This is a genomic window from Pseudoduganella sp. LjRoot289, from assembly GCF_964252925.1.
Classification (GTDB): Bacteria; Pseudomonadota; Gammaproteobacteria; order Burkholderiales; family Burkholderiaceae_D; genus Rugamonas.
Map to the genome: position 1 here is coordinate 5,790,585 of NZ_CAXUPN020000001.1, position 224,608 is coordinate 6,015,192.

198 protein-coding genes and 2 tRNA genes (2 of these 200 only partly in view) are annotated in these 224,608 nt (G+C 65.5%); 105 read left to right on the forward strand and 95 right to left on the reverse strand.

Annotated features, from left to right (window positions below; translation table 11 throughout):
• A protein-coding gene (locus tag ACSQ8Y_RS24865; RefSeq protein ID WP_436269078.1) for a pyrimidine 5'-nucleotidase crosses the window boundary here: on the reverse strand, positions 1-295 show its 5' portion. The gene continues 437 nt to the left of window position 1, outside the view; 295 of the gene's 732 nt are visible here — the first part of the coding sequence; the start codon lies at positions 293-295; its stop codon lies off the left edge, out of view.
• Between the two features lie 54 nt (positions 296-349).
• Between ACSQ8Y_RS24865 and ACSQ8Y_RS24870 the strand changes: the two genes are divergently transcribed.
• On the forward strand, positions 350-1,231 hold the full coding sequence (locus ACSQ8Y_RS24870) for a TraB/GumN family protein (RefSeq protein ID WP_436269079.1): 882 nt from the start codon (positions 350-352) through the stop codon (positions 1,229-1,231).
• A 27-nt stretch (positions 1,232-1,258) separates the two neighbouring features.
• Here ACSQ8Y_RS24870 and ACSQ8Y_RS24875 read toward each other — a convergent pair.
• Both ACSQ8Y_RS24875 and argB read right to left on the reverse strand, forming a co-directional pair.
• Positions 1,259-1,333, reverse strand: a tRNA-Thr gene (locus ACSQ8Y_RS24875).
• Between the two features lie 40 nt (positions 1,334-1,373).
• A complete protein-coding gene (gene argB, locus ACSQ8Y_RS24880) occupies positions 1,374-2,300 on the reverse strand; it encodes an acetylglutamate kinase (protein ID WP_436269080.1) in 927 nt (308 codons plus the stop codon).
• 112 nt (positions 2,301-2,412) lie between these two features.
• Between argB and ACSQ8Y_RS24885 the strand changes: the two genes are divergently transcribed.
• The 5 genes from ACSQ8Y_RS24885 to ACSQ8Y_RS24905 are packed head-to-tail and all read left to right on the forward strand — an operon-like array spanning position 2,413 to position 7,685.
• Positions 2,413-2,982 (forward strand): sigma-70 family RNA polymerase sigma factor, encoded by a 570-nt coding sequence (locus tag ACSQ8Y_RS24885; protein WP_436269081.1) that lies wholly within the window; start codon positions 2,413-2,415, stop codon positions 2,980-2,982.
• A gap of 12 nt (positions 2,983-2,994) precedes the next feature.
• Positions 2,995-3,204, forward strand: coding sequence for a zf-HC2 domain-containing protein (locus tag ACSQ8Y_RS24890; RefSeq protein ID WP_436269082.1), 210 nt, complete (start codon positions 2,995-2,997; stop codon positions 3,202-3,204).
• Positions 3,201-3,413 carry a cysteine-rich CWC family protein gene (locus ACSQ8Y_RS24895; RefSeq protein WP_436269083.1) on the forward strand — a complete coding sequence of 71 codons (213 nt, stop codon included), beginning with the start codon at positions 3,201-3,203 and terminating at the stop codon, positions 3,411-3,413. Before ACSQ8Y_RS24890 ends, ACSQ8Y_RS24895 begins: the two co-directional genes overlap by 4 nt.
• A 2-nt stretch (positions 3,414-3,415) precedes the next feature.
• Positions 3,416-6,520, forward strand: coding sequence for a response regulator (locus ACSQ8Y_RS24900; protein ID WP_436269084.1), 3,105 nt, complete (start codon positions 3,416-3,418; stop codon positions 6,518-6,520).
• Between the two features lie 13 nt (positions 6,521-6,533).
• Entirely contained in the window at positions 6,534-7,685 is a 1,152-nt protein-coding gene (locus tag ACSQ8Y_RS24905) for a response regulator (protein WP_436269085.1), read from the forward strand.
• Positions 7,686-7,707: 22 nt separating this feature from the next.
• On the opposite strand, the gene ACSQ8Y_RS24910 is transcribed toward ACSQ8Y_RS24905, so the two are convergent.
• Positions 7,708-9,099: an extracellular catalytic domain type 1 short-chain-length polyhydroxyalkanoate depolymerase gene (locus tag ACSQ8Y_RS24910; protein ID WP_436269086.1), complete on the reverse strand. Its 1,392-nt coding sequence runs from the start codon at positions 9,097-9,099 to the stop codon at positions 7,708-7,710.
• Between the two features lie 34 nt (positions 9,100-9,133).
• Positions 9,134-9,547 carry a CopG family transcriptional regulator gene (locus ACSQ8Y_RS24915; RefSeq protein WP_436269087.1) on the reverse strand — a complete coding sequence of 138 codons (414 nt, stop codon included), beginning with the start codon at positions 9,545-9,547 and terminating at the stop codon, positions 9,134-9,136.
• Between the two features lie 264 nt (positions 9,548-9,811).
• Between ACSQ8Y_RS24915 and ACSQ8Y_RS24920 the strand changes: the two genes are divergently transcribed.
• The 3 genes from ACSQ8Y_RS24920 (at position 9,812) to ACSQ8Y_RS24930 (ending at position 11,978) form a co-directional block, all read left to right on the forward strand.
• Complete coding sequence (locus ACSQ8Y_RS24920) at positions 9,812-10,027, forward strand: DUF1289 domain-containing protein (protein ID WP_436269088.1); 216 nt, start codon at positions 9,812-9,814, stop codon at positions 10,025-10,027.
• Positions 10,028-10,034: 7 nt separating this feature from the next.
• Positions 10,035-10,946 carry an MBL fold metallo-hydrolase gene (locus ACSQ8Y_RS24925; RefSeq protein ID WP_436269089.1) on the forward strand — a complete coding sequence of 304 codons (912 nt, stop codon included), beginning with the start codon at positions 10,035-10,037 and terminating at the stop codon, positions 10,944-10,946.
• A gap of 78 nt (positions 10,947-11,024) precedes the next feature.
• Entirely contained in the window at positions 11,025-11,978 is a 954-nt protein-coding gene (locus ACSQ8Y_RS24930; protein ID WP_436269090.1) for an NAD(P)H-dependent flavin oxidoreductase, read from the forward strand.
• A gap of 96 nt (positions 11,979-12,074) precedes the next feature.
• On the opposite strand, the gene ACSQ8Y_RS24935 is transcribed toward ACSQ8Y_RS24930, so the two are convergent.
• The 10 genes from ACSQ8Y_RS24935 to ACSQ8Y_RS24980 form a co-directional block, all read right to left on the reverse strand.
• Positions 12,075-12,677, reverse strand: a complete 603-nt coding sequence (locus tag ACSQ8Y_RS24935) for a transcriptional regulator (protein ID WP_436269091.1) — start codon at positions 12,675-12,677, stop codon at positions 12,075-12,077.
• 42 nt (positions 12,678-12,719) lie between these two features.
• On the reverse strand, positions 12,720-13,301 hold the full coding sequence (locus tag ACSQ8Y_RS24940) for a hypoxanthine-guanine phosphoribosyltransferase (RefSeq protein ID WP_436269092.1): 582 nt from the start codon (positions 13,299-13,301) through the stop codon (positions 12,720-12,722).
• A 91-nt stretch (positions 13,302-13,392) separates the two neighbouring features.
• The gene (locus ACSQ8Y_RS24945; RefSeq protein WP_436269093.1) at positions 13,393-14,646 is read right to left on the reverse strand and encodes a phenylacetate--CoA ligase family protein; all 1,254 of its coding nucleotides are present in this window, start codon (positions 14,644-14,646) and stop codon (positions 13,393-13,395) included.
• Positions 14,643-14,999: an MmcQ/YjbR family DNA-binding protein gene (locus tag ACSQ8Y_RS24950; protein WP_436269094.1), complete on the reverse strand. Its 357-nt coding sequence runs from the start codon at positions 14,997-14,999 to the stop codon at positions 14,643-14,645. The genes ACSQ8Y_RS24945 and ACSQ8Y_RS24950 overlap by 4 nt, the downstream gene beginning before the upstream one ends.
• Positions 15,000-15,021: 22 nt before the next feature.
• The gene (locus tag ACSQ8Y_RS24955) at positions 15,022-15,849 is read right to left on the reverse strand and encodes an ABC transporter ATP-binding protein (protein WP_436269095.1); all 828 of its coding nucleotides are present in this window, start codon (positions 15,847-15,849) and stop codon (positions 15,022-15,024) included.
• 119 nt (positions 15,850-15,968) lie between these two features.
• Positions 15,969-17,273, reverse strand: a complete 1,305-nt coding sequence (locus ACSQ8Y_RS24960) for an ABC transporter substrate-binding protein (protein WP_436269096.1) — start codon at positions 17,271-17,273, stop codon at positions 15,969-15,971.
• 34 nt (positions 17,274-17,307) lie between these two features.
• Entirely contained in the window at positions 17,308-18,366 is a 1,059-nt protein-coding gene (locus ACSQ8Y_RS24965) for a branched-chain amino acid ABC transporter permease (protein WP_436269097.1), read from the reverse strand.
• Positions 18,367-18,376: 10 nt separating this feature from the next.
• Positions 18,377-19,273: a branched-chain amino acid ABC transporter permease gene (locus tag ACSQ8Y_RS24970; protein ID WP_436269907.1), complete on the reverse strand. Its 897-nt coding sequence runs from the start codon at positions 19,271-19,273 to the stop codon at positions 18,377-18,379.
• A gap of 100 nt (positions 19,274-19,373) precedes the next feature.
• On the reverse strand, positions 19,374-20,186 hold the full coding sequence (locus ACSQ8Y_RS24975; protein WP_436269098.1) for an ABC transporter ATP-binding protein: 813 nt from the start codon (positions 20,184-20,186) through the stop codon (positions 19,374-19,376).
• A gap of 20 nt (positions 20,187-20,206) precedes the next feature.
• A complete protein-coding gene (locus ACSQ8Y_RS24980) occupies positions 20,207-22,153 on the reverse strand; it encodes an AMP-binding protein (protein WP_436269099.1) in 1,947 nt (648 codons plus the stop codon).
• A gap of 146 nt (positions 22,154-22,299) precedes the next feature.
• Between ACSQ8Y_RS24980 and ACSQ8Y_RS24985 the strand changes: the two genes are divergently transcribed.
• From ACSQ8Y_RS24985 to ACSQ8Y_RS25020, 8 genes are all read left to right on the forward strand, one after another.
• Positions 22,300-22,986 (forward strand): Crp/Fnr family transcriptional regulator, encoded by a 687-nt coding sequence (locus tag ACSQ8Y_RS24985; protein WP_436269100.1) that lies wholly within the window; start codon positions 22,300-22,302, stop codon positions 22,984-22,986.
• Positions 22,987-23,145: 159 nt separating this feature from the next.
• Entirely contained in the window at positions 23,146-23,424 is a 279-nt protein-coding gene (locus tag ACSQ8Y_RS24990; RefSeq protein ID WP_436269101.1) for a hypothetical protein, read from the forward strand.
• Between the two features lie 61 nt (positions 23,425-23,485).
• Positions 23,486-25,309, forward strand: coding sequence for an aminopeptidase P family protein (locus ACSQ8Y_RS24995; protein ID WP_436269102.1), 1,824 nt, complete (start codon positions 23,486-23,488; stop codon positions 25,307-25,309).
• Positions 25,306-25,572 (forward strand): hypothetical protein, encoded by a 267-nt coding sequence (locus ACSQ8Y_RS25000; RefSeq protein ID WP_436269103.1) that lies wholly within the window; start codon positions 25,306-25,308, stop codon positions 25,570-25,572. The genes ACSQ8Y_RS24995 and ACSQ8Y_RS25000 overlap by 4 nt, the downstream gene beginning before the upstream one ends.
• A gap of 12 nt (positions 25,573-25,584) precedes the next feature.
• Positions 25,585-26,337 (forward strand): MgtC/SapB family protein, encoded by a 753-nt coding sequence (locus ACSQ8Y_RS25005; protein ID WP_436269104.1) that lies wholly within the window; start codon positions 25,585-25,587, stop codon positions 26,335-26,337.
• A 10-nt stretch (positions 26,338-26,347) separates the two neighbouring features.
• On the forward strand, positions 26,348-26,935 hold the full coding sequence (locus ACSQ8Y_RS25010; RefSeq protein WP_436269105.1) for a DUF924 family protein: 588 nt from the start codon (positions 26,348-26,350) through the stop codon (positions 26,933-26,935).
• Positions 26,935-27,831, forward strand: a complete 897-nt coding sequence (locus tag ACSQ8Y_RS25015) for a Rossmann-like and DUF2520 domain-containing protein (RefSeq protein ID WP_436269106.1) — start codon at positions 26,935-26,937, stop codon at positions 27,829-27,831. The genes ACSQ8Y_RS25010 and ACSQ8Y_RS25015 overlap by 1 nt, the downstream gene beginning before the upstream one ends.
• 142 nt (positions 27,832-27,973) lie before the next feature.
• Positions 27,974-28,336 carry a hypothetical protein gene (locus tag ACSQ8Y_RS25020; protein WP_436269107.1) on the forward strand — a complete coding sequence of 121 codons (363 nt, stop codon included), beginning with the start codon at positions 27,974-27,976 and terminating at the stop codon, positions 28,334-28,336.
• Between the two features lie 8 nt (positions 28,337-28,344).
• On the opposite strand, the gene ACSQ8Y_RS25025 is transcribed toward ACSQ8Y_RS25020, so the two are convergent.
• The gene (locus ACSQ8Y_RS25025; RefSeq protein WP_436269108.1) at positions 28,345-28,950 is read right to left on the reverse strand and encodes a molybdopterin-dependent oxidoreductase; all 606 of its coding nucleotides are present in this window, start codon (positions 28,948-28,950) and stop codon (positions 28,345-28,347) included.
• Positions 28,951-28,968: 18 nt separating this feature from the next.
• Here ACSQ8Y_RS25025 and ACSQ8Y_RS25030 point away from each other — a divergent pair, with 18 nt between their 5' ends.
• Both ACSQ8Y_RS25030 and ACSQ8Y_RS25035 read left to right on the forward strand, forming a co-directional pair.
• Positions 28,969-29,574, forward strand: a complete 606-nt coding sequence (locus ACSQ8Y_RS25030; RefSeq protein ID WP_436269109.1) for an alpha-ketoglutarate-dependent dioxygenase AlkB family protein — start codon at positions 28,969-28,971, stop codon at positions 29,572-29,574.
• 190 nt (positions 29,575-29,764) lie between these two features.
• Positions 29,765-30,355, forward strand: a complete 591-nt coding sequence (locus ACSQ8Y_RS25035; RefSeq protein WP_436269110.1) for an outer membrane beta-barrel protein — start codon at positions 29,765-29,767, stop codon at positions 30,353-30,355.
• A 122-nt stretch (positions 30,356-30,477) separates the two neighbouring features.
• On the opposite strand, the gene ACSQ8Y_RS25040 is transcribed toward ACSQ8Y_RS25035, so the two are convergent.
• The 4 genes from ACSQ8Y_RS25040 to rarD all read right to left on the reverse strand — a co-directional run bounded on the left by ACSQ8Y_RS25040 (position 30,478) and on the right by rarD (position 34,058).
• Entirely contained in the window at positions 30,478-30,954 is a 477-nt protein-coding gene (locus ACSQ8Y_RS25040; RefSeq protein ID WP_436269111.1) for a DUF6265 family protein, read from the reverse strand.
• 75 nt (positions 30,955-31,029) lie between these two features.
• A complete protein-coding gene (gene ettA, locus ACSQ8Y_RS25045) occupies positions 31,030-32,697 on the reverse strand; it encodes an energy-dependent translational throttle protein EttA (RefSeq protein WP_436269112.1) in 1,668 nt (555 codons plus the stop codon).
• Positions 32,698-32,798: 101 nt separating this feature from the next.
• The gene (locus ACSQ8Y_RS25050; RefSeq protein ID WP_436269113.1) at positions 32,799-33,128 is read right to left on the reverse strand and encodes a DUF5710 domain-containing protein; all 330 of its coding nucleotides are present in this window, start codon (positions 33,126-33,128) and stop codon (positions 32,799-32,801) included.
• Between the two features lie 33 nt (positions 33,129-33,161).
• Positions 33,162-34,058 carry an EamA family transporter RarD gene (gene rarD, locus ACSQ8Y_RS25055; protein ID WP_436269114.1) on the reverse strand — a complete coding sequence of 299 codons (897 nt, stop codon included), beginning with the start codon at positions 34,056-34,058 and terminating at the stop codon, positions 33,162-33,164.
• Between the two features lie 175 nt (positions 34,059-34,233).
• Here rarD and ACSQ8Y_RS25060 point away from each other — a divergent pair, with 175 nt between their 5' ends.
• Together ACSQ8Y_RS25060 and ACSQ8Y_RS25065 are read left to right on the forward strand one after the other, a co-directional pair.
• Complete coding sequence (locus tag ACSQ8Y_RS25060; protein WP_436269115.1) at positions 34,234-36,111, forward strand: potassium transporter Kup; 1,878 nt, start codon at positions 34,234-34,236, stop codon at positions 36,109-36,111.
• 134 nt (positions 36,112-36,245) lie between these two features.
• Positions 36,246-37,067, forward strand: a complete 822-nt coding sequence (locus tag ACSQ8Y_RS25065; RefSeq protein ID WP_436269116.1) for an FKBP-type peptidyl-prolyl cis-trans isomerase — start codon at positions 36,246-36,248, stop codon at positions 37,065-37,067.
• Between the two features lie 64 nt (positions 37,068-37,131).
• On the opposite strand, the gene ACSQ8Y_RS25070 is transcribed toward ACSQ8Y_RS25065, so the two are convergent.
• The 4 genes from ACSQ8Y_RS25070 to ACSQ8Y_RS25085 all read right to left on the reverse strand — a co-directional run bounded on the left by ACSQ8Y_RS25070 (position 37,132) and on the right by ACSQ8Y_RS25085 (position 42,908).
• Positions 37,132-38,361, reverse strand: coding sequence for a DUF4382 domain-containing protein (locus tag ACSQ8Y_RS25070; RefSeq protein ID WP_436269908.1), 1,230 nt, complete (start codon positions 38,359-38,361; stop codon positions 37,132-37,134).
• A 137-nt stretch (positions 38,362-38,498) separates the two neighbouring features.
• On the reverse strand, positions 38,499-40,919 hold the full coding sequence (locus tag ACSQ8Y_RS25075) for an FtsX-like permease family protein (RefSeq protein ID WP_436269117.1): 2,421 nt from the start codon (positions 40,917-40,919) through the stop codon (positions 38,499-38,501).
• Positions 40,916-41,596 carry an ABC transporter ATP-binding protein gene (locus ACSQ8Y_RS25080; protein WP_436269118.1) on the reverse strand — a complete coding sequence of 227 codons (681 nt, stop codon included), beginning with the start codon at positions 41,594-41,596 and terminating at the stop codon, positions 40,916-40,918. The genes ACSQ8Y_RS25075 and ACSQ8Y_RS25080 overlap by 4 nt, the downstream gene beginning before the upstream one ends.
• A gap of 28 nt (positions 41,597-41,624) precedes the next feature.
• On the reverse strand, positions 41,625-42,908 hold the full coding sequence (locus ACSQ8Y_RS25085) for an efflux RND transporter periplasmic adaptor subunit (RefSeq protein ID WP_436269119.1): 1,284 nt from the start codon (positions 42,906-42,908) through the stop codon (positions 41,625-41,627).
• Positions 42,909-43,125: 217 nt separating this feature from the next.
• Between ACSQ8Y_RS25085 and ACSQ8Y_RS25090 the strand changes: the two genes are divergently transcribed.
• Together ACSQ8Y_RS25090 and ACSQ8Y_RS25095 are read left to right on the forward strand one after the other, a co-directional pair.
• The gene (locus ACSQ8Y_RS25090) at positions 43,126-44,577 is read left to right on the forward strand and encodes a sigma-54-dependent transcriptional regulator (protein ID WP_436269120.1); all 1,452 of its coding nucleotides are present in this window, start codon (positions 43,126-43,128) and stop codon (positions 44,575-44,577) included.
• The gene (locus tag ACSQ8Y_RS25095; protein ID WP_436269121.1) at positions 44,567-45,964 is read left to right on the forward strand and encodes a sensor histidine kinase; all 1,398 of its coding nucleotides are present in this window, start codon (positions 44,567-44,569) and stop codon (positions 45,962-45,964) included. Before ACSQ8Y_RS25090 ends, ACSQ8Y_RS25095 begins: the two co-directional genes overlap by 11 nt.
• A gap of 7 nt (positions 45,965-45,971) precedes the next feature.
• Here the strand turns inward: ACSQ8Y_RS25095 and ACSQ8Y_RS25100 are convergent, their stop codons facing one another.
• The 4 genes from ACSQ8Y_RS25100 to ACSQ8Y_RS25115 all read right to left on the reverse strand — a co-directional run bounded on the left by ACSQ8Y_RS25100 (position 45,972) and on the right by ACSQ8Y_RS25115 (position 48,054).
• A complete protein-coding gene (locus tag ACSQ8Y_RS25100) occupies positions 45,972-46,424 on the reverse strand; it encodes a GNAT family N-acetyltransferase (protein ID WP_436269122.1) in 453 nt (150 codons plus the stop codon).
• Between the two features lie 39 nt (positions 46,425-46,463).
• A complete protein-coding gene (locus tag ACSQ8Y_RS25105) occupies positions 46,464-46,757 on the reverse strand; it encodes a DUF4148 domain-containing protein (protein WP_436269123.1) in 294 nt (97 codons plus the stop codon).
• A gap of 109 nt (positions 46,758-46,866) precedes the next feature.
• A complete protein-coding gene (locus ACSQ8Y_RS25110; protein ID WP_436269124.1) occupies positions 46,867-47,292 on the reverse strand; it encodes an organic hydroperoxide resistance protein in 426 nt (141 codons plus the stop codon).
• A gap of 186 nt (positions 47,293-47,478) precedes the next feature.
• Positions 47,479-48,054 (reverse strand): YceI family protein, encoded by a 576-nt coding sequence (locus ACSQ8Y_RS25115; protein ID WP_436269125.1) that lies wholly within the window; start codon positions 48,052-48,054, stop codon positions 47,479-47,481.
• 203 nt (positions 48,055-48,257) lie between these two features.
• On the opposite strand from ACSQ8Y_RS25115, the gene ACSQ8Y_RS25120 reads away from it, so the two are divergent.
• From ACSQ8Y_RS25120 to ACSQ8Y_RS25130, 3 genes are all read left to right on the forward strand, one after another.
• The gene (locus ACSQ8Y_RS25120; protein ID WP_436269126.1) at positions 48,258-49,313 is read left to right on the forward strand and encodes a type IV toxin-antitoxin system AbiEi family antitoxin; all 1,056 of its coding nucleotides are present in this window, start codon (positions 48,258-48,260) and stop codon (positions 49,311-49,313) included.
• A complete protein-coding gene (locus ACSQ8Y_RS25125) occupies positions 49,294-49,986 on the forward strand; it encodes a nucleotidyl transferase AbiEii/AbiGii toxin family protein (RefSeq protein ID WP_436269127.1) in 693 nt (230 codons plus the stop codon). The genes ACSQ8Y_RS25120 and ACSQ8Y_RS25125 overlap by 20 nt, the downstream gene beginning before the upstream one ends.
• 78 nt (positions 49,987-50,064) lie before the next feature.
• Positions 50,065-51,491, forward strand: a protein-coding gene (locus ACSQ8Y_RS25130) for an IS3 family transposase (RefSeq protein ID WP_436269909.1) whose coding sequence is annotated in 2 segments (ribosomal slippage) — positions 50,065-50,439 and positions 50,442-51,491 — 1,425 coding nt in all. Because the reading frame shifts where the segments join, the coding sequence is not laid out codon by codon here.
• 400 nt (positions 51,492-51,891) lie between these two features.
• Here the strand turns inward: ACSQ8Y_RS25130 and ACSQ8Y_RS25135 are convergent.
• The 7 genes from ACSQ8Y_RS25135 to ACSQ8Y_RS25165 form a co-directional block, all read right to left on the reverse strand.
• Positions 51,892-52,935: a histone deacetylase family protein gene (locus ACSQ8Y_RS25135; protein ID WP_436269128.1), complete on the reverse strand. Its 1,044-nt coding sequence runs from the start codon at positions 52,933-52,935 to the stop codon at positions 51,892-51,894.
• Positions 52,936-52,950: 15 nt separating this feature from the next.
• Positions 52,951-54,543, reverse strand: a complete 1,593-nt coding sequence (gshA, locus tag ACSQ8Y_RS25140) for a glutamate--cysteine ligase (RefSeq protein ID WP_436269129.1) — start codon at positions 54,541-54,543, stop codon at positions 52,951-52,953.
• 123 nt (positions 54,544-54,666) lie between these two features.
• The gene (gene prmC / locus ACSQ8Y_RS25145) at positions 54,667-55,485 is read right to left on the reverse strand and encodes a peptide chain release factor N(5)-glutamine methyltransferase (RefSeq protein ID WP_436269130.1); all 819 of its coding nucleotides are present in this window, start codon (positions 55,483-55,485) and stop codon (positions 54,667-54,669) included.
• Positions 55,482-55,955: a disulfide bond formation protein B gene (locus tag ACSQ8Y_RS25150; RefSeq protein ID WP_436269131.1), complete on the reverse strand. Its 474-nt coding sequence runs from the start codon at positions 55,953-55,955 to the stop codon at positions 55,482-55,484. The genes prmC and ACSQ8Y_RS25150 overlap by 4 nt, the downstream gene beginning before the upstream one ends.
• 361 nt (positions 55,956-56,316) lie before the next feature.
• Positions 56,317-57,393 carry a peptide chain release factor 1 gene (gene prfA, locus ACSQ8Y_RS25155; protein ID WP_436269132.1) on the reverse strand — a complete coding sequence of 359 codons (1,077 nt, stop codon included), beginning with the start codon at positions 57,391-57,393 and terminating at the stop codon, positions 56,317-56,319.
• A 105-nt stretch (positions 57,394-57,498) separates the two neighbouring features.
• Positions 57,499-58,773: a glutamyl-tRNA reductase gene (gene hemA, locus ACSQ8Y_RS25160; protein ID WP_436269133.1), complete on the reverse strand. Its 1,275-nt coding sequence runs from the start codon at positions 58,771-58,773 to the stop codon at positions 57,499-57,501.
• Positions 58,774-58,892: 119 nt separating this feature from the next.
• A complete protein-coding gene (locus tag ACSQ8Y_RS25165; RefSeq protein ID WP_436269134.1) occupies positions 58,893-59,582 on the reverse strand; it encodes a response regulator transcription factor in 690 nt (229 codons plus the stop codon).
• Between the two features lie 231 nt (positions 59,583-59,813).
• Between ACSQ8Y_RS25165 and ACSQ8Y_RS25170 the strand changes: the two genes are divergently transcribed.
• The gene (locus ACSQ8Y_RS25170; protein WP_436269135.1) at positions 59,814-60,320 is read left to right on the forward strand and encodes a DUF697 domain-containing protein; all 507 of its coding nucleotides are present in this window, start codon (positions 59,814-59,816) and stop codon (positions 60,318-60,320) included.
• A 2-nt stretch (positions 60,321-60,322) separates the two neighbouring features.
• Here the strand turns inward: ACSQ8Y_RS25170 and minE are convergent, their stop codons facing one another.
• The 4 genes from minE to metE all read right to left on the reverse strand — a co-directional run bounded on the left by minE (position 60,323) and on the right by metE (position 64,739).
• The gene (minE, locus tag ACSQ8Y_RS25175) at positions 60,323-60,574 is read right to left on the reverse strand and encodes a cell division topological specificity factor MinE (protein WP_436269136.1); all 252 of its coding nucleotides are present in this window, start codon (positions 60,572-60,574) and stop codon (positions 60,323-60,325) included.
• A 1-nt stretch (position 60,575) separates the two neighbouring features.
• Entirely contained in the window at positions 60,576-61,391 is an 816-nt protein-coding gene (gene minD / locus ACSQ8Y_RS25180; RefSeq protein WP_056400829.1) for a septum site-determining protein MinD, read from the reverse strand.
• Between the two features lie 39 nt (positions 61,392-61,430).
• Complete coding sequence (minC, locus tag ACSQ8Y_RS25185) at positions 61,431-62,198, reverse strand: septum site-determining protein MinC (RefSeq protein WP_436269137.1); 768 nt, start codon at positions 62,196-62,198, stop codon at positions 61,431-61,433.
• A gap of 180 nt (positions 62,199-62,378) precedes the next feature.
• The gene (metE, locus tag ACSQ8Y_RS25190; protein ID WP_436269138.1) at positions 62,379-64,739 is read right to left on the reverse strand and encodes a 5-methyltetrahydropteroyltriglutamate--homocysteine S-methyltransferase; all 2,361 of its coding nucleotides are present in this window, start codon (positions 64,737-64,739) and stop codon (positions 62,379-62,381) included.
• A 114-nt stretch (positions 64,740-64,853) separates the two neighbouring features.
• Between metE and ACSQ8Y_RS25195 the strand changes: the two genes are divergently transcribed.
• From ACSQ8Y_RS25195 to ACSQ8Y_RS25225, 7 genes are all read left to right on the forward strand, one after another.
• Positions 64,854-65,762: a LysR substrate-binding domain-containing protein gene (locus ACSQ8Y_RS25195; protein ID WP_436269139.1), complete on the forward strand. Its 909-nt coding sequence runs from the start codon at positions 64,854-64,856 to the stop codon at positions 65,760-65,762.
• 217 nt (positions 65,763-65,979) lie between these two features.
• Positions 65,980-67,158 carry an acetyl-CoA C-acetyltransferase gene (locus tag ACSQ8Y_RS25200; protein WP_436269140.1) on the forward strand — a complete coding sequence of 393 codons (1,179 nt, stop codon included), beginning with the start codon at positions 65,980-65,982 and terminating at the stop codon, positions 67,156-67,158.
• Positions 67,159-67,239: 81 nt separating this feature from the next.
• Positions 67,240-67,980 carry an acetoacetyl-CoA reductase gene (gene phbB / locus ACSQ8Y_RS25205; protein ID WP_436269141.1) on the forward strand — a complete coding sequence of 247 codons (741 nt, stop codon included), beginning with the start codon at positions 67,240-67,242 and terminating at the stop codon, positions 67,978-67,980.
• 95 nt (positions 67,981-68,075) lie between these two features.
• Positions 68,076-69,428, forward strand: a complete 1,353-nt coding sequence (locus tag ACSQ8Y_RS25210) for an amino acid deaminase (RefSeq protein WP_436269142.1) — start codon at positions 68,076-68,078, stop codon at positions 69,426-69,428.
• Between the two features lie 8 nt (positions 69,429-69,436).
• The gene (gene pip, locus ACSQ8Y_RS25215) at positions 69,437-70,393 is read left to right on the forward strand and encodes a prolyl aminopeptidase (protein WP_436269143.1); all 957 of its coding nucleotides are present in this window, start codon (positions 69,437-69,439) and stop codon (positions 70,391-70,393) included.
• A 50-nt stretch (positions 70,394-70,443) separates the two neighbouring features.
• Entirely contained in the window at positions 70,444-70,890 is a 447-nt protein-coding gene (locus tag ACSQ8Y_RS25220; RefSeq protein WP_436269144.1) for a DUF2721 domain-containing protein, read from the forward strand.
• A 7-nt stretch (positions 70,891-70,897) separates the two neighbouring features.
• Entirely contained in the window at positions 70,898-71,350 is a 453-nt protein-coding gene (locus ACSQ8Y_RS25225) for a hypothetical protein (RefSeq protein WP_436269145.1), read from the forward strand.
• 32 nt (positions 71,351-71,382) lie between these two features.
• Here ACSQ8Y_RS25225 and ACSQ8Y_RS25230 read toward each other — a convergent pair whose 3' ends face one another.
• The gene (locus ACSQ8Y_RS25230) at positions 71,383-71,895 is read right to left on the reverse strand and encodes an SRPBCC family protein (protein ID WP_436269146.1); all 513 of its coding nucleotides are present in this window, start codon (positions 71,893-71,895) and stop codon (positions 71,383-71,385) included.
• A gap of 259 nt (positions 71,896-72,154) precedes the next feature.
• Between ACSQ8Y_RS25230 and ACSQ8Y_RS25235 the strand changes: the two genes are divergently transcribed.
• Positions 72,155-74,194: an FAD-dependent oxidoreductase gene (locus ACSQ8Y_RS25235; protein ID WP_436269147.1), complete on the forward strand. Its 2,040-nt coding sequence runs from the start codon at positions 72,155-72,157 to the stop codon at positions 74,192-74,194.
• A 147-nt stretch (positions 74,195-74,341) separates the two neighbouring features.
• Here the strand turns inward: ACSQ8Y_RS25235 and ybaL are convergent, their stop codons facing one another.
• The 3 genes from ybaL to ACSQ8Y_RS25250 all read right to left on the reverse strand — a co-directional run bounded on the left by ybaL (position 74,342) and on the right by ACSQ8Y_RS25250 (position 78,879).
• Positions 74,342-76,069 (reverse strand): YbaL family putative K(+) efflux transporter, encoded by a 1,728-nt coding sequence (gene ybaL, locus ACSQ8Y_RS25240; RefSeq protein ID WP_436269148.1) that lies wholly within the window; start codon positions 76,067-76,069, stop codon positions 74,342-74,344.
• 97 nt (positions 76,070-76,166) lie between these two features.
• Entirely contained in the window at positions 76,167-77,288 is a 1,122-nt protein-coding gene (locus ACSQ8Y_RS25245) for a beta-ketoacyl-ACP synthase III (protein WP_436269149.1), read from the reverse strand.
• A 148-nt stretch (positions 77,289-77,436) separates the two neighbouring features.
• On the reverse strand, positions 77,437-78,879 hold the full coding sequence (locus ACSQ8Y_RS25250) for a S41 family peptidase (RefSeq protein ID WP_436269150.1): 1,443 nt from the start codon (positions 78,877-78,879) through the stop codon (positions 77,437-77,439).
• A gap of 330 nt (positions 78,880-79,209) precedes the next feature.
• On the opposite strand from ACSQ8Y_RS25250, the gene ACSQ8Y_RS25255 reads away from it, so the two are divergent.
• The 4 genes from ACSQ8Y_RS25255 to ACSQ8Y_RS25270 all read left to right on the forward strand — a co-directional run bounded on the left by ACSQ8Y_RS25255 (position 79,210) and on the right by ACSQ8Y_RS25270 (position 86,663).
• A complete protein-coding gene (locus tag ACSQ8Y_RS25255; RefSeq protein WP_436269151.1) occupies positions 79,210-79,791 on the forward strand; it encodes a hypothetical protein in 582 nt (193 codons plus the stop codon).
• Between the two features lie 256 nt (positions 79,792-80,047).
• On the forward strand, positions 80,048-82,390 hold the full coding sequence (locus ACSQ8Y_RS25260) for a TonB-dependent receptor plug domain-containing protein (RefSeq protein WP_436269152.1): 2,343 nt from the start codon (positions 80,048-80,050) through the stop codon (positions 82,388-82,390).
• A 12-nt stretch (positions 82,391-82,402) separates the two neighbouring features.
• Positions 82,403-84,451, forward strand: coding sequence for a M13 family metallopeptidase (locus tag ACSQ8Y_RS25265; protein WP_436269153.1), 2,049 nt, complete (start codon positions 82,403-82,405; stop codon positions 84,449-84,451).
• Between the two features lie 169 nt (positions 84,452-84,620).
• A complete protein-coding gene (locus tag ACSQ8Y_RS25270; protein ID WP_436269910.1) occupies positions 84,621-86,663 on the forward strand; it encodes a M13 family metallopeptidase in 2,043 nt (680 codons plus the stop codon).
• 131 nt (positions 86,664-86,794) lie between these two features.
• Here the strand turns inward: ACSQ8Y_RS25270 and ACSQ8Y_RS25275 are convergent, their stop codons facing one another.
• Positions 86,795-87,334, reverse strand: coding sequence for a c-type cytochrome (locus tag ACSQ8Y_RS25275; RefSeq protein WP_436269154.1), 540 nt, complete (start codon positions 87,332-87,334; stop codon positions 86,795-86,797).
• A gap of 202 nt (positions 87,335-87,536) precedes the next feature.
• Between ACSQ8Y_RS25275 and ACSQ8Y_RS25280 the strand changes: the two genes are divergently transcribed.
• Positions 87,537-87,612 (forward strand) — tRNA-Arg (locus tag ACSQ8Y_RS25280).
• 49 nt (positions 87,613-87,661) lie between these two features.
• Here ACSQ8Y_RS25280 and ACSQ8Y_RS25285 read toward each other — a convergent pair.
• Entirely contained in the window at positions 87,662-88,132 is a 471-nt protein-coding gene (locus ACSQ8Y_RS25285) for an Lrp/AsnC family transcriptional regulator (RefSeq protein WP_436269155.1), read from the reverse strand.
• A gap of 365 nt (positions 88,133-88,497) precedes the next feature.
• On the opposite strand from ACSQ8Y_RS25285, the gene ACSQ8Y_RS25290 reads away from it, so the two are divergent.
• Positions 88,498-90,978, forward strand: a complete 2,481-nt coding sequence (locus ACSQ8Y_RS25290) for a TonB-dependent receptor plug domain-containing protein (protein WP_436269156.1) — start codon at positions 88,498-88,500, stop codon at positions 90,976-90,978.
• A gap of 76 nt (positions 90,979-91,054) precedes the next feature.
• The gene (locus tag ACSQ8Y_RS25295) at positions 91,055-92,470 is read left to right on the forward strand and encodes an amino acid permease (RefSeq protein ID WP_436269157.1); all 1,416 of its coding nucleotides are present in this window, start codon (positions 91,055-91,057) and stop codon (positions 92,468-92,470) included.
• A 3-nt stretch (positions 92,471-92,473) separates the two neighbouring features.
• Here ACSQ8Y_RS25295 and ACSQ8Y_RS25300 read toward each other — a convergent pair whose 3' ends face one another.
• Both ACSQ8Y_RS25300 and ACSQ8Y_RS25305 read right to left on the reverse strand, forming a co-directional pair.
• The gene (locus tag ACSQ8Y_RS25300) at positions 92,474-94,120 is read right to left on the reverse strand and encodes an FKBP-type peptidyl-prolyl cis-trans isomerase (protein ID WP_436269158.1); all 1,647 of its coding nucleotides are present in this window, start codon (positions 94,118-94,120) and stop codon (positions 92,474-92,476) included.
• 84 nt (positions 94,121-94,204) lie between these two features.
• Entirely contained in the window at positions 94,205-95,332 is a 1,128-nt protein-coding gene (locus ACSQ8Y_RS25305) for an acyltransferase family protein (protein WP_436269159.1), read from the reverse strand.
• A gap of 195 nt (positions 95,333-95,527) precedes the next feature.
• Here ACSQ8Y_RS25305 and ACSQ8Y_RS25310 point away from each other — a divergent pair, with 195 nt between their 5' ends.
• Positions 95,528-96,832: a sugar MFS transporter gene (locus ACSQ8Y_RS25310; protein WP_436269160.1), complete on the forward strand. Its 1,305-nt coding sequence runs from the start codon at positions 95,528-95,530 to the stop codon at positions 96,830-96,832.
• 71 nt (positions 96,833-96,903) lie between these two features.
• Here ACSQ8Y_RS25310 and ACSQ8Y_RS25315 read toward each other — a convergent pair whose 3' ends face one another.
• The 4 genes from ACSQ8Y_RS25315 to ACSQ8Y_RS25330 all read right to left on the reverse strand — a co-directional run bounded on the left by ACSQ8Y_RS25315 (position 96,904) and on the right by ACSQ8Y_RS25330 (position 103,636).
• On the reverse strand, positions 96,904-98,178 hold the full coding sequence (locus ACSQ8Y_RS25315) for a DUF2264 domain-containing protein (RefSeq protein WP_436269161.1): 1,275 nt from the start codon (positions 98,176-98,178) through the stop codon (positions 96,904-96,906).
• Between the two features lie 112 nt (positions 98,179-98,290).
• Complete coding sequence (locus ACSQ8Y_RS25320) at positions 98,291-99,460, reverse strand: glycoside hydrolase family 88/105 protein (protein WP_436269162.1); 1,170 nt, start codon at positions 99,458-99,460, stop codon at positions 98,291-98,293.
• A gap of 10 nt (positions 99,461-99,470) precedes the next feature.
• Complete coding sequence (locus ACSQ8Y_RS25325; RefSeq protein ID WP_436269163.1) at positions 99,471-100,793, reverse strand: BNR repeat-containing protein; 1,323 nt, start codon at positions 100,791-100,793, stop codon at positions 99,471-99,473.
• A complete protein-coding gene (locus tag ACSQ8Y_RS25330) occupies positions 100,793-103,636 on the reverse strand; it encodes a TonB-dependent receptor (protein ID WP_436269164.1) in 2,844 nt (947 codons plus the stop codon). The genes ACSQ8Y_RS25325 and ACSQ8Y_RS25330 overlap by 1 nt, the downstream gene beginning before the upstream one ends.
• A gap of 228 nt (positions 103,637-103,864) precedes the next feature.
• Between ACSQ8Y_RS25330 and ACSQ8Y_RS25335 the strand changes: the two genes are divergently transcribed.
• From ACSQ8Y_RS25335 to ACSQ8Y_RS25350, 4 genes are all read left to right on the forward strand, one after another.
• Entirely contained in the window at positions 103,865-104,884 is a 1,020-nt protein-coding gene (locus tag ACSQ8Y_RS25335) for a LacI family DNA-binding transcriptional regulator (RefSeq protein WP_436269165.1), read from the forward strand.
• Positions 104,884-106,317, forward strand: coding sequence for an MFS transporter (locus ACSQ8Y_RS25340; RefSeq protein ID WP_436269166.1), 1,434 nt, complete (start codon positions 104,884-104,886; stop codon positions 106,315-106,317). Before ACSQ8Y_RS25335 ends, ACSQ8Y_RS25340 begins: the two co-directional genes overlap by 1 nt.
• Positions 106,318-106,365: 48 nt before the next feature.
• Positions 106,366-108,156, forward strand: coding sequence for a YHYH protein (locus ACSQ8Y_RS25345; RefSeq protein WP_436269167.1), 1,791 nt, complete (start codon positions 106,366-106,368; stop codon positions 108,154-108,156).
• Positions 108,157-108,254: 98 nt separating this feature from the next.
• Positions 108,255-109,286, forward strand: coding sequence for a HupE/UreJ family protein (locus tag ACSQ8Y_RS25350; protein ID WP_436269168.1), 1,032 nt, complete (start codon positions 108,255-108,257; stop codon positions 109,284-109,286).
• A gap of 39 nt (positions 109,287-109,325) precedes the next feature.
• Here ACSQ8Y_RS25350 and guaD read toward each other — a convergent pair whose 3' ends face one another.
• The 3 genes from guaD to ACSQ8Y_RS25365 all read right to left on the reverse strand — a co-directional run bounded on the left by guaD (position 109,326) and on the right by ACSQ8Y_RS25365 (position 112,390).
• Complete coding sequence (gene guaD, locus ACSQ8Y_RS25355) at positions 109,326-110,762, reverse strand: guanine deaminase (RefSeq protein WP_436269169.1); 1,437 nt, start codon at positions 110,760-110,762, stop codon at positions 109,326-109,328.
• Positions 110,763-110,873: 111 nt separating this feature from the next.
• Positions 110,874-111,638 (reverse strand): FkbM family methyltransferase, encoded by a 765-nt coding sequence (locus ACSQ8Y_RS25360; RefSeq protein WP_436269170.1) that lies wholly within the window; start codon positions 111,636-111,638, stop codon positions 110,874-110,876.
• A gap of 119 nt (positions 111,639-111,757) precedes the next feature.
• Positions 111,758-112,390: a TetR/AcrR family transcriptional regulator gene (locus tag ACSQ8Y_RS25365; protein WP_436269171.1), complete on the reverse strand. Its 633-nt coding sequence runs from the start codon at positions 112,388-112,390 to the stop codon at positions 111,758-111,760.
• A 105-nt stretch (positions 112,391-112,495) separates the two neighbouring features.
• Here ACSQ8Y_RS25365 and ACSQ8Y_RS25370 point away from each other — a divergent pair, with 105 nt between their 5' ends.
• The 3 genes from ACSQ8Y_RS25370 (at position 112,496) to ACSQ8Y_RS25380 (ending at position 117,100) form a co-directional block, all read left to right on the forward strand.
• A complete protein-coding gene (locus tag ACSQ8Y_RS25370) occupies positions 112,496-113,644 on the forward strand; it encodes an acyl-CoA dehydrogenase family protein (RefSeq protein WP_436269172.1) in 1,149 nt (382 codons plus the stop codon).
• A 105-nt stretch (positions 113,645-113,749) separates the two neighbouring features.
• The gene (locus tag ACSQ8Y_RS25375) at positions 113,750-114,955 is read left to right on the forward strand and encodes an acetyl-CoA C-acetyltransferase (RefSeq protein ID WP_436269173.1); all 1,206 of its coding nucleotides are present in this window, start codon (positions 113,750-113,752) and stop codon (positions 114,953-114,955) included.
• Positions 114,956-114,964: 9 nt separating this feature from the next.
• Positions 114,965-117,100, forward strand: coding sequence for a 3-hydroxyacyl-CoA dehydrogenase NAD-binding domain-containing protein (locus tag ACSQ8Y_RS25380; RefSeq protein WP_436269174.1), 2,136 nt, complete (start codon positions 114,965-114,967; stop codon positions 117,098-117,100).
• 51 nt (positions 117,101-117,151) lie between these two features.
• On the opposite strand, the gene ACSQ8Y_RS25385 is transcribed toward ACSQ8Y_RS25380, so the two are convergent.
• Complete coding sequence (locus ACSQ8Y_RS25385) at positions 117,152-117,799, reverse strand: class I SAM-dependent methyltransferase (protein ID WP_436269175.1); 648 nt, start codon at positions 117,797-117,799, stop codon at positions 117,152-117,154.
• A gap of 270 nt (positions 117,800-118,069) precedes the next feature.
• On the opposite strand from ACSQ8Y_RS25385, the gene ACSQ8Y_RS25390 reads away from it, so the two are divergent.
• Positions 118,070-119,080, forward strand: coding sequence for a glycosyltransferase family 2 protein (locus ACSQ8Y_RS25390; RefSeq protein WP_436269176.1), 1,011 nt, complete (start codon positions 118,070-118,072; stop codon positions 119,078-119,080).
• A gap of 32 nt (positions 119,081-119,112) precedes the next feature.
• Here the strand turns inward: ACSQ8Y_RS25390 and ACSQ8Y_RS25395 are convergent, their stop codons facing one another.
• From ACSQ8Y_RS25395 to ACSQ8Y_RS25405, 3 genes are read right to left on the reverse strand one after another with little or no spacing between them, the layout of a single operon-like run.
• The gene (locus tag ACSQ8Y_RS25395; RefSeq protein ID WP_436269177.1) at positions 119,113-120,075 is read right to left on the reverse strand and encodes a glycosyltransferase family 2 protein; all 963 of its coding nucleotides are present in this window, start codon (positions 120,073-120,075) and stop codon (positions 119,113-119,115) included.
• Positions 120,072-121,004: a glycosyltransferase family A protein gene (locus ACSQ8Y_RS25400; RefSeq protein WP_436269178.1), complete on the reverse strand. Its 933-nt coding sequence runs from the start codon at positions 121,002-121,004 to the stop codon at positions 120,072-120,074. The genes ACSQ8Y_RS25395 and ACSQ8Y_RS25400 overlap by 4 nt, the downstream gene beginning before the upstream one ends.
• A complete protein-coding gene (locus ACSQ8Y_RS25405; protein ID WP_436269179.1) occupies positions 121,001-122,449 on the reverse strand; it encodes a lipopolysaccharide biosynthesis protein in 1,449 nt (482 codons plus the stop codon). Before ACSQ8Y_RS25405 ends, ACSQ8Y_RS25400 begins: the two co-directional genes overlap by 4 nt.
• A 229-nt stretch (positions 122,450-122,678) precedes the next feature.
• Here ACSQ8Y_RS25405 and ACSQ8Y_RS25410 point away from each other — a divergent pair, with 229 nt between their 5' ends.
• The 7 genes from ACSQ8Y_RS25410 to ACSQ8Y_RS25440 all read left to right on the forward strand — a co-directional run bounded on the left by ACSQ8Y_RS25410 (position 122,679) and on the right by ACSQ8Y_RS25440 (position 132,523).
• Positions 122,679-123,638 (forward strand): glycosyltransferase family 2 protein, encoded by a 960-nt coding sequence (locus ACSQ8Y_RS25410; protein ID WP_436269180.1) that lies wholly within the window; start codon positions 122,679-122,681, stop codon positions 123,636-123,638.
• A 369-nt stretch (positions 123,639-124,007) separates the two neighbouring features.
• A complete protein-coding gene (locus ACSQ8Y_RS25415) occupies positions 124,008-125,297 on the forward strand; it encodes a nucleotide sugar dehydrogenase (protein ID WP_436269181.1) in 1,290 nt (429 codons plus the stop codon).
• Entirely contained in the window at positions 125,297-126,349 is a 1,053-nt protein-coding gene (locus tag ACSQ8Y_RS25420) for an SDR family oxidoreductase (protein WP_436269182.1), read from the forward strand. Before ACSQ8Y_RS25415 ends, ACSQ8Y_RS25420 begins: the two co-directional genes overlap by 1 nt.
• Positions 126,350-126,446: 97 nt before the next feature.
• Positions 126,447-127,850: a TIGR03013 family XrtA/PEP-CTERM system glycosyltransferase gene (locus ACSQ8Y_RS25425; protein ID WP_436269183.1), complete on the forward strand. Its 1,404-nt coding sequence runs from the start codon at positions 126,447-126,449 to the stop codon at positions 127,848-127,850.
• 13 nt (positions 127,851-127,863) lie between these two features.
• On the forward strand, positions 127,864-129,945 hold the full coding sequence (gene prsK, locus ACSQ8Y_RS25430) for an XrtA/PEP-CTERM system histidine kinase PrsK (protein WP_436269184.1): 2,082 nt from the start codon (positions 127,864-127,866) through the stop codon (positions 129,943-129,945).
• Between the two features lie 20 nt (positions 129,946-129,965).
• A complete protein-coding gene (gene prsR / locus ACSQ8Y_RS25435) occupies positions 129,966-131,321 on the forward strand; it encodes a PEP-CTERM-box response regulator transcription factor (RefSeq protein ID WP_436269185.1) in 1,356 nt (451 codons plus the stop codon).
• A gap of 11 nt (positions 131,322-131,332) precedes the next feature.
• Entirely contained in the window at positions 131,333-132,523 is a 1,191-nt protein-coding gene (locus ACSQ8Y_RS25440) for a VanZ family protein (RefSeq protein WP_436269186.1), read from the forward strand.
• Here the strand turns inward: ACSQ8Y_RS25440 and ACSQ8Y_RS25445 are convergent.
• The 9 genes from ACSQ8Y_RS25445 to ACSQ8Y_RS25485 form a co-directional block, all read right to left on the reverse strand.
• A complete protein-coding gene (locus ACSQ8Y_RS25445) occupies positions 132,520-133,296 on the reverse strand; it encodes a tetratricopeptide repeat protein (protein ID WP_436269187.1) in 777 nt (258 codons plus the stop codon). The genes ACSQ8Y_RS25440 and ACSQ8Y_RS25445 overlap by 4 nt on opposite strands.
• A 24-nt stretch (positions 133,297-133,320) precedes the next feature.
• Positions 133,321-134,619, reverse strand: coding sequence for a glycosyltransferase (locus tag ACSQ8Y_RS25450; RefSeq protein WP_436269188.1), 1,299 nt, complete (start codon positions 134,617-134,619; stop codon positions 133,321-133,323).
• A complete protein-coding gene (locus ACSQ8Y_RS25455) occupies positions 134,613-135,500 on the reverse strand; it encodes a hydrolase 1, exosortase A system-associated (RefSeq protein ID WP_436269189.1) in 888 nt (295 codons plus the stop codon). The genes ACSQ8Y_RS25450 and ACSQ8Y_RS25455 overlap by 7 nt, the downstream gene beginning before the upstream one ends.
• Positions 135,490-136,470, reverse strand: a complete 981-nt coding sequence (locus ACSQ8Y_RS25460) for a hydrolase 2, exosortase A system-associated (protein WP_436269190.1) — start codon at positions 136,468-136,470, stop codon at positions 135,490-135,492. Before ACSQ8Y_RS25460 ends, ACSQ8Y_RS25455 begins: the two co-directional genes overlap by 11 nt.
• On the reverse strand, positions 136,467-136,715 hold the full coding sequence (locus tag ACSQ8Y_RS25465; RefSeq protein ID WP_436269191.1) for an acyl carrier protein: 249 nt from the start codon (positions 136,713-136,715) through the stop codon (positions 136,467-136,469). The genes ACSQ8Y_RS25460 and ACSQ8Y_RS25465 overlap by 4 nt, the downstream gene beginning before the upstream one ends.
• A gap of 3 nt (positions 136,716-136,718) precedes the next feature.
• Positions 136,719-137,810, reverse strand: coding sequence for a GNAT family N-acetyltransferase (locus ACSQ8Y_RS25470; protein WP_436269192.1), 1,092 nt, complete (start codon positions 137,808-137,810; stop codon positions 136,719-136,721).
• Positions 137,807-139,072, reverse strand: a complete 1,266-nt coding sequence (locus ACSQ8Y_RS25475; RefSeq protein ID WP_436269193.1) for an aminotransferase class I/II-fold pyridoxal phosphate-dependent enzyme — start codon at positions 139,070-139,072, stop codon at positions 137,807-137,809. Before ACSQ8Y_RS25475 ends, ACSQ8Y_RS25470 begins: the two co-directional genes overlap by 4 nt.
• 130 nt (positions 139,073-139,202) lie before the next feature.
• Positions 139,203-140,213 carry a polysaccharide deacetylase family protein gene (locus tag ACSQ8Y_RS25480; protein WP_436269194.1) on the reverse strand — a complete coding sequence of 337 codons (1,011 nt, stop codon included), beginning with the start codon at positions 140,211-140,213 and terminating at the stop codon, positions 139,203-139,205.
• 8 nt (positions 140,214-140,221) lie between these two features.
• Positions 140,222-141,523, reverse strand: a complete 1,302-nt coding sequence (locus ACSQ8Y_RS25485; RefSeq protein WP_436269195.1) for a putative O-glycosylation ligase, exosortase A system-associated — start codon at positions 141,521-141,523, stop codon at positions 140,222-140,224.
• A 271-nt stretch (positions 141,524-141,794) separates the two neighbouring features.
• Between ACSQ8Y_RS25485 and ACSQ8Y_RS25490 the strand changes: the two genes are divergently transcribed.
• The 7 genes from ACSQ8Y_RS25490 to ACSQ8Y_RS25520 all read left to right on the forward strand — a co-directional run bounded on the left by ACSQ8Y_RS25490 (position 141,795) and on the right by ACSQ8Y_RS25520 (position 152,280).
• On the forward strand, positions 141,795-143,390 hold the full coding sequence (locus tag ACSQ8Y_RS25490) for an acyl-CoA ligase (AMP-forming), exosortase A system-associated (RefSeq protein WP_436269196.1): 1,596 nt from the start codon (positions 141,795-141,797) through the stop codon (positions 143,388-143,390).
• Positions 143,387-144,676, forward strand: a complete 1,290-nt coding sequence (locus tag ACSQ8Y_RS25495) for a pyridoxal-dependent decarboxylase, exosortase A system-associated (RefSeq protein WP_436269197.1) — start codon at positions 143,387-143,389, stop codon at positions 144,674-144,676. The genes ACSQ8Y_RS25490 and ACSQ8Y_RS25495 overlap by 4 nt, the downstream gene beginning before the upstream one ends.
• Positions 144,673-146,526, forward strand: coding sequence for an asparagine synthetase B family protein (locus ACSQ8Y_RS25500; RefSeq protein ID WP_436269198.1), 1,854 nt, complete (start codon positions 144,673-144,675; stop codon positions 146,524-146,526). The genes ACSQ8Y_RS25495 and ACSQ8Y_RS25500 overlap by 4 nt, the downstream gene beginning before the upstream one ends.
• 7 nt (positions 146,527-146,533) lie before the next feature.
• Positions 146,534-147,493, forward strand: a complete 960-nt coding sequence (locus ACSQ8Y_RS25505; RefSeq protein WP_436269199.1) for a glycosyltransferase family 2 protein — start codon at positions 146,534-146,536, stop codon at positions 147,491-147,493.
• A gap of 152 nt (positions 147,494-147,645) precedes the next feature.
• A complete protein-coding gene (gene prsT, locus ACSQ8Y_RS25510) occupies positions 147,646-150,423 on the forward strand; it encodes an XrtA/PEP-CTERM system TPR-repeat protein PrsT (protein WP_436269200.1) in 2,778 nt (925 codons plus the stop codon).
• Between the two features lie 173 nt (positions 150,424-150,596).
• On the forward strand, positions 150,597-151,409 hold the full coding sequence (locus ACSQ8Y_RS25515) for a PEP-CTERM/exosortase system-associated acyltransferase (RefSeq protein ID WP_436269201.1): 813 nt from the start codon (positions 150,597-150,599) through the stop codon (positions 151,407-151,409).
• A gap of 22 nt (positions 151,410-151,431) precedes the next feature.
• Positions 151,432-152,280, forward strand: a complete 849-nt coding sequence (locus ACSQ8Y_RS25520) for a PEP-CTERM/exosortase system-associated acyltransferase (RefSeq protein WP_436269202.1) — start codon at positions 151,432-151,434, stop codon at positions 152,278-152,280.
• 17 nt (positions 152,281-152,297) lie between these two features.
• Here the strand turns inward: ACSQ8Y_RS25520 and ACSQ8Y_RS25525 are convergent, their stop codons facing one another.
• Positions 152,298-153,131 carry a ThiF family adenylyltransferase gene (locus tag ACSQ8Y_RS25525; protein ID WP_436269203.1) on the reverse strand — a complete coding sequence of 278 codons (834 nt, stop codon included), beginning with the start codon at positions 153,129-153,131 and terminating at the stop codon, positions 152,298-152,300.
• 463 nt (positions 153,132-153,594) lie between these two features.
• On the opposite strand from ACSQ8Y_RS25525, the gene ACSQ8Y_RS25530 reads away from it, so the two are divergent.
• Positions 153,595-154,488 (forward strand): PEP-CTERM sorting domain-containing protein, encoded by an 894-nt coding sequence (locus ACSQ8Y_RS25530; RefSeq protein ID WP_436269204.1) that lies wholly within the window; start codon positions 153,595-153,597, stop codon positions 154,486-154,488.
• A 72-nt stretch (positions 154,489-154,560) separates the two neighbouring features.
• On the opposite strand, the gene ACSQ8Y_RS25535 is transcribed toward ACSQ8Y_RS25530, so the two are convergent.
• From ACSQ8Y_RS25535 to ACSQ8Y_RS25565, 7 genes are all read right to left on the reverse strand, one after another.
• The gene (locus ACSQ8Y_RS25535) at positions 154,561-155,517 is read right to left on the reverse strand and encodes a lytic transglycosylase domain-containing protein (RefSeq protein WP_436269205.1); all 957 of its coding nucleotides are present in this window, start codon (positions 155,515-155,517) and stop codon (positions 154,561-154,563) included.
• 45 nt (positions 155,518-155,562) lie between these two features.
• Entirely contained in the window at positions 155,563-156,711 is a 1,149-nt protein-coding gene (locus ACSQ8Y_RS25540) for a nucleotidyltransferase domain-containing protein (protein WP_436269206.1), read from the reverse strand.
• On the reverse strand, positions 156,708-157,622 hold the full coding sequence (locus ACSQ8Y_RS25545) for an HprK-related kinase A (protein WP_436269207.1): 915 nt from the start codon (positions 157,620-157,622) through the stop codon (positions 156,708-156,710). The genes ACSQ8Y_RS25540 and ACSQ8Y_RS25545 overlap by 4 nt, the downstream gene beginning before the upstream one ends.
• Positions 157,616-157,912, reverse strand: a complete 297-nt coding sequence (locus ACSQ8Y_RS25550; protein ID WP_436269208.1) for an HPr-rel-A system PqqD family peptide chaperone — start codon at positions 157,910-157,912, stop codon at positions 157,616-157,618. Before ACSQ8Y_RS25550 ends, ACSQ8Y_RS25545 begins: the two co-directional genes overlap by 7 nt.
• A gap of 9 nt (positions 157,913-157,921) precedes the next feature.
• Positions 157,922-158,542: a hypothetical protein gene (locus tag ACSQ8Y_RS25555; protein ID WP_436269209.1), complete on the reverse strand. Its 621-nt coding sequence runs from the start codon at positions 158,540-158,542 to the stop codon at positions 157,922-157,924.
• Positions 158,543-158,769: 227 nt separating this feature from the next.
• Entirely contained in the window at positions 158,770-159,369 is a 600-nt protein-coding gene (locus ACSQ8Y_RS25560) for an XrtA/PEP-CTERM system exopolysaccharide export protein (protein WP_436269911.1), read from the reverse strand.
• Positions 159,370-159,517: 148 nt separating this feature from the next.
• The gene (locus ACSQ8Y_RS25565; protein ID WP_436269210.1) at positions 159,518-160,246 is read right to left on the reverse strand and encodes a S1 family peptidase; all 729 of its coding nucleotides are present in this window, start codon (positions 160,244-160,246) and stop codon (positions 159,518-159,520) included.
• A 319-nt stretch (positions 160,247-160,565) separates the two neighbouring features.
• Between ACSQ8Y_RS25565 and ACSQ8Y_RS25570 the strand changes: the two genes are divergently transcribed.
• Genes ACSQ8Y_RS25570 through ACSQ8Y_RS25615 form a run of 10 tightly spaced genes read left to right on the forward strand, consistent with a single transcriptional unit; the run spans position 160,566 to position 173,605 of the window.
• Complete coding sequence (locus ACSQ8Y_RS25570) at positions 160,566-162,101, forward strand: XrtA system polysaccharide chain length determinant (protein WP_436269211.1); 1,536 nt, start codon at positions 160,566-160,568, stop codon at positions 162,099-162,101.
• Positions 162,102-162,121: 20 nt separating this feature from the next.
• The gene (locus ACSQ8Y_RS25575; RefSeq protein ID WP_436269212.1) at positions 162,122-163,201 is read left to right on the forward strand and encodes an XrtA-associated tyrosine autokinase; all 1,080 of its coding nucleotides are present in this window, start codon (positions 162,122-162,124) and stop codon (positions 163,199-163,201) included.
• A complete protein-coding gene (locus tag ACSQ8Y_RS25580; RefSeq protein WP_436269213.1) occupies positions 163,194-164,762 on the forward strand; it encodes a TIGR03016 family PEP-CTERM system-associated outer membrane protein in 1,569 nt (522 codons plus the stop codon). The genes ACSQ8Y_RS25575 and ACSQ8Y_RS25580 overlap by 8 nt, the downstream gene beginning before the upstream one ends.
• Positions 164,763-164,777: 15 nt before the next feature.
• Entirely contained in the window at positions 164,778-165,797 is a 1,020-nt protein-coding gene (locus ACSQ8Y_RS25585) for an XrtA/PEP-CTERM system-associated ATPase (RefSeq protein WP_436269214.1), read from the forward strand.
• Positions 165,794-166,939, forward strand: coding sequence for a non-hydrolyzing UDP-N-acetylglucosamine 2-epimerase (gene wecB / locus ACSQ8Y_RS25590; protein WP_436269215.1), 1,146 nt, complete (start codon positions 165,794-165,796; stop codon positions 166,937-166,939). The genes ACSQ8Y_RS25585 and wecB overlap by 4 nt, the downstream gene beginning before the upstream one ends.
• A complete protein-coding gene (locus ACSQ8Y_RS25595) occupies positions 166,924-167,790 on the forward strand; it encodes an XrtA system polysaccharide deacetylase (RefSeq protein ID WP_436269216.1) in 867 nt (288 codons plus the stop codon). Before wecB ends, ACSQ8Y_RS25595 begins: the two co-directional genes overlap by 16 nt.
• Complete coding sequence (locus ACSQ8Y_RS25600; protein WP_436269217.1) at positions 167,787-168,887, forward strand: FemAB family XrtA/PEP-CTERM system-associated protein; 1,101 nt, start codon at positions 167,787-167,789, stop codon at positions 168,885-168,887. The genes ACSQ8Y_RS25595 and ACSQ8Y_RS25600 overlap by 4 nt, the downstream gene beginning before the upstream one ends.
• A 4-nt stretch (positions 168,888-168,891) precedes the next feature.
• Positions 168,892-170,106 carry a TIGR03087 family PEP-CTERM/XrtA system glycosyltransferase gene (locus ACSQ8Y_RS25605; protein ID WP_436269218.1) on the forward strand — a complete coding sequence of 405 codons (1,215 nt, stop codon included), beginning with the start codon at positions 168,892-168,894 and terminating at the stop codon, positions 170,104-170,106.
• On the forward strand, positions 170,103-171,674 hold the full coding sequence (gene xrtA / locus ACSQ8Y_RS25610; RefSeq protein ID WP_436269219.1) for an exosortase A: 1,572 nt from the start codon (positions 170,103-170,105) through the stop codon (positions 171,672-171,674). The genes ACSQ8Y_RS25605 and xrtA overlap by 4 nt, the downstream gene beginning before the upstream one ends.
• 35 nt (positions 171,675-171,709) lie before the next feature.
• Complete coding sequence (locus ACSQ8Y_RS25615; RefSeq protein WP_436269220.1) at positions 171,710-173,605, forward strand: XrtA/PEP-CTERM system amidotransferase; 1,896 nt, start codon at positions 171,710-171,712, stop codon at positions 173,603-173,605.
• Positions 173,606-173,619: 14 nt separating this feature from the next.
• Here ACSQ8Y_RS25615 and ACSQ8Y_RS25620 read toward each other — a convergent pair whose 3' ends face one another.
• On the reverse strand, positions 173,620-174,855 hold the full coding sequence (locus ACSQ8Y_RS25620) for a glycosyltransferase family 4 protein (RefSeq protein ID WP_436269221.1): 1,236 nt from the start codon (positions 174,853-174,855) through the stop codon (positions 173,620-173,622).
• Complete coding sequence (locus ACSQ8Y_RS25625; protein WP_436269222.1) at positions 174,855-176,171, reverse strand: nucleotide sugar dehydrogenase; 1,317 nt, start codon at positions 176,169-176,171, stop codon at positions 174,855-174,857. The genes ACSQ8Y_RS25620 and ACSQ8Y_RS25625 overlap by 1 nt, the downstream gene beginning before the upstream one ends.
• Before the next feature lie 171 nt (positions 176,172-176,342).
• Here ACSQ8Y_RS25625 and ACSQ8Y_RS25630 point away from each other — a divergent pair, with 171 nt between their 5' ends.
• Genes ACSQ8Y_RS25630 through ACSQ8Y_RS25645 form a run of 4 tightly spaced genes read left to right on the forward strand, consistent with a single transcriptional unit; the run spans position 176,343 to position 179,372 of the window.
• Entirely contained in the window at positions 176,343-177,518 is a 1,176-nt protein-coding gene (locus ACSQ8Y_RS25630; RefSeq protein ID WP_436269223.1) for a glycosyltransferase family 4 protein, read from the forward strand.
• On the forward strand, positions 177,515-178,714 hold the full coding sequence (locus tag ACSQ8Y_RS25635) for a TIGR03088 family PEP-CTERM/XrtA system glycosyltransferase (protein ID WP_436269224.1): 1,200 nt from the start codon (positions 177,515-177,517) through the stop codon (positions 178,712-178,714). The genes ACSQ8Y_RS25630 and ACSQ8Y_RS25635 overlap by 4 nt, the downstream gene beginning before the upstream one ends.
• Positions 178,715-178,737: 23 nt before the next feature.
• Positions 178,738-179,091: a hypothetical protein gene (locus ACSQ8Y_RS25640; protein ID WP_436269225.1), complete on the forward strand. Its 354-nt coding sequence runs from the start codon at positions 178,738-178,740 to the stop codon at positions 179,089-179,091.
• On the forward strand, positions 179,088-179,372 hold the full coding sequence (locus ACSQ8Y_RS25645) for a 2Fe-2S iron-sulfur cluster-binding protein (protein WP_436269226.1): 285 nt from the start codon (positions 179,088-179,090) through the stop codon (positions 179,370-179,372). The genes ACSQ8Y_RS25640 and ACSQ8Y_RS25645 overlap by 4 nt, the downstream gene beginning before the upstream one ends.
• A gap of 37 nt (positions 179,373-179,409) precedes the next feature.
• On the opposite strand, the gene ACSQ8Y_RS25650 is transcribed toward ACSQ8Y_RS25645, so the two are convergent.
• A complete protein-coding gene (locus ACSQ8Y_RS25650; protein WP_436269227.1) occupies positions 179,410-179,733 on the reverse strand; it encodes a hypothetical protein in 324 nt (107 codons plus the stop codon).
• Between the two features lie 96 nt (positions 179,734-179,829).
• Here ACSQ8Y_RS25650 and ACSQ8Y_RS25655 point away from each other — a divergent pair, with 96 nt between their 5' ends.
• Positions 179,830-180,099 carry a MoaD/ThiS family protein gene (locus ACSQ8Y_RS25655; RefSeq protein WP_436269228.1) on the forward strand — a complete coding sequence of 90 codons (270 nt, stop codon included), beginning with the start codon at positions 179,830-179,832 and terminating at the stop codon, positions 180,097-180,099.
• Between the two features lies 1 nt (position 180,100).
• On the forward strand, positions 180,101-181,189 hold the full coding sequence (locus ACSQ8Y_RS25660; protein WP_436269229.1) for a WD40/YVTN/BNR-like repeat-containing protein: 1,089 nt from the start codon (positions 180,101-180,103) through the stop codon (positions 181,187-181,189).
• A 12-nt stretch (positions 181,190-181,201) separates the two neighbouring features.
• Here the strand turns inward: ACSQ8Y_RS25660 and ACSQ8Y_RS25665 are convergent, their stop codons facing one another.
• Positions 181,202-181,816, reverse strand: a complete 615-nt coding sequence (locus ACSQ8Y_RS25665; protein ID WP_436269230.1) for a TetR/AcrR family transcriptional regulator — start codon at positions 181,814-181,816, stop codon at positions 181,202-181,204.
• 123 nt (positions 181,817-181,939) lie between these two features.
• On the opposite strand from ACSQ8Y_RS25665, the gene ACSQ8Y_RS25670 reads away from it, so the two are divergent.
• A complete protein-coding gene (locus ACSQ8Y_RS25670; RefSeq protein WP_436269231.1) occupies positions 181,940-182,962 on the forward strand; it encodes an MBL fold metallo-hydrolase in 1,023 nt (340 codons plus the stop codon).
• Between the two features lie 133 nt (positions 182,963-183,095).
• On the opposite strand, the gene ACSQ8Y_RS25675 is transcribed toward ACSQ8Y_RS25670, so the two are convergent.
• Both ACSQ8Y_RS25675 and ACSQ8Y_RS25680 read right to left on the reverse strand, forming a co-directional pair.
• Entirely contained in the window at positions 183,096-183,422 is a 327-nt protein-coding gene (locus ACSQ8Y_RS25675; RefSeq protein ID WP_436269232.1) for a hypothetical protein, read from the reverse strand.
• Positions 183,423-183,547: 125 nt separating this feature from the next.
• Positions 183,548-186,046 carry a TonB-dependent receptor gene (locus tag ACSQ8Y_RS25680; protein ID WP_436269233.1) on the reverse strand — a complete coding sequence of 833 codons (2,499 nt, stop codon included), beginning with the start codon at positions 186,044-186,046 and terminating at the stop codon, positions 183,548-183,550.
• A 241-nt stretch (positions 186,047-186,287) separates the two neighbouring features.
• Between ACSQ8Y_RS25680 and ACSQ8Y_RS25685 the strand changes: the two genes are divergently transcribed.
• The 5 genes from ACSQ8Y_RS25685 to ACSQ8Y_RS25705 all read left to right on the forward strand — a co-directional run bounded on the left by ACSQ8Y_RS25685 (position 186,288) and on the right by ACSQ8Y_RS25705 (position 192,672).
• A complete protein-coding gene (locus tag ACSQ8Y_RS25685; RefSeq protein ID WP_436269234.1) occupies positions 186,288-187,295 on the forward strand; it encodes a LacI family DNA-binding transcriptional regulator in 1,008 nt (335 codons plus the stop codon).
• A gap of 88 nt (positions 187,296-187,383) precedes the next feature.
• Positions 187,384-189,738 carry a glycoside hydrolase family 65 protein gene (locus ACSQ8Y_RS25690; RefSeq protein WP_436269235.1) on the forward strand — a complete coding sequence of 785 codons (2,355 nt, stop codon included), beginning with the start codon at positions 187,384-187,386 and terminating at the stop codon, positions 189,736-189,738.
• The gene (gene pgmB / locus ACSQ8Y_RS25695; RefSeq protein WP_436269236.1) at positions 189,735-190,385 is read left to right on the forward strand and encodes a beta-phosphoglucomutase; all 651 of its coding nucleotides are present in this window, start codon (positions 189,735-189,737) and stop codon (positions 190,383-190,385) included. The genes ACSQ8Y_RS25690 and pgmB overlap by 4 nt, the downstream gene beginning before the upstream one ends.
• Positions 190,382-191,650 carry an MFS transporter gene (locus ACSQ8Y_RS25700; RefSeq protein ID WP_436269237.1) on the forward strand — a complete coding sequence of 423 codons (1,269 nt, stop codon included), beginning with the start codon at positions 190,382-190,384 and terminating at the stop codon, positions 191,648-191,650. The genes pgmB and ACSQ8Y_RS25700 overlap by 4 nt, the downstream gene beginning before the upstream one ends.
• Positions 191,651-191,661: 11 nt before the next feature.
• Positions 191,662-192,672, forward strand: coding sequence for a substrate-binding domain-containing protein (locus ACSQ8Y_RS25705; protein WP_436269238.1), 1,011 nt, complete (start codon positions 191,662-191,664; stop codon positions 192,670-192,672).
• On the opposite strand, the gene ACSQ8Y_RS25710 is transcribed toward ACSQ8Y_RS25705, so the two are convergent.
• From ACSQ8Y_RS25710 to ACSQ8Y_RS25740, 7 genes are all read right to left on the reverse strand, one after another.
• Positions 192,669-193,094, reverse strand: a complete 426-nt coding sequence (locus ACSQ8Y_RS25710; protein ID WP_436269239.1) for a putative toxin-antitoxin system toxin component, PIN family — start codon at positions 193,092-193,094, stop codon at positions 192,669-192,671. The two genes, ACSQ8Y_RS25705 and ACSQ8Y_RS25710, sit on opposite strands and share 4 nt — an antisense overlap.
• A complete protein-coding gene (locus ACSQ8Y_RS25715) occupies positions 193,078-193,320 on the reverse strand; it encodes a hypothetical protein (protein WP_436269240.1) in 243 nt (80 codons plus the stop codon). The genes ACSQ8Y_RS25710 and ACSQ8Y_RS25715 overlap by 17 nt, the downstream gene beginning before the upstream one ends.
• A gap of 46 nt (positions 193,321-193,366) precedes the next feature.
• The gene (locus ACSQ8Y_RS25720; RefSeq protein WP_436269241.1) at positions 193,367-193,570 is read right to left on the reverse strand and encodes a hypothetical protein; all 204 of its coding nucleotides are present in this window, start codon (positions 193,568-193,570) and stop codon (positions 193,367-193,369) included.
• A gap of 67 nt (positions 193,571-193,637) precedes the next feature.
• Complete coding sequence (locus ACSQ8Y_RS25725; protein WP_436269242.1) at positions 193,638-194,000, reverse strand: glyoxalase superfamily protein; 363 nt, start codon at positions 193,998-194,000, stop codon at positions 193,638-193,640.
• Positions 194,001-194,053: 53 nt separating this feature from the next.
• A complete protein-coding gene (gene icmF / locus ACSQ8Y_RS25730; protein WP_436269243.1) occupies positions 194,054-197,365 on the reverse strand; it encodes a fused isobutyryl-CoA mutase/GTPase IcmF in 3,312 nt (1,103 codons plus the stop codon).
• 185 nt (positions 197,366-197,550) lie between these two features.
• A complete protein-coding gene (locus tag ACSQ8Y_RS25735; RefSeq protein ID WP_436269244.1) occupies positions 197,551-201,123 on the reverse strand; it encodes an indolepyruvate ferredoxin oxidoreductase family protein in 3,573 nt (1,190 codons plus the stop codon).
• Positions 201,124-201,403: 280 nt separating this feature from the next.
• Positions 201,404-202,333 carry a LysR substrate-binding domain-containing protein gene (locus tag ACSQ8Y_RS25740; protein ID WP_436269245.1) on the reverse strand — a complete coding sequence of 310 codons (930 nt, stop codon included), beginning with the start codon at positions 202,331-202,333 and terminating at the stop codon, positions 201,404-201,406.
• A 98-nt stretch (positions 202,334-202,431) separates the two neighbouring features.
• On the opposite strand from ACSQ8Y_RS25740, the gene ACSQ8Y_RS25745 reads away from it, so the two are divergent.
• The gene (locus ACSQ8Y_RS25745) at positions 202,432-203,655 is read left to right on the forward strand and encodes an HD-GYP domain-containing protein (protein ID WP_436269246.1); all 1,224 of its coding nucleotides are present in this window, start codon (positions 202,432-202,434) and stop codon (positions 203,653-203,655) included.
• Positions 203,656-203,676: 21 nt separating this feature from the next.
• Here ACSQ8Y_RS25745 and ACSQ8Y_RS25750 read toward each other — a convergent pair whose 3' ends face one another.
• Positions 203,677-204,726: a GGDEF domain-containing protein gene (locus ACSQ8Y_RS25750; RefSeq protein WP_436269247.1), complete on the reverse strand. Its 1,050-nt coding sequence runs from the start codon at positions 204,724-204,726 to the stop codon at positions 203,677-203,679.
• 435 nt (positions 204,727-205,161) lie between these two features.
• Between ACSQ8Y_RS25750 and ACSQ8Y_RS25755 the strand changes: the two genes are divergently transcribed.
• From ACSQ8Y_RS25755 to ACSQ8Y_RS25815, 13 genes are all read left to right on the forward strand, one after another.
• Positions 205,162-205,353 carry a Flp family type IVb pilin gene (locus ACSQ8Y_RS25755; protein ID WP_436269248.1) on the forward strand — a complete coding sequence of 64 codons (192 nt, stop codon included), beginning with the start codon at positions 205,162-205,164 and terminating at the stop codon, positions 205,351-205,353.
• 56 nt (positions 205,354-205,409) lie between these two features.
• A complete protein-coding gene (locus ACSQ8Y_RS25760) occupies positions 205,410-205,952 on the forward strand; it encodes an A24 family peptidase (RefSeq protein ID WP_436269249.1) in 543 nt (180 codons plus the stop codon).
• 79 nt (positions 205,953-206,031) lie between these two features.
• Entirely contained in the window at positions 206,032-207,411 is a 1,380-nt protein-coding gene (locus ACSQ8Y_RS25765; RefSeq protein WP_436269250.1) for an AAA family ATPase, read from the forward strand.
• Positions 207,408-208,247 (forward strand): Flp pilus assembly protein CpaB, encoded by an 840-nt coding sequence (gene cpaB / locus ACSQ8Y_RS25770; protein ID WP_436269251.1) that lies wholly within the window; start codon positions 207,408-207,410, stop codon positions 208,245-208,247. The genes ACSQ8Y_RS25765 and cpaB overlap by 4 nt, the downstream gene beginning before the upstream one ends.
• A 10-nt stretch (positions 208,248-208,257) precedes the next feature.
• Complete coding sequence (locus ACSQ8Y_RS25775; protein ID WP_436269252.1) at positions 208,258-209,883, forward strand: type II and III secretion system protein family protein; 1,626 nt, start codon at positions 208,258-208,260, stop codon at positions 209,881-209,883.
• Complete coding sequence (locus ACSQ8Y_RS25780; RefSeq protein ID WP_436269253.1) at positions 209,880-210,200, forward strand: hypothetical protein; 321 nt, start codon at positions 209,880-209,882, stop codon at positions 210,198-210,200. Before ACSQ8Y_RS25775 ends, ACSQ8Y_RS25780 begins: the two co-directional genes overlap by 4 nt.
• Positions 210,197-211,669 carry a pilus assembly protein TadG-related protein gene (locus ACSQ8Y_RS25785; protein ID WP_436269254.1) on the forward strand — a complete coding sequence of 491 codons (1,473 nt, stop codon included), beginning with the start codon at positions 210,197-210,199 and terminating at the stop codon, positions 211,667-211,669. The genes ACSQ8Y_RS25780 and ACSQ8Y_RS25785 overlap by 4 nt, the downstream gene beginning before the upstream one ends.
• A complete protein-coding gene (locus ACSQ8Y_RS25790) occupies positions 211,666-212,124 on the forward strand; it encodes a TadE/TadG family type IV pilus assembly protein (protein ID WP_436269255.1) in 459 nt (152 codons plus the stop codon). Before ACSQ8Y_RS25785 ends, ACSQ8Y_RS25790 begins: the two co-directional genes overlap by 4 nt.
• The gene (locus tag ACSQ8Y_RS25795) at positions 212,114-212,692 is read left to right on the forward strand and encodes a TadE family protein (protein WP_436269256.1); all 579 of its coding nucleotides are present in this window, start codon (positions 212,114-212,116) and stop codon (positions 212,690-212,692) included. The genes ACSQ8Y_RS25790 and ACSQ8Y_RS25795 overlap by 11 nt, the downstream gene beginning before the upstream one ends.
• A 30-nt stretch (positions 212,693-212,722) precedes the next feature.
• Positions 212,723-213,898 carry an AAA family ATPase gene (locus ACSQ8Y_RS25800; protein ID WP_436269257.1) on the forward strand — a complete coding sequence of 392 codons (1,176 nt, stop codon included), beginning with the start codon at positions 212,723-212,725 and terminating at the stop codon, positions 213,896-213,898.
• A gap of 20 nt (positions 213,899-213,918) precedes the next feature.
• The gene (locus ACSQ8Y_RS25805) at positions 213,919-215,286 is read left to right on the forward strand and encodes a CpaF family protein (RefSeq protein WP_436269258.1); all 1,368 of its coding nucleotides are present in this window, start codon (positions 213,919-213,921) and stop codon (positions 215,284-215,286) included.
• 34 nt (positions 215,287-215,320) lie between these two features.
• Complete coding sequence (locus tag ACSQ8Y_RS25810) at positions 215,321-216,307, forward strand: type II secretion system F family protein (protein WP_436269912.1); 987 nt, start codon at positions 215,321-215,323, stop codon at positions 216,305-216,307.
• Positions 216,304-217,254, forward strand: a complete 951-nt coding sequence (locus tag ACSQ8Y_RS25815; RefSeq protein WP_436269259.1) for a type II secretion system F family protein — start codon at positions 216,304-216,306, stop codon at positions 217,252-217,254. Before ACSQ8Y_RS25810 ends, ACSQ8Y_RS25815 begins: the two co-directional genes overlap by 4 nt.
• 13 nt (positions 217,255-217,267) lie before the next feature.
• Here the strand turns inward: ACSQ8Y_RS25815 and ACSQ8Y_RS25820 are convergent, their stop codons facing one another.
• The 3 genes from ACSQ8Y_RS25820 to ACSQ8Y_RS25830 all read right to left on the reverse strand — a co-directional run bounded on the left by ACSQ8Y_RS25820 (position 217,268) and on the right by ACSQ8Y_RS25830 (position 219,487).
• Positions 217,268-218,029 carry a GIN domain-containing protein gene (locus tag ACSQ8Y_RS25820; protein ID WP_436269260.1) on the reverse strand — a complete coding sequence of 254 codons (762 nt, stop codon included), beginning with the start codon at positions 218,027-218,029 and terminating at the stop codon, positions 217,268-217,270.
• A gap of 38 nt (positions 218,030-218,067) precedes the next feature.
• Positions 218,068-218,292, reverse strand: coding sequence for a hypothetical protein (locus ACSQ8Y_RS25825; protein WP_436269261.1), 225 nt, complete (start codon positions 218,290-218,292; stop codon positions 218,068-218,070).
• Positions 218,293-218,401: 109 nt separating this feature from the next.
• Positions 218,402-219,487, reverse strand: coding sequence for a tartrate dehydrogenase (locus ACSQ8Y_RS25830; protein WP_436269262.1), 1,086 nt, complete (start codon positions 219,485-219,487; stop codon positions 218,402-218,404).
• Positions 219,488-219,605: 118 nt separating this feature from the next.
• On the opposite strand from ACSQ8Y_RS25830, the gene ACSQ8Y_RS25835 reads away from it, so the two are divergent.
• Positions 219,606-220,550, forward strand: a complete 945-nt coding sequence (locus ACSQ8Y_RS25835) for a LysR family transcriptional regulator (protein ID WP_436269263.1) — start codon at positions 219,606-219,608, stop codon at positions 220,548-220,550.
• A gap of 15 nt (positions 220,551-220,565) precedes the next feature.
• On the opposite strand, the gene ACSQ8Y_RS25840 is transcribed toward ACSQ8Y_RS25835, so the two are convergent.
• From ACSQ8Y_RS25840 to mscL, 3 genes are read right to left on the reverse strand one after another with little or no spacing between them, the layout of a single operon-like run.
• The gene (locus ACSQ8Y_RS25840) at positions 220,566-221,261 is read right to left on the reverse strand and encodes a DUF2461 domain-containing protein (RefSeq protein WP_436269264.1); all 696 of its coding nucleotides are present in this window, start codon (positions 221,259-221,261) and stop codon (positions 220,566-220,568) included.
• Positions 221,262-221,277: 16 nt separating this feature from the next.
• Positions 221,278-222,432, reverse strand: coding sequence for a Do family serine endopeptidase (locus ACSQ8Y_RS25845; RefSeq protein WP_436269265.1), 1,155 nt, complete (start codon positions 222,430-222,432; stop codon positions 221,278-221,280).
• A gap of 48 nt (positions 222,433-222,480) precedes the next feature.
• On the reverse strand, positions 222,481-222,900 hold the full coding sequence (gene mscL / locus ACSQ8Y_RS25850) for a large conductance mechanosensitive channel protein MscL (protein ID WP_436269913.1): 420 nt from the start codon (positions 222,898-222,900) through the stop codon (positions 222,481-222,483).
• Positions 222,901-223,106: 206 nt separating this feature from the next.
• On the opposite strand from mscL, the gene petA reads away from it, so the two are divergent.
• Both petA and ACSQ8Y_RS25860 read left to right on the forward strand, forming a co-directional pair.
• Positions 223,107-223,715, forward strand: a complete 609-nt coding sequence (gene petA / locus ACSQ8Y_RS25855) for a ubiquinol-cytochrome c reductase iron-sulfur subunit (RefSeq protein ID WP_436269266.1) — start codon at positions 223,107-223,109, stop codon at positions 223,713-223,715.
• A gap of 3 nt (positions 223,716-223,718) precedes the next feature.
• Positions 223,719-224,608, forward strand: the 5' portion of a protein-coding gene (locus tag ACSQ8Y_RS25860; RefSeq protein WP_436269267.1) for a cytochrome b. 523 nt of this gene lie beyond the right edge of the window; 890 of the gene's 1,413 nt are visible here — the first part of the coding sequence; it begins with the start codon at positions 223,719-223,721; the stop codon falls past the right edge of the window.

The following is a 224,608-nucleotide window of genomic DNA, read 5'->3' on the forward strand; positions in this document are numbered from 1 at the left end:
GGATCATGGAGGCCAGGTCCGGCATGCTGTGCGTCTCGTGCAGGAAGTGCTCGGAACGCACGCCGTGGTGCTTGACCAGGCCCAGCAGCGTGGCGCCGTAGCGTTGCCAGTACAGCGTGCGCGCCGCGTTCACCTCGGCAGCGGTGGCCGGCGCGCCGTCCTTGCCCAGCACGCGCGCGATGTAGGCGTTCATATTGGCGGTGATGGCCGGGAAAATCGCGTGCGAGGCGTTGTGCAGCGTATTGTCCAGATCAAACAGCCAGACCGGCGCCCGGGTGGAAGGTTTATTATTCACGGCTAGGCTCAATGTGGCTCAGTACAAAAGGTAAACATGCGACGCCAGATTATAGTGTTGTTTTACAGTCTGTTCCTGCTGGCGCTGGGTGCGCATGCGCAGAGCCCGCCGAACCGGGGCGCGCTGTTCAAGCTGGAGCGGGGCGGCCACACCGCCTACCTGTTTGGCACCATCCACGTCGGCGCGGCCGACTTCTATCCGCTTGAGCCGCGCGTGATGCAGGCCTTGCAGCGCGCCGCCGTGCTGGCGCTGGAGATCGACCCGCTGGGCGACCAGGCGCAGATCATGCAGGCGGTGCGCGAACATGGCTGGTACGCGTCCGGGCGCGGTCCCGCGTCGGCCGAGCTGCCGCAGTCCTACCGGCCGCGCCTGGCGCGCCTGCTGCGGCGCTACGCCATCGCCGACGACGCGGTGGCGCGCATGAAGCCGTGGATGCTGGCCAGCCTGCTCACCCTCAGCGAATTCTCGGCGCAGGGCTACGACGCCAGCCTGGCGGTGGACGCCTGGCTGTCGCAGCAGGCGCGGGCGCGCAAGCTGCGCGTGGTGGAGCTGGAATCGGTGGCGGGCCAGATGGCGCTGTTCAACCGCATGAGCATGGCCGAGCAGGCGCTGTTCCTGCAGGAGGGCATCGCGGCCATCGAGGAGCAGGAACAGGCCGCGCAGGTGCGCGAGATCGCGTCTGCGTGGCGCAACGCCGATGCCGCCGCGCTGGACGCGCTGGCGCGCAAGGCGGCCGAGGACGGCAGCTTCTCGGGACGCTTTGTGCAGCAGGCCTTGCTCGAGGGACGCAACCCCGGCCTGGCGGACGGCATAGCCAAATTGCTGGCGCGGGAACAGGACAGCCTGGTGGCGATCGGCGTGTTGCACCTGGTGGGAACGGGAAGCGTACCGGAATTGCTGAAGCAGCGCGGCGTCGCGGTGGAACGTATCTACTAGGGGGAGGTGTACGGCGGGAGGGGGAAATGGTGCCCTTTACGTGGATTGAACACGTGGCCTCTCCCTTACCAAGGGAGTGCTCTACCACTGAGCTAAAAGGGCATTCAAGTGTAGCGGTGCCGACTTCCGCACCGCCAAACATTTAGTGAGACCGGATCATAGTGCCAAAAGCCTGTTCCGTCAAGACTTCCAGCAACAAAGAGTGCTCGATGCGGCCGTCGATGATGTGCACCGTATTCACGCCCGACTTCGCGGCATCCAGCGCCGATGAGATTTTAGGCAGCATGCCGCCCGAGATCGTGCCGTCGGCGAACATCTCGTCGATCTCGCGCGCCGACAGGTCGGTCACCAGGTTGCCGTTCTTGTCCTGCACGCCGGCGATATTGGTCATCATGATCAGCTTTTCGGCTTTCAGGATTTCCGCGATCTTGCCCGCCACGACGTCGGCGTTGATGTTGTAGGCCTGGCCATCCTGGCCGAAGCCGATCGGCGAAATGATGGGGATGAAGGCGTCGTCCTGCAGGGCTTTCACCACCGCGGGGTTGATCGCGTCGATTTCGCCGACGAAGCCGATGTCCAGGAACTGGCCCGGGTTTTCGCGGTCCGGCATCGCCATTTTGCGGGCGCGTATCAGGCCGCCGTCCTTGCCGGTCAGGCCCACTGCCTGGCCGCCGTAGTGGTTGATCAGCATCACGATGTCCTGCTGCACTTCGCCGCCCAGCACCCATTCCACCACTTCCATGGTTTCTTCATCGGTGATGCGCATGCCCTGCACGAAAGTGCCCTGCTTGCCGATTTTCTTGAGCGCGTTGTCGATCTGCGGACCGCCGCCGTGCACCACCACCGGATTCATGCCCACCAGTTTCAGCAGGATCACGTCGCGCGCGAAGCCGTGCTTCAGGCGTTCATCGGTCATGGCATTGCCGCCGTATTTGATGACGATGGTCTTGCCATGGAAATTGCGGATGTAGGGCAGCGCCTCGGCCAGGATCTGGGCCTTGATCTGCGGCGACACCGCAGTCAGGTCGTCAGATTGTGCGGCCAGGGTCAGGTTGGTGAATTGAGTCATGGCGAATCCGGTAAATAAGGTGAGCGAATTATGTCAAAGGCTGGCTTCCAGCACGCATTATAGGGCTTTTTCGTATTGTCTTTTCCCGGATGTTCCGCTAGGCTGGCCGGATATGCCTCCCACAGAACCTCTCCACCGCCAGCTGGAAGCCATGCGGCCCCAGCTTGTTCGCTTTGCATTGCTGCAATTGCGGAACCAGGCGCTGGCCGAAGACGCGGTCCAGGACACCCTGATCGCGGTGCTGGAACAGCCCGAACGCTTCCAGGGCCAGTCCACGCTGCGCACCTATGTCACCGGTATCCTGAAGTACAAAATCATCGACAATCTGCGTGCTTCAACGCGCGAACGCCAGATCGACTGCGCCGACGACCAGTCCGAGGACGATGCCATCGACGCGCTGTTCGCCGCCGACGGCCATACGCGCGACATGCCGCGCCAGTGGGGCGACCCGGACCGCACCCTGGAACAGAAGGATTTTTTCCGCGTGCTGGAGGTGTGCCTGGAGAAGCTGCCCGCCAAGAACGCCCGCATTTTCATGATGCGCGAGTGGCTGGAGCTGGAGACCGAAGAAATTTGTAAGGAATTGGCGATTACTTCGGCTAATGCCTGGGTGCTGTTGTACCGTGCGCGCTTGCGCCTGCGCGAATGCCTGGACCTGAACTGGTTCGGCGCCAGGGCCTGAAGCGGAGAACACATGGAAAAAGACGGCTTGAAACCAACCTGCAGGGAAGTGCACCGCCTCGTATCGGAAGGCATGGACCGGCCCTTGTCGCTGGTCGAGCGCACCCGCATGCGCTTGCACCTGATGGTATGCGGCGCCTGCACCCGCTTCAACGGGCAGATGGAATTGCTGCGCAAGGCCATGCGCGGTTTCCCGCTGCCGCCGCCGGACGACCAGCCATGAGCGTTTGCAAGCGCTGCGGCGCCGCCTTCAGCTGCGCCATGGTGGACGGTAACGACGGCACGCCCTGCTGGTGCACCGCCATGCCGCCGGCCGTTCCCGTTCCCGCCGCCGCCACCGGAGCCGCCACCGACCTCACCTGCTGGTGCCCCGATTGCCTGAAACAGCACATAGCCGAACGGCAGGCCGAAAAGAACAGACCGAAAGAATAACCATGCGCTTCCGGGACATACGCATCAGTGTCCGCATCAACGCCGGCTACGCCATCCTGATACTGCTGATGATGGGCGTGATCCTGGTGGGCGTGAGCCGCATCTATGCCATCCGCGCCGAGACCGACCATATCCTGAGCCAGGACTGGGCCGCCGCCGACGCCATCAACAATATCGACAGCCAGTCGCGCGAAGCGGCCACCCGCATCGTCACGCTGATCATCCAGAAAAAGCTGGAGCACCGCGTCGAGAGCTACGCCCGCATCGACAGCATCAAGGTCAGCATCGACCGCGAGCTGGACCGCCTGGCCCAGCTGGAAGCGACCGACGCGGCGCGCAAGCTGGTCGAGCAGGTCAAGCAGGCGCGCGCCGCGTATTACGACACCTTCATCGCCGTGGCCGACATGGTGGAAGCGGACGACCGCGACGCCGCCGAGGCGCGCATGAACAACGCCGCGCTGCCGGCGCTGAATACGCTGCTGGGCCATATCCGCGAACTGGACCAGCTGCAGCAGCGCCAGGTCATGGAGAACGCCGCCCGTGCCCGGGACGATATCAATTTCTCCCTGCTGGAAATGTGCTTGTTCGGCCTGGCCGCGGTCCTGGTCGGCGTCGGCTTCGCGGTGTCGGCCCGTTCCATCACGCGTCCGCTGGACGAAGCCATCGCCATCGCTACCCGCGTCGCCAACGGCGACCTCAGTTCCGTCATCGAGATCGACTCCAGGGACGAGACCGGCGAGTTGCTGCAGGCGCTGAAGAACATGACGGTCAGCCTGGCGGCGGAGCAGCAGCTGCGCCACGCGGTCTCGGTGGCGGAGGACGCCACCAAGATGAAGTCGGACTTCCTGGCCAATATGTCGCACGAAATCCGCACGCCGATGAACGGCATCATCGGCATGACGCATCTGGCGCTGCAGACCGACCTCACCCCCAAGCAGCGCAACTACCTGGAGAAAGTGGAGACGGCGGCGCGCCACCTGCTCGGCATCATCAACGACATCCTGGACTTCTCGAAGATCGAAGCGGGCAAGCTGGCCTTCGAGCACATCGATTTCTTCCTGGAAGATGTGATGGCGCAGATCGCCGACCTGGCGGTGATACGGGCGCAGGACAAGGGCCTGGAACTGCTGTTCGACATCGGCGCCGACGTGCCGCGCGAACTGGTGGGCGACCCGTTGCGCTTCGGCCAAGTCCTGATCAACCTCACCAACAACGCCATCAAGTTTACCGACAAGGGCGAGATCGTCGTCACCATCCGCCTGCTGGAGCGGGTGCGCGGGGACGAGGGCGGCCATGTGCGCCTGCGGGTGGACGTGCGCGACACCGGTGTGGGACTGACGGCGGCGCAGCGCGCCAAGCTGTTCCAGGCCTTCAGCCAGGCCGACACCTCCACCACGCGCCACCACGGCGGCACGGGCCTGGGCCTGACCATCAGCAAGCGCCTGATCGAAATGATGGACGGTGAGATCGGCCTGGAAAGCGAGCCTGGCGTGGGCAGCAATTTCTGGTTCACCGCGCGCTTCGGCGTGGCCGAGGCGGCGCGCGAGGAGATCGTGCTGGACGCCGACATATCCGGCTTGCGCGTGCTGGTGGCGGACGACAACCCGAGCGCGCGCGAAATCTTCCTCGGCATGCTGGCCTCGCTGAAGTTCGACGCCGTGGCGGTCGACAGCGGCGAGAAGGCCCTGCTGGCGGTGGCGCAGGCGCGCGCCGCCGGCCATCCGTTCGCGGTGGTGCTGCTGGACTGGCAGATGCCGGGCATGAACGGCATCGAAACGGTGCAGGGTATCCGTGCCGAGGCACTGGCCGCCGGTGCCGAACCGCCGCGCAGCATCATCGTCACCGCCTACAACCGCGACGTGCTGCTGGAAGAGGTGCGCGAGGGCGTGGGCGAAAGCGCGGTGAACTGCCTCCTGAACAAGCCGGTAAGCGCCTCCACGCTGCTCGACGCCATTTCCACCGCCTACGGCAAGGAACTCAATAGCTGCCGCCGCGTACGGCGCGACGCCGACTACAAATCCGCCGCGCAGGCCGTGCGCGGCGCGTGGCTGCTGCTGGTGGAGGACAACGAGGTGAACCAGGAGGTGGCGCAGCAGTTGCTGGGCGACGCAGGCATCCGCGTCGACGTGGCGAGCAACGGCGCCATGGCCCTGGCCAAGATCGCCGTCAACGACTACGACGGCGTGCTGATGGATTGCCAGATGCCGGTGATGGACGGCTACGACGCCACCCGCAAGCTGCGCGAAAACCCGCGCTACTCGGACCTGCCGGTGATCGCGATGACCGCCAATGCCATGGTGGGCGACAAGGAGAAATGCCTGGATGCCGGCATGAACGATTTCATCGCCAAGCCGATCGACGTGGCGCAGCTGTTCAGCACGCTGGCGCGCTGGGTAAAGGTGAAGAATCCGGATGCGGCGCTGGCCGCCGCCGCGCCGCCGCCGGAGGATGCGCTGCCGGCGATACCGGGCCTGAAAATGGAAGCCGCCTTGCTGCGCATGGGCGGCAACGTCAAGCTGATGCGCAAGCTGCTGGGGCGCTTCCTCGAAACGCAGATGGACGTGATGGAGCGCATCGCCGCCGCCATCGAGAACAACGACCTGGCGGCCGCCACGCGCGAGGCGCACACGGCCAAAGGCCTGGCGGGCAATATCGGCGCCGGTGGCGCGGCCGACGCCGCAGCGCGGCTGGAACATATGCTGCTGCACGGCGTGACCGAAGGCCGCGACGAGGCCATCGCCGGCATGGCGCGCGAGCTCGAGGACGTGATGTGCGCCATCGCCATGTCGCTTGACGGCAGGCGCGGCAGGCAAGGTCAGGCTGCGGGAGCCGCGACCGGGGCAGGGATCGGCTCCAGCGCGGACGCGGCGGCGCCGGGCCAGGTGGATGAGGAAGCGCTGGCCGACGCCATGCGCGATGTGGCGCAGCTGCTGGCGCAGGACGACGCCGCCGCGCTCAAGCTGGCCGACGGCCTGTGCGCGATGCTGCTCGCGGCCGGGCAGGGCGAGCATGCGCGCCAGCTCAAGCGCCAGCTCGGGCAATACGATTTCGAGGAAGCGCTGGCGCAGCTGAAGGAAGCGGCCGCCGCGCTCAACGTTGCACTGTGATCGGAAAACGAAAATGAACATGAACACGCTGGCCAAGCCCACCATCCTGGTGGTGGACGACACGCCGGACAACATTGATCTGCTGTGCGCCGTGCTGGAGCAGGACTACCGCACCAAGATCGCCGTCAGCGGCGAGCGCGCGCTGAAGATCGCCAATGGCGAGCACAAGCCGGACCTGATCCTGCTCGATGTGATGATGCCGGGCATGAGCGGCTACGACGTGTGCAAGGAGCTCAAGGCGAATCCGGCCACGCGCGACATTCCGGTCATCTTCGTGACCGCGATGTCCGAGGTCACGGACGAGCAGATGGGCCTGGGCCTGGGCGCGGCGGACTACATCACCAAGCCGATCTCCGCGCCCATCGTGCTGGCGCGCGTCAAGACCCAGCTGTCGATGAAGCGCGTGCACGACTTCCTGCGCGACCAGAACCATTTCCTCGAAACGGAAGTGGAACAGCGCACGCGCGAAGTGGCGGCGCTGCAGGACGTGACCATCCACACCATGGCTTCGCTGGCCGAGACGCGCGACAGCGAAACCGGCAATCACATCCGCCGCACCTCGTGGTACGTGAAAGCGCTGGCCGAGAAGCTGCGCGACCACCCGCGTTTCAGCCATTTTTTGGACGACAAGAATATTGAACTGCTGTTCAAGTCCGCGCCGCTGCACGATATCGGCAAGGTCGGCATACCGGACCGCATCCTGCTCAAGCCGGGCCGCTTCGAGCCGCATGAGATGGAAATCATGAAGACCCACACCACGCTGGGGCGCGACGCCATCATCGCCGCCGAGAAGGAGCTGGGCGTCGAGGTGGACTTCCTCAAGTTCGCCAAGGAGATCGCCTATGGCCACCAGGAGAAGTGGGACGGCAGCGGCTATCCCGAAGGCCTGGCGGGAGACGCGATTCCGATTTCCGCGCGCCTGATGGCGGTGGCCGATGTCTACGACGCGCTGATCAGCCGCCGCGTGTACAAGGAGGGCATGAGCCACGAGGCGGCCGTGGCCATCATCGCCGAGGGGCGGGGCAAGCACTTCGACCCGGACATGGTGGACGCTTTCCTGGCCATCCTCGACCAGTTCGTCGACATCGCCAAGCGCTACGCGGACACCGACCACGACATGGACAAGAAGCGCGAGCGCCTGGAGCTGTTCACGCAGGCGCCCTGATGCCGGCCCGGGCCGCTCCCGGCTAGCCGGCCACGGTGCGGAAGAAGCGCATCATTTCCCGGCTGGCATCCGGTCCTTTGCCGTCCGTGTAGCTGCCCGCCGAGCTGCCGCCCGACCAGGCGTGGCCCGCGCCATGCACCACCCAATGCTCGCCCAGCGGCGTGCCGTCCGTGTGGCGGTGCGTGGTGCGCGTGTAGCGGTGGCCGTTCGGCACGCTGCCCGCGTCGGCTTCCGCTTGCGCCGTTCCGGCGCCATGCGCGCGCAGCTTCTGCTCCATCACCTGCTCGCCGTTGCGCGGATGGACGGTCTGGTCCTGGTCGCCGTGGAACACGATGATGGGCGGGCTGCCGCCATCGGCATGTTTGCGCTGCGCCGCGCTGGCCGAGGCGCCGCGCTTCATCGCGTTCAGCGCCGACGGCAGATCCTGCGCCGACGCGTACGGCAGCCCCGAATGCACGCCCACTGCCGCGAACAGGTCCGGATACAGCGTGCCGACGATCACGGCCATTGCACCGCCGGCCGACAGGCCAGCCACATACACCTGCCGTTCGTCGACCGGATAATCGTCGATGACTTGCTGCGCGATGCCGGCGATTATCGACGGCTCGCCCTGGCCGCGCTGCTGGTCCAGCGCGTTGAACCAGTTCCAGCATTTGTGGTTGTTGGCCTGCATGGACTGCGCTGGGTAGACCACGAAGCACTGCTTTTCCTCGGCCACGGCGTTCATCTGCGTGCCGGCCGCGAAATCGTCCGGATCCTGGGTGCAGCCGTGCAGCATCACCAGCAGCGGCATGGCCTGGCCGTGGTAGGTGCTCGGGATATACAGCTTGTAGCCGCGCGTGCCGGCGTGGTTGGTGTAGCTGCCGGCGATGAACTGCGCACCTTCCGGGATGGCCGGTGCCTTGCGACCCCCGTTCATTCCGGGCAGGTCGAAGTTCGGCATCTCGAAGTTGCCCAGGTCGAGGCCAGCGCCGAAGTTGCCGGCGCCGCCACCTATGTTCAGCTGACCCAGCAAATCCTCGACGAAAGCCTGCGCCGACGCCGGCATTTGCGGCTGCGCCCAGGCGCGGCCCGTGGCTGCCTCGGAGGCTGATCCGGGGGCTGCGGCATGCTCGGCGCGGCCGGCATGCCAGGAGGATTTGGTGCGCGGCTCGCTGTCGCGCACTTCGGAGGTCGCTTCAGCCGGCGTGGTGTCCGCCCTTGCTGGCTGCTTGCCCGGCGGCGGATTGATGTCGCGCATGGCGGGATGCGCAGGCGCGGCCTGCGGCGCCGAGGTCGGCTGCGGCCCCTTGCCGCCCCCGCTCAGGCTCGCCAGCGCTTGCTGGATGGCGTTGGTGGCCGCGGAAGGCCCCTTGGAAAGCAGTTGCCGCGTTGCCGCTCGCATCTGGTCAAATAGTTGATGATTCAATTTCATGGTGGCCTACCCCCGGCTGTGCGCGAAATACGCGCTAATGGATGCGCCCTGCGAGCGCGGTTTTCAGCACGGCGCTGGCGTGCAATGCACCCAGCACAAATACCGATTCGATGGTTGCCAGTGCCAGTTCAACCGACACGTCATTGGCGATGCTGGCCAGCCCCAGCACATGGATGCGCAGGCGTTCGCCTGCGGCCTGCAGCGCTTCCAGATCCTGGCGGCTGTAATGCTGCATGCCCAGCACCAGGCTCTTGCGCGCCACGGTCTGTTTCACCACGTCGGCGTGCTGCGCCAGCTGGTTGCGGATGGCGGTGCGGATCAGATCGGTGCGGTTGGCGTAAAAGCCCTCCTGCACCAGCAAATCGATCTGCCCGAGGTCTATCGGCCCCAGGTTGATCGTAATTTTTTCCGAGTCGCTCGTTTTCAGTCTCAGTTCATGTATGGCCATACGCCCTCGTCTCCGTTTGGACTTCCCTGTGGCATCCACTCGCCATCTGTATGGATGGTAGTATAGGACCGAAAATTCTAATTGCAAGCGCTGTTCGCCTGCTTCAGGTATGGTTGAGGGCTATCCTCATAGGAAAAATCATGCCGAAAATAATTTGTGCGGAGCGTGTGCGATCCGCTACGCCAGCCCCTTGCGCGAGCCGGATTGAGCGGATAGAGCGGGCGGCGCGGTAAAATGCGTGCATTCTTCCTGTAAAACTGCGCAATGAGCACTGAAAACCCCACCGGCGCGACCCCCTTGGCCTCCCCGGTGCCATCCCCCTGCGTCAGCCTGTGCAAGATGAACCGCGACAGCGGTTATTGCGAAGGCTGCATGCGTACCATAGACGAGATCGTGCAATGGTCGGGCGCCACCGACGACTTCAAGCGCGCCGTGTGGGCCGACCTGCCACGCCGCGAGCAGTTGATCGATTTTGAGTAAGGCAACGATGACCGCGCTACCTGCAAACATCCACGTCTTCGAGCGTGGCTGGCTCTCGTCCAACAATGTGCTGATGGTGGGGCGGCACGAGACCACGCTGGTCGACAGCGGCTACCTGATCCACGCGCCGCAAACGCTGGACCTGGTGCGCCACGGGCTCAAGGGCCGGCGCCTGGACCGCATCGTCAACACCCATCTGCATTCCGACCACTGCGGCGGCAATGCCACGCTGCAGGCGCACTACGGCAGCGAGACCCTGATACCGGTGTCCGAGGCGGACAATGTGCGGCATTGGGACGAGGACAAGCTCAGTTACAAGGCCACCGGCCAGCAGTGCCACCGCTTCAGTTTCGACGGCGTGCTCACGCCCGGCGACAAGCTGACCATGGCGGACCTCGAATGGCAGGTACTGGGCGCGCCCGGCCACGATGCGCACTCGCTGATGCTGTTCTGTCCGCAGGAAGGCATGTTGATCTCGGCCGATGCGCTGTGGCAGAACGGTTTCGGCGTCATCTTCCCCGAGCTGGACGGCGAGTCCGGTTTCGACGAGGAACGCGCCACGCTGGATCTGATCGGCACGCTGGACGCGCGCATCGTCGTGCCCGGCCACGGCGCCGTGTTCACCGACGTGCAGGCGGCGCTGAAGCGCGCGCGCAACCGGCTGGACTTCCTGTCCAGCAACCCGGCGCGCAACGCCGAGTATGCGGTCAAGGTGCTGCTGAAGTTCCTGCTGCTGGAGCGCCAGCGCATGCCGGTGGACGAAGTGCCGCTCATGTTCGCCTCCCTGCCCATCGTCGTGAACGCCGCGCAACGCTACCTGGACAAGACGCCGGAAGAAGTGGCGCACTGGACCATCAAGCAGCTGGTGCGCGCCTGCAGCGCGCGCATCGAGAGTGGGTACTTACTCAACGACGGTTGAGGGTGGCTTTGGAAATTTAACGCACGATCGTACTTTTTACGTTTTATAATGATCTGATCATTTAATCCGGAGTCCGCCATGGCCTTGCCTACCGTGCTGCAAAACCTGACCCTTCCCGTCATCGCTTCACCGATGTTCATCGCCAGCGGCCCGAAGCTGGTCGCGGCGCAGTGCAAGGCCGGCATCGTGGGTTCCTTCCCCGCGCTGAACGCGCGCCCCGCCGAGCTGCTCGACACCTGGCTGACGGCGTTGCAGGCCGAGCTGGCGGAATTCCAGGCTGCCTATCCGGGCAAGCGCGTCGGCCCCATCGCCGTCAACCAGATCGTGCACCAGTCGAACGACCGTCTGGCGCATGACGTGGAAGTATGCGTCAAGCACCGGATTCCCATCATCATCTCCTCGCTGCGCGCGCCGCCGAAAGAGATGATGGACGCCATCCACAGCTACGGCGGCATCGTGCTGCACGACGTGGTTTCGATCCGCCACGCGCAGAAGGCGCTGGAAGCGGGCGTGGACGGGCTCATCCTCGTGGCCAGCGGCGCCGGCGGCCACGCCGGCACCTTGTCGCCGTTCGCGCTGGTGGGCGAGGTGCGCAAGTTCTTCCAGGGACCGGTCGCCCTGTCCGGCGCCATCGCCACCGGCGACGCCATCCTGGCCGCGCAGGCCATGGGCGCCGATTTCGCCTACATCGGCTCGCGCTGGCTGGCCACCGAGGAATCGAACGTGACGGACGAATACCGCGACGCCATCGTGGGATCGGCCGCGTCCGACATCGTCTACACCAATCTGTTTACCGGCGTGCACGGCAACTACCTGAAGAAGTCGATCCAGAACGCCGGCCTGGATCCGGATGCGCTGCCGGAATCGGACAAGAGCAAGATGAGTTTCGGCTCCGGCACGGCCAAGGCCTGGCGCGACATCTGGGGCGCCGGCCAGGGCGTGGGCTTGATGGACGACGTGCCGACCGTGGCGGAGATGGTGGAGCGGCTCAAGACCGAATACGCGGCGGCAAGGACGCGCCTGAGCCTGTAGAGCCGTGTCATTCCGCACCCGCCGCGCGTGCGGCCATCCATAAGTCGTCTGGCTGGACGCGAAGCATGGGTCCCCGCCTGCGCGAGGACGACAAGGTCAGGGAAGCTGGGCCAGCCGGATCAGGTCCGCCTCCGACCCTTTGATGAAAATCTTCGGCTGTTCCAGCACGGCGCGCAGCGTGGCGTCGCCGCTGCGCCACAGCCGGCCGAACTCGTCGGCCGTGTGGGACGCCGGCCGCACTTCGCGCCCCAGCATGCCGGTCAGCCCCTGCAGCGCCTTCCTCAGCTCCGCGTGCGCCTTCTTCGGCGCCACCGCCAGCAGCTCGATGCCGCTGCTGGCGTGCACCGTGCCGGCCACCGCGTCGCCATGGATGAAGACCGCTTCCGTCAGCGGCAGCAGTTCCTGCAGCTCGGCCCGTATGGCCTCGGCCACGCCGAAGGTCTTGACGACGATGCCGCGCAATTCCTCGTAAATGGTGGCGTCGCGGTCGACCTGGTAGTGCTTCTGGTTGCCGGCGCGCCAGCTGTGCACCAGGCCCGATTCTTCCAGGCTGGCCAGCTCGCGCTGCACCGCGCCGGAACCGCAGGCGGCCAGCGCGATGATTTCATTGGCGTAGAAGGAGCGTCCCGGCTGGCCATAGAGCACGGCCAGCACGCGCTGCTGCGTCTTGGTGAACAGTACGTCAGCGAAGATACCCATATTGGGCATCTTAGTACCCAAATTGGGTAGTGTCAAAGCCGATCAGTTCGGGCTCAGGTCTTCCGGGTTGATGGCCCACAGGCCAGGCAGGTTGCGCCAGTAGCCGTAGGCGTCCATGCCGTAGCCGACCACGAAGCGGTTCGGGATCGTGATGCCGACGATGTCGGCCGTCACCGGCTTGACCTTGCCGATGTTTTTGTCCGCGAACACGGCCAGGATCACCTCGGCGGCGCCCATGTCCAGCAGGCGCTGCTTCACGTGGGCCAGGGTTTCGCCCTCGTCCAGGATGTCGTCCAGCACGATCACGGTGCGGCCGACCACGTTCGAGCGCGGTATCACCTTCCACACCACGGCGCCGCCCTTGTCCTCGTCGCCGTAGCGGCTCACGTGGATGTAGTCGAATTCGAGCGGGAAGGTCAGCTGCGGCAGCAGGTTGCCGGTGAACACCACCGCGCCGCCCATCACGCCCAGCACCAGCGGGAACGCCTGGTCTTCCGGTCGGTCGAAGCGTTCGTTCAGCTCGTCGGCCATGCGGGCGACGGAGGCCTGGACGGCTTCTTGATCGAAAATTTCTTCTGCGTTCTTCAGCAGGTCACGGGCGCGGTTGTGGTGAAAGTCTTGCATGGTAGGCTTATTCTGACATCGGGTAGGAATGGTCTTTATTATCCGCCATATCCCGCCCGCCCGCTCCGACGTTGGATTTACGCTACAGCTGTCAGCTATAGTCGCGTACGTCGTCGATCACCTTGCCATCGTTGGGCAAACTGCCCCTAACCGCGAACGCCACTTCGCCGCGCAGCTTGGTCAGGTCGCGAATAGTTTCTATGATGGAAGTAGCCTGTACATCGGCGGGATTGTCGACTTCGCAATGCAAGGTCATCACGTCGTTGGCCATCTTGCCGGACACCACCAGCCGCGCCTTCAGGATTTCCGGGTGGCGGCGCGCGATCTCGTTCACCTGCGACGGATGGACGAACATGGCGCGCACCTTGGTGGTCTGGTCGGCGCGGCCCATCCAGCCGCGGATGCGCACATTGGTGCGGCCGCAGGGCGAGTCCGGCGCGCCGGTCAGGATGGCGGACAGGTCGCCGGTGGCGAAGCGCACCAGCGGATAGTCCGGGTTGAACAGGGTCACCAGCACCTCGCCCACTTCGCCCGGCGGCACCGGCTCGCCGCTGCCGGGGCGCACGATTTCCAGCAGCACGTCCTCGTCGAGCACCATGCCGGGATGGACCGTGCCGCCGCTGCGCGTTTCGTAGGCGATGCTGCCGATGTCGGCCGACGCATAGGTCTGCAGCACGTGCGGCACGCCGTTCTCGGCGAACCAGCGCCGCAGCGACTCGGGCAGCGCTTCGGCGCCCATCATGGCCTGCTTCACGCTGCTGATGTCGGCGCCCATCTCGCGCGCTTTTTCGATGATGATCTTCAGGAAGGAGGGCGTGCCGATATAGGTGTCCGGCTTCAGCGATTCCATGGCCTGCACCTGCATTTCTGTCTGCCCGCTGCCGGCCGGGATCACCGTGCAGCCTATGCGCGCGGCGCCGCCTTCGACCATGAAGGCGGCCGGCGTGAAGTGATAGGCGAAGCAGTTCTGCAGCAGGCCGCCGGCGCGCACGCCGGCCGCGTACATCGGCCGCGAGAAGCGCCACCAGTCGGCGCCGCGTCCCTCGGGGTCGAAGATGGGGCCGGGCGACACGAACACGCGTCCGAGTTGTCCCAGCGGCGTGGCGTTCAGGCCGCCGAACGGAGCTTGCTGCCGTTGCAGGTCCTTCAGTTCGGACTTGCGCGTGACGGGCAGCGCGGCCAGCGCGGCGCGGCTGTTGATGGCGTTGGCGTCCACGCCGGCCAGGATGCGGCCCCAGCCGGGCGCCGATTGCGCGCGCGCGACCAGGCCGGGCAGGCGGGCCATCAGATCGCGTTCGCGCTGCTCGGGGGCGCGCGTTTCCAGGCTGTCCAGGGTATCGCTCATGGTTGTGCCTCTCCGATTTCGCGCTGCAGTTTTTTGGTCAATTTGCCGAACACCAGTGCGTGGGAGCGTTTCAGCAGCTCGGCCGCTTCGGCGTCGCCGACCGCTTTCAGGTCGACGATCTTGACCCATTTCACCCGCGCCAGGTAGGGCGCGGCGATGATGCCGGGCCGGTCGGTCAGTTCCAGGAAACGGTCGTCGTCCACCTTGAAGCTGATGCCGTCGGCGTCAGCGGCGTTGCCGGTGCAGGCGAACATTTTCGCGCCCACCGAGAACACCAGGTCGGCGCCCCATTTGATGTCTTCCGTGGCGCCGGGCAGGCTGCGGCACAGCGCTTTCGCTTTGTTCAGGTTCATGGTCGAGTCTCAAGCATGCATCTCAAGCCAGCCAGCGTTTGCGGCGGCGGTAAAACTTCATGTCGCGGAAGCTTTTGCGGCCGGCGCCGGACATGCCCAGATAGAATTCCTTGACGTCTTCGTTGTTGGCCAGTTCGCTGGCCTGGCCCTCCATGACCACCCGGCCGTTTTCCAGGATGTAGCCGAAGTCGGCGTAGCGCAGCGCCACCATGGTGTTCTGCTCGGCCAGCAGGAAGGACACGTTCTCCTTCGTGTTCAGGTCCTTCACGATACCGAAGATCTCCTCGACGATTTGCGGCGCGATGCCCATCGACGGCTCGTCCAGCAAGATCATGGAAGGCTTGGCCATCAGCGCGCGGCCGATGGCGCACATCTGCTGCTCGCCGCCCGAGGTGTAGCCGGCCTGGCTGGCGCGGCGTTCCTTGAGGCGCGGGAAGTAGTGGTAGACCTTGTCCAGCGATTCCTTCAGCTCGGCGCGCGTCAGGCTGCGCGTGTAGGCGCCGGTCAGCAGGTTTTCCTCGATGGTCAGGTGGCCGAAGCAGTGGCGGCCCTCCATCACCTGCGACAGGCCGCGTTTCACCAGCTCGTTCGGCGTCAGATGGTCCACGCGTTCGCCCTTGAACTGGACTTCGCCCTTGGTGACGTCGCCGCGTTCGCCGCGCAGCAGCGTGGACACGGTTTTCAGCGTGGTCGACTTGCCCGCGCCGTTCGCGCCCAGCAGTGCCACGATCTTCCCTTGCGGGACTTGCAGCGAGACGCCTTTCAAAACCAGGATCACGTGGTCGTAGATGACCTCGATGTTGTTCACCGAGAGGTAGGGCGGGGGTGGTGCGATGGCGGCAGTGTTCATGTGCAGGTCTCGATCAAGTTGACGGCAGCTTGTCGTTCCCGCGTACGCGGGAATCCATGCGTCGCGTCGTGGCCAGCGGCGTATGGACCCCCGCGTGCGCGGGGATGACAGGGCGGTGCTTATTTCATGCAGGCCGGGGTGATCCCCTTTTCAGCCGCGTACTTGGCGGACGATTCCTCCACCAGCTTGCGCGTCAGCGCTTTGTCTCCCACCACCCAGTTCGGCGTGATGGCGACCCATTTCTTGCCGTCCCACTGCTGCACTTTCACGGCGCCCGATCCCTCGTGGTCGTCGCAGCTGGTTTTAACCGGCGGGAACATGCCCAGCGCACCCAAGGCCTTCTGGCGCGCTTCGTCGACGTCCATATTCTCCAGGCCCCAGCGCACCTGGTCGCCGGTCATCACTTTGCCCTTGCCGAATTTCTCCTGCGCATGGCGGATCGCTTCGGCGTACAGGATGCCGGCCGTCATGCCGCGCATGTGGTACACGGAGCCGATACGGCTCTGGTCGGCCAGGTTGCCCTTGCCGGCCGCGTAGACCTTCTTGCGCAGTTCGTCGAGCACGGGATAATTGCCCGGCGTGTTGAAGGTCATCGAGGTGTAGCCCTTGGCCGCGTCGCCTGCCGCGATGGTGTCCTCTTCCGAGCCGGCCCACCACACGCCCAGCATCTTCTCGCGCGGGAAGCCGTTGCGCTGGGCCGTCTTGATGGCGACCGAATTCATCACGCCCCAACCCCACAGGATCACGTGGTCGGGCTTGGCCTGGCGGATCTGCAGCCACTGCGACTGCTGTTCGCTGCCCGGCGGCGCCACGGCGATCTTGATCAGCTCGAAACCATGCTGCTTGGCCAGTTCCTCCAGCACCGGCAAGGGTTCCTTGCCGAACGCCGAGTCGTGGTACAGGTGGACGATCTTCTTGCCCTTGAGCTTGGCCACGCCGCCTTCCTTGTCGCCCAGGTATTTGATCATGGCCGCCGCCTGGTTCCAGTAGCTGGTAATGAGCGGGAACACATAGGGGAAGACCTTGCCGTTGGCGGCGTCCGAGCGGCCGTAGCCCAGGGTGGTCATCGGAACCTTGTCCTTGGCCACGCGGTCCAGGATGCCGTAGGCGATGCCGGTCGACAGCGGCTCGACCAGCGTGGCGCCGCCGTTCTTGGTTTTCAGGCGCTCATAGCATTCGATGCCGCGCGAGGGGTTGTATTCGGTTTCGCATTCCTCCCACGCGATTTTCACGCCGTTGATGCCGCCGTTGGCGTTCACCAGGTTGAAGTAGTCGATGGTGCCGCCGTAGAAGCCCGAACCGCCTGCGGCGTAGGGGCCGACGCGGTAGGACGGCAGCGCGATGAATTGTTCCGTTTGGGCGTACGCGCCGCCGAAAGAGGCCAGCAGTGCGGCGCCGACGAGCAGGGATTTTATCGATTTCATTTTATTGTCTCCTCCGTAGTTTTTCAGGATGCGCTCAGTGCGGGAAAGGCCACAGGCGCAGTTTCTCTTTACCGATTTGCCACAAACGCGCCAGACCGTGGGGTTCCACGATCAGGAAAAAGATGATGAGGGCGCCGAACACCATCAACTCGAGATTCGATGCCACATTGGTCGGCAGCGACAGGCCGTGCGCCAGGATGTTCAGGAACACCGGCAGCAGCACGATGAACGCGGCGCCGAGGAAGGAGCCGAGGATGGAACCGACGCCGCCGATGATGATCATGAACAGGATGCGGAACGACAGGTCCAGGTTGTAGGCTTCCGGCTCCACCGTGCCGAGGTAGGCGAAGGCGTACAGCGCGCCGGCCACGCCGCAGTAGAAGGAGCTCACCGCGAAGGCCATCAGCTTGGTGCGCAGCGGGCGGAAGCCGATCACCTCGGCCGCCACGTCCATGTCGCGGATCGCCATCCAGGAGCGGCCCACGTTGGAGCGCACCATGTTCTTGGCCAGCAGCGCCATCACCGACACCACCATCAGCACCAGCAGGTATTTGCGGGCCGGCGTGTCGAAGGCGTAGCCCAGGATCTCCATTTTTTGCGCGGTGATCACGCCGGACGAGCTGCCGTTGGTGAACCAGGTGATCTTGGTCAGGCACCACACCACGAAGAACTGCGTGGCCAGCGTGGACGCGGCCAGATAGAAGCCGCGTATGCGCAGCGAAGGCAGGCCGAAGGCGATGCCCACCATGGCCGCGCACAGGCCGCCCAGCACGAAAGCCAGCAGCAGCGGTATGCCGGGGATGCGCAGGATGAAGTTGAAGGAAGCGAAGGCGCCCACCGCCATGAAGGCGGCCGTGCCCAGCGACAGCTGGCCCGCGTAGCCGGTCAGGATGTTGAGCCCCAGCGCGGCCAGCGCGAAGATCAGGAAGGGGATCAGGATGGCCGACAGCATGTAGGGCGAGGCCAGCAGCGGCAAGGCCAGCACGGCGACCGCCATGGTGACGACCAGCGCGATGCGGTCCTGGCGGATCGGGAAGATCTGGCCGTCGGTTTCGTAGCGGGTCTTGAATTGTCCTGCTTCGCGATAGAACATGGTTAGCCTCTCAAATCCTGCGGATGATTTTTTCGCCGAACAGGCCTTCCGGCCGTACCAGCAGGAACAGCAGGGCCAGCACGTAAGGGAACCAGCCCTCGATGCCGCCGCCCACCAGCGGTCCGATATAGACTTCGGCCAGCTTCTCGGAGGCGCCGATGATCAGGCCGCCGACGATGGCCCCGGGCACCGAGGTGAAGCCGCCCAGGATCAGCACCGGCAGGGCCTTCAGCGCGATGAAGGTCAGCGCGAACTGCACGCCGTTGCGCGCGCCCCACAGCAGGCCGGCCACCAGCGCCACCATGCCCGCCACCGCCCACAGGATGCCCCAGATGCGCTGCAGCGGTATGCCCACCGCCAGCGCGGCCTGGTGGTCGTCGGCCACGGCGCGCAGCGCGCGGCCCACCTTGGTCCTGGAGAACACCAGGGAAAGGACCAGTACCATGACGCCGCACACACCGGCCGCCGTCACGTCGAACTGCGAGACCATGATGTTGAAGTTATCCATCAGGAACTGCAGCGGCACGTCCTCGATCGGCAGCTGCAGGCTGTGCACCTGCGAACCCCAGATCAGCTGCGCCAGGCCTTCGATGAAGAAGGCCAGGCCTATGGTGGCCATGAACAGCGTGATCTCGGGCTGGTTCACCAGCGGGCGCAGCACCACCCGTTCTATGGCCAGGCCGAGGATGATCATCACCACCACGGTGGCCGGTATCGCCAGCCACAGCGAGAAGCCGAATTTGTCCATCAGCCCGACACAGGTCAGGGCGGCGAAAAACACCATCGCCCCCTGCGCGAAATTGAACACGCCGGACGCCTTGTAGATCAGCACGAAGCCGATCGCCACCAGCGCGTACATTACGCCGGAAAGCAGGCCACCTATCAGCACTTCGATGAAAAATCGGATATCCATTACAGTTTCCTTTTAGCTGCCGTGCCGTCCTCGCGTGTGCGGGGACCCATGCCGGGCATGGATTGCCGCCTGCGCGGCGACGACTGGGCGGGTGTCAATGGGTTCCCAGATAGGCGTTGATCACGTCCTGGTTGCTGCGCACTTCGTCCGGCGTGCCGTCGCCGATCTTCTTGCCGTAGTCCAGCACCACCACGCGGTCAGAAATGTCCATCACCACGCCCATGTCATGCTCGATCAGCACGATGGTGGTGCCGAACTGGTCGTTCACGTCGAGGATGAAGCGGCACATGTCCTGTTTTTCCTCCACGTTCATGCCCGCCATCGGCTCGTCCAGCAGCAGGATCTCCGGTTCGGCGGCCAGCGCCCGGCCCAGCTCCACGCGCTTTTGCAGGCCATAGGGCAGGCGGCCCACCGGCGTTTTGCGGATGGCCTGGATTTCGAGGAAATCGATGATCTCCTCGGCCTTGATGCGGTGCTCGATCTCTTCGCGCCGCGCCGGCCCCCAGTACAAGGCCTGCATCAGGAAGTTGGACTTCATCTTCAGGTTGCGGCCGGTCATGATGTTGTCCAGCACCGTCATGCCCTTGAACAGCGCAATGTTCTGGAAAGTGCGCGCGATGCCGGATTTGGCGGCCGCGTAGCAGTCCATGCCCTTGCGCTGCTGGCCCTTGTGGATGATGGCGCCTTGCTGCGGGCGGTACACGCCGTTGATCACATTCAGCATCGAGCTTTTGCCCGCGCCGTTGGGGCCGATGATGGCGCGGATTTCATGCTGGCGCACGTCGAAGGAAATATCGGTCAGCGCCTTCACGCCGCCGAAGGACAGCGAGATGTTCTTCAGGTCCAGGATCACCGGGCCGATACGGCGGGTGGTGCCGAACAGCGCGTCGGGTTCGTTCATTTGCATGGGGTTCTCCTCGCTCTCGCTCACGCCGCTGCTTTGCCGACGACTGGATAAGTCTTGCTGTCCCTGATCTTCAGGTCGGCGGCGGCGGTGCCGACACGGCCGTCCTCGAACTTCACCTGGGTCTCGATGTATTGCGACGGCTTGCCGCTGTAGAGCGCATCGATCAGCACCGCGTACTTCTCGGCCACGAACTTGCGGCGCACCTTGCGGGTGCGGGTCAGCTCGTCGTCGTCCGGATCGAGCTCCTTGTGCAGCACCAGGAAGCGCTTGATCTGCGTGTTGCCCATCAGCGCCTCGCTGGCCAGGTCGGCGTTGACCTTCTCGATGCAGTCCTGCACCAGCTCATAGGTCTGCGGCATGCCGGCCAGGTCGGTGTAGCCGGAATAGGCCAGGCCGCGCCGCTCGGCCCAGTTGCCGACCGCCTCGATGTCGATGTTGATGAAGGCGCACACTTCGCCGCGTTCATGGCCGAAAGCCACCGCCTCCTTAATGAAGGGGAAGAACTTCAGTTTGTTCTCGATGTAGTTCGGCGCGAAGATGGTGCCGCAGTTCATCCTGCCCACGTCGGCCGCGCGGTCGATGATCTTCAAATGGCCTTCGCTGTCGAACACGCCCGCGTCGCCGGTGTGGAAATAGCCCTGCTCGTCGATGGCCTCGGCGGTCGCGTCGGGGCGCTTGTAATAGCCCTGCATGGTGGACGTCGACTTGACCAGCACTTCGCCGTTGGCGGCCAGCTTGACCTCCACGCCCGGCGCGGGCAGGCCCACGCTGTCGAACTTGATGTTGCGGTCCGGCTGCAGGCAGATATAGGCACAGGTCTCCGTGGATCCGTAGAACTGCTTCAGGTTCACGCCGATGGAGCGGTAGAAGCGGAACAGGTCCGGCCCGATGGCGGCGCCCGCCGTGTAGGCCACGCGCACGCGCGACATGCCCAGCACATTTTTCAGCGGACCGTACACCAGCAGGCGGCCCAGCGCGTACTTGATGCTGTCGCCCAGCGGCACCGGCTTGCCGTCCAGGATATCGGCGCCGCTGCGCTTGGCCACGTCCATGAAGTAGTGGAACATGCGCTGCTTGATGGCGCCCGCGTCCTCCATCCGTATCATCACCGTGGTCAGCATGTTCTCGAACACGCGCGGCGGGGCGAAGTAGAAGGTGGGGCCGATCTCGCGCATGTCGGTCATCACGGTGTCGCCCGATTCCGGGCAGTTCACGGTGAAGCCGGCCACCATGGCTTGCGCCAGCGAGAACAGGCAGTCGCCGACCCAGGCCATCGGCAGGTAGGACAGTACGTTTTCACCGTCGGTGAGCTTCTCGAATCCCACCCCGCCTTCGCCGGCGGTGATGAAGGCGGCGTGGCTCTGGCACACGCCTTTCGGCTTGCCGGTGGTGCCCGAGGTGTACAGGATGATGGCGTTGTCTTCGGCGCGGCCGGCCTGCACGGCGGCGTCGAAGAAGCCGGGGTTGGCCTTGTCGTAGTCGCGGCCCAGTTCCTGCAGCTTGGCGAAGGAGACCAGTTCCTTGTGCGTGTAATGGCGCATGCCGCGTTCATCGTCGTAGGCGATGTGTTCGACGTGCGGATACAGTTCTTTCAGTTCCAGCAGCTTGTCGACCTGCTCCTGGTCCTCGACGATGGCGTAGTGGATTTCAGCGTTGTCGAGCACGTAGGCCATGTCGGCGGCGGGGGCGTCCTGGTACAGCGGCACCGGCACGCCGCCCAGGCACTGCGCGGCCAGCATGGACCAGTAAAGGCGCGGGCGGTTGTCGCCGATGATGGCGAGGTTCATGCCGCGCTTGAAGCCGATCGCCGCGAGACCGCAGGCCAGCGCGCGGATTTCCTCGTTGACCTGGCCCCAGGTCCAGGTCTGCCAGATACCCAGATATTTTTCTCGGAACGCAGGCTTGTGCGCTCTCACTTTTCCATGCTGCAGCAAGCGCCGTGGAAAAGTTTCCAGTTCGTTTTGCACCTTTGTCTCCTTCGTGGCTCGTTGTGCGCGAGGGGTATACTGACTTCTTGTTGAGTGCTTTTTGTGTGATGATAGTAGCCCTTGTTTTCCGCCCACGTTGTCTTTTCAATGACAATTCACCCATAATTTGACGTTGCTAAGCAACAATGACCGATAAGCAACCATCCCTGAAAGAAGCACTGCGGTCTGCGATCTGGGCGCAGGTGCTCACGCCCGAGCAGATGCTGCGCGTGGAAGCCGACACTTACGAGACGTTCGTGCCGAAAGGCGGTTACGTTTGCCGCAAGGGCGAGGCGATCGACAACTGGGTGGGCATCATTGCCGGCATGGTGAAGATGAATAATTTTTCCCCTTCAGGCAAGAGTGTGACGTTCACCGGCGTGCCGCCCGGCGGCTGGTTCGGCGAAGGTTCATTACTGAAGAACGAGCCGCGCAAATACGACGCCATGGCCTTGCGCGACAGCCGCATTGCGCGCATGCCGGCCGATACTTTTAACTGGCTGCTGGAAACAAGTCTACCGTTCACGCGCTTCTTGTTGATGCAGCTCAACGAACGTCTGGGCCAGTTCATCGGCATGGTCGAGAACGACCGCCTGCTCGACATCGACACGCGCGTGGCGCGCTGCCTGGCCGGGCTGTTCAATTCGCATCTGTACCCGGGCATCGAAAAGCTGGTGCAGATTTCGCAGGAGGAAATCGGCCTGCTGTCCGGCGCCTCGCGCCAGCGCGCCAACCAGGCTTTGCAGGTGCTGGAGAAGCAGGGCCTGCTGCGCCTCGACTACGGCGGCATCCGCATCCTCGACCTGGAAGGCCTGCGGCGCTTCGAAGCGTGAAGGCATTGCCGCCGGCGATGCCACGGGACAAATCAACCTTTCCACTGGTCAGCGTTTTTCCGGCAGTGTTAGTGGCATAACACTGCGTTCCCGGCAGTTGGTATAAGCTATGTGTATGTAACGCACTTGTAGCGAACTCACCTGTAGCGGGAGGACGGCATGAATACCCTGGCGCGCCGGATCGGCGAAACGTTGGTGTTGCGCGGCGCTGCGGCTGCCGTCGCTCGGTGGGGCTGGATGCGCGTGGTCGGCGCGGTTGGCATCGTGGCGCTGATAGGCTACTTCCTGCGCAGCAAGTCGGACCAGGCGCTGCTGCTGTCGGCGCCGGATTCGGCTGCGCGCGGCGCGTCGCCCGGCTGGCCGGACGAGGACCGTCGCCGCACCCCCGACCTGGAACCTGGCATGACCTACCCGGGAGAGCGCCGCACCCTGCATTGAGGTCGCCGCCGAAGCTTGCTGCGGGGTATGATAGAGCCTAGTCGACTGCACCACTCCGCTCATGCCTAACCAAGAACTCGCTTCCACCGCCGGCCGCCTCGCCGCCTTGCGGGCGGCCATGCGTCGCCACCAGATCGACGCCTTCATGGTGCCGTCCGCCGATCCGCACCTCTCCGAATATTTGCCCCGGCGCTGGCAGGGCCGCGTATGGCTGTCCGGCTTCACCGGCTCGGTCGGCACCTTCGTCATCACGGCCGATTTCGCCGGCGTGTGGACCGATGGCCGCTACTGGACGCAGGCCGAGTCCGAACTGGCGGGCTCCACGGTCGAGCTGATGAAAATCCCGTCCGGCGCCAGCGTGCAGTATGTGGACTGGCTGGCGGCGAACATGCGGCCGGGCCAGACCGTCGCGGTCGACGGCACGGTGCTGGGCTTGTCGGTCGCGCGTCTGCTGGAGCAGGCGCTGTCGGCGAAAAAGGTCGCGCTGCGCACCGATACCGATCTGCTGCACGAAGTGTGGCTGGACCGCCCAGGCTTGCCCGGCGCCGAGGTCTACGCGCTGCTGCCGCCGTACGCGACCAGGCCCCGCAGTGAAAAACTGGCCGATCTGCGCGCGGCGATGGCGCTGAACGGCGCCAGCCGCCACGTGATCTCCACGCTGGATGACATCGCCTGGCTGTTCAACCTGCGCGGCGCGGACGTCAGCTACAACCCCGTTTTCCTGGCACACGCACTCATCGATACGGCTCGCGCCACGCTATTCGTGGCCGAAGGCAAGGTGCCGCCGGCGCTGCGTGCCGCGCTGGAGGACGACGGCGTCGATCTGGCGCCGTATGCGGACTTCGGCGCCGCGCTGGCCGCGCTGCCGCCGGACTGCTCCGTGCTGCTGGACCCGCGCCGCGTCACCCATGGCACGCGCCAGGCCCTGCCCGCGTCGGTGACGGTGGCCGAAGCGGTCAACCCGACCACGTTCGCGAAGTCGAGAAAAAGCGCGGCCGAGGTGCAGCACGTGCGCGCTACGATGGAACAGGACGGCGCCGCGCTGTGCGAATTCTTCTGCTGGCTGGAGCGCGAGCTGGCGAATCCGCGGCGCGTGCCGCTGACGGAAGTGGCCGTCCATGAACACATCACCGCCGCCCGCGCGCGCCGGCCGCGCTTTGTCAGCCCGAGCTTCGGCACCATCGCCGGCTTCAAGGCCAACGGCGCCATCATGCACTACCGCGCCACGCAGGCCAGCCACGCGGTGATCGAGGGCGACGGCCTCTTGCTGATCGATTCCGGCGGCCAATATATGGGAGGCACCACGGACATTACCCGGGTCGTGCCAGTGGGCAGCATCACCGCGGAGCACAAGCGCGACTTCACGCTGGTGCTGAAGGGCATGATCGCGCTGTCGGCGACCACTTTCCCGAAGGGCACGAGGTCGCCGATGCTGGACGCGGTCGCCCGCGCCCCGATCTGGGCCGCCGGCATCGATTTCGGCCACGGCACCGGCCACGGCGTCGGCTTCTTCCTGAACGTGCACGAAGGTCCGCAATCGATCTCGCCGTCCACCATGCCCGAGCCGCACACGGCCATGGAGGCCGGCATGATCACCTCGATCGAACCCGGCATCTACCGTCCGGGCCACTGGGGTATCCGCATTGAAAACCTGGTGCTGAACCAGCCCGCCGATACCGAACCCGGTGCGCCGTTTGGCGAGTTCCTGCGCTTCGAAACGCTGACCCTGTGCCCGATCGACACGCGCTGCATCGACCTCGTCCTGCTGCGCGCCGACGAGCGCGCCTGGCTCAACGACTACCACGCCACGGTGCGCACGCGCCTGGCGCCGCACCTGGCCGGCGATGCGCTGGCCTGGCTTACCATCCGCACGGAGGCAATATGAGTTCCGCCCGTTCCACCCGTGCCAGCAGCGCCGTCGACCGGCTCAAAGAGCGCAGCGGCAACAAGCTGTACACCATGTCGCGCACCGGCAGCGGCCACTTTTTCCTGACGGCCGGCCCCGGCCAGCCGCCGCTGTGCCCGCCCATGGAGCTCGACGAGTTCGTCGCCTTCGTGAAAAAGCAGGGCCCGCAGGAGGTCAAGCGCGTCAGCAAGCTCGACGTGGCATTTGAAAAGCAGCTCACTAAAAAAGCACCCACAAAATAACCGGGGACGGCCATGCCTTCGAACGCGCTCTTGGACACCTATTGGTCCGCCAGTGAACTGGCGACCAATGGCATCATCCTGCTCAACATCCTCGGCGCTTTGCTGCTGGGGCTGCTGGTCGGCTACGAACGCTCGTATCACGGCCGCGCGGCCGGCATGCGCACTTACGGCCTGGTGTGCATGGCGTCCTGCGCGCTGACGGTGATCTCGGGCTACCCGGCGTTCTGGTATGGCGGCCACATGGCGCACATCAACGGCATCATCGCCACCGATCCCACCCGCGTGATCCAGGGCATCGTCACCGGCATCGGCTTCCTCGGCGCCGGCGTCATCATGCGCGAAGGTTTCAACATCAGCGGCCTGACCACGGCCGCTTCGATCTGGGCCTCGTCCGCCATTGGCGTGATGATAGGCGTCGGTTTCTACCTGGGCGCCATGGGCCTGGCTTTCCTGAGCGCCATGTCGATGATCTTCCTGTCCAAGGTGGAAGCCTGGCTGCCTTCGCGGCACGCGGTGGCGATGACGATGCGCTTCAAGCACGGTTACGTGCCCAACGAGGCGGCGCTCAGGGAGATCGCACTCCGGCGCGGCTATGAAATCGCCGGCGGCTCGATGATGATCGCCAGCGACAGGGGCGCGCAGGAATGGCGCTTCGTCGCCGTCGCGCTGAGCAAGCGGTCCGGCGCGTCGATGTCGGAACTGGCCGCCGAGATGGCGCAATTCGACGGCCTGGAAGGCTTCCAGGTCTCCCACGCGCGCAACTAGAAGGCAGCTCATGATTTTGACGACAGCACAAGACGTACTCGATTTCTGGTTCCTGCCGATAGGCGCAAAGGGTCATAACACGCAGCGCCCGGAATGGTTCCGCAAGGACGACGCGTTCGACGCGCAGATCCGCGCCCGGTTCGGCGAAGTCGTGGCCGAGGCGCTGTCGGGCGGGCTGCGGCAGTGGGACGACGAGGGCGCGCAAGGCGTGCTGGCGCGCATCATCGTACTCGACCAGATGACGCGCAATATGTATCGCGGCACGCCGCAGGCCTTCGCCGGCGACAGCCTGGCGCTGGAGGCCGCGCTGGCGCTGGACAATTCCGGCGCCAGCCAGACCTTGCCGCCGGTGCAGCGCATCTTCGCCTATCTGCCGCTGGAGCACGCGGAAAACCTGGCTATGCAGCTGCGCTCCCTGGACCTGTTCGACATGCTGCGCGCCTCGGCCACCGGGTTCGAGAGCACGTTCGACTACGCCAAGCGCCATTACGAGGTGATACGCCGCTTCGGCCGCTTCCCGCACCGCAACGCCATCCTTGGCCGCGCGTCGACTGCGGAGGAGGTGGAGTTCCTGAAGCAGCCTGGATCGGGCTTCTGATGCGAAGGCTGAGCCTGAGCGTGATCGGCGGCGGCCACGTCGGCCGCGCGCTGGGCCGCTTGTTTGCTGGCGGTGCTGCCGATTTTGCCGCTATTGGCGTAGCCGCCGGTGTCGAAGGCGGCGGTGCGCCTGCCGCTGGCGGGCCGTTCGAGTTGCGCGACGTGCTGGCGCGCTCGCTCGTGTCGGCCCAGCGCGCGGTTGGCTTCATCGGCGCCGGCAGCGCCGCCGACGGCTACGCCGCGCTGCGCCCGGCCGATGTCTACATGCTGTCGGTGGGCGACGACCAGATCGTCCCGGCATGCGCGGCGCTGGCGGCGGCCGTGCCGCTGCAAGGCGCCATCGTCTTCCATTGCAGCGGCGCGCTCGCGTCGGACCGCCTGCAGGCGGCGCGCGACGCCGGCGCCCACGTGGCCAGCGTCCATCCCATCCGCAGTTTCGCCGATCCGCAAGCGGTGGCAGCCGCCTTCGCGGGCACGTTTTGCGGTATCGAAGGCGACCCGCAAGCGCTGGCCGTGCTGGAAGCGGCGCTGCTGGCCGTCGGCGCGCGCCCGGTCGCCATCGACGCCGCCGCCAAAACCGTTTACCACGCCGCCGCCGTCTTCGCGAGCAATTACCTGACCACCGTGCTGGATGCCGCGCTGCGTGCCTACCAGGCTGCCGGCATCCCCGAAGCCGTCGCGCGCGAACTGGCGCAGCCGCTGGTAACGGAGACCGTGGCCAATGTGTTCCGGCTCGGCGCCGCGCCGGCCTTGAGCGGCCCGATCGCGCGCGGCGACATGGCGGCGGTGGCGCGCCAGCAGCAGGCCGTCAGCCTATGGGACGCCGCCACCGGCGAGCTCTACCAGGCCTTGGTCGCGCCCACGGTGGACCTTGCGCGCCGAAAGCACAACAAATAGACGCTGTTGCTCCTCAACACTTCCGATTTCCTTGTAAATCCCCGGCAGAAGCAATAAGCTTAATCACTGGAATGTTTTTGCAAGCAAAACAAGAGTACGCTGGCCCCCTGGGCGGCTGCCAAAAGTGATAGGGGCACGAGACATGTTATTTCTGAAGAGTACGACCGTAACCAAGGCGCCAGGCATTTACGAGGTGGACATCGCCGCCAAGCCGCCAGGCAAGACCTATGGCGTTTACATGGCCACCGATCCGGACAATCCGCCGGCCGCGGTGCTGGCAGCGCTGGCTGCGGCCGGTTTCCAGAACACCCACAGCTCGGGCTACACGCACAAAGACCGCGGCAAGGTGCTGGACCTGCATTTCCAGAAAGACGGCACCGACCTGTTCAAAGGCTGGAAGCCTGAAGAGAACGAAACCAACATGGCGCAGATCAACAAGATCTTCGCCGATGTCGGCATCGCCATCGCGCCGCGCGTGATGTCGCTGGCCGAAGCCTACGCCTAAGCCGCTATCTAAGCTTGCACTTCAATGTGGTACAGGGCCCAAGGGCAGGAACCGAAACGTTCCTGCACGGCCCTGTTTGCCATTTCCGGCACCTTATCCGCGTCGTAGATCGCCCATAGCGGGCCGAGTCCGCCCAAGGCCATCGCCGCGCCGTCCATCTGCGTCGCCACGATGTAGCGCTGGGCGCGCGCTTGCGCCACCGTGATGGTGGCGGCGTAGCCATCCACCGCGCGCAGCACGATCTTGCTGCCGTCCGCCAGCGTCGCGCCCGCCGCTTTCAACACATCCAGCAGCAGCGGGCCGCGCAGCGCATGCGGCTTGCTGTCGTATTCCAGCGTGGGTTTGATGGCGATGGCGGGCAGGGCGGCCAGCTCGGCGTAGTCGAAAGCGTGCGCCTTGTCGAAGCTGAGCTTTTGCTTGTGCATCATCTGGTCGCGCACCGGCTCGAACGGACCGCGGTTGGGCTTGGTGATGGTGCCGGTGACGGTCAGCAGCGCCGGGCCGCGCGCCGGCGCCGCCGTTTTTACCGCTGCGGTTGCCGCCGCCGAGGCGGAAGTCATGGCCGGCAGCGTGATTGCGCTTGCCAGCGTGCCGAGGAAGAGTCGTTTTTTCATTCGGATATCATAACGTCTATGGACCTTTTTTCCGAGCATTCCGGCGTGCTGGACGCCATCCCCATCGAAGACGGCGAGCTGTACTTCATGCCGCGCCTGCCGCTGGCGCAGGACGGCGCCGCGGTGTTGCAGCGGCTGCTGGCGGAAACGGACTGGCGCGCGGAAGCCATCACCCTGTGGGGCAAGCGCATGCTGCAGCCGCGCCTGACGGCCTGGCACGGCGAGGCGCGCTACACGTATTCGGGCATGACACTGGAGCCGCGCCCGTTCACGCCGTTGCAGCTGGAGATCAAACGGGCGGTCGAGCAGGCCAGCGGCTGCCGCTTCAACAGCGTGCTGCTCAACTACTACCGCGACGAGCAGGACAGCATGGGCTTCCACAGCGACGACGAGAAGGAGCTGGGCCGGAATCCGGCCATCGCCTCGGTCAGCTTCGGCGACCCGCGCACCTTCATCCTCAAGCACAAGCGCCTGCCGAAGACGGTCAAGCTGGCGCTGGGCGACGGCAGCCTGCTGCTCATGGCCGGCGCCTTGCAGCACAACTGGCGCCACGGCATCAACAAGGAAAAAACGGCGCGCGGACCGCGTGTCAACCTCACTTTCCGCAACATCTTGCCTTCTTAAGCCTTTCTTAAGCTAAGTTCGGCCATCTTGTGACGATCTTCGTCGTTTCAAGGTCCTTTACAACTCGTCACAATTCTTACGGAATACGGTGGGACGTAGTCAGTTTCTCAATGCTATCTTTCAGTCATCGCGATTCACCTGAAATTGCGATCCCAAGCAAGTTCAACCATTTTGCTGAAAGATCACTAACATGAAAAAAATTCTGTTCGCATTGATTACGTCCGCTACCGCCCTGGGCGGCATGTCCGCAGCGCAAGCTGCCGAACCCGGTCCCTACGCCGGCGTCGGCCTGGTGGCCAGCCAGCACAAGTACAACCTGGCGAACGACACCAGCAACGGCGACCGCAAGAGCGATGAATGGTCCGGCAAGGTGTACGGCGGCTACCAGCTCGACAAGACCTGGGCGGTGGAGGGCGGCTACACCGATTTCGGCAGCTCCGACTACAAGTACTCGGTAGGCACCAACAACGGCAGCATCGACAGCAAATCGCACTCGTTCTACGTCGCCGGCAAAGGCAGCTACCCGATCAACGATCAGTTCTCGGCGTTCGGCAAGCTGGGTGTGGCCTACAACAAGAACACCGCGCACGGCACCGGCCTGGCCGTGCCGTACACCAGCGGCGACAGCAACCGCACCAATCTGTACGCGTCGGTGGGCGCGGAGTATGCGCTCAACCAGAAGGTGTCGCTGTCGCTGGAGTACGAGCACTACGGCAAGAACGATATCGACCAGGGCCGCAAGAAAGGCGCGGTTTCCCTGGGCGCGCGCTACAACTTCTAAGCTGAACCTTGAACGCCAAGCTTAGCGACTGATCGAGGCCGGGCGCGACAGCGGCATCCTGATCTTCGGGAATGCTTATGTCCTTGTGCCCGCCTCCCCCTGTTTCATCGTCTTCCTCCCCTTTACTTCCCTTCGCAGGCAACACGCAGCAGAGGGAAGTCTTTTCCCCTTGCCTTGCCGTTCATGGTGCCCTCGATGCGGGCCTGCAGCTTGTCGCCGTCGCGCGTGTAGATGATGCGCTGCGGGAAGTCATGCTGGGGGTTCTCGAACGTTGCGCTGCTGCCTTCCAGGGCCGCCAGCTTGAACGCGGCTTCCGGCTGGTTGTGCGGCTTGGCCACGTAGGCCAGTTGGCCGTCCACTTCGCGGATCTGCAGGAATTCCCACGCGGTGGTCTTGCCGCCTTTGACGGTGCGGCTCATGCCGAGCAGCGTGCCGCCTGCCGGCGCCATCCATTGTTCGCCGGAGCCCGCTTCGGCGCCCGGCGCCGCCCAGCAGCCCGACAGCCAGGCCAGCTGGCCGATGGCGTCCGCGTCCAGCGTGGCGGCGCCTGCGTTGCAGCTTGCGCCCAGCAGGACGATGGCGGTGAGGCGAGTTCGCATTGTTTGGTCTCCCTGGTATTGACGGGCGTAAAAAAGGCACGGTGGAAACCGTGCCTTTCGATATTACACCCGTTTTTACACGGTCAGCGGCTTGTAGCGGATGCGCTTGGGCTTGGCGCCTTCTTCACCCAGGCGTTTCTTCTTGTCGGCTTCGTATTCCTGATAGTTACCGTCGAAGAAGCTCACTTGCGAATTGCCTTCGAAAGCCAGGATGTGGGTCGCGATACGGTCCAGGAACCAGCGATCGTGCGAGATCACCATCACCGAGCCGGCGAATTCCAGCAGCGCGTCTTCCAGCGCGCGCAGGGTTTCCACGTCCAGGTCGTTCGACGGTTCATCGAGCAGCAGGACGTTGCCGCCCATGAGCAGGGTTTTCGCCAGGTGCAGACGGCCGCGCTCGCCGCCGGACAGGTTGCCGACGATCTTTTGCTGGTCGCCGCCCTTGAAATTGAAGCGGCCCAGGTAGGCGCGCGACGGCATTTCGAAGCGGCCCACGCTCAGCATGTCGGCGCCGCCGGTCACGTCGTCGAACACGGTCTTCGAATCGGACAGCGCATCGCGGTGCTGGTCGACGATGGAGACCTTGGCGGTCTTGCCGATCACGACCTCGCCGCTGTCCGGCACTTCTTTGCCGGTGATCATCTTGAACAGGGTTGACTTACCGGCGCCGTTCGGGCCGATGATGCCGACGATGGCGCCGGCCGGCACGGTGAAGCTCAGGTTGTCGATCAGCAGGCGGTCGCCGAAGGATTTCGACACGTTCTTGAACTCGATCACTTCATTGCCCAGGCGCTCGGCCACGGGGATGAAGATCTCCTGCGTCTCGTTGCGCTTCTGGTATTCGTGCTCGGACAGCTCGTTGAAGCGGGCCATGCGGGCCTTGGACTTGGCTTGGCGCGCTTTCGGGTTCTGGCGCGACCATTCCAATTCCTTCTGCAGCGCCTTCTGGCGCGCCGACTCGGTCGATTCTTCCTGCTTCAGGCGGGCCTGCTTCTGGTCCAGCCAGGAGCTGTAATTGCCCTTCCACGGAATGCCGCTGCCGCGGTCCAGTTCCAGAATCCACTCGGCCGCGTTGTCCAGGAAGTAGCGGTCGTGGGTGATGCCGACCACGGTGCCGGGGAAGCGCACCAGGAATTGCTCCAGCCAGTCGACCGATTCAGCGTCCAGGTGGTTGGTCGGTTCGTCGAGCAGCAGCATGTCCGGCTTGGACAGCAGCAGCTTGCACAGCGCCACGCGGCGCTTCTCGCCGCCGGACAGCACGCTGATCGGCTGGTCCCATGGCGGCAGGCGCAGCGCGTCGGCGGCCATTTCCAGCTGCAGATTCAGGTTGCCGCCGTCGGACGACGAGATGATCGCTTCCAGGCGTGCCTGTTCGGCGGCCAGCGCGTCGAAGTCCGCGTCTTCCTCGGCGTAGGCGGCGTACACGGCGTCCAGCTTGGCTTGCGCCTCGAATGCTTCGCCCAGGCCGGATTCAACTTCCTGGCGCACGGTTTTTGCCGGGTCCAGCTGCGGTTCCTGGGGCAGGTAGCCGATGTTCAGACCCGGCATCGGGCGCGCTTCGCCCTGGATGTCGGTGTCGATGCCGGCCATAATTTTCAGCAAGGTCGATTTACCGGAGCCGTTCAGGCCCAGCACGCCGATTTTCGCGCCGGGGAAGAACGACAGCGAAATATCCTTCAGGATCTGGCGCTTGGGCGGGACGATTTTGCCCACGCGGTTCATGGTATAGACGTAATTTGCCATTAGGAAATTCTCGATATGTTACGAAGGTCAACAAGGATACGCCAAACGCCCGCTTCCAGCTAGCGCAGCATGCGGTCAGTGAGCGCGGCCGGTCGGCGCGCTCACTCGCCCGCGCCGCCGTTCCAGCGGCTGAACGGGGCCAGGTCCACGCCGGCCGGCACGCACCATTTGCGGCGCTTGGGATCCCAGCGGGCGCCCAGCTGCTTGGCTTCGTCTTTTTCGGCGAACGGCACGTTCAGCACCGTCACTGCGCGCGGCGGCTGGCCGGCGCGCTGGGCCGCCGCTGGCACTGAGGCCGCCGGCATGACGAACATGGGCGCGCTGGTCTCCACCGCGCTGCCGTCGGCGCGGACTTCCATCCATGTCAGGCTGCCGTCCTCAAGGGCGGAGCTGATCTTGTAGGGCGGGTCGAATGGTGGCGTACTGTTCATGTGCTTCCTGCGCGAGGGCTGCTGGGGTGAATATTATATGGCCTCGCGGGCCGTCGCCGCTGCCCGGCGCGAAGTCCACAGCCCCTCGGCCATGTACAGCGCCAGCGCGCTCCAGATCACGATGAAGCCGGCCAGGCGTTCCGGCGAGAACGTCTCGTGGAAAATCCACACGCCCAGCAGCATCTGCATGGTGGGCGACATGTATTGCAGCATGCCCAGCACCGACATGGGTATGCGGCGCGCGCCGGCCGCGAACAGCAGCAGCGGAATCGCGGTGATGGGGCCGGCCGCCGCCAGCAGCCAGCGCGTGCTGTCGTGCGGCGTGGCGACGAAAGTGTTCTGGCCGTGCCAGCTCAGCCAGGCCACATAGGCCAGCGCCAGCGGGAACAGGATGATGGTCTCGAACGACAGGCCTTCCAATGCTGCCAGCGCAGCCGTCTTGCGCAGCAGGCCGTAGCCGCCGAAGGTCAGGCCCAGGATCAGCGCGATATACGGCGGCTGCCCCGCCTGCCAGGTCAGCCAGGCCACGCCGCAGGCGGCGATGGCGATGGCGAACCATTGCCCGCGCCGCATCTTTTCCTTCAATACCAGCAGGCCCAGCAGCACGTTTACCAGCGGATTGATGAAATAGCCCAGGCTGGCATCGATCACGTGGCCGTTGTTAACCGCCCAGATATAGACGAACCAATTGGCCGTGAGCAATACCGCGCTGGCGAAGAAGCTGGCCACCACGCGCGGCTTGCGCAAGACCTCCGGCAGCCAGCGCCACTGGCCGCGCACGGTCAGCACGATGGCGAGGAAGAGCAGCGACCACAGCATCCGGTGCGCCAGGATTTCCACCGGCGGCACTTCGTGGATGGCGTGGAAGTACAGCGGGAACAGACCCCAGCAGAAAAACGCGAGGACGGCGTACAGAATGCCTGTGTTCATGGGTTCGGAGGGCGAGGGCGGCGGGGGCGTCCATTATCCGGGAAAACGCTTGCGGCCGCTGGCGGCGGTAGAATGGAAGCCGAAAACCGGGGAGCGCGGCCATGCCAGAATGCACTTGCAAATTGCCCATAGTTGGCCTATTGTGCAACGCACCAGAACAAACTCAGGTGCAATCTTGACGTCGGAACATAAGAAAAGCAGCCTCGTCGCACTGACGCTAGCTGCCGTCGGCATCGTCTACGGCGATATCGGCACCAGCCCCCTGTACACCCTGAAAACCATCTTCGACCCGGAACACGGGCTCGCCCTGAACACTCCCAACCTGCTCGGCATCATCTCCCTGATCTTCTGGGGGCTGACCATGATCGTCTCGCTCAAATACGTCAGCCTGGTGCTGCGCGCGGACAACCGGGGCGAGGGCGGCATCATGGCGCTGATGGCGCTGGCCTTGAATTCGGTCAGCAAGCGCTCCGGCTGGCACGGCCCGCTGCTGCTGCTCGGCGTGTTCGGCGCCACCATGTTCTATGGCGACAGCGTGGTCACCCCCGCCATCTCGGTGCTGGGCGCGATCGAGGGCCTGGAAGTGGCCGCGCCGGGGCTGGAGCAGTACGTGGTGCCGCTCACCATCATCGTGCTGGTGTCGCTGTACGCGGTGCAGCGCCACGGCACCGCCGGCATCGGGCGCTTCTTCGGTCCCGTCATGGTGGTATGGTTCGCCGCGCTGGCCGCCATGGGCGTGATCAACATCGTCGAGGCGCCGGAAATCCTCGCTGCGCTCAATCCGCTGCACGCCTTCCGTTTCATGCTGGAGAATAAATACAGCGGCTTCGTCGCGCTGGGCGCCGTGGTACTGGCCTTCACCGGCGCCGAGGCGCTGTACGCCGACATGGGCCACTTCGGCAAGAAGCCGATCCGCGCTGCCTGGTTCCTGATCACCTTCCCTGCGCTGGCGCTGAACTACCTGGGCCAGGGCGCGCTGCTGATCGCCCGTCCCGACGCCATCTCCAATCCCTTCTTCCAGCAGCTGGGCAGCTGGAGCGTGTACCCGCTGGTGGTGCTGTCGACCATGGCGGCGGTGATCGCCTCGCAGGCCACCATCTCCGGCACCTTCTCGATGACCAAGCAGGCCATCGCGCTCGGCCTGCTGCCGCGCATGCGCGTGATGCACACCTCGGAGAGCGAAATCGGCCAGATCTACATCCCGGCCGTGAACTGGCTGCAGCTGGTCGTCGTGCTGATCGCCGTTGTGGGCTTCGGCTCGTCCGACAAACTGGCCGGCGCCTACGGCATCGCCGTCACGGCCACCATGCTGTGCACCACCGTGCTGACCTTCTTCGTGATCCGCTACCGCTGGCACCTGCCCCTGGTGCTGTGCTTCGCCGCCACCGGCTTCTTCATCGCCATCGACATCATGCTGTTCTCGGCCTCGACCCTGAAGCTGCTGCATGGCGGCTGGTTCCCGCTGCTGCTGGGCACCGTGCTGCTGACCATCATGCTGACCTGGCGCGAGGGCCGCGACCTGGTCTTCAAGAACCTGGAAAAGCACGCGATCCCGCTGGAGGCCTTCCTGTCCTCGCTGTTCATGGCGCCGCCGGTGCGCGTGTACGGCACCGCCATCTTCCTGCGCGGCGAGAGCGACGGCGTGCCGCACGCGCTGCTGCACAACCTGTCGCACAACAAGGTGCTGCACGAGCGCGTGGTGTTCATCACCGTGCACATCGTCGAGGAACCGTGGGTGGCGGCGGCGGAGCAGGTCAAGATCGTCGACCTGGGCCACCAGTGCTACCAGGTCAATGTGCACTACGGCTTCAAGGACGAACCGCACATCCCCAATGTGCTGGCGCAGTGCAGCAGCCACGGCTTGCAGTTCGAGATGATGGAGACCTCCTTCTTCATCGCCCGCCAGACGGTGATTTCCACGCCGGGCGCCGGCATGGCGTCCTGGCGCGAGAGCCTGTTCGTGGCCATGTCGCGCAACGCCCGCGCGGCGGCGGATTACTACCAGATTCCGCCCAACCGGGTCATCGAACTGGGCACGCAAGTGGAAATTTGAGACAGGGAAGTTGTAAGCGAATGTTCAGCCTGAAAGGGCGCCGTGGCAGTCTGATACACTTCTGCTCCGACCGGCGCCCAAATGGCGGTGCCAGCGCAGTGCCCCGTTCTATGTTCAACAATACAAAGGTAATCATGAAATCGATGTTTCAAATGATCGCGTCGCTCGCGTGCGTGGTGGCGCTGACTGCCTGCGGCGCAGCGGCCGACAGCAACAAGGCGGCAACGCCGGCGCCGCAGCCGGCTTACAGCAAGACCGAACTGGCCGCCGGTAGCGGCGACGTGGTGGCCGCCAACGACCTGGTGCAGGTGGCTTATTCCACCTGGCTGTACGACGCCGCCAAGCCGAATTCGCGCGGCGAACAGGTGGACGGCTCCACCTCGTCCTTCTACACGGTCGGCACCGGCCTGTGGCTGCCGGGCGCGGAACAAGCAGTGATCGGCTCCAAGGTCGGCGCCAAGTACAACGTGGTGTTGCCCGCCAATCTGGCTTACGGCGTCTACAGCGTAGCGCCGAACCCGGCCTATAAAGCCACCATCGGCGCCAACGCGCCGCTGGTGATGGAGATCCAGATCTTGAAAACCACCAAGCCCGCGCCGACGCCTACCGTGAGCATCGCCGACAAATTGGTGGGTACCGGCGCCGAAGCCGTGGCCGGCAAGTCGCTGACCGTGAATTACACCGGCTGGCTCTACGTTCCTACCGCGGACGACAAGCATGGCGCCCAGTTCGACACCTCGGTCGGCAAGACGCCGTTCGCCTTCACGCTGGGCAACGGCACGACCCAGGGACAGGTCATCCTGGGCTGGGACCGTGGCGTGGTTGGCATGAAGGTGGGCGGCAAGCGCACCCTGACCATTCCGCCTGAGCTGGCCTACGGTCAAGCAGGGAGCCCTCCCACGATTCCGTCCAACGCCACGCTGATTTTCGACATCGAACTGCTGGGCGTGAAGTAATCCTGCAGCGCTGGAAAAAATGGGGCGGCCACTGGCCGCCCCATTTCATTTGGGGCCGCTTGTTTTACGGCACCAGGCTGAAGTTCACGCCGGTCTGGTTGGCGGCCGAGATGTCGACCAGCGGGATGGTCTTGCGGGTGTAGCCGGTGGCACTAGCGTCCACCTGGTATTTGCCCACGCCCGGCAGCACCGTGGCGGCGGTGCCGAACACCAGCGGCAGCGTGGCGCTGTACGGCGCGTATTGCGGCGCCGCCACGGGCAGGCCCGCCAGCGTGTACGCGCCGGTCGCCAGGTCCGCGCCCTGGTATTTGATGGTCACGACCGGCCCGGCCGCGAAGGTTTGCTTGGCCGCGACGTAGGCCGCCTCGGTGCTGCTGGCCGGGGTCAGCGTGACCGCGCCGGCGATGCTGCCCGTGGTGGAAACCGGCAGGGCGATAGGCGCGCTTGCCACGCTGAGCGGGACGATGGCCGTGGTGCTGGTCACCGGTACGGCGCCGATCACGGCGGCGGCGCGGTTGTCGGCCGTGACGACCACGTCGTAATTACCCAGCGGCAAGCGGGTCAGCGAGAACTCGCCGGTGGTGGTGTTGGGCGTGGTGGCGCTGACGATGGCGCCGTTCTGCTGCGCCGAGACAGTCACATGGCTGCCCAGCAGGCTGGTGGCGACAAAGCCGCCGATGCCGTTCAGGGCGGTCGGGATCACCTTGACCACCGGTTTCAGCGCGTATTTTCCGTTGCCTTTTGTGACCACGGACTTGCAGGCGTCGAAGTCCAGCACCAGGTCCACGCGCTGGCCGGCGGCCACGTCGAATTCGTTGACCAGCTTGATGCCGCTTTGCACCGCGCTCGGCGTATCCAGCGTCACCTCGGCGGTGCCGCCGCTGGGCACGACCGAATTGGCCAGGCCGGCGCCGGCGTTGCCGTCGAGCACCAGGCGCAGCTGCGAGTAGTGGCCGGCGCTGAGCGGGGTCTGGCCCAGCGCGTCGAGGGCGCCGTTGGTCAGGTTCAGCAGGTTGATCTTGCGCGCAGGGCTGAGCGTGATGTCGGTCCAGCCACTATCGGTATCGCTGGCGCTGGCGCTCTGGTTCACCCGCACTTTGTTGACGGTGATGTTGACGGCGTCGAAGCCGCAAGCGGGCGCGTCGGTCAGCGATACACCGAGGGTGCCCATGGTGGTGGCCGGGGGCGGGGTACCGCCGCCGCCGCCGCCGCAGGCGGACAGGGCTAGGGCGACGGCGCTGGCGGCTGCCACTGCCGCGAGTTGTTTGCTGGGTAGGCACTGCTTGCCTGGCATTTTCATGATGGACCTCTCTTTTGGTGGCGGGCTTGCGCAGCGATGAGTTCGCTGCTCAGCCATTATGCGATCCGAGAGGCAACTATTATGTGCGTTGCCGCACACAGTGGCGGTTTGTAACAATGACTTACATTTCGCTAGCTACGCAGTGCCAAGGCCGGCGACATGCGCAGCGCGGCCAGGGTATGGCGCGCGGTGGCCGCCAGCGCCACCAGCGCGATCAGCGCCAGCGCCACAGCCAGCGTCCAGCCGCCCACCGGCGCTTGTTCGACAAAGCTGGCCAGGTAACGCGCGATGGCGACTGCCGCGAGCGGCAATCCCAGCAGCGCCGCGACACCGGTCAGCAGCAGGAATTCCCGGCCCAGCAGGCGCGCGATGGCGCGGCGGTTCGCGCCGTACAGTTTGCGCAGCACGATTTCGCGCGTGCGCCGCTGGACGCTGTAGGCCGACAGCACATAGATGCCGAAGGCGGCCAGCAGTGTCGCCGTCATGCTGGCCGCCGCCAGCAGTTGCGCCAGCCGCAGGTCGTCCGCATAGTTTTCCGCGAAGTAGCCGCTGGCGCGGCGAATGGCGGTGGCGTGGGTCGGCAGGTGCGACCGCCACAGGGTTTCGGCGGCCTGCTCCAGCGTGCGCAGGTCGCCCTGGTAGCGCACCGTCATGGTGGTCGCGTCCAGGCTGTTGCGGTAGACGATGGGTTCCGGTTTTTGGCGCAGTGACTGGTAGCGCAAGTCGGGCGCGATGCCGATCACGCGCGAATTGACCGGCGCTTTCCCGTGCGACACGCTGATGAACTGGCCAACCGCATCGCGCGGCGTGGCGAAGCCGAGCGCCAACGCCGCGCTGGCGTTCAGCATGACAGCGCTGTCGTTGTCTTCCCGCTCGCGCTGCGGATCGAAAGCGCGCCCGGCCAGCGGCTGCGCGCCGTACACCTGGAAGAAGTTCGGCGAGACCGAGCGCTCCATCAGCAAGGCCGCCGTGCCGCCCGCGCGCTGCACCGCGATATGGTTGCCGTTGATGCGCTGGCCCACCGGATCGGGTGCAGTCGCCACGCCCTGCACGCCGGGCACGCGGATCAAGGCGTCGCGCAGGCCGCGGCCGCCGTCGCCCTCCGACATGCGCACCGGCAGCTCCAGCACCAGCAACGGCGACGGATCGAAACCGGGATCGGCCGAGCTGGCGTAGCGGGTCTGCCAGGCGACGGCCAGGGTGGTGGAGGTCAGGCCCATGGCCGCCGTCATCTGCAAAACGGTGACGGCGCGCCGCAGCCACAGCGTGCCGACGGTTTCCTGGTTGTCGCGGCCGGCCAGCGCCTGGGCCGGATGCATGCGCAGCGCCACCCAGGCCGGATAGAGTCCGGCTAGCACGCCGGCGGTCACGCCCAGCGCCACGCTGGCCAGCAAGGCGACTGGCGTCAGCATGGCTTCCAGCGGCCGGTCCATCATCTGCGCAAACGACGGCAGCAGCAGCCACGCCAGCAGCAAGCCGCCCGCCGTGGCCAGCAAGGCCACCAGCAGCGATTCGGCGATGAACTGGCCGGCGATGCGCAGCGCGCTGGCGCCCAGCACCTTGCGCATCGCGATTTCGCCCTGGCGCCGCATGGCGCGCACGCTGGCCAGGTTCACATAGTTGGTCACCGCCAGCAGCAGGATCAGCAGCGCCACGGCGGCCACGCCCGCGATGGCGCGCATATCGCCGTGCGCGCCCGCGCCGGGACGGTTCGTCAGGCTGCTGTCGAAGTACATATCCGGCAGCGGCGTGAGCGCCACTTCCATGATTTTTTTGTCGCCCAATTGCGCCAGCACCTGCTTGGGCAGCTCGTTGCGCAGCGGTGAATTGTCGAACGCGTCCTGCAGGGCGCGGCGGAGGGTGTCCGGCCGCGTGCCGGGCGCCAGGCGCACGAAGATGGAGCCGGCCAGGCCGCCCCAGGCGAGGCTAAAAAAGTCGCGCGTCTCTTGCGGAATCAGCTTGCCGTCGATGCCGGCCAGCGCGCCGTAGGGCAGGCTGGTGGCTGCAGGCGGATCGGCCAGCAGGGCCAGGACGGTGAACTGCTCGCCTTGCAGGTTCAAGGTCTTGCCGATCACGCTGGTGCTGCCCAGCAGCTGCAAAGCCCTGCTGCGCGTGAGGGCGATGGCGTCGGGCCGCGTCAATGCCGCGCGCAGGTCGCCTTCGACCGCCCGCAGGTCCAGCACCTGCTGCATGCCGGGCGAGACGATCATCACCTCCGACATTTGCAGCACGTCGCCCATGCGCAGCGTGAACTTGCCGGGGAAGGCCATGCCTGCGGCCTGCGCCAGGCCGCTGTCCAGCGCCGTCTGCAGCAAGGGACCGGGCACCGCCTGCGCCCAGCCATCGTTGCCGCCCACGTTGATCCGTACTTTAATCAGATGCACCTGGTCCGCTTGCGGCACATGGCTGTCGTAGCTGAAGCAGTAGCGCACGTAGCCGAGCAGCAGGAAGCAGGCCGCGAAGCCCAGCGCCAGGCCGAGGATGGTGACGGCGGAATAGGCGCGCTCCTGCAGCAGCAGGCGCCAGCCGATGCGAAAGTCGGCCGCCTTCATGCGGCGCGCAGCGCATCGACCATGACGCGGCCGTCCAGCAGGTTCAGTGTGCGCGACGCCTGCGCCGCGTGGGCAGGCGAGTGCGTCACCATGACCACCGTCGTGCCTTCGGCGTTGATGGTGCGCAGCAGGCGCATCACCTCGTCGCCGTGCGCGGTATCGAGGTTGCCGGTCGGTTCATCGGCCAGCAACAGGGCCGGGCCGGACACCAGGGCGCGCGCGATCGCCACGCGCTGCTGCTGGCCGCCGGACAGCTGCGAAGGACGGTGGCCCGCGCGGTGCGCCACGCCCAGCTTGTCCAGCATCGCCGTCACCCTGGCCTTGCGCTCGCGCGCCGCCATGCCGGTGTATTCCAGCGCCAGTTCCACGTTCTCGAACACGCTTAGTTCCTCGATCAGGTTGAAGCTCTGGAAGATGAAGCCGATGCGGCCGCGCCGCAGCTCGTTCAGCTTCGCCTCGCTCCAGCCCGCCACGTTCTTCCCGTCGAACCAGTATTCGCCGCTGCTGGGCACATCGAGCAGGCCGAGCAGGCTGAGCAGGGTAGACTTGCCGCACCCGGAAGGACCGGTGATGGCGACGTACTCGCCCGCGTCGATCTGCAGGTCGATGCGGTCCAGCGCCGTGGTCTGGACTTCGCCGGCCAGGTGGACTTTGCTGACGCCCGATAATTTGAGCATGTTGACTCCTTGGTTGTTGGTGGTGAGCTTACTTGGAAATTTGCAGCCTGGGGGACTTGCCGTAGGACGTGTAGCCCGACACGATGACGCGCTCGCCGGCGGCCAGGCCGGACAGCACTTCGATCTGGCTGTTGTTGCGGCGGCCGGTGCGGATTTCGCGCCGCTCGGCCGCATCGCCGGCTGCCGCGAGCACGAAAGCCCAGGTGCCGCCGCTGTCGTTGACGAAGGCGCCGTTCGGCAGCAGCAGCGCGGGCGCCGGTTCGCCCAAGGTGACGCGCGCGTCCACGCTCTGGCCGGGGCTGAGCCCTTCCGGCTGGGCCTTGCTGAACACCAGCTCCACGGTGAAACGGCCTTCCTTGATCTGCGGGTAGACGGTGGCCACGTCCACCGGGTAACTGCGCTCGTCCAGCAGCACGCTGCCGTGGCGGCCCACGGCCACGCGCTTCAGGTAGTACTCGTCCACCTCGGCGGTGAGCTTGAACCGGGTGGGATCGTCGATGCGGCCGACATGCTTGCCGGTGGCGATGGACTCGCCCACCTGCAGCCTGAAGTCGGTCAGCCGGCCGGCGCTGGGGGCGCGCACCGCCAGCGCCTCCACCGTCGCGCTGACCAGCTTCAGGCCGGACTGCAAGCCGTCCAGCGCCTTGTCCAGCTGCGCCAGCGCGGTGCCGCGCACGCGCTGGTCGGTGGCGTCGCTGGCCTGCGCCTGCGCCAGGGTACGGCGCTGCTGCGCCAGGCGGTCCTGCGACTCCTCCAGCGCGGCGGCCGACAGATAGCCCTGCGCCGCCAGCTTCTCGTCGCGCGCATGGCGCTTGCCCGCCTGTTCCGCCGCGTAGGCCAGGTCGTCCAGGCGGCGCCGGTGTTCGCTGCGGCTGGCTTCCTGCGCCACGCGCAGATTGGACAGGTTGGAGATTTGCTGCGCGTGTTCCGCCTGGCGCGCCAGCAGTTCCAGGTTGCGCTGCGGGTTGGAGATGCGGAACAGCAGCTGCCCCTGTTTCACGAGGTCGCCGTCGCGCGCGAACACCTCCTCGACGCGGCCCGACTCCACCGAGTCGAGCATCACCGAATGCAGCGGTTCCGCGGCGGCGCGCACGACGATGTCGTCGCGGAAGATGCCGCGCTCCACCGCCGCGATGCGCAGTTCGCCGGCCGCCACCTGCAGGCCGCGCGGCATCCAGTGCCACAGCGCGAAAGCGAGCGCGCCCGCTGCGGCCGAGGCGGCGCAGACCAGCGCGATGGTCCTGGCGCGCCGCTTGGGCACGATGGTGTCCATGGCGGCGCCGGTGACCACCTTGGGCTGCGGAGTGTTCATATTTTTTTATGCGGGGAAGTCGATGAGGCTGCATTTGCAAGCCCCGTGCCAGGGCGTCGCCACGGGGCCGGATTCGTGGCGGGACGGTGTTTTCGGCGCCCGGTGCGCATGGCTTGTCCGTATCCGGACAGGGGCGGCTGTCCGGTATCGGACAGTGCCGCCGATGCCGCCAAAACGCCCGCTCCGCCAGCCCGGACGTGCTGCTAGAATGCGCCACATGGCCGACCCTACAGCACGCATCCTGATACTCGACGACGACACCGACGTCGCCTGCGCCGCCCAGCTGCTGCTGCGCCGCCGCTACGGCACCGTCGCCACGCTGAACGAGCCCGCGCAGCTGCGCGGCTACCTCGCGCGATCGGTACCGGACGTGGTGCTGCTCGACTTGAACTTCACGCCCGGCCGCATCGACGGCGCCGAAGGGCTGGCGCTGCTCGACGTGCTGCGCGCGCAAGCGAACGCCCCCGCCGTCATCGCGCTGACCGCCTACGCCGACGTGCCGCTGGCGGTGGCTGCCCTGAAGCGCGGCGCCAGCGACTTCATCACCAAGCCATGGGACAACGCGCGCCTGGTGGCGGCGGTGGATGCGGCCCTGGCGCAGCGCGCCGCCGTCCCGTCAGCCTCATCCTGTACAGCCGCCACCGCTACCGCCGCGCTGATGGGCGACTCGTCCGCCATGCGCAGCCTGAAAACGATGATCGCCAGCGTGGGGCCCACCGGCGCCAACGTCATGATCCTGGGCGAGAACGGTGTCGGCAAGGAACTGGTCGCGCGCGCCATCCACCTGTCCTCGCAGCGCGCCGGCGGCACCTTCCTGGCGGTCGACATGGGCGCCTTGCCCGAGTCCACCTTCGAGAGCGAATTGTTCGGCCACCGCAAAGGCTCCTTCACGGACGCCAGGGCCGACCGCGCCGGGCGCTTCCAGTCCGCGCGCGGCGGCTCGCTATTTCTCGACGAAATCGGCAACATGCCCCTGGCGGCGCAAGCCAAGCTGCTGACGGTGCTGGAGCGGCGTGAAGTGACGCCGATCGGCGCCGACCGTCCCGAGGCGATCGACGTGCGCATCATCAGCGCCACCAACCTGGACGAAGTGCGGCTGTTCGATCCGGCCGAATTCCGTCCCGACCTGCTGTTCCGCCTGAACACCATCGTGATCCGCGTGCCGCCGCTGCGCGAGCGCCGCGAAGACATTCCCGGCCTGCTGCGGCACTACCTCGGCGCCTACGAACGCCAGTACCAGCGCCCCGCGCGGGCCGTGGCCGACGATGCGCTGGCATGGCTGGTGCAATATCCGTGGCCCGGCAACGTACGCGCGCTGCGTCACGCCTGCGAGCGCGCCGTCATCCTCGGCCAGGAGAGCGCATACCGCGCCGGAGACTTCGGCCTGACTGTTGCCGGCGCCGCTGACCCGGGCCGGCCGGCCACCGGCGCGGCAAGGCCTGGCGCCGTTCCCGGTACCGGCACCGCGGGAGCGGCCATCGCCGCCAGCGCCGTCGGTGCGGCGTCGCCGCCTGCCGCAGCCGGCGACGACCTGACTTTGAGCGCGCTGGAGCGCGACGCCATCGCCGCCGCGCTGGCCGCCGCCAAGGGCAACATCAGCCACACGGCCCGCATGCTGGGCGTCAGCCGCGCCGCGCTGTACCGCAAGCTGGGCAAGCATGGCATCTGAGCGGCGGCTCCGGTTCACCATCTATGCCAGCGTCGCCGCGCTGATGGCGCTCAGCGCCTGCGCCGTCGGCATGGCCGGCTCCCCCCGCCTGCAAGTGCTGTGCGCCATCGCCGCAGTGCTCCCCGCCTGGCATCTGCGGCAGAGCCTGTGTCTGCTTTTTCGCGTTTGGGGTCAGCCCCGGGACCACCGAAAAATAGACACGAGCCCGGCCCTTGCGCCGCCTTTTCCCTATGACAGCGCGTCCGGCGCGCAGGCGGATTCCGCGGCACATCTGCCGCATCAGGGCCTGACCCCGAACGGGGCTTCGAGCGTCAACAGCGGGCATGGGAGCCCGGCCCCAAGCGGCACCGACAGTGGCTTGCTGACGCCGGACCGGCGCGCGCTGCTGGCTGCGGCGCAGGCGCTGGAGGCGCGCCTGGAGCATGCGCCGATCGCGCTGTTCGGCATCGAGCACCTGAGCGGACCCGGTGCGCTGGCGCCGTTGAACGCGGCCGCGCGCCGCCTGCTGGCGCCTGGCCGCGCCAGCGACCCGGCCCAGTTGCGGCAGCTGCTGTCGGCGCAAACCGCCGAGCGCCGCGAGCTGGTGAGCTTCGAGTCGGAGCGCGGCACCGAGCGCGCACTGGCCGCCGTCACCGCGCTGACGGTGCAGGGCGCTGGCCAACGCCTGGCCGCGCTGATGCCGGTCGAGAGCGAGCTGGAAGCGGAGGCGCTGAACGCGTGGCGCCAGCTGGTGCAGGTGCTGACGCACGAGATCATGAATTCGCTGACGCCGGTCGCTTCGCTGTCGCGCACCGCCTGCGATCTGCTGGACGAGGTGAAGCCTGATCTGGCGCAGGATGTCAGCGGCGACCTGGGCACCGCGCTGGACGCCATCGCGCGCCGCGCCGCCAGCCTGGTGGAGTTCGTGGCCAGCTATCGCAGCCTGTCCACCGTGCCGCAGGCGTCGCCGGAGCGCGTGCACTTGTCCGATCTGTTCGCGCGGCTGTCCATGCTGATGGCGCCGCAGTGGCAGGCGCGCGGCGGGCGCGCGGAGTTTTCGGTGGAACCGACGTCGCTGGAGGTCATGGTCGACGCGGGGCAGCTGGAGCAAGCCTTGATCAACCTGCTGAAGAACGCGGCGGAAGCCACGGACGCCGTCGCGCGGCCGCAGCTGCAGGTGAGCGCGCGCCTGAGCCGAGGGGGGCGCTTGCGCATCGAAGTGGCCGACAACGGGCCCGGCGTGCCGGTCGACATGGCCGCGCACATCTTCACGCCGTTCTTCTCGACCAAGCAGAAGGGGCGCGGCATCGGCCTGGCCATGGTGCGCCACCTGGTGCACGCCAACGGCGGCATGGTGCGCTACGCGAAGCCGGTCGGCGCCGGCGCCCGTTTCATCGTCACGTTCTGAGGCGGGATCAACGCAGCATGTCGATGTGCATGATGCCGTCCTCGTCGTATGGCGCGGTCACCGTTTCGAAGCCGAAGCTGCCGTAGAATTTTTCCAGGTAGAGTTGCGCGCCGATGCGGAAGCGGTGGCCGGGATGCAGCGCTTCGGCGCGGCGTATGCCCTGCTCGAGCAACTGGCGCCCAATGCCGCTGCCGCGCGCGGATGCTGCCGTCAAGACGCGGCCGAGGGACATTTCGGGATATTTCACGCCGGGCGCGATGCAGCGCAGATAGGCCGCCAGCTGGCGCTTGCCGTCGACCACGTGCCAGGCCATCAGGTGATGCGCCGCCTGGTCGTAGCCGTCGAGATCGGGGTACAGGCATTTCTGTTCCAGCATGAAGACTTCTTGCCGCTGGCGCAGCACTTCATACAGGTCTTCACGCGGGATGCTGTCAAAATCAAGCCACTGCCATTCAATCATGGTTGCCTCTGCAAGGAATGAGGCAACCATTGTATGGCATCACTCATAACGGGGCAGCGTGCCGGCCTTGATGGCCTGCGCCAGTTCGGCGCGCACTTGCTGGCGGCTTGCGGCTGGCGTCGCCGGCGTGCTGCCTGGATACGCTTCGCCCGACACGACTTCGCCATTGCGCAGGGCGGCGATGGTTTCGGCCTTCACTTCGGCGCGGGTCTTGGTGGAGATGAAATCGATGTTGGCCTGGTAGCCTTCGCCGCTGTTGACGGGTTCGGCGGCGTAGGCGCTGGCGCTCAGGGCGAGGACGGCGGCTGCAACGGTCAGGATGGAGGTTTTCATGATGTTTCCTTTCAATATTTTATCGGTATCGATATGTTAGTGCGCTACTCTTAAGTTCAGCTTAGGGACGTCGCCGCCACCGCTTGCGCGGCGGCGGCAATCCGGCTGCTTAGACGATGGTCAGCGTGACGTCGATGTTGCCACGGGTGGCGTTCGAGTATGGGCAGACGATGTGGGCTGCGTTCACCAGTTTTTCGGCGGTGGCGCGGTCCAGGCCCGGCAACGTGATTTTCAGTTCCACTTCGATGCCGAAGCCGGTCTCGATGGCGCCGATACCGACGGTGCCTTCCACCGACAGGTCGGCCGGCACGGCGATCTTGTCACGGCCGCCGACGAATTTCATCGCGCCGATGAAGCAAGCCGAGTAGCCGGCGGCGAACAGCTGTTCAGGGTTGGTGCCGACTGCACCGGCGCCGCCAAGTTCCTTCGGGGTGGTCAGTTTCGCGTCCAGCACGCCGTCGGAGGACACAGCGCGGCCTTCACGGCCACCGGTTGCTTTGGCGGTTGCGCGGTACAGAACTTGTTGGATCGACATGGTGTTTCCTTTCAGTGGTTGACGTAGGTACTAGCATGATAGCTAGCTATTAAATAGTGTGCTACTTGTTTCGTTTTCGCGCTACAACTGCGGCGCCAATGAACACACTATAGATCGTGCGCTACTTAATAGCAAGCGATTTTTATCGATGGCCCTGAAAAAATTGCAGGGCCCGATGGATGCGGATTATTTCGCGGCGACCGCTTCCACCTGGATGCGCAGCGCGACATCCATCGAGAAGCCGTAATCCTTGCCCGCCGCGAGGCCGAAGTCCTCCCGGTTGAAGGTGGCCGAGGCGTCCGCGCCGCACAGCTCGCGCTTGAGCATGGGATGCGGGATGCATTTGAAGCGGTTCAGCTTGAGCGTCACCGGCTTGGTCACGCCGTGCAGCGTCAGTTCGCCCTGCACCTCGCTTGCCGTGCCGTCGGCGAGCTTCATGGTGCCGGAGTAGCGTGCGGTCTTGCCGTATTTTTTGATGTCGAAGAAGTCCTTGCCCTGCGCCCACTTGTTCAGCAAGTCTTCGCCGAAGTCGATGCTGGAGAGGTCGATGGCGATGTCCAGCGTGCCTTGCCCGGCCTCGCGGTCCAGCACCACCTTGCCGCTGTTCTTGTTGATCTTCCCGCGCCAGTAGGAGATGCCCATGTGGTCGGCCTCGAAACTGGGGAAGGTGTGGTGGGGATCGATGTCGTAGGCCACGGGCGCTGCGCTGGCCGCGCTGCAGGCGAAAAGGGCGGCGGCGAGCAGTTTGCTGCTGGACTTCATGGCGACTCCTGTCGTGGGGGATGGGAGTGCACAGTCTAGCAGCCCGCAGCCGCCTGCGCGCTCAGTTCGGATACTCTGGCAGCGGCGCGACGGAGCCGAGTGTCCATTTTTTTTGTTCGTCCACGTTACGTGGACATTGACTTATAGATGGACGGCGTCCAAAATGTAATTGATGTCCACGGACCGTGGACAGACACACTTATATGGTCAATCTACTGTTGAGGCTGAACATGTCAGCAGTCCAATATGAGTCAGCGCCAGTGTATGAGGCGTTAGAAGTCATGCAGCGAACCACGGGTCTACGTGCACAGGTATTAGAAAAGATTGCCGCTGCACCCGGCGGGCATATGGCGATTAGAGCCGACGATGGGCATTCCTTTCATTTTACCTATGAAGTCAAACAGACCATCGACCGCCGCGATCAGCTGCTGACGTTCAGGAATTTGCACACTGGCGCTGTGCTGATCACTCGATCGCTCACCAGCGCAATGGCTGAGCAATGCCGTGAACTCAATGTCCAGTTTATTGATCATGCAGGCAATTGCTTCTTACGGCAAAGTGGACTATTTGTCTTCGTCAGCGGGCTAAAAGATACAACAAAGGGAAAGCAAGCTGCGGCTCGCGGACTAACCCCAGCTGCATTGCGCGTCGTTTTTGCTGTCCTGACTCGGCCCTCTATTCTGAATAACAGCGTGCGGCGAATCGCGGAAGTGGCCTCTGTATCCCATGGTGCGGCCGGGGCCGCCTTGATCCTGCTTGAGGAGATGGGGCTTTTCACAAGTTCAAGATCGGGGCGCCGCGTATTGGCCATGCCTGAGCGATGGCTTGACACATGGACAGAAGGTTACTTGGGTCGAATACGTCCGAAGCTGGAAAAACACAAGATGAGTTCTCCCGCGCCGGTTTCTGCACTTCTCGAACGAATCAGCCCTAAAATGCGTGAAGTAGCACTAGGGGGAGAGGCGGCTGCAGCGCATCTGGATATGGACCTGAAGCCGGGCACGCTTACCTTGTATGTCGACCTTGATGACCCGAGCGTAATGCGACACTTGGCGCAAGAACTAAAGCTGCGCCGGGATCCCGATGGCTCAATTGAGCTGATCAACATGTTTTGGAACACCATGGACTTGCAGTGTTTCCCAACCGTGCCCAACGCATTGATTTATGCGGACCTGATCGGTGCCGGCGACGAGCGAACGATGGAAATTGCCATCAGTCTTAAAAAGGAAATCTGTGCCTATGTTGCAAGTGCATCCTGATAGGCCGCTAACAAAAACTGTAATCGCTTTGATTCGCGTTCTCGATCGTGTGGCAAAGCAGCTAGACACTCCCTATTTCGTCATTGGTGCCACTGCTCGTGACATCTTGCTGGAACATGTGTATGGGCTGGAAGCGGGCCGCGCAACAAGAGATGTCGATTTCGCGGTGGCTGTTTCCTCCTGGGGCGAGTTTGAACAATTAAAAACACAGCTCATAGCCACAGGCGAGTTCGTGGCTGGCGACAATGCACACCGCCTCACATTCGGTGAGCGCTCCGGTGTTTATCCGCTTGACTTGGTGCCATTTGATGGAGTGGAGCAAGATGGCGAAATAGCTTGGCCTCCAAAGGGCGAGTTCGTCATGAACGTCACAGGATATGCAGACGGGTACATCAGCGCACTCGACGTTGAAATTGAACCCGGATTCCGCATCAAAATTGTATCCTTACCAGCTATGGTGGCACTCAAAATTTTAGCTTGGAAAGATCGGCCGGAGCGGGACAAGCACGCCTCAGATGTTCTGTTGATTCGTCAGAATTATTACCAAGCTGGTCAATTTGATCGACTTTACAAAGACGCCGTCGATCTGCTAGAAGCACATGGCTATGACCTCGAATGGGCTGGTGCTGCCTTCCCCCTGTGCCAATATAACTTGAGACACCTACCCGATTAATTTAAAGTACAGCGGTAGGTCCCGAACATGCACAACCGAAAGCATCAAATTAGTACTTCAGCAGCTCCCCAGGACGCCATCAACGCGCTGCCTTCCGAGGCACAACGTCCCGACCCCGAGGTTGTCCCCACCGCCAAGCGGCGCGTCTTTTCCAAGGTTGAGAAACTGCGCATTCTGGCGGCCGCCGACGCTTGCGCTGCATCCGGCGACATCGGCGCTTTGCTGCGTCGTGAAGGCATCTACTCGTCGCACTTGGCCACTTGGCGCAAGCAGCGGCAACTCGGCGGCGAGGCCGGCGCGCTGGAGCGCAAGCGCGGACCGAAAGCCGATCCCGCAGCGGCCCAGGATCGCCGGGTGCTGGAACTGGAAAAAGAAGTCGAACGCCTGCGCGCCAAATTGATCAAGGCCGATTTGATCATCGACGTCCAAAAAAAACTTTCCACGCTGCTGGGCCTGAGCACCGGCGACACGCCGAGCGAGCCGAAGTGATCAGCGCCGCCAACAGCTTGGCCGACCAGGTCGGAGTGGCTGCCGCCTGCCAAGCATTGCGTCTGCCGCGCAGCGCGCTGTACCGCGACCGCGCCACGCGCCATGTCTGTCCATTGCCGGCGCCGACTTGCGGCACACCGGTGAAGCGCCCGCCGCTGGCGTTGTCGGAACTGGAGCGCCGCGTCGTGCTCGACGTGCTCAACAGCCCGCGCTTCGCCAATTGCGCGCCTGCGGCCATTCACGCCCAGTTGCTCGATGAGGGGCGTTACGTCGCATCGGTGCGCACCATGTACCGCCTGCTACAAGGCTGTGCCGCAGTGCGCGAGCGACGCAACCAGTTGCGCCATCCCGAGTACGCCAAACCCGAACTACTGGCCGTGGTGCCCAATCAAGTCTGGAGCTGGGACATTACCAAATTGAAGGGACCGGTCAGGGGAACCTGTTTCCATCTGTATGTCATCCTCGATATCTTCAGCCGCTACGTCGTCGGCTGGATGGTGGCCGAGCAGGAGAGCGCCGAGTTGGCCGAGCAGCTCATTGCCGACACCGCCGCCAAGGAAGACATCGCTCCGGGCGCGCTGACTTTGCATGCCGACCGGGGCAGCAGCATGCGCTCCAAGCCGGTGGCCACGCTGCTGTCGGACCTGGGCATTGCCAAGTCGCACAGCAGGCCCTACGTCTCTGACGACAACCCGTACTCGGAGGCCCAGTTCAAGACCATGAAGTACCAGCCGGGCTTCCCGGCGCGCTTTGGATCGCTCGCTGACGCGCGCGCCCACTGCGTCCAGTTCTTCACGTGGTACAACCAGCAGCACCGCCATTCCGGTATTGGCATGATGACGCCTGAGAGCGTCCACACCGGCCGCGCGGCCGAAGTGCACAAGCAACGACAAGCCACGCTGGCCGGCGCCTTCCAGCGCACGCCGAACCGCTTCAAACACCGCATGCCGCAGCCGCAGAAGCTGCCGACGGCGGCTTGGATCAACCCGCCAACTATGGAGAAAAAGGCAGCGTGAAAAACGAGACTTAGACTCTCACCGATTCAACCAGGTGTTTCAAAATCATTGACACGCTCCGCTTGCTGGGCCGTGATGCTATACGTGACCTCGCTCAGGAAACACGGACTCAAGTGACCGAGGTGTTCGCAGACGAAAAGCGCTTTGAGAGGTTTAATTCCCAGATGATGAGATCACACGCTGGCGACATGGACCGTGCGGCACTTTTGCTTAATGCATTTCTTCAAGAGATCCGTCGCTGACATCACATTCCCAAGCGATCTCTTTAACCGTCTGCTCCGGCAGCGGCGTGAATTTGTAGTCATCGCGCGCGAACTACTTGCCGCGTTTGACCGTCAGCACCACCGAGCGCACGTTACCGATGTCGCGCTGCGCCGCCAGGGACGGCGGCGGCTGAGCCTTACAGTGCGGTCTCGAAGCCTTCCAGCACGTTCACCACGTTCACGCCCAGTTCCTTGACCGCGTAGCCGCCCTCGAACACGAAGGCGGTCGGCAGGCCCAGGAAGGCCAGGCGTTCGCCGATGCGCAGGTAGTCGGAACTTTGCAACGCAAAGTGTGACAGCGGATCGCCGGCGAAGGTATCCACGCCCAGCGATACCACCAGTGCTTCCGGCGCATACATCTGCAGCCGCAAACATGCCGTCTCCAGCGCGGCGAACCAGGCTTGCGCACCGGTGCCGTGCGGCAGCGGCAGGTTGACGTTGAAGCCCAGCCCGGCGCCTGCGCCGGTCTCGTCGGCGTGGCCGAGGTAGAACGGGTATTCCTGGCGCGGGTCGGCGTGGATGGAGACGAACAGCACGTCGCTGCGCTCGTAGAAGATGCTCTGCGTGCCGTTGCCGTGGTGGTAGTCGATGTCGAGGATGGCCACTTTGCGCGCGCCGTCGTCCAGCAGGTGCTGGGCCGCCAGCGCGGCGTTGTTCAGGAAGCAGTAGCCGCCGTAGAAGTCGGCGCCGGCGTGGTGGCCGGGCGGACGCGTCAGGGCGAAGGTGCTGCGCTCGCCCAGGCGCAGCGCGTGCGCGGCGTTGACGGCGCAGTCGGCGCCGGTCTTGGCGGCGGTCCAGGTGCCGGACGTGATGGGTGTGCCGCTGTCCATCGAATACAGGCCCAGCCTGGCGCAGAAATTGTCGGGTTCGACGTCCGAGCGCAAGGTGCGCACCGGCCAGACGGCGGGGAAGGCGTCCTTGCCGGCGTTGGCCGGATCGAGCGCCAGCCATGCATTCCACGCGCCGCGCAGGAAGTGCAGATAGCGCGGCGTGTGCACCCGCTCCAGCGTCATCAGCGGCACGCCGTGCGGCGTGACGATCTGGCCCAGGCCGCGCCGGCCCAGCTCGGCCAGTACCGAGTCGACCCGCTCCGGTTTCTCGAAACAAGGCACCATTTCGCCACGGAAGATTTCGTAGCGGCCGTGGTGCTGGCCGTGCAGTTCGTTATAGAAGGTGAGCACGCTCGTGCGCCCGGCTTAGCCGACGTTCTGGCACAGGTTGCTGTTGCGGTAGGCCGCGACGAAGTCGTCGAAGCTGCCGTGCTGGGCCTGCTCCATCCCGGCCTGCTCGGCCAGCGAGGCGGCAGCCAGCGCTTCGAAGTAGGCGGCTTCCTCGGCGCTCGGCGGATGGCTGCGGAAATACGCGGCGTGGTGTTCGCTCTGGCGCAGGCCGAAGGCGGAGAACGAGCCCCCGTTGGCGCGCAGTTCGCGCAGCACGCGGGCCGACGGCGTACGGTCCGGGTCGTCCAGCTTGGCCGCTTGCACGGCCAGCGAGCCGGCGTGCGCGGTATCGCCGCGCTGGCGGTCCAGCAGCTCGGCCACCGGGCGGATGCGCTCCAGCAGTTCGCGGCCCCACACCGGCAGCGCCACGTCGACGCCGTCCTTCTGCAGCATCAGGCCCGGACGGCGGCCTTCCTTGACGGCGCGGGCGAAGTTCTCCGTGTGGATGCGGCCCTGCTCCTGCGAGATGGGCGGGCTTTCCTCCAGCGCGCAGAACAGCAGGAAGGCGTCCAGGAAGCGGCCCGTCTCCACGTTGATGCCGACTGGCTCGAAGGGGTCGACGTCCATGCAGCGCACCTCGATGTACTGCACGCCGCGCGAGCACAGCGCCTGGATCGGGCGCTCGCCGCTGCGGATCACGCGCTTGGGACGGATGGTCGAGTAGTACTCGTTCTCGATCTGGATCACATTGGTGGACAGCTGCACCCACTCGCCGTCCTTCTTGGTGCCGATTTCGGCATACGGCGCGTAGGGCTGGTTCACCGCCTTGGTCAGCGTGGCGACGTAGCTGTCCAGGCAGTTTTCGTGCGGGCTCAGGCCGGACTGGGCATCGTTCTGGTAGCCCAGGTCGCTCATCCGCAAGCTGGTGGCGTAGGGCAGGTAGAGCGTGTCGTCGGACAGGTGCTCCAGCTTGTGCGGGCGGCCGCGCAGGAAGCTGCTCGACAGCGCCGGCGAGGCGCCGAACAAGTACATCAGCAGCCAGCTGTAGCGGCGGAAATTGCGGATGGTGGCGAAGTAGCTGTCCGACTGGTAGGCCTTGGCACTCTGCTTGCGCTCCGGATTCTCGCGCTCGTCCAGGATGCGCCACAGCTGCTCGTCCAGCGAGTAATTGTAGTGGATGCCGGCGATGCATTGCATGGCCTTGCCGTAGCGCAGCGCCAGGCCGCGCCGGTAGACGTGCTTGAGCATGCCCATATTGGACTGGCCGTACCAGGCGATCTCGATGTCCTCTTCCGCCGGCAGCTGGCAGGGCATGGACTGGCTCCACAGCATCTCATCGCCCAGCTTGGTGTAGCTGAAGCGGTGGATGGCGTCCAGTTTCTGCAGCGTGACGGCGATGTCGTGCTCGGCCGGGGTGATGAACTCGAGCAAGGTTTCAGCGTAATCGGTGGTGATCTCAGGATGGGTCAATGCTGAGCCCAGCGCGGCCGGATGCGGCGTCGCCGCGAGGTGGCCGGTGGGATCCACGCGCAGGGTTTCCCGTTCGATGCCGCGCAAGCCGCCGTCCAGCACCGCGCGGTGCTTCTCGTCGGCCAGCAGGGCCAGGCGGCGCGTCAATAGATTGGACAATTTGGGCTTCCTTTCTGGTGCAGCAAATAAGATTGGTGCGAGATTAACCGAAAACGGCCAAGTGCGTCGGAGGCGGACCAAAAAGCTCGGATTGCTATATTAACAAACTGCGCGGAGAGATGTTCAGGGACGGCGGCCGCCGCTGACGCGTTCGATGCCAGCCAGGTCGCGCCAGCTTTGCACTTCAGTGTACCCCTGCGCCGCGAGCAGGGCGCGCACGGCTTCAGCCTGGTCGTAGCCGTGCTCCATCAGCAGCCAGCAGCCCGCTTCCAGGTGCGGCGGGGCGCCCTCGACGATGGTGCGCAAGGCGCTCAGGCCGTCGGCGTGGTCGGTCAGCGCGCCGCTCGGTTCGAAGCGCAGATCGCCCTCGGACAGGTGGCGGTCGCCGCTGGCAATGTAGGGCGGATTGGAGACGATCAGGTCGAACCGTTCGCCCTGGGCCGCGCCGTACCAGTCGCTTTCCAGGAAACGCACGGTGGCCTGGTTCAGCGCCGCGTTGCCGCGCGCCACGTCGAGCGCGGCCGGGCTGACGTCGAGCGCGGTGACGCTGGCGTCGCGCCGGCTGTGGGCCAGCGCGACGGCGATGGCGCCGCTGCCGGTGCCCATGTCGAGCACGCGGCCGGACGGCGGCAGGCGTTCCAGTGCCAGTTCCACCAGCAGTTCGGTGTCCGGGCGCGGGATCAGCACGGCCGGGCCGACATGGAAGGGCAGGCCGAAGAATTCGCGCTGGCCGACGATGTAGGCCACCGGTTCGCCGTCGAGGCGGCGTTGCAGCAGCGCGCCCAGGCGCTGCGCCTCGTCCTCGGTGAGCATGCGTTCGGATTGCGTGATCAGGCCCACGCGCGTGATGCCGAGCGCGTGGCAGACCAGGATGCGGTTATCCAGCGGGTCCATGCGTTGCTGGACCAGCAGGGAAGCGACGGTGGCGCCGGCAGCGATCATCGCGCGCGGCGGCGCAGCAGGGACCAGCCCAGCGCGACCGCGAACAGGCCGAACCAGACGAAGGACCACTGCGGGATCGACATGCCCAGCAAGCCCTCGGTGGCGTTTTCGCACAGGCCGTCGGCCTGGAACAGAAAGGGCAGGTATTCGGCGGTCGGGATCTTGTTGAGCATGGTTTCCATCGGGTCGATACCGCAGGACAAGCCGGGGTGTGCCAGCACATACAGGTGCTTGCCTGCCACGCCCAGGCCGCCGAGCGCGCCCAGCAGCGCGGCGCCGGTGCCGATGGCGGTGTTCTTCATGAAGTAGGCCGCCAGGCAGCCGAAGCCGACCAGCAGGAAGAGATAGCGCTGGATCACGCACAGCGGGCAGGGCAGCAGATCCACCACGTGCTGCAGATACAGGGCGACGCCGATCAGGCCGAAGCAGGCCAGGGCGATGGACAGGAGCAGGGAACGTGGATTCATCATGAAAATGGAAAGATTAGGGGCGCGCCAATTCTCGCACAAACCGGCGTTGCCGCGCCTTAGCAGGCCCTTAAACCCTGGGGTCAGGCTTGCATTCGTGCATTTTTAGGCTAGGGTCAGGCCTGCATTCATGCGTTATCTTTGCGAAAGTCGCGCATGAATGCAAGGGCGGGCGCAGTTACGGGCGTAGTCGGGCCATTCTGTGGTCGTCTATGTGGCCATCAGTCTTGCACGGCATGCAGTTTTCGACCGGGCCACAGATGATGCTTGCCGAAGCCGCCTCTTGGGAGCGGTCTGACGCGTGCACGAATGCAGGCCTGACCCCAGTTCAAAAATGCACGAATGCAGGCCTGACCCCAGGTGTTTAATCGCCGAGGGCGGCGAGCAGCTCGGCCTGGTGTTCGGCGGCCAGGGCATTGGTCAGCTCCGTGAGGTCGCCGTCCATGATGAAGTCCAGCTTGTACAAGGTCAGGTTGATGCGGTGGTCGGTCATGCGGCCTTGCGGGTAGTTGTAGGTACGGATGCGCTCGCTACGGTCGCCGGAGCCGATCAGGCTCTTGCGCGTCGCCGCCTCCTTCGATTGCTGCTCGCGCAACTGCACGTCCTTGATGCGCGCCGCCAGCACCTTCATCGCCTGCGCCTTGTTCTTGTGCTGCGAGCGGTCGTCCTGGCATTCGACCACGATGCCGGTCGGCAAGTGGGTCAGGCGCACGGCCGAGTCGGTCTTGTTGATGTGCTGGCCGCCGGCGCCGGATGCGCGGTAAGTGTCGATGCGCAGGTCGGCCGGATTGATGTGCACGTCCTCCACTTCGTCCGCCTCCGGCATCACCGCCACCGTGCAGGCCGACGTGTGGATGCGGCCCTGCGTCTCGGTGGCCGGCACGCGCTGAACGCGGTGGCCGCCCGATTCGAACTTGAGCTTGGAATACACGCCGTTGCCCACCAGGCGCACGATCACTTCGCGGTAGCCGCCCAGGTCGGACGCGGACTCGGACACCATCTCCACCTGCCAGCGGTTGCGCTCGGCAAAGCGCGTGTACATGCGCAGCAGGTCGCCGGCGAACAGCGCCGACTCGTCGCCGCCGGTGCCGGCGCGGATCTCGAGGAAGATGTTGCGCTCGTCGTTGACGTCCTTCGGCAGCAGCATCTTCTGCAGCTCCATTTCCAGCGCCGCCAGGCGGTCCTTGCCCGCTTCGATTTCCTCCTGCGCGAAATCCTTCATTTCGGGATCGCCCAGCATGGCTTGCGCTTCGGCGATGTCGCCCAGCGCGCTTTGATAATCCTTGTACAGCGCGACCAGCGGGCCGAGCTCGGCATGTTCGCGCGTCATCTTGCGGTAACTGTCCATATTGGACGTGGCGCCCTCGGACATCAGCAGTTCGTCCAGCTCGGTCAGTCGGTTGGACAATTGGTCCAGCTTGGCCAGCATCGATGGTTTCATAGGTGTTCTACAGTATGCGTTGATGGGTGTAGATGGGGACTACAGGCTGCGGTGCGGGCACCGGCGGCGGCGGGGTGGCGCGGAGCGCCGGGAGGGCGGGCTGCGCTAACGGCGGCCGCGGAACATCTGGGGCAGCAAGGTGGCAAGCTGGGCGCGCTCGTCGCCCTGCGAGCGGTGCAGCGCCTGCTGCGGACCGTGCATGAACTTGGCCGTCAGCCCCTTGGACAGGGCTTCCAGCACGGCATCGACGTCTTCGCCGCGGGCCAGCATCTTGCGCGCGCGCTCCAGTTCCATCTGGCGCATCGCCTCGCCGTTTTCCTGCAGGCTCTGGATCACCGGCACGACCGCGCGGTCGTCTATCCAGTGCATGAAGGACTGCACCCGCGTTTCAATGATGGCTTCGGCTTGCGCCACCGCGGCCTGGCGGTTTTCCATGCCCGTTTGCACCACCTTGCCGAGGTCGTCCACGGTGTAGAGGAAGACGTCGTTCAAACGCGCGACTTCGGCTTCGATGTCGCGCGGCACGGCCAGGTCGACCATGAACATGGGCTTGTGGCGGCGTGCCTTGATGGCGCGCTCCACCATGCCCAGCCCGATCAGCGGCAGCGACGAGGCGGTGCAGGAAATGACGATGTCGTACTGGTGCAGCTTGTCCTGCAGGTCGGCCAGGCGGATGGCGCGGGCGCCGAAGCGGTGCGCCAGCAGTTCGCCGCGCTCCATGGTGCGGTTGGCGATGGTCAGCGTTTTCGGATTCTGCGCCGCGAAGTGCGTGGCGCACAGCTCTATCATCTCGCCGGCGCCGATGAACAGCACGTTTTGCTCGGATATCTTGTCGAAGATGCGCTGCGACAGGCGCACGGCGGCGGCCGCCATCGACACGCTGTGCGCGCCGATCTCGGTGGTGCTGCGCACTTCCTTGGCCACCGAAAAACTGCGCTGGAACAGCTGGTGCAGATAGGTGCCCAGCCCGCCCACTTCCTCGGCGCTGCGGATGGCGTCCTTGATCTGGCCGAGGATCTGGGTTTCGCCCAGCACCATGGAATCGAGCCCGGAAGCGACGCGGAAAGTGTGGCGCACCGCGTCGTGTTGCGGCAGCATGTACAAATGCGGGCGCAGTTCGCTGTAGTTGAGCTTGTGGAAGTCGGCCAGGAAATGCGCGCCGGCGTCGAGCGGATTGGCCACTTCGCTGGCTGCGTACAGCTCGGTGCGGTTGCAGGTGGACAGGATCGCCGCCTCGTCGCCGCCGCGCGGGTCGATGCGTTCGAACCACGCGCGCGCCGCCGTCACCGCCTGGCCCAGATGCTCAGGGGCGAACGCCAGCTGTTCGCGCAGCGACACTGGTGCGGTGGTGTGGTTGAGGCCGACGGCAAGCAGTTGCATATTAGACAGTGGGCTGCGGGGAATGAGCGTTACCGGTCATTATACCGTGGATGTCCGGCGGCACTTGCGGGGCGCCCCCGCATAGCCTGTATAAGAAGCGGGCGCCAACTTGGCGCGAACTAGGCGCCGAGCTTTTCCAGGCGGTAACCGTAGCTGTACACGGGCACCAGGCGGAAGCCGTTTTCCGGTTTCAGCTGCAGCTTGTTGCGCACCCGCGAGACGTGGGTGTCCATGGTGCGCGAGGGCAGCGCGGTTTCGCGTATCCAGACCGCCTCATGGATGTAGGCGCGCGACAGCGGCCGGCCGATGTTGCGGAAAAACAGCAGCGCCAGGTAGAACTCCTTGTGCGTCACGTCCAGCACGGAGCCGTCCATCAGCAAGCGGCCGGGGCGCGTTTCGAAGACGTACTGGCCGAATTGCAGCTGTTCGGCGCCGTTCTGGGTGGGATAGGCGCGGCGCAGCAGCGCTTGCACGCGCGCCACCAGCTCGCTGCGCCGCAGCGGCTTGATCATGTAGTCGTCGCTGCCGGCGGCCAGGCCGGCCACGATGTCGTCTTCGCCGGACGCCGTGGTGAGGAATAGCACGGGGGCCTGGTCCGGCAACTTTTCGCGGGCCCGGCGCACCACTTCGGCGCCGCCCATGTCGACGACTTGCCAGTCGAGTATCAGCATGTCGTAGCTGTCTTTGCGCAGATGGGCCAGCAAGTCCTTGCCGGTCTGGAATCCATGGCAAATGTGACCCGCCGAGGTCAGCACCTGGCAAATGACATCGGCTTGGCTGCGTTCATTGTCTAAAACTACGATTCTCATGATTGGGCGGGTCAAAACCGGACAAAGCACCGGCGTTCGTCGGGAAAAGTTGAAAAATTATCACTCTTTGGTTGACAGAGTAACACAACATTCGGTTACTTTAGCTGTCAACATTTTCCAGCGGGAATTACACGTGTATAAATGCAAACTCCTGTCATGCTTACACGGTACACTTTAAAAAGTGGCTTTTCAATGGCCTTTGGTACAATTGCGCTTAACAAAAATGCCATCATGTTTGAAAAAAAAGTTACCGAATGGACATTGATTCCGGCCTCCGAAGGGGAGCTGGAGCAGGTGCGCGCGCGCTGCCGGCGCCTGGTGCAGCGCCGCGCCGCGCTCTCGGCAGGCATCGCGGCGGTGCCGTTGCCGGGACTGGACGTGGTATCCGATATCCGCCTGTTCGCCGCGCTGATCGAAGACATCAATCGTGAATTCGGCCTGACACCGGAGCAGGTGGGGCGGCTGCAGCCCAGGTTCAAGCTGATGGCCTACGAGGCCGCAGTCGCGGTCGGCGGCACCATGGTGGGGAAATATGTGACGAAGGAAGTGGTGTTGCAGATAATGAAGCGGGCCGGGGCCGGCATGGCGGCCAGGCAGGCCACCCGCTTCGTGCCGCTGGCCGGACAGGCCGCAGCGGCGGCGATCGGCTTTTTCGCCTTCCGCCAGATCGGCTACCAGCACGTGGAAGCCTGCGCCAGGGTGGCGCAGGAAGTCATGCTGGCCCAGCAGCAGCGCTGAACTCAGGCGTCCGGCAGCACCACATTGACGTCCAGCACTTCCAGGTTGCCCTGGCGGTCCAGCGAAATCTTGATGTCGTCCGCGTTCACCTTGGTGTACTTGGAGATCACTTCGATCAGTTCCTTGTGCAGGGCAGGCAGGAAATCGGGACCGGCGCGGCCGTTGCGTTCGCGCGCGATGATGATCTGCAACCGTTCCTTGGCGGCGACGGCCGTTTTCGGTTTGGACGGGAACAGGAATGACAGCAGGGCCATATCACTTCCCTCCGAAAATACGCTGCAGCAGGCCAGGCTTTTCGTAGGTGGTGAAGCGCAGCGGCAAATCCTGGCCCAGGAACCGCGAAACCACGTCTTCATAGGCGTCGGCCACGTCGGTACCCTTGAAGTGGATGGCTGGATTGCCCTGGTTCGACGCGTGCAGCACCGATTCCGATTCCGGAATGATGCCGATCAGCGGAATGCGCAGGATTTCCTGCACGTCCTGGTAGGACAGCATTTCGTCCGCTTCCACGCGTTTCGGCGAGTAGCGGGTGATCAGCAGGTGTTCCTTGACCGGCTCGCCGCCGGACTGGGCGCGGCGCGACTTGGCCTGGATGATGCCCAGGATGCGGTCCGAGTCGCGCACCGACGACACTTCCGGATTGGTCACCACCAGCGCCTCGTCGGCGAAGGTCAGCGCCATCAGCGCGCCGTGTTCGATACCGGCCGGCGAATCGCAGATGATGTATTCGAAACCCATGTTGATCAGCTCGTGCAGCACCGCTTCCACGCCTTCTTCCGACAGCGCATCCTTGTCGCGCGTCTGCGAAGCGGGCAGGATGAACAGGTTGTCGCAGTGCTTGTCCTTGATCAGGGCCTGGGTCAGCGAGGCTTCCTTGTTGATCACATTGATCAGGTCGTACACCACGCGGCGTTCGCAGCCCATGATCAGGTCGAGGTTGCGCAGGCCGACGTCGAAGTCGATCACCACGGTTTTGTGTCCGCGCAGGGCCAGGCCGGAGGAGAAACTGGCGCTGGACGTCGTTTTGCCGACACCGCCCTTACCGGACGTTACTACGATAATTCTTGCCACAAAGGTGTCCTTTTCAGAAAGCTGAGCCGCAGCTGCGCATTAGGCGCGACCAGGCGAATTGACAGATAGTATATCGATTCGGTCGCCTACCAGGCTGATTTGTGTGGGTTTGCGCGCGTGTTCCGCAGGGAAACCATCTTCAAATGTGCTGTAAACGCCCGCAATCGACACCAACTCCGGCGACATCGACAGCGCGAAGATGCGGGCGCCGGCATTGCCGGAGGCGCCCGCCAGCGCGCGGCCGTTGAGCGTGCTGTAGACGTGAATGCTGCCGTCGGCGATGATTTCGGCGCCGTTGTTGACCACGGCCGTCACGATCAGGTCGCCGCCGCGCGCATAGATGCGCTGGCCGGCGCGCACCGGGGTGTCGATGATCATGGTGCCGGAGGAAATGGTTTCGGCCATGGAGACCGGCGCGGGCGTCGGCGCAGCGGCGGGGGCCGGCGCGGCGGCCGGAGCCGGAGCAGAGGATTTGTCCTCGTCGCGCTTGCCGCTGTCCAGGGACAGGCCGTGGGCCAGGATGTCAGCGATCATGTGCGGCGCGGCGTTGCGCACGGCGACAGGATTGAGCCGGTATTTTTTCAGCAGGGCGATGGTGCTGGGCCAGTGGATGGGCGCGCAATCCGGCGCCAGCGAGCCGACGTCGATCACGGCCAGGTCGCCCTCGAAGAAATCCGGCGTGCCGCCCGTCATTTCGTTCAGGGCGGCGTCCAGCGCGATGCCATCCGGCGTGTACAGGATGGCCGAAACCGCGACCACGGTGGAAATCTTGATTTCGATGGGCTTCTGGAACGTGCTTTTGGACATAAAACGATCAGTAAAGAGGTCAGCTTGGCGGCCAGCGGCCCGGATTGCCAAAAGGCTGAAGCATTTTACTGTGGTTGAGGCAGAAATGGGAGTGCCGTTTTGTTAATCAAACGGCCCTCCAACGCAGGCCGGAGGCCGCTTGCGGTTCCGCCCGCAGCTCCGTGACCGGCCGCCTGACACCTAGGCGGCGCGCAGTTCCCGCGCCGCCGCCACCATGTTGCGCAGCGCGCTTTCCGTCTCCGGCCAGCCGCGCGTCTTCAGCCCGCAGTCCGGATTGACCCACAGCTGCGCCGCCGGGATCACCGCGCTGGCCTTCTTCAGCAGCCGCACCATCTCCGCCGTGTCCGGCACGCGCGGCGAATGAATGTCGTACACGCCGGGACCGATCTCGTTCGGATAGCGGAAGTCGCCGAAGCCGGTCAGCAGCTCCATCGCCGAGCGGCTGGTCTCGATGGTGATCACATCGGCATCCATGGCGGCGATCTGCGGCAGGATGTCGTTGAACTCGGCGTAGCACATATGGGTGTGGATCTGCGTCGCGTCGCGCGCCACGCTGGCTGTCACGCGGAAGGCGCGGGTGGCCCAGTCCAGGTACTCGCCCCAGCGGCTGCGGCGCAGCGGCAAGCCTTCGCGCACGGCAGGCTCGTCGATCTGGATGATGCCGATGCCGGCCTGCTCCAGGTCCGCCACCTCGTCGCGGATGGCCAGCGCGATCTGCAGCGTGGTCAGCGCGCGCGGCTGGTCGTCGCGCACGAAGGACCATTGCAGGATGGTGACCGGCCCGGTCAGCATGCCTTTCACGGGTTTGGCGGTCAGGCTCTGCGCGTGCACGGCCCAGTCCACGGTCATCGCGCGCGGGCGGGCCACGTCGCCGTAGATGACGGGCGGCTTGACGCAGCGCGAACCGTAGGATTGCACCCAGCCCAGCTGCGTGAACGCGAAGCCGTCCAGCTGTTCGCCGAAGTATTCCACCATGTCGTTGCGCTCGGCTTCGCCGTGCACCAGCACATCCAGGCCCAGTTCCTCCTGGCGCGCGATGGCGTAGGCGATCTCGTCGCGCATACAGCTTTCATAGGCCGCCGCGCCGATCTCGCCGCGCTTGTGGCCGGCGCGCACGGCGCGGATGGCCTGGGTCTGCGGGAAGGAGCCTATCGTGGTGGTCGGGAAAGACGGCAACTGGAAGCGGGCGCGCTGCACGGCCTGGCGGGCCGGGAAGGGCGAGGCGCGGCGGTCGGCATCGGCCGCCAGCCCGGCGATGCGCGCCGCCACTGCCGTACTATGCACGCGCGGGCTGGCGCGGCGGCTGGCGCAGGCTGCGCGGGAGGCGGACAGGGCGGCATCCAGCGCCGCGCTGTCGGCGGCGCAGCCGTCCGCGGCGGAGGCTGAGCGCAGCAATGCCGTTTTCAGCAAGTCCAGCTCGCCCAGCTTTTCATCCGCGAAGGCCAGCCAGCTCTTGAGCTCGGGATCCAGCGCCTTTTCGTTCTCCAGGCTGAACGGCGTGTGCAGCAGCGAGCACGAGGTCGACAGCCACAGTTTGCCGTCGCGCTTGGCGGCGATGGGCGCCAGTTGCGCCAGCGCCAGGTCGAGGTCGGTGCGCCAGATGTTGCGGCCGTCGACGATGCCCACCGACAGCACTTTGTGCACCGGCAGCCAGTCCGCCACGCTGGTCAGCTCGTGTGCGGCGCGCACGCCGTCCACGTGCAGGCCCGCCACCGGCAGGCGGCACGCCAGGCTGACGTTCTCTTCCAGCGGCGAGAAATAGGTGGCCAGCAACAGCGGCACGCCCACCTGGCCCAGCTGCCAATACGCGCTTTCGAAAGCGCTGCGCCACGCCGGAGGCAGGTCCAGCCCCAGTATCGGCTCGTCTATCTGCACCCAGCTCACGCCCTGTTGCTTGAGGCGGTCCAGCACCGCGCCGTAGACCGGCAGCAGCTTGTCCAGCAGGGCAAGGCGCTCGAAGCCTTGGGCGCGCTCCTTGCCCAGCCACAGGAAAGTCAGCGGGCCGATCAGCACCGCCTTGACCGCATGGCCCAGCGCCTGCGCCTCGGCCACTTCCGCGAAGAGCCGCTCGCAAGCGAGCGAGAATTCGGTTTCCGGCGAGAACTCGGGCACCAGGTAGTGGTAGTTGGTGTCGAACCACTTGGTCATCTCCAGCGCATGGGTGTGATGCTGGTGGGTGCAGCCGTGCTCGTGCTCGTGTCCATGTTCGTGTCCGGCGTTCGAAACGCCGCGCGCCATCGCAAAGTAGCGCGCCAGCTGGCTCTGCCCGGCGCCGGGCTTGAAGCCGAAGCGCGCCGGCTCGCAGCCCAGCAGCTGGATATGGTTGGCCACCTGGTCGTAGAAGGCGAAATCGCCGACCGACACCAGGTCCAGCCCGGCATCGCGCTGCTGCGCCCAGTGGCGGGCGCGCAGCGCCGCGCCGGTCGCCTCCAGTTCGGCCTCGCCGATGTCGCCGCGCCAATGTTTTTCCAGCGAGAACTTCAGTTCGCGCGCCGCGCCGATGCGTGGAAAGCCGGGGATATGTGTTTGAATTGGTTTCATGAAAGTTGTCATTCGTATTAAATATTGGTGTTGTAAAGTGTGCAGCAATCGCGTTTATAATCCAAACGAAAGATTTTGCTGTTTAACATGAATTAAATTAATACAAGGTCAGACATGCTGGAGATACGCCACCTACGCACCCTCAGTGCCCTGCGCTCGGCAGGCTCCCTGGTCCGCGCCGCGCAATTGCTGAACCTGACGCAGTCGGCCCTGTCGCACCAGATCAAATTGCTGGAAGATCGCTACGGTAGCCCGCTGTTCGAGCGCAAATCGGTGCCGATCGGTTTCACGGCCACCGGTGCGCGGCTGCTGCGCCTGGCCGACACGCTGCTGCCGGAAATCGAACAGGCCGAGCGCGACGTGGCGCGTTTGTCGCAGGGCGACCAGGGTCAGCTGCGCGTGGCGCTGGAGTGCCACACCTGTTTCGACTGGCTGATGCCGGTGATGGACGAATTCCGCAAGCGCTGGCCGGACGTGGAAATCGACCTGGTGTCCGGTTTCCACAGCGAGCCGGCCGAACTGCTGCGCGCCGGCAACGCCGACCTGGTGATCGGCTCTGACTACAGCGCCGACTTCAGCACTTTTCCGCTGTTCCGCTTCGAAATCCTGGTGGTGATGGCGCAGAAGCACCGCCTGAACGCACAGCGCCGCCTGCAGGCGGCCGACTTCGCGGGCGAAACCCTGATCACTTATCCGGTGCCGGAATCACGGATCGACCTGATCCGCGAGGTGCTGCGCCCGGCCGGCATCGAGTTCGATCGCCGTACGGCGGAGTTGACTGTGGCTATCTTGCAACTAGTCGCCAGCCGTCGAGGATTGGCGGCTTTGCCGAATTGGGCAATTAAAAACTATATCGATTACGATTATGTGATAGCCCGCCCGGTAGGCGAGCAAGGTTTATGGAGCGACTTATTCGTTTCCGTACCGGAATCTCTACGTGAAAAAGCGTATGTCGTCGATTTCGTTAATGTGATACGGGAACAGTGTGCCGCGACACTGGATGGCATCAAATTATTATCCTGACAATTGACGAATATCAAGGCTGCGGTGCGAATAAGGCGCTAAGCTTTGATTTTTCTGGATCGAAGCGCTGTTCAGGATTTATGGAACGAGCGTGCTGTTCTTTAAAGCAGCCGAGCAAACATAAGGGTTATTCAACATTCCTGCGTACAAATCGTTAGAATGAAGTGTCGTCAATCTTAATCACCTGACCACTCGGTTGGAATTTCTGGAGAATCAAATGGATGATGTAGTTATCGTAGCGGCTGGCCGCACCGCAGTTGGCAAGTTCGGCGGCAGCCTGGCTAAAATCGCGGCGGCCGATCTGGGCGCCCATGTCATCAAAGGTTTGCTGGCCAAAACCGGCATTGACGCAAATCTGATTAATGAAGCCATCCTCGGCCAGGTACTGACGGCGGGCGTCGGCCAGAACCCGGCGCGCCAGGCCGTCATCAAAGCCGGCCTGCCGACCAGCATCCCGGCCTACACCATCAACAAGGTCTGCGGCAGCGGCCTGAAAGCGACCCACCTGGCGGCCCAGTCCATCAAATGCGGCGACGCCAACATCATCATCGCCGGCGGCCAGGAAAACATGAGCGCCTCCCCGCATGTGCTGAACGGTTCGCGCGACGGCTTCCGCATGGGCGACGTGAAGATGACCGACACCATGATCGTCGACGGCCTGTGGGATGTGTACAACCAGTACCACATGGGCCAGACCGCCGAGAACGTCGCGAAAAAATACGACATCTCGCGCGCTGCGCAGGACGAGTTCGCGCTGCAGTCGCAGCTGAAAGCGGAAGCCGCGCAGAAGGAAGGCAAGTTCAAGGACGAGATCATTCCGCTGGAAATCGCCAGCAAGAAGAGCACCATCGTGTTCGACTCGGACGAGTACATCAAGCCCGGCTCCACCCTGGAAGCGCTGTCCGGCCTGCGTCCGGCCTTCGCGAAAGAGGGCAGTGTCACGGCAGGCAACGCCTCAGGCCTGAACGACGGCGCGGCCGCCGTCATCATGATGTCGGCGTCCCAGGCGCGCGAGCTGGGCCTGACCCCGCTGGCCAAGGTGAAAGCCTACGCCTCCTCCGGCATCGACCCGGCCTACATGGGCATGGGCCCGGTAACGGCCGCCAAGCTGTGCCTGAAAAAAGCGGGCTGGACGCCGGACGACCTGGACCTGATGGAAATCAATGAAGCATTCGCGGCGCAGGCGCTGGCCGTCAACAAGGAAATGGGCTGGGATACGAGCAAGATCAACGTGAACGGCGGCGCGATTGCGATCGGCCACCCGATCGGCGCATCGGGCGCGCGCATCCTGGTCACCCTGCTGCACGAGATGGTGCGCCGCGACGCCAAGAAGGGCCTGGCTTCGCTGTGCATCGGCGGCGGCATGGGCGTGGCGCTGGCTGTTGAACGCGCTTGAGCCAGTTGCGCAAGCAGCAATCCGGCAGTTCAGTTCTAGCAGTTCAGTTCTTTTAGTGTTCGAAACCGAGGGGATAAAAAAATGGCAAGAATCGCATTGGTAACAGGTGGTATGGGTGGTCTGGGTGAAGCTGTGTGCATCAAGCTGGCAGCGCTGGGCTATAAAGTCGTGACCACGTATTCCCCTAACAACAAGAAGGTCGACGAATGGCTGGCCACGACGCGCGACATGGGCTTTGATTTCAAGGCTTACCCGTGCGACGTGGCGGATTACGATTCGGCCCAGGCTTGCGTCGCCGCGATCGTCAAGGACATCGGTCCGATCGACGTGCTGGTCAACAACGCCGGCATTACCCGCGACATGACGTTCAAGAAGATGGACAAGCTGAACTGGGACGCAGTGATGAGCACCAACCTCGATTCCGTGTTCAACATGACCAAACCGGTAGCGGATGGCATGGTTGACCGCGGCTGGGGCCGCATCATCAACATCTCGTCCGTGAACGGCCAGAAGGGTGCTTTCGGCCAGACCAACTACTCGGCCGCCAAGGCTGGCGTACACGGTTTCACCAAGGCGCTGGCGCTGGAAGTTGCGCGCAAAGGCGTCACCGTCAACACCATTTCGCCGGGCTACATCGGCACCAAGATGGTGATGGAGATCCCGCAGGAAGTGCTCGATTCGAAGATCCTGCCGCAGATTCCGATGTCCCGCCTGGGCAAGCCGGAAGAAGTGGCTGGCCTGGTGGCCTACCTGTCTTCCGAAGAAGCGGCTTTCGTCACCGGCGCCAACATCGCCATCAACGGCGGCCAGCACATGTCCTAAGACAGTCCGGCCCCGCAAAGAGCACCGCAGCCGCGGTGCTTTTTTCATTGGGCGGACGGTAAACGTAGGACAATAATGACCGGAGGAGACCCATCATGGATAGACACTTGCCCGACGGCGGCCTGGCGCTGGCCTGCCTGGCGGAACACATGCTGCAGCCCGGCGTCAAGGGCCTGCCGCTGACCGAGCCCATGCGCCAGGGCGCGATCCCCCTGCAGCGCTGGAACGTGCTGCGCGGCGACACCAGCTACCCGGTCGCGCTGCTGAAGGAAACGGCGCTGCTGCACAATCTGGACTGGATGCGCCGCTTCTGCGCGCGCTACGGCGCGGTGCTGGCGCCGCACGGCAAGACCACCATGAGTCCGCAGCTGTTCGGCGCGCAGCTCGCCAACGGCGCCTGGGGCATGACCCTGGCCACCGCCGCGCAGGTGCAGGTGGCCTACCGCTTCGGCGTGCGCCGCGTGCTGCTGGCCAACCAGCTGGTGGCCCCGGCCGATATCCGCGCCATGCTGGCGCTGATGAAGGACGATCCCGGCTTCGAATTCTACGCCCTGGTCGACTCCGGGGAGGGCGTGCAGCGGCTGTCGCGCGCGGCGGCGGCCGCCGGACTGGAGCGTCCGCTGCCCTTGCTGGTGGAACTGGGCCTGGCCGGCAAGCGGGCCGGCTGCCGCAGCCAGGCCGAAGCGATGGCGGTGGCGCAGGAGGTGGCGCGGGTGCCCGGCCTGCAACTGGCCGGCATCGAAGGCTACGAGGGCTTGCTGCACAGTCATGACCGGGCCGGCAGCGTGGAAGCGGTGCGCGCCTTTGTCGCAGAGCTGGCCGCGCTGGTGCGCCAGGCCGACGAGCAAAAGCTGTTCGGCGGCGACAAGATCCTGCTGTCGGCCGGCGGCTCGGCCTATTTCGACCTGGTGGCGCACGGTTTCGCCGGCATGAAAAACCTGTCGCGCCCCGTCCTGCCGGTGCTGCGCAGCGGCTGTTACCTCACCAACGACCACGGCTCCTACCAGGACCTGACGCAGGACGTGACGGAGCGCGAGCACGCCAGCGGCGGCCTGCAGCCGGCGCTGGAGGTGTGGAGCATGGTCACCTCGCGCCCCGAGCCGACGCTGGCCATCCTCTCCATGGGCAAGCGCGACGCCTCCTACGACATGGAGCTGCCGATCGCGCTGTACACGCACCGTCCGGCGCAGGAGCTGTCCGCCGAGCCCGCAACGTTGCCCACCGCGCTTCCCACCGACCTGCCGCCCGGCTGCCGCATCGAAAAGATGAACGACCAGCATGCCTATCTGCGCCTGCCGGAAGGGGACGCCCTGTGCCAGGAGCTGAAAGTCGGCGACCTGATAGGCTGCGGCATCTCCCACCCCTGCACCACCTTCGACAAGTGGCCCCTGCTGCTGGTGGTCGACGACGCCTATACTGTGCGCTACGCGGTCAATACATTCTTCTAGAGGAAACCATGCCAGATTCGAACCAGTCCCTGTTTCCCGCCATCGCCCCGCTGCGCAGCGGCATGCTGGAAGTCGACGCCGTCCACACCATCTACTGGGAGGAGGCCGGCAACCCGAACGGGATCCCGGTGCTGTTCCTGCATGGCGGCCCGGGCGCCGGCCTGTCGCCCGCGCACCGCCGTTTCTTCGACCCGCAGCAATACCGCGTGATCCTGTTCGACCAGCGCGGCGCCGGCAAGTCGGTGCCGCTGGGCGAATGCCGCAACAACACCACCCAGCTGCTGGTGGCGGACATCGAGCGCCTGCGCGCCATGTTCAGCATAGAGCAGTGGCTGGTGTTCGGCGGTTCCTGGGGCTCGACGCTGGCGCTGGCTTACGGCGAGGCCCATCCCGAGCGCTGCCTGGGCTTTGTGCTGCGCGGGATCTTCCTGTGCACCCAGCCCGAGGTCGACTTCTTCCTCGACGGCGCGCGCTGGTTCCACCCGGACGTGTACGACGACTTCATCGCGCCCATTCCGGCCGAGGAGCGCGGCAACCTGCTGCAAGCCTACGTCAAGCGCATCATGAGCGACGACCCGGCCGTGTACTGGCCGGCGGCGCGCGCCTGGAGCCGTTTCGAGGGGCGCCGCGTGTTCCTGCTGCCGCAGCCCGAGGAAATCCCGTCGGACGCCATGGACCTGGGCGTGGGCCGCCTCGAATCGCACTACATGGCCAACCTCGGTTTCTTCGAGGAAGACCAGCTGCTGCGCGACATCGGCCGCATTTCCCATCTGCCGGTGGTGATCGTACAGGGCCGCTACGACGTGATCTGCCCGCCGGTGTCGGCCTGGAGGCTGCACAAGGCCTGGCCCGGATCGGTCATCAAACTGATCCCGGATGCGGGGCACGGCGCCATGGAAAGCGGCATCACGCGCGCGCTGGTCGCGGCCACCGAGCAGTTCAAGCGCCTGCGCCGCTTCGAGTAAGGCCGCACGGCCTGTTACACTAGCGTCTGGCCCCCCGAACCACGCATGCAATGAATATACAAGTCGGCGATATAGGACACATCATTCAGCTGGCGATCGCGCCGGTTTTCCTGCTAACCGGCGTCTGCACCAATTTAATGGTGCTGACCAACCGTCTGGCGCGCATCATAGACCGGTCGCGCGTACTGGAAGACCGGCTCGATATCGGCTACAACGATCTTTCCCTCAATGAACTTGACGTGCTGTACCGGCGTTCTCACCTGATCAACATATCGATCGGCTCCTCGACCGGCTGCGGCCTGCTCATTTGCCTGGTGATCGCGCTGCTGTTCGTCGGCGACACGCTGAACGTGACGCTGGATAAATACATCGCCGGCCTGTTCGTGCTGGCGATGGCGGGCCTGATCACGAGTTTCGTTTACCTGCTGCGGGAGATCCTGATCGCCTCCGCCGCCATGCGCGCGCACCGCCACGTGCGCCACCCATTACAGAAATAGAGTCACCATGCACGACTACAAACGCCCCCCGACCCTGTACCGCTACGGCGAGCGCAGCGACCTTGAACTGGCCCTGACGCAGGGGCAATTCATCCTGCATCCGGCGTCGAACTGCCTGACGCTGAGCTTCTCGAAAGCCTGGGACCGCAAGCTGTTCGACCTGTTTACGGCCGACGCCTGCCTGGTGATCCACAACACCGAGGAATTCGGCGAGCGCATCCACCGCGCGGTGCAGCGCACCCTGCCCAGCTGGGCGGGCATCGACGGCGCCGTCGAATACGGCCAGCGCGCCGCCCTGGGCGCCGCCTTCACCAAGACCGCCGGCGAGGCGCAGGAGCGCGAATGGCAATTCGCCTGGCGCGCCATGCAGGCCAAGCTCAGTCTCAATTCGGTGATGATCAAGATCGGCAGCATCGAGCAGTTCGCCGAGCTGCGCGGGCCGGACTACGCCGCCCAGTAATCTGTTGATCCATTGACTGGTTGATCAGCTGGTCAGTTCACCAGCTGGTTTGGAAGCAGATTGCGCGCGGGGCTGTCCGGCTTGTCCATGGGTTTGTCCATGCGCGCGAGGACGGCGCCCATCATGCGCTCGATGTCGCCGCGGATGATATTCGTCCCCAATATGCCAGGCACGTAGAAATTCGGCACCAGCCTGCCGGAGTAGACCACCTTCGTCCCGCCGTCCGGTTGCGGGAACAGTTCCCAGCGCGATTCATAGTGCTTCATGTCGCCCGAAATGAGGGCGATGTCGATGCTCGTCATCGGCGTTTCGGTGGCGCGCACGATCAGGTGGATGGATTTGGACATGAACAGGAAGCGGGCCGTCCCGAACTGTTCGATGATCACCTCGTTGCCATTGCGCGCCAGCACCCGGCAGGAAGCCATGTCGGGCACGAATTCATTCATCCGTTCGTAAGTCGTCAGCGTCTTCCACACCGTCGCGATCGGCGCCTGCACGGTACCGCTGGCGTCCACTTCGTACAGATGCAGGGCGTCCTGATGCACCCGCGTTACCGCGACTTCCAGTTTCGGCAGCTCAAGTTTTGGCGTCTGCGCCAGTAGCGATGCAGAAATTCCGAATAACAAACAGGCAATCAATTGCTTCATCTTTCCAGCGTACGGCAACTGATGGCAGAATACAAGAGCGGTACTTAACGCTTACAAAATAAAGACTTGCGTGATTGTGGAGGGTATTTTAGTAACAATGGTCTAGAGAAATCCGTTCTAATGCGGAATCGAAGTCAACCATACCAACTATCATAAAATGACAACTTCAAGCTACCCGCACCTGCTGGCCCCCCTCGATCTCGGTTTCACCACGCTGCGCAACCGCGTCATCATGGGATCGATGCACACCGGCCTGGAAGACCGCTTCTACAACTATGGCAAGCTGGCCGCGTTCTACCGCGAGCGCGCCAGGGGCGGGGTAGGCCTGATCGTCACCGGCGGCATCTCGCCCAACCGTTCCGGCTGGCTGCTGCCCTTTGGCGGCACCCTCAATTTCCTGGGCGACGTGCCGAACCACCGCAAGGTCACCAGGGCGGTGCACGAGGAGGGCGGCAAGATCCTGATGCAGATCCTGCACGCGGGCCGCTATGGTTACCAGCCCTTCGTCGTCTCCGCCTCCGACCGCAAATCGCCGATCTCCCCGTTCAAGCCCAAGGCGCTGAGCGAAGCGGGCATCGAGGCGACCATCCGCGATTACGCGCGCTGCGCCAAACTGGCCAAACAGGCCGGCTACGACGGCGTGGAAGTGATGGGCAGCGAAGGCTACCTGCTGAACCAGTTCCTGTGCGCGCGCACGAATCTGCGCACCGACCGCTGGGGCGGCAGCATAGCAAACCGCATGCGGCTGCCGCTCGACATCGTCAAGCGCATCCGCGCCGCCGTCGGGCCGGAATTCATCATCATGTACCGCCACTCGCTGCTCGACCTGGTCGAAGGCGGCAACACCTGGGAAGACGTGCTGACGGTGGCCAAGGCCCTGCAGCAGGCCGGCGTCTCCATCCTCAACACCGGCATCGGCTGGCACGAGGCGCGCGTGCCCACCATTGTCACCTCGGTGCCGCGCGCGGCTTTCGCCAGCGTGGCGGGGCGCCTGCGGCGCGAAGTGTCAATCCCGGTGGTAGCGTCGAACCGCATCAATATGCCGGGCGAGGCGGAAGACATCATCGCGCGCGGCGACGCCGACATGGTGTCGATGGCGCGCCCCTTCCTGGCTGACGCCGAATTCGTCGCCAAGGCCGCCTCCGGGCGCGCCGACGAAATCAACACCTGCATCGGCTGCAACCAGGCCTGCCTGGACCACACCTTCTCCAACAAGCGCGCCAGCTGCCTGGTCAACCCGCGCGCCTGCCACGAGACGGAACTGGTCTACAAGCCGGCGGCCAGGCGGCGCAAGGTGGCCGTGGTCGGCGCCGGTCCGGCCGGCCTGTCGGCTGCCACGGTGGCAGCCGAATGCGGCCACGACGTGACTTTATTCGATTCCAGCGACACGGTGGGCGGCCAGTTCAAGGTCGCCATGCAGATCCCCGGCAAGGAAGAATTCGCCGAAACCATACGCTACTTCAAGCGCAAGCTGGAACTGACCGGCGTCAGCGTGAAGCTGGGCCGGCGCGTCACGCGCGACGAGCTGCTCGCGGGCGGCTACGACGACGTGGTCGTCGCCACCGGCATCAAGGTGCGCATGCCGCCGATCGAAGGCATAGCCCATCCCAAGGTGCTGTCCTACCTGGACGTGCTGGCGCACAAGAAGCCGGTCGGCAAGCGCGTGGCCATCATCGGCGCGGGCGGCATCGGCTTCGACGTCGGCGAATACCTGCTGCACGACACGCGCAACGCGCTGCCGCTGGCGGTGGACACGTGGACCAGGGAGTGGGGCGTCGACCTGAAGGCCACCAACGGCGGCGGCCTGGTGCCGGCGCACGTCGAAGAGCCGGTGCGCCAGCTCTACCTGCTGCAGCGCAAGGCGAGCAAGCTGGGCGCGGGCCTGGGCAAGACGTCCGGCTGGGTGCACCGCGCCGTGCTGGCGCGCAATGGCGTCGTCATGCTGGCGGGCGTCCAGTACAACAAGATCGACGACCACGGCCTGCACATCACGGTCGATGGCGGCGAGCGCCTGCTGGCGGTGGACAACGTCATCATCTGCGCCGGGCAGGACAGCCTGGCCGAACTGATGCCGCCGGCAGGCAGCGCGGCAGGCGCCACCCCGCGCTTCCACAAAATCGGCGGCGCCGCCCTGGCCTCCGAGCTCGACGCCAAGCGCGCCATCAAGGAAGGCGCCGAGCTGGCCGTCAGCCTGTAGGTAGACGGGGGGCACTTCAGCTCCGTGTCGCTCCCGCGCTGGCGGGAGCCCATGCTGCGCCAGCCAGCAGGCGGCTATGGACCGCATCGGCGGACCCTCCCGCCTGCGCGGCAATGACAGGGGACGGGCCGGACTCCGCGCCGCGTCTCAATGCCCGCCGTGATTACGCGGCTGCTTGAATTCCTCCACCACGAACTCGGTCATGCCCTTGGCCAGTTCGTGCTCGCCGAGGAAGATCTTGCCAGCGCGCTCGTTGCGCAGCAGCTCGGCTTCCTCGTCGCTGTGCGTACGCACCACCGTCTTGATATCGGGGTTCAGCGCGCGCGCGGTTTCTATCATGGCGCGGACGTGGAAAGTGTCCGGCGTCGCGATCACCAGCATGCGCGCGCGCGTGATGTGGGCCTGGATCAGCACGGCCGGCTCGCCCGCATTGCCCGCCACGGCCGGAATGCCGTCCTTGCGCAGCTGGTCCACCGCTTCGCGGTTCTGCTCCGCCACCACGAAGGGGATGCCCTGCGCCGTCAGCGCGGCGGCGATGCGGCGCCCCACGCGGCCATAGCCGACCAGCACCACCTGGCCGCTCAGCTTCTCTTGCGGCACCGACCTCGGCAGCTCGGCCAGCGGGTCGGCGCTGCGGTCGAACTTCGCCGCCAGGCGCTGGGACTTGCTGAACCAGCGCTCCAGCGGCTTGAGCGAAGCGAATACCACCGGGTTGACGGCGATGGAAATGATGGCGCCAGCCAGTATCAGGCTCTGGCCTTCGTGCGGCATCAGCTTGAGCGACACGCCCAGCGCCGCCAGGATGAAGGAAAACTCGCCGATCTGCGCCAGGCTGGCCGACACCAGCTGCGCCGTGCGCATCGGATAGCGCAGCAGGATCACCAGGAAGAAGGCCACGATCGACTTGCCGAACACGATGATGGCCACCACCGCCAGCAGCTGCAAGGGCTGCTCGAACAGGATGGACGGCTCGAACAGCATGCCGACCGAGACGAAGAACAGCACCGCGAACGCGTCGCGCAGCGGCAAGGACTCCTGTGCCGCGCGGTGGCTCAGCTCCGATTCGCGCAGCACCATGCCGGCAAAAAAGGCGCCCAGCGCGAAGGAGATGCCGAACAGTTTCGTGGCGCCGTAGGCGATGCCCACCGCCGCCGCGATCACGCACAGCGTGAACAGTTCCCGCGAATTGGTGCGCGCCACCTGCCACAGCAGCCAGGGGAAGAGCTTGCGGCCTATCAGCATCATGAAGGCGACGAAGCCGCCCACCTTGCCGAAGGTGATGGCCAGCGTCTGCCACAGGGGTGCGGCGGCGGCGCCGACGCTGTGCGCGTCGCCCGGCGCAGCGCCGCCCATCGAGGACGCCAGCGGCGGCAGCAGCACCAGCACCAGTACGGTGACCAGGTCCTCCACCACCAGCCAGCCGACCGCGATGCGGCCGTTGAAGGAATCGAGGATGCCGCGCTCTTCCAGCGCGCGCAGCAGCACCACGGTGCTGGCCACCGACAGCGCCAGGCCGAACACCAGCCCGCCGCCCAGGCTCCAGCCCCACCAGTGCGCCAGCGCCATGCCCATGCCGGTGGCCGCGGCGATCTGCAGAATCGCGCCGGGCAATGCGATGCGCCTCACTTCCCACAGGTCGTCCAGCGAAAAATGCAGGCCCACGCCGAACATCATCAGCATCACGCCGATCTCCGCCAGCTGGCCTGCCAGCACCGTGTCCGCCGCGAAGCCCGGCGTGGCCGGCCCGATCAGGATGCCGGCGGCCAGATAGCCGACCAGCGCGGGCAATTTCAAGCGGGTGGCCGCGAAGCCGAACAGCAGCCCGAAACCGAGGGCGGCGGCGATGGTGGTAATCAGCGGGAAATCATGGGGCATGCGTGCGGGGCTCCTGCGGGATGGGATAGCAGCCCAAGGGTAGCACATGCGGAAAGACGCAGCCGAGCTGAGCTCGGCTGGGGGAGGGGAGGCGGAATTAGAGCTTGCGCACCACCACCGCGCCGATCGAGTAGCCGGCGCCGAAGGAGCAGATCACGCCCAGCGCGCCTTGCGGCAGGTCGTCCTGGTGCTTGTGGAAGGCGATGATGGAGCCGGCCGACGAGGTATTGGCGTAGCTGTCCAGGATCACCGGTGCTTCGCCCGGCTCGGCGTCGCGGCCCAGTATCATCCGGCTGATCAGCAAATTCATGTTCAGGTTGGCCTGGTGCAGCCAGAAGCGGCTGACCTGCGCCACCTCCAGGCCGGCGCGCGCAATGCTTTCCTTGATCATCTCGGCTGCCATCGGGCACACGTCCTTGAACACCTTGCGGCCCTGCTGCTTGAACAGCTTGTCCGCCTGGCCCACGCCGCCCTCGTCGAAGCGGTTCATGAAGCCGAAGTTGTTGCGGATATTGTTGGAGAAGCTGGTCTTGAGCTTGGTGTCCAGGATCTCGAACTGGTGCTGCGACACGGCCGCGTCCTTCGCCTCGACCACGATCGCCGTGCAGGCGTCGCCGAAGATGAAGTGGCTGTCGCGGTCGCGCCAGTTCAGGTGGCCGCTGGTGATTTCCGGGTTGAGCACCAGCACCGCGCGCGCCTGGCCGCTTTGCACCGCGGCGATCGCGGTCTGGATGCCGAAGGTGGCCGAGGAGCAGGCCACGTTCATGTCGAAGCCGTAGCCGTCTATGCCCAGCGCGGACTGCACCTCCACCGCCATCGCCGGATAGGCGCGCTGCATGTTGGAGCAGGCCACCAGCACCATGTCGATGTCGGCGGCGGTGCGGCCGGCGCGGTCCAGCGCGTGCTGCGCCGCTTTCACGCAAATTTCGGCCTGCAGCGAAATCTCGTCGTCGGGCCGCTCGGCGATGCGCGACACCATGCGCTTCGGATCGAGGATGCCTTCCTTTTCCATCACGTAGCGCGCCTTGATGCCGGACGCTTTTTCTATGAAGCCGACGCTGGACGCTTCGAGCGCCGTCACGCTGCCCGCTTCGATGGCGGCCGCGTTCTCGGCGTTGAACAGCTCGACGTAGGCGTTGAAGCAGGTGACCAGTTCTTCGTTCGAAATGGCGTTTGGCGGGGTGTACAGGCCGGTGCCGCTGATGACGACTTGTTTCATATTGTTTAATCTTTCTCCGTGTAGGGGGCTGCCGCCTTGTGGGCGCTTGCCTTCTGTTTGGGAAATTCTACACGAACGGCAGGCGCAAAATAGAGTACGGCGCCCACTCGGGGCGCCGTAGCGTGACGTGCTGTCGTTTTAACAGTTTTTATTTGTGGATGGCCTTCTTGGCGGGCGGATCGGCCTGCACCAGCTTCGGTTCCTGCTTGGCCAGCTGCACCGGCATGCCCTTCAGGTGGTTCAGCGCCTGCTGCAGCTGGAAGTCGTCGCCGCTGCCGTATTCCAGCGGCTTGCGCTTGCGCTCGGCCGCCAGCAGGCGCAGCTGTTCTTCGGCCTCGTCGCGCTTGGTCTTGCCCGCTTCCTGCTCGCGGTCGTTGGACAGATGCTTTTCCAGGTCCGCCTCGCGCATGCGCAGCGCGTTCAGGCCGTCGCCGTCGGCGTTTTCATCGACCAGCAGGTCGGGCGCGATGCCCTTGGCCTGGATCGAGCGGCCGTTCGGCGTGTAATAGCGCGCCGTGGTCAGCTTGACGGCCGTGTCGGCGGTCAGCTGGCGTATGGTCTGCACCGAACCCTTGCCGAACGTCTGCGTACCGATGATGGTGGCGCGCTTGTAGTCCTGCAGCGCGCCGGCCACGATTTCCGAGGCGGACGCGGAACCGGTGTTCACCAGCACCGCCATCGGCACGTTCTTGACCGCCGCCGGCAGCTTGGCGAGGATGTCGCCCTCGTTGCGCAGCGCGTAATACTCGGGACGGCCGTAGAAGGTCTGGCGCTGGTCCGGCAGCTGGCCATTGGTCGACACGATGGCCGCATCCCTCGGCAGGAAGGCTGCCGCCACGCCGATGGCGCCTTGCAGCACGCCGCCCGGATCGTTGCGCAGATCGAGCACCAGGCCCTTGATATTGGGATCTTGCTTGTACAGTTCGGTGATCTTGGCGGCCAGGTCGTCCACGGTCGGCTCCTGGAACTGCGCCACGCGCAGCCAGGCGTAGCCCGGTTCGACGATCTTCGCCTTCACGCTTTTCTGCAGGATCTCTTCGCGCGTGATGTGGAACACCAGCGGTTCCGGTTCATCCTTGCGCAGGATGGTCAGCGAGACCTTGGTGTGCGGCTCGCCGCGCATCTTCTTGACCGAGTCGTCCAGGCTCAGGCCCTTGACCGGGGTCGAGTCGAGGCGGGTGATCAGGTCGCCCGCCTTGATGCCGGCGCGGTAGGCCGGCGAATCCTCGATCGGCGAGACGATCTTGATGTAGCCGTCCTCGCTCTGGCCGATCTCGATGCCCAGGCCGACGAACTTGCCCTGCGAGCCTTCGCGCAGTTCTGCGTAAGCCTTCTTGTCCAGGTAGGCTGAGTGCGGATCGAGCGAGGCGACCATGCCGGATATGGCTTCCGTCAGCAGCTTCTTGTCTTCCACCGGTTCGACGTAGTCGGATTTGATGAGGCCGAACACATCGGCCAGCTGGCGCAGTTCTTCCAGCGGCAGCGCCGGATCGGCGGGCCGCTGTGCCATCGCGGAAAACTGGAGGGAGACAGCAATGCCGGCCACGACACCCAGGCTGACCAGCCCGGTATTTTTGAGTTTCTTGCCCATGTTTCACCTGTGTCAAGCTGCCGCAGTCACTCTACTGCGCGCGAATTCAGTATAAACCTGATTTCCGGCAAGCTGAGTAGCTCCGCTGTAATTTATCTCGACTTTACGGCCTTTTACACCACAGCATAATTGGCCATCAATATTGCGCAATATTGCGATTTTGAACCGCTTTGTTAAGCGCAGGTTCACGTGCGTAAGGAAATGTAATAAAAAGCGAAACAGCAAAAAACACGGCCTACACTGGGTTTGTAGTTCTTCTCTACCCTGTAGTGGTTCTTCAGCCTGCGCGCCCTGCGTGGGCTTTTTTTTGCCACGTTGCCTGGAACCCCGATGACACCTAAGCTGACACCCAAGCTGATTTCAACCTATGCGCGCAGCCTGCTGCTGACCACTGCGCTGGCCTTCGCCGTCCCCGCCTTTGCCGTTCCCGTGATGGAGATGCGCGCCGAAGACTTGCTGGTCATGGCAGCCGACTTCCGCAAGGAGCTGAACTTGAACGTCAACCAGACCACTTTGTGGCAGCAGACCGAAAGCCGTACCCGCACGCTGCTGCGCGAGCGCAAGTCGCGCCGCGAGCGCATGCAATTGGCGGTGCGCCCGGCACTGGACCGCAAGGATGTCGAGTTGCGCGAGCTGGCGGGCGGCGTCGAGACGGAGGCGCTACTGGCGGCGGCTGAGGAAAAGCAGCTGCGCACATGGTGGCTGGAAGTCAACGATGCGCTCGATGAAACCCAGCGCGGCAAGGTGGCGGTGTTCCTGGCCGAGCAGATGCAGCGCGTTGAGGGCGGCGCGGGTGAGCGGCCGGAGCGCAAGAAGGAGGGCGGCGAAGGCGGCGGGCGCGGCGGCCATAAAGGTGGCATGGGCGGCATGAGCGGCCCCGGCGGCCAGGGCAGCGTCGGCAGGGGAGGCTGACGCCGGCCCTGCCGCTGGCCCGGTTTTCCGTTCCGTTGCCCGCTTCGGCTGCCCGCGCGATTGCCGGGACGACCTTCCGCCAGGCTGCCCACCGCGGCGGCTTGTTGTCTGCGTTGTTGCGCTGTGTATCGAAAAGTAAATTGCCGCGACACGCGACACGGGAGGGCGCCATGCCGCTTAAAATGGCGGTGCGGCAACCCCCTTCCTAGCCAGCCACCGCCAGCAGGCCGCGCGGACCAGTCCCACCTTGAAGACGATGAGCAAACTGATTCCCCTTGCCTGCCTGGCATTAATAGGCGTCCAGATCAACGCCGGCGCCCAGGAAGCCGAGCCCGCGCCCAAGGCCGGTCAGGCCGCGCAAGCCACACAAGCCGGGCAAGCTGCGCAAGCCCGGAAATCAGCCACGGTCCAGCCTGCTGCCGACGGCGGCAAGGTTGTGCCCCAGGTCACCATCAGCGGCGCGCGCCAGGACGATATGACCGAGCGCCGCAACTCCACCGCCGGCAAGCAGGTCTACGGCCGCGAGGAACTGGACCGCAACGGTGACACCACGCTGGGTGACGTGCTCAAGCGCCTGCCCGGCGTGACCATAGGGGGCGGCCGTCCCGGCCGTGGCGGCGATGTGCGCATGCGCGGCCTGGGCAGCGGCTACACGCAGGTGCTGCTGAACGGCGAACGCGCGCCGCCGGGTTTCTCGCTCGAATCGCTGTCGCCGGACCAGGTCGAACGGGTGGAAGTGATGCGCGGCCCGGTGGCCGAGAACAGCACGCGGGCCATCGCCGGCACCATCAACATCATCCTGCGCGACGGCTACCAGCAGCGCGACATCCAGCTCAAGCTGGCCGACAGCTACGAGCGCGGCCTGCATTCGCCGAATGTGTCGCTGACCTTGCCCGGCAAGACCGGCAATCTGACTTACACCCTGTCCGCTTCGCTGGGCAAGCATCGCCAGAAGGACCTCGGCCAGTCCGTGATCCAGGACACCGAGGACGACGGTGACGTCGTCAAGCTGCAGCACATCGATGAGCACAGCAGCGGCAGCTCGGAAAACCTGCACCTGACGCCGCGCCTGTCCTACAAGTTCGACAACGGCGACACGCTGAACTTCCAGCCCTTCATCATGGCCAACCGCGGCGACAGCAATGCGCGCAGCGACTTGGCGCAGCTGGCCGGCGCCGTTCCTCCCGAATACAAGCTGGCGCTGACGCAGAACCATTCCAGTTCCACCATGATGCGCGGCTTCGGCAACTGGCTGCACAGGCTGGCGGGCGCGGCCAAGCTGGACGTGAAGTTCGGCATGGGGCTGGCGCGCCGCGACAGCGACGCCGTGCGCCAGCAGTTCGACGGCGCCGGCGTGTTGCTGGACCGCTTCCACGACAGCGACAGCACGCGCGACCGCGGCTTCAACACCGGTGGCAAATACACCTCGCCTCTGGGCGCGGGCCACTTGCTGGCCGCTGGCTGGGACTTCGAAACCAGCCGCCGCGAGCAGACCAAGGTCGGCACCGACAAGAACGGCAAAGCGCAGTTCGATGACTCCGGCGACAACCTCGCAGCCGATACCCGCCGCATGGCCGTGTTCGCGCAGGACGAGTGGGACATCACGCCGCAGTGGGGCGTCTACATCGGCGCGCGCTGGGAAGGCATACGCACCACGAGCGAGCGCAGCGCTGCTTCGGCCGGCGCCGCTCTGCCCGGCAGCACTGCAGAGGCCGGCACCCCCGGCGCTCCAGGCTCGGCAGCCGCAGGCAACGTCAGCAATACCAGCTCCGTGTTCAGCCCGCTGCTGCACGCTGTCTACCGCATCCCCGGCGCGGGCAAGGACCAGATCCGCGCCAGCCTGACCAAGAGCTACAAGTCGCCCAATGTGCAGGACCTGATCGCGCTGCCCGCGCTGTCGCGCCTGAACAGCGCCACCCGTCCCGACCGCACCGGCAACCCCAACCTCAAGCCCGAGCTGGCCACCGGCCTGGACGTGGCCTTCGAACACTACCTGGGCCGCAGCGGCATCGTCAGCGCAAGCGGCTTCATCCGCGACATCGACGACCTGATCCGCCGCGAGCTGAGCCTGCGCCCAACCAGCGCCGGCCCGCGCTGGGTGTCGTCGCCCAGCAACATCTCGCACGCCCGCACCAAGGGCATCGAACTGGAAGCGAAATTCCAGCTCGCCGAGCTCATGGACGACGCGCCCGCCATCGATTTCCGCAGCAACTACAGCCGCTTCTGGTCGCGCGTGGACGGCATCCCCGGCCCGGACAACCGCCTGGACCAGCAGCCCAGGCAGACTGCCAACCTGGGCCTGGACTACCGCATGAAGGACATCCCGCTGTCGCTGGGCGCCAGCTATAACTGGACCCCGGCGATCCGCGTGCAGACCAGCACCAGCCAGGTGGTGGAAAGCAGCCGCAAGCGCGTGGTGGACGCGCATGTACTGTGGAAGATGACGCCGCTGACGCAACTGCGCCTTGCGGTCGCCAATATGCTGGCCGAAGATGCCACCGGCAGCAACCTGGTTTACACTAATGGACTGTCGCAATTTTCCAGTACGCTCAACCCCACTTACCGAGTGTGGACCGCGCGTCTGGAAACAAAATTCTAACAAGGAGAAGTAGTGAAACGCACTTTGCTGAGCACCCTGGCCATCGCCCTGATGGCAACACTGGCCCAGGCGCATGAAGGCGACCATCCCGCCCCTGCCGCCGCCCCCATTTCGGGCATCGACACCCAGTACATCGACAGCGGCGTGCGCGCCCAGGACGATTTCTTCACCCACCTGAACGGCGGCTGGCTGAAAACCACCAAGATCCCGGACGACAAATCGAGCTGGGGCTCCTTCGCGAAGCTGCGCGACGACACGCTGCCGCAGCTGCGCGAGCTGATCGAAGCCACCCTGGCCGCCAAGAACAAATCGGGCACGGAAGCGCAGAAGATCGCCGACCTGTACAGCAGCTACATGGACGAGGCGGCGCTGGAAAAGATCGGCATCAAGCCGCTGGCCGGCGAGCTGAGCAGCATACGCGGCTTGAAGGACAAGAAAGCGCTGCCGGGCATGATCGCCCACCTGACCCGCATCGGCGTGAGCGTGCCCTACGGCGTCTACGTCAGCCAGGACGCGCGCGCCTCGACCCAGCACGCCGCCAGCATCGCGCAAAGCGGCCTGGGCCTGCCGGACCGCGACTACTACCTGAAAAAGGACGATGCCAAGCTGGCCGCCGTGCGCGAGAAATACGTCGCCCACATCGAGAAGCTGCTGACCCTGGCCGGCCACAAGAACGCCGCCGCCGACGCGCAAGCGGTCATGGCGCTGGAGACCGCGCTGGCCGAAGTCCAGTGGAGCAAGGTCGACAACCGCGACCCTGTCAAGCGCTACAACAAGACCGAGATCGCCAAGCTGGCCGAACTGGCGCCGGGCTACGACTGGAAGGATGCGCTGGGCAAGGCCGGCATCGCCATGAAGACCGACACCATCATCGTCAACCAGCCGAGCTACCTGGCCGGATTCGCCAAGCTGGCCGAAGCGACCGAGCTGAACACCTGGAAAGCTTATTTCGAATGGCAGCTGCTGCGCGACGCCTCGCCATTCCTGAACAAGGCTTTCGCCGACGCCGACTTCGCCTTCTATAGCGGCGTCATCAACGGCGTGACGGTGCAGGAACCGCGCTGGAAGAGCGGCGTGAAAGTGGTGGAGGGCGCCATCGGCGAAGGCGTGGGCAAGCTGTACGTGGCCAAATACTTCCCGGCCGAGCGCAAGGCCCGCATGGAGCAACTGGTGGCCAACCTGATGGCGGCCTACAAGGACAGCATCGACACCTTGGACTGGATGAGCCCGGAGACCAAGCGCGAAGCGCAAGCCAAGCTGGCCAAGTTCACCACCAAGATCGGCTACCCGAACAAGTGGCGCGACTACAGCAGCCTGAGCATGGTGAAGGGCGACCTGGCCGGCAATCTGCGCCGCGCAGCCGAGTTCAGCTACAAGCGCAACCTGGCCAAGCTGGGCGCGCCGGTGGACCGCGAGGAATGGGGCATGACGCCGCAAACCGTGAACGCCTACTACCGCTCGACCACCAACGAGATCGTGTTCCCGGCCGCCATCCTGCAGCCGCCGTTCTTCGACGCGCGCGCCGACGACGCGGTGAACTACGGCGGCATCGGCGCCGTCATCGGCCATGAGATCAGCCACGGCTTCGACGACAAGGGCAGCCAGTCCGACGGCGACGGCAACCTGCGCGACTGGTGGAGCGCCGCCGACCGCGCCAACTTCAAGGCCAAGGCCGACGCGCTGACCAAGCAGTACGACGGCTACAGCCCGCTGCCGGGCTACTTCGTCAACGGCGCGCTGACCCTGGGCGAGAACATCGCCGACAACTCCGGCGTGGCGGTGGCCTACAAGGCCTACAAATTGTCGCTGGGCGGCAAGCCGGCGCCGGTGATCGACAATCTGACCGGCGAGCAGCGCTTCTACATGGGCTTCGGTCAGGTATGGCGCAGCAAGATGCGCGAAGAGGCGCAGATCAAGCAGGTGAAAACCGACCCGCATTCGCCGGGCCAGTTCCGCGCCAACGGCACCATGAAGAACCAGCCGGGCTTCTACGAGGCCTTCGGTGTCAAGGCGGGCGACCCGATGTATCTGGCGCCTGAACAGCGCGTGATCATCTGGTAAGAAAAACGACAAAATGGCCACTACTTGTGGTCATTTTGTTATCTGGGGACGCGACGCTGTGCTAGAGTGAAAAACCCCGGTCACGAGCCGGTGAGACTTTGACTATACCTAGACTATACCTAGACAATACGTAGACATAACGAGAGGGACGTACCAAGTGAAACGACATTTGTTGAGTGCATTGACCCTGACCCTGCTGGCCGGCGCGACCGGCCTGGCCGGCGCAGCCGACGCGGCCAAGAGCCCGACCGGCGGCAAGCTCGCCTCCGGCATCGCCGTCGAATATATCGACCCGTCCGTGCGCGCGCAGGACGACTTCTTCACCCACCTGAGCGGCAAGTGGCTGGCCACGACGGAAATCCCGGCCGACAAGTCGAACTGGGGCAGCTTCGCCAAGCTGCACGACGACATCCAGCCGCAGTTGCGCGCCATCATCGAGCAGGCCGCCGCCAAGCAGAACGCGGGCGCGGACGAGCAGCGCATCGGCGCCTTCTACGCCTCCTACATGGACGAAGCCAGGCTGGAGCAGCTGGGCGCCGCGCCGCTGACTGCCGAGCTGGCCCGCATCGCCGCGCTGACGGACAAGAAAGAACTGCCTGCGCTGATCGCCCGCAACAACCAGATCGGCTTCTCCGCGCCGGTCGACCTGGGCATCCACCAGGACAACAAGGATTCCACCAAATACGTGGTCGACTTCGTGCAAAGCGGCCTCGGCCTGCCGGACCGCGACTACTACCTGAAACAGGACGACGCCAAGCTGGCCGACACGCTGGCCAAGTACGAGCTGCACATCGGCAAGATGCTGACCCTGGCCGGCGACAAGGACGGCGCCGTCAAGGCGCACGCCATCGTCATGCTGGAGACCGAACTGGCCAGGATCCAGTGGAGCAAAGTCGAACTGCGCGACCCGGTCAAAGCCTACAACAAGGTCGAGGTCGCCAAGCTGAACGAACTGACCCCGGGCTACGACTGGAACGCCTATCTGGACGCCCTGAACATCAAGGGCAAGGTCGACTACGTCATCGTCAGCCAGCCGAGCTATCTGAAAGGCTTCAGCGCGCTGCTGGCGGCCACGCCGCTGGACACCTGGCAAGCCTACTTCCAATGGCAGGCCGTGCGCGGCAGCGCGCCCTACCTGTCCAAAGCCTTCGTCGACGAAAACTTCGCCTTCTACGGCACCGTGCTGAGCGGCGCCAAGGAAATGCGTCCACGCTGGAAGCGCGGCGTGGTGGCAGTCGAGGGCGCGTTGGGCGAGTCCGTCGGCAAAGTCTACGTCGAGCAGCACTTCCCGGCCGAGCGCAAGGCGCGCATGGAAGCGCTGGTGAAGAACCTGCTGGTGTCGTACAAGCAAAGCATCGACAAGCTGGACTGGATGAGCCCGGCCACCAAGAAGCAGGCGCAAGCCAAGCTGGCCAAGTTCACCACCAAGATCGGCTACCCGAACCACTGGCGCGACTACTCCGCGCTGGTGGTCTCGCGCGACGACCTGGTGGGCAATGTGCAGCGCTCGCGCCAGGCCGACTACAACAAGGAAATCAACAAGCTGGGCAAGCCGATCGACCGCGAAGAGTGGGGCATGACGCCGCAAACGGTGAACGCCTACTACAACCCGGAAATGAACGAGATCGTGTTCCCGGCCGCCATCCTGCAGCCGCCGTTCTTTGACGCCAACGCAGACGACGCCGTCAACTACGGCGGCATCGGCGCGGTCATCGGCCACGAGATCAGCCACGGTTTCGACGACCAGGGCGCCCAGTACGACGGCGACGGCAATCTGCGCGACTGGTGGAGCGCGGCCGACCACAAGAACTTCGAAGCCAAGACCAAGGCCCTGGTGGCGCAGTACGGTGCCTTCAGCCCGCTGCCCGGCTACAACGTGAACGGCGAGCTGACCCTGGGCGAGAATATCGCCGACAACTCCGGCGTGGCGATCGCCTACAAGGCCTACAAGCTGTCGCTGAAGGGCAAGCCGGCGCCGGTGATCGACGGCCTGACGGGCGACCAGCGCTTCTTCATGGGCTTCGCGCAGGTATGGCGCAGCAAGATGCGCGATCCGGAAATGATCAGCCGCATCAAGACCGACCCGCACTCGCCGGGCCAGTTCCGCGCCAACGGCACCATGCGCAACCAGCCGGGCTTCTACGAAGCCTTCAAGGTCAAGCAGGGCGACAAGATGTACCTGGCCCCGAAAGACCGCGTCATCATCTGGTAAGGATTACGGGGCGAAAAAAAAACCGCTCGGTTCAATTGAACCGAGCGGTTTTTTTTATTGCATATTGTTGAACCGATAAATCGCGAGGCGGGTTAGCTGGGGACGCCGAGTCAGCGCAACCCGCCAGCCGTTTAGCCTTTAGGCGCGGCTGCCGGTGCGGCAGCTGGTGCCGCAGGCACTTCAGGTTCCTTCAGCTTGCCGCCGGACTTGTTCGCCATGAACACGACAGCGCGTGCCACTTCGACGTCATCCAGGTCCGGATTGCCGCCTTTGGCAGGCATTGCGCGCAGGCCTTCGATGGCGTGCTTGACGACAGTGTCGTAGCCTTGCGCCAGGCGGGTGCCCCAGGCGGCGTTATCGCCCACCTTGGGAGCGCCAGCGACGCCGGCGCCGTGGCAAGCCGAGCAGGTGGAGGTATAGATCGCTTCGCCCGACTGCAGCACTTTAGGCGCGTTGGCGTCCTTCAGCGTGAAGCCGACATCGGCCACCGGACGCAGGCGGTCGCTGACGGCCTGTGCCGACTGGCTTTCCGTACCGGCACCGGTCAATTTCGTGGCAGTAACGTATTGCACCAGCAGGGCGATGCCCAGAACGGTGATGAGGAAGAAGCCGATGACTGCTGCGGCGAGCTGCTTGGGCGTTCTGATGGCGGATTCGTGGTGGTCGCTCATAATTTCCTTAGTAACAAATTTCGAAACTTGCGTCGGCGTTATCGTTTTTGCATGCAGGTGAAGAAGCGCATTTGCTCGCCAAACGGGCGATTATAGACTCAAAAGATTGCCCGTGGATGCAGAACGGTGCAAAAGCGACACTTTTCATGGACGCACAAGACGAAACCCGGTATCCTTCTGTCACCTCCGAAGTTCCCTCTACGCGGCTGTAGCTCAATGGATAGAGTATTGGCCTCCGAAGCCAAGGGTTGTGGGTTCGATCCCCGCCAGCCGCACCATCATTCCCCAAGCAGTTAACGTATGCGCTCTTGGCGCAGCCCCGCCGGCTCAGGACAGCGGCAGCGCCGTCTCGTACTTGACTTCGCGCAGCGCCACGCTGGTGTTGACGTTGGAGACGCCGTTCAGCTTGAACAGCACGTTGTGCAAAAAGTCGTGATACGCGTCCATATCCCGGACCACCACTTTCAGTACGTAGTCCGCCGTTCCGGTGGTTTCGTAGCATTCCACCACCTCTGGCCGCAGGCGCACCGTCTCTTCAAAATTCTCCAGCACGCCCTCGGTATGTTTTTGCAGCGAGACATGGGCCATGCAACATACCAGCAAGCCGATTTTCCGGCGGTCGACGATCGCCGCGTAGCGCGCGATCACGCCGCTCTCCTCCAGTTCCTTCTGCCGGCGCCAGCAGGGGGACGCCGACATGCCGATGATTTCAGCCAGTTCATTGGACGACAGCCGGCAGTTCTTTTGCAGTTCAGCCAGGATTTTCAGCGAGGCGGTGTCGAGGGATGTGGTTTTCATGGTTCTGTTCAATAGTTGAAATGACTGTTTCAATTCTATTTGAATAATTGTGAAAACGTGACGGTTTTTAGTAAAAATGAGAAATTCCATCACTTCCGCCGGCGGGCTGGAGGGCGGCATTTTCTGGAACGACACGCTCGTCTGGCAAGGATTTCACGGTTCCGCCGCCTCCGGCGAAATATTTTCCTTCGCAAACGCTTGCAAGCGAACTGATCTCATCGATTTTCCTCCTTCAGCCGGTGCAATTAGGCATAACTTTGCTCATCTTGGAAATTATCATTATTTGCGCTGTAGAACTGACAAGACGGGCATCGAACCGCGATGGCCGGAAAAATTAGACCAAACGTTCAGGAAAAGAGACCTACATGATCATCATCGAGAGCCGCATCGCCAGGCCAACCGTACGCGGCCAATTCAAATTATCCCTACTCGCCGGCGCCTTGCTGCTGGCACTGCAGCCTGCATACGCCCAGCAGGCGGCCGAGGAAGACAACGCGGCGAAGGTCGTCGTGCTGGGCTCGCGCTCCGCGGCCAAGACGGCGCTCGACACATCGTCGCCGGTTGGCCTGATCAATCTCAAGGACATGCAGACCGCCGGCCCGCTCGAACTGGGCAAGCTGCTGCAAACGCTGGACCCGTCGTTCAATTTCTCCAGCACCTTCATCAGCGACGGCACCGACATCATCCGCCCGGCCACGCTGCGCGGCCTGGGCCCGGACCAGCTGCTGGTGCTCGTCAACGGCAAGCGGCGCCACCAGCAGGCGCTGGTCAACGTCCAGCAAACCATAGGCCGCGGTTCGGCCGGCACCGACATCAATGCGATCCCGATGTCGGCCATCCACCACATCGAAGTGCTGCGCGACGGCGCCGCCGCGCAATACGGTTCGGACGCCATCGCAGGCGTGATCAATATCGTGCTCAAGAGCCAGACCAACGAGACCCAGTTGTCGACCACCGTCGGCACCACCAAGGAAGGCGACGGCGACCTGATCTCCGGCAGCGTCAACCGCGGCTTCACCTTGGGCGACGGCGGCTACCTGAACCTGTCGGTCGAAGGCCGCCGCCGTGGTGAGACCAACCGCGCCGGTCCCGATTCGCTGCGCGTCGATCCGCCGCGTGTGACCCAGCGCATCGGCGACAGCCTGGCCAAGGATGCCTACCTGTGGTGGAACGCGGCGGTGCCGATGGACAAGGATAGCGAGATCTACGCCTTCGGCGGCATCTCCAAGCGCACCGGCGATTCGGCCGGCTTCTACCGCTCCAAAGGCGACGGCCGCACCGTGCCGGCCGTGTACCCGAACGGCTTCCTGCCCAACATCCTCACCACCGTGAAGGACGCCTCCTTCGCCATCGGCTACCGCCGCGACCTGGCTAACGACTGGAAGTGGGACATGAGCGTCAACCACGGCCGCAGCGAGCTCGGTTTCCACGAGCGCAATTCGATCAACGTCAGCTACTGGTACGAACCGAAACCGGGCGGCGGCATCTACGCCGAATCGCCGCTGGAAGCGGACACCGGCAAGCTGAAATTCAACCAGACCACCTTCAACGCCGACCTGCGCGGCCCGCTGATGCTGGGCGGCCGCAAATTCGACGTGGCGGCCGGCTTCGAATACCGCAGCGACAACTACGCTATCGAAGCGGGCGACCCGGTCTCCTACCAGTACGGCCGCACCAACAACCCGGCGATCAAGATCTTCGACCAGACCGGCGGCATTGCGGCGTCGGGCGCGCAAGGCTTCCCCGGCTACACGCCGGGCACGGCGGTCGACGACGGTCGCCACAACACGGCGCTGTATCTGGACGTGGAGCACAAGGTGACGCCGGAACTGCTGGTGGCGGGCGCCATGCGTTTCGAGAAGTACTCGGACTTCGGCAACACGCTGACCGGCAAGCTGTCGCTGCGCTACGACCCGTCGCGCGTAGTCGGCCTGCGCGGCAGCGTGTCGACAGGCTTCCGCGCGCCGGGCGTGCAGCAGAAGTTCTACAGCTCGGTGTCCACCAACCTGAACTCGGCCGGGGTGCTGACCGAGACCCTGACCGCGCGCGAAGGCAGCGCCGTCACCAAAGCTTTCGGCATCTCGCCGCTGAAGGAGGAGGAATCGAAGAGCGCCAGCGTCGGCATGATCTTGCGGCCGATGAAGAACTTCTCGGTGACGGCCGACCTGTACCGGACCAAGATAGACGACCGCATCGTCTTCTCCAGCAATATCGCGCCGGAGTCGGGCGCCTGCGCGACGGCGGCGGCGTGCCCGATCAAGGCCATCCTCGATCCGCTGAAAGTCGGCCAGGCGCAGTTCTTCACCAACGCGATCGACACCACCACCGACGGCTTCGACCTGGTGGCCGAGCACACCAGCAAGTTCGACGCCGCCACCCTCGTGATGTCGGGCCAGCTGGGCTTCAACCGGACCAAGGTCAAGAACCGCCACTCGCAGTCGCCGGTGCTGACCGGCGCGCAGCTGTTCGACGACTCGCAGGTAACGCTGATTGAACGCGGCCAGCCGCGCCAGCACCACGTGATCGCGGCCGACATCACCAGCGGCGCCTGGAACGTCAACACCCGCGCCAACTACTACGGCGCGGTGCAGGGCCAGGGCTTCACCGCCCCCTTCATCCAGACCTGGGAAGCGAAGTGGATCGTCGACATGTCGATGCGCTACTCGTTCAGCAAAAGGATGCATGTCTCGGTCGGCGCGAACAATCTGTTCGACACCTACCCGACCGAATGGGACAAGACCAAGGCCTTCCCCTTCCCGCAACTGGGCTTTACGCACTGCTGGGAAACCTGCCCGACCGGCATCAACGGCCGCCAGATGTACGCGCGCCTGGACTACGCCTTCTAAGCAGGCCGTGATGTGACGCATAGCCACGCCGGAGCCAGCGTGGCACTTTCACTGACCAACATCGATCGAGACCGCAATGAGCCTTTTTCGCACCAAGAATCTGGACCACATGATCGCGCAAAGCCGTGCCGCCGGCGGCTTGAAAAAAGTACTGGGTCCGCTGGACCTGGTGTTGATGGGAATCGGCGCCATCGTCGGCACCGGCATCTTTGTCCTGACCGGCACCGGTGCGCTGACGGCCGGCCCGGCGCTCACGCTGTCGTTCGTGATCGCTGCGCTGGCCTGCGGTTTCGCCGCCCTGTGCTACGCCGAATTCGCCTCCACCATCCCGGTCGCCGGTTCCATCTACACCTACAGCTACGCCACCCTGGGCGAACTGGTCGCCTGGATGATAGGCTGGGACCTGCTGCTGGAATACGGGCTCGCGACATCGGCCGTGTCGGTCGGCTGGTCGGGCTATTTCCAGTCCCTGATCGGCGGCTTCGGCATCCATTTGCCGGTTGCGCTGACGGCCGCCCGGGGCGCCGTGCCCGGCGTCGACACCTGGATCAATTTGCCGGCGCTGCTGATCATGCTGGTCCTGACGGCCATGCTGTCGTGGGGCGTGCGCGAGTCGGCGCGCCTCAACTGCATCATGGTGTGCATCAAGATCGCCGTGATATTGCTGTTCATCGTCGTTGGCGCGCGCCACGTGGAACCGGCCAACTGGCAACCCTTCATGCCGTTCGGGATGGCCGGCACGATGAGCGCCGCCGCGTTGGTGTTCTTTGCCTTTATCGGCTTTGACGCAGTGACCTCGGCGGCGGAAGAAGTGAAGCGCCCGGAACGCAATCTGCCGATCGGCATCATCGGTTCGCTCGCGGTGTGCACCGTCCTGTACGTGGTCGTATCGGCCATCATGACGGGGATCGTGCAGTTCAGGAGTTTCGCCGGCGTGGACCATCCCGTATCGCTGGCTTTGCAGATGGCCAGGGAGCACTGGGTGGCCGGTTTCGTCGACCTCGGCGCCATCCTCGGCATGAGCACCGTGATCCTGGTCATGAGCTATGGACAGACGCGCGTGATTTTTGCGATGTCGCGCGACGGCTTGCTGCCGGAACGGCTGTCGAGAGTCCATCCCACGTTCGGTACGCCCTTCTTTGCCACTTGGGTGGTGGGCATCGTCTTCGGCCTGGTGGCGGCGGTGGTGCCGCTGAACATCCTCACTGAGCTGATCAATATCGGCACGCTGGCGGCGTTCTGCCTGGTGTCGGTCGCCGTCATCGTCCTGCGCAGGCGCCGCCCTGAGCTGCACCGCGCCTTCCGCTGTCCCTGGGTGCCCGTGGTGCCTGCCCTGTCGGTGCTGTTTTGCGTGGCCCTGATGACGTTTTTGAGCCGCAGTACCTGGATCGCCTTCGGCATTTGGCTGGCGATCGGCCTGGCCGTCTATTTCGGATACTCGAGACGCAATGCCGTCCTGCATCGGCCGGAAAACACCGCGCGAGCCGCATGACGGTTACTTGATACTGAGCAGTTCCACTTCGAACACCAGGGCCGCATTGCCCGGAATGGAGGGGGCTGAGCCCGATGTGCCGTAGCCCAGGCTGCTGGGGATGAGCAGGGTGCGCTTGCCGCCCACTTTCATGCCCACCATGCCCTGGTCCCAGCCTTTGATCACCCGGCTCATGCCGAGCGGGAATTCGAAGGGAGTACGGCCGGCGGAGATCGAGGTGTCGAACTGCTGGCCCTTGAAGTCGCCGGCGGCCGGGTTGTAGAGCCAGCCGGTGTAGTTGACGGTCAGCGTCTGGCCGCTCTGGGCGCCGGTGCCGCTGCCGGCAACGGTGTCCGTCACGATCAGGCTGGCGGGCTGGGCGCTGGCAGGCGTCTGGGTGTACAGCAGGTGGATGCCGCTGGAATAGGCTTCGTCGACCGAGAGCTGCTCCAGCGTGCCGCTGGCGCTGATGCGGTAGCTGGTGCTGCGGGTCAATGTGGTCTGGCTGGCCGCGCTGATGTGCTGCGCGGTCAGCTTGAGGATGGCGGTCGTGGCGGAACTGCCGTCCGCTTCCAGCACATAGCTCAGCACGCGCTGGCCGGGCGTGCCCTGCTTGCTGCTGTCGGCATAGCGCGACTGGACTGCGTAGGTGCCGCTGTCGCCGATCTTGGCCGCCGCCGGCAGGCTGCGCTGGGCGCCGTAGGCGACGTCGTATTCGGCGCCGGGTTCGGCATGGCCGAGCAGGGCGTCGCTGCTGTCGAAGTAGTCGGTCAAGCTCCAGCCCAGGTCGCGCGGGGTGCAGGTCGTCAAGCCCAGGCTGATCGTGGTCTGTGCCGCCAAGGCGCTGCCGCCTTCGAAAGTGCTGCTTGCAGGCACCGCATTGCTGAATGCCGCGTAGCCGTTGCAGCTGCCTGTCACGGTCAGGTAGTCGGTGCCGCCGGCGAAAGTGCGCTGGTGGTAGGCGGCGCGCAGCGGGAAGGCGGGCGCGTAGGCGACGCCGGCTTCCAGGTAGGCGATGCCGTTCTGCACGGCGGCGGCCGTGCCGCTGATGTTTTCAGGGCTGGCGCTGAAACTGGCCAGCACGCCGGCCACGGTATCGGCCTTGCTGTCGAGTACGTTGTTCCAGTAGGCGATGCCGCCGTCGTCTCCCTGGCGGTTGAGTACGTTCAAATAGAATTGATTGACGACGGCGCTATTGGTGGTGGCGCCTGCGTACAGGTTCTTGAACTCGGCCGAGTCGACAAAGCCCTGGGATACGACACCCATCACGGCGCCCTGGTCGAGCAAGCCCAGCCAGTAGCCGAGACCCGCGGCGTCGGGCGTGCGCGCGAAGGCGGCGCGGTACAGGCGGTAGATTTGGCCGGGTATGCCGTCGGCATCGAACGACAGCGAGGTGTCGCTGAAACGCAGGCGCGCCGTGGCGGCCACCGTGCGCGGCGCCTCGCGCCCGCTGCTGTCGGTGACCAGGTAGCCATCGGCGGTTTTGCCGATGCTGTAGCTGGCCAGGGGCGAGTTGAAGACCTCCGGCGCGGCGCTCTGCACGGTGGCCGCGAACAGGCGCGGGCCTTGCTGCTTGGCGGGCGCCGTGCCGCTGTCTTGTCCTCCACCACAAGCGGACAGGGCGAGGACGAGGGCGGTCAACAGGCTGGCGCTACGCAGGGAAGGACGCATGATCGATATTTTCCGGTTTCCAAAGGCGCCCAGTGTAGCGCAACTGGCACTGCATGGCCGACTGGTACTGCGATAAGCAAGCGCTCACGCCCGCATTTGCGCGGGCATCGCCGGCGGCGCCGTCTTGACCGGCGCGGCCAGCGAGAACGGCCGCTCCACCAGCAGGAACAGGGCCGCCGACGGGAGCAGCGTCAGCATGAACATCAGCGGCAGCATGGCGGCGCTGAACAGCGCGCCGTGCGGCGCAGGCGCCACTGCCATTGTCAGCGCCAGGAAGCCCGCCTTCAGCGCCAGGCCGTGCAGCAAGTAATAGGAATAGCTCATGTTGCCCAGCCAGCGCAACGGGGTCCAGCAAAAGCCGCGCGCCAGCCAGCCCTCCGGTGTCAAAAAGCAGGCATAGCAGACCATGAAGAAGGCCGCGAACAGGATGATGGTCTTGACGGTGAAGGCGGCCGGTCCTGTGAACGGCATCGTGCTTGCCAGCAGCCCGGCCGCCAGCAGGGCCAGCGCGTAGCCGTCGCGCGGCGGCGCTACCGGCGGTTTACGCAGTGCCTCGTGCAACAGGATGCCGGCCACGAACATGATGAGGCGCACATGGCCGCCATAGACCGCGCAGTAGGCCGCGATGGCCGCCGCCACCGCCAGGAAGAAGCAGGCCCGCAGCGCGGCGCTGCGCTTGCGCAGACCGAACAGGACGATGACGAGCGGCACGGCCAGGTAATAGAACATCTCGTAGCTCAGCGACCAGGCCACTGAAATGATGGGCTCGATGGGGAACAGGCCGGGCAGCAAAAGGAAATTTTGCAGCACATAAGTCCAGGCTGCCAGCGGCTGGGACGGCAGCTTGCTGTCGGCCGGACGGACCAGCGACAGCAGCAGGTAAATGGCGAACACGACGCAGAACGCGGGATAGATGCGCGCCACGCGGCGGCCGATGAAACGCGGGAAATTCTGTGGGCGGGAGATCAGCGTACCGTAGATCAGGTAGCCGCTGAGTACGAAGAACAGGTCGACGCCGGCATTGCCTGCCATGTGCACGGAGTTGCGCACTTGGTCGAGTGACGACCGGGCGCCGACCCAGGGGCCGATCAGCGTGGCGTAGTGCACCAGGAACACCAGGAATACGGCGAGGCCGCGCAGGCCTTCCATGGGCCGCAGATGTTGTCCGCCGCCGTGACGCGAGAGTTCAAACTGCTTAGATAGCCATTCCATGCGGGTTTCAGCTCGTCAGCGCCAGTTCAGGCATGCATGAAATTGTAATTATTGCAATCTTGCGGCGCCTTGAGAAAGCGCAAACGGATCTCAGCCACATCGATATCAAATACGATATTGACCGCAGTGATTTTGTTATTGGTCAGTGATCGATAAATTCACTACGATGGGGTTCAGATAAAAGAGGGGGACACCGTGGCTGCGCCTATCATTTCCGCAAGCACCAAACTGGATGGGCAACAGCCTGCTGTTGCAAGCTACAAGTCGGCCATGTCGCTGCTGGCCAGCCTGTTCTTCACCTGGGGCTTCATCACCGTCATCAACAACACGCTGCTGCCGCACCTGCGCAGCGTGTTCGAACTGAACTACACGCAGACCACGCTGATCGAATCCGTCTGGTTCATCGCCTACTTTGTCGCATCCATTCCCGCCGCGCGCCTGATCGAGCGCATCGGCTACAAGAAGTCGCTGGTGGTGGGCCTGGCCATCATGGCGCTGGGGGCCTTGATGATGATTCCGGCGGCGCGGCTGCCGTCCTACCTGGTGACCTTGGTCGCCCTGTTCGTCATCGCCTGCGGCATCACCCTGCTGCAAGTGGCGGCCAATCCCTACGTGGCGGTGGTGGGTTCGCCGCAGACGGCGTCCTCGCGGTTGAACCTGGTGCAGGCCTTCAACTCGCTGGGCACCATGTTCGCGCCGCTGTTCGGCGGCTATTTGATCCTGGGCCGCTCCAATGCCGGCACCGCCGGCGCCGACCAGGTGCTGACCCAGGCCGAGCGCCTGGCCGACGCGCAGGCGGTGCAGCTGCCTTACTTGATCGTCGCCGGCGTGTTGATCGTGCTGGCGGTCATCATCGCGCGCTATCCGCTGCCGGCGCTGGGCGCGTCCGCCAGCCGCGCCAGCAAGCTCGAGCGTGCCTCGCACTCGCTGTGGCGCCACCGCAACCTGGTGTTCGGCGTGCCGGCCATCTTCATCTACCTGATCGCCGAGATCGGCGTCGCCAACCTGTTCATCAATTTCGTCTCGCAGCCCGACATCGGCAACGTCAGCCACGAAAAGGCGTCGCACTACCTGTTCCTGTTGTGGGGCGGCATGATGGTGGGCCGCTTCGTGGGCAGCGTGCTGATGCGCTCGATCTCCGCCGAGCGCGTGCTGGCCGCCGCCAGCGTCGGCGCCTGCGTGGTGATGCTGGTGGCGACCTTCAGCACCGGCCCGCTGGCCATGTGGGCGCTGATTTCCGTCGGCCTGTTCCACTCCATCATGTTCCCCACCATCTTCACGCTCGGCATCAAGGGCCTGGGCCCGTTGACGGAGGAGGGCGCCGGCCTGCTGATCATGGCGATCGCGGGCGGCGCGCTGGTGGTGGTGCAGGGCTGGCTGGCCGATACCTACGGCCTGCAGACCTCCTTCCTGCTGACGGCGGCCTGCGAGTTGTACGTGCTGTTCTACGCGCTGTGGGGCGCGCGCCCGACCAACGCCTTCCCGGACGGCGGCGCCTAGTTCCTTGCCGCTGCCAAAAAAAAACGCCGCCCCGGTTCATCGGGGCGGCGTTCTCCTTTCGGCGGCGGGCCTTAGTAGCTCACGTGGTAATCCTTGGGGAATTTGCGGCCGGCGAAGGCTTTCTTCTGGGTCCAGTCCTGCGCCGGGGCGGTCCAGTAGGAGTCCGATTCCGGCAGGCCCAGCGGCAGCAGGCTGGCCGAGGCGATGTACATGCTGCCGTTGTTGGAGTACCAGTCGCCCAGTTCGGGCTGGTGGCCGACGAAACCTATCGTCAGGTAGCCGTCCTTGGTGAAGTTGCCGGGATCGCTCCACACGGCCTTGTGCACCGCGTGCATGGCGGCGCGCACCTGGCCTTCGGGCAGCGTGGCCGGCAATTGCTTGCGCCACGCGAGCAGGGCCAGCGGCTGGAAGGCGGCGGTGCGGTAGGTCAGCGAACGGCCGATGGGCGGATACGTGCCCTCGGGCCCGATGAAGCGCTCCAGGTGCTCGCCGTAGCGCTGCATGCGCTTGACGGCCTGCGCCTGCAATTCCTCCGGCTTGCCGTTCCAGAACGGGCCCTTGAATTTGGCCAGCACGTCGAGGATCTCGACCAGCATCGGGTACATCACGTAGGAATTGTAGTAGTCGAAGTGGAAGGCTTCGCCGTCCTTGATCCAGCCGTCGCCGACATACCATTCGTTGACCTTGCGGATGGCGACGTTCATGCGCATCGGGTCGTATTCCTCGCCGATGGACATCAGCCACGCTTCGTTCATGGCGGCGAACAGCATCCAGTTGATGTAGGGCGGCTCGATCCGGCGCAGGCCCTTGATGGCCGCGATGATGCGCTGCTTGGTGGTGGCGTCGAGCGGTTCCCACAAGGTCTTGGGCGCGCGCATCAGCGCGTTGGTGTAGTAGGCGGAGTCGACCAGCGTCTGGCCGTGGCCTTTCCACTGCAGGCAGTCCGGGCTGGCCGGGTCCACCGAGTGCACAAAGCTTTGCAACGCCATCTGCTGCAGGCGCTTGCGGTTGCGGCCCTCCGGCGTGGCGTCGTCCGGCAGCGCGAGCCAGGGCGCGGCGCCGGCGATCAGGCGGCCGAAGCATTCCAGATAGGCCACTTTGGGGTCGCGGCCGTCCCAGGTCGGGCTCAGTTCCAGTGCGAATTTTTTGGTGAGCTGGCCTTGCGACATGGCGGACAGCACCGGGTCCGTCATCTTGAGCAGCAGGCCGAGCAGGTAGGCGCGGTCGCCGCCGGCGGCGCTGGCCGGGGTGGCGGCCAGCGCGTTGCCGCTGGCGCCGAGCAGGCCGCCCACCGCCGTACCGGCCGAACCGGCCAGTGCTGCGCGCATGAAGTGTCGTCGTTCCATGTGATTTCCTTAATTAAAACGTGGGCCGGAAGAAAAAGGCAGCAGCGCGCTGGCTGCTGCAACCGCGCCGCCTTGTGGGCGGCGGCGGAGAGAGGGGAATGGCCAAGGCGCATCAGCCGTTCTTGTCGCCGTCCTTGTCGATAAAGCGCACCATCTCGGCGGCGGCCAGCAGGAAGGCGCCGACGCCGAAGGAGGCGGTCGCATCCTTGTCGACCACCTGGCCGGGAATCGCGCGCTCGCCGATAGGCTGAACATAGCCCAGTTTGCCGCTCGGCTGCAAGGCGGTCTTGCTCAGATAATGCCAGCCGCGCTGCGCCACCGGCGCGTACTCGCCCTTGTCGAGCAGGCCGTGGTTCATGCCCCACAGGTAGCCGTAGGTGAAGAAGGCGGTGCCGCTGGTTTCCGGGCCGGGCGCGTGCGCCGGATCGAGCAGGCTGCGGGTCCAGTGGCCTTCGGCCTGCTGCAGCGGCTTCAAGGCCTTGGCCATGCGCTGGAAGCGCTCGCGGAACAGCGCGTACGACGGGTGGCCGGCGGGCACGTCGGCCAGCACCTTGGCCAGGCCGGCGAACACCCAGCCGTCGCCGCGCGCCCAGAAGTCCTTGCCGCCGTTGCTGCTCTTGTGCTTGGGGTAGATGTATTTGGCGTCGCGGTAGTACAGGCCGGCTTCCTGGTCGTACATCAGCTGGTCGGCGAACAGGAAGTACTCTTGCAGCTTGTCGAGGTAGCGCCGGTCGCCGGTCGCCTTGTACAGCTTGGTCATCACGGGCATCACCATGTACAGGCCGTCCGCCCACCACCAGTAGTCATTGTTGGGCGTGCCGATCTGGTAGTCCAGCACTTCGCGCGCGCGGGCGATCTTGCGCGGCTCCCTGGCCGGGTCCAGCTGGTAGAGGTCGAGATAGGTCTGGAAGCACACTTGCCAGTCGCCGAACAGCACGTGCTCGGCGGTTTCGCCATAAGTGTACTTCCATGCGGCCTTGATGTCCGAGCGGGCCGAGCTCCACTGGTTGTGCTCGGCCCAGGCGGTGGAGTACTGGCGGTAGCGCTCGTCGCGCGTGAGGAAGTAGGCTTCCATATTGCCGGTATGGTAGGCGGCCACGTCCCAGAACGGCCACAGCGCCGGCGAATTGCTGCGCTGCCAGTAGTCGTTGGCCAGGCGCAGCGCGGCCAGCACCTCGGCCTTGCCGGCGCCGGCCGGCGCGATGGTGCCGTTCAGCGCGCAGCCGGAGCCCATGGCTGCCGCCATGCCGGCCAGCGCTTGCAAACAGAGTCGTCGTTTCATCTTGGTCCTTTTAAAAGCGCGGCTGCCACTGCAGCACCTGCACGGGAGAGGGGGCGGCGTCGCCCAGGCCTTCGCCGTCGACTTGCCGGACCGCCTGCAAGAAGAGGTTCAGTTCGCCGGTGCGCCGCCACAGTTCGGTGTCGAAACTCGGTTCCCAGGCACCGGCGCTGGTCCCGGTCAGGTCGCTCACGCTCCAGCGCGCCTTGCCGAAATCGTCTATGCGCACCGCCGACACCTTGCTGCCGCGTTCCTGGTCGCGGAAGATCAGCAGGCCGGACGGCTGGGCGCCCTGGAGCTTGACCATGATTTGCGGCCGCGCGATGGGGATGGCCTTGGTGCCCTGGCCGCTCAGGGAAAACGGGGTGCGGCGGAAGTCCAGGTCCAGTTTTTTCCAGGCGCCGCCGCGCAGGTAGAGCACGCGGTATTGCGGCACCGCCGAGGCGGCGTCGCGCCAGTAGCTGGCGATATAGGGATGGCCGTCGGCGTCGGCCGACATCGACGTTTGGTTGATCAGCTCGCTGTTTTGCGGGATGCGTGCCGCATACTCGGCACTGGCTTGCGTAATCGGCAGCGTGTAGCGCTCGCCGTTCGACTTTTCCCACGTCAGCCCGCCGTCGCGCGAGCGCGCATAGGCCATGTCGTGGTTGCTGGCTACGTCCGGCGATTCGCGCCAGACCCAGGACAGGTGCAAGGTGCCGCGGTGGTCGAGGAAGGCCTGGGTGTAGGCGTTGCGCTTGCCTTCGCCGCTGATCAGTTTGCTGTGCAGCCGGGTCCAGGCGGAGGTGGCGGGGTCGTAGCGGTTCATCACCAGGTCGCCCCGGCCGGAGCCGCCGTCGCGGTGCAGGAACAGCAGCTTGCCGTCCGGCTGGCGGTAGAACTCGGGGTAGGACACGGAGGCCTCGTCCTGGCCCGTCATCGGCATGGTGTCGGTCAGCGTCAGCGCGCCGGGGGCGGTGCCGCGCGCATAGCGCAGCGGCTGGTTGTGCAGGTCCCACGCCAGGTGCAGATAGCCGGCGCCGTCCACCATGATGCTGATGCTGTTGTGGGCGTCGCGCACATTGCCCTGGTACTGCGTGCGGTGCAATTCCCAGCGCGCGCCGCCCAGCTTGCGCTTGCCCAGCACCACGTAGCCGTCCTTGTCGTAGTAGGCGATGTATTGCGTGTCGCCGGCGCTGACCAGGGAATTCTTGCGGAACACCACGGCGTTGACGGAATTGCCGGCCCAGCCGTCGCCCACATCGACGATGCGGGCTGCGGCCGGGCTTGCCGTCACTGGCGGGCTCAACAGCGAGCCCGCCAGCGCGATACCGGTAAGGAGTATCGTCAGTTGCATTACAGCTTACCGCGGATGCCGATCTTGATGGTACGGCCGTCGTACTTGGCGTAGTCCATGCGCGTCTTCTTGCCGCTGCCGAATTGGCCGGAGGCGTCTTCGAAGTAGTCGTAGCTCAGCGTGTTGGACAGGTTCATTGCATCCAGGCGCAGCTCGAGCTGGTCGTTGATGCGGTAGCTGATGTTGCCGTCCAGGTAGCCGCGCGCGGCGCGCCAGCGTATCAGGTCGTCGCCCAGGTTGCGCGGGTTGTCGCCGTGCAGCGAGCGGCCCTTGTAGTTGTAGGACAGGCGCACCGCCAGCGGACCGTTCTCATAATAGGCCGTGGTGCTGTAGGCGTACTTCGGCACCGAGTTCACTTCCACTTCCTTGCCGGCGTTGGTGATCCACTTGGCGCTGTTGAAGGGGTTGATGTGGGTGTAGCTGGCCATCGCGCCCAGGCCCTTGAACGGCTCGGGCAGGAAGGTGAAGGCTTGCTGGTAGGCCAGCTCGTAGCCCTTCAGCGTCTGCTGGCCGGCGTTGCTGAAGCTGCGCAAGGTCATCGGCAGGTTGGGGTCCACCTTGCCCTGCGCGTTCTGGAAGATCGCACCCAGCGCCGTGTCCGGCAGGCCCAGCGCGCCGAAGGTGGTGTTGCTGGTGTTGGCCACGGTGGCGTCGGTCAGGTCCTTCTTGAACAGCGCGGCCGACAGCAGGCTGCCCTTCTGGAAGTACCACTCCAGGCTGGTGTCCAGGTTCTTCGACTGCTGCGGACGCAGGCCGGGATTGCCGGCGGTGGCCGTGTTGTCGAAGGGATTCGGGATCACGGTCTGCGCGGCGATGATGGACAGCGATGCGCGGCTGATGGTCTTGCCCCACGAGGCGCGCCACATCAGGTTTTCCGTCACGTCGAAGGCGGCGCTGAAGGCTGGCAGCAGGTTGCTGTAGGAACCGGATTCCTGGTTCGGCGCGTACGCCAGGCTGGCGCCCTGCTGCTTGAAGTTGTCGATCTGCGTCTCGGTGCGCGAGTAGCGCACGCCGGCGTTGAAGCGCAGGTCGTGCTCCATCACCTTGCCGCTGAAGTCGGACTGCACGAAGCCGGTGCTGACCTTCTCGCCTGCCGTGAAGCTTTGCGCCGGCGTGAACGCCGATTCCGGATTGAAGGCCATCGGGTCGAAGGTGGAATAGGCGTAGTCGCGCGTGAACGTGCCCCAGGCGCTGGGCCAGCCGGCGCCCATGTCCAGGTTGCCGATCGGCAGCTGCGATGTCATGCCGCTACGCGTGCCGGCGGTGCCCAGCTGGTTCAGCTTGGCTTTTGCCAGCGAAGTGCCGTTGCGCTTGTTGATGCCCTTGCTGGTGTCGACGTAGCTGATGCCGGCCTTCAGGTGGCCGCTCCAGTCGCCCGGCAGCGAGTAGTCCCAGTCGGCGATCAGGCGGCCCTGCTTGGCCTTGTCGGTTTCGCGGGTCAGGCCGGTGCCGATGTCGAAGCCCTGGAAATTGTTCGGGTCGGTGTAGCTGGTGGGCGAGGACAGGGACGGATACACGTGGTCCGAGCCGTAGTCAAAGGTCGAGGTGATGCCGAAGATCTGGCCGGACAGCGTGTCCTGGTAGCTCATGGCCTTGCTGCTGTTGCTGCTCAACTGGCCGCTCAGGACCAGGCCGTCGCGCGCCACCCAGCGGCCGTTCAGGGCCACGTAGCCGAACTTGGTCTCGTCCTGGCTGTAGGTGGTGCCGCTGCTGTAGGAGGTGTTGCCGAAAGTGCCGGTCAGCAGGTTCGATTCCGGGTCGATCTTCACGCCCATCGGCACGAAGCCGTTGTGGCCGGACTGGCCGGCGGGCGCGGCCGGGTTGCTGGTGCGGCTGTTGCGCACCAGCATGCCGAAGTACATCTCGTCGCGGGTGTTCTTCAGTTTCGAGTACAGCGTGTCCAGGCTGAGGTTCAGGCCGCCGCTCTTGTACTGCAGCGCCGACACCAGGCCGTCGCGCGTGCGCTCGTTGGCCGAGCCGTAGAAGCGGTAGATGCGCGGCAGCAGCGCGTTGTCGACCTGGGCGCGGGTGTAGCCGCCCAGGTTGGCGCGCGGGTCGTCGTAGTCGAGCGCGACGGCGAAGTTGCCCTTGACCGGGCTCTGGCTGCCGCGCGCCGAGCTGTTGTAGCCGCCTGTGGCCTCGAAGCCGGAGCGGTTGTTCACGCTGGCCCCGTGCGAGGCGCCGACCAGGAAGCCGAACTCGTTCCAGGTGTTGGAGTACAGCGCGAAGCCGGTCGGATCGGCGTGCTTCGACATGGTGTTGTAGGCCTCGGAGATCGCGTAGCGCACGGTGCGCTTCGGATTGTCGAAGGGACGCGGGGTCTGCAGGTCGACCACGCCGCCCAGGCCGCCTTCGGTCAGCTCGGCCAGCGGCGATTTGAAGAAGTCCACGCGGCCGAACAGTTCGGAGGCGAACACGTCGTAGTTGAAGCCGCGCGCGGCCGAGCCGATGGTGCTGGTCGAGGTGGTGTTGACGGGCGCGCCGTTCAGGGTGGTCACCGAGTATTCGGTGGGCAGGCCGCGGATCGAGATGCGCTGGCCTTCGGCCGAGCTTTCATCGCGGTTCAGGATCACGCCCGGCACGCGCTGCAGCGATTCGGCCACGTTGGCCTCCGGGAACTTGCCGATATCCTCCGCCACGATGGAGTCGCGCACGCCGATGGCCTGCATCTTCAGGTTCAACGCCTTTTCCAGGCTGGACCGGAAACCGGTGACGACCACGGTGCTGACCGCGTCCGCGGCTGGCGTCTGCGCGGCTTGTTGTGCGGCTTGCTGTGCAGCAGCCTGCTGTGCGGCGGCGGCGAAAGCCAGCGGCAGCAAGGTGGCCAGTATCTTCTTTTTCATGTGCTCCTCCAAGTGAACGACGTTCAGACCATCTCCCTTGATACTTTTTATCTTGTTGTAAGTACCGTATGGTCACGTTACCACCCCGCTAGTCATCATACAACAATCAAAACAATCAACTTTTTGAGCAGTTTCCTAAGTGTTTGATTATTATGGTAAGTTTATTGTTTGAGAGAAATCCTGGCATGTGGTATCGTGACCACATTGGAGTCAACAGCGTGAGAGAGCATGCGTAAAGCCAGCAAACTGAGTGAAGTGGCCAAGATCGCCGGCGTGTCGCCGATCACGGCCTCGCGCGCGATACGGGGCACGGGCTACGTATCCGAGGCGGCGCGCGCCCGCATCATGGCGGCGGCCGCCCAGCTCGACTACACGCCGGACATGCTGGCGCGCCGCATGCGCGGCGACAAGAGCAAGCTGATCGGTGTGTTCGTCAACAACTACGGCTCGCTGGTGCTGCACGAGATCACCAAGGCCATCAGCCAGGAAGCGCGCCGCATCGGCTACGACATCCTGATCTTCAACGCCGAGCGATTCGACGGCGTCGGGCGGGCGCCGACCAGCGACATGCTGAGCAAGCTGTGCGACGGCCTGCTGCTGCTGCTGCCGAACGGCGAGGACAGCTACCTGGACGTCATCGAACGGCAGCGCATCCCCTGCGTACTGTTCAGTTTCGAGGCCAGGGAAATCAACCTGCCCATCGTCGCGGTGGAGAACCGCATTGCCGCCCGCACGGCGGTCGAGCACCTGCTGGGGCTGGGCCACAGCCGCATCGCCTTCATCGCCGGTTCGGCGCGCACCGGCCAGAGCGCGCAGCGCCAGAAGGGCTACGCCGACGCGCTGCAGGCGGCCGGCCTGCCCGTGGAGGAGGAGCTGATCGTCGAGGGCGGCTTCGTCCAAGCCCGCGGTTACGCGGCCACCGAGCGCCTGCTGGCGCTGGAACGCCCGCCCACCGCCATCTTCGCCGCCAACGATGAAATGGCCTTCGGCGCCATAGACGCCATCCACAGCCGGGGCCTGCGGGTGCCGGACGACATCTCGGTGATGGGCTTCGACGACATCCCCACCGCCAGCGGCGTGTTCCCCACGCTGAGCACCATGCGCCAGCCGCTGCCCGAGATGGCCGCGCGCGCCGTCGGCGCGCTGCTGGAACAGATCGAGGGCGCGCCAGCGGCGGCCGGCAAATTCGCCTTTCCGATGGCGCTGGTGGTGCGCAACAGCACCGGCCCGGTCCCGCCGGCGGCCTGATGTCCGCCGACGGCGCCGCGCTGGATACCGCCCTGCCTGCACGCGGGCCGGGCGTCGCCGCGTCCTCAGGTGCGTCCTCAGGTGCGCCCGCAGGTGCACCCGATGCCGCATCGGGCGCCACGGCCGGCCCGGCAGGCGCCGCGGTGATCGCGCCCCTGGCCGCCGCCGGCCTGGCCGCCATCGCCTGCTGGCTGATGCTGGGCGACCTGGGCATCGCCATGCGCGAACGGGTGGCCTTGCCGGCCGGGCTGGAACTGCTGCGCCGCAACGCCGCCTCCGACACCACCACGTCGCTGCTGCTGGCCACCGTGCCGGCCTTGCTGAGCGTGCTGCTGGTGCCCTTCATCGGCTACCACTCGGACCGCTACCGCAGCGCCTGGGGCCGGCGTCGTCCCTTCCTGCTGGTGATTGCGCCGATAGGCTGCCTGGCCATGCTGGGCCTGGCGCTGTCGCCCCTGCTGGGCGGCTGGACCGACGCCGCGCTGGGCGCCCGTACGCCCGGCGCGCGCATCTGCAACCTGGCCTGGTTCTGCGTGTTCTGGACCGTCTTCGAGTGCGCCGCCATCAGTGCCGCCTCGCTGTTCACCGGCCTGGTCAACGACGTGGTGCCGCAGGGCTTGCTGGGCCGCTTCTTCGCCGGCTTCCGCATTGTCGGGCTGGGCCTGGGCATCGGGTTCAACACCTGGGTCTTTGCGCTGACCGACCACTACCTGGCCGAGATCCTGGCCGCCATCGGTGCCGTGTTCGCGCTGTCCATCCTGCTGATGTGCGCGGCGGTCAGGGAAAGCTGTCCACCGGCGGCCTCGGCAATGGGGGCGGGGCCTGGGCGGCGCGCGTTATGGGTGCCGCGCGCCCATATCCTGGAGTGCTTCCGCCACCGTCCTTTCCTGTGGATCGCCGCCTCCTTCATGCTCGCCTGCGCCACCTTCGGTCCGTTCAACACCTTCTGCCAGTACTACGCGCAAGGCGCAGGCATTTCCAAGACCGCGCTGGGAGGCATGACCGCCAGCGGCTACATGGTGTCCATCGCGTCCGCCTTCGGCATCGGCTGGCTGGCCGACCGCTACGGCGCGGTGCGGGTCTCGGCCATCTGCATGGGCATGTACTGCGCGGCGGCCGCGCTGGGCTATATGCTGATCGCAGGCGAGGCCAGCTTCCGCGTGTTCTACATTGCCCATGTGGTCATCTCCGGCGCCTACTTCACGGCCGCCGCGTCCATGCCCATGGCCTTGTTCCCGCGTGCCCAGTTCGTGCAGTACAACTCGACCAAGGACTTGATGGTGGTGTTTGGCAATATCCTGGTCAGCGGCGTCCAAGGCCCACTGCTTGACAGCTCGGGGCATGACTACCGCCTGACGCTGCTGAGCGGCGCGGTGTTTTCGCTGCTGTGCGTTATTTGCATGGCGCGCGTGCGGCGGGTAGCTCCCCCATAATTCCTCCATATTTCCCATGGATAATATTGTAAAAACATGGGGGTATCGATGAAATTGCAATTCTCCGCGGCTGCTGCCGCGCTGGCCGTATCCGCCTTATCCACCTTATCCGCCTGCGGCGGCTCGTCCGGCACCGGCGGCGTCGCCGCGCCCGCCGTCCGGCTGCTGGCCGGCGGCGCGGTGGTGTCGAACGGTGTTTCGACCGTGGTCTATTCCGGTCCCCGCAGCCGTTATACGATAGCGGCCTCCGGCAGCGGCTACAGCGTCACCGACACCCTGGGGGTGGATGCCACCACCAACATCACCGCCACCCAGCGCCTGCAGTTCTCGGACGTCAACGTGGCCTTCGATACCAATGGCAACGTGGGCAAGGCCTACCGCCTGTACCAGGCCGCCTTCAACCGCGTGCCGGACGCGTCCGGCCTGGGCTACTGGATCGCCGTGCTCGACAGCGGCGTATCGCACGAGACCGTGGCGCAGGGCTTCGTCACCTCGGAGGAATTCAAATCGCAGTACGGCGCCAACGCCTCCAGCGGCACCCTGATCACCGCCTTCTACACCAGCGCGCTGCACCGTGCGCCGGACACCGACGGCTACAATTTCTGGGTTGCCACGCTGGCCGCCGGCGTCCCGCTGGCAACCGTGCTGACCGGTTTCAGCGAAAGCCCGGAGAACTACGCCGGCGTGGCGGCCCTGCTGCAGGCCGGCGTCGAATATCTGCCGCTGAACCGGGTAGTGGACAGCTCGGTACCCGGCGCACCCGTGATCGGTGCGGCCACCGCCGGCGACGGCAGCGCCAGCATCGCCTTCACCGCGTCCAGCGGCGGCGGCGCGGCGGCCACCGGCTATGTAGCCAGCTGCAGCGGCGGCGGCGCCGTCCAGACCGCCACCGGCACGGCCAGTCCGCTCGCGGTCACCGGGCTGAGCAACGGCACCGCCTATGCCTGCACCGTCACGGCCAAGAATGCGGCCGGCACCGGCGCGGCGTCGGCCAGCGTCAGCGTCACGCCGGCGGCCGCCACCGCCGCCTACAGCACCGCCAGCGTGCTGTGTCCGCACAGCGCCAGCGTGGTCAACCCGACCAACGGCCTGACCAGCACGGTGGCCATCAGCTGCACCACCACGCTGCGCACCATCACCGGCACCGGCGTGCCGGATCACGCGATCGGCACCTTCCCGAACGCGGGCAATCCGAACACGGTGGCGGCAGTCAGCGTCCGTTTCAGCAACACGCTCAATCCGGCCATGGTCAGCAGCACTGGCACCGCCGTCGACCACATCCTCGGCTTCGCCAACAACAGCGTGAAGTTCGACCCGTCCACCGCCGAGAGCTACCAGAACGCGGGCGTGTGGAAGATCGAAGCGCTGAACCAGACTTACTTCGCCTTCGGCGTGGACAGCAGCAACGCGCACGTGCAGCCGGACGGGGCCTACCACTACCACGGCATGCCGGAGGGCTATATCACCAAGCTGGGCAAGGGCCAGGCCATGACCCTGGTCGGCTTCGCGGTGGACGGCTTCCCGATCTACGCGCGCTACGGCTACACCAGCGCCACCGACGCGGGCAGCGCCGTCAAGGTGATGACGGCGAGCTACCGCATGAAGAGCACGGCGTCTTCCGGACGGCCGTCGACCACGGCCGTGCCGATGGGCACCTTCACGCAAGACTACGAGTACGTAGCGGGCCTGGGCGACCTGGACGAATGCAACGGCCGTACCGGCGTCACGCCGGAGTTCCCGAACGGCATCTACCACTACTACATCACGGACGGATACCCCTACATCCAGCGCTGCGTCAAGGGCACGGCCGCATCGACCACGGGCCCGGCGAGACCGTAATGGCCTGGCTGCCCCGCGTTTTGCCGGCCCGTTTGTTGCCCGGTTTGTTGCCCTGTTTGTTGCCTTGTTTGTTGCCCTGTTTGTTGGCCAGTCTGCTGATGGCCCCCTGGCCGGCCAGGGCGCACATGGCGGCGCCGGGGCAGGGCGCGGTCCGGCTGGCGGGGAATATGGCCTATGCCGTGATCTCGCTGCCGGTGGCCGCGCTGTACGGCTACGACGACAACCGCGACGGCCTGATCAGCAAGGCCGAAATCGACGCGCACCGCGCCATGATCAGCACCCAGCTGTCGGTGCTGGTGGAGCTGCGCAGCGAGGGCGTGCCGGGCCAGGTGGTGTTCGAGGACATGCTGCTGGCCCATCCCGGCGAGGGCGCCGGCGAGAGCGAAGTGGTGCTCATGCGCAGCTACCAGTGGCAGGCGCCGGTGCTGGCTCCGTCGGTGCGGCTCAACATTTTTCATGCCGACGCCACCGCGCGCGGCCAGCTGGCGCTGCGCGTGCTGGACGGTCAGCGCAGCGAGACCGCGCTGCTGACCCGGCGCAACAATACCCACCAGTATTTCGCCGGCCCCTGGCCGGTGTTCCGCGACTTTGCGCTGGCCGGGGCCGAGCATATCCTGCAAGGACCGGACCACCTGTTATTCCTGCTGACGGTGCTGGTGGCCGGCGCCGGCTGGCGCTACTGGCTGGCTGTGATCACCAGTTTCACGGTGGCGCACAGCATTACGCTGGCGCTGTCGGCGCTGGGCTACGCCAGCGCGCCGCCGCGCCTGGTCGAGCCGCTGATCGCCGCCAGCATCGTGCTGCTGGCGCTGGACAACCTGGCACGCGGCCAAGCCGCCGCGCGCTACCGCCCGGCGCTGGTGTTCGCCTGCGGCCTGCTGCACGGCCTGGGCATTTCCGGCGCGCTGGTCGAGATGGGCCTGGCGGACGGCAACCGTTTGCTCAGCCTGCTGGGCTTCAACACCGGCGTCGAGCTGGGCCAGCTGGCCTTCGTCGCCGCCGCGCTGGCGCTGCTGGCGCTGGCGCGCAAACTGCTGTCGCCCCGGTGGGAGCGGCAGCTGCCGCGCGCCGCGTCGGCCGCTGCGGCGCTGGCCGGGGCATGGTGGCTGGTGGCGCGCAGCGTCGCCTGAACAGCTGCGCGCCAGGCGGATGCCGCCTTGCCGGTCCGCCTAGTTGTACTGCTGGTTGTACTCGTAGCCGGACTGGCTGCCCGTCGTCACATAGATGCGCTTGCCCATCAGATAGGTCTTCTCGACGGCGCGGTCGTCGCCCAGCATCTGCAGCGCGAACAGCTTGTCTTCGATGGTGGTGGCGCGCTGCATGCGCACGCGCATCAGGTCGGTGGCGTTCGGATTCACGACAATGAAGTCGGCCTCATTGCCGACCTTGAAGCTGCCGATCTTGCTGTCCAGGTCCAGCGCCCGGGCCGCACCCAGGGTCGCCAGGTAATAGGCTTTGAGCGAAGTCAGCGGACGGCGTTCGTCCGGCGTGTCGGTGAACGCCTTGTGCAGCTGGGTCACCTTGTAGGCCTCGTTCATGGTCTGCAGCGCCGAGAAGCTGGTGCCGGCGCCGACGTCGGTGCCGAGGCCGACGCGCACGCCGTAGGCTTCGGCTTTCTGCAGGTCGAACAGGCCGCTGCCCAGGAAAAGGTTGGAGGTAGGGCAGAACGCCACCGCCGACTGGGTCTGCGCCAGCGAGGCGAACTCGTCATCGCGCAGGTGCACACCGTGCGCGTACACCGAGCGCTTGCGCGACAGGCCGGCGCGGTTGTACACGTCGAGGTAGCCGGTCGATTCCGGGAACAAGTCCTGCACCCAGGCGATCTCGCCCTTGTTCTCGGATAAATGGGTGTGCATGTAGACGTCCGGGAATTCCTGCAGCAAACGCGCCGCTTCGGCCAGTTGCGCCGGGGTGGAGGTGGGCGCGAAGCGCGGCGTCACCGCGTACAGCGCGCGGCCCTTGTTGTGCCAGCGCTGGATCAGCGCCTTGCTGTCGGCGTAGGAGCTGGCGGCCGTGTCGAGCAGGTAGTCGGGCGCATTGCGGTCCATCATCACCTTGCCGGCGATCAGCCGCATATTGCGGACCTGCGCCTCCTCGAACAGCGCATCCACCGACTGCGGATGGACGGTGCCGAACACCAGCGCGGTGGTGGTGCCGTTGCGCGCCAGCTCGTTCAGGAATACCTTGGCCACGCTTTTGGCATAGGTCTTGTCGGCGAACTGCTTCTCGGTGGGGAAGGTGTAGGTCTCCAGCCACTGCAGCAGCTGCTGGCCGAAGGAGGCGATCATTTCGGTCTGCGGATAATGCACGTGGCTGTCGATGAAGCCGGGCATGATCAGCTTGCCGGAATAGTCGACCACGTTCACCTGCTGGTTGGCGGCCAGCACCTGGGCTGCGGGCCCGACGGCTTTGACCTTGCCGTCCGTGCCCACCAGCAGCACGCCGTCTTCATAGTATTCGTAGGGCTGGGCGCTGGTGGCGGGATCGGCCACGAAATGCAGCACCGAGCCACGGTAGGCGGTGCTTTGATATTGATTCTGACTCTGGGCGTATGCAGGGAAGGCCAGCGCTACTGCGGCTGCGCATACTGCGGTTACTAGTTTCATTGAAGTCTCCATATAGAAATTATTGCGGCAAAGGGCTTGCCGAAATCGAATTTAATGGAGCGCCTCGTGGGTACTATAGCGATCGGGATATGTGGCTATTTTTCCCGGCTGCTAAGCCTGCGGGCCGGACTGCGATAAGGCGTGTTCGGCCGGGAAGAAGATGATATTTCCGCCGACAAATTTTTCCTTGTCGCCGAAGTGCGCCCGGTTGGAATGGATCTCCCGCTTGAACCCGGCCAGCGGTAGCCATGTCCCGGCGAACCTGAACCAGCCGACGTAGGCATGCCGGGTAAGGAAGCTGAAGACTTCGGGCAGCGCGTCGTCGTATTTCAGCGGCGACACTTCGGTCAGGATGGTCGGGCGGCAGCGCCTGATCGTTTCCATCGCGCCGCGCAGCACTTCGCGCTCATGCTGTTCCACGTCGACTTTCAGGAAGCCGATGTTGTCGAAGCGCTGGGAATCGATGGTGACCGATTTGATCGGAAAATCCCTGGTCGAACACTGGAAGTTCTGCACGATGCTGGACAGTTCGTGCAGCTCATTGCCTTGCGCGTCGATCGGCATCTTGAGTACGACTTCGCCCAGCTTGTCCGACAGCGCCAGGTTGCGCACCACCACCTTGGGGAATTGCCGGCTCAGCCTGGTCGCCAGATTGGGATTCGGCTCGAAAGCATACACGCGCCTGGCATGTTTCCTCAGGAAATAAGTGTAGGTGCCGATGTTGGCGCCGGCGTCGATGGCGTCACGCCCGGCAGAGGACAGCTGGGAAAGCAGCCGGATCTCCGGTTCGCCGCGGTGGTAGTGGTCCCAAGCTTGCAAATGGACCAGCAACTGCCGGGGCAGGGCCTTCTTGATGAATACCTTCAGATTGCGCATGTCTACCCTCCGTTCGCAAAAGGGAATGGCTACTCTGCAGCGTATCAGTGCTTGCCGCGGCGTTGTCATCCCCATGCGCGGAGGGATTGATGTAGCGCAAAGGATCCGGCGAAACCCGGTCAGCTGAAGGCGACGCGCATGATGGCGGCGCTGGCTTCCTGTTGCAGCTCGGCCAGCTCTTCATGCTTGGGCCGGGTGTCGGACAGGAATATCATCAGCCCTATCATTTGGGAGACGATCAGCGCGCCGCGTATTTCGCACTGGCGCAGCGGCATCTCGGGCGCGATGTCGCGCATCAGGTTGCGCAAGGTGCGGCGCGCGCGCGTGAGCATGTTGTCGAACATCTGCGCGGCATAGGCGTGGCGGTTGGCCAGCGCCGCGATCTCGAAGAACAGGCCGCTGGAAATCTGGTCGCGCAAGTCGTCCAGGAAGAAGTCAATGATGGACTGGAACACCGCCATGCCCGAACTGTCGCCGCGCTGGGCCAGGCGCTGGTCGATGCCGGCCTGGTAGCCGTCGAAGGCCTGGTTCAGCAGCGCTTCCAGCAAGACTTCCCGGCTTGGATAGTAATGCTGCACGTTGGACAGGCTGACGCCCGAGCGCAAGGCCACACTGCGCATCGACAGCGCGCCGTAGCCTTCGGTGCCGAGAAGCTCGCGCGCCACGGCCAGGATAGCGCCTGCCCGTTCATGGCCCTTGGCGGTGGTGTTCGATTCCTTGCTGCGCAGGACGGTGGAGCGTTGCGTGTTCATGACGGGGGCCGCACATTTCGAAAACCCGATATTGCGCTAATTCATAAAATAGGTCAACATACCTAAAAAATATAGGTCGCATGACCGAAAACATTGGAGACACGCATGATCCCCCGCACCCTGTTCACCGAAGAGCACGACATGCTGCGCGAGTCCGCGCGCCGCTTCATGGAAACCGAAGTCCTGCCGCACCACGAACGCTGGGAGGAGCAAGGCTATGTGGACCGCGAAGTCTGGCTCAAGGCCGGCGCGGCCGGCTTCCTGTGCGCCAGCATGCCGGAGCAGTACGGCGGTGCCGGCGCCGACCGCCTGTACAGCGTGGTGCTGATGGAGGAGCAGGCCCGCATCAACGCGACCGGCCTCGGCTTCGGCCTGCATTCGGAGATCGTCGCGCCCTACATCCTGCACTACGGCAGCGATTACCTGAAGTCGCACTACCTGCCCAGGCTGGCCACCGGCAAGATGGTGGGCGCCATCGCCATGACGGAGCCCGGCACCGGTTCCGACCTGCAGGGCGTGCAGACCAATGCGCTCAAGGGCGTGGACGCGGACGGCGAACACTACATCCTGAACGGTTCCAAGACCTTCATCACCAACGGCTGGCACGCGGACCTGGTGATTGTCGTGGCCAAGACCGATCCGGCCGCCGGCAGCAAGGGCATCAGCCTGTTCGTGGTCGACACCGCCATGGCCGGCTTCTCCAAGGGCAAGCGCCTGAAGAAGGCCGGCATGAAGGCGCAGGACACCTCCGAGCTGTTCTTCGACAATGTGCGCGTGCCGGCCGCCAACCTGCTGGGCGAAGAGGGGCGCGGCTTCGCCTACCTGATGCAGGAGCTGCCGTGGGAGCGCATGCAGGTGGCGCTGATCGCGGTGTCGTCGGCCGAGGCAGGCTTGGCCTGGACGCTGGAATACACCCGCGAACGCAAGGCATTCAAGCGCGCGCTGACGGAGTTCCAGACCGTGGCGCACACGCTGGCCGAGATCAAGACCGAAATCACCGTCATGCGCGTGTTCGTGGACCGCTGCATGGAGTTGCTGCTGGAGGGCAAGCTGGACACGGCCACCGCCTCGATGGCCAAGCTGGCCGCCACCGAGATGCAGTTCAAGGTGCTGGACCGCTGCGTGCAGCTGCACGGCGGTTACGGTTATATGTGGGAATACCCGATCACGCGCGCCTGGGCCGACGCCCGCGTGCAGCGCGTCTACGGCGGCACCAGCGAGATCATGAAAGAACTCATCAGCCGCAGCCTGTGAGCTGTCATTCCCGCGAATGCGGGAATCCATAGGGCGCATGCCCACCGATAAAGCATGGTCCGCAACGACCGCCCCGACTGAGCAGGGCGACACTTGGAGCCAACAATGGAAGCATTCATCTACGACGCCGTCCGCACCCCGCGCGGCAAGGGCAAGAAGGACGGTTCGCTGCACGGTGTGACGCCGATCCGCCTGGCTGAAACAGCGCTGCGCGCCATCGCCGTGCGCAACGCGCTCGACACCGCGCTGGTGGACGACGTGGTGCTGGGCTGTGTCGAGCCGGTCGGCGAGCAGGGCGCCTGCATCGGCCGCATCGCCGTGCTGGCGGCCGACTACGCCGAGAGCGTGGCGGGCGTGCAAATCAACCGCTTCTGCGCTTCCGGCCTGGAAGCTTGCAATATGGCGGCCGCGCAAGTGATGGCCGGCCAGTCCGACCTGGCCATCGGCGGCGGCGTGGAAGCCATGTCGCGCGTACCCATGGGCGCCGGCGGCTGGGCGTGGCCGGTCGATCCGCAAGTGGCCTTCAAGACCCACTTCGTGCCGCAAGGGATCTCGGCCGACGCCATCGCCACCCTCCACGGCTACAGCCGCGCCGACGCCGACGCCTACGCGGCCGCAAGCCAGCGCCGCGCCCACCATGCCCGGCAGCAGGGCTGGTTCGACCACAGCGTAGTGCCGGTGGTGGACCGCAACGGCCTGGTGATGCTGGCGCGCGACGAGTTCATCAAGCCCGACACCACGGCCGCCTCGCTGGGGGCGCTCAAGCCTGCCTTCGCCGACATGGGCGAGCAGTTCGGCTTCGACGCGGTGATCCGCAAGCGCTACCCCGAAATCGAGCTGATGCAGCACATCCACCACGCCGGCAACAGTTCCGGCATCGTGGACGGCGCGGCGGCCGTGCTGATCGGCAATCGCGAGGCGGGAGCGCGCGCCGGACTGAAACCGCGCGCGCGCATCCGTTCCTTCGCCTCCATCGGTTCCGAGCCATCCATCATGCTCACCGGCCCCAGCTACGCAGCCGAGAAGGCGCTCAAGCGCGCCGGCATGACGGCGGCCGACATCGACCTGTGGGAACTGAACGAGGCCTTCGCCGCCGTGGTGCTGCGCTTCATGGAAGTGCTGGCCGTGCCGCACGACAAGATCAACGTGAACGGCGGCGCCATCGCCATGGGCCATCCGCTGGGCGCGACCGGCGCCATGATACTGGGCACGCTGCTGGACGAAATGGAACGGCGCGGCGTCGCCACGGGCCTGGCCACGCTGTGCGTGGGCGCCGGCATGGGCACGGCCACCATCATTGAACGCATTTAAGGAACAGCCATGATCAATCTGCATATCGACGCGGGCGGCATCGCCACGCTGAGCTGGGACATGGCTGGCCGCAGCCAGAACGTATTGAACGGCGAAAGCTGCCAAGCCTTGTGCGGCGCCATTGACCAGGTGGCGGCCGATCCCGCCGTCAAGGCCGTCCTGATGACGTCGGCCAAGCCGGACTTCATCGCCGGCGGCGACCTCGAATGGCTGCTCGACAGCAGCGACGCGGGCGTGCTGTTCGCCCGCGTGATGACTTTGCACCGCGCGCTGCGCAAGCTGGAGACCTGCGGCAAGCCGGTTGCCATGGCGCTGCCGGGCTCGGCCCTGGGCGGCGGCCTGGAAGTGGCGCTGGCCGGCCACTACCGCGTGGCGGCGGACAATCCCAAGGCGCGCTTCGGCCTGCCGGAGGTGAGCCTGGGCCTGCTGCCGGGAGGCGGCGGCACACAGCGCTTGCCGCGCCTGATCGGCATCCAGAAGGCGCTGCCGCTGCTGCTTGAGGGCAAGCGCCTGAAAGCAGCCGACGCGCTCAAGGCCGGCATCCTGCACGCGGTGGTGGCGCCGGGCGCCGAGGTGGATGCCGCGCGCGCCTGGTTGAACGATGCCATGCTGGCCGCGCCGTCCGAGCGCGCCCAGCAGCCATGGGACATGAAAGGCTACAAGGTGCCGGGCGGCGCGGTTGCCGCGCCGGCGGTGCAGCAGACCATCATGGCGGCCAACGCCATGGTGCACGCCAGGACTTGGGGCAACTATCCGGCGCCGAAGAATATCCTGTCCTGCGTCTACGAAGGCTTGATCACCGACCTCGACACCGGCCTGGCCACCGAGGCGCGCTATTTCGTGCAGACCGTGCTGTCGCCGGAAGCGAAAAACATGATACGCACCCTGTTCTTCAGCATGGGCGAGGCGAATAAACTGGCCGCGCGCCCGGCCGGCGTGCCGCAGCAGGGCTACGGCAAGATCGGTGTGCTGGGCGCCGGCATGATGGGCGCGGGCATCGCCTACGTGGCGGCCAAAGCCGGGCTGCAGGTGGTGCTGGTCGACCGCACCCAGGCGGACGCCGACAAGGGCAAGGCCTACGCGCAGGCGCTGCTGGACAAGCAGACCGCGCGCGGCCAGATCGCTGCGGGACAGGCGCAAGCCCTGCTGGCGCGCATCAACGCCACCACCGACTATGCGCAGTTGGCGGGCAGCGAGATCGTCATAGAAGCCGTGTTCGAGGACCGCGCGCTGAAGGCGTCGGTCACCGCGCAGGCCGAGGCGGTGCTGGGGCCGGACGCCATCTTCGCGTCCAACACCTCCACCTTGCCGATCACCGGCTTGGCCGAGGCGAGTGCGCGCCCGCAGCAGTTCATTGGCCTGCACTTCTTCTCGCCGGTGGACAAGATGCCCTTGGTCGAAGTCATCGTCGGCAAACAGACCAGCGAGGCCACCCTGGCGCGCTCGCTGGACCTGGTGAAGGCGCTCGGCATGACGCCCATCGTCGTCAACGACGCGCGCGGCTTCTACACCAGCCGCGTGTTCTCCACCTATGTGCTGGAAGGCCTGGCCATGCTGGCCGAGGGCGTGGCACCGGCGCTGATCGAAAACGCCGGCCTGCAGGCCGGCATGCCGGTCGGCCCGCTGGCGCTGACCGACGAGGTGTCGAGCGAACTGATCTGCAAGATCGACTGCCAGACCCGCATCGACCTGGGCGAGGCTTACCAGGCCCGTCCCGGCCACCAGGTGGCGGCGCGCATGGTCGAACTGGGCCGCATCGGCAAGAAAGCCGGGCAGGGCTATTACGACTATCCGGAGGGCGGCAAGAAGCGCTTGTGGCCGGGGCTGGCCGAGCAGTATCCGCGCGCCGCCGCGCAGCCCGACGTGGCGCAGCTGGTCGAGCGCCTGATCGCGGTGCAGGCGGTGGAAACCGTGCGCTGCATGGAGGAGGGCGTGCTGACCACGGCGCGCGACGCCGACGTCGGCGCCATCCTGGGCTGGGGCTTCCCTGCCTTCAGGGGCGGGCCGCTGAGCGAGGTGGACGGCAAGGGCGCCGCCGCGTATGTGGTGCTGTGCGAACGCTTGGCCGCCAACCACGGCGCGCGCTTCGCGGCGCCGGCACTGCTGCGTAGCATGGCGGCGGCGGGCGCGCGCTTTTACGATTAGGGCCGCGCTGGCCGGGCGCGGCAAATGCGCCGGCCTTGCTCCGCTGCCGGTCTACTGTGGCTTGGCCACAATGGCAAACTGGATATGCCTGGTGTCGTCCAGGTAGCGTTTGAACAGGAAATAGGCGATGCGCCGCGGCCACGACGGGTAGCACTCTTCGTTGACCCCGCTGAGGGTCACGATGGAGAGGCCGCTATTGTCGAACAGGCGTAGTGCGCTCTTGCGCGTAAAAAAGCGCAAATGCGTCCGGTCGCGTATGCCGGCCGGTTCGTAGTTGAAATCGCGCTCCCGCATGATATGGACCAGATTGTCGATGTGGCGCAGATTCGGTATCGAGACGATGACACAGCCGGTAGGCTTTAGTTTGCTGGCGGCTAATTTCAGGGCAGCCCACGGGTCTGTCATGTGTTCCAGCACGTCGTTGAACACGATCACATCGAAATAGTGATCCGGCAACGGCAGCGCAGGAGAAAAAAAATCGTTGATCACCCGGTCCAGCGCAGTTGCGGCCACTTCGGCGGTCTGCGGATCCGGTTCAATGCCCCATACCTCTGCCCCGCACTTGTTTTTGACGGCTCGGCCGAATGCGCCAGTGTGGCAGCCGACATCCAGAACACGGCGGGCATCGCCCGGCACGAAGGCCAACATTTCCGGCCGTGGCGAATCAGAATAGGGTGACGAGGCAACAACTGATGACATCGCATCTCCGTTCGGCAAAGACTGCAGGGCGTATTTCGGTGTGAAAAGTGTAGCATGGCCTACTGATGTGTGTGGTAAAAGAGACATCTTTCGAAGCGACTGTTGCGTCCAATTCGCACAGTCTGCGTCAACTGGATTAACAAGAACTGTCTGCACCGCATGCCGCGCAGGCTGGCCACGATCGTGGCTGCTCGCCGTCAGCATGATAAAACTGCATGATAAGATGGCTGCTTGGCCTCGCGGAAGAGGGCACGTAGAAGGAGAGGCGCGGTGACAAAAAGCACGAAAGAGAACGTACGGGTTTTGATCAGTGTGCTTAACTGGAACACGGCGGCAGCCACACTGAGATGCGTCGAAGGTTTATTGAAGCTGCAGACGCCTGCCGATACCACGGTAGAGTGCCTGGTAATCGACAATGGCTCGGCTGATGCCGATTTTTCCTTGCTACAGGGTGGCTTGCCGGATGGCTGCACATTGCTTCGCCACCCGCGCAACCTGGGGTTTGCCGGTGGACATAATGTCGCCTTGCGCAAGGCGATGGCGGCGGGCGTCGAATTCGTCTGGTTGTTCAATAGCGATGCGACGGCGGTGCAGACCCATACCTTGAGTCTGATGCTGGCCGAGATGACGGCCCATCCGCGTTGCGGCGCGGTGTCGCCGACCATGCTGAACCAGGATGGCGAGCTGTATTTCAGCGGCGGCTACCACGACTGGTCGAGCCGCCGCAGTGTCTGGCCGGCGCTGGCCGAGAACGTCGTACAGCAGGACACCATGCCGTTAAACCGCTGGGTTCCTGGCACGGCCTTGCTGTTGCGTACTGCGGCGTTGCGCGATGTCGGTCTGCTGAACGAAAAATTGTTCGCGTATTTTGAAGATGACGATATTGGCGCTCGCCTGGCGGTGGCCGGCTGGTCTAGCAGGGTTGCGTTCGGCGCGGCGGTGCAACATGCCATGCCGCGTTCGGATACAGAGCGCGGGTCCTACTACTTTTACCTCATGCAGCGCAATTACCTGATGTTCTGGTGGGAACACACGCCGCCAGCGCACCGACGCTTATTGTGGCTGCGTTTGCTGGACCAAGGGTTCTACGAAGCCAACAAGCTGTATTTGGCGGGCCATCATGCACATGGCGATGCCAGCCTGTTGGGTTTGTACGATTTCCTGCGGCGTAGCCACGGCGCGCCGGCGTTGGCGCGACCGGTGCCCGGCTGGGTGTGGGTGTGGCGCAAATTGATGGTTATATTGCAGAGGCGCGCGCTCAAGCCGCTGGCGTCTACCTGAGGGGCGAAGGGCGCGCAGAATCCGCCGCGGCGCTAAATCAGACTGCGTACCAAGTGCTTGGGGTTGATGGCGCGTAGCGCCGAGTGGGAGCCGAATAGACGTCTTAGCGTGGCGAGGCCGTTGGCGTAGCCGCGCATTCCGCGCAACGCGCATTGGTAGAGATACTCCTTGCTGAGGCGGCGCGCTTCCAGCAGGCAGGCGGCGCGCTGTTCGGCATCCAACCCGAGGCTGGTATTGGTCAGTACTTTGTGCAGCACCAACAAGCTGTTTCTCGCATTAGCGTACGCATGTTTTTCGTTGCTCAAGTTGTTGTCGTGCCAGCGATACCAAGTGATGGGCGAGGGATGGTAGACGAAGCTGCCCTGAAACAGCAGGCGGATCAGGAATTCGCGGTCTTCGGCGCTGCGCAGGCTGACGTCGAACAAGCCGGACCGCATGGCGGCGGCGCGCGAGAACATGAGACTGGACGGCTTGATGAAATTGCCCTTGACTAGGCGCGCGAAGCGGCCGGTCGTCAATTTCAGGCAGGCCGAACCGGCAATCGCCTGGCCGAGAGCCTTCGAGGGGTTGTCCCAAAACTCGTCGTACAGTCCGCCTTCGCGGCCGCCCTCCAGCAGCAGCCGTCCGGCACCATAGGCCGCCACCGCGTCCTGCTCCAGCGCGGCGGCGGCCACCAGTGCGGCCAAGTGGTCAGGCGTCCAGATATCGTCGGCATCGCAGCAGGCGACCCAGCTTCCGGCCGCCTGGGTGATGCCGAAGTTTCTGCTGGCTGAGGCGCCGCTATTCTCTTGCCTGAACAAGCGCAGTTCGAACGCCGGGCTGGCCGTGTGCGACCAATGCTCTGCCAACTGGTAGGTTTGGTCGGACGAGCCGTCGTCGATAAGCAGCACTTCGCGTGGCGCGCACGTTTGGCGCGCCAGGCTGTCGAGTGCATCGACGATAAAGGCGGCGGCGTTATAGGCAGGAATAATGACCGAGACGTCGCAATGGCTCATGCGATTTTCTCCTTGTTACGTAGCAGGTGCCATAAGACATGGCGCGTATAACCCAGGTAACGCAAGCCGCCCGGCTGCAGCAGGCTGCGCAGGTGGTAGCGCAGCGCGTCCATGCCCTGTGCGCGTTCCAATGCGCGCTCCGAGTAGTCGTGCAGCGCCGCGCTGATGCGGCGCCGGATGATGTGCTGGACCGCTGCTGGCGGGTGTGCGGCCAGCATGCTGTCGTACAGTTGCAGGTAGTGAGCGAAATACGCGTCCGACTGCGACAGCGACCCGGGCGTGACGTGGACCCGGAAGGTAGGCTGTTCCAGGGTGTGCACCGTTTTGCCTGCCATGGCCAGCTTGAACGCCAGCCAGGTCCATTCGGCATAGGGTTTGTAATTCGTGAAGTATTCGGTGTCCACGGCGGACGTGCGGAACAGCGCGTTGCCATTGTGTAGCCAATTTCCATCGAACAGGCCCAGCAACGGTTGCTGCGCCACCTCGCGCAAGTGGCTGTATAGCACTCTCTCTTCCATGCCGCAGCGGCGGAATGCGTTGGTGACGACCAAGTCGGCTCCGGGGTGTGACAATAGTTCGGCGCGCTTCAAATCGGTGGCGCCCGGCAGGTATTCGTCGTCGTCGTCCAGGAAGGAAAAGTAAGGGGTCCGCACCAGCCGGCGCCCTTCCAGCACGGCGTTCGGGGCCGAGCCGAGTTCGGCGTACACGAATTGCACGTCCGGCTGGGCTTTTAGCCAATCGCAGATGCCTTGGTCGAAGCGCGTCCCGTTGACGACAACGATGATTTGTACCGGCAACGCTGACGATGTCCGGATCGAGCGAATACAGCGCCCGATCTCTGCCTGTCGCGATAACTGGGCCGTGCTGGGGACGATGACCGTGACGTCGGAGGTTTCGGAGACCATATAGGTTGATTTCTGTGATTTCATAGAACCCGAATGCGCTTCAGGCAGAAACTTTCCGCACCGCTCGGGCGCGCGCTGAGCCACCACAGCGCCAGCACGATGCCGCAATACCCCAGTGCCCCGGCGGCGGTGTCGAGTGCCAGGCGCAGCGCTGGCGGGCTTAGGCGTAGTTGCTGGTCCACCAATCCCACCAGTAGATACATGCCCGCCGCGCCTATCGCAGGTCGCCAGATCACGCGCAACACATCGGCCCAGGCGAATGGCAACAGACGCTTGGTGGTGCGCATTTCCAGCACGACGTCCAGCAGTTGCGCCGCCAGATAGGCATAGCCCGCGCCGACCATACCGAACTTCAACAGGAAGAAGTATAGCGAAGGAAACAGCACTGCCAAGTAGCATGCCTGTACTTTGGTTACCTCGTGCGGTCTGCCCAAGGCCAGCCAGACCGAGGCGTTGTTAGTTTGGGTGGCGGAGATGGCGCCATTGATGGCCAGGATGGCGATTAGCGGGATCGCCTCCAGCCATTTGCCGCCCAGCAGCGTCTGCACCAGCGGCGTGGCCACGGCAGCGATGCCTATGCCGACCGGCAATATCATCAGCGTGATCATGCCGAGCAGGCGCAAATAGGCATCGGCGATGAGTTGCGGCTCGGCCATGCGGGAAAAACCGGGCATCGCGACCCGGTTGATGGGCGCTACCAGCTCGGTCGACGGCAGGTTGGAAATTTCGTAGGAGACCGCGTACACGCCCAGCCCGCCGGCACCGAACATCCGCCCGATGACAAAGGCACAGCCATCGTGGCGCAGGAAGCCGAGCAGGTTGTTCACCAGCATCCACTTCGAAAACTGGAGCAGCTCGGCAGTTGCCGCCAGCGAGAACCACGGCCGATAGCTGTTCATTGTATAGCTTAGCGCGGAGCCGACCAGACGCCCCAGGCACATGCCCAGGATCAGCGCCCAGTAGGAATGCGTGGCGAAGGCGGTGCCTATGGTCGCCGTGAAGGTAACCAGGCGGCGCACCAGGATGAAGGTAAATTCCTGCTTGAATTGAAGTTCCCTGCGGAAATTAACTACGCCGATGTTGCCAAACGCGCTGACAAAATACATCAGGGACAGCGCGTACATGACGTTGGCCAAGCGTGGCTCGCTATAGTAGACCGCCGCCGGCGCCGCGAGCGCGATCATGCCGACCGTGCAAAACAGACCGAAAATGACGTTGAAGGTCCAGACTGTATCGTAGTGGCGCCGTTCGGCCTGCTGCTTCTGGATCAGGGCCATATCGAAGCTGAATGAACCGAGCAGATCGAGCATGCCGCCAATCGCGGTGGCCATGGCGACCAGTCCAAAATCGCCGGGTACCAGCAGACGCGCGAGAAACAAGGTGCTCACTATGCCGATGACACGGTCCAGCATCCGCGCCGCAATCATCCAAACGATTCCGACTGCCATGCGTTGATTGATTTGCGTCATGTGTATGCGATGCGTAGGCGAAAAGGAAGAGAACTCGAAGGCGGCCAGGACAGGGGCCGCTGATGGTCGCCGTAAGGCTGGCGTGTATTGCGCCTGGAAACGTGAGTTGTCAACATCGCCATGCCGGCCGATTGTCCTAGAACTGGGAAAACCCGTCAAGTGCCACTAAGCAAGTCGACAAGAGGCAAAGCGGACGTTAGCATAGCCTTCGCGCAGCCGAAAGGACATTATGCAAAAACCCGTGCTCTCCGTCATCATGCCGGTCTTTAATACCGGACACTTTCTCAGCGAGGCTGTTTACTCGGTACTGGCGCAGCAAGCGCTTCCGGGCTTCGATTTGCCCGATTTTGAGCTCATCGTGGTGGACGATCACAGCACCGACTCCGTTACTTTAGCCATCCTGGCCGAGATTGATGCCGACCCCAGGGTCAGGGTACTGGGCAATACCCGCAGCAAGGGAGCTGCCGGTGCACGCAACACCGGCATCGATGGCGCGCGCGGCGATTGGATCGGTTTCCTCGATTCGGACGATGTCTGGTTTCCCAATGCGTTGGCGCTACGTTGGCAGATTATCTCTCAGCAGCCTGCGGCACGCTGGGTGGGCGCGCGTTTCCAGTTGCTGCGGCCGCGCGCGAACCAGGCGGGGAGTTCCGGCTACGATGACGTTCAGACTCTAATGGCGACCGCTGCCGTGCCAGCGGCGCCGCCGGCCGCCCGGTGCCTTTCCCGGCCCGTGGCAGAGTTCGCCGACAGTTGCATGGTAGGCATCATGACGGTCATGATCCGCAAGGATTTATTGACCAGCAAAGGGTGCTTCAATGAAGACTTGCCGCGTTCGGAGGATTATCACTTGTGGTTTCAGTGCGCGCTGGACAATGACTTGTGGTTGCTGCCGGCCGAGATCGCCTATTACCGCATCCATGCCGCCAGCCTGACCCATGGCGATGCGCCGCGCCTCCTGCACGAGGACCGGATGTTGGATCTGCTGATGCGCAGCCCAGGCTGGCTGGTGCACCGCTCCTTGCTGCTGGCCCGGTACGACGTGGTGATGCAGGAGCACTGCTATTTTTATCGTGGCCGGGGGCGCCACGGCAGTGCCGCGCGCAGTGCCTGGCGCTGGCTGCGCCGCCGACCGCTGGCGGTGCCCGCCTGGAAGGAGTTGCTGGCAAGTGCGCTGCGGCGCGGCTAGCACGCTATCAGGGCTGTTGGCGGTCCCATCATCGTGGATGAGCACTATTTGCATGGGCGAGCCTGCTTAATCAAGCGCAGCAACGATAAAAAAGCGATAATGAATGTTGTAGCTTTGAGCACTATGTGTAATTGCTTTTCAGCTCATTTTGTTATAAAGCTTGCATTTTTTTGCGGCCTCACCGAGTATGGATGGGATTCTGGATTTGACGTGGAATGCTGAGCTGAAACTGTGTGGTGCGGCCCCAACAATTCACGCCCCCGTCACACCGGCTGCAGCCGCAACCGCTAAAATGGCCAGTTGGGGCAGTCCGATGCATTACCTCAAGAAATTAACATAGTTGATAAAATTGTCTCGCAGGAAATCGAAATGGAAAATGCCAAGGTAGTCGCGGTAGTCGGATTGGGTTACGTGGGGCTGCCCTTGGCGGTCGAGTTCGGCAAACAGCGGGCCACCATCGGGTTTGACCTGTCCGAGCGCAAGATTGCCAGCTACCGCGAATTCATCGATCCGACCGGGGAACTGTCCAGCGACGACCTGCGGGCTGCCACGCAGCTCACCGTCAGCAGCGACCCCGCCGTGCTGGCCGGCGCCGACTACATCGTGGTGGCCGTGCCTACCCCGGTCGACAACGCCCACAATCCCGATTTCACGCCGCTGGTCGGCGCCAGCACCACGGTCGGCCGCCACATGAAAAAAGGCTGCATCGTGGTGTTCGAATCGACCGTCTACCCGGGCGCCACCGAGGAAGTGTGCATTCCCATCCTGGAGCGCGAGTCCGGCCTGAAGTGGCTGCAGGACTTCCACGTCGGCTACTCGCCCGAGCGCATCAACCCGGGCGACAAACTGCATACCCTGACCACCATCCTGAAAGTGGTGTCCGGCGACGACGCCGCCACGCTCGACGAAGTGGCCAAGCTGTACGAATCCATCATCACCGCCGGCGTCTACCGCGCCTCCAGCGTCAAGGTGGCCGAGGCCGCCAAAGTGATCGAGAACACCCAGCGCGACCTGAACATTGCGCTGATGAACGAGCTGGCCGTAATCTTCGACCGCATCGGCATCGACACGCTGGAAGTGCTGCAGGCGGCCGGCACCAAGTGGAATTTCCTGCCCTTCCGCCCGGGCCTGGTGGGCGGCCATTGCATCGGCGTCGACCCCTACTACCTGACCCACAAGGCCGACATGGTCGGCTACCATCCGCAGGTGATCCTGGCCGGGCGCCGCATCAACGACGGCATGGCCAAGTTCGTGGCCGAGAAAACCGTCAAGACCATGATCGCCGCCGGCTGCCACGTCAAGGGTTCGCGCGTCATCGTGATGGGCCTGACCTTCAAGGAAAACTGCCCAGACCTGCGCAACTCCAAGGTGGCCGACATCATCGCCGAGCTGAAGACCTACGGCGTCGAGGTGCACGTGCACGACCCGGTCGCCGAGGCGGACGAAGCCATGCATGAGTACGGTGTCGAACTGGAGCGCTGGGAAGACTTGCCGCGCGCCGACGCCATCGTCGCAGCCGTGCCGCACAAGGAACTGCTGGCGCTGCCGAGCGGCGAGCTGTGCGCCAAGCTGACCCCGCTGGGTTGCTTCATCGACGTCAAGTCGGCATTCGAGCTGGCGCCGCTGCGCGCGGCCGGCCACGCTGTCTGGAGGCTGTGATGGGCGCGTCCGCCCCGGCGACGTCGGCTTTTGCTGAGCTGCAGCGCGAGTTGCGCGGCCAGTCTCGCCACTGGCTGGTGACCGGCGCGGCCGGCTTCATCGGCTCCAACCTGGTCGAGGCGCTGCTCAAGCTGGGCCAGCGCGTAACCGGCCTGGACAACTTCGCCACGGGCTACCAGCACAACCTGGACCAGGTGCGCGCCGCCGTCGCGCCGGCGCAGTGGGAGCAATTCCAGTTCATCCGCGGCGACATCCGCGCGCCGGCCGACTGCGCGCAGGCCTGCGCCGGCGTCGACTACGTGCTGCACCAGGCTGCGCTGGGTTCGGTTTCCCGTTCGATCGAGGACCCGCAAACCACCAACGACGTCAACATCACCGGCTTCCTGAACATGCTGTCCGCCGCGCGCGACGCCGGCGTCAAGCGCTTCGTGTACGCCGCCTCCAGCTCGACTTATGGCGACCACCCTGGCCTGCCCAAGGTGGAAGACCAGATCGGCAACCCGCTGTCGCCGTACGCGGTGACCAAATACGTCAACGAACTGTACGCCGGCGTGTTCGCGCGCTGCTACGGCAGCGAGACGGTCGGCCTGCGCTATTTCAACGTGTTCGGCCCGCGCCAGGACCCGGACGGCGCCTACGCCGCCGTGATCCCGCAGTGGGTGGCCGCGCTGATCCGCAACGAGCCGCTGTTCATCAACGGCGACGGCGAAACCAGCCGCGATTTCTGCTTCATCGACAATGTGATCCAGGCCAACTTGCTGGCTGCCACGGCGTCCGCGCCGGAAGCGGTCAACCAGGTGTACAACGTGGCGGTCAGCCAGCGCACCAGCCTGAATCAGCTGTACGGCATGATGGTGGCCCTGTTGCGGGAACGTTTCCCGCACCTGGACCAGCACCGGCCGCAATATGCCGGCTTCCGGGCCGGCGATGTGCGCCATTCGCTGGCGGACATTGGCAAGGCGGCGCACCTGCTGGGGTTCGCGCCGACCCACAGCATCGAGCAAGGTTTGGCCGTGGCGATGGACTGGTACGTCGGCAGTTTGACGGCCTGAAGACAAGTACAACAAGTACATAGAACGGGCGGGCCTGCGTACGGCCCATCCCGTCATCCGTCGCCGCGGGTAGTACGCACTGGGGAAGGAAAACAATATGTTAAAGATTGCCAACCACTACGTGTCGAAAGTGGCGTTCAGCCTGCTTTTCGTCGAGATCCTGATACTGATCGGGGCGTTCTACGCCGGCTCGGCCATTCGCTTCTTCGACGGCGACGACTTCATGCTGCCACGGCTCGACCATTTCCTGATGTCGGCCTGCGTCTTCACGGCCGCCATCGTCTTTTCCATGAGCGCGCTGGGCATGTACCAGCTCAATTTCAGCGAAGGCTTGCGCAACCCCTTCTTCCTGCAACTGGTGCCCTCGTTCGCGATGGGCTTCGGCATCCTGACGCTGGTGTTCTACGTCGCGCCCGACCTGTATTTCGGACGCGGCATCCTGCTGCTGGTATTCGCCATCTCGGCGGGCGGCATCCTGATGGCGCGCGCCATCTTCTTCACCAGTTCCAAGTTCCGCTTCCTCGAGTCGCGCATCATCTTCCTCGGCAACGGCGCGCTGGCCAAGGAGTGCGGCGACCTGGCGCTGCATTCGAACAGCTACCACAAGTACGACGTGGCCGGCTATGTCGCCATGCCGGACGAGGAGTCGCGCGTGGCCGCCAACGCGCTGCTGGCCATGGAGCCGGGCATGTCGCTGGTGGCGCTGGCGGCGAAATACAATGTGCGCGAAATCGTGGTGTCGGTGCAGAACCGGCGCGGCGGCACCTTCCCGATCCGCGAATTGCTCGAATGCAAGCTTTTCGGCGTCAAGGTGACCGACGCGGCCACCTTCTTCGAGCGCGAAACCTGCCAGATCCGGGTCGAATCCTTGCAGCCGAGCTGGCTGGTCTTCGGCGGCGGCTTCGACCAGAGCTTCATGCGCACCTTCATGAAGCGCGCCTTCGACATCGTGGTCTCCATCATCATCCTGGCGCTAGCGCTGCCGGTGATGCTGTTTACCGCCATCTGCATTAAGCTCGAGGACGGCGGCGCGCTGATCTACAGCCAGGAACGCGTCGGCAAGGGCGGGCGCTGCTTCAAGGTGCTCAAATTCCGCAGCATGGGCAGCGACGCCGAAAAGGGCGGCAAGCCGCAGTGGGCGGCGCAGAACGACCCGCGCGTCACCTACGTGGGCGGCATCATCCGCAAGCTGCGGGTCGACGAACTGCCGCAGTTGTGGAATGTGTTCAAGGGCGAGATGAGCTTTGTCGGCCCGCGCCCGGAACGGCCGTATTTTGTCGACCAGCTCAGCGCCGACATCCCGTACTACAACGTGCGCCACAGCATCAAGCCGGGCATCACCGGCTGGGCCCAGGTGCGCTACGGCTACGGCGCGTCGGTCGAGGACGCGGTGCAGAAACTGCAGTACGACCTGTACTACGTGAAAAACAACAGCCTCTTCCTCGACATCCTGGTGCTGATCGACACCCTCAAGGTGGTGTTGTTCGGCAGCGGCCGCTGATGCGGAGTCCGCCATGCTGAGCAGCGCCGCAGTCTTCAGCTACGGCGCGGCGGCGCTGGCCTTCGCCCTGCTGTGCGCGCTCCAGCTGAGCGTGTGGCGGCGCCGCGCGCACGCGCCCGTGCTGGCGGCTGCGGCCCTGCTGACGGCCGCCTGGGCCGCCCTGAACGCCTGGGAAACCGCGCACGGCGGCAGCCCTACACAATGGAACGACGCGCTCGACATCGGCCGCAACGCCGGCTGGTCGGTATTTTTGCTCACCCTGCTTGGTACTTTCCAGCGCGGTGCCGGCTGGCAGCTGCTGCGCGAGAACCGCCTGCTGCGCCTGGTGGCCGGCTTCTATGCGCTGCTGCTGGCGGCCGAGGCGTTGGCGAACTGGGCGCCGCAGCTGGTGGCCAGCCTGGGCGGCCTGCTGCCGCTGGCCATGCTGCGCGCCGGCGCGGCCGTGCTGGGCATGATCCTGGTCGAGCAGCTGTACCGCAACAAGTCGCCGCAGGAGCGCTGGGCGCTGAAATACGCGTGCATCGGCATCGGCGGCATGTATGCCTACGATTTCTACCTGTACAGCGACAGCATGCTGTTCCGCCAGGTCAACGCCGACATCTGGGGCGCGCGCGGTTTCGTGCAGGCGCTGACGGTGCCGTTGATCGCGCTGGCGGTCGCGCGCAGCAAGTCCTGGACCGCCGAACTGTCGGTCTCGCGCCGGGTGCTGTTCCATTCGGCCGCGCTGGCCGGCTCGGCCGCCTACCTGCTGGTGATGAGTTCGGCCGGCTACTACCTCCGCTTCTTCGGCGGCAGCTGGGGCTCGGTGATGCAGGTGGCCTTCCTGTTCGGCGCCAGCGTATTGCTGGCCGGGGTGCTGTTTTCGGGCACCTTCCGCGCCTGGCTGAAGGTTTTCATCAGCAAGCATTTCTATAGCTACAACTACGATTACCGTGAAGAATGGCTGCGCTTCACGCGCATGCTGTCGGCCGACGGCCCCAACCTGGGCGAACGCACCATACAGGCTGTGGCCGGGCTGGTCGAGAGCCCGGGCGGCGCGCTGTGGCTGCGGCGCGACTCGGGCCTGTGCGAGCCGGTGGCGCAGTGGCATATGCCGCTGGTAAACGACACCGAGCCGGCCGATTCGGCCTTCTGCCAGTTCCTCGAGAGCAAGCAATGGGTGGTCGACCTGGACGAGTACGCGCGCAGCCCCGCCCTGTACGATGACATCGCGATCCCGGCCTGGGTGCGCGGCTTCCCGCGCGGCTGGCTGGTGGTGCCGCTGATATTGCAGGGCCGCCTGTCCGGTTTCATGCTGCTGCAGCTGCCGCGCAGCGCGATCCAGCTGAACTGGGAAGTGATCGACCTGCTCAAGATCGCCGGCAGCCAGGCCGCCAGCTACCTGGCGCAGCAGGACGCCGCCACCGCGCTGATGCTGGCGCGCCAGTTCGAGTCCTTCAACCGCATGTCGACCTTCGTGGTGCATGACCTGAAGAACCTGGTGGCCCAGCTGTCGTTGCTGATCCCGAACGCGCACAAGCACCGCAACAACCCCGAATTCCAGCAGGACATGCTCGACACCGTGACCCACTCGGTGCAAAAGATGAAGCTGATGCTGCAAAAACTGAGCCGCAACGACGCGCCGGCGCGTCCGGCACCATTGTTGATTGACCAACTGTTGAAACAGGCCGTATCCTTGAAGGCAGCGTTCGAACCGCGTCCGCAATTGCTGGTCGAGGAGGCCGGGCTGAAGGTGCTGGCCGACTGGGAGCGGCTCGAGCGCGTGCTGGGCCACTTGATCCAGAACGCGATCGAGGCCACGCCGCTGGACGGCACGGTCACGATCAGGCTGCGGCGCGGCGCCGCCGGGGTGCTGGTGGAGATCAGCGATAGCGGGCAGGGCATGTCGGAGGAGTTCATCCGCGACCGGCTGTACAAGCCGTTCGAGTCGACCAAGCCGGCCGGCATGGGGATAGGCGCGTTCGAAAGCAGGGAGTACATCCATGAGCTGGGCGGCGAGCTGGAGGTCAGCAGCCGGCCTCAGCAGGGCACCACTTTCCGGGTCGCGCTGCCGCTATACAATCAGGACGCGATGTCCGTGGAACGAGCCGCCTGAAGGCGGGCTGAAGGAATAAAGTGAGCAAATCCAAGCTGTTGATCATCGAAGACGACCCTGGCCTGCAAAAGCAGCTGCGCTGGAGCTTCGACGCCTACGAGGTGCTCGTGGCGGGCGACCGCGAAGCGGCGCTGGCGCAAGTGCGCCGCCATGAGCCGGAGGTGGTGATTACCGACCTCGGCCTGCCGCCCGACCCGGACGGCGCCACCGAGGGCCTGGCCACCTTGCAGCAGATCCTGGCGCTGGCGCCGGAGACCAAGGTGATTGTGCTGACGGGCAACCAGGACCATGCGCACGCGGTGGCCGCCATCGGCCTGGGCGCCTACGACTTCCACCAGAAGCCGGCCGATCCGGACCTGCTGGGCCTGGTGGTCCAGCGCGCCTTCTACCTGCAGGCGCTGCAGCGCGAGAACCGCCGCATGCAGCTGGCGCAGGCCGATTCGCCGCTGGCCGGTGTGATCAGCCGCGACGCCGGCTTGCAGAAGATTTGCCGCAGCATCGAAAAAGTGGCGCCCACCTCGGCCTCTGTAATGCTGCTGGGCGAGAGCGGCACCGGCAAGGAAGTGCTGGCGCGCGCGCTGCATCAGCTCAGCCCGCGCTCCAAGGAGCGCTTCATGGCCATCAACTGCGCGGCCATCCCGGAGAACCTGCTCGAGTCCGAGCTGTTCGGCTACGAGAAGGGCGCCTTCACCGGCGCCGCCAAGCAGACCAAGGGCAAGGTCGAGCTGGCGCACGGCGGCACCTTCTTCCTCGACGAGGTGGGCGATTTGCCGATGGCGCTGCAGGCCAAGCTGCTGCGTTTCCTGCAGGAGCGCGTCATCGAGCGCATCGGCGGCCACGAGGAGATCGCGGTCGACGTGCGCATTGTCTGCGCCACGCACCAGAACCTGAAGGAGCTGGCCACGGCCGGCCGCTTCCGCGAGGATTTGTACTACCGCCTGTCCGAGATTGTGGTGACCATACCGCCGCTGCGCAACCGCGTCGGCGACGCCGCGCTGCTGGCGCACCACTTCAAGAACAAATTCTGCGCCGCCGAGTCGCGCGCCTCCCTGCATTTCAGCCAGGAGGCGATGAATGTGATCGAAGCCTACCCGTGGCCGGGCAATGTGCGCGAAATGGAGAACTGCATCAAGCGCGCCGTCATCATGGCGGACGGCCCGCACATCGTGGCCGAGGACCTCGGCCTGAGCGGCGCGCTGCTGCCGGAGGAACCGCTGAATTTGCGCCAGGTGCGCGACGAGGCCGAGTACAAGGCCATCGTCAAGGTGCTGGCCCGGGTCGACGGCAACATCGTCAAGGCTTCCGAGCTGCTGGGCGTGAGCCGTCCCACCCTATACGACCTGATGAGCCGGCACGCCATCAAATCCGGCTCCTGACCGGCGCGCCTATGCGTCGTGCGGTCGTTGTCTACGCTGGCCTGCTGGCCTATGGCAGCCTGTATCCTTTCCATTGGGCACCGCGCAGCGAGGCGCTGTTCGGCTTCCTGCTGCACCCCGGCGCGGCCTATCTGGAACGGGGCGACCTGGTGCAGAACGTGCTCGTCTACATGCCTTTCGGCCTGCTGCTGGCGTCCTGGTGGGCCGAGCGCCATCGCTACTGGCCCGGCCTGCTGCTGGCGGTGGCTGCCGGCACCCTGTTCAGCATCGCGGCCGAGGTGGCGCAGGAATGGCTGCCGGCGCGGGTGTCGTCGGCGGCCGATGTCGCGATGAATCTGCTGGGTACGCTGGTGGGCGCTTTGCTGGCCGGCCTGCTGCGGCGCGACACCTTGAGCGGCGCGCGCCTGCTGGCCTGGCGCGACGCCTGGTTCCCGCGCGGTGCCATCGCCAATACCGGCCTGGTGGTGCTGGCGCTGTGGCTGTTGGCCCAGACCAGTCCCCTGATTCCCGTGCTCAGCCCGGCGCGCTGGCGCTACAGCCTGGGGCCGCTGTACTACCAGCTGCACGGCGCCATGCAGTTCAGTCCGGTGGTGCTGTTTTGCCTGGCGTGCAATCTCAGCGCGCTGGGCTTGTTGCTGCGCGCGCTGGTCAAGCCGGGACAACGCTGGCGGGTGCTGCACGGGACCTTGCTGCTGACCGTGCTGGCGGCGCAGGTGCTGATCGACGAACACCGGCTCGGCCTGGAGGAAGTGCTGGCCGCCGCGCTGTCGCTGATTATGGTGGTCTGGCTGGGACGGCTGGCGCCGACGCGCGCGTCGTATTGCGCGATGGCGCTGCTGGCGGCGGCCATGGTGGTGTACGAGCTGGCGCCGGGCGTTGGCGGCTGGCAGGCCGGCCGCTTCAACTGGGTGCCGTTCCGCGGCCATATGCGCAGTCTGGTCGGCTTCACCAATATCCTGGAATTCCTGTGGCCCTTCATGGGCATGTCCTGGCTGGCGCGGCAGGCGTCGGCGCCGGCGCGCCACCACGTGATCGCGCTGGGCGGCGGCGCGCTGCTGGCGGCGGCCATGCTGGCCATGGAGACCGCGCAGCTCTATCTGCCGGGCCGCTCGGCCGACATCACGCAGGTGTTGCTACCCTGCGCCGGCTGGGCCGCGCCGTGGCTGGTGGAGGAGTGGGTGCTGGCGCATCCGCGCGCCTAGTCCTTCCTGGCCTCGGGCGGGGTTGCGGATTCGGGGGCCGGTTTGGATTCGGGCTGGCCTTCGGGCTCGCTGTCCGGATCGGGCTTGGCTTCCTTGGGCGGGGGCGCGGCAGACACGTCCCACTTGCCGGCTTCGGTCAGCATCTTCTTCAAGCCGGGCAGCGGAAAGCCGGCCGCATAGGCTATCTGGGCGTATTTGTTGGCCAGCTGATAGTTTTTGTCCTTGAAATGAAGCAATCCCAAATTGTAGTTGAGGGTGGGATTTTCCGGATCGAGCGCGGCGGCGGTGGCGAACATGTTGAGCGCTTCCTTGCCGCGGCCCAGTCCCGACAGATAGTTGCCGTACAGCGAGTAGACCGCCGGATCATCCGGGGCGAAGCGGACCGCGCGGTTGAAATAGCATTCGACGGGGCGGCGCGCGCCCGGCAGGATGTAGACGCGGTCGCGCAGCGCCACGCGCTGCAGCGTATCGAGCGCCCGTGCATGGTTAGGGAAGGCGCGCAGCGCATAGTCCAGTTCCTGGCCCAAAGTGCCGGTGATGCCCTTGATGCCGTTTTCGACGTCGCTATTGAAGTGGCCGACTTCGACCAGATTCAGGTTCTCGGCAAATTCGGATTTGCCCTTGCGGTAATCGTACGGGCCGTAGGCGTTTTTCAAATCGCCGCAATATTCGTTGCTGGTGTTGGCCGCGCTGACCGTGTTGGCCAGACCGCCCAGGACCGCCAGCGAGGCCGCAAGCAGTGCGCCGGACGCCATCTTCGCTAAGGTTGTCATCTCGTTGTTCTCCGAACGTGGTCGTTACTTTGTCAGGGCACTGGCGACCGGCGTGGCCACCTCGGCTGCCGCGACCAGATCGAGCAACTGGGCCAGCTGCTCGCTGCGCGCGCGCCTCGAATGGGCGGCAATGGTGGCGGCCGATGCCAGCGGCGCGTTGCCGCCGCGCACCTGCTCCAGGAAGCGCGGCAGGGCGGCGATGATGGCGTCGCGCCCGTCCAGCGGCGCGATGGTGTCGATGCCTGCGCCGCGCAAGGTGGCGGCGGTATCGCCCTCGGCGTCGGTCAGCGCCAGGATGGGGCGGCGCGCGCGCAGGTATTCGTACAGCTTGGCCGGCACCTGGTGGTTGCAGTTGGTGGCCTGCAGTATCAGCAGGCCGTCGGCACTCAGCATTTCGGTCAGCGCGGTGCGGTAGGGGACATGCGGCGCCAGTTGCACGATGGATCCGATGCCGTGCTCGCGGATCAGGCCGGCCAGATAGTCGTCGTGGCCGGTGGCACGCAGCACGATGCGCAGCGTGCCGCCGCTGATCGCCCCCTGCTGCTGCAAGGCCGCCAGCGCCTGGAACAGCGGCACCGGATCGCGCTCGGAGGGGTAGATGACGCCGCTGTGCACCAGCGTCAGTGGGGCGTCGGCGGCGGGCGGTGCCGGCGGCTGCTGGGCCAGTTCGCGTTCGGCCTCGGTGAAATTTTCCTCGTCGTAGGCGTTCTCGATCAGCCGGAAGCGCTCGCGCGGGATTTCCGGGAAGCGGGTGTGGTAGGTGACGATGGCGCCCGGTGTGGTGCAGACCGCCACGGTGCAGTGTTTGACGGTCTGGCGCTCTATCCACTGGTAGACCTTGCGCGTGAGCGGATCTTCCGGATAGCTGACGTCGGTCATCGGGTCGCGCAGGTCGGCCACCCAGGGCAGGCCGGTCAGGCGTTTGAGCGCCAGGCCCACCAAGTGCGCGCTGGCGATCGGGTAGGTCGACCAGATCACGGCCGGGCGGTGCCGGCGGATCAGGCGCAGCCCGGCCGGGATCGCGCCCAGGCACCAGCTGACCCAGCGGTCCGGCAGCGCCATGAAGCCGGCGTAGCGGCCCTTGAACGACAGGTGGCGCGCGGTGTCGAGCGCGAAGGCGCGCGTCACCGGCACTGAGGCTGGGATGTCGCCCATCTGGTCCGGACCCGGATTGCTGTAGGCGCGCGGATGGGCCGACAGCACCACCGGCGCCCAGCCGCACTGCGGCAGGTACTGCGAAAACTTGAGGGTGCGCTGGATGCCGCTGCTGCCCCGCATCGGCGGGTAGTGGTAGGCGATCATCAGTACGCGTTTGTTTACCATGAGCGCATCCATTCTCCGGTCCAGTCTGCTACTTGGTCGCGCCAGGCGCGGCGTGAAAAAGTGTGGTCGGCTTGCTCCAGGTCGTGCCGCGTCACGCGCGGCGCGGCCAGCAATTTCTGCCAGGGGCGCGAGGCTTGCACCGTGTCCTTGAATTCCTGTGCCGTGAGGTCGGCGCCGCTCAGGATCAGCAGCACCTTGCCTTCGAAGGCGGCCAGGCTGTCGTGCATGCGCTGCGGCAGCGGGACGGCAAGCGGCACGGCGGCAACGGCGGCGCCGGCCGCAACATCCCCGCCGGCAACCGCGGGCGCCGCCGGTTTGCCCGACGCCGCGCCCAGCAGGCCGGCGAAGGAGCGCAGCGCTGCGCCGTAATCGAATTGCAGGGTAAAGATTTTCTTCCACAGCTCGGGCTGCAGCAGGCGGTCGCGGTAGTAGTGTTTCAAGGTGGCCTTGGCCAAACCGCCCTCGGTGCGCACCCAGGGGTTGAGCAGGACCACGCCGCGCACCCGCGCGTCCTGCGCGGCGTAGAACAGCGCGGCCGAGGCGCCGTCGCACAATCCCCACAACGCCACTTCCTTGACGGCCGGCACGGCGGCCTGGAACTGGTCTATGGCGCTGCGCAGGTCGTCGCCGACCACCTCGAAATCGCGCGCCTCGCCCTCGGCGTCGCCCATGCCCCGGTAATCGAAGCGCAACACGGCGATGCCTTGCGCGGCCAGGTGGCGCGCCAGCAGCGTGAACTGGCGGTGACTGCCGCCCCGGTATTGCGGGCCGCCGACCACCACCACCACGCCGCTCGCGGCCGGCTGGGCCGGCACGCTGGCGATGCCGAACAGGCAGTCGCCGCCGCAGGCGAAACTCAGGGCGTGTTCCTCAAATTGCATGGCGGCGCTCCCTGATGCCGTCGCCGCCGGCCTTATCGCCTGCACCGTTTGCGGCGTTATCGAGTATGCCGTTGGCGCCGTCGTTGTTGGCGTTGCCGACACCGGTCGCACCGAGCCCTGCGCCGTCGCCCAATGCCGCGCTGCTGGCCTCGATCAAGGCCTCGCAGATGGCAATCTCCTGCGTGCCCCAGAATTGCTGCCCGGCCACGGCTTGCGCTTGCAGCGCCACGCCCTGCTCCAGCCACGCCGCCGTCAGCTTGGCCGAGGCCGGCGCCAACGGCCGCCCTTCGGCCGCCACCACGTCGAACCAGTGCACTGGGCAGGGGGGCGCCGGCAACTTGGCCAGTTCGAGCGCGTCGAGCGCGCCGGCCAGTTCCGGCGCCAGTTCATAGCCGGCCACTTCCAGCGCCTCGCCGGCGCGCAGCTGTTCGCGCAGCGCGGCGGTGCCGGTTTTCTGCGCGCCGTCCTCGGCCAGCATGGCGTTGGCCATGCGCAGGCGCAGGAACTGGGTGAGGAAGGCGCTGCCGCTGTGCACCGGCTGCCACAGCAGCAGGCGCTGCGGCGCTGCGGCGCCCCGTTCGCTTTGCCGGCGCGCGTAGTCGAGCGCGAGCAGCGCGCCCAGACGCAAGCCCCACAAGCCGACCGGGCGGCCCAGCCTGGCCGCCAGCCACTGGCAACCCAGCGCCGCGTCGTCCAGCCAATGCTCCCAGCGCGCGTCGGCGAAGTCGCCGCCGCTGTCGCCGCAGCCGTACAGGTCGATCTGCAGCACGGCGATGCCCTGCGCCGCCAGTGCGCGCGCCTGCAGCGCGGCCATGCGGCGCGATTTGTTCATTTCTTCGCCGAAGGGATGCAGATAGACCATGCCGCCACGGCACAGCCCGGCGGCCGGATGGAACAGGCAATAACGCTCCCCCGCAGCCGCCTTCAGGAAGAAGGGCTGGGCATGGGCGGCGGGGGAGAACAGGGTCATGCCGTCAGTTTGTACTGCACGAAGGCGGTCAGGCTGCCGACGCTGGCGAAGGTGGCCGCGTCGATCTCGTCGTCGTCGACGCTGAAGCCGAACTGCTCTTCCATGGCGGCGATCAGTTGCACCACGGCCATCGAATCGAGTTCCGGGATGGCGCCCAGCAGCGGCGATTGTTCGGTCAGCGCGTCGGCGGCGCTGCCCAGGCTGAGGACGTCGGCCAGGATGGTTTTGACTTCTTGCAGATACATTGCTTACTCCGTGGATGGTTCGGGCTGGCCGGCGTGGCCAGGCTGGGACGGCGCTGCCGCGCCCGCCCCGGCGCGTCCGGCCTTGCGGTTTTTGATCAGGGCGTGCAGGCGTTTCAGGGCCGGCCACCGGTAGTGGGTGACATGGTACATGGTGCGCACCTCGTCAGTCCACCGCAGGTGCCACTCCATGAGCTTGCCGTAGAACTCCATGCGTTCGAAGCGGCGCTCGTTGAACAGTTCCTGGCAGGAATCTTCGCGCATCAGGAAGGCCGGCGAATACTGGCTGCTGACGCTCTCGTCGTACGTTGTTTTCAGCACGATCACGGCGCCGCCGCCCTCGATGCACAGGTTCATCACCACCAGCTGCTCGTTGAACCAGTAGCGGTATACGCTGGCCCCGTCGCGCCGGGCGAAGTTCTCCAGCATGCTGCGGTAGAAGCGGCCCTGGTCGTTGTCCGGGTGGATCGCGGTGCCGCCCTGGGCTTTCCAGCCGGCGCTCTCCATCACGCCGTAGTCGGCCACGGCCTTGGCCATATCGGCCGGCGTCCGCACCACGTCCATGCGCAGCGCCACGCCTTCCTTGGCCAGCCGGGTGCGCTGCTTCTTCAGGTTGCTGCGCAAATTCTTGCCGCGCGCGGCCCAATACTCGTCGAAAGTGCCGGCCACCGTGATGCGCGCGGTCTGGATGTAGTCGCCGGTGTCGAGCTGCGGGCCATGCGCCGGGCGCGGCATCAGCCAGGGGTCGCACTGGGTCAGTCCCAGCACCAGCGGCATGCCGGGCAGCGCGCGCAGCAGTTCGTCCATCAGCTGCGGCAGCGCCGCTTCCGGGCGCTGCATCCACATGCCGAGCGGCTGTTGCGAGGGCTGGAAAGTCTCCCAGGCGCCCAGCTTGCGCCGGCGCAGCAGGGCCATGGCCATGACGCGCCCGTCCCGCCGGTAGATGGCCAGCCATTCGTCGCCGTTGCCGAATTCGGTAATCAGGGGTTGCACGAAGGCAGGTTCTAGCAGCGGCGAGGCCACGGTTTCCCGGTTCAATGCCTGCCAGGCGTCGGCATGGGCGGCGAATTCGCGCGCCGGGGTCAGCGACCAGCTCATGGTGCGGCCTGCGCCAGCAGCGCGGTGTGTATCTTGGTGATCATCCAGTCCAGCTCCTGTTCCTGCAATTCTTGGTGGCATGGGAACTGCAGCACATGGCGCGACAGTTCCACGCTGGCGCTGCAGACCGTGGCATCCACGCCCTGCCACAGGTATTCGGCGAAGCGCACGATGGGTACGCCCTCGTTCTTGAGCGAGTTGAACAGCGGTTCCGGATCGTCCACGTACAGCGGGAAAACCCAGGGATAGACGCCGTCCGGCAGCGCCGGGTGCAGCGGGCGGCAGCCGGGCAGGCCGGCCAGCGCCGCCTGCAGACGCTGGTAGTGGCTGCGGCGCAGCGCGCCCATGCGGGTGCGCGAGACCAGTGTCAGCATCAGGCGCGAGAACAGCGAGCCGCGCTTGTCGAGCCAGCCCGGGTCGAAGCCGAAGCCGCCCTCCGAGGAGCGCGGCGCCATGGCCGACGCGGCGCCCGCGCGGCGGCGCTTGATCTGGCCCCACAGGAAATTCTTCAGGCCCAGCGGCAGCGCCAGCAGGCGCCGCAGGGTGCGCAGGCGCTGGTACTCGAAGCCGTCCTCGAGCGCGTTGACGGCCATCTTGGCCTCGAAGCGGAGCCCGGCCGAACGCAGCGCCACCGGCGCCAGCGAGTGGCGTGCCGACACCAGGCAGCCGCCCTCGTAGATAGGGAAAAACTTCATCGTGCTGGCGATCGCATAGTCGCCGAAGGAGCCTACCGGCTGGCCCTGGTGCTCGCCTAGGAAGGAGTGGGCGCAGTCTTCCAGCAGCATCAGGCCGCGCGCGTCGCAGAAGGCGCGCAGCGCCGACAGGTTTTGCGGGAAGCCGAAGTAGTTGGTGGCCAGCATCACCTTGCAGGCGCCATCGATCTTGGCGGCGACGTCGTCCAGGTTGACCGAGGTGTCGCGGTTGATGCGGTAGAACACCGGCGTGGCGCCCAGCCACACCACCGGCTCTATCATCGAGGCGCAGTGGTAGGACGGCACCAGCACCTTGTCGCCCGCACCCACGCCCATCTGGCGTAGCGCCATCGCGATGGCGACCCGGCCGCTGGTAACCAGGCGCACTTCGCGCGCATCCAGGATGGAGGGCGTGTGCGCGCCGCGCCCGCTGAAGGAGGAGCGCGACAGCACCGGCTTGGTCGGGATGCGCGCGCGCGGATAGTCGACCGGCAGCGGCGTGGGGGCGCCGCTGGCGTCGTACAGTTGCGTCCTCGGCAGCGGCAACGCGGTGCTTGCTGTCTGAGCCATTGTGCTAGTTCTCCGTCGGGCGCAGCTGGCGGCGGCGTGGTGGTGGTCGATGTGGTGTTTGCATGATGTTTCTATTTATGCATCAGCTAGTATAACTGTTGCAACGAAAGCGGGCTAGTCCGTGTTCACATTACACCACGTCGCCGCGCCGGTACAGATTGCGCAGCAGGCGCAGCTGGAAGCGCAGCGGGTCGCGGTCCCAGGGCGTGAAGCGCGGCAGCTGGAAGAGGTCGCTGCCGCTGCCGGCCGCGCCCCAGGCGGTCGAGACGGCCGCCTCGAAGCCCAGTTCGCGCGCCAGTTGCGCGTGGCGCGCCAGGTAGTCGCGTCCCGGCTTGCCGTTCGGATAGGCGAAATGCCGCACCGGCGCGGCGATGATGGCTTCCAGCGCAGCCTTGCCGCTGGCCATTTCGTGGCGCGCGGCGTCGTCCGCGGTGCTGGCCAGGATGGGGTGCAGCACCGTGTGGGCGCCGATCTCCATGCCGGCCCGGTGCAGCTGGCGCACCTGCTCCGAGCGCATCATCAGCTGGTCGGGCAGCACCAGGCCGAGGTGGGCGTGCAGGCGGTCCACTTCGGCCTGGCGCGGCGCCGGCGCCAGGTATTTGAGCTTGCCCAGCAGTGCATGGATGGCGGCCGCGCGCTCGGCGTCGCTGCCCAGGGGGTGGCGGCCGTAGCCGAGCGCATCCAGGTCGAGCAGCGGGCCGGGCGCACGCCGCAGCAGTTCGATCACCGTGTCGTTCCACATGCGGCCGCCGTCCAGGAAGCCGGTGGCAACGAAGAAAGTTGCGCTCAGGCCGTGGCGCTGCAGGATGGGCAGCGCTACCTCGGCGTTGTCGGCGTAGCCGTCGTCGAAGGTGATGCAGGCCGCGCGCGGCGGCAGCGTGCCCTCGCGCAAGCCCTGCACCGCCCGCGCCAGCGGGATCACATTGAAGCCTTGCTTGAGCAGCGTGAGCTGCTGGTCGAAGCGCTGCGCGTCGACCTCGTCCGGGAACAGCGGGTCCTGGCTGGTCAGCACCCGGTGATAGATCAGGATGGACAGGCGGCCGGGTGCGCCTAGTGCGCCCAGGCGCAACAGGGATTTACCGGCGGCGGCTTGCCACGCGGCGCCGGCTGCAGCCGGCGGGGGGGAGGTCATGATGGACATGGACGAATTCAGTAGGCGGCGCGCTTGGCGGACGGGACCAGGAGCTTGGCCGCCGTTCCCGTTTGCTGGCGCAGTTGCAACTGGTCTTGCACCAACTGGCCGGTCACCAGCAGCATGGCCAGCAAATAGTAGGGGACGTCGAAATAGAGCAGGCTGAGGAAGGCGCCGCCCACCCCGAAGCCTATGATGCTGACCTGTATCATCCTGGCCAGCTTGCCGGCCCACTGGAACTCCGCCCAGGCCGAGGTTTGCCGGATGATCCAGTTGGCGCGGCGCCAGCACAGCATCACTGTGCCCAGATACAGCCCAAGGCCGATGAAACCGTGTTCGCCCAGGCACTGGAAATAAACGCTGTGGGCGGCGTGTATATCGTTCGGTATAGGCGCGTAGCGCGCGAACACGCCAGCGTCGTAGATCTCGAAGCCGCCGCCGGTCAGCGGCCGGTCCACCGCCAGGTTGTAGGCCATCCACCAGGCGTTGATGCGGCCCATGGCGGAGGCGTCTTCCTTGTACTCGTTGATGGTGTCCATGCGCTGGCCCCACTGGGCCGGCATGAACATCACCAGCAGCGGGATGGTCAGCGTGATGGCCAGTCCGACCACAACCTTCTTCGGGCTTTTCAGCCACAGGAAGAAGCTCATCGCCAGCAGCGCGAGCAGCGCGCCGCGCGAATAGGAGCCGATCGCCGCCAGCAGGCACAGCGGAATCGAGACCAGCAGGCCGCGCTTGAGCCATTTGTTGGCCGTTTCCATGAACAGGTAGTAAATGATGGGCACCAGCACCACCAGGGCCAGCGCCACTTCGTTGTTGCCGTGGATGAAGCTGCTGTCCGGACCCCAGACGCGGAAGCTGCCGCCGGTCATGGCCGTGAACAAGCCGCCCTTGACGCCGTAGTAGCCCAGCGACCCAACCAGCGTCCACAGGAAGAAATGTATTTGTTCTTTGTCGCGGATCAACATCATGGCGACAAAAGTCATCAGCATGATCTTCATCACACGCATCATCATCTCGTAGGAATCGCTGGGGTGGATGGCGAACAGCGTGGTCACGGTCATCCACAGGGTGAAGGCGATCATGACTTTGACGGCGGGCGTGGCGGGCAGCTTGCGCGGCCCTTTGACCAGCACCAGGGCCAGCAAGGTGACGCCGGCGACGATAGCGGCGAAGGGGAAGCTGTAGGCGAAGCCCCAGCTCAGGCGGTGCGGGTTCATGACGCTGATCCACACCCACATCAGCACGCCGATATAGGGTTTTTTGAATGTGTACGGCAACGAGGCGAACACGATCAGGGTGATGAGGATATCTCGCATGCGGTTTCCTGGAGGGGGGGCATTACCAATAAATTACTGTTGTAATGCTGTAATTGCTTGTTTCCATTTATATATCGCCTTAGTATAACCCGTCCGTCGTATTTTTAGTCCAGCCCGGCATGCCTTTTGGCCGTTGGTGTTGCAGGCTGGACGATAGACAGGCCGGGAGGCCACGCGTACCATGCTGCATTGTGTCACATTGTTAAATCCAACAACAGATCGGCCCGGCCTTGCGCGCCTCGGCGCCAGCGGCCGTAACGAGAACCACATCATGAGCGACCTGATCCACGAATTCATCTATGCCAGCGCCCGCCGCACCCCGGCCGCAGAAGCGCTGGTCTACGGCGCCCGCCGCCTCGATTACGCCGCGCTGGCGCAGGCGGTGCGCGGCGCCGCCGACGCGCTGCTGGCGGCCGGCCTGGGACGCGGCGAACGCGTCGCCGTGTATATGGAAAAGAACGTCGAGAACGTGGCCGCCATGTTCGGCGCGGCCGCTGCCGGCGGCGTGTTCGTGCCGGTCAATCCGCTGCTCAAGCCGGAGCAGGTGGCCTACATCATGGCCGACTGCAATGTGCGGGTGCTGGTGACCTCGTCCGACCGCCTGCGCCTGCTGGTGTCCAGCCTGGCGCTGTGCCCGGATTTGCGCATGGTGTTCGCGGTCAATCCCGGCGGCCAGCCCTTGCCGGACGTGCCCGGCGTGTCCGTGCTCAGCTGGGAGACCGCGCACGCGGCGCCAGCCGCCTCGGCCGCGCCGGCGCCGCACCGTGCCATCGACACCGACATGGCCGCCATCCTGTACACCTCGGGCAGCACCGGCAAGCCGAAAGGTGTTGTTTTGTCGCACCGCAACATGGTGGCCGGCGCCGTCAGCGTCTCGAGCTACCTGGAGAACACCCCGGACGACCGCCTGCTGGCCGTGCTGCCGCTGTCCTTCGACTACGGCCTGAGCCAGTTGTCGACCGCGTTCCGGGTCGGCGCGACCGCCGTGCTGATCAACCACCTGCTGCCGCGCGACATCCTCAAGGCCGTGGTGGCCGAGCGCATCACCGGCCTGGCCGCCGTGCCGCCGCTGTGGCTGCAGGTCGCCGGCCTGGACTGGCCGGCCGACTGCACGCTGCGCTACCTGACCAATTCCGGCGGCGCCATGCAGCGCCCCACCCTGGACGCGCTGCGCCGCGCGCTGCCGAAGGCGCGCCCCTTCCTGATGTACGGGCTGACCGAGGCCTTCCGTTCCACCTATCTGCCGCCGGAGCAGGTCGACCTGCGTCCCGATTCCATGGGCAAGGCGATCCCGAACGCGGAAGTGATGGTGCTGCGCCCGGACGGCAGCGAGTGCGATCCGGGCGAGCCGGGCGAACTGGTGCACCGCGGCGCGCTGGTCTCGCTGGGCTACTGGAACGACCCGGCCAAGACGGCAGAGCGCTTCAAACCCTATGTGTCCCAGCCCGGCATCGTGCTGGGCGAGATGGCCGTGTGGTCGGGCGACACCGTGCGCAAGGACGAGGAGGGCTATCTCTACTTCATCAGCCGCAACGACGAGATGATCAAGACGTCCGGCTACCGCGTCAGCCCGAGCGAGGTGGAGGAAGTCATCTACGCGCGCGAGCATGTGGCCGAGGCGGCCGCGCTCGGGGTGCCGCACCCGGCGCTGGGCCAGGCCATCGTGCTGGTCGCGCTGTGCAAGCCGGGCATGGAACTGACGGCGGCCGAACTGCTGGCCGCCTGCAAGCCGCACCTGCCTGCCTATATGCTGCCGCAGAAAATCATCATCGCCGAGGCCAGCCTGCCGCGCAACCCGAACGGCAAGATCGACCGCAAGCTGCTCAGCCTGCAATACGAAACCTGTTTCACGGAGAACAATCAATGAGCGCAGTGCGCCCGCAGCATGCGCCTCTGGTGCAATTCCCCATCGAAGACGACTGCCTGCAGATCGGCGGCATGGCGCTGACCCGGCTGGCCGCGCGCGTCGGCCAGACCCCGTTCTACGCCTACGACCGCGCCGCCATGACGGCCCGCGTGGCCGAACTGCGGCGCCACCTGCCGCCGGAAATCGAACTGCACTACGCGATGAAGGCCAACCCCATGCCGGCCGTGGTGCAGCACATGGCCGGGCTGGTCGACGGCATCGACGTCGCCTCCGGCGGCGAGCTGCGGGTGGCGCTCGACACTACCATGCCACCGCTCGACATCAGCTTCGCCGGCCCCGGCAAGAGCGACGCCGACCTGGCCTGCGCGGTCGCCGCCGGCATCGTGCTGAACATGGAATCGGCCGCCGAGATGGAACGCATCGCCGTCATCGGCGCGCGCCTGGGCCTGCGGCCGCAGGTGGCGGTGCGCGTCAACCCGGACTTCGAACTGAAGTCGTCCGGCATGCGCATGGGCGGCGGTCCCAAGCAGTTCGGCGTGGACGCCGAGCAGGTGCCGGAACTGCTGGCGCGGCTGGGCCAGCTTGCACTGGACTTCCACGGCTTCCACATCTTCAGCGGTTCGCAGAACTTGAAGGCCGAGGCGATCCAGGAGGCGCACGAGAAAACCTTCGCGCTGGCGCTGCGCCTGGCCGAACACGCGCCGCGCCCGCTGCGCATGCTCAATATCGGCGGCGGCTTTGGCATCCCCTATTTCCCCGGCGAGGGCAGGCTGGACCTCGCCGCCGTGGGCGAGAACCTGCAACGCTTGCTGCCCGACGTCAAGCGCGCGCTGCCGGAGGCCCGCATCGTCATCGAGCTGGGCCGCTACCTGGTGGGCGAGGCCGGCGTCTACGTCAGCAAAGTCATCGAGCGCAAGGTGTCGCGCGGCCAGGTCTACCTGGTGACCGACGGCGGCCTGCACCACCACCTGTCGGCCTCCGGCAATTTCGGCCAGGTGATACGCAAGAACTATCCTGTCGTGATCGGCAACCGCGTGCGCGGCGGCGCGCGCGAGACGGCCTCGGTGGTCGGCCCGCTGTGCACGCCGCTGGACTTGCTGGCGGACCAGATGGAGCTGGCGCAAGCCGGACCGGGCGACCTGGCCGTGGTGTTCCAGTCCGGCGCCTACGGCCTGACGGCCAGCCCGGGCGCCTTCCTCAGCCATCCGGGCGCGCTGGAAGTGCTGGTCGGTAGCGACGGACGCGCTGAACAGCGCAGTGAAGATCAAGCGGGAGACGCGGAATGAGCGGCATTTGCGGTTGGATAGGCCATGGCCACGGTGCGGCGGAAAACCGCGTGCTGGTCGAGGCGATGGCGGCGCCGCTGGCGCGCTTCGACGGCAGCGCCGTGCACGCCGAAGCCGGCAACGCCGGTGCGGTGGCGGTGGCGGCGGGCGTCGATTGCGCCCACAGCTGGCAGCGCGACGGCTTGGCCATCGCGCTGTGGGGCGACGTCCGGCTGCGCGATCCGGCCATGGCCGCGCTGGCGCAGGCCGAGGGCATGGGCGCGGCGCTGGCGGTGCTGTGGAAGCAGGGCGCCGAGGCGTTGTGCAACGCGCTGTCCGGCGCCTTCGCGCTGGCCGTGCTCGACGAGCGCGCGGGCGAGGCGCTGCTGGCCATCGACCGCATGGGCACGCACCCGATGGCCTACCAGCTGGCCGGCGAAACGCTGGTGTTCGGCTCCTCGGCCGACAGCATCGTGCGCCACCCGCAGACACCGTCCAAGCTCGACCCGCAAGGCCTGTACGACTACGTCTACTTCCACATGGTGCCGGCGCCGCGCACCGTCTACCAGGGCCAGCAGCGCTTGCTGCCGGGCAGCTATCTGCGCTACCGCCAGGGCCGGGTCGAGACCGGCACCTACTGGCGCATGCGCTTCCAGGAAAATGGCAGCCGTCCGTTCGGCGAGCTGAAGGAAGAGTTCCGCGACGTGCTGCGCAGCAGCGTGCGCGACGCCTGCGGCAGCCAGCCGGTGGGCGCCTTCCTGTCCGGCGGCACCGACAGCTCGACCCTGGCCGGCATCCTGTGCCAGGTCGGCGGCAAGGCGGCCAAGACTTATTCGATCGGCTTCGAGGCGCAGGGCTACGACGAGATGGAATACGCGCGCATCGCCTCGCGCCATTTCGGCACCGAGCACCACGAGTACTACGTGACGCCGGACGACGTGGCGGCCGCCATCCCGCAAATCGCGCAGGTGTTCGACCAGCCCTTTGGCAACGCCTCGGCGGTGCCGGCCTTCTATTGCGCCAGGATGGCGCGCGCCGACGGCGTGGCGCGCATGTTCGGCGGCGATGGCGGCGACGAGCTGTTCGGCGGCAACGAGCGCTATTCCAAGCAGCATGTGTTCGCGCTGTACGAGAAGGTCCCCTCGTTGCTGCGCAAGGCGCTGCTGGAGCCTGCCGTGTTCAACTTCCCCGGCGGCGGCCACGTCAAGCTGTTGCGCAAGGCGCGCAGCTACATCGAGCAGGCCTCGGTGCCGATGCCGGCACGGCTGGAGACTTACAACCTGCTGGGCCGCTACGGCCCGTCGCAAGTGTTCACCGACGACTTCCTGGCCGGGGCCGACATCGGCTCGCCGCTGGCGGGTCTGAACCATACCTACGGCCAGAGCGACGCGCCCAGCCTGATCAACCGCATGCTGGCGCTGGACCTGAAGATCACGCTGGCCGACAACGATTTGCCGAAAGTGATGAAGGCCTGCGAACTGGCCGGCATGGAGGTGGCATTCCCCTTCCTGAGCGAGCGCATGGTGGAATTCTCGGCCGGCCTGACGCCGCAGCAGAAGCTGAACGGCACCCAGTTGCGCTATTTCTTCAAGGAAGCGCTGCGCGACTTCCTGCCGAACGAAATCATCACCAAGCAAAAGCACGGTTTCGGGCTGCCGTTCGGCGTTTGGCTGCAACAAAACCGCGTGCTGCAGGAACTGGCGGCCGACAGCCTGGATGGCCTGAAGCGGCGCCGCATTGTGCGGCCCGAATTCATCGACCAGCTGTTCGGCCAGCACCTGGCCGAGCACGCCGGTTACCACGGCACCATGGTGTGGGTGCTGATGATGCTGGAGCAGTGGTTCCGCCAGCGTCCGCTTGCCAGCGCGTGAGTCCTGCATGACGACAATTGCGGTAGTCATTCCCTATTTTCAGCGCCAGGCCGGCATCCTGGCCAAGGCCGTGCGCTCGGCCCTGGCCCAGCACGGCGGCGCCACGCTCGACATCATTGTCGTCGACGACGCTTCTCCGGTGCCGGCGCGTGCCGAGCTGGCCGAATTGATGGCCAGCCATGCGGGCGTCATCCGCATCATCGAGCAGGCCAACGCCGGCCCGGCGGCGGCGCGCAACAAGGCGCTCGACAATGTGGTGCCCGGCACCGACTACGTCGCCTTCCTCGATTCGGACGACGAGTGGATCCCGGCGCACCTGGCCAATGCGGTGGCGGCGCTGGATGCCGGCCACGATTTCTATTTCGCCGACCACTATCAGCTCAACCAGACCGTGACGGCATTCAATCGCGCCGGCCGCATCCAGCCCGAGCGCCACCCAGCCATCGGCGGCAGCGAACACCTGCGCACCTATCGGGGCGACATGTTCGACCAGATCCTGAGCGGCAACGTAATCGGCACCTCCACGGTGGCCTACCGCTGGTCGCTGTGTCCCGGCTTGCGCTTTCGCGAGCAATTCGTCTACGCCGGAGAGGATTATCTGTTCTGGCTGGAACTGTCGCGGCTGCCAACCCGCATCGCCTTTTCCACCGTCTGCGAATGCCGGTACGGCGAAGGCGTTAACATTTTTGCCGGTTCGGGCTGGGGCACGGAAAAGTCGCTGATACGGCTGCACTACGAGATGAAGTACAAAAAGGCCCTGGGCCGCCTGTTCGAGCTCAGCCCGGAGCAGCGCCGCGCCAATCTGGAGTCGGTGCGCGGCTTGCGCCAGAGTTTCGTGGCCGATGTGCTACACCGGCTGTTGCACCGCAAGCCTTTCCGTGAAGTGCTGTTCAAGCAGGCCGCCATCGACGCGCCGAGCGTGCTGTACTTCGTGCCCCTGGCCCTGCGCGTCCTGCTGCGTCGCTAGCAAGGAGGCCCCTGCAATACGCACCCGGATCAGGCACAGCAACTGCCGACGACTGGCTATGTGCTTAGTATTGCAGTTAGTATATTATCGAATAGTAACTTGCCCGCTGCCGGGCCCCCCGCGTCTCGTTTAAATCTATAAGGAAGTTCCCGATGGCTGTCATTGGAAAAAAACGCCTGCTGGGCGTTGCGGTAACAAGCAGTGCCTTGTTGGTTGCCCTGCTGGGCGGTTGCGCGAAGAAGGAGTCGCCGGCCACGCTGATGGCCGAGGCCAAGCAGTTCCAGAGCAAGGGCGACAACCAGGCGGCGCAGATCCAGCTCAAGAATTTGCTGGCGGCCAATCCCGAGGACGGCGAGGCGCGCTACCTGCTGGCGCGTACCTACGTTGAGTTGGGCGATGCGCTGGCGGCCGAAAAGGAAGTGCGCAAGGCCCTCAGCCTGAAGTTCCCGCCGGCGCAAGCGCTGCCGGTGCTGGCGCGCGCCCTGCTGATGCAGGGCCAGTTCCAGAAGGTGCTCGACGAGACGGCCGAGGAGGCCAAGCAGAACGGCGCGGAGCTGCTGTGCGCGCGCGCGGACGCCTTGCTGTCGATGGGCAAGCGCGACGAGGCCAAGGAGGTGTTTACGGCCGTGGTGCAGCGCGAACCGGCCAATCCGGCCGCGCTGACCGGCCTGGGCCGCGTAGCCTTCCTGATGCGCGACGGCGAGGGCGCCATGCGCTATGCGGACCAGGCGGTCGCGGCGGCGCCGAAGAATCCTGACGTGCTGATGTTCAAGGCCGATCTGCTGCGCGCCCAGAACAAGCCCGAGCAGGCGCTGGCTGCCTACGACCAGGTGCTGGTGGCCAACTCCGCACACCGTTCGGCCCACATTGAGAAAGCCTATCTGGAAATCGCCGCCGGCAAGTACGAAGCGGCGCAGGCCGACTTGGCGGCGGCCAAAAAGACCACCCCCAACAGCCTGATGGTGACCTACACCCAGGCCTTGCTGGACTTCACGCAGGGCAAGAACGCGGCGGCCCAGGAGTCGCTGCAGAAAGTGCTGCGCGCCGCCCCCGAGCATATGCCCAGCATCCTGCTGGCTGGCGCCGTGGACCTGAACCTGGGCTCCGTGCAGCAGGCCGAGCAGCACCTGAGGAAATACCTGGAGAAGAACCCGGACAACCTGTACGCGCGCAAGATGCTGGCCTCGACCTTGCTGCGCTCGGGCCAGACCCCGGACGCGCTGGCGGTGCTGGCGCCGGCCCTGAAAACGGCGCAGCCGGACGTGCAATTGCTGGCGCTGGCCGGCGAGTCCTATATGCAGGCGCGCGACTTCAACAAGGCCACTGAATACTTCGAGAAGGCCAGCACCCTGGAGCCGAAGGCGGCTTCGCTGCGCACCTCGCTGGGTCTGAGCAAGCTGGGCAAGGGCGAGCGCGCCGAAGCCATCAGCGACCTGGAACTGGCCACCACGCTGGACAGCAAGTCGGCGCAGGCCGGCATCGCGCTGGTGCGCACCGAACTCGGCATGCGCAACTTCGACAAGGCGCTGGCGGCGATCGCCAAGCTGGAGCAGAACCAGCCGGCCAGCGCGGTGGTGGGCGAGCTGAAGGGCGCGGCCTATCTCGGCAAGGGCGATATCGTCGCCGCCCGCGCAGCCTACGAGAAGTCGCTGGTGCTGCAACCGAATTATTTCCCGTCGCTGGTCAGCCTGGTACAGCTGGACTTGACGGAAAAGAAACCTGAGGATGCCAAGAAGCGCTTGCAGGCCTACCTGGTCAAGGAACCGAAAAGCATCGACGCGATGAGCGCGCTGGCCGGTGTGGCGGCCAGCGTCAACCAGCCGGCCGAAGCCACCAGCTGGCTGGAGAAGGCGGTTGAAGCCCGTCCGGAAGCGGTGCAGCCCGGCATGCGCCTGGCCATGCAATACCTACGCACCGACCAGGCGCAAAAAGCGCTGCTGCTGGCGCGCAAACTGCAGGTGGCCAACCCGGCCAATGCGGAATTGCTGGATTTGCTGGCGCAATGCCAACTGGCCAACAAGGATCCGGCCGCGGCGCTGGAGTCGTACAGCAAGCTGGCCGGCCTGGTGCCGAAGTCGGCGCTGGCCCAGTTCCGCCTGGCCGGCGTGCATGCGCAAATGAAGAACGAGGCTGCCGCCGCCGACGACTTGAAAAAGGCCCTGCAGCTGCAGCCTGACTTCCCGCAAGCCCAGCTGATGCAAGCCGAACTGCTGGTGCGGCAGAACAAGCCCGACGCCGCGCTGGCGGTGGCGCGCCAGCTGCAGAAACAGCATGCCAAGTTGCCGGGTGGTTATGTGCTGGAAGCCGATGTGCTGGCCTTGCAGGGCAAACACGCGGCCACCGTACCGGTGCTTGAGAAGGCGCTGTCGGTGCAGAAGTCTCCCGCGCTGGCCGTCAAACTGATCGAAGCGCTCAAGCGCAGCGGCAAGACCAAGGAAGCCGAGCAGCGCGTCGCGTCGTGGCTCAAGGACAACCCGAACGACTCGATGGTGGCCATGTACCAGGCCGAATCCAGCCTTGCTACTAAGCAATACGTACTTGCAATTGGGCAATTCGAAGCTATCCTGAAACAACTGCCCAAGAACCCGGTGGTGCTCAACAACCTGGCGCAAGCCTATCTGTCGGTCAAGGACAGCCGCGCGCTTGGCGCGGCCGAAGCGGCCGAGAAGCTGGCACCCAACCATCCTGCCATCGTGGACACGCTGGGCTGGGTGCTGGTCGAGCAAGGCAATGTGGAGCGTGGCCTGCCGTTGCTGCGCAAGGCCGCCGGCGCCGCCGCCGGCAATCCTGAAATCCATTACCACCTGGCGGCCGCCCTCAGCAAGTCCGGCGACAAGGCGGGCGCGCGCAAGGAACTGGAACAGTTGTTGGCGGGCGGAAAAACATTCCCCCAAGCGGACGAGGCTAAAGCGCTGTTGAAGCAGCTCTGATTCCCGCCCGAACCGCTGCAAAGCCGCTGTCCATGCGGCTTCCCGACCCCGCGCACGGTTGAATTCGCTCGTGCGTGCTGGCCGGAAATGGGGTATCTTTGCGATTGAGTACTGGCTTGCATGGCGTGAGCCAGTGCCCATCGCCCGACTGATGTGCAGATGAGGAACGCACCATGCTGCTCGAGCGATTTTTCGGCAAGCGCGACATTCTGATCCCCTACTTCGACTTCGCCAGCGTGGCGAAAGGTTTGAAGGATTCGGCGGTGCTGGCCGAAATTTATCGCTTGCGCTACGAGGTGTATTGCCTGGAGTGCCACTACCTTGACGCCGCCGAATTCGACGAGGGCAAGGAAACGGACGAGTACGACGACTGCTCCATCCATTTCGCCGCCTATACGCTGGACCAGGCGATGGTGGGTACGGTGCGCCTGGTGCAGCCCAAGGACGGCCAGGTTTACCCCTTCGAGTCGCACTGCACGGTGTTCGAGGACTTCACGCTGCCGCCGCGCGAACAGTGCGGTGAAGTGTCGCGCCTGGTGGTCAAGAAGACCCACCGCCGCCGCCGTGGCGACTCGATGGAGGGGGTGTCGAAGGAGTTTATGGATCAGAAGGGCGGGGCGGCCGCGATCCAGCCGCCCAGCGGCAAGGAGCAGCGCACCAACAGTCCGCTGCTGCTGCTGGGGCTGTACCGCGAGATGTACCGCTACAGCCGCAAGAATGGCATCCGCTACTGGTATGCCGCGATGGAGCGCTCGCTGGCGCGCTCGCTGGAAAAGATGGGGTTCCGCTTCGTCCCCATCGGGCCGCAAGTCGACTATTACGGGCCGGTCACGCCCCACATGGTCGATCTGGACGAGCTGAGTGAACGATTGAAGCAGGAAAACCGCTTCCTGGCGGCGTGGTTCAATGATGAACGGATTCCATTCTGGGTCTTGGTGAAAACCATGATCGGAACTTTCATGATAGGGCGCGGCCGGAAGAAATAGCCCATGTAGGAGAATCCGCTGTATGGCTCATGTATTTGCAGGAACAGGCTACCGCAGCGTGCTTTCCCAGTCCGAGTACCAGGCGCCCCACGAGACCGTGGACCACGCCAACCGCAATATCTTCCGCTCCTACCGGGGCGACCAGCGCGGCAAGGTTCCCCACGACATATTCAGGCTGCGCTACGACGTGTACTGTGTCGAATGTGCTTTTTTGCCGCCCGGCGAACAGGCCGAAGGCATGGAGCTCGACGAGTATGAGCTCAATTCCGTGCACATCGCCGCCTACGCGATGGACGAAACGCTGATCGGCACGGTGCGCCTGGTGCAACCCGACGCCGAGCAGCCCTATCCCTTTGAGCGCCATTGCGCGCTGTTCGAGCATGTGGAACTGCCGCCGCGCGAACTGGCGTGCGAAATCTCGCGCCTGGTGGTGCGCAAGAGCCACCGCCGGCGCCGCGCCGACAGCCTGGACGGGGTGCCCGGCCTGCCGCCGCTGGCGCCAGAAGCCGAGCGCCGCCACGGCGAGCGCCGCGGCGCTTCGCCGATGCTGCTGTTCGGCATGTACCGCGAGATGTACCGCCACAGCCGCTACAGTGGCATCCGCTACTGGTACGCGGCGATGGAGCGTGCGCTGGCGGTCTCGCTCGAGCGGCTGGGCTTCGCTTTCCAGGCTATCGGACCGGCGGCCGATTATTACGGCGCAGTGGTGCCGTATATGCTCGATCTGCACCTGCTGGAAACCAAGCTGACGGCCGACAATCCGGCGCTGGCGGCCTGGATGATGGAGCGGCCGTACGCCCTGCTGCCGCCCCATTCCTGGCAGCGCAACCCGGCGCGCCACCATGCGCGCGCCATGCGTAAGAAGTCCTGAGACGGCCGTGCCCGTCTTCAGTCGGCGCTGATCTTGATTTTCTTCGTGGTGTGGTTGCGGAAGCTGTGCACCACGATATAGGGTGCGCTCGGCACGTCCAGTCCGGCCAGCATGTCGTGCATCATGGCCAGGCCCATCGACCCCACCGTGAAGCTGCCCACCGAGATCTGTGAGGCGGGGCAAGGACGGCCGTCCTCCATGATGGTCAGCGCCTTGCCCACCTGTTCCACCACCTGGGCATCCAGGTGCACGCCGATGCGCCCCATGATTTTCCCGAACACGTTCGAATAGCTGACGTCGCCTTCGGCGGTGGCGGCCGCCACGTCCTTGGCGATGATGTCGGCCAGCGATTCCGGTGCGTCGGGCGGGAAGTGCAGCACGCCGGCGCCGAAGCCGATCGACAGCGCCGTGAAGATGTGCTTGCCCATCGCCTTGGCCGTGCCGTGCAAGTGCAGGATGGCTTCCAGGTCGAGGAAGTCGATGGTGTCGAACACGATGTCGACCTTGCTCACCAGTTCGGCCACATTGCTCTTGTCCAGGTTGGCCTGGATGGTCTCCACCTGGGCGGTCGGGTTGATGCGCAGGATCTGCTTTTTCAGCGCCTCGACCTTGGAGCGGCCGATGTCCTCGAAATCGAAGAACTGGCGGTTCAGGTTGTGCATGTCGACCGTGTCGCCGTCGATCAGCACGAAATGCTGGAAGCCCATCCGGGTGGCCGCCACCGGCAGCGCGCTGCCCAGCCCGGCGCCAGCGATCAGCAGCCGCGTCTCCCGGATCTTGGCCTGGGTGGCCTTGTTTACATAGCCGTCATTGCGGGTGACGAAGCGGTCGTAGTCGAATTCGGTAGCCATGGCATTGAACCCCGTAGTGTGGAAGTCGGTGTGAAAGGGCGGTCGTGCGCGGCCGCCGGTTAATTACAGATTGGCAATATCATAGTAGCGCAAGGCGGGCCTTCTGCACAGCATGCGGGCTTGTCGGGTTTCTTTACAACGGCACGTCTGCGACGGCGGCGATTTCAATTGAAAATTGCTGAAATGCATTTCTTCATGGAATTAAATCAAGCGACGGCGTCGCGCCGCAGGGGTCTTGCTGTCGATACGATCCTGTGAGCAATAAACCTCGCGTCGGCTGTCGGAATTCTTTACATCTGTGTTCTTTCTTACAAATCTTTTTGGATGACAAAACATAGCGTCCACTAGCGTTCTCTAGTACGCATTACTGCGAGGCGCTGTTTTCACGAGGCCTGGCACAGCGATTGCTTTTATGGGGTATGACGCTAAGACTGACAGCGCCCTCAACAACTGGAGATCAAACATGAAACTCAAAAAATTGCTGGTAGCAACCTCCCTGGGTCTGGCAGCGTTCGGCGCATCCGCGACTGCGCTGGATTCCCTGACCGGCAAGCTGAACGTTAAGCTCGCCGGCCAGACCACGGAGACCCAGCTTATTTCCGACGGCACGGTCAATGTCGCCAACGAAACCACCTGGGGCGTCGGCGCGATCACATCGATCAGCTCGACCACCACAGGCATCTGGAACGCTGGCGCCAGCGATGGCTACTACCTGTACTACATGCTGTACGGTATTGCCGACTTGAGTTCGGTGCAAACCAGCGCGACCAGCTTCGACCTGTACAACATCGGCTCGACCTACGGCGCTGGCGACGGCAAGATCCACCTGGACGTATACCGCACGACAACCCAGATTGCCTCCATGGACCAGTCCTTCAACGCTGATCCGCACGGTCGCACCAGCTGGAATAGCTACAACCTGTTCGCGGGCCTGGAGAAATACCTGGCGATCGAATTCGTCACCGGCCCCGGCGCGGCCGACGTTGCTTCGACACCGGAAAACGAGGCGACTTCGACCCTGCATCAGCACGTTAGCGCCTTGTCGCTGACCACCGATATTTCCGGCAACGGCGACTTCGTGGGCGACGTGGTGGGCGGTACCGGCAAAACCGCTTGGGACACCGGCTTGGTCAGCGGCCATGACTTGGACGGCATCTTTACCCTGCGCAGCAACGGCGACTCGCATGGCACCGGCAATTGCACCGACGCGGAAGTAACCGGATCCGAGGCGACCTGCTTCGCCGGCTACATCAACGACCCTATCCGCGCCAACAAAATCCCTGAGCCTGGTACCATGGCTCTGTTCGGTCTGGGCCTGGCCGGTCTGGCCAGCATGCGCCGCCGCCGTCAATCTTAATACTTCGAGTATTGCGATCAGCCGCCTGGTGCGAACCAGGCGGTTTTTTTGCGTCTGCTTTTCGTAGCAGGGTCAGGGCTGGTTCAGCGCGCTGCCCGAGGTCAGGCCGCGCTGGTAGGGGTGGATGGCATGCTTGTACAGGCGCGCTACGCGCTTGACGTATTCCTGCGTCTCGGCATATGGCGGCACGCCCTTGTGCTGGTCGACCGCCTTCTCGCCCGCGTTGTAGGCGGCCGCCACCAGTTGCACGTCGCCGCGGAAATAGGCCAGCAGCCAGCGCAGGTAGGCCAGGCCGCCGCGGATGTTTTGTTCCGCATCGAATGCATCCTTGACGCGGAAGCGCTCGGCCGTCTCCGGGATCAGCTGCATCAGTCCCTGCGCGTTCTTGGGCGACAGCGCGCGCGTGTTGAAACCGGACTCGACCGAGATGATGGCCATGGCCAGGCGCGGGTCGATTTCGAACTGCGGTGCCAGTTGCTCGACCATGGCGCCGATCTGCTTGCTGCCGGGCTGCGGGTAGAGTACGCGCGGCTCGGGCGGCAGCAGCGCGAACGGGGTGTCCGGCAGCATGCAGGCTGGCAGCGGGGTGTTCGGCGCGGTGTTGGTGGCCTGCAGCATGGCCTGCGCCTGCGGGTGGCCTTGCGCGGCGGCCAGCGCGAACAGCTGGGCGGCGGCGCCGTCGTCGCGCGGGGTGCCGCGTCCATTGGCCAGCATCCAGCCCAGCGCATACTGTGCCTGGGTGTCGCCCAGGCGGGCGGCCCTGCAGTACAGGCCCAGCGCCTGCGGCAGGTCGCGCGGCAAGCCTTCGCCGTGTTCCAGCCGCACGGCGGCCGCGCGCAACTCGGCGGCAAGTGCGCCGGACGGCGCGGCCGCCACCGATCCCGTTGCGGTACCTGCCACGGCCCCAGCTGCCGTCTCCTCAGCCGTTCCGGCGTAAGCGGACTGCAACGCCAGTACCAGCGCGAGCGCCGCAGCGCTGCCTGCCGACGGCGCCAGCCTGGCCGTCTTTATGGTGAGGAATCGGGCCATGTGCGGCTCCGGTGATTGCCAACTTGAAACTTCATTGTAGTTCAGTCAGGGTGTTTTTTCTTCGGCTTCTGCGCTTTCCTTGGGCGGGAACAAAGCTTTGTGCAATAAATGGCGCGCCAGCAGCAAGGGCGGCATGCGCAGCCAGTTGGCGCGGATGTAGAGCAGAAAGCGCGCCGAGGGCGTGAGGGCGTCGCCGCAGCTGGCGTGCGCCGGCAGCAGGGCGCGCAGATACAGGCTGTCCATCAGGCGCAGCAGGAGGGCGCCGGGGCGGCCCGCCTGGCGCGCGGCGTCCGCCTCGGGCGGCAGCGGCGTGTGCAGCAGCAGCGCCGTGTAGCGCAGGGCATAGAACAGCGGGCGTTGCAGCTGCAATTGCGCCGCGCGCGCCGCCAGTGCCGGCCAGAAACCGGGCGCCCCGCCGAAGTGGCGCAGCAGGCCGTCCAGGTCGACCAGGTCGCGCAAGCCATGCTCGAGCTCGCCATCGAAGAACAGATGGGTGGCGCTGTGCAGCACCAGGTCGGGCGGCGCCAGCACCTGCAGGCCGGGCTGGCCGGGCACCGCTTGCGCGGCCGCGCGCAGCTGCACCGGGTCGGGGTGCACCGGCGCGGTGGTCGGCAGGATGGCGTGGTGCACATCGATCGCAGTGCGGCGTTTGACGTGCTCCATAGGCGGCAGCTCGTGCATCCACCGGCGGTAGTAGCGCTGGTCGTACGCGTCCAGGTGGGTGCTGGCCCAGCCGTGCAGCATCAGGGCCGACTCGGCGTCGTCCAGCTTTTCCTTCGGCACCAGGATGTCGATGTCGGAGAACAAACGGCCGCGCGCCGGCGGCAGGCCGGCCAGCGCGTAGGCCGCGCCCTTGAGCAGGATCAGCGGCGTGTCCAGCCCGGCCAGCGCCTGGCGTATCAGTTCCACTTCCCAGCGCACCGCCTGGCTGTGCCGCTCGGCCACCGTGCGCGACCATTCCAGGTGGCGCCGGGCGCGCGCCGGGATGGCGTCCAGCTCGCCGCGCTCTTGCAGCACGTAGTACAGGCGCGGCTGCAGATTGGCGGCCGCGCACTGGCGCAGCAGCAGATTCCACTCTGCTTCGCCGAGCCGGGTCAGCAGTTCGGGCTGGCGAAAGGCCAGCACGGCCAGCGGCGCCGTGCCGCCGGGGGCCGCGCCGCCGCTGCCGGCGGCGTTCGTCGCGATGGCGCTCATGGCTGCTCCGCCAGGCGCGCGAACAGCTCGACCGCTTCGTCCAGCCGGCTGTACACGAAGCTGTGGCAGTGCGCCGCGCCGACCGCGTCGGCCATGGCCTCGAAGCCGCGCGCGGCCAGCAGGCTGTAGTTGAAGGAATTCTCGGCCATGCGCAGATGGGTGCGTGCCTTGTCCAGCGCCGCCAGCTCGGTCTGCGCGCCGGCCTGGTAGCGCGGGAAGACGATCCAGCCGGGCGGCGCCGTCTCGGCGCTGCGCGCCACGCTGGCGGCCGGCGCCTTCAGGTGCGCTACCGTGCCTTTCACGGTGTCGGCCACGGACGGGCTGAACACCGGTTGGTCCAGGTAGGCCTGCATGATGGGAATGGAGGCGTTCTTCAGGCTGATGGGACGCGGCAGCGGCTGCAGGCGGCCGTCGGCCAGCTGGATCAGCGCCAGCTCGTCCGACAGCAGGCGCCAGCCGCGATGCGCCAGCGCCGCGCACAGCGTGCTTTTGCCGGAGCCGGGCGGGGCCGGCATGATCAGCGCGCGGCCATTGCGCTCGAGCACTGCCGCATGGATGATCAGGCAGTCGTGCGCGCGCGCCGATATGCACCAGTTCAAGCCCCATTCGAACATGGGGAAGGCTTGCGCCAGCGGCAGCGGCTGGAACATCGACACGCCGTTGTGCAGCAGCGTCACCTGCGGCCGCCACCAGCGGCGCAGCCCGGCCGGCTGCCGCACTTGCAGGTGGAAGTCGGAGAAGGCGGTGGCGTCGGACAGCGGATAGTCGCCGTATAGCAGGGCCAGGCCCTGGGCCACGCCGGGCACGCCGCTTTGCAGATGGGTGGTGTAAGCGCCGGTCTGCAGCACGATGCCGTCGTGCGCCAGGCGCCGCGCCAGTTCGGCCGGCGCCAGCGAGGAAACCGTCAGCATGCCGTCGTTTCCACCAGGGAGAGCTTGCGCAAGTCGGCCAGCATGCCGGCCAGCAGGGCGGCGCTGTCGGCGCCGTCCTCCAGTTGCAGGGTGGAGGCCAGGGAGGCCGCGCCGGCCGCGCCGCGCTGCAGCGCGCTCAGCACTTCGATGGCGGCGGCGTCGAGCAAATGGGTGTCGCCCGACAAATTATTGTAGAGCACGAAATCTTCGCCGTCCCAGCTGCGGTGGCGCAGCTGCTGGCCCGGTGTCAGGCGCCAGACGGTGTTGTCCGGCACAGCCGCTTCAGTCATGCCGCCCGCTTAATCCATGGTGCCGCGCAGATAGGCGGTGATGTCAGCGCCGTACCATTTCTTGCCGGCCATGGGGGTGTAGTAGCCGCGGCCGGAACCGCCGGTGGTCCAGTATTCGTTCCAGATCGCCTGTACCTTGCTTGGCGGCAGGAAAGAGGTTTTGCCGGCCAGCGCGTTCTGGTAGGCGGCAATGATGTGCATCGCCACGTTGTCCTGGTCGTACTCCTGGTGGTCCAGGAGGGTCATCATCTCCGTGCCGAAGAATTGGCAACCGGTGGAGACCGTGAATTTCTTTTGGAACTTGGTGGTCGACAAGCAGCCGTTGTGCCAGCTCTCGGGGTGCATTTTCCAGTAGCCTGGCGACAGCCCGCTGCACGCGGCGCTTTGCGGGGTGTGGCTGTTCAGGTTGCCCGAGGCGAAGCCGGACGGCGAATAGCAGATGTCGCAGGCCATGCCGGGCTGGCTTTTCACGGTCAGGATTGCGCCCAGCGTGGCCGCGCCCTTGGTGGCGAAGCGGCGGCGCGCCGCGCCCGCGAAGGCGGGCGGGGCTGCGGTTTCCGCGGCGGATGGCGCTGCGGGGGGCAGCTGCGGGGAGCCGGTCGCTCCGTCGTGCTGGTCTTGGTTAGCCACGTCTGTGTCCTTGGTAAGCATTCGGCCTGCAGGCCGTGATCTGGTGTCCAGTGGAAACAAAGCAATATTCGTTCCCACTTTTGCAATCGGCACCGGCCTTGATTAGAATCAAAGGCTTAGCGCATCGCTTTGCGCGCGCGGCGGACACCCGCTCAGTCTATCGGAAAAACTGTAAGATTTCTCGACATTGTGCGGATGCAAGAGGCGAAAAATGTTGAGCCTGACTATTAGAAGTAGCTTTCCGGCACCACCAGCACGTCGCCCGGACGCATCGGCAGATTGGCCGAGATGTCGCCGTCCTTGACCAGGTCGTTCAGGCGCACATTGAGCTTTTGTTGTTTGCCGTCCACGGTGCGGATGATGGTGGCGCGGTTGCCGGCGGCAAATTCGGTGACGCCGCCGACGGCGATCAGTACATCCAGCAGCGACATGTCGCGGCGGTAAGGCAGCGCTTGCGGCTTGGCGGCCTGGCCGATGACGCGGATCTGCTCGCTGTACACGCCGACGAAGCCGGTCACGATGACCGTCACCACCGGCTGCTGGATGAACTTGGCCAGCGCTTTTTCAATGTCGCGCGCCAGTTCGGTCGAGGTCTTGCCGCTGGCCTGCAGATCTTCCACCAGCGGGGTGGTGATCTTGCCGTCCGGACGCACCGGCACGCCTTGCGACACTTCCGGGTTGCGCCACACCACGATGCTTAGGTTGTCGCCCGGCCCGATCAGGTAGTCCGAGGCCGGCGCCGCTTCCTGCGGCAGTACCGGCTTGCTGGCGCAGCCGCCCAGCGCCAGGGAGGACAGCGCCAGGGCGCCGCAGGCCAGCCATTTCATCATCTGCAGTTTGGAAGTGTTCACGCGGGGTTCCTTTTATCTGTACGGAATTCTTTCGGGCAAGACACATTGCCCTTTTTGTAGCATTTTTGCATGCCTATTCTATACCAGTGCCTGCTGGCGTAGCCGCAAGGGCGGCAAATTTTTGTCAAGGCGCTTTTCTCTGCAACAGTTCGTGCACATAGCGCGCCGGGATCGCATAGCTGATGCCGCTCGGGCTGCTGATGGCCGATTCCTTCAAGCCTTTGACGAACACCATGTTGATGATGCCGTACACCGTGCCGTCGGCCGGGTCGTACACCGGGCTGCCGCTGTTGCCGGGGTAGGCCGTGCCGTCCAGCTGGAAGATGTTGAACGGCGCGCGCTGCAGCGCGGCCACGGCGCGCGCGTCGAGCTGGCGCGAACTGGCCGAGGGAATGATGACCGGGGTGATGGCCGACAGCATGGCGCGGTGGGTCACGTGGTGCAGCCCCAGCACCATGCCGAGCGGGAAGCCGGTGATGGCCAGGTCGCGCCCTTCGCGCAGCGTGGCCGAATCGCCCAGCTTGAGCGCCGGCAGCGGCGGGCCGGCGCCCAGGCGCAGGTGGGCCAGGTCGTGTTCCTTGTCGATGCCGACCAGGGTGGCCGGGCGGAACGAGAATGCCGTGCCCTCGCCGGCGATCACCACGCCCAGTTCCTCCTTGAGCTCGGTGTTGGGAAATTCCAGCGCCACGTGGGCGTTGGTGATCACGCTCAGGCCATCGCCGACCACCACGCCGGTGCCGTTGAAGGTGATGGCCGGGCTGCGCAAGCGCTGGTAGCTGCCGACCCCGACCACCGACGGCTTGACCGCGGCGATGACGGCGGAAAAATCGGCGGCGGCGGGGCCGCAGAGCATGCCAAGGAGCAATAATATTGTCGGGTGGAATCGCATGGGGGCTGAGGAAGTCGGGGCGCAACAACGATAGCAGATTTTTCCCGCGTTCTGCTGTCTTTCGTACAACAATTCATCTGCTGCATGTGTCACAATTATGCTTGCCTCTTTGGAAATAATTATTTCGTGTGTTAAATGCGGAAAGCTGTCATCGCATGGCCACAGCAGAGGGGCGGGATGGTGGGATTTAGTAGTAACATGGCTTGCAATCTCATGTATCATGGTTGCGATTGATGCATTTTAAGCAAGTTCGCGGCACCAATTCATAGGCGAGACAGACGATATGGCGGAATTACAGGTATTGCTTTTAACCTTCCTCAAAGCGATCGGCAAATACCGTTGGTATGCCGTTGCGATCTCGTGGGTGGTGGCGATCGTGGGCTGGGCAGTGGTCTACAAGCTGCCGGACGACTACCAGGCTTCGGCCCGGGTCTACGTCGACACCCAGAGCATCCTCAAGCCGTTGCTGTCGGGCATGACCAGCGTGCCCAATGTCGAGCAGCAGGTGCAGTTCATGCGCCGCACGCTGATCAGCCGGCCCAACGTCGAGCGCGTGATGCGCATGGTCGACCTGGATATCAAGACCAAGTCGGTGCAGGAGCACGAGAAGCTGGTCGAGGATCTGACGGCGGCGATCAAGGTCAGCGGCACCGAGCGCGACGACATCTACACCATTTCCTACAACAACCCGAACCCCAAGCTGGGCAAGGAAATCGTGCAGTCGCTGCTGACCATTTTCGTCGAGGGCAGTTTCGGCGGCAAGAAGCAGGAGTCGGACAAGGCGGTGCAGTTCATCGAAGAGCAGATCAAGAGCTACGAAGAAAAGCTGGCCGCCGGCGAGAACGCGCTGAAGGATTTCAAGATCCAGAACCTCGGCCTGCTGCCGCGCCAGGGCGGCGATTACAGCAGCACCCTGGCCGAGATGTCGGAAAAGCTGAATGCGGCCAAGCTGGACTACACGGAAGCGGAGCATGCGCGCAACGCCATCAAGCGCCAGATCGCCGGCGAGGAACCGGCCCCGCCGACCGCCGCCGCCGAGCCCGACGTGCCCGGCAACCCGGAACTCGAGTCGCGCATCCAGGCGCTGGAAAAAAACCTGGACCAGCTGCGCATGCAGTACACCGAAGAGCATCCTGACATCGTGTCGAGCAAGCGCTTGCTGGCGCAGTTGCAGGCGCGCAAAAAGGAAGAGGCAAAGAAGCGCGTCCGCACCGGCGACCCCGGCATCAATTACAGCCCCATGCTGCAGCAGATGAACGTCGCGCTGTCGGTGGAGGAGGCGCGGGTGGCCTCGCTCAAGGCCCGCGTCGACGAGTACAGCGCGCGCCTGGCCAGGCTGCGTGGCCAGAGCACGGCCGCGCCGGAAGTGGAAGCCCAGCTCTCGCAGCTGAACCGCGACTACCAGATCAACAAGGAAAACTACGGCAAGCTGGTGGAGCGGCGCGAAGCGGCCCGCCTGTCCGGCGACCTGACCTCGGCCACCGACATGTTGAGTTTCCGCGTGATCGATCCGCCGACTGCGCCGACCACGGCCATTGGCCCGAACCGTCCGCGCCTGATGTCGGTCGTGTTCGGCGCCGCCTTGCTGCTGGGCCTTGGCGTGGCGCTGCTGCTGAGCCAGATCCGGCCGACCTTCGTCACCCAGGCCGCGCTGCGCAACACCACCGGCTTCCCCATCCTGGGCACGATCGCCATGAACTGGACCGACGAGCAAAAAGTGAAGCGTCGGCGCCGGCTGTATGCGTTCAGCGCCGCAGTGGCGGTGCTGTTTACCGCCTATGGCGGCGTGATGGCGGCATTGTTGCTGCGTCAATCTTGATTTGAATCACGGGGAATCCGATGAGCATTATTGAACGAGCGGCCAGCCGCATAGAAAAGAAGGACGCCGCCGAGCGCGCCGTGCCCGCCAGCGAAGCCGGCGCGCCGCCAGCCATGCCGGTGGCCGAGGCCGCCGCCGTGGACGCGGTCGCCGCCAGCGCACCCGCTGCTGCGGCTGAAGCCGTACCGGCAGCGCCGCCCCCGGCTCCTGCGCCTGCCGCCGCGACCGGAGCCGCAGCGGCTTCGGCAGTGCAGGACACCGGCGCCGCGCCAGTGCCGCCAGCGCCCCTGCCTGCCACCGCCGCTGCCACTGCCACTGCCGGTGCGGCCGCCGTGCCGGACGCGGCCGCACCGGCCGCCGACAGCGCGCCGCGCGGCCCGCGCCGTGTGGAGCTGGACCTCAAGCACATGCACGACATCGGCCTGGTCACCGCCGCCGGCGGCCGCACCACGCTGGTCGAAGACTTCCGCGTCATCAAGCGTCCGCTGATCAAGCGCGCCTTCGGACCGCGTCCGCCGGATGAAAAGCCGGGCAACCTGATCATGATCACCAGCTCGCTGCCGGGCGAAGGCAAGACTTTCTGCTCGATCAACCTGGCCATGAGCATCGCCATGGAGCTGGACCACACGGTGCTGCTGATCGACGCCGACGTGGCGCGCCCGTCCGTGCTGCGCACGCTGGGACTGCCGAACCAGCGCGGGCTGATGGACTTGCTGCTCGACGACAAGATCGACATGGCCGACGTGATGCTGCGCACCAACGTCAACACCTTGACCTTGCTGCCGGCCGGCACCAGCAATCCGCGCGCCACCGAGCTGCTGGCCAGCCAGGCCATGACCACGCTGGTCTACGAGATCGCCAACCGCTACCCGGACCGTATCGTCATCTTCGATTCGCCGCCGCTGCTGCTCACCAGCGAAGCGCACGTGCTGGCCGGCCACATGGGCCAGATCGTGGTGGTGGTCGAGGCCGAGCGCACCACGCAGCACGCGGTGAGCGAGTCCCTGAGCCAACTCGAAGGCTTGACCAACGTCAGCCTGATCTATAACAAGGCCCGTGACTTCCCCGGCACCGAAACCTATGACTACCACTATGGTTAAACCACGCCGCACAGCGCTGGCGGCGGCGGTGGGCCTGGCGGCGCTGTCGCTGTCGCCGTCCAGCCGCGCCGACTGGAAATTCACCCCGCGCGTGGACCTGCGCGAAACCTATACCGACAACGTGCTGCTGGCCGAACCCGGCAAGGAGCGCAGCCAGGCGGTCACCCAGCTGTCGCCAGGCTTTTCGCTGAGCAATGTCGGGCCGCGCCTGGACCTCAGCGCCTCCTACAGCAAGCATCTGGTCAAATATTCCGACTCGGACCTCGGCGGCGGCAGCAACGGCGGCGCCCAGGGCAACACGCAGCAACTGCAGGCCAACCTGAAGGCGCGCCTGCTGGGCGAATCGCTGTTCCTGGACAGCACGGCCTCGATCAGCCAGCAGGCCAAGTCCGCCTTCGGCCCGACGCTGATCGACAACGGCGTGCCCGGCAGCGGTTTCGCCGCCGGCGTCAGCAGCGAAGTCAAATCCGTCCGCATCAGTCCGTACTACCTGCTGCGCTTCGGTTCCTTCGCCAGCGGCGAGCTGCGCTATGCGCGGGACCGCGTCAGCAGCGACAACACCGCTTTCGGCACCAGCAACGGCGACAACCTGTCGCTCAACCTGGGCAGCGGCCCTTCCTTCCACGTGGTCGGCTGGGGGCTGACTTACTACCGCCAGGAACTGACCGACACCATTTCCGCCAAGTCCTCCAGCCAGAACCTGTCCGGCACGCTGACCTATCTGTATTCGCCGCAGCTGACGCTGTCGGTCAGCGCCGGCTACGACCAGTACGACTACGCGTCGCAGGGCGGCCGCACCAAGGGCCAGTCGTGGTCGGTCGGCGGCACCTGGGCGCCGAATCTGCGCACACGGGTGCAGGCCAGCATCGGCAAACGCTACTTCGGCGACAGCTATTCGCTGGTGGCCACGCACCGCGCCCGCGCCAGCGTCTGGAGCGTGAACTACAACGACGGCGTCACCACGTCGCGCTCCCAGTTCCTGCTGCCGTCCACCATCGACACGGCGGCCCTGCTGGACCAGATGTTCCAGGCCGCGATTCCCGACCCGGCCGCGCGGCGCCAGGCGGTGCAGGCCTATATGCAGTCCGCCGGGCTGCCGCCGTCGCTGGCCAACAGCGTCAACTATCTGAGCAACCGCTACATGCTGCAGAAGCAGGCCACCGCCAGCGCCGCCTTCAACGGCGCGCGCGGCACGCTGATTTTGTCGCTGGTGGACAGCCGCCGCAGCGGCCTGTCGGTGATCGACGTCGACGCCGGCCTGCTGGGCGCGACCAACAATACGCTGAACGAAAACACGCACCAGACCGCCGCCACCGCCACGGTCAACTGGCGCTTGTCGCCGTACAGCTCGGTCAATCTGGGCGCCAGCCGCAACAAGTCGCGCTCGCTGGCCAGCGACCGGGTCGACAACAACACGTCCTACCGCCTCAACCTGACGCGCCAGTTCGCCCGCAATCTGCACGGCAGTATCGAACTGCGCAAGGCGAAGGGTGCCACCGCGGTCGCCGGGCGCGGCTATACCGAGAACGCCGTGTCGGCGTCTCTGAACAAGCTGTTTTAGTGGAGTCTGGCAAGGATGTACGAGAGCTACTACGGCCTTAGCGCCAAACCGTTCCGGCTGCGGCCGGACCCGCACTTCTTCTTCGGCAGCAAGGGCCACAAGCGGGCCATGGCCTACCTCGAGTACGGCCTGTCGCAGGGGGAGGGCTTCATTGTCATCACCGGCGAAGTCGGCGCAGGCAAGACCACGCTGGTGCGCAATATGCTCAACACGCTGTCCTCGCAGCAGATCGTGGCGGCGCACATCGTCAACACGGCGCTCAACTCCGAAGATACGCTGCGCATGGTGCTGTCGGCCTTCGGCCTGCCGAGCGAGGATGCCAGCAAGAGCGCGCTGCTGACGCGCCTGGAGGCCTTCCTGCGCGCCTGCGACCAGCAGGGCCGGCGCGCGCTGCTGGTGGTGGACGAGGCGCAGAACCTGACGCCGCGCACGGTGGAAGAGCTGCGCATGCTGTCGAACTTCCAGACCGACGACAAGTCGCTGCTGCAGACCTTTTTGCTGGGCCAGCCGGAGTTCCGCGCCACCTTGCACAGTCCGGACATGCAGCAGCTGCGCCAGCGCGTGATCGCCACCTACCACCTGGGCCCGATGGACGCGCTGGAAACCCAGGCCTACATCGAGCACCGCCTGCACACGGTGGGCTGGAATAACGACCCCTCGTTCACGGCCGCCGCGCACGCGGCCATCTACGAGTACTCGGGCGGCATACCGCGCATGACCAATGCGCTGTGCGACCGCCTGCTGCTGATGGGCTTCCTGGAGGAGCTGCACGAATTCACCGACGTCCACGTCGACGAGGTGATCCGCGACATCGCTGAGGAATTCAAGCCGCCGCCGGAACCGGCCAAGCTGCAGGTCGACGAGGCCGACATGGCCGCCGTCAACTCGGCCTACCCGGACGGCATGGACGAGCGCATGATGCGGCTGGAGAAATCCGTCGTGTCGGTGCTGAACATCCTGAAGAAAATCGTCGCCACGCCGGCCCCTGCCGGCACCGGTCACGGCGCCAACGCCAGCCAGGACAACAACGAATGAGCACATTCCGCATCCTGTGCGTGGTCGGAGCACGGCCCAACTTCATGAAGATGGCGCCCATCATGGCGGCGCTGGCCGCGCTGCGGCCCCAGGTCGAGGTCAAGCTGGTGCACACCGGCCAGCACTACGACGTGGCCATGAACCACCAGTACTTCGAGGCGCTCGGCATCCCGGCGCCGGACATCAACCTGGAAGTCGGTTCCGGCAGCCATGCGCAGCAGACCGCCGAGGTGATGCGCAAATTCGAGCCCGCGCTCGACGAGGTGCGCCCGACCGCCGTGCTGGTGGTGGGCGACGTCAATTCCACCATCGCCTGCGCGCTGGTGGCGGCCAAGAAGGCGGTCCCGGTGATCCACGTGGAGGCGGGCCTGCGCAGCTTCGACCGCGCCATGCCGGAGGAGATCAACCGCGTGCTGACCGACCAGATTTCCGACCTGCTGTTCACCACCGAGGAAAGCGGCGCGGACAACCTGCTGCGCGAAGGCGTGGCCGCGCACCGCATCCAGTTCGTCGGCAACGTGATGATAGACACGCTGGTGCGCAACCTGCCGCGCGCCATCCCGGCTTCCGCCATCGTGGCCGATGCCGGCCGCCCGGGCCTGGCCGACGGCGCCGAAGGCTATGCCGTGCTGACCCTGCACCGCCCGTCCAATGTGGACGACCCGGCCGTGCTGCGCACCCTGCTCGAAACGGCCGCCACGATCGCCGAGCGCACGCCGGTGATCTTCCCGCTGCATCCGCGCACGCGCGGCATGATAGAGAAGGCGGGGCTGAACCACCTGGTCGATGGCGGCAAGGGCAATTTCCTGTTGCTGCCCCCGATGGGCTACCTGGAGATGCTGGGCCTGATGAAGGGCGCCCGCGTGGTGCTGACCGATTCCGGCGGCATCCAGGAGGAGACCACGGCGCTGGGCGTGCCCTGCATCACCCTGCGCAACAACACCGAGCGTCCGATCACCGTCGACGAGGGCACCAACACCATCGCGGGCCAGGACTCGGCCAGGATCCTGGCCATTTACGGGGAGCTGATGGCGGGCGGCGGCAAGGCCGGCCGCGTGCCGCGCTTCTGGGACGGCAAGGCCGCCGAACGCATCGCCTCGGCCTTGCAGATCTGGATGCAGAACGGATGCAAGACATCATGAGCGCCGCCACCGCCGCCATCCGCAACGCGATGACCATCGACGTCGAAGACTATTTCCAGGTCTCGGCCTTCGCGCCCTACATCGCGCGCGACAGCTGGCCGGACCGCGAATGCCGGGTCGAAGCCAATATCGAGCGCATCCTGTCCATCCTGGAGGCGGGCGGCGTGCACGCCACCTTCTTCACGCTGGGCTGGATCGCCGAGCGCTACCCGGCCATGGTCAAGCGCATCGTGGCCGGCGGCCATGAACTGGCCAGCCACGGCTACGGCCACCTGCGCGCCTCCGACCAGGACCGCGCCGCCTTCATGCAGGACATCTGCAGCAGCAAGGCGATACTGGAAGACCTGGGCGGCCAGGCCGTGCTGGGCTACCGCGCGCCGAGCTTCTCCATCGGCCACGGCAACCTGTGGGCGCTGGACGCGCTGAATCAGGCGGGCTACCGCTACAGTTCCAGCATCTACCCGGTGCAGCACGACCACTACGGCATGCCGGACGCGCCGCGTTTCGCCTGGCACCCGGAAGGCGCGGGCGGCCTGCTGGAAGTGCCGATCACCACGGTGCGCATGGGCGCGCGCAACCTGCCGGCCGGCGGCGGCGGTTATTTCCGCCTGCTGCCGTACTCGCTGTCGCGCTGGATGATGCGGCAGGTGAACGAACAGGATGGCCAGCCAGCGATCTTCTACTTCCATCCATGGGAGATCGACCCCGGCCAGCCGCGTCCCGACGGCATCAACCTGAAGACGCGCTTCCGCCATTACGTCAACCTGGCCAGGATGGACGGCCGCATCCAGGCGCTCACACGCGATTTCGCGTGGGACCGCATGGACCGCATTTTCCTGGACAAGGCATGAGCTCCATCATCGAAGCGGCACACGACAAAGCGAACGGCAGCGCGCATGGACAGGCGTCCGCCGGCGGACCGGCCACGCTGCACCTGCTGACGCCGCAAGACGCGGCGCGCTGGGACGCTTTCGTGCGCGCCTGCCCGCAAGCGACCTTTTTCCATCTGAGCGCCTGGCAGCAGCTGATCGAGCGCTGCTACGGCCACAAGACCTGGTTCTACTACGTCGAACAGGACGGCCGGATCCAGGGCGTGCTGCCGCTGTGCCAGATCAAGAGCCGGCTGTTCGGCCACTCGCTCAGCTCCCTGCCGTTCGCCGTCCACGGCGGCGTGGTGGCACTGAACGACCAGGCGGGCGCCATGCTGGACGCGGCCGCCGCCAGGCTGGCCGGCGAGATCGGCGCCGGCCACCTCGAATACCGCAACATCGAACCGAGCGGCAAGCCGGGCTGGCAGGTGAAGGACTTGTACGTCACCTTCCGCAAGGCCATCAGCGCCAACCACGAAGAGAACATGAACGCCATCCCGCGCAAGCAGCGCGCGATGGTACGCAAGGGCATCAAGTGCGGCCTGAAGGCGGAGATCGACCAGACCGTGGACCGCTTCTTCCACATCTACGCCACCAGCGTGCTGCGCCTGGGCACCCCGGTGTTCCCGAAGAAGTACTTCGCGCTGATCAAGGAACTGTTCGGCGAGCAGTGCGAGGTGCGCATCATCGTCAAGGACGGCGAGCCGGTGGCCGGCGTGATGAGCTTCTTCTGGCGCGACGAAGTGCTGCCTTACTACGGCGGAAGCATGCCGCTGGCGCGCGAGGTGGCCGGCAACGACTTCATGTACTGGAACCTGATGGAAGCGTCGGTCGAACGCGGCTGCCGCCTGTTCGACTTCGGCCGCAGCAAACTGGGCACCGGCGCCTACGACTTCAAGAAGAACTGGGGTTTCAGCGCCACGCCACTGGCCTATGAATACCAGCTGCACGCGGCCAGCGAGCTGCCCGACAATAATCCGCTGAACCCGAAATACCAGCTGTTCATCAAGCTGTGGAAGCTGCTGCCGCTGCCGCTGGCCAATCTGCTGGGACCGCACATCGTCAAAGACCTGGGATAGCGCCATGGACAACCTGCTCCTGCTGGTGCACCGCATACCTTACCCGCCCAACAAGGGCGACAAGATCCGCTCCTACCATCTGCTCAAACACCTGGCGCAGCACTACCGCGTGCACCTGGCCACCTTCGTCGACGACGAGGACGACTGGCAGCACGTGCCGCGCCTCGAGGCGATGGCGGCCAGCTGCCACTTCGCGCCGCTCAACACCAAAATGGCGCGCGTGCGCAGCCTGGGCGCCCTGCTCGGCAACCGCTCGCTGTCGCTCGACTACTACCGCGACGCGGGCCTGCGGCAATGGGTGGGGGACACGGTGCGGCGCGAAGGCATCACGCGCATCGTGGTGTTCTCGTCGGCCATGGCGCAGTATGCCGAACCCTACCCGGACGCCAGGCGCGTGATCGATTTCGTCGACGTCGACTCGGACAAGTGGCGCCAATACGCCGAAAAGAAATCCTGGCCCATGAGCATGCTGTACGCGCACGAGGCGCGCCAGCTGCTGGCCTACGAGCGCCGCGTGGCGCTCGCGTGCGACGCGGCGCTGTTCGTCTCGGCGCCGGAAGCGGAGCTGTTCCGGGCGCTGGCGCCGGAAAGCGCGGCGCGCATCGGCCATTTCAGCAACGGCGTCGACACCGCGTATTTTTCGCCTGAAGGCGCTTACCCGGACCCCTACGCCGCCGGGGTCCAGGCACTGGTCTTCACCGGTGCGATGGACTACTGGCCCAATATCGACGCCGTCACCTGGTTCGCGGAAGAAGTGCTGCCGGCGGTGCGCGCGCGCCATCCGCAGGCGGTGTTCTACATCGTGGGCGCGCGTCCCGCGTCCGAGGTGCAGCAGCTGGCCGGCCTGCCCGGCGTGGTGGTCACCGGCACCGTGCCCGACGTGCGGCCTTACGTGGCGCACGCCGCGCTGTGCGTGGCGCCGCTGCGCATCGCGCGCGGCATCCAGAACAAGGTGCTCGAAGCGATGGCCATGGCGCGCACCGTGGTGGTGTCGCCCCAGGCGCTTGAAGGCATCGAGGCGAAAGCGGGGCGCGAACTGCTGCTGGCGGCCGACGCGCCGGCCTTCATCGCCGCCGTCAACCAGGCGCTGGCCGCGCCGGACGACGCCATGGGCCTGGCCGCACGCGCCACGGTCGAACAACTGTATGGCTGGAACAGCCACCTGTCCCGCGTCTGCACGCTGCTGGAGGCGGACCGCCCTGTAAGGAAAGAAGCATGACGCCCAGTACCCTGCCCACACCGGCCGCCAGCGAGAACGCCAGCCCGGCCGCGCCGTCGCTGCGCCCCTCCTTGCTGCTGCTGGCTGCCTGCGCGCTGCTGCTGCCCTTCCTGGCCTATTTCAGCACAGCGCGTTCCATCGTCGAGATCTGGGACAGTTCCGGCACCTTCGCGCACGGCTACATCATCCTGCCGATCAGCATCTGGCTGGTGTGGCAGCGCCGCGCGGCCGTGCTGCAATTGCAGGCCGAGCCTTACTGGCCGGCCTTGCTGCTGCTGGCCGCCTGCGGCGCGGCCTGGCTGCTGGCCGAATTCGGCGACGTCCAGACCGTGCGCCAGTACGCTTTCGCGGCCATGCTGCCGCTGACCGTGCTTGCGCTGCTGGGCAAGCGCATCGCCTGGGCGCTGGCCTTTCCGCTGGCCTTCGTGCTGTTCGCCGTGCCCTTCGGCGACATCTTCATCAATCCGCTGATCGGCGTCACCGCCGACTTCACCGTCTACGCGCTGCGCGCCACCGGCATCCCGGTGCTGCGCGACGGCACCAATTTCTCCATCCCCAGCGGCAACTGGTCGGTGGTGGAAGCGTGCAGCGGCGTGCGCTACCTGATCGCCTCGATCACACTGGGCAGCCTGTACGCCTACCTGACCTTCCGCAGCACCTGGCGCCGCGCGCTATTCGTGCTGGCCTCGGCGCTGGTGCCGATCGCCGCCAACGGCGCCCGCGCCTACATGATCGTGATGCTGGGCCACCTGAGCGGCATGACCCTGGCGGTCGGCGTCGACCACCTGATCTACGGCTGGCTATTCTTCGGCCTGGTGATGTTCCTGCTGTTCTGGCTGGGCAGCCTGTGGCGCGAGGACACGCCCCACGACGCGCCGGTGACGGCCGCGCAGTCCGCCGCTGCCGCCGTCGGCACGGCCAGCACCGGCCGCTTCGTGGCGGCCTTGCTGGCCATCGCCTTGTGTATCGGCGCCTGGCCGGCTTACGCGACCTGGCTGGAGCACCGCGAAAGCGCGCCGGCGCCGGCCGACCTGTCCGGTTTTGCCAGCACCTGGCCGGCCACCACGCCCTTCGCGCAGTGGACGCCGTCCTACCCGGCCGCCAGCGCCGAACTGCAGCAGTATTACGCAATAGGGGCGGGTTATCCGGTCGGCGTGCACCTGCGCTATTACCGCAAGCAGGACCACCAGACCAAGCTGATCAGCTCGGTCAACCGCCTGGCCGGCGAGAAGGATCTGAACTGGCACACCGTCGACACGGCGCAGCGCGAAGAAAGCGTGGGCGGGCGCATGCTGGCGGTGCGCGAGAGCACCGTGGCCGGCGCCGGCGGCCGCCTGCTGGTGTGGAACTGGTACTGGGTCGACGGCGGCTACACCAGCAACGACTATCTCGGCAAGCTGCTGCAGGTAAAGCAGAAGGTGCTGACCGGTAGCGACGACGGCGCCGCCGTGATGGTGTTCTCGCCGCTCGAAGACAAGCCGGAACCGGCGCGCGCGGCCATGCGCGCCTATCTCGCGGCCAACCTTGCGCGCATCGATGCCGTACTGGCAAGCAACAAGCGGCGCTGAGCCGCGTCACGATACAGAATTGGGAAGCGGACATCATGTGTGGAATAGTCGGAATTTTTGATACGCGCGGCACGCGCGCGATCGACCGCGAGCTGCTGGCGCGGATGAACGAAACGCAGCACCACCGCGGCCCCGACGAGGCCGACCTGTACCTCGAGCCCGGCGTGGGCTTCGGCCACCGCCGCCTGTCGGTGATCGACGTGGCGGCCGGCCTGCAGCCGCTCGGCAACGAGGACGGCAGCGTGATGGTCTGCTACAACGGCGAGATCTACAACTACCGCGAACTGACCGAGGAACTGAAAGGCCTGGGCCACACCTTCCGCACCCGCTGCGACACCGAAGTGATCGTGCACGCGTGGGAAGAATGGGGCGAGGACTGCGTGCACCGCTTCCGCGGCATGTTCGCCTTCGGCCTGTGGGACCGCAACAAGCAGGTGATGTTCCTGGGCCGCGACCGCATGGGCGTCAAGCCGCTGTATTACACCATGCTGCCGGACGGCTTCTTCGCTTTCAGCTCCGAGCTGAAGGCGCTGCGCACGCTGCCCGGCCTGAACCGCGAGATCGACCCGCAGGCGGTGGAGGATTATTTCGCCTACGGCTACGTGCCGGAACCGAAGACCATCTTCCGCGGCGCGTTGAAACTGTCGCCCGGCTTCACCCTGCTGCAGGAAGTGGGCGCGCCGCTGGCAGAGCCGAAGCAGTTCTGGGACGTGCCGTTCAAGCTGCACGCGCCCATGTCGGAAAAGGACGCGCAGGAGGAGCTGCTGGTGCGCCTGCGCGAAGCGGTCAAGATCCGCCTGGTGGCCGAGGTGCCGCTGGGCGCCTTCCTGTCCGGCGGCGTCGATTCGAGCGCCGTGGTGGCGATGATGGCCGGCCTGAATGAAGGCCCCGTGAACACCTGTTCGATCGCCTTCAACGACAAGAACTACGACGAATCGGAATACGCGTCGCAAGTGGCGGCGCAATACAAGACCGACCATTACACCGAGACCGTGGACACCGACGACTACGGCCTGCTCGACACCCTGGCCCACCTGTACGACGAACCCTTCGCCGACAGTTCCGCCATCCCGACCTACCGCGTGTGCCAGCTGGCGCGCAAGCGCGTGACGGTGGCGCTGTCGGGCGACGGCGGCGACGAGAACCTGGCCGGCTACCGCCGCTACCGTTACGCGATGGCCGAGCAGAACGTGCGCGGGCGGATCCCATCGAGCCTGCGCAAGCCGGTGTTCGGCACCCTGGGCCGGCTGTATCCCAAGGCCGACTGGGCGCCGCGCGTGTTCCGCGCCAAGACCACCTTCGAAGCGCTGGCGCGCGACACCGTCGAGGGCTATTTCCACGGCGTGAGCATCATGTCCGACGCCATGCGCGCGCGCCTGTTCAGCCCCGGCTTCCGCGCCAATCTGCAAGGCTACAACGCGATCGAGGTGATGCGCGGCCACGCCAACAAGTCGCCCACCGACGACCCGCTGTCGCTGATCCAGTACATCGACATGAAGACCTATCTGCCGGGCGACATCCTGACCAAGGTCGACCGCGCCTCGATGGCGCACGCGCTGGAAGTGCGGGTGCCGCTGCTGGACCACAAGCTGGTGGAATGGATTTCCGGCCTGCCGCCGGAGATGAAGCTGAAGGGTGCGGAGGGCAAATACATCTTCAAGAAAAGCCTGGAGTCGCACCTGCCGCACGACATCTTGTACCGCAAGAAGATGGGCTTCGCCGTGCCGCTGGCCGGCTGGTTCCGCGGCCCGCTGGCGCAGCGCGTGCGCGACTCGCTGCTCGGGCCTTTGCTGGCCGACACCGGCATCTTCAACAAGGCCTTCCTGCACGAGCTGGTGGAGCACCACCAGTCCGGCCGGCGCGACTACAGCGGCCCGATCTGGAGCTTGCTGATGTTCGAGGCCTTCCTGCGCAATGAAATGACGAAGTAGCGGCGGCGAGCCGCCTAAGCGGCCTTGCTGTCCGGCGGCTGTTCCAGCGTCCGCAGGCAGATCTCCTCGAACACCCGTGCCGCCTTTTCGTGGCCGAAGCGCTCCTCGACCAGCTTGCGCGCGCGCTGCGCCAGGCCGTCGCGCAGGGCCTTGTCGGCCAGCAGCTCCAGCACCGCGTCCGCCATCGAGGCCGGATCGTCGCGCTCCAGGTAGTGCACGTCGCGTTCCGCGTCCAGCCCTTCGATGCCGATCGCGGTCGACACCACCGGGCAGCCCATGGCCATCGCCTCAAATGCCTTGATCCTGGTGCCGCCGCCCACCAGCAGCGGAATCACGAAAGCGTGCGCCGCGTGCACATAAGTGCGCACATCGTCGACAAAGCCGGTGAACTCCACGTTGGAGGTGGTGCGCGCCAGCGCCTGCAGCGAGGCCGGCGGGTTGCGGCCGACGATGACGAAACGCGCCTCCGGCCGCGCGGCCAGCACCTTGGGCCACACCTGCCCCAGGAAGAACTGCATGCCGTCGATATTGGCGGCCCAGTCCATCGAACCGGTGAACACCACGGTGGGCGGCGCCGCCGCGTCGACCGCGGGCGGTTCCTGGTAGGAGAAGAAATCGAGATCGACCCCGGTCGGTATCGCATGCGAGGACGCGACCTGGTAGGCCTCGGTAAAGAAGCGCGCGTCGCGCTCGGAGACAGCGATCACGCTGTCGAAGCCGCGCAGCACGTTGCCTTCGTAGCGTTCCATCTTGGCGTGCTGCGATGTCCACAGCCAGCGCTTGAACGGGCCGCGCGCCTGCTTGGCGTGGCGCGCGAAAATCTCCGCCTCCACGTTGTGCGTGAAGCAGGTGCTGCGGCTGCGCAGCCGGTCCGGGCGCAGCACGGCCGTGTGCACGAAGTCGAACACCATCAGGTCGATGTCCGGCCGCTGCGCCAGCTGGCGCACCGCGTCCATGCCGGGCCGCGTGCGGTCGTTGGCCACGTTGACCGGCAACTCGCCCAGCAGGTCGAAGGCGCGCCGCCACATCGGCCGCGCCGGCGCCGGCTGCCAGGGGATGAACTCGTCGCACACGCCGCCGATTTCCTTGTTCCAGCGGCGCGCCTGTTCCGGCGTGCACGCGCTCAGCAAGGTCACGTGGAAGGCCCCGCCCTTCAGGCCGCGCAGGATATTGGTGCTGCGGATCTTGCCGCCCGCGTCGTTCGGGAACAGGAACACGGGCGAGATGAACACCAGCTTCGGTTTGCTCATCACCAGCAAATGCCTTCGTACTCGGCGCCGGGCGCGCCGCGCAGGTCGGCGTAGCCGGACAGGTCGATGATGCGGCACCCTTTGGCGTTGGCGATGATGGCCTGGCGCGCTTCCGCGTCGGCGTGGCCGATCACGATCACTTCGGCGCCCGCCAGCGCCGCTTCCGGCGTCTCGTGCAGCAGCTTGTCCAGGTGCGGGATCTCCTGTTCGATGAACTCCTTGTTCTTGCCCAGCAGGCGGCTGATCTTCACGAAGCGGTCGAAGATGGCCAGCTCGAAGCCCTTGCCCAGCATGCGCTCGGCCAGCACCACCAGCGGCGAGTCGCGCATGTCGTCGGTGCCCGGCTTGAAGGCCAGGCCGAACAGCGCGACCTTCTTGCGGCCGTTGCGGGCGATCATGTCGTAAGCGCGCTTGATGTGGGCCTCGTTGCTGTCGAGCAGGGCCGACAGCGTGGGGATGGGCACTTCCAGGTCGCGCGCCATGGTCAGGAAGCCCTTGACCTCCTTCGGCAGGCAGGAGCCGCCGAAGGCGAAGCCGGGGCGCAGGTAGGCCGGCGAGATGTTCAGCTGGGTGTCCTGGCAGAAGATCTTCATCACTTCGCGGCCGTCGAGATTGCAGGCCTTGAGCACCGAGCCGGCCTCGTTGGCGAACACGATCTTCATCGCGTGGAACACATTGCACAGGTATTTGACGGATTCGGCGATCTGCGTCGTGGTGCGCTCGAACTTGCCCGGCAAGCCCTTATACATTTCCTCCATCGCCAGATAGCCCGCTTCGCCCAGGCTGCCGACCACGGTCTGCGGCGGATTGTGGAAGTCCTTGACGGAGCTGCCCTCGCGCAGGAACTCGGGATTGAACACCAGCGACAGGCCTTCGCCGATCCGGCGTCCGGACGCCTCGAGCAAAATCGGCAGGATGCGCTCTTCGGTGGTGCCCGGCGGCACGGTGCTGCGCAGCACGATCACGTGCGGCCCGTCCTTCTTGCGCAAGGTGGCGCCGATCGAGCGTATCACCGCGTCCACCGCCTTCAGGTTGGGCGAGTAGTTGGGGTTGGACGGCGTGGCCACCGAAATGAGCGACACGTCCGAGTTCAGCACCGCGTCTTCCACGTCGTGCGTGGCGCGCAGCTTGCCTTCGCCGACCGCCTTGGCGATCAGTTCGTTGATGCCGTCTTCCACCACGGGAGACTGGCCATCGTTGATCATCTTGACTTTGAGCGGGTTGGTGTCGACACCGATCACTTCATGGCCAAGTTCAGGAAGGCAACCGCAGGAGACCGCGCCCACGTAGCCGAGTCCGAATACAGAAATTCTCACGTCATTCCTTTGCGTAATCTTTGTGTAATGCGCCTTAGCCGGCCGGGCGGATGGAGTAGCTGAAGTAGCTGAAGTAGCTCTTGCGTAATTGTACTTTCAATTTTATTATCGGTAAATGTGTGAAGGACCGTCTGCAAACGTGTCTGCAACACCCCGCTTTCCCTGCCGACAATGAAGCTACTCACATTCAGTACTCTGTTTCCCAATCCGGAACAACCGAACCACGGCATCTTCGTTGAAACCCGCTTGAAATACCTGGTGGCCAGCGGCAAGGCGAGCGCGCGCGTGGTGGCCCCCGTACCCTGGTTTCCGTCCAGCCATGCCCGCTACGGCAACTACGGCCGCTATGCGCGCGTGCCGCGCCACGAGCAGCGCCACGGGCTGCAGATCAGCCATCCCCGCTACCTGACCCTGCCCAAGGTCGGCATGGCCGTGGCGCCCCTGCTGCTGGCGCAGTCGGCCAGGCGCGAGATCGGCCGCATCCTCGACGAGGGCTACGATTTCGACCTGATCGACGCCCATTATTTCTACCCGGACGGGGTGGCGGCTGTCATGCTGGGCAAGTACTTTAACAAGCCGGTGGTGGTGACAGCGCGCGGTTCGGACATCAACCTGCTGCCGCGCTTCGCGCTGCCGCGCCGCATGATTTTGTGGGCTGCGCGCAACGCCCAAGGCACGATCACGGTATGCCAGGCGCTGAAAGACGAAATGGCGCGGCTCGGCGTGGCGCCGGAGGGCGTGACGCCGCTGCGCAACGGCGTCGATCTGCAGCGCTTCGGCCTGCTGGACCGCGAGGGTATCCGGCGCCAACTGGGCCTGGAACGGTACACCTTGCTCTCGGTCGGCCTGCTGGCCGAGCACAAGGGCCACGCGCTGATCATCGGCGCGCTGCCCAAGCTGCCCGATGTCGGGCTGATGATCGCCGGCCAGGGCCCGGACCGCGCCAGGCTGGAGGCGCAGGCGCGTGAACTGGGCGTGGCAGGACGCGTGACCTTCCTCGGCCCGGTGCCGCAGCCCGAACTGAAACGCTATTACAACGCGGCCGACGCCATGGTGCTGGCCTCGAGCCGCGAAGGCTGGGCCAATGTGCTGCTCGAGTCCATGGCCTGCGGCACGCCGGTGGTGGCCAGCGACGTGGGCGGCTCGGGCGAAGTGGTGACCGCGCCGGCGGCCGGCGTGCTGATGCGAGAGCGCAGCGTGCGCGGCCTGGTCGACGCCATCGAGGCGCTGCGCGCCGCCGCGCCCGCCCGTGGCGACACCCGCGCCTACGCCGAGCAGTACAGCTGGGACGCCACCACCGAAGGCCAGCTCGCGCTGTTCAACGCCATCCTGGAGGGCAGGGCGTGAGCGCGCACCACAAGCCGGAGGCGGCCCCGGCAGCGATGCCTGCAGCGGCGCCGGCCATGGAGCGGCGCCCGCTGGTGCTGCACGTGATCCATCACCTCTACATCGGCGGCATGGAAAACGGCCTGGTCAACCTGATCAACCATATGCCGGCCGACCGCTACCGCCACGCCATCCTGTGCGTGGAGGACTATTCCGACTTCCGCCTGCGCATCACGCGGCCTGACGTGGAAGTGATGGCCCTGCACCGTTCGCGCATCGGCGTGTGGCGCATGCGGCTGGAGATGTTCAAGCTGTTCCGCCGCCTCAAACCCGCCTTCATCCACTCGCGCAATATGTCCGGCCTGGACGCGCTGCTGCCGGCGCTGCTGGCCGGCGTGCCGCACCGCATCCACGGCGAGCACGGCTGGGATGTGCACGACCTGGACGGCCGCGCCTTCAAGCCGGCCCTGCTGCGCCGCCTGCACGCGCCGCTGGTAAGCCGCTACATCACCGTGTCGCAGGACCTGGCGCGCTACCTGGGGCGGCGGGTCGGCGTTTCCGGCCGGCGCATCAGCCAGGTCTACAACGGGGTCGACATGGCGCGCTTCGCGCCGCTGCGCGACCGCTCGGCGCTGCCGCCCGGTTTCGCCGGCCATGAGGCAGAGGGCACGGTGGTGATCGGCACGGTCGGCCGCGCCCAGGCTGTGAAGGACCAGGCCACGTTGCTGCGCGCCTTCGCAAGACTGGTGGAAGACGAGCCCGGCCTGGGGGCCGCGCTGCGCCTGGTGCTGGTGGGCGACGGGCCGAAGCTGCGGCCGCTGCAAGCGCTGGCGCAGGAGCTGGGCATCGCGCAGCAGACCTGGTTCGCGGGCGCCTCCAGCGAGGTGCCGCGCATGCTGGCCGCGCTCGACGTGTTCGTGCTGCCCTCGCTGTCCGAAGGCATTTCCAACACCATCCTGGAAGCGATGGCCAGCGGCTTGCCGGTGCTGGCGACTGCGGTCGGCGGCAACGTCGAACTGGTGCGCGCGGGCGAGGAGGGCGCCTTCTTCGAGCCGGGCGATGTGGCCGGCCTGGCCAGGCTGATGGGCGTCTACAGCGGCGACGCGGCGCTGCGCCGGGCGCACGGCGCAGCCGCCCGCGCCGGGGCGCTGGCGCGCTACAGCATGCCGGCCATGGTGAGCAATTACATGGCGGTCTACGACGGCCTGCTAAGATAGCGCATCACCTCACGGATACCGACATGCGCTTCCCACTCTTACTGGCCGCGCTGCTGGCGCCGGCCGCCTTTGCCGCTGCCGCCGCCGCCGCACCAGCCGTCACTGCCGCTACAGCTGTGCCTGCCACCGATGCCCGCCTGGACGGCATGAAGCAGATCGAACGCAGCGCCTGCCTGCGCCTGGGCAATACCGGACCCGGCGCGCCCAAGAACTTGAAGTTCGTGCCCAAATACTGCGAGTGCGTCGCCAAGGCTTACTGGGACAATATCCCCAAAGCGGAAGTGGAGGACTTGATGAATACCGGCCAGTCCGCCGCCATGGACCAGAACAGAGTCGCGCGCATGGCCGCCGCGCGCGACAGCTGCCAGGGAAAATGAAAATCAGTTTGACGGTGCAGGGCTGGGAGTTCGACGCCGATGACGGCAGCACGCTGCTGATGGCGGCGCAAGGAGCCGGCATCCGCCTGCCCAGTTCCTGCCGCAACGGCACCTGCCGCACCTGCATCTGCCACATGGGCAGCGGCACGGTGCGCTACCTGGTCGAGTGGCCGGGCCTGAGCCTGGACGAGAAGCGCGAAGGCTACATCCTGCCCTGCGTGGCCGTGGCGCAAAGCGACCTGGAGCTGGCTGTGCCGGCCGCGCGCAGAATACCGGCGTAGCTCAGATGCGCCGGCCGGCCGCGCGGATCCGCCATGCTTAGTCGTCCGCGCCGCCGCTTTCCCCGCGCCGCAGCCGGGACAGCAAGGCGTCCGCGCTGCCGCTGAGCGGCAAGCCGTGCGTGCGCAGCAGCTGGATGTGCAGCACCAGGTTCTCCAGCACCAGCTTGGCCGCCACCGCCATCAGGGTCAGGCGCCGGTCCTCTTCGCTGAAAGAGTCCATGGCATCGGCCATTTCGCACAAATGGCTGGCCACCAGACTGCGCAGATCTTCCTCCTCGAAGGGCAGGTCGGCGAAGTCGATAGGGTCTTCCTGTTCCACTTCCAACATCAATGTTTCGAGTTCGGCACGGGTAATCGACATCTGTTGCTCCTGTGGTTGCCCTGCTCTTATTTTAGACCTAAGCTGCTCCGATCCGCGCTAGAATTTCCTGTTCGGGAGCGGGCTAGGAGCTATTCCTTGGCACACATTATTTTTACGCAGCAACTCGCACGGTTCATGCCTGTCCCCAAGCTGGAGGTGCAGGCGGCCGACTTGCGCGGTGCGCTGGACGGCGCGTTCGCCGGCAACGCCCGCTTGCGCGGCTATGTGCTGGACGACCAGGGCTGCTTGCGCGAGAACGTCGTCATCTTCATCGACGGCCAGCGCAGCCGCGACCGCGTGCTGCTGGCCGACGCGCTGCGCCCCGATTCCCAAATCTATATCTTGCAAGCACTATCCGGAGGCTGACATGGTAGACCGCGCTTACCTCGCAACCCGCAAGGGCTTGTTCGAAATGACCGTCAAGAACGGCGAGTGGAAACTGGACGGCCGCCACTTCCTGGGCGACCCGGTCAGCCAGGTGCTGCTGGATGAGCGCGACGGCACGCTGTACGCGGCCCTGAACCTGGGCCACTTCGGCACCAAGCTGCATCGGCGCGATGCCGGCAGCGACAGCTGGACCGAAGTGGCCGTGCCGCTCTACCCGCCCAGGCCCGAGGGCAGCGAGGACAAGTTTGAATGGACTTTGCGCCAGATCTGGAGCCTGGAAACCGGCGGCCCGGACGAACCCGGCGTGCTGTGGGCCGGCACCTTGCCGGGCGGCCTGTTCAAGTCCGGCGACCGGGGCGACAGTTGGCAGCTGGTGGAGTCGCTGTGGAACGTGCCCGAGCGCAGCCAGTGGATGGGCGGCGGCTACGACGTGCCTGGCATCCACAGCATCTGCGTCGATCCGCGCGACAGCCGCAGCATGCTGGTGGGCGTGTCCTGCGGCGGCGCCTGGCTGACCATGGACGGCGGCGCCAGCTGGACCCTGCGCGCCAGCGGCATGGTGGCCGGCTATATGCCGCCCGAGCTGGCCGGGCAGGGGGCGATCCAGGATCCGCACCGTATCGTGCGCTGCGCGGGTGAACCGGACAAGCTATGGTGCCAGCATCACAGCGGCATCTGGCGCTCTGTGGACAACGGCGCGCGTTGGGTGGAGGTGACGGACGTGCAGCCGTCCAGTTTCGGCTTCGCGGTGGCGGTGCATCCGCGCGACGGCGACACGGCTTGGTTCGTGCCCGGCGTGGCCGACCAGCAGCGCATCCCGGTGGACGCCGCCATGGCCACCACCCGCACCACAGACGGCGGCGCCAGCTTCACGGCCCAGCGCAACGGCCTGCCGCAGGAGCATTGCTACGACCTGGTGTACCGCCACGGCCTGGCGGTGGCGGACGACGGCAAAACGCTGCTGATGGCGTCCACCACGGGCGGCGCCTGGCTGTCGTCCAACGGTGGCGACTACTGGCAGACCATCTCCAGCAACCTGCCGCCGGTGTACGCGGTGCGCTTCGGCTGAGCGGCGGCTTCACTACGCCGCGTAATAGGCCAGGAACATATCGACCGCCATCCCGACGACGGCGGCTTCGGCTGCCGCGTCCAGCGGCGGCTGGCCCATCGTCACTTGCGGCCAGAAGGCGAAACATTTCAATTGTCCCTGCAGCTGGTGCGACGCGAACACCGGGTCCATGGGCTTGAGTTTGCCGTCCGCCAAGGCCGCGCGCAGCCAGCCCGTCACCCCTTCCTCCTTGTCGGCCAGCCTGGCCACCATTTCCTGCGCCCGCTCCGGGCGGTGTATGCCCTCGGCAATGGCCACCCGCGCCAAGTCCAGGAAATAGGCGTCGCGCAGCAGCGCCATCTTCTGTTCCATCAGCTCCAGCAACTGCGCGCGCAGCGGCAGTTCCGGGCGGTAGCGGAAGGCCTGCAGCGCCGCGCTGCTGTCCCACAGCAACTGCAGTATGTGGGCGAACAAATCGTCCTTGCTGGGGAAATGGTTATAGACGGTGCGCTTCGACACGCCCGCCGTGGCGGCGATCTTGTCCATGCTGGTGGCGTCGAAACCGTGGGTGCGGAATTCGGCCACGGCTGCGTTGACGATGGCCTGGCGCTTGCGGTCGGTCAGGCGTAGGGAAGGGGAGATGTGCATACAAGTATTTTACACCGGGTAGTTTACTTCTTCAAAAAATGAAACTACACTGTGCAGTATACTTTTTTTGAGGCCGGCATGCGGCGCGTTGTGCTCCTCACCACCTTACCGGGAACCCTGATCATGGCTTGCTGCACCCTCTCCGCGAAAGAACTCGACTACGCATCGCCGCAGCACAGCGGCGGCAAATTCCGCAATCCGGTCCGCATGCACCGGGCCGGTTTCATGGGCACCTTGCGCATCCTGTACCGGATCGCGTTCGACAAGCCGTCCGACACGGTGCCGGCCAAGCCGGTGCCGGTGCACGCCATCACCCGCGAGCAACTGCTGGTGGCGGCCAACAACAGCGTGTTCCGCCTGGGGCACTCGACGGTATTGCTCAAGCTCGACGGCCAGTTCTGGCTGACCGACCCGGTATTCTCCGAGCGCGCCTCGCCGCTGCAATGGCTGGGACCGCGGCGCTTCCACCAGCCGCCGATCAGCATCGCCGAGCTGCCGCCGATCAAGGGCGTGATCCTGTCGCACGACCACTACGACCACCTCGACCACGCCGCCGTGCTGGCGCTGGCCGGCAAGACCGAGCATTTCATCGCGCCGCTGGGCGTGGGCGACACCCTGGTGAAATGGGGCGTGCCCGCCGCCAAGGTGCAGCAGCTGGACTGGTGGCAATCGACCGCCGTGGACGGCATCCGCCTGACCGCCACGCCGGCGCAGCACTTTTCCGGCCGCAGCCTGACCGACGGCAACACAACCCTGTGGGCCTCGTGGGTGATCCAGGCCGGCGGCCAGCGCATCTTCTTCAGCGGCGACACCGGCTATTTCAAGGGATTCAAGGACATCGGCGACAAATACGGTCCCTTCGACCTGACGATGGTCGAAACCGGCGCCTACGACCCGCAATGGCCGGACATCCACATGCAGCCGGAGGAGACGATGCAGGCGCACATCGACCTGCGCGGCAAGCTGCTGATGCCCATCCACAACGGCACCTTCGACTTGGCGCTGCATGCCTGGAACGAGCCCTTCGACCGCATCAGCCAGCTCGCCGGGCAGCGCGGCCAAACCTTGGCCACGCCCGAAATCGGCCAGCAGCTCAATCTGAAGCAGGTTCCCGCCACCGGTAAATGGTGGCAAAAAGCCCTCTGAGGGAGCCGAGCAGAGCCGCCTTTGGGGACTCGGCGTCCCGGGCTCGGCGTCCCCGACTCGGCATCCCCGACTCGGCGTCCCCGCCTGACCCCGGGTGTGGCTCAGTCTGCTTGGAGGGGGCTGCGGTGGGGTGTCAGACGACGATGTTGATCAGGCGGCCGACGGTTTGGCCCTGGGCGTTGAGCTGGGGCGGGCGCGGCAGCGCTTCTAATTCGGCGGGGATGGGCTTGGCAATGGCGCTGTCGAGCCGCACCGGCGCGGGTGTGGCCGCCGTGGCGCTGTCGGCCTGGCGGCTTTCCTTCTGTTTGCCACTGAGCTGTTCCTGGTCCTTGCTCAGCTGCACCCGGCTTTCCTGCAGCCGGCTGGCGTCCTGGTTCACACGCGTCTGATCCTGCTGGACTTTGCGTTCAGCAATCGCAACCGCATTGCGCAGCGTGTCGACGGACGTGACGGTAACCACGGTGCACCCTCAAGTGAACTGTAACTCAAGCGTAGGCCAAAACTGTTGGCCTTGCAATACAAAAAAAGGCAAGGCCGGAGGGGATCGGCCTTGCCCAACACTACAGGGAGAGCTTTGCTTGCGTTTTAGAAGCGATACAGCAGCGACCCTTCGACCGCGCGGCCGAACAGCGGACGCGCATTGATCGGGCCGCTGTTGCCGGTCGACAGGCGAGAGTTGCCTTCGGTCAAGCCCAATTCATTGCTGAGATTGGTGGCCGCGACCCGCACTTCGATCTTCTCACCCAGCGAGAACAGCGCGCCGAGGTCGATGGTGCGATAGGACGGCAGGTATTGCAGATTGGCCTGGTCGGCCCAGCGCTCGCCGATCTTGCTGACGGTGCCGTACAGCTTGACCGAGTTGTCGTCGCCCAGCGGGATCTTGTAGGTCGGCGTGAAGCGGAATTGCAGCTTCGGCTGGCGCTGCACGGTCTTGCCTTCGGTCACCGGGTTGTCCTTGTATTCGGACTTCTGGTAGTCGCCCGTCAGTGACAATGTCAGGTTGGTGATCGGGCGCACCGAGATTTCCCACTCCAGGCCGTTGCCCTTGGAACCGCTGGTCGAGTTCAAAATGCTGCCGTTGGACAGGATCTGCTGGAAGGCGATGCCGTCGAACTCGGTGTGGAAGGCGTTGATGTAGGCGCTGTACAGTGCGCCCACGGTCTTGAAGCCCACTTCCAGCTGCTTGATTTTCGGCGTCGGCAGGAAGCTGCGGTCGTCGACGTTCTTCTGGCTGCCGGCGTTGCGCAGGTCGTCGAAGGAGATGAAGGTATGGCCGGTGTTGGCGCGCGCGAACACGGCGGTATCCTTGCTCAGCTTGTAGTTGCCGCCTATGGTGAAGGAAGTGGCGCTGTCTTTTCGGCTGAGCGCGGTGTACGAGCCGGACGGCATCGAAGTGCCGTTGTTGTACACGGTCAAGGCGTTGTTGTCGGTGTCGCCGGACACCAGGTTGGAGATGGTGCCGTCGATTTTCTGGCGTTCGCGGCGCGCGCCGGCATCGACCTTGATGCGCTCGTTCACCTTCCATTCGTTGGAAATGTAGAAGGCGGTGTTGCTGCCGTCGTAGGACGCGTTCGGCGCGTAGAACACATTGCCGTCGGTGCCGTTGTTGGACACCACCACGCCGTTGTTGAGCTTGACGTTGATCAGGCTGGCATTCGGCACCGCCGTCATCAGATGGCTGTTGCCCAGATACCAGACGTCGTCCGACGAGTAGTTGGCGAAGTAGGCGCCCAGGGTCACGGTGTTGCCGGTCATCCATTCGCGGCTGACGCGCAGCTCGTCTGTGAACGATTTCAGCTTTTTCTCGACCGCCCACAGGCCGGCCTGCACCACCTGCGTGCCGTCGGACACGGCGCCGCCGCCATTGACGAAGGTGGCCGCCGCCGAGGTGGCCGGCCGGCCGGCCGCCGCCAGCGCGCCGGCGTTGCCGTTGGCCGAGGCGATGGCGGCCGCGTTGTAGGCGCCCATGCTCAGCGGGTTGTTGCCGGTAAACATGGCGATGGTGTTCATGTCCGCGTCGAAGCGGTTGAACTTGTTCGACACGCTCCAGCCGTTGAAGGTCTGGTCGAATTCGGCGCCGAAAACGTTGGCTTTCAGGCCGCGTCCGTCGCCCAGGTCGTAGCTCAGGGTCTTGCCGGGCGCCGCTTCGATGGTGAAGCGGCGCATTTCGCCGCTCATCAAGGTGCCCTTGAGCGGGTCAAAGCCGGGGAAGGCGCTGATGCTGCGGCCTTCGTTGGCCGACATCAGCGGCACGCCGGTGTAGAAGGCGTTCTTGTCGTTGGTGCTGCGCGCGTACAAGGTCAGTTCGCCCTGGTCCAGCTTGCGGGTCAGGGTGCCGGTGATCTGGTGGCCGTCGTCGGCCGGGAAGCCGGCGTCGCGCACGCCGTGCGCGGTGCGGTAGAAGCCGCCGACGCTGCCGTACCAGCCCTCGCTGATCTTGCCGCTGTAGCCCAGGTCGACGCGGCGCAGTTCGCCCGTGCCGGCGGTGAAGCGGATCGAACCTTCCGGCGTGTCGCCGCCTTTTTTCAGGATGAAGTTCATCGTCGCGCCCGGCTGGCCGTTGGAGAAGATGGTGCTCGGGCCGCCGCGCAGCACTTCCACGCGTTCGATGGTGTCGTCCAGGCGGAAGGCGGACGAGCCCTCGAAGAAGGACAGCGTGGGCACCGGATAGATCGGGTTGCCCTGCATCTGCACCGACACGAAGGGCGAATCGGAGCCGGACGGGAAGCCGCGCACCTCGATGTTGGCGCCGGACTGGCCGCCGGTGGCTTCGGCGTACACGCCGGGCACCAGTTTCATCACGTCGGCGGTGCTGCTGGGGGAGGCTTGCTTCAGCTGTTCTTCGTTGGCGGTGGTGATGGAGAAGGCGGAATCGAGCTTGCGCACGCCGCGCGAGGCGGCCACGCCGGTGACCACCACCGTTTGCAGTTCGGCGGCGACCGAGTCTTTGGCTGGCGCGGCGGCTTGGGCGGCAGGTGCCGGGACGGCGGCTTCTTGCGCCTGTGCTTGCGCCGCTGCTTGGCTCATCAGGGTCAGGACGGCCAGCGTCACCGACGACAACAGGAACTTGTGCGAGCTGTTCATATGCTTCTCTTTCTTATCGAAATGTAATCGTGCTATCTCCTGGACATTGCGCCACCTCGGGAGAGTTTGCAAGCTGGCTGTCCACACGCTCCGCAGCCCTTGCCGCGAAAGTCTAGCTATTAAATCCACAAATGACATCGATGTCAATGAAAAATGCTATCGATGTCATTTTCCTGTTGCATCCGAAAAAATCTGTCATAATGCGTCGCAAGTACTGACGAGAAGATAAGAAGAGTGATGCATGCCTGCACCTAAGAGTGGGATCCGCAACAGCGAAGCGGGCTTGACCATGGAAGACCTGGCCAAGCTGGCGGGCGTATCGAAGATCACCGTGTCCCGCGCGCTGCGCGACAGTCCATTGGTGACGCTGGAAACGCGCGAGAAAGTGCGCCAGATCGCCGCCGAACAGGGCTACCGCCTGAACGTGAGCGCGCGCAATCTGCGCCTGCGCCGCAGTTATTCGGTGGCCGTGGTGGTGGAGATGACGCCCGTGAAGGGGCGGCCGATGTCGGACCCGTATCCGCTCGAGCTGCTGGGCGGCATCACGCAGGAATTGACGACGGCCGGCTACAGCGTGGTGCTGACCTCCAAGCAGCTGCTGGACACGGCGCCGGTACAGGGCGCGGACGGCATGATATTGCTGGGCCAGGGTTCGCACGGCGAAGCGGTGCACGCGCTGCAGAGAACCGGCCTGCCGCTGGTAGTGTGGGGCGCGCCCGAGGCAGGCGGCAGCTACATCGTGGTCGGCAGCGACAACCGGGCCGGCGGCGTCAGCGCCGCGCAACGCTTTATCGACCAGGGCCGGCGCAAGCTGGTGTTCCTGGGCGACGTCGACCACGCCGAGGTGCAGGAGCGCTGCGCCGGCTTCATCGACGCCATGGGCGGGCAGGGCACGGTGCACATCATGCGGCCGAAGGCGTTCACCTTCGAGGCCGGCTTCGACAGCGTGTCCTCGCTGCTGAAGAAGAAGGGGCCTGTGTTCGACGGCGTGTTCGCCGCCAGCGATTCGCTGGCGATGGGCGCGATCCGCGCGCTGGCCGAAAAGAATATCCGGGTGCCGGAGTCGGTGTCCGTCATCGGCTACGACGACACGCCCAGCGCCGCCAGCTTCGTGCCGCCGCTGACCAGCGTGCACCAGTACCTGCGCGACGGCGGCGTGCTGCTGGCGCGCAAGATGCTGGCGCTGATCGAAGGCCAGCCGGTGCAGTCTGAAATGCTGCCGACCACGCTGATGGTGCGGCAGACTTGATCCAGCAAACCCCAGCCCAGGGGCAACCCGGGCTGGTTTTTTTAAAGCCCGGCCCCAAACCGGTTTGAATTATCGAAAAGGAAGTATCGTGCCCTCAGACGCCCCACAACACACGTATCCGCTGGAACCCTGGTGCATACGCGAGACCGCTTTCGACACCGGGTCGCACTTCCTCGATGAGACGCTGTTCGCGCTGGGGAACGGTTACATTGGCCTGCGCGGCACGCACGAAGAGGGCTACTCGGGGCCCAAGGGCACATCGCTGGACGGTACTTACCTGAACGGCTTCTACGAATCGGAAGCGATCCACTATCCAGAAGCGGCCTACGGCCTGGCCAAGACCAACCAGTTCATGCTGAACGTGCCGAACGCGAAAGGCATCGCGCTGTGGATCGAGGACGAGCGCTTCGATATGCTGCAAGGCACCCTGCACAACTACGAACGCGTGTTGGATTTCCGCATCGGCGTGCTGCGCCGCGCGCTGGAATGGACCTCGCCGCAAGGCCGCCGCGTGGCCATCGTCAGCCGCCGCCTGGTGAGCATGACGGACAAGCATTTGTTCGCCATCGAATACGAGGTGACGCCGCTCAATTTCTCCGGCAGGGTGCAACTGGTGTCCAGCGTGGACGGCGCCGTGAAGAACCTGGAGGCGGGCGACGATCCACGCGTCGGCTCGGCCGTTTCCGGCCAGTCGCTGGCGCTGGTGAGCAGCGAGCAAGCCCCGCATTTTTCCGCGCTGACGCAGCGCACCGTCAACAGCGGCTTCACGCTGGTGAGCGCGGTGCGCACCGATATGCGGGGCGTGTTCGAACTGGCGCAGTCCAAGGGCGAACAGGGCGGACAGGACGAACAGGGCGGGCAGCGCCTGGAGCAGGTCTACACGGTGGCGGCCATGCAGGGCGAGGCGATACGCCTGAGCAAATTCGGCAGCTACCACACCTCGCGCGACTATCCCGAGGCCGAACTGATGTCCCGTGCGCAGGCCACGCTGGGCGCGGCCGCCGCGAAAGGCTTCCGAGTGCTGGCGCAGGAGCAGGAGCAGTACCTGGCCGACTTCTGGCAGCACGCCGACGTGGAGATCAGCGGCGACGATGCGCTGCAGCAGGGCATGCGCTTCAACCAGTTCCACCTGCTGCAATCGGCGGGGCGCGACGGCAAGACCAATATCTCGGCCAAGGGCGTCACCGGCGAGGGCTACGAGGGCCACTATTTCTGGGACACGGAAATCTACATCTTCCCCTTCTTCCTGTACTCGAAACCGGAGATCGCCAAGAAGCTGCTGGAGTACCGCTACGCCGGCCTGCCACTGGCGCGCGAGCGCGCCCGCCAGATGTCGCACGCCAAAGGGGCGCTGTACCCGTGGCGCACCATCGCCGGCGTGGAATGCTCGGCCTACTACCCGGCAGGCACGGCGCAATATCACATCAACGCGGACATCGCCTACTCCATCAAGCTGTACATGGAAGCCACCAACGACGAGGACTACCTGCTGCGCCATGGTGCCGAGATCGTGCTGGAAACGGCGCGCATCTGGATGGGCATCGGCGCCTACGACCGCGCGGGCCGCTACTGCATCAACGAGGTGACGGGGCCGGACGAATACACGGCGCTGGTCAACAACAATTACTACACCAATGCGATGGCGCGCATGCACCTGGACTTTGCCGCCTCGATCGCCGAACTGCTGGTCGCCGAGTGGCCGGATGAGTTCGAGCGCATCGCCGCGCTGGTACAGCTGGACGCGGACGAGCCGGGGCAATGGCGCCGCGCTGCCGCGCGGATGCTGCTGCCCTACGACGACGGGCTGCAGATCCACGCGCAGGACGACAGCTTCCTGGACAAGAAAGTGTGGGATTTCGCCAACACGCCCAAGGAAAATTATCCGCTGCTGCTGAACTATCATCCGCTGGTGATCTACCGCCACCAGGTGTGCAAGCAGGCCGACGTGGTGCTGGCGCTGCTGCTGCTAAGCGATGAGTTCACGCAGGAGGACAAGAAGCGCGACTTCGACTACTACGAGAAGGTGACCACGCACGACTCCTCGCTGTCGTCGTGCATCTTCAGCATCATCGCGGCGGAAGTGGGCTATCACGACAAGGCCTATGACTATTTCATGGAGACCGCGCGCCTCGACCTGGACGACACGCACGGCAACACCCACTACGGCGTGCACACGGCAGCCATGGCGGGCACCTGGATGGGCGTGGCCTACGGTTTCGGCGGCATGCGCGTGGTGGACGGCGCGGTGCGCTTCGCGCCCACGCTGCCGAAGAAGTGGCAGCACTACCAGTTCAAACTGCACCTGCGCGGCTGCCTGCTGCAGGTGCGCGTGGAAGCGGGCCGCACCGAATATACGCTGCTGCAAGGCGAAGCGCTGGCCTTCAGCCACCGCGGCCAGGCGGTGGAACTGAGCGCCGGCAGCGCCGTGAAGGAACTCGCATGAACGCCCGCCTGAAGCCCTACAAGGCAGTTATCTTCGACCTCGACGGCGTCATCACCGACACGGCGCGCTACCATTATCTGGCCTGGAAGCGCCTGGCCGAAACGCAGGGCGTGCATTTCGACGAAGCCTTCAACGAGCACCTGAAGGGCATCGACCGCATGGGTTCATTGGAGTTGATCCTGGCTTCGTCGCCGCGCGCGTACACGGTGGAGCAAAAACTCGCCCTGGCCGACGAAAAGAACAGGCACTATGTGGAACTGATTTCGACCATGTCGCCGTCCGACCTGCTGCCGGGCGCCGTGCAGGCGCTGGACGCTTGCCGCGCCGCCGGCCTGAAGATCGGACTGGCCTCGGTCAGCAAGAACGCCTTCGCGGTGCTGGACATGCTGGGCATCACCGGCAAATTCGACTACGTGGTGGATGCGGCCAAGATCGCGAAAGGCAAGCCGGACCCCGAGATCTTCCTCAAGGCAGCGTCGGAACTGGGCGTGTCGCCCGCCGATTGCCTGGGGGTGGAGGACGCGGTGGCCGGCGTGGCGTCCATCAAGGCGGCGGGCATGACGGCGCTCGGCATCGGCGACCCCGCAGTGCTGACGCAAGCCGACAGCGTGATCCCCGGCCTCGACCATTTCACGGAGACACCATGAACAAGCAGCGCATCCTGTTCGCCCTGTTTTTGATTTACTTCGTTTTCGCCATCCTGCTCAACAGCGTGGGCACGGTGATCCTGCAGGTCATCGGCAACTACGGGGTGAGCAAGTCCGGCGCCAGCGTGCTGGAAGGCTTCAAGGACTTGCCGATCGCCGTGGTGTCCTTCCTGGTGGCGTCCTTCCTGCCGCGCATCGGCTACAAGAAGGCGATGCTGGCCGGACTGGCGCTCGTCACGCTGGCCTGCATGGCCATGCCGCTGGTGCCGGGCTTCCTGACCACCAAGCTGCTGTTCCTGTGCGTGGGCGTGGCCTTCGCGCTGGTGAAGGTGTCGGTGTATTCCACGCTCGGCCTGGTCGCCTCGGACCGCAAGCAGCACGCCAGCATCATGAACACGCTGGAGGGATTTTTCATGGTGGGTGTGCTCAGCGCCTATTGGGTGTTCGGCTACTTCATCGATTCCTCCGATCCGCAATCGCAAAGCTGGCTGCAGGTTTACTGGCTGCTGGCCGCCTTGTGCGCGATGACCTTCGCGCTGGTGCTGACCACGCGGTTCGATGAGCGCACCGCCGCGCTGCCGGCCGAGCGCGGCCTGGCGCAGGATTTCGCCGCCATGCTCAAGCTGTTCTTCAAGCCGCTGGTGTGCGTGTTCGTCATCACCGCCTTCCTGTATGTGCTGATCGAGCAAAGCGTGGGCACCTGGCTGCCGACCTTCAACAACGAAATCCTCAAGCTGCCGACCGCGATGAGCGTGCAGGTGACCAGCATCTACGCGGCCTGCCTGGCGGTCGGGCGCCTGTCGGCCGGGGTGCTGATGCGGCGCCTGAACTGGTATCCCGTGATGAACGGCTGCGTGCTGGGCATGGGCGCCATGGTGCTGCTGGCGCTGCCGCTGACGCACGATATCGCGCACGACCCGAACGTCAGCTGGAGCACCGCGCCCGTGGCCGCCTTCCTGTTCCCGCTGATCGGGCTGTTCATGGCGCCGATCTACCCCGGCATCAATTCGGTCATGCTCAGCTCCCTGCCCAAGAACCAGCACTCGGCCATGACCGGGCTGCTGGTGATCTTTTCCGCGCTGGGCGGCACCACCGGATCGCTGATCACCGGCTATGTTTTCGGCGCCTTCAGCGGCCATTTCGCCTTTTATCTGACGCTGGCGCCGATCTCTATCATCTTGATTATGTTGTATTTTTTCAAAAGATCGGTGGATGAGGGGGAGAGTGGTATTGATGGCTCGGCTATAATCACCGGTCAGCACTGACCCATCCGGCCATGAATCTCAAGAGTCTTGCCGATTTGCTCGGCATGTCAAAAACCACGGTAAGCCGTGCATTGAACGGTTATCCAGAAGTGAATGTCCGCACGCGCGAGCGTGTGCTGGCGGCTGCGCGCGAAGCCGGCTACGAGGCCAATCCCATGGCGCGCGGGCTGGCGGTGGGGCGCACCAATGTGTTCGGCATCATCTATCCGCTGCTGCCGTCCGACCTCGGCGACGCCATGTTCCTGCATACGGTGGGCGGTATGACGGAGGCGCTGGAGGGCCGCAAGATGAACTTCATCATCGCGCCGGTGTCGGCGTCGAATGAACTGACGTCGTACGAGCAGATCGTGCGGGGGCGTCGCGTGGACGGCCTGGTGGTCAGCCGCACGCTGGTGCGCGACGAGCGCATTGCCTATCTGTGCAAAGCCAAATTTCCCTTTGTCGCGCATGGGCGCACCGATCTGGACGTGCCCTATGCCTGGTTTGACTACGACAACGAGGCCGGCATCCGCATGGCCGCCACCTGCCTGCTGGAGCAGGGCCACCAGCGCGTGGCCCTGCTCAGCGCTCCCCTGCAAATGAATTTCGCCTGCCAGCGCAAGGAGTCCTTTATCGCGACGCTGGCGTCGGCGGGGCTGGCCGCCGATCCGCGCTACCTGATCGCCGACACCATCGACCGCCGCAGCGGCTACCAGGCCATGCAGCAATTGCTGGCGTGTTCGCCGCGCCCCACTGCAGTCATCGTCGACAACCATCTGTCCGGCGTGGGCGCGGTGCGCGCGCTGCTCGACGCCGGCGTGGAGATCGGCAAGGAGATGTCGATCATCGTGTGGGGCAGCGTGGCCGACACGCTGGCGGGCGCCAACGTCACCACGGTGGACCAGCCGGACCCCGGCGCCGCCGGCGCGAAAATGATAGAGATGCTGCTGGCCCTGTCGGCCGGCACCCCGGCCGGCGAGTTGCAAGTGCTATGGCAACCGGTGCTGCTGCCCGGCGAGACGGTCGGCCGCTGCCCGGTTTAAAGTGAGCCTGCCGCCAGTAGCGCCAAGGCGCCCGCTGCGTTCAGGATGGGAATCTGTTGGTATTGCACGAGGCTCAGCAAGTCTTTGTCGCCTGTGACGATGGCGTCAGCGCGCGCGGCCAAGGCGCAAGCCAGAACCATGTCGTCGTCTGGATCGCGGCAGGTTCTTTTGATGGCGGGAATGCGTGGAATCACCTGCGCCAGCACCTCGTAGCCTTTCGTGATTGATGCCGCCTGAAGTCCGTAGGTTTGCAGCCTCGAACGAAACTTCGAATGAGTGAGTACCAAATCCAGCTCCGAGAGCAATTCCGCACAAGTATATAGCGCGATCCGCGACGCTTTGGCGGCGTCGAGGATTTGTCTTGGCGGTCCATTCCAAAGGGCTCCGGAAACGACAACATTTGTGTCAAGTACCCACTGCATCGTGGTGGGCCAGCCGAACTTGACGAATTTCTTCTTCTACGTCCTCAGGTGACATTGCGTCACCATCGTCAGCGGACATTAGCCTCATGGCACGATCGAGTTCATTGACGCGAAGGCGCCTGACTTCTTTGCGCAATATCTCGCTGATCGTCTTAGGCTCCAACAAGCCGAGCTCATATGCGGCGCTCGCCAAGTCGTCCGGTAGGGAAATTTGTAGCGTAGCCATGGCTGCTCTCCCATTGAGATGGAATTTAGGAAGTGTACACCCGCCGCTAGCGGCGGCGTGGGGGCGGCTCGGGGTCTTGGGCCGGTTCTGACTCGGTCGCCAGATGACGCGAAATTGCCAGGATTTCGGTGAAAGTGCGGCGGCGGATTTCGTTTTGCAGCAGTTCCGCCAAGGTGGCGGAATCCAGCAGGCCCAGTTCCTTGGCGTCGTGCACCAACTGGTCCGGTAAAGAAATGTGTATGGTCGTCATGTGTCCTCCCGTTTGACCCAGCATAGGTCAAGCGAGGGTTGCGACATTGATCTAGATCTTGCTGAATTTAACTGGATGTTGCGCTAAACCTAATTCGGTTGCCGAAGGGATCCCAAACAGTCATTTCGCGGCCCCAGTCGCGCTCGTCGATGCAGGGCCGCGCGTGGCGGTATTGCCTGGCGTTGAGTTCCACATGCAGGGCGTCAATATCGTCCACGGGCACGATGAGGGTGGCGCCCGGTGTGGCGTCCCCATGGTGCTCGCTGACATGCAAGGTCAGCCCCGCGCGCCGGATCTCCATGTAAAGCGGCGCGTCCGGGTCAAAGCGGTGCTCCCATTCCACCGTGAAACCCAGAAAGTCCAGATAGAACTCCTTGGCCTTGGCTTCGGAAAAGCTGCGCAGGATGGGAATGGCTGATGAGAATTGCATGAACTCCCTTATGAAGATGGAGCCGCGGCTGCTGCGGCGGCTCCCGGGGAGTATTACATATTGCGGCGGTACTGCCCGCCCACTTCGAACAGCGCGCTGGTGATCTGGCCCAGCGAGCAGACCCGCACGGCGTCCATCAGCCTGGCGAACACGTTCTCGTTGTCGATGGCTGCCTTCTGCAGCGCCGCCAGCGCGGCCGGCGCTTCGGCCGCGTGCTGGGCGTGGAAGGCTTCCAGGCGGCTGAGCTGCGACTGCTTTTCATCGTCGGTCGAACGCGCCAGCTCGATCGGCGCCGGCGTGCCGGTGGCCTTCGGGTTGCGGAAGGTGTTCACGCCGATGATGGGCAAGGTGCCGTCGTGCTTCTGGTGCTCGTACAGCATCGACTCTTCCTGGATCTTGCCGCGCTGGTAGCCTGTTTCCATCGCGCCCAGCACGCCGCCGCGCTCGGCGATGCGCTCGAACTCCTGCAGCACCGCCTCCTCCACCATGTCGGTCAGCTCGTCCATGATGAAGGAACCCTGGTTCGGGTTCTCGTTCTTGGCCAGGCCCCACTCGCGGTTGATGATCAGCTGGATCGCCAGCGCCCGGCGCACCGATTCGTCGGTCGGCGTGGTGATGGCTTCGTCGTAGGCGTTGGTGTGCAGCGAGTTGCAGTTGTCATAGATCGCGATCAGCGCCTGCAGCGTGGTGCGGATGTCGTTGAAGTCGATCTCCTGCGCGTGCAGTGAACGGCCCGACGTTTGCACGTGGTATTTCAGCTTCTGCGAGCGGTCGTTGGCGCCGTATTTGTCGCGCATCGCGACGGCCCAGATGCGGCGGGCGACGCGGCCCAGCACCGTGTATTCCGGGTCCATGCCGTTGGAGAAGAAGAACGACAGGTTGGGCGCGAAATCGTCGATGTGCATGCCGCGCGCCAGGTAGGCTTCGACGAAGGTGAAGCCGTTCGACAAGGTGAACGCCAGCTGCGAGATCGGGTTCGCGCCCGCCTCGGCGATGTGGTAGCCGGAGATCGACACGGAGTAGAAATTGCGCACCTGGTGGTGCACGAAGTATTCCTGGATGTCGCCCATCACCTTGAGCGAAAACTCGGTCGAGAAGATGCAGGTGTTCTGGCCCTGGTCTTCCTTCAGGATGTCGGCCTGCACGGTGCCGCGCACGTTCTGCAGTACCCAGTCCTTGATCTTGGCCGCTTCGTCGGCGCTCGGCTGGCGGTGGTTCTCTTCGACGAACTTGTCCACTTGCTGGTCGATCGCGGTGTTCATGAACATGGCCAGGATGGTCGGCGCGGGCCCATTGATGGTCATCGACACCGAGGTGCTCGGGCTGCACAGGTTGAAGCCGTCGTACAGCACCTTCATGTCGTCCAGCGTGGCGATGGACACGCCGGAGTTGCCCACCTTGCCGTAGATGTCGGGGCGGACCGCGGGGTCGGCGCCGTACAGTGTGACGGAGTCGAAGGCGGTCGACAAACGCTTGGCGTCCATGCCGGTCGAGACCAGCTTGAAGCGGCGGTTGGTGCGGAAGGCGTCGCCTTCGCCGGCGAACATGCGGGTCGGGTCTTCGCCCTCGCGCTTGAAGGCGAACACGCCGGCCGTGAACGGGAAGGAGCCCGGCACGTTCTCCAACATCAGGAAACGCAGCACTTCGCCGTCGTCCTCGTAGCGCGGCAGCGCCACCTTGCGGATACGGGTGCCGGACAGCGTGTGCGCGACCAAACGGGTGCGGATTTCCTTGTCGCGGATCTTGACCACGTAGTCGTCGCCCGCGTAGGCCTCCTGCATGTCCGGCCACTGGGCCAGCAGCTTCCTGGCGCCGGCTTCCATGGCGCTGTCGCGGTCGGCGATCAGTTCGTCGAAATCGGCGCCCAGGTCCAGGCCGGCCTTGGCGGCGGCCAGCATGCGTTTGGCTTCGCGCAGCTGCTGGCGTTCGCGCGCCAGCTTGACCTGCTTGGCGGTGTTCTTGTGGTAGCCGCGCACGGTGTCCGAAATCTCGGCCAGGTAGCGCGCCCGCGCCGGCGGCACGATGACGTGCTTGCCGGTGCTGTAGCGCACGTCCGACTTCGGCAGCGTGCCGGCCACCGTCTTCATGCCGAATTCGGCCAGCCTGGCCACCAGGCCCTGGTACAGCGCGGTCACGCCGTCGTCGTTGAAGCGCGAGGCCTGGGTGCCGTAGACCGGCATTTCCTCGGGACGCTTGGCCCACAGTTCGCGGTTGCGCTGGTACTGCTTGGCGACGTCGCGCAGCGCGTCCAGCGCGCCCTTGCGGTCGAACTTGTTGATGGCGATGAAGTCGGCGAAATCGAGCATGTCGATTTTTTCCAGCTGCGAGGCGGCGCCGAATTCCGGCGTCATCACGTACATGGAGACGTCCACGTGCGGCACGATGGCGGCGTCGCCCTGGCCGATGCCCGACGTCTCGACGATGACGAGATCAAAGCCGGCCACCTTGCAGGCGGCGATCACGTCCGGCAGCGCCTGCGAAATCTCGGAGCCCGCTTCGCGCGTGGCCAGCGAACGCATGAAGACACGGTTCTGGCCAGCCCACGGCGCGATGGCATTCATGCGGATGCGGTCGCCCAGCAGCGCGCCGCCGGATTTGCGGCGCGACGGGTCGATCGAGATGACGGCGATGTTCAGCGCATCGCCCTGGTCGAGGCGGATGCGGCGTATCAGTTCGTCGGTCAGCGAGGATTTGCCGGCGCCGCCGGTGCCGGTGATGCCCAGCGCCGGCACGGCCAGGCCTTTCGCTGCCTCCTGCAGCTCGGCGCGCAGCGCGGGCGCGGCCTTCTCGTTCTCCAGCGCGGTGATCAGCTGGGCCAGCGGGCGGTGGCGCGCAGAAATGTCCAAACCCGCGCCGCCTTCACGCAGCGGCGCCAGCGAGGTCGGCGAATACTGGGACAGGTCGATGTCGCACTGCTGCACCATCCACTGGATCATGCCCACCAGACCCATGCGCTGGCCGTCCTCCGGGCTGAAGATGCGCGTCACGCCGTAGGCATGCAGGTCCGCGATTTCCTCCGGCACGATCACGCCGCCGCCGCCGCCGAACACCTTGATGTGGGCGCCGCCGCGTTCGCGCAGCAGATCCAGCATGTATTTGAAGTATTCGACGTGGCCGCCCTGGTAGCTGGAGATGGCGATGCCCTGCACGTCCTCGGCCAAGGCTGCGGTGACGACTTCGTCGACCGAGCGGTTGTGGCCCAAGTGGACCACTTCCACGCCGTTCGATTGCAGGATGCGGCGCATGATGTTGATCGAGGCGTCGTGGCCGTCGAACAGCGAGGCGGCGGTGACGAAACGCACCTTGTTGGCCAGCTTGGCCTGCTCGGGTACGGCGGCGAGTTTCGGAGCGGAGAGGTCGTTCATGGGTGTCCTTGTAATTCTGGGCGCAGGTCGGAGATTAGACGTCTGCTGAAATTATATGACGTTTACGTTAACGTCAAGCCAAGCCGTATTCCGGCGCGCTTGGCGGCTTACGGCCTACGTTGCCGATGCATCGTAGGGCAGGTTAGCGGGGCGCGCCCCGCGTAACCCGCCAAACGGTCACGCGCTCACGCGGCGTGCTGGTGGCCGCCGCCGAACGCGGCCAGCAGGCGCGCTTTCTCGGCGCGGAATTCTTCCACCGCTTTTTCCTTCACATGGCCGAAGCCGCGGATTTTCTCCGGCAGATTGGCCAGCGCCACCGCCGTGTCGTAGTTACCGGCGTTCAGTTGCGCCAGCACGGTGCCGACCAGTTCGCGGTATTCCACGATCAGCGCGCGTTCCATCTTACGCTCCTCCGTGTAGCCGAAGATGTCGAACGCGCCGCCGCGCAAGCCTTTCAGCTTGGCCAGCATCTTGAACGCGCTCCACATCCACGAGCCGAATTCGGCTTTCACGAGACGGCCCTTGGCGTCCTTCCTGGCCAGCAGCGGCGGCGCCAGGTTGAATTTCAGCGAGAAGCTGCCCTCGAACTGGGACTGCAGCTGCTCGACGAAACGGCCGTCGGTGTACAGGCGCGCCACTTCGTATTCGTCCTTGTAGGCCATCAGCTTGGACAGGGACTTGGCCACGGCCATGGTCAGCTTGCTGCCCAGCTTATTGTCCGCATTCAGGGCGGCTTCCTGCGCGCGCACCTGCTGCACCAGCTCCTCGAAGGCGGCAGCGTAGGCCGCGTTCTGGTAGCCGGTCAGGAAATCGACGCGCTTCTTGATCACCGATTCCAGGCTTTGCGGCATTTGCACGACGATGGCGTGGGTCGGGATCGCGGTCTTCTCGACGCGCTTCAGGTCGACGGCGGCGCGGCGGCCCCACAGGAAGCTCTTCTTGTTCGCTTCCACGCCCACGCCATTGAGTTCGATGGCGCGCAGCAGCGACGCTTCCGTCAGAGGGATGCGGCCGCGCTGCCAGGCGTAGCCCAGCATGAACAGATTGGCGGCGATCGAGTCGCCCATCAGCGCGGTGGCCAGCTTGGTGGCGTCGATGAAGTCGGCGCTGTTGTACTGGGCGGCGCCGACCGATTCCTCGATCAAGGCGCGCACCTCGGCGGCCGGGTACTGCCAGTCGGCCTGCTGCGCGAAGGTGCCGGGCGGCTGCTCGTGCAGGTTGATCACCGCCAGCGTGCGGCCGGGGCGCATCTTGGACACGGCGTCGGCCGCGCCGGCGGTCAGCATGTCGCAGCCCAGGATCAGGTCCGCCTCGCCGGTGGCGATGCGCTGCGCGCGCAAGTGGGCCGGCGACCTGGCGACCTTGACGTGCGAGGTGACCGAGCCGTTTTTCTGCGACATGCCGGTCATGTCCAGCACCGAGGCGCCTTTGCCCTCCAGGTGCGCGGCCATGCCCATCAGCGCGCCGACGGTGATCACGCCGGTGCCGCCGATACCGTTGATCAGGATGTTGTACGGCTGCTCGCAGGCCGGCAGCACCGGCTGCGGCAGTTCCGCCCAGCCGTCGCTGACGCTCTTGTCCTTGCTCACGCCGGTCTTCGATTTCTTCAGCGTGCCGCCCTCCACCGTCACGAAGGAAGGGCAGAAGCCTTTCACGCACGAGTAGTCCTTGTTGCAGGACGACTGGTCTATGGTGCGCTTGCGGCCGAAGTCCGTCTCTTTCGGCAGGATGGACACGCAGTTGGACTGGATGCCGCAATCGCCGCAGCCTTCGCAGACCGCCTCGTTGATCACCATGCGCTTGGCCGGGTCGGGGAATTCCCCCTTCTTGCGGCGGCGGCGCTTCTCGGCGGCGCAGGTCTGGTCGTAGATCAGCACCGAGCAGCCTTGCAGCTCGCGCAGTTCGCGCTGCACCGCGTCGATCTCCTTGCGGTCGTGCAGGGAGACGATGGACGGCAGGGCGGAACGGTCGGTGTAGCGGCTCAGGTCTTCGGTCACCAGCGCTATCCGTTTGATACCTTCGGCGGCCATCTGCTGCGCGATCATAGGCACCGACACGGTACCGTCCACAGGCTGGCCGCCGGTCATCGCGACCGCGTCGTTGTAGAGGATCTTGTAGGTGATGTTGACCTTGGCCGCGACGGCGGCGCGGATGGCCAGGTAGCCGGAGTGGAAATAGGTGCCGTCGCCCAGGTTCTGGAACACGTGCGGCACTTTCGAGAACGCGGCCTGGCCGATCCACGGCGCGCCTTCGCCGCCCATGTGCGTGGTCAGCTTGTTGAACTCGGGGTAGATCGAGGTCGCCATCACGTGGCAGCCGATGCCGGCCAGCGCGAAGCTGCCCTCGGGGACCTTGGTCGAGGTGTTGTGCGGGCAGCCGGAGCAATAGAAGGCCGGGCGGAACGGGGTGCTGATGGCTTTCTTCAGCACGGCGTCCTTGGCATCGAGGAAGGTCAGGCGGGCCTTGATCTGGTCCTGGATGTGGGTGTCCGAGATGTAGCGCTTGACGCGGGAGGCGATCACGCGCGCCACTTGCGACACCGAGAAGTCGGCCTTGGGCGGCAGCAGCCACTCGCCGCGCGGGGCCACCCATTCGCCCTTGTCGTCGAACTTGCCGATCACGCGCGGGCGCACGTCGTCGCGCCAGTTGTACAGCTGCTCCTTGAGCTGGTACTCCACGAACTGGCGCTTCTCTTCCACCACCAGGATCTCGTCCAGGCCCTGCGCGAACTCGCGCACGCTGTCGGGCTCCAGCGGCCAGGGCATGGCGACCTTGAACAGGCGCAGGCCGACGGTGGCGGCCATGGCCTCGTCGATGCCCAGTTCCTCCAGCGCTTCCAGCACGTCCAGGTAGGACTTGCCGGAGGCGATGATGCCCAGCTTGGCGTCCCTGGAATCGATGGTGGTGTGGTTCAGTTTATTTTCGCGGGCGTAGGCCAGGGCGGCGTAGATCTTATAGTCCTGCATCAGCGCTTCCTGGTTGCGCGCCTGCTGGCCCAGCGGAATCGACGACAGCCTGGCGTTCAGGCCGCCTTCCGGCATGACGAAGTCCTGCGGGATCTTGACGGTGACGCGGAACGGGTCGGCATCGATCGAGGCGGACGATTCGACCGTGTCGGCCAGCGCCTTGAAGGCTACCGTGCAGCCGGAGAAACGCGACATGGCCCAGCCGTGGATGCCCAGGTCCAGGTATTCCTGCACATTGCACGGGTACAGCACGGGGATCATCGAGGCGGAGAAGATGTGGTCCGACTGGTGCGGCAGGGTGGACGAGTAGGCGCCGTGGTCGTCGCCGGCCACCAGCAGCACGCCGCCGTGCTTGGACGTGCCGGCGTGGTTCATATGCTTGAAGACATCGCCGCAGCGGTCCACGCCTGGGCCCTTGCCGTACCACATGGCGAACACGCCGTCGTACTTGGCTTCGCCGATCAGGTCGACCTGCTGCGAGCCCCAGACGGCGGTCGCGGCCAGGTCCTCGTTCACGCCCGGCACGAACTGCACGTTGTGCGCTTCCAGGTGCTTCTGCGCCTTCCACAGGTTCTCGTCCAGGCCGCCCAGCGGCGAACCGCGGTAGCCGGAGATGAAGCCGGCGGTATTCAGGCCGGCGGCGGCGTCGCGGATCTGCTGCATCATCGGCAGGCGCACGAGGGCCTGGATGCCGGAGAGGAAGATGCTGCCGGAAGTGGCGGTGTACTTATCGTCGAGGCTGACGGTGTTCAGGCGGGATGCTGCCAAGGTCGCTGGCGTATTGTCGGCCATGTTGATGTCTCCAAAGGGTGTTCGGGTGGTTCGCCGTCTCTGCGCCGCGCGGGATATGCGCAAGCAGCTACAGCCGCAGCCCCGCCGGTGGGCGGAACTGCCAATGATTCAGTGTAGGGCTTAGTTAACGTATACGGAAATACGAATTCCGGATAGGGCCATAAGAAAAAATGATGACCCTACCGAAAAAAGTCAAAATGGGGCCAGGGTTATTTATTTTGCAAAAATGGGCCAGGGTTATTTATTCCTCCGGGGAGGGAAAAATAACCCTGGCCCCTTTTCAGAGCAGGCGGGCGCCGAGCCAGTAGCCGCTGCCGCATAGCTCGGCGGCGACCTGGCAGGCTAGGCGGCTGACGGCGGCGCCGGCGTTGGTGAGGGGGATGTTCTTGGAGCCGCACAGCACCACCGTGCGGGAGATGGCGGGCTGCGCTATCGGCAGCGCGAGCATGGCGCCGTGCTCGATTTCGGCCAGCACCGGGGCCACCGGCAGTATCGTCGCGCCCATGCCGGCCAAAATGGCGGACTTCAGGATGGCGATGGAGTTGATTTCGATGACGTTGGATGTCGCCAGCCCGGCGCCGCGCGCCACACTTTCGATGCGCGGCCGCACGCCGTGCTGCGGGCCGGGCAGGATCAGCTGCGCCGCCAAAGCCTGCTCCAGCGTGACGCTGTCGCGCCCGGCCGCCCACGGCGAGTCGGCGCGGCAGATGAAGCGCAACTCTTCCTCCACCAGCGGCGTGCAGACGAAGGGCGCCAGTTGGCCGTCGTCGAACAGCACGGCCAGGTTGACCCGGCCCGATTTGAGCTGCTCGGCCAGGTTGCCGGTCAGTTCTTCCGTCAGCTGCAGGGTGATCTCTGGAAACTGCGCGCGCGCGGCCGATAGCAGCGGCAGCGCCAGCGCACCCGAGATGCTGTGCGGCAGCCCCAGGGTGACGCTGCCGCTGGGCCGCTCGGCCGATTGCGTCACCGCCGACTTGGCGTCCGCCACCTGCTTCAGGATGGCTTGCGCGTGCTCGTAGAACACCTTGCCGGCGTCCGTGCTGAGCACGCCCTGCGCGGAGCGGTGCAGCAGCCGGGCGCCCAGTTCTTCCTCCAGCTGGCGCAGCTGCTGGGTCAGGGCGGGCTGCGCCACGTGCAGCACGGTGGCGGCGCGCGACAGCGAACCGTGGTCGACTATGGCGACAAAGTAGCGGAGCTGGCGTAATTCCATGCGGGGAGCGTGTCTGTACAGGGTAAAAGGTTAAATCCGGATGGAAACTATTTTGTTATACTGATTCTAACTCTTACCTCCGTTACGCAGGTCTACGTATGCTCAAGAAAGTTGATTCTTCCCAGCTGAAAGTAGGCATGTTCATCCATGACCTGAGCTGCGACTGGATGACCCACCCCTTCATCCGCAACCGCTTCGTCATCAGCTCCGACGATGAAATCCGCAAGATCCTGAAGGCCGGCATCCACGATGTGGTGATCGACAGCAGCAAGGGCCTGGATCTGGAGGACGCGCCCACCCTGGAAGAGGCCAACCGGGCCACCGAGCGCGAACTGGCCGAGCTGGCAGTCAAGCCGGTGGTGGTGACCCGGGTGTCGCTGGGCGAAGAGCTGTCGCGCGCGGCGCAGATCCGTCACCAGGCGTCGACCCTGGTGCGCACGGTGATGCGCGACGCCCGGCTGGGCAAGGCGATCGAGATCGGCCAGGTGGCGCCGGTGGTACAGAACATCACCGAATCCATCCTGCGCAACCCCGGCGCCCTGGTCGGACTGTTGCGTATCAAGAACAAGGACGACTACACTTTCCTGCATTCGGTGAGCGTATGCGCGCTGCTGGTGGCGTTCTGCAATTCGCGCGGCATGGATCCGGAAATCACGCGCCAGGCGGGCCTGGGCGGCCTGCTGCACGACACCGGCAAGGCGCTGGTGCCGGACGAGGTGCTGAACAAGCCGGCCGCGCTGACGGACGAGGAGTTCGCCATCATCCGCAAGCATCCGCAGGATGGCTACGACATCCTGCGCCAGTCGCCGGAGGTGAACGACATCGCGCTCGACATCACGCTGCACCACCATGAACGGCGCGACGGCAGCGGCTACCCGCACAAGCTTGCCGGCGACAACATCAGCGAACTGGCGCAAATGGCCGCCATTGTCGACGTCTATGACGCCATCACCGCCGATCGCTGCTATCACAAGGGGATGTCGGCGGCCGCCGCGCTGCGCAAGATCTATGAGTGGAGCAAGTTCCATTTCAACCCGCAGTACGCGCAGGAATTCATGCGCTGCGTCGGCATATATCCGGTCGGCACCATGGTGATGCTGGAATCGGGCCGCCTGGGCGTGGTGATCGAGCCGCACGAGACCAATCTGCTGGCGCCCAAGGTCAATGTGTTCTTCCATTCGAAGAAGAATGTCTACATCAAGCCGGAAACCGTGGATCTGTCGCGCGGGCTGGGCTTCGGCGGCGGCGACAAGATCGTCGGCCATGAATCGCCGGCCAAGTGGAACGTCGACCCGATGCGTTTCCTGACCCTGGCCCAATAACATGCCGCGGCTGCGGCAGCCCTAGAAGAACTCGGCGGTGTCGTTGGATTCAACGACCTGCAGCAGGCCGCCGGACACCAGCTCGTCGTAGTGGCAGACCTGGTTGCGGCCGTGGCTCTTGGCATAGTACAGCGCCTGGTCGGCCTGGCCGAGGATGATCACCGGCGCCTGGTAGGCGCTGATGCTGACGTAGCCTATGCTCACCGTCACCCGGCCCACCTGCGGGAACTCGTGCGTTTCCACGTTGCTGCGGAAGCGGTCGATGATGCGGTGCGCGTTCTCTTGCGACGTCGAGCGCAGCAGCACGACGAACTCCTCGCCGCCGAAACGGAACACGCGGTCCTGCGCGCGGAACGAGGAGGTCAGCAGGTTGGCGATCAGGATCAATACTTCGTCGCCGTACAGGTGGCCGAATTTGTCGTTGACGAGCTTGAAGTGGTCGACGTCGACCACCGCCAGCCATTGCTTTTCCTCGCAGTTGTGCTGGCGCCGCTCCTCCTCGCCCGGCGGCAGCGCCATGGCGTCCTGCTCGGCGGTGCTGGCCTGCAGCATCTTGGCTAGCTGGTCGTCGAAGGTCTTGCGGTTGAGCAGGCCGGTCAGCGAGTCGCGCTCGCTGTAGTCCAGCAGGTTCTGGAAGTTTCGGTACACGCTGACGATGCCGGCCACGATGTGGATGGTTTCGCTGTTGTACGGCGTGGGATTGATGATTTCCAGGCAGGTGTTGGCCTTGTCGCCCAGCCAGATCGGCAGCCACAGCGTGTGCTGGCCGCTGGCGTCGACGTGGTCGGCGCTAGGCTCGTGGCGCGCGATGCAGTCGGCCAACGCCGGGAAGTTGCTGATCGGGTCGCCGGCGCAGGATGGATCGGCGTGTTCTTCCATGCGTGCCGGGCTGCCAGAGACGATGATGGCGCGCGGACGCACGAAAATCTGGCCGCGTACGGCGGTCAAGGTCAGGACGCGGGTTTGCCACGCGCCAGCCAATTCCTGTACGGCGGAGATCACAGAGACGTCGAGCATCGTGTGATCGCGGTGGCCAGTCATGTCCACCATGTGTTTCAGTAGGGAATCCATGGTCGTTATCTGATCACACACCCATTGCTGCAAGCTTCATACCGGAAAGCCCATCATAGCGAGTTTTGCTGCGGCTGCAAGGCTCACAATGCTTACAAGCACGAGGCCTTTCCAAAAGACAGCTAAGCAGAATAATCCCTTTTTGTATTATAGGCAATTCATGGCTGCGAAAATTCTGCTAAAACGCCACGATTTTACCCCCCATTGACGAGCGGAAGCGTTCCGCAGGGCGCGCGGCTGCGAAAACTTTGATTTAAAACAGTTTCGTTCACGCCACAGTCGCGCCCGCCGTTCCGGGAAAAAGATTCCGTGTGGAAAACTTGTGCTCAATCAACGTCCAAAAATCCAGCGCGGATATAGTGATTTCAATGGTGCGCCGTGCTGCAGACCGGCCGCGCCAGGGTGCAGTTTTGTTTCCTTTTCAAGGAGTACATCATGAACAGCTTCATGCAGGCAGCCCGTCATTTCGCGCAGGACGAGGACGGTATTACAGCGATCGAGTATGGCTTGATCGCGGCGCTGATGGCGGCGGCGGTGGCGACCGCCTTCGGCTCCCTCGGTGACGCGCTGAAGGATGCCTTCGACGTCATCGTCGCGAAAATGAGCGCGGCCGCCCCATCGCCGTGACAGGCAGCGGCGCGCCGGGGCCGTACGCCCGGCGCGTTTTTTCGGCGGGGGATGCCATGTTCACTGCAATCGAAGTCCTTTTACTGTGGCTGGTGCTGCAGGCGGCCGTCACCGACCTCGCACTGCGCAAGATACCCAATGCCCTCGTGCTGAGCGGCCTGCTGCTGGCGCTGGTGCTGCGCGGCCTGGCCGGGCCGCTGCAGGCGATGCTGTCGTCCTGGCTGGCTGGCATGCTGGCCGGATTTTTCCTGTTTCTGCCGCTCTACCTGCTGCGCGGCATGGCGGCGGGCGACGTCAAGCTGATGGCCATGGTGGGCGCCTTCGTGGGCCCGGCCCAGGCGCTGGACATCGCCCTGCTCAGCTTTGCCGCCGGCGGCGTGCTCGGGCTGGTGCTGATGGCGGCCGGAGGGCAGTTGCGGCGCGGCCTGGCCAACCTGGCCGCGCTGCTCCACCCCTTGCTGCTGCGGCTGGCCGGCGTGCCGCTGATGCCGGTACCGCTGCGCCCGGGCCAAAGCGTGGGCGGCATGCCCTACGGCGTGGCGGTGGCGCTCGGCACGCTGGGCGTGGTGCTGTCGCCGCATTGCCACGCGGCAGTCTAAGGTCTTGTCGCACGTCAATATCCTACCGGCAAGGCATTGCTAGTATCGCCCTCACCGCAACACTCTTCAGGAGAACAGCATGATGGATGTCGCCACCGTATTGCCCGCCAGCCGCCACGAGGAAGAGGAGCGCGGCGCGCTGCTGCCGCCGCAACCGAAAAGCGTGCGCGAAACCGGCCTGGAGCTGCAACTGATCGTGGAGCTGATCGCCAAGGCCATCTACCTGGCCGGCCGCACCCACCTTCCCATCCTGGCCACGCGGCTGCGGCTGTCGATCAACGTGCTGCGCGAGGCGCTGGAGTTCATGGTGGCCGAGCAGCTGACCGAGGTGGCCTGGCGCGGCGACGCCGACATCGACGTGCAATACCAGCTGACCGGCGCCGGCATGCTGCGCGCCGCCGCCTGGCTGGAGCGCTCGCCCTACCAGGGGCCGGCGCCGGTGACGCTGGAGGCCTACCGCGCGCTGGCGGCGCGCCAGTCGGCCCAGCTGGGCGCGCCCAGCGCCGAGGACGTGGAGGCGGTGTTCGGCGAGGCCGGGCTGGAGCCGGCGGTGCGCAACCTGATCGGCGCGGCCATGCACGCGGGCCGCTCGATGTTCCTGTACGGCCCGCCGGGCAGCGGCAAGAGCACGCTGGCGCGCAAGCTGGGCCGGCTGCTGCAGGGCACGGTGCTGGTGCCGCACGCGGTGGCGGTCGGACAGGAGATCATCCAGCTGTACGATCCGGCCGTGCACTTGCCGCCGACCGTGCCGGCGGGCGCCGCCGGGCGATCGCCGCTGGAGCGGCGCAGCACGGACGCGCGCTGGGTGCTGTGCCAGCGCCCCGTGGTGCAGCTGGGCGCCGAACTGGACGAGGACGTGCTGGACCTGCGCCACGACGCCTTTTCCGGCTGCTACCAGGCGCCGCCGCATTGCAAGGCCAACCACGGCCTGTTCATCGTCGACGACCTGGGGCGCCAGCGGGTGGCCGCCGCGCAGCTGTTGAACCGCTTCATCCAGCCGCTGGACGCAGGCCAGGACCAGCTGTCGCTGCAGGGTGGTTACAAGTTCGCCATGCCCTTCGCGGCCATGCTGGTGTTCGCCACCAACCTGGCGCCGCAGCCGCTGCTGGACGGCTCGGCGCTGCGCCGCCTCGGCTACAAAATCCACGTCGGCGCGCTGAGCGAGGCCAGCTACCGCGTGCTGTTCCGCCAGCAGTGCCGCGCGGCGGGCGTGGCGCTCGACGATGCCGGCCTGCGCTACCTGATCGAAGAACTGCACCGGGGCAGCGGCCAGCCGCTGCTGGCCAGCTATCCGCGCGAGATCCTGGGCCGCATCGCCGACTTTGCCGGCTATGCGGGCCAGGCACCGCGCCTGACGGTGGCGGCGCTGGACCAGGCCTGGTCCAGCATGTTCGCCGCCTGCGCGCCGGCCGTGCTGGAGGAAGCCGACGAGGCCTTGCAGCGGGCGAGGGCGGCATGAAAAACCGGCGCGCTTACCTGATGCTGGCGCTGGCCGTGGCGCTGGGCCTGGGCGCGGTGCTGCTGGCCTCGCGCTGGCTGTTGCGGCAAACGCCCAGCGCGGCCGGCCGCATCGTGGTCGCCGCCGCCGACGTCAACCTGGGCCAGCGCCTGGGTCCGGACATGTTCAAGCTGGCCGAGTGGCCGGCCGATGCGCTGCCGCCGGGCGCGCTGCGCGATCCGGCCAAGCTGAACGGACGGGTGCTGAAGACCAGCGTGCTGCGCGGCGAGCCGCTGAGCGAAGCCAAGCTGGCGCCGGCAGGCACGCTGGGCGGGCTGTCGGCCCTGATCGCCGAGGGCAAGCGCGCCATCACGGTGCGCGTCAACGACGTGGTGGGCGTGGCCGGCTTCGCCCTGCCGGGCAACTTCGTCGACATCATCGTCCACACCCAGGCCGGCGAGGGCCAGCAGCGCGAGCGCGACATCTCGAAGATCGTGCTCGAGCGCATCCTGGTGCTGGCGGTGGCGCAGGAAGTGAGCCGCGACGACACCAAGCCGCGCGTGGTCAACGCGGTGACGCTGGAGGTGACGCCGGAGCAGGCCGAGCACCTGGACCTGGCGCGCAGCGTGGGCACGCTGTCGCTGGCGCTGCGCAACCAGGTCGATCCCAAGCCGGGCGTGACCGGCGGCGCCACCAAGGGCACGCTGCTGGGCCTCCACCCGGCCGCGTCCGCCGAGCCCGCCGCCGTGCAAGCGCCGCCGCCGGCGGCGCGGATCCAGGTGGCGGCCGCGCCCGCGCCGCCGCGCCATTGCATCGGCGTCATCAATGGCCTGCGCAGCAGCCAGGAATGCTTGTGAGGAGGCCGCCATGAAGACGCTGATGATGCTTGCCTGGCTGGCGCCCGCTGCCTTGCCCTTGCATGCTGCCGCCGTGCGCCCTGCGCAAGCTGGCCCCGCCGCAACCGCAACCGCAACCGCAACCGCAACCGCAACCGCTGCCAGCGCCGTCGCCACCGCGGTTCGCGGTGCCGCTGCAGCGCAGCCGGGTGCTCCCTCGGCCGTCTTCGCTGCAGCTCCCGCCGCCGCCCCAACGGCAGCCTTTGCCCGCGCCGGCTCCGCGCCCGCACCGGTGCCAGCCGCCCGGCCGGCCGCCGCCGGCGGGGCGCCGCACTGTTCCGGTGAAACGCCGGCGCAGCACAGCATGGCGCTGCAGCCTGGCAAGGCCACCCTGCTGCGCCTGCCGGAGGCAGTGGCCAGCCGCAGCCTCGGCAACCCGTCCGTGGCCCAGGCCATGCTGGTGGCGCCGGACACGCTGTACCTGGCCGGCATCGACATCGGCAGCACCAATATGATTGTGCAGGGCAAGAGCGGCACCTGCACCCTGGTCGACATCCTGGTCGGCATGGACGCGGCCGGGCTGCAAGCCAGCCTGGCGCAGCTGATGCCGGACGAAAAGAACGTGCGCGTCACGGCGGCGGCCGACGCGCTGGTGCTGAGCGGCACCGTGGAGGACGGCGCCACGCTGATGAACGTGCTGGAACTGGCGCACGCCTATGTGCGGCGCCCGGTGCAGCCGCTGGCCGGGGCGCGGCCGCAGGACGAGAAGGGGACCGGCGCGCCCACTGCCGCCACGCCCTCCGGCGCGGTGCCGGCAGTGGCCGGCTTGAGCCTGAGCCGCGTGATCAATCTGCTGTCCGTGACGGCGCCGCAGCAAGTCATGCTGGAGGTGAAGATCGCCGAAGTGTCCAAGACCCTGCTCGACAGGCTGGAGGCCGGCGTCATGCTGCACTACGCGGGCGGCGGCTGGGCCGCGACCTTGCTGTCGAACTTCCTGACCGGCGTGGCGGGCGGCGGCATCGATGTCGCCAAGGGTAAGAACAACGTGCGGCTGGACGCCGAGCGCAAGGACAGCCTGGTGCGCATCCTGGCCGAGCCGACCGTGATGGCGATCAGCGGGCAGGAGGGCAGTTTCCTGGCCGGCGGCAAGATCTTCATTCCGGTGGCGCAGGACGACCGCAAGGTCACGCTGGAGGAAAAGGAATTCGGCGTCGGCCTGCGCTTCACGCCCACGGTGCTGGTTGGCGGGCGCATCAACCTGAAGGTGGCGCCGGAGGTGTCCGAACTGTCGCGCGAGGGCGTGGGCATCTCGGCCACAGGCTTCGGCGGCACGGCGGTACTTCCGCTGATCACCACGCGCCGCGCCACCACCACGGTGCAGCTGTACGACGGCCAGAGCTTCGCCATCGGCGGGCTGATACGCAACACGCAGAACACCAACGTCAAGGGCCTGCCCTTGCTGGGCGAGCTGCCCATCCTGGGCGCGCTGTTCCGCAGTACCGACTTCCAGCACGACCGCAGCGAGCTGCTGTTCGTGATCACGGCCCACCTGGTCAAGCCGCTGCCGCCCGGCCAGGCGCTGCCCACCGGCGCCATGGCGGCGCCTGGCCGGCGCGAACTTTTTATGGGCGCAAGCCCGCAAGGAGACATTCCATGACGCCATGCCTACCCGCAGCGCGCTTTAGCCGCACTGCCGCCATCGCGTGCTGTCTGCTGCTGCCGGCCTGCGCGTCCCAGGCGCCCGCGCCGGCGGTGCCGCCGGCTGCGCCTGTCCCGGCTTTCGGCGCCGCCACCCGTGCCGTGCTGGCGCAGCAGATCGCCGATCCAGACGCCGCCAGCCGGACGCGCAACCCGGCGGCGGCCGGCATGGACGGCCGCGCCGCCGGCCAGGCGCAGGGGCGCTACCAGAAGAGCTTCACGGAGCCGCCGGCCCAGCAGAGCAGCTTCACCATCGGCGTGAGCGGCGGAAAATGAAGCGCCCGCCTGCCATGGCCAGCCCCCGCCGCCGTGCCGCGCCGCCGCGCCGCCCGCAGCGCCATGGCCCCCGCTGGGGCAGGCAGGGCGGCATGCTGACCTATCTGTTCGCGCTGATGCTGCCGGTGGTGCTGTGCATGGCCGGCATGGCGCTGGACCTGGCGCTGCTCTGCCAGCGCCGCGTGCAACTGCAGAACCTGGCCGACAGCGCCGCGCTGGCGGCCGCCCGCTCGCTGAACGGCACGGCGGCCGGGGTGAACGCCGCCGCCCTGCAGGCCTCGACCATCGCCACCGAACAGAAATTCGCCGGCGTCCGGGCGCAGTGGTCGTCCGCCGCGCTGACCTTCAGCGACGACTCGGACCGGCCGCAAGCGGACTGGGTGAGCCAGGCGGCGGCGGCGGCGGCCCCGGCGCAAATACGCTACGCCAAGGTCGACACCACGCAGCTGCCGGACGAGCGTGGCACGTTGAGCCGCACGCTGTCGGGTGTGATGGGGGAGGGGCCGCTGCTGGTGGCGGGCCGCGCCGTGGCCGGACGGTCCAGGCTGCCGGTCACGCCATTGGCCATCTGCGCGATGGGGGCCGCCAACGCCCAGCGCGTCAATCCCGGCGGCCAGGCCGAGGGCGTGCCCTATGGCTTCAGATATGGCGTTTCCTACAATCTGCTCGACCTGAATCCGGCGCTGGGCGCTGCCGTGGGCGAGTATTTCCTGGTCGACCCCATCCAGCCGGCCGGCGCCGCGCAAGCCGCCATCCAGGACCAGACCGCCGACAGCGTATTGGCGCCGTATCTCTGCAGCGGCAGCGTGCAGCTCGAGCGCGTCACCGGCGCCACGCTCCGGCTGCGCCGTCCACCCGCCTTCAATCTGAGCCAGCAGCTCAACTCCCGCTTCGACGACTACGGCACCGGCGCGCAGGCCTGCACGCCGGCCGGGGCGCCGCCGGACACCAATATCAGCCAGTACGCCGGCGCCGCCGCCACCTGGATGACGCCGGTGCCCGCTGGCGCCAGCGCTGCGGCGGGAACGCAGGGTGCCACTCTGCCCCGCAATACCTGGGCCGACCGCGTCAACGCGCCGGCCAACACCGCCTACGGCCCGCTGTGGTCCTTCGGCCCGGCGAAGCAGCCGGGCGGCGCCAGCATCAACCGCAGCCAGTGGCCCTTCCTGTATCCGGTCAGCGCCGGTGGCGCGCCCGCCGTTTCCGCCACCTACACCACGCATGCGTATTCCTACGGCAGCGGCGCCTACTTCCAGGCGCCGGGCCATCCCGGCGTCGCGCAGCGGCGCATATTGAATATTCCGCTGCTGCAATGCCCGGTGGCGGCCGGTGTGCTGACCCAGGCAACGGTGCTGGCGGTGGCGCGCTTCTTCATGGTGGCGAAGGCCGACGGCGCCGGCGTCAGCGCCGAATTCGCGGGCGTGCTCAATGAGCGCGGCCTGCAAGGCGTTGTGGAGCTGTACCAATGAAGGCGCCATGGCGGCGGCGCGCGCGGGGCTCGGCGGTCGTGGAGCTGGCGCTGGTCGTGCTGTTCCTGGTGCCGGTCGCGGCCTGCCTGGTGCTGCTGGGCCGCTTGCAACACCGCGCCTCGGGCCTGGAACGGGCCGGCTACGAGGCGGCGCGCTACCTGGCGTCCGTGCCGCGGGCGCAGATGTCCACCGATGCGGGCTTCCAGCTGGCGTCGGCGACGGCGCGCGCCATCGCCGACGCCAGCTTGGCCGCCGCCGGCCAGCCGCCGCTGGAGCAGGATGGCTTCGACGTCGACTGCTCGATCAGCTGCGGCGACTCGGTCTTGCCCCAAATGATCACCGTGGAGCTGGACGTGGACGTGGCGATGGATGGCTGGGACTTGCTGAGCCGGTCGCTGCTCAGCCAGCAAAGCCGGGAACTGCACGTCACCGTCACGATGCGCTATGAAAACTGAACGCGCCCGCAACACCGGCTCGGTGGTGGTCGAACTGGCCATGACCCTGCCGTTCTTCCTGCTGTTCATGTACGGCGTGCTGGAGTGCGCCCGCCTGATGTATTTGTGGAACACGCTGCAGGACAGCGCGCGGGTGGCCGCGCGCGCCGCCGCCATCGCCGATTTCTCCGACCCGGCGGCGCAGGCGGCGCTGCGCAAGCGCGCGCTGTTCCGCGACACGGCCGGCGCGCTGCCGCTGGGCGAGCCTATCGATGGCAGCTACCTGCGCATCGAGTACCTGTGGCAGGACGCGGCCGGCGCGCTGTCGCCGATACCGGCCGCCAGCATGCCGGCCAGCCCGGCGCAAAACCTGTTCAACTGCACGCAGGACCCGAACAGTGCCGGCTGCATCCGCTTCGTGCGCGCCAGCATCTGCCAGCCGGCGCAGCAGGACCGCTGCGCGCCGGTGCCGGTGCAGCCGCTGCTTCCGCTGGCGCCGCTGGACTGGGCCGGCCTGGCCTTGCCGACATCCACCAGCCTGGCGCGCGCCGAAGCGCTGGGCTACCGGGCAGGCGCTCCGCTGCCATGAGCCTGCGCCCCTACTTGTAAAGGAAAGCACATGAAAGCCTTGATGATCAGCCGGGACAATCTGCTGTACGCGGAGATCGCCGCCCAGGGGGCGGCGCGCATGCCTGCGGTGCAATTGGTGGCCTCGCGCCAGGGGCTGCGCGAGGCGGTCGAGCGCCTGCTGCCGGAGCCGCCCGAACTGGTGATCTTCGACGCCAGCGACGTCGCGCCGGAGGAGGCGGAGCTGGTCGAGCGGCTCGGCAAGCACTATCCGCGCGCCTCCTACATGCTGCTCACGCGCGAGCCGCAGCAGGACCTCCTGATCCGCGCCATGCGCGCCGGCATGCGCGAGGTGCTGCCGCTGCCGCTGGTGCACCGCGCCTTCCACGAGGCGATGGACCGGATCGAGATCGAGACCGGGGTCACGCATATGCGCGACGGCAAGGCGCTGGCCTTCATCTCCTGCAAGGGCGGCAGCGGCGCCACCTTCCTGGCCACCAACTTCGGCTATGCGCTGGCCGTGCTGGCCGAGCGCAAGGTGCTGCTGATCGACCTGCACGGCCAGTTCGGCGACGCCACGCTGTACGTGTCGGACCAGAAGCCGGCCATGACGCTGTCCGACATCTGCGCCCAGATCTCGCGCATGGACGGCGCCTTCCTCGATTCCTGCCTGGTGCACGTGACGCCCAACTTCGGCGTGCTGGCGGCGGCCGACGATCCGCACCAGGCGCTGGAGATGAAGCCGGACCACATGGACGCCATCCTGCGCGTGGCGCGCCAGCACTACGACTACATCGTGCTTGACGTGGGCCGCCAGATCGACGCCATCTCGCTGCGCGCGCTGGACCATGCGGACGCCATCTACCCGGTGCTGCAGCTGGCGTTGCCCGACATCCGCGATGGCCGCCGCCTGCTCGACATCTTCCGTTCGCTGGGCTATCCGGGCGAGCGGGTGCGGCTGATCGTCAACCGCTACGAGCGCGGCGGCAAGCTGCGCCTGGCCGACCTGGAGCAGGCGCTGGGCGCGGAGGTGATGCACACGGTGCCCAACGACTACCTGTCGGCGACCGACTCGGTGAACCAGGGCGTGCCGCTGCTGCAGCTGTCGCGCAGCAGCGCCGTGGCGCGCAGCCTGGCCGACCTGGTGGAGCTGGTGACGGCGCGCCGGGTCCCGGAAAGCAAGGGCTTGTTCGACCGCCTGTTCGGCCGCCACGACGCCGAGCTGTAAGGTCCAACCGGGAGAACGAGATGAGTTTGCGCGAACGCCTGGCCGGCGGCGAGGAAAACCGGGGCAGCGTCCATGGGGCGGGACTGCAGGCCGGGCTGCAAGGCGGGCTGCCCGATTCGGCCTACCAGGAACTGCGGAAAACCATGCATCAGACGATACTGGACCGCATCGACCTGGAGCGCCTGAAGCGGCTGACCCAGGAGCAGTTCAAGCACGAGCTGGCGCTGCTGGTGCAGCGCGTGATCGAGGACGAGCGCATCGTGCTGAACCAGCAGGAGCGGCACCGCCTGGTGCTCGACATCCAGCACGAGATGCTCGGCTTCGGGCCGCTCGAGCCGCTGCTGGCCGACGCCGGCGTGTCCGACATCCTGGTCAACACCCACAACAAGGTCTACGTCGAGCGCGGCGGCCGGCTGGAACTGACCACCGTGGTGTTCCACGACAACGCCCACCTGATGAAGATCATCGAGAAGATCGTCTCGCGCGTGGGCCGCCGCATCGACGAATCGAGCCCGATGGTGGACGCGCGCCTGCCGGACGGCTCGCGCGTGAACGCCATCATCCCGCCGCTGGCGATCGACGGGCCGATGCTGTCGATCCGCCGCTTCGCCGTGCAGCCGCTGACGGTGGCCAAGCTGCTGGCCTACAAGAGCCTGACGCCGCCCATGGTGCAGGTGCTCGAGGCGCTGGGCCAGGCCAAGGTCAACATCCTGATCTCGGGCGGCACCGGCAGCGGCAAGACCACCTTGCTCAATGTGCTCTCCGGCTTCATCCCGGGCAGCGAGCGCATCGTCACCATCGAGGACGCGGCCGAGCTGCAGCTGCGCCAGCCGCACGTGGTGCGGCTCGAAACGCGCCCGCCCAACATCGAGGGCAAGGGCGAGGTGACGCAGCGCGCGCTGGTGCGCAACGCGCTGCGCATGCGCCCTGACCGCATCATCCTGGGCGAGGTGCGCGGCGCCGAGGCGGTCGACATGCTGCAGGCCATGAACACGGGTCACGAGGGCTCGCTCGCCACCATCCACTCCAACGCGCCGCGCGACGCCTTGTCGCGGCTGGAGAACATGGTCGGCATGGCCGGGCTGACCCTGACCCCGCGCGCCGCGCGCCAGCAGATCTGCTCTGCCGTCACGGTGGTGATGCAGGTGTCGCGCCTGACCGACGGCGCCCGCAAGCTGGTCAGCCTGCAGGAGATCACGGGCATGGAGGGCGACATGATCGCCATGCACGAGATCTTCCGCTACGAGCAGACCGGGGTCGATGCGGAAGGCAAGGTGCAGGGCCAGTTCCGTGCCACCGGCGTGCGGCCGCGTTTCGCCGACCGCTTGCGCATGTTCGGCGCGGCGGTGCCGGACAGCGCCTTCGATCCGGACAAGATTTACGAATGATTTTTCTGAAGCGCGGGAGGATAGGGAGGATATGATGGACCTGGTGTTTATTGCGTTCGCGGTGCTGCTGTTCGCCGCCGTGATTTTGCTGATCGAGGGCGCCTGGCTGTGGTGGTCGGGCACCCATGGCGGCGGCGCGCAGCGCATCGCGCGCCGGCTGCAACTGATGGCCGCGCGCGGCGAGGGCCAGGATGGCGCCGCGCCGCGCGTGACCATCCTCAAGCAGCGCCGCTACAGCGCCTCGCCCTGGCTGGAGCAGCAGTTGCGGCGGCTGCCGCAGCTGGCGGCGCTGGACCGGATGCTATTGCAGTCCGGTCTGGGCTGGAGCGTGGCCCGGCTGCTCGGGCTGCAGGGGGCGCTGCTGCTGGCGGGCCTGGCCGGGCCGGCGCTGGCCGGCCTGCCCCGGCCGGCGCAGCTGTTGCTGCCGGCGGCCGCGTTGCTGGGCCCCGGCCTGCTGCTGCTGAGGGCACGCGCTGCGCGCCTGGCAAGGCTGCAGGAGCAGTTGCCGGAGGCGGCCGATTTCCTCAGCCGCGCGCTGCGCGCAGGGCATTCGTTCGCCAACGTGCTGCACATGGTGGGCAATGAAATGCCCGAACCGATAGGCAGCGAATTCCGCTTCGCCTACGAGGAGATCAACTACGGCGTGCCGATGAACGAAGCCTTGCACAACCTGGGCGCGCGCATCCCGCTGACCGATTTGCGCTACCTGGTGATCGCTGTGCTGATCCAGCGCGAATCGGGCGGAAACCTGGCCGAGCTGCTGGGCAATATCGCGCGCATGGTGCGCGCCCGCTTGCGCCTGGCGGCGCAGATCCGCGCGCTGTCGGCCGAAGGCCGCATGTCGGCCTGGATCCTGGGCCTGCTGCCGCTGGTGGTGATGGCGCTGCTGTCGGTCACCAGCCACAAATACATCAGCGTGCTGTGGACCGACCCGGCCGGCGTGCAGTTGCTGTGGTACGCGGCAGCGGCCATGCTGGGCGGCCTGCTGTGGATGCGCCAGCTGATACGGATCCGCATATGAGCGGCGCCCACATCCTGTTCCTGCTGGTGGTGTTCGCCGTGGCGGCCCTGGTGGCGCTGGCGGCCATGCTGCTGTTCGCGCCCGGCGCGCTGCGCCAGCGCCTGGCCGCGCACGCGCTGCCGCAGGACGCGGCCGGCGCCGAGGCCGGCTGGACCGAGCGCATGGCCAAGGTGGCGCTGCCCTTCACGCGGCTGTCGCTGCCGGAGGATGGCTGGGAGCGTTCCGCGCTGCGCACCCGCTTCATGACGGCCGGTTGGCGTCATCCGTCGGCGCCGACCTTGTATTTCGCCGCCAAGACCTTGCTGGCGCTGCTGCTGCCGGCCTTGGGCGGGCTGCTGGCGGTGGCGCTGGGCAGCGGCCTGCAGGGCCGGTCCGGCGCGGGACGCGGCTGGCTGTATTTGCTGCTGGCGGTGGCTGCGCTGGGCTACTACTTGCCGAACGCGCTGCTGGCGCGCACCGCCGCCGCGCGTCAGCGGGACGTGTTCGAGCACCTGCCGGACGCGCTGGACCTGCTGACGGTGTGCGTGGAGGCGGGCCTGAGCCTGGAGCGCGCGCTGGCCAAGGTGGCGGCCGAGGTGCACCTGAAAAGCGTGGTGCTGGCGCAGGAGCTGCAACTGGTGCTGATGGAGATGCGGGCCGGCTTCAGCAAGGAGAAGGCCTTGCGCAACCTGGCGCTGCGCAGCGGCGTGGAGGATGTGGACACCCTGGTGGCGATGCTGATCCAGTCGGAGCGCTTCGGCACCAGCATGGGCGATTCACTGCGGGTGCACGCCGACAACCTGCGCAGCAAGCGCAGCATGCTGGCCGAGGAGGCGGCCGCCAAGATCGGCCTGAAGCTGCTGTTTCCGCTGATCTTCTGCATCTTCCCGACGCTGATGCTGGTGCTGCTGGGGCCGGCCGCGCTGCAGATGTTCAAGGTGCTGCTGCCGGCCCTGCAGGCGCACTAGGGGAGGCCGCGGCTCAGTTCCAGGCCACGCTGCCCAGGCCGCGCGAGCTGCCGCTGCGGTTGGCCGGCTTGCCGTACACGGTGGCCGAGCCCAGGCCGCTCAGGCGCATATTGGCCGAGGTCCTGGCGTAGACGGTGGCGCCGCCCAGGCCGCTCAAGTCCACGTCCACGCTGTCGGCCTGAAGCTTCTGCGCGTCCAGGCTGCCGATGCCGCCCAGTTTCGCGTTCAGGCTTTTGCTCTGGCCGCTGATCACGATCTGGCCGGCGCCGCGCAGGTCCAGGCCGACGCTGTCGGCGTCGGTGGCGCTCAGGTTCATGCTGCCCACGCCGCTCAGTTTCGCGTTCACGGTGCGGTAGCGCGAATTGACGTGGACCGAGCCGGCGCCTTCCAGCGCAAGGCGTACTTCGTCGCCGTTGAAGCCGCTCACGTCGGTCGAGCCGACGCCGGCCGACACCAGTTCGCGCAGATTCGGCAGCGTCAGCACCGCGCTCAGTTGCGGGCTCTGGATGTGCATGCCGCGCAGTTCCGTGCCGATGCGCAGCGTGTCGCCGTTCTGCACCACGGTGATCTTCTGCAGGTAGCGCTTGTCGCCCGAGAGCACCAGCGAGGCGGTTGCGCCCTGTTTCACCTTCAGGTCGATCACGCCATCGAGCATCACCTTCACGGCGCGCGCATCGATGCTGCGGCTTTCGCTGGCCATGTCCTGCGCGATCGCCGCGCCATGCGCCGCGTACAGGGTGACTGCCATCATCGTTGCGCTGATAAAGTTGTTCATTGCGTGCTCCGTGGGTGTGGCGTGGAAAGGTGCGGGGATTACTTGGCGAGCGCGGCTTTTTCAGCTGCGCTCAGCCTTTTAGCGGTGATCGTCACGACCTGCATGGCCGGTGCGCCGGCCTTGGCGGCGACGGTGGTGTAGGTCTTGACGGTGGTCGCTTCTGCGACGGAGATGGAGGGAACTGCGGCGACGGCCATGCTTGCTGCGCCGGCCAGTACCACGGCGGCGATGAAGACGGCTTCCATGTTTTTAGCGATGTTCATGATGGGGCTCCTTGTGTTTAGTTGCTTGCGTTGAGTGAACTATAGACAAGGGCCCCGCGCCGCTCCACCGGTGTGCGACGAAATGCGGATTTGGCGACCTGAAATGCGTTTAAGACCGCATGAGTGCTGCGGCTACCGCCTCTCCCATCTCGGTGGTGCTGGCGGTGCCGCCCATGTCCGGCGTGCGCGGCCCTTCCACCAGCACGTGCTCGATCGCGGCCATGATGGCGTCGTGCGCGGCCTGGTAGCGGGCGTCGCCGTTGCCGAGGAATTGCAGCATCAGCGCGCCGGACCAGATCATGGCCACCGGGTTGGCGATGTTCTTGCCGTAGATGTCGGGTGCCGAACCGTGCACCGGCTCGAACAGCGAGGGGAAGATCCGTTCGGGGTTCAGGTTGGCCGACGGCGCGATGCCGATGGTGCCGGTGCAGGCGGGGCCCAGGTCGGACAGGATGTCGCCGAACAGGTTGGAGGCCACCACCACGTCGAAGCGCTCGGGGCTGAGCACGAAGCGCGCCGCCAGGATGTCGACGTGGTACTGGTCCCAGCGTACCTCGGGATAGCCGCCCGCCATGGCCTTCACGCGCTCGTCCCAGTAGGGCATGCTGATGGCGATGCCGTTCGACTTGGTGGCCGAGGTCAGGTGTTTTTTCGGCCGGCTCTGCGCCAGCTCGAAGGCGTATTTAAGGATGCGGTCCACGCCCTTGCGGGTGAACACGGACTCCTGCAGCACCACTTCGCGCTCGGTGCCTTCGAACAGGCGGCCTCCGACGGCCGAATACTCGCCCTCGGTGTTCTCGCGCACTACGAAGAAATCGATGTCGCCGGCCTGCTTGTTGGCCAGCGGGCAGGGCACGCCCGGCATCAGGCGCACCGGGCGCAGGTTCACGTACTGGTCGAATTCGCGGCGGAACTTGATCAGCGAACCCCACAGGGAGACGTGGTCGGGCACCGTGTCCGGCCAGCCGGCGGCGCCGAAGAAGATGGCGTCGAAGCCTTTCAACTGCTCGAACCAGTCGTCCGGCATCATTTTGCCGTGCTGGACGTAGTAGTCGCAATGGGCCCAGTCGAAGGTGGTGAATTCCAGCGGCAGCCGGTGCTGCTGCGCGGCGGCCTGGACGGCGCGCAAGCCCTCCGGCATGACTTCCTTGCCGATGCCGTCGCCGGCGATGACTGCGATGCGGTGCGTTTTCATAGAGTCTCCTTGGGTTGTCTTGGGCAATGGCTCCAGCATAACGTTAATCAACAAAGCTATAATCGGCTGATCTGTAATTCCGGCATGCACGTTTCGTGAATAATCATCGAGAGTAATCATGGAAGACAAACAACCCCTGCTGGCCGACCTGCGCCTGTATTGCACGCTGGTGCGCGCGCGCGGCTTTGCCGCCGCCGCGCGCGCGCTGGGCGTGTCGAACGCCTATGTCAGCAAGCGCATCGCGCTGCTGGAGCAGTCGCTGCAGGTCAAGCTGCTGCACCGGACCACGCGCAGCGTGACGGTGACCGAGCAGGGCGGCGTGGTGCACCAGTGGGCGCTGCGGATACTGGAGGACGTGGACCAGATGCGGGAGGCGGTGTCGAGCGAACAGAGCGCGCCCAGCGGGCTGCTGCGCATCTGCACCAGCTCGGGCTTCGGCCGCAACCGGGTGGCGCCGGCCTTGTCGGCGCTGGCGCTGCGCTACCCGGCGCTGGACGTCCAGCTGGAGCTGCTGGACCGGCCGGTGGACTTGATCGGCGAAGGCTTCCACCTCGACATCCGGGTCGGCGCGGCGCACGAGCCGCATTTGATGTCGCGCCGCATCGCCGCCAACGAGCGCGTGCTGTGCGCGGCGCCGGCCTATCTGGCGCAGCACGGCGCGCCGGCCAGCCTGGCGGACCTGGCGCGGCACCGCTGCATCGTGATCCGCGAGCGCAACCAGGACTTCGGGCGCTGGGCGCTGCAGGGGCCGGGCGGGATGGAGACGGTGAAGGTGGCGGGGCCGCTGTCGGCCAACAACGGCGAGATCGTGCACCAGTGGGCGCTGGACGGCCATGGCATCATTCTGCGTTCGATCTGGGACGTGGGGCCGGCCCTGGAGCAGGGCCGGCTGGTGCGCGTGCTGCCGGCCTACGCGCAGCCGGCCGACGTGTGGGCCGTGTATTCGTCGCGCCTGTCGACCTCGGCCAAGGTGCGCGTCTGCGTCGAATTCATCGAAGCCAGTCTGGCTGATCGTCCGGCTGGCCCATGCTGTGCGCCGGACGTGCTGCGGCCGCGACTGTAAAGAATCCCGACACGCTCAAGCCGCCGCTTCGTCCTCGTCCACGCGCGCCGCGCGCATCCAGGACACCAGCGGGTAGGCGTCCTTCATGCCGTTGGCGATCAAAGGCAGCAGCAGTTCCGGCTTGTTCAGGTCGAGCTCGATCTCGGTCCAGACGAAGAAGCTCTTCAGCTTGATGAACTCGATGTGCTCGTGGCCGGCGTCGTAGCCCTTGGGCGGGCGCACCAGCTTGCCCTCGTCCTGGATGGTGCCGTAGCGCGCCTTCAGCGCCTTGTTCTTGAGCACCCTGGAAAAACCGGCCGCGTCCTCGACCATGTGCTTGCGCAGCGCCTTGGTGCGCTCCGGCGGCGGCATGTATTCGCCGGCGCCGAACAGCAGCCGGCCTTCGCCGTCGAGCTGGAAGTAATAGGTCGGTCCGCCGGCCTTGGACGGCCGGCGCAGGTCGTTGGGCGCGATGGCGGCCGAGAAGCGCGTCTTGTAGGGGCTCTTGTCGTGGGCGAAGCGCACGTCGCGGTTGATGCGGAACATGGCTTTCTTCGGATTGCAGAACTTGACCGCCGGGTCGAACTTGCCCAGCTCGGCTATCAGCTGGGTCACCACTTCCAGGAATTCCTCGCGCAGGATGTCGTAGCGCGGTTTGTTCATGATGAACCAGGGGCGGTTGTTGTTGTCGGCCAGTTCGGTCAGGTAGTTCTTCAGGTCGCGCAGGTGCATGTCGGGTCGGGATAGATTAGCGGGTGATGGGGCGCTTGCCCACGGTAATGGCAAGGTCCGTCTCGCGGCTCTTGCGCAGCACCCGCATTGTAGCTTTTCCGCCCGGCGTCAGCTGGGCGATCAGGTTGAGCATGTCGTTGGTGTCGTTGACGGCCTTGCCCTCCACCGACAGCAGGATGTCGCCCGGCTTCATGCCGCCCTTGTCGGCCGGGCCGTTGCGCACCACGCCGGCGATGATGGCGCCGCTTTGCACCTTGAGGCCGAAGCTGTCGGCCAGTTCCGGCGTGATTTCCTGCGATTCCACGCCTATCCAGCCGCGCACCACGTGGCCGGAGGAGATGATGGAGTCCATCACCGTTTTCGCGGTGGAGACCGGGATCGCAAAGCCGATGCCGACCGAGCCGCCGCTCTGCGAGTAGATGGCCGAGTTGATGCCCAGCAGGTTGCCGCTGGTGTCGATCAGCGCGCCGCCCGAGTTGCCGAAATTGATGGCGGCGTCGGTCTGGATGAAGTTCTCGAAGTTGTTGATGTGCAGATTATTGCGGCCCAGCGCGGAAATGATGCCCATGGTGACGGTCTGGCCCACGCCGAAGGGGTTGCCGATGGCCAGCACCACGTCGCCCACCTTGGCCTGCTCGGCCTGGCCGAGCACGATCACCGGCAGCTTGTCGAGCGCGATCTTGATGACCGCCAGGTCGGTTTCCGGGTCGGTGCCGACCACCTTGGCGGCCGCCTTGCGGCCGTCGGCCAGCACCACCTGGATCTCGTCGGCGGCGTCCACCACGTGGTTGTTGGTCAGGATGTAGCCCTGCGCGCTGACGATGACGCCCGAGCCCAGGCTGGACTGTTCGTCCTCGTCGCCGTCACGGTCGCGGTCGCCGAAGAATTTCTTGAAGAAGGGGTCGCGCGTGAGCGGATGCTGGCGGCGCGGCGCCTTGCTCGTCAGCACATTGACCACGGCCGGCATCGCCTGCGCGGCCGCCGTGCGGTAGGAGCCGGGGGAGGGCGGGCCGCCGCTGTCGCTGCGCAGCAGCGCGCTGCGGCTGCCGCCGGAAGCCGGCGCGTGCGCCCCCGGCCAGGAAGGCAGGTCCGGCCGCATGGCGCTGTAGACGAAATACAGCGCCAGGACCACGGTCACCGCCTGTGCAAACAATAACCATAGTCGTCGCATGATACCGTCCTCGGGAGTGCCTTCGGACGGCTTGCGCGCCGTCCCGGCTTATTTTTTCAGCGCGTCGCGGATCTCGCGCAGCAGCAGAATGTCTTCCGCCGTCGGCGCCGCCGCCGCGGCCGGAGCCGGCTCGGCCTTGCGCGCCTTCTGCAGGATGCGCACCATCTGGAAGATGATGAACGCCAGTATGACGAAGTTTAACAGGATGGTCAGGAAGTTACCGTACGCCAGCACGGCGCCCAGCTTTTTCGCCTCCGCCAGGCTCAGGGAGGTGGCCTGGCCGTTCAGCGGCACGTAGTAGTTGGCGAAATCGAGCCCGCCGATCAGTTTGCCGATCGGCGGCATGATGATGTCCTGCACCAGTGAATCGACGATCTTGCTGAAGGCCGCGCCGACGATCACGCCGACCGCCAGGTCGACCACGTTGCCCTTCATGGCGAAGTCTTTAAACTCTTGCATCATTGCCATCATGCTCTCCTTGCTATGTTGTATGGCTGATCATAGCGTGTTTTTTAGCAACTGGTCGATAGTCTGCGGCGATCAAGATGGGGATGAATTTAGACAAATACAACGTTTCGCTTTAAAACGTTTTGGTGTTCACCTATAATCCAAGGTCGCTGGAAGCTCTGTTAACGCATAATAACTATTTCGCAATTTGATGATTGGGGTTTGGTATGAGTAACGATAAGCAGGTCGATTCTGGCCGTCGTGGCTTGATCGCCGCCACGTGCGCGGCGGGTGGCGTAGTAGGACTGGCCACCGCAGGCGCTTTAGTTAGCACCTTCCAGCCGTCCGAGCGCGCTAAAGCCGCCGGCGCACCTGTGGAAGTGGACATTTCCACGCTGCAGCCGGGCGAAATGCGCACCGTCGAGTGGCGCGGCAAGCCAGTCTGGATCCTCAAGCGCACGCCGGAAATGGTCGCCTCGCTGTCCAAGACCGACGGCAAAGTCGCCGACGCCGACTCCAAGCGCAACCCGGACGAATACACCCCCGAATACTGCCGCAACAAGAACCGCTCGATCAAACCCGAAATCCTGGTCGCCGTGGGCATCTGCACCCACCTCGGCTGCTCGCCATCGTCGAAATTCACCCCGGGACCGCAGCCTTCGCTGCCGGACGACTGGGAAGGCGGCTTCCTGTGCCCATGCCACGGCTCGACCTTCGACATGGCCGGCCGCGTCTACAAGAACAAGCCTGCGCCGGACAACCTCCAGGTTCCACGCCATATGTACTTGGGCGACAACAAGCTGGTGATCGGCAAAGACGAGAAAGGCGAGGCATAAACCATGGCTGCTTTTAAAGAGACGAAACTGCCGGCCAACGCGCCGGTCGCGCAAAAAGCGCTGGGCTGGGTCGACGACCGCTTCCCGCTGACCAAGTTGTGGAACGACCAGTGGGGCAAGTACTACGCCCCGAAAAACTTCAATTTCTGGTACATCTTCGGCTCGCTGGCCATGCTGGTGCTGGTGCTGCAGATCGTCACCGGCATCTTCCTGACCATGCACTACAAGCCGGACGCCAACCTGGCCTTCGGCTCGGTGGAATACATCATGCGCGAAGTGCCGTGGGGCTGGCTGGTGCGCTATATGCACTCGACCGGCGCCTCCGCCTTCTTCATCATCGTCTACCTGCACATGACGCGCGGCCTCCTGTACGGTTCCTACCGCAAGCCGCGTGAACTGATCTGGCTGTTCGGTTTCGCCATCTTCCTGTGCCTGATGGCCGAAGCCTTCTTCGGCTACCTGCTGCCATGGGGCCAGATGTCGTACTGGGGCGCCCAGGTGATCGTCAACCTGTTCGGCGCCATCCCGCTGATCGGCCCCGACCTATCGCTGTGGATACGCGGCGACTACGTGGTGTCCGACGCCACCCTGAACCGCTTCTTCGCCTTCCACGTGATCGCCATCCCGCTGGTCCTGCTGGGCCTGGTTGCCGCCCACCTGATCGCGCTGCACGAAGTGGGCTCGTCGAATCCGGACGGCATCGAAGTCAAGGAGAACCTGGGCCCGGACGGCCATCCGCTGGACTCGATCCCTTCGCACCCCTACTACACCGTGCACGACCTGTTCGGCGTGTCGGTCTTCCTGCTGATCTTCTCGACCGTGGTGTTCTTCGCCCCGGAAATGGGCGGCTACTTCCTGGAATACAATAACTTCCTGCCGGGCGACTCGCTGAA

Coding starts and splice junctions, on each gene's coding strand:
- argB (WP_436269080.1), bottom strand. CDS start 2,300: ATGACTCAATTCACCAACCTGACCCTGGCCGCACAATCTGACGACCTG.
- ACSQ8Y_RS24885 (WP_436269081.1), top strand. CDS start 2,413: ATGCCTCCCACAGAACCTCTCCACCGCCAGCTGGAAGCCATGCGGCCC.
- ACSQ8Y_RS24890 (WP_436269082.1), top strand. CDS start 2,995: ATGGAAAAAGACGGCTTGAAACCAACCTGCAGGGAAGTGCACCGCCTC.
- ACSQ8Y_RS24895 (WP_436269083.1), top strand. CDS start 3,201: ATGAGCGTTTGCAAGCGCTGCGGCGCCGCCTTCAGCTGCGCCATGGTG.
- ACSQ8Y_RS24900 (WP_436269084.1), top strand. CDS start 3,416: ATGCGCTTCCGGGACATACGCATCAGTGTCCGCATCAACGCCGGCTAC.
- ACSQ8Y_RS24905 (WP_436269085.1), top strand. CDS start 6,534: ATGAACATGAACACGCTGGCCAAGCCCACCATCCTGGTGGTGGACGAC.
- ACSQ8Y_RS24910 (WP_436269086.1), bottom strand. CDS start 9,099: ATGAAATTGAATCATCAACTATTTGACCAGATGCGAGCGGCAACGCGG.
- ACSQ8Y_RS24915 (WP_436269087.1), bottom strand. CDS start 9,547: ATGGCCATACATGAACTGAGACTGAAAACGAGCGACTCGGAAAAAATT.
- ACSQ8Y_RS24920 (WP_436269088.1), top strand. CDS start 9,812: ATGAGCACTGAAAACCCCACCGGCGCGACCCCCTTGGCCTCCCCGGTG.
- ACSQ8Y_RS24925 (WP_436269089.1), top strand. CDS start 10,035: ATGACCGCGCTACCTGCAAACATCCACGTCTTCGAGCGTGGCTGGCTC.
- ACSQ8Y_RS24930 (WP_436269090.1), top strand. CDS start 11,025: ATGGCCTTGCCTACCGTGCTGCAAAACCTGACCCTTCCCGTCATCGCT.
- ACSQ8Y_RS24935 (WP_436269091.1), bottom strand. CDS start 12,677: ATGGGTATCTTCGCTGACGTACTGTTCACCAAGACGCAGCAGCGCGTG.
- ACSQ8Y_RS24940 (WP_436269092.1), bottom strand. CDS start 13,301: ATGCAAGACTTTCACCACAACCGCGCCCGTGACCTGCTGAAGAACGCA.
- ACSQ8Y_RS24945 (WP_436269093.1), bottom strand. CDS start 14,646: ATGAGCGATACCCTGGACAGCCTGGAAACGCGCGCCCCCGAGCAGCGC.
- ACSQ8Y_RS24950 (WP_436269094.1), bottom strand. CDS start 14,999: ATGAACCTGAACAAAGCGAAAGCGCTGTGCCGCAGCCTGCCCGGCGCC.
- ACSQ8Y_RS24955 (WP_436269095.1), bottom strand. CDS start 15,849: ATGAACACTGCCGCCATCGCACCACCCCCGCCCTACCTCTCGGTGAAC.
- ACSQ8Y_RS24960 (WP_436269096.1), bottom strand. CDS start 17,273: ATGAAATCGATAAAATCCCTGCTCGTCGGCGCCGCACTGCTGGCCTCT.
- ACSQ8Y_RS24965 (WP_436269097.1), bottom strand. CDS start 18,366: ATGTTCTATCGCGAAGCAGGACAATTCAAGACCCGCTACGAAACCGAC.
- ACSQ8Y_RS24975 (WP_436269098.1), bottom strand. CDS start 20,186: ATGCAAATGAACGAACCCGACGCGCTGTTCGGCACCACCCGCCGTATC.
- ACSQ8Y_RS24985 (WP_436269100.1), top strand. CDS start 22,300: ATGACCGATAAGCAACCATCCCTGAAAGAAGCACTGCGGTCTGCGATC.
- ACSQ8Y_RS24990 (WP_436269101.1), top strand. CDS start 23,146: ATGAATACCCTGGCGCGCCGGATCGGCGAAACGTTGGTGTTGCGCGGC.
- ACSQ8Y_RS24995 (WP_436269102.1), top strand. CDS start 23,486: ATGCCTAACCAAGAACTCGCTTCCACCGCCGGCCGCCTCGCCGCCTTG.
- ACSQ8Y_RS25000 (WP_436269103.1), top strand. CDS start 25,306: ATGAGTTCCGCCCGTTCCACCCGTGCCAGCAGCGCCGTCGACCGGCTC.
- ACSQ8Y_RS25005 (WP_436269104.1), top strand. CDS start 25,585: ATGCCTTCGAACGCGCTCTTGGACACCTATTGGTCCGCCAGTGAACTG.
- ACSQ8Y_RS25010 (WP_436269105.1), top strand. CDS start 26,348: ATGATTTTGACGACAGCACAAGACGTACTCGATTTCTGGTTCCTGCCG.
- ACSQ8Y_RS25015 (WP_436269106.1), top strand. CDS start 26,935: ATGCGAAGGCTGAGCCTGAGCGTGATCGGCGGCGGCCACGTCGGCCGC.
- ACSQ8Y_RS25020 (WP_436269107.1), top strand. CDS start 27,974: ATGTTATTTCTGAAGAGTACGACCGTAACCAAGGCGCCAGGCATTTAC.
- ACSQ8Y_RS25025 (WP_436269108.1), bottom strand. CDS start 28,950: ATGAAAAAACGACTCTTCCTCGGCACGCTGGCAAGCGCAATCACGCTG.
- ACSQ8Y_RS25030 (WP_436269109.1), top strand. CDS start 28,969: ATGGACCTTTTTTCCGAGCATTCCGGCGTGCTGGACGCCATCCCCATC.
- ACSQ8Y_RS25035 (WP_436269110.1), top strand. CDS start 29,765: ATGAAAAAAATTCTGTTCGCATTGATTACGTCCGCTACCGCCCTGGGC.
- ACSQ8Y_RS25040 (WP_436269111.1), bottom strand. CDS start 30,954: ATGCGAACTCGCCTCACCGCCATCGTCCTGCTGGGCGCAAGCTGCAAC.
- ettA (WP_436269112.1), bottom strand. CDS start 32,697: ATGGCAAATTACGTCTATACCATGAACCGCGTGGGCAAAATCGTCCCG.
- ACSQ8Y_RS25050 (WP_436269113.1), bottom strand. CDS start 33,128: ATGAACAGTACGCCACCATTCGACCCGCCCTACAAGATCAGCTCCGCC.
- rarD (WP_436269114.1), bottom strand. CDS start 34,058: ATGAACACAGGCATTCTGTACGCCGTCCTCGCGTTTTTCTGCTGGGGT.
- ACSQ8Y_RS25065 (WP_436269116.1), top strand. CDS start 36,246: ATGAAATCGATGTTTCAAATGATCGCGTCGCTCGCGTGCGTGGTGGCG.
- ACSQ8Y_RS25070 (WP_436269908.1), bottom strand. CDS start 38,361: ATGCCAGGCAAGCAGTGCCTACCCAGCAAACAACTCGCGGCAGTGGCA.
- ACSQ8Y_RS25075 (WP_436269117.1), bottom strand. CDS start 40,919: ATGAAGGCGGCCGACTTTCGCATCGGCTGGCGCCTGCTGCTGCAGGAG.
- ACSQ8Y_RS25080 (WP_436269118.1), bottom strand. CDS start 41,596: ATGCTCAAATTATCGGGCGTCAGCAAAGTCCACCTGGCCGGCGAAGTC.
- ACSQ8Y_RS25085 (WP_436269119.1), bottom strand. CDS start 42,908: ATGAACACTCCGCAGCCCAAGGTGGTCACCGGCGCCGCCATGGACACC.
- ACSQ8Y_RS25090 (WP_436269120.1), top strand. CDS start 43,126: ATGGCCGACCCTACAGCACGCATCCTGATACTCGACGACGACACCGAC.
- ACSQ8Y_RS25095 (WP_436269121.1), top strand. CDS start 44,567: ATGGCATCTGAGCGGCGGCTCCGGTTCACCATCTATGCCAGCGTCGCC.
- ACSQ8Y_RS25100 (WP_436269122.1), bottom strand. CDS start 46,424: ATGATTGAATGGCAGTGGCTTGATTTTGACAGCATCCCGCGTGAAGAC.
- ACSQ8Y_RS25105 (WP_436269123.1), bottom strand. CDS start 46,757: ATGAAAACCTCCATCCTGACCGTTGCAGCCGCCGTCCTCGCCCTGAGC.
- ACSQ8Y_RS25110 (WP_436269124.1), bottom strand. CDS start 47,292: ATGTCGATCCAACAAGTTCTGTACCGCGCAACCGCCAAAGCAACCGGT.
- ACSQ8Y_RS25115 (WP_436269125.1), bottom strand. CDS start 48,054: ATGAAGTCCAGCAGCAAACTGCTCGCCGCCGCCCTTTTCGCCTGCAGC.
- ACSQ8Y_RS25120 (WP_436269126.1), top strand. CDS start 48,258: ATGGTCAATCTACTGTTGAGGCTGAACATGTCAGCAGTCCAATATGAG.
- ACSQ8Y_RS25125 (WP_436269127.1), top strand. CDS start 49,294: ATGTTGCAAGTGCATCCTGATAGGCCGCTAACAAAAACTGTAATCGCT.
- prmC (WP_436269130.1), bottom strand. CDS start 55,485: ATGATCGCTGCCGGCGCCACCGTCGCTTCCCTGCTGGTCCAGCAACGC.
- ACSQ8Y_RS25150 (WP_436269131.1), bottom strand. CDS start 55,955: ATGATGAATCCACGTTCCCTGCTCCTGTCCATCGCCCTGGCCTGCTTC.
- prfA (WP_436269132.1), bottom strand. CDS start 57,393: ATGAAACCATCGATGCTGGCCAAGCTGGACCAATTGTCCAACCGACTG.
- hemA (WP_436269133.1), bottom strand. CDS start 58,773: ATGCAACTGCTTGCCGTCGGCCTCAACCACACCACCGCACCAGTGTCG.
- ACSQ8Y_RS25165 (WP_436269134.1), bottom strand. CDS start 59,582: ATGAGAATCGTAGTTTTAGACAATGAACGCAGCCAAGCCGATGTCATT.
- ACSQ8Y_RS25170 (WP_436269135.1), top strand. CDS start 59,814: ATGTTTGAAAAAAAAGTTACCGAATGGACATTGATTCCGGCCTCCGAA.
- minE (WP_436269136.1), bottom strand. CDS start 60,574: ATGGCCCTGCTGTCATTCCTGTTCCCGTCCAAACCGAAAACGGCCGTC.
- minC (WP_436269137.1), bottom strand. CDS start 62,198: ATGTCCAAAAGCACGTTCCAGAAGCCCATCGAAATCAAGATTTCCACC.
- metE (WP_436269138.1), bottom strand. CDS start 64,739: ATGAAACCAATTCAAACACATATCCCCGGCTTTCCACGCATCGGCGCG.
- ACSQ8Y_RS25195 (WP_436269139.1), top strand. CDS start 64,854: ATGCTGGAGATACGCCACCTACGCACCCTCAGTGCCCTGCGCTCGGCA.
- ACSQ8Y_RS25200 (WP_436269140.1), top strand. CDS start 65,980: ATGGATGATGTAGTTATCGTAGCGGCTGGCCGCACCGCAGTTGGCAAG.
- phbB (WP_436269141.1), top strand. CDS start 67,240: ATGGCAAGAATCGCATTGGTAACAGGTGGTATGGGTGGTCTGGGTGAA.
- ACSQ8Y_RS25210 (WP_436269142.1), top strand. CDS start 68,076: ATGGATAGACACTTGCCCGACGGCGGCCTGGCGCTGGCCTGCCTGGCG.
- pip (WP_436269143.1), top strand. CDS start 69,437: ATGCCAGATTCGAACCAGTCCCTGTTTCCCGCCATCGCCCCGCTGCGC.
- ACSQ8Y_RS25220 (WP_436269144.1), top strand. CDS start 70,444: ATGAATATACAAGTCGGCGATATAGGACACATCATTCAGCTGGCGATC.
- ACSQ8Y_RS25225 (WP_436269145.1), top strand. CDS start 70,898: ATGCACGACTACAAACGCCCCCCGACCCTGTACCGCTACGGCGAGCGC.
- ACSQ8Y_RS25235 (WP_436269147.1), top strand. CDS start 72,155: ATGACAACTTCAAGCTACCCGCACCTGCTGGCCCCCCTCGATCTCGGT.
- ybaL (WP_436269148.1), bottom strand. CDS start 76,069: ATGCCCCATGATTTCCCGCTGATTACCACCATCGCCGCCGCCCTCGGT.
- ACSQ8Y_RS25245 (WP_436269149.1), bottom strand. CDS start 77,288: ATGAAACAAGTCGTCATCAGCGGCACCGGCCTGTACACCCCGCCAAAC.
- ACSQ8Y_RS25250 (WP_436269150.1), bottom strand. CDS start 78,879: ATGGGCAAGAAACTCAAAAATACCGGGCTGGTCAGCCTGGGTGTCGTG.
- ACSQ8Y_RS25255 (WP_436269151.1), top strand. CDS start 79,210: ATGACACCTAAGCTGACACCCAAGCTGATTTCAACCTATGCGCGCAGC.
- ACSQ8Y_RS25260 (WP_436269152.1), top strand. CDS start 80,048: ATGAGCAAACTGATTCCCCTTGCCTGCCTGGCATTAATAGGCGTCCAG.
- ACSQ8Y_RS25275 (WP_436269154.1), bottom strand. CDS start 87,334: ATGAGCGACCACCACGAATCCGCCATCAGAACGCCCAAGCAGCTCGCC.
- ACSQ8Y_RS25285 (WP_436269155.1), bottom strand. CDS start 88,132: ATGAAAACCACATCCCTCGACACCGCCTCGCTGAAAATCCTGGCTGAA.
- ACSQ8Y_RS25290 (WP_436269156.1), top strand. CDS start 88,498: ATGATCATCATCGAGAGCCGCATCGCCAGGCCAACCGTACGCGGCCAA.
- ACSQ8Y_RS25295 (WP_436269157.1), top strand. CDS start 91,055: ATGAGCCTTTTTCGCACCAAGAATCTGGACCACATGATCGCGCAAAGC.
- ACSQ8Y_RS25300 (WP_436269158.1), bottom strand. CDS start 94,120: ATGCGTCCTTCCCTGCGTAGCGCCAGCCTGTTGACCGCCCTCGTCCTC.
- ACSQ8Y_RS25305 (WP_436269159.1), bottom strand. CDS start 95,332: ATGGAATGGCTATCTAAGCAGTTTGAACTCTCGCGTCACGGCGGCGGA.
- ACSQ8Y_RS25315 (WP_436269161.1), bottom strand. CDS start 98,178: ATGGAACGACGACACTTCATGCGCGCAGCACTGGCCGGTTCGGCCGGT.
- ACSQ8Y_RS25320 (WP_436269162.1), bottom strand. CDS start 99,460: ATGAAACGACGACTCTGTTTGCAAGCGCTGGCCGGCATGGCGGCAGCC.
- ACSQ8Y_RS25325 (WP_436269163.1), bottom strand. CDS start 100,793: ATGCAACTGACGATACTCCTTACCGGTATCGCGCTGGCGGGCTCGCTG.
- ACSQ8Y_RS25330 (WP_436269164.1), bottom strand. CDS start 103,636: ATGAAAAAGAAGATACTGGCCACCTTGCTGCCGCTGGCTTTCGCCGCC.
- ACSQ8Y_RS25335 (WP_436269165.1), top strand. CDS start 103,865: ATGCGTAAAGCCAGCAAACTGAGTGAAGTGGCCAAGATCGCCGGCGTG.
- ACSQ8Y_RS25340 (WP_436269166.1), top strand. CDS start 104,884: ATGTCCGCCGACGGCGCCGCGCTGGATACCGCCCTGCCTGCACGCGGG.
- ACSQ8Y_RS25345 (WP_436269167.1), top strand. CDS start 106,366: ATGAAATTGCAATTCTCCGCGGCTGCTGCCGCGCTGGCCGTATCCGCC.
- ACSQ8Y_RS25350 (WP_436269168.1), top strand. CDS start 108,255: ATGGCCCCCTGGCCGGCCAGGGCGCACATGGCGGCGCCGGGGCAGGGC.
- guaD (WP_436269169.1), bottom strand. CDS start 110,762: ATGAAACTAGTAACCGCAGTATGCGCAGCCGCAGTAGCGCTGGCCTTC.
- ACSQ8Y_RS25360 (WP_436269170.1), bottom strand. CDS start 111,638: ATGCGCAATCTGAAGGTATTCATCAAGAAGGCCCTGCCCCGGCAGTTG.
- ACSQ8Y_RS25365 (WP_436269171.1), bottom strand. CDS start 112,390: ATGAACACGCAACGCTCCACCGTCCTGCGCAGCAAGGAATCGAACACC.
- ACSQ8Y_RS25370 (WP_436269172.1), top strand. CDS start 112,496: ATGATCCCCCGCACCCTGTTCACCGAAGAGCACGACATGCTGCGCGAG.
- ACSQ8Y_RS25375 (WP_436269173.1), top strand. CDS start 113,750: ATGGAAGCATTCATCTACGACGCCGTCCGCACCCCGCGCGGCAAGGGC.
- ACSQ8Y_RS25380 (WP_436269174.1), top strand. CDS start 114,965: ATGATCAATCTGCATATCGACGCGGGCGGCATCGCCACGCTGAGCTGG.
- ACSQ8Y_RS25385 (WP_436269175.1), bottom strand. CDS start 117,799: ATGTCATCAGTTGTTGCCTCGTCACCCTATTCTGATTCGCCACGGCCG.
- ACSQ8Y_RS25395 (WP_436269177.1), bottom strand. CDS start 120,075: ATGAGCCATTGCGACGTCTCGGTCATTATTCCTGCCTATAACGCCGCC.
- ACSQ8Y_RS25400 (WP_436269178.1), bottom strand. CDS start 121,004: ATGAAATCACAGAAATCAACCTATATGGTCTCCGAAACCTCCGACGTC.
- ACSQ8Y_RS25405 (WP_436269179.1), bottom strand. CDS start 122,449: ATGACGCAAATCAATCAACGCATGGCAGTCGGAATCGTTTGGATGATT.
- ACSQ8Y_RS25410 (WP_436269180.1), top strand. CDS start 122,679: ATGCAAAAACCCGTGCTCTCCGTCATCATGCCGGTCTTTAATACCGGA.
- ACSQ8Y_RS25415 (WP_436269181.1), top strand. CDS start 124,008: ATGGAAAATGCCAAGGTAGTCGCGGTAGTCGGATTGGGTTACGTGGGG.
- ACSQ8Y_RS25420 (WP_436269182.1), top strand. CDS start 125,297: ATGGGCGCGTCCGCCCCGGCGACGTCGGCTTTTGCTGAGCTGCAGCGC.
- ACSQ8Y_RS25425 (WP_436269183.1), top strand. CDS start 126,447: ATGTTAAAGATTGCCAACCACTACGTGTCGAAAGTGGCGTTCAGCCTG.
- prsK (WP_436269184.1), top strand. CDS start 127,864: ATGCTGAGCAGCGCCGCAGTCTTCAGCTACGGCGCGGCGGCGCTGGCC.
- ACSQ8Y_RS25440 (WP_436269186.1), top strand. CDS start 131,333: ATGCGTCGTGCGGTCGTTGTCTACGCTGGCCTGCTGGCCTATGGCAGC.
- ACSQ8Y_RS25445 (WP_436269187.1), bottom strand. CDS start 133,296: ATGACAACCTTAGCGAAGATGGCGTCCGGCGCACTGCTTGCGGCCTCG.
- ACSQ8Y_RS25450 (WP_436269188.1), bottom strand. CDS start 134,619: ATGGTAAACAAACGCGTACTGATGATCGCCTACCACTACCCGCCGATG.
- ACSQ8Y_RS25455 (WP_436269189.1), bottom strand. CDS start 135,500: ATGCAATTTGAGGAACACGCCCTGAGTTTCGCCTGCGGCGGCGACTGC.
- ACSQ8Y_RS25460 (WP_436269190.1), bottom strand. CDS start 136,470: ATGACCCTGTTCTCCCCCGCCGCCCATGCCCAGCCCTTCTTCCTGAAG.
- ACSQ8Y_RS25465 (WP_436269191.1), bottom strand. CDS start 136,715: ATGTATCTGCAAGAAGTCAAAACCATCCTGGCCGACGTCCTCAGCCTG.
- ACSQ8Y_RS25470 (WP_436269192.1), bottom strand. CDS start 137,810: ATGAGCTGGTCGCTGACCCCGGCGCGCGAATTCGCCGCCCATGCCGAC.
- ACSQ8Y_RS25475 (WP_436269193.1), bottom strand. CDS start 139,072: ATGGCTCAGACAGCAAGCACCGCGTTGCCGCTGCCGAGGACGCAACTG.
- ACSQ8Y_RS25480 (WP_436269194.1), bottom strand. CDS start 140,213: ATGTCCATCATGACCTCCCCCCCGCCGGCTGCAGCCGGCGCCGCGTGG.
- ACSQ8Y_RS25485 (WP_436269195.1), bottom strand. CDS start 141,523: ATGCGAGATATCCTCATCACCCTGATCGTGTTCGCCTCGTTGCCGTAC.
- ACSQ8Y_RS25490 (WP_436269196.1), top strand. CDS start 141,795: ATGAGCGACCTGATCCACGAATTCATCTATGCCAGCGCCCGCCGCACC.
- ACSQ8Y_RS25495 (WP_436269197.1), top strand. CDS start 143,387: ATGAGCGCAGTGCGCCCGCAGCATGCGCCTCTGGTGCAATTCCCCATC.
- ACSQ8Y_RS25500 (WP_436269198.1), top strand. CDS start 144,673: ATGAGCGGCATTTGCGGTTGGATAGGCCATGGCCACGGTGCGGCGGAA.
- ACSQ8Y_RS25505 (WP_436269199.1), top strand. CDS start 146,534: ATGACGACAATTGCGGTAGTCATTCCCTATTTTCAGCGCCAGGCCGGC.
- prsT (WP_436269200.1), top strand. CDS start 147,646: ATGGCTGTCATTGGAAAAAAACGCCTGCTGGGCGTTGCGGTAACAAGC.
- ACSQ8Y_RS25515 (WP_436269201.1), top strand. CDS start 150,597: ATGCTGCTCGAGCGATTTTTCGGCAAGCGCGACATTCTGATCCCCTAC.
- ACSQ8Y_RS25520 (WP_436269202.1), top strand. CDS start 151,432: ATGGCTCATGTATTTGCAGGAACAGGCTACCGCAGCGTGCTTTCCCAG.
- ACSQ8Y_RS25525 (WP_436269203.1), bottom strand. CDS start 153,131: ATGGCTACCGAATTCGACTACGACCGCTTCGTCACCCGCAATGACGGC.
- ACSQ8Y_RS25530 (WP_436269204.1), top strand. CDS start 153,595: ATGAAACTCAAAAAATTGCTGGTAGCAACCTCCCTGGGTCTGGCAGCG.
- ACSQ8Y_RS25535 (WP_436269205.1), bottom strand. CDS start 155,517: ATGGCCCGATTCCTCACCATAAAGACGGCCAGGCTGGCGCCGTCGGCA.
- ACSQ8Y_RS25540 (WP_436269206.1), bottom strand. CDS start 156,711: ATGAGCGCCATCGCGACGAACGCCGCCGGCAGCGGCGGCGCGGCCCCC.
- ACSQ8Y_RS25545 (WP_436269207.1), bottom strand. CDS start 157,622: ATGCTGACGGTTTCCTCGCTGGCGCCGGCCGAACTGGCGCGGCGCCTG.
- ACSQ8Y_RS25550 (WP_436269208.1), bottom strand. CDS start 157,912: ATGACTGAAGCGGCTGTGCCGGACAACACCGTCTGGCGCCTGACACCG.
- ACSQ8Y_RS25560 (WP_436269911.1), bottom strand. CDS start 159,369: ATGAAATGGCTGGCCTGCGGCGCCCTGGCGCTGTCCTCCCTGGCGCTG.
- ACSQ8Y_RS25565 (WP_436269210.1), bottom strand. CDS start 160,246: ATGCTCTGCGGCCCCGCCGCCGCCGATTTTTCCGCCGTCATCGCCGCG.
- ACSQ8Y_RS25570 (WP_436269211.1), top strand. CDS start 160,566: ATGGCGGAATTACAGGTATTGCTTTTAACCTTCCTCAAAGCGATCGGC.
- ACSQ8Y_RS25575 (WP_436269212.1), top strand. CDS start 162,122: ATGAGCATTATTGAACGAGCGGCCAGCCGCATAGAAAAGAAGGACGCC.
- ACSQ8Y_RS25580 (WP_436269213.1), top strand. CDS start 163,194: ATGGTTAAACCACGCCGCACAGCGCTGGCGGCGGCGGTGGGCCTGGCG.
- ACSQ8Y_RS25585 (WP_436269214.1), top strand. CDS start 164,778: ATGTACGAGAGCTACTACGGCCTTAGCGCCAAACCGTTCCGGCTGCGG.
- wecB (WP_436269215.1), top strand. CDS start 165,794: ATGAGCACATTCCGCATCCTGTGCGTGGTCGGAGCACGGCCCAACTTC.
- ACSQ8Y_RS25595 (WP_436269216.1), top strand. CDS start 166,924: ATGCAAGACATCATGAGCGCCGCCACCGCCGCCATCCGCAACGCGATG.
- ACSQ8Y_RS25600 (WP_436269217.1), top strand. CDS start 167,787: ATGAGCTCCATCATCGAAGCGGCACACGACAAAGCGAACGGCAGCGCG.
- ACSQ8Y_RS25605 (WP_436269218.1), top strand. CDS start 168,892: ATGGACAACCTGCTCCTGCTGGTGCACCGCATACCTTACCCGCCCAAC.
- xrtA (WP_436269219.1), top strand. CDS start 170,103: ATGACGCCCAGTACCCTGCCCACACCGGCCGCCAGCGAGAACGCCAGC.
- ACSQ8Y_RS25615 (WP_436269220.1), top strand. CDS start 171,710: ATGTGTGGAATAGTCGGAATTTTTGATACGCGCGGCACGCGCGCGATC.
- ACSQ8Y_RS25620 (WP_436269221.1), bottom strand. CDS start 174,855: ATGAGCAAACCGAAGCTGGTGTTCATCTCGCCCGTGTTCCTGTTCCCG.
- ACSQ8Y_RS25630 (WP_436269223.1), top strand. CDS start 176,343: ATGAAGCTACTCACATTCAGTACTCTGTTTCCCAATCCGGAACAACCG.
- ACSQ8Y_RS25640 (WP_436269225.1), top strand. CDS start 178,738: ATGCGCTTCCCACTCTTACTGGCCGCGCTGCTGGCGCCGGCCGCCTTT.
- ACSQ8Y_RS25645 (WP_436269226.1), top strand. CDS start 179,088: ATGAAAATCAGTTTGACGGTGCAGGGCTGGGAGTTCGACGCCGATGAC.
- ACSQ8Y_RS25650 (WP_436269227.1), bottom strand. CDS start 179,733: ATGTCGATTACCCGTGCCGAACTCGAAACATTGATGTTGGAAGTGGAA.
- ACSQ8Y_RS25660 (WP_436269229.1), top strand. CDS start 180,101: ATGGTAGACCGCGCTTACCTCGCAACCCGCAAGGGCTTGTTCGAAATG.
- ACSQ8Y_RS25665 (WP_436269230.1), bottom strand. CDS start 181,816: ATGCACATCTCCCCTTCCCTACGCCTGACCGACCGCAAGCGCCAGGCC.
- ACSQ8Y_RS25670 (WP_436269231.1), top strand. CDS start 181,940: ATGGCTTGCTGCACCCTCTCCGCGAAAGAACTCGACTACGCATCGCCG.
- ACSQ8Y_RS25680 (WP_436269233.1), bottom strand. CDS start 186,046: ATGAACAGCTCGCACAAGTTCCTGTTGTCGTCGGTGACGCTGGCCGTC.
- ACSQ8Y_RS25685 (WP_436269234.1), top strand. CDS start 186,288: ATGCCTGCACCTAAGAGTGGGATCCGCAACAGCGAAGCGGGCTTGACC.
- pgmB (WP_436269236.1), top strand. CDS start 189,735: ATGAACGCCCGCCTGAAGCCCTACAAGGCAGTTATCTTCGACCTCGAC.
- ACSQ8Y_RS25700 (WP_436269237.1), top strand. CDS start 190,382: ATGAACAAGCAGCGCATCCTGTTCGCCCTGTTTTTGATTTACTTCGTT.
- ACSQ8Y_RS25705 (WP_436269238.1), top strand. CDS start 191,662: ATGAATCTCAAGAGTCTTGCCGATTTGCTCGGCATGTCAAAAACCACG.
- ACSQ8Y_RS25710 (WP_436269239.1), bottom strand. CDS start 193,094: ATGCAGTGGGTACTTGACACAAATGTTGTCGTTTCCGGAGCCCTTTGG.
- ACSQ8Y_RS25715 (WP_436269240.1), bottom strand. CDS start 193,320: ATGGCTACGCTACAAATTTCCCTACCGGACGACTTGGCGAGCGCCGCA.
- ACSQ8Y_RS25720 (WP_436269241.1), bottom strand. CDS start 193,570: ATGACGACCATACACATTTCTTTACCGGACCAGTTGGTGCACGACGCC.
- ACSQ8Y_RS25725 (WP_436269242.1), bottom strand. CDS start 194,000: ATGCAATTCTCATCAGCCATTCCCATCCTGCGCAGCTTTTCCGAAGCC.
- icmF (WP_436269243.1), bottom strand. CDS start 197,365: ATGAACGACCTCTCCGCTCCGAAACTCGCCGCCGTACCCGAGCAGGCC.
- ACSQ8Y_RS25735 (WP_436269244.1), bottom strand. CDS start 201,123: ATGGCCGACAATACGCCAGCGACCTTGGCAGCATCCCGCCTGAACACC.
- ACSQ8Y_RS25740 (WP_436269245.1), bottom strand. CDS start 202,333: ATGGAATTACGCCAGCTCCGCTACTTTGTCGCCATAGTCGACCACGGT.
- ACSQ8Y_RS25745 (WP_436269246.1), top strand. CDS start 202,432: ATGCTCAAGAAAGTTGATTCTTCCCAGCTGAAAGTAGGCATGTTCATC.
- ACSQ8Y_RS25750 (WP_436269247.1), bottom strand. CDS start 204,726: ATGGATTCCCTACTGAAACACATGGTGGACATGACTGGCCACCGCGAT.
- ACSQ8Y_RS25755 (WP_436269248.1), top strand. CDS start 205,162: ATGAACAGCTTCATGCAGGCAGCCCGTCATTTCGCGCAGGACGAGGAC.
- ACSQ8Y_RS25760 (WP_436269249.1), top strand. CDS start 205,410: ATGTTCACTGCAATCGAAGTCCTTTTACTGTGGCTGGTGCTGCAGGCG.
- ACSQ8Y_RS25765 (WP_436269250.1), top strand. CDS start 206,032: ATGATGGATGTCGCCACCGTATTGCCCGCCAGCCGCCACGAGGAAGAG.
- cpaB (WP_436269251.1), top strand. CDS start 207,408: ATGAAAAACCGGCGCGCTTACCTGATGCTGGCGCTGGCCGTGGCGCTG.
- ACSQ8Y_RS25775 (WP_436269252.1), top strand. CDS start 208,258: ATGAAGACGCTGATGATGCTTGCCTGGCTGGCGCCCGCTGCCTTGCCC.
- ACSQ8Y_RS25780 (WP_436269253.1), top strand. CDS start 209,880: ATGACGCCATGCCTACCCGCAGCGCGCTTTAGCCGCACTGCCGCCATC.
- ACSQ8Y_RS25785 (WP_436269254.1), top strand. CDS start 210,197: ATGAAGCGCCCGCCTGCCATGGCCAGCCCCCGCCGCCGTGCCGCGCCG.
- ACSQ8Y_RS25790 (WP_436269255.1), top strand. CDS start 211,666: ATGAAGGCGCCATGGCGGCGGCGCGCGCGGGGCTCGGCGGTCGTGGAG.
- ACSQ8Y_RS25795 (WP_436269256.1), top strand. CDS start 212,114: ATGAAAACTGAACGCGCCCGCAACACCGGCTCGGTGGTGGTCGAACTG.
- ACSQ8Y_RS25800 (WP_436269257.1), top strand. CDS start 212,723: ATGAAAGCCTTGATGATCAGCCGGGACAATCTGCTGTACGCGGAGATC.
- ACSQ8Y_RS25805 (WP_436269258.1), top strand. CDS start 213,919: ATGAGTTTGCGCGAACGCCTGGCCGGCGGCGAGGAAAACCGGGGCAGC.
- ACSQ8Y_RS25810 (WP_436269912.1), top strand. CDS start 215,321: ATGGACCTGGTGTTTATTGCGTTCGCGGTGCTGCTGTTCGCCGCCGTG.
- ACSQ8Y_RS25815 (WP_436269259.1), top strand. CDS start 216,304: ATGAGCGGCGCCCACATCCTGTTCCTGCTGGTGGTGTTCGCCGTGGCG.
- ACSQ8Y_RS25820 (WP_436269260.1), bottom strand. CDS start 218,029: ATGAACAACTTTATCAGCGCAACGATGATGGCAGTCACCCTGTACGCG.
- ACSQ8Y_RS25825 (WP_436269261.1), bottom strand. CDS start 218,292: ATGAACATCGCTAAAAACATGGAAGCCGTCTTCATCGCCGCCGTGGTA.
- ACSQ8Y_RS25830 (WP_436269262.1), bottom strand. CDS start 219,487: ATGAAAACGCACCGCATCGCAGTCATCGCCGGCGACGGCATCGGCAAG.
- ACSQ8Y_RS25835 (WP_436269263.1), top strand. CDS start 219,606: ATGGAAGACAAACAACCCCTGCTGGCCGACCTGCGCCTGTATTGCACG.
- ACSQ8Y_RS25840 (WP_436269264.1), bottom strand. CDS start 221,261: ATGCACCTGCGCGACCTGAAGAACTACCTGACCGAACTGGCCGACAAC.
- ACSQ8Y_RS25845 (WP_436269265.1), bottom strand. CDS start 222,432: ATGCGACGACTATGGTTATTGTTTGCACAGGCGGTGACCGTGGTCCTG.
- mscL (WP_436269913.1), bottom strand. CDS start 222,900: ATGGCAATGATGCAAGAGTTTAAAGACTTCGCCATGAAGGGCAACGTG.
- petA (WP_436269266.1), top strand. CDS start 223,107: ATGAGTAACGATAAGCAGGTCGATTCTGGCCGTCGTGGCTTGATCGCC.